Annotated in this window: 201 protein-coding genes, 3 tRNA genes, 3 rRNA genes and 1 riboswitch (2 of these 208 cut by a window edge); of the genes, 122 read left to right on the forward strand and 85 right to left on the reverse strand. The window is 66.6% G+C overall.

Going from position 1 to position 229,234, the window contains the following annotated elements:
- Positions 1-611: the 3' portion of a tRNA 2-thiouridine(34) synthase MnmA gene (gene mnmA / locus AzCIB_RS04515; RefSeq protein ID WP_050418218.1), read on the forward strand. It extends 511 nt beyond the left edge of the window; 611 of the gene's 1,122 nt are visible here — the last part of the coding sequence; the start codon falls outside the window, past its left edge; its stop codon occupies positions 609-611.
- Positions 612-675: 64 nt separating this feature from the next.
- On the opposite strand, the gene AzCIB_RS04520 is transcribed toward mnmA, so the two are convergent.
- From AzCIB_RS04520 to glnE, 5 genes are all read right to left on the reverse strand, one after another.
- The gene (locus AzCIB_RS04520) at positions 676-870 is read right to left on the reverse strand and encodes a hypothetical protein (protein ID WP_050414796.1); all 195 of its coding nucleotides are present in this window, start codon (positions 868-870) and stop codon (positions 676-678) included.
- A 59-nt stretch (positions 871-929) separates the two neighbouring features.
- Entirely contained in the window at positions 930-1,859 is a 930-nt protein-coding gene (locus AzCIB_RS04525) for a hypothetical protein (RefSeq protein WP_050414797.1), read from the reverse strand.
- A 183-nt stretch (positions 1,860-2,042) separates the two neighbouring features.
- Positions 2,043-2,495, reverse strand: a complete 453-nt coding sequence (locus AzCIB_RS04530) for a SixA phosphatase family protein (protein WP_050414798.1) — start codon at positions 2,493-2,495, stop codon at positions 2,043-2,045.
- Between the two features lie 62 nt (positions 2,496-2,557).
- Positions 2,558-4,084 carry a CYTH and CHAD domain-containing protein gene (locus AzCIB_RS04535; protein WP_050414799.1) on the reverse strand — a complete coding sequence of 509 codons (1,527 nt, stop codon included), beginning with the start codon at positions 4,082-4,084 and terminating at the stop codon, positions 2,558-2,560.
- Positions 4,085-4,206: 122 nt separating this feature from the next.
- Positions 4,207-6,891 (reverse strand): bifunctional [glutamate--ammonia ligase]-adenylyl-L-tyrosine phosphorylase/[glutamate--ammonia-ligase] adenylyltransferase, encoded by a 2,685-nt coding sequence (glnE, locus tag AzCIB_RS04540; RefSeq protein WP_050414800.1) that lies wholly within the window; start codon positions 6,889-6,891, stop codon positions 4,207-4,209.
- A 142-nt stretch (positions 6,892-7,033) separates the two neighbouring features.
- On the opposite strand from glnE, the gene AzCIB_RS04545 reads away from it, so the two are divergent.
- From AzCIB_RS04545 to tldD, 3 genes are all read left to right on the forward strand, one after another.
- Positions 7,034-10,933 carry a YhdP family protein gene (locus AzCIB_RS04545; RefSeq protein ID WP_050414801.1) on the forward strand — a complete coding sequence of 1,300 codons (3,900 nt, stop codon included), beginning with the start codon at positions 7,034-7,036 and terminating at the stop codon, positions 10,931-10,933.
- A gap of 5 nt (positions 10,934-10,938) precedes the next feature.
- Positions 10,939-11,787, forward strand: a complete 849-nt coding sequence (locus AzCIB_RS04550; protein WP_050414802.1) for a carbon-nitrogen hydrolase family protein — start codon at positions 10,939-10,941, stop codon at positions 11,785-11,787.
- Between the two features lie 73 nt (positions 11,788-11,860).
- Positions 11,861-13,306, forward strand: coding sequence for a metalloprotease TldD (gene tldD / locus AzCIB_RS04555; RefSeq protein ID WP_050414803.1), 1,446 nt, complete (start codon positions 11,861-11,863; stop codon positions 13,304-13,306).
- A 40-nt stretch (positions 13,307-13,346) separates the two neighbouring features.
- On the opposite strand, the gene AzCIB_RS04560 is transcribed toward tldD, so the two are convergent.
- The 4 genes from AzCIB_RS04560 to AzCIB_RS04575 all read right to left on the reverse strand — a co-directional run bounded on the left by AzCIB_RS04560 (position 13,347) and on the right by AzCIB_RS04575 (position 17,385).
- Positions 13,347-13,688, reverse strand: a complete 342-nt coding sequence (locus tag AzCIB_RS04560; protein WP_050414804.1) for a BON domain-containing protein — start codon at positions 13,686-13,688, stop codon at positions 13,347-13,349.
- A gap of 229 nt (positions 13,689-13,917) precedes the next feature.
- On the reverse strand, positions 13,918-15,351 hold the full coding sequence (locus AzCIB_RS04565; protein ID WP_083446872.1) for a sigma 54-interacting transcriptional regulator: 1,434 nt from the start codon (positions 15,349-15,351) through the stop codon (positions 13,918-13,920).
- Positions 15,348-15,992, reverse strand: coding sequence for a hypothetical protein (locus tag AzCIB_RS04570; RefSeq protein ID WP_050414806.1), 645 nt, complete (start codon positions 15,990-15,992; stop codon positions 15,348-15,350). Before AzCIB_RS04570 ends, AzCIB_RS04565 begins: the two co-directional genes overlap by 4 nt.
- Positions 15,982-17,385 (reverse strand): sensor histidine kinase, encoded by a 1,404-nt coding sequence (locus tag AzCIB_RS04575; protein ID WP_050414807.1) that lies wholly within the window; start codon positions 17,383-17,385, stop codon positions 15,982-15,984. Before AzCIB_RS04575 ends, AzCIB_RS04570 begins: the two co-directional genes overlap by 11 nt.
- 332 nt (positions 17,386-17,717) lie before the next feature.
- On the opposite strand from AzCIB_RS04575, the gene AzCIB_RS04580 reads away from it, so the two are divergent.
- Positions 17,718-18,365 (forward strand): bactofilin family protein, encoded by a 648-nt coding sequence (locus tag AzCIB_RS04580; protein WP_050414809.1) that lies wholly within the window; start codon positions 17,718-17,720, stop codon positions 18,363-18,365.
- 64 nt (positions 18,366-18,429) lie between these two features.
- Here AzCIB_RS04580 and AzCIB_RS04585 read toward each other — a convergent pair whose 3' ends face one another.
- From AzCIB_RS04585 to AzCIB_RS04595, 3 genes are read right to left on the reverse strand one after another with little or no spacing between them, the layout of a single operon-like run.
- Positions 18,430-18,795, reverse strand: coding sequence for a PilZ domain-containing protein (locus AzCIB_RS04585; protein WP_050414810.1), 366 nt, complete (start codon positions 18,793-18,795; stop codon positions 18,430-18,432).
- Between the two features lie 30 nt (positions 18,796-18,825).
- Positions 18,826-19,470, reverse strand: coding sequence for a lytic transglycosylase domain-containing protein (locus AzCIB_RS04590; RefSeq protein WP_050418219.1), 645 nt, complete (start codon positions 19,468-19,470; stop codon positions 18,826-18,828).
- Positions 19,471-19,490: 20 nt separating this feature from the next.
- Positions 19,491-21,239, reverse strand: a complete 1,749-nt coding sequence (locus AzCIB_RS04595; protein ID WP_050414811.1) for a proline--tRNA ligase — start codon at positions 21,237-21,239, stop codon at positions 19,491-19,493.
- 218 nt (positions 21,240-21,457) lie between these two features.
- On the opposite strand from AzCIB_RS04595, the gene AzCIB_RS04600 reads away from it, so the two are divergent.
- The 5 genes from AzCIB_RS04600 to coq7 all read left to right on the forward strand — a co-directional run bounded on the left by AzCIB_RS04600 (position 21,458) and on the right by coq7 (position 24,402).
- Entirely contained in the window at positions 21,458-21,988 is a 531-nt protein-coding gene (locus AzCIB_RS04600; protein ID WP_050418220.1) for an RNA pyrophosphohydrolase, read from the forward strand.
- Positions 21,989-22,238: 250 nt separating this feature from the next.
- Positions 22,239-22,832 carry a CBS domain-containing protein gene (locus tag AzCIB_RS04605; RefSeq protein ID WP_050414813.1) on the forward strand — a complete coding sequence of 198 codons (594 nt, stop codon included), beginning with the start codon at positions 22,239-22,241 and terminating at the stop codon, positions 22,830-22,832.
- 90 nt (positions 22,833-22,922) lie between these two features.
- Positions 22,923-23,240: a DUF3501 family protein gene (locus AzCIB_RS04610; RefSeq protein WP_232299354.1), complete on the forward strand. Its 318-nt coding sequence runs from the start codon at positions 22,923-22,925 to the stop codon at positions 23,238-23,240.
- Entirely contained in the window at positions 23,237-23,761 is a 525-nt protein-coding gene (locus AzCIB_RS04615; RefSeq protein ID WP_050414814.1) for a CNP1-like family protein, read from the forward strand. The genes AzCIB_RS04610 and AzCIB_RS04615 overlap by 4 nt, the downstream gene beginning before the upstream one ends.
- A 23-nt stretch (positions 23,762-23,784) precedes the next feature.
- On the forward strand, positions 23,785-24,402 hold the full coding sequence (coq7, locus tag AzCIB_RS04620; protein WP_050414815.1) for a 2-polyprenyl-3-methyl-6-methoxy-1,4-benzoquinone monooxygenase: 618 nt from the start codon (positions 23,785-23,787) through the stop codon (positions 24,400-24,402).
- Between the two features lie 57 nt (positions 24,403-24,459).
- Here the strand turns inward: coq7 and AzCIB_RS04625 are convergent, their stop codons facing one another.
- Both AzCIB_RS04625 and AzCIB_RS04630 read right to left on the reverse strand, forming a co-directional pair.
- The gene (locus AzCIB_RS04625) at positions 24,460-24,879 is read right to left on the reverse strand and encodes an OsmC family protein (protein WP_050414816.1); all 420 of its coding nucleotides are present in this window, start codon (positions 24,877-24,879) and stop codon (positions 24,460-24,462) included.
- Positions 24,880-25,408: 529 nt separating this feature from the next.
- Positions 25,409-26,857, reverse strand: coding sequence for a tryptophanase (locus AzCIB_RS04630; protein WP_050414817.1), 1,449 nt, complete (start codon positions 26,855-26,857; stop codon positions 25,409-25,411).
- 257 nt (positions 26,858-27,114) lie between these two features.
- Between AzCIB_RS04630 and rplM the strand changes: the two genes are divergently transcribed.
- The 4 genes from rplM (at position 27,115) to erpA (ending at position 29,554) form a co-directional block, all read left to right on the forward strand.
- Positions 27,115-27,543, forward strand: coding sequence for a 50S ribosomal protein L13 (gene rplM, locus AzCIB_RS04635; protein ID WP_050414819.1), 429 nt, complete (start codon positions 27,115-27,117; stop codon positions 27,541-27,543).
- 13 nt (positions 27,544-27,556) lie between these two features.
- Positions 27,557-27,949, forward strand: coding sequence for a 30S ribosomal protein S9 (rpsI, locus tag AzCIB_RS04640; protein WP_050414820.1), 393 nt, complete (start codon positions 27,557-27,559; stop codon positions 27,947-27,949).
- A 134-nt stretch (positions 27,950-28,083) separates the two neighbouring features.
- Entirely contained in the window at positions 28,084-29,112 is a 1,029-nt protein-coding gene (gene argC, locus AzCIB_RS04645; RefSeq protein ID WP_050414821.1) for an N-acetyl-gamma-glutamyl-phosphate reductase, read from the forward strand.
- Positions 29,113-29,203: 91 nt separating this feature from the next.
- On the forward strand, positions 29,204-29,554 hold the full coding sequence (gene erpA / locus AzCIB_RS04650; RefSeq protein ID WP_050414822.1) for an iron-sulfur cluster insertion protein ErpA: 351 nt from the start codon (positions 29,204-29,206) through the stop codon (positions 29,552-29,554).
- A gap of 75 nt (positions 29,555-29,629) precedes the next feature.
- Here erpA and AzCIB_RS04655 read toward each other — a convergent pair whose 3' ends face one another.
- The gene (locus AzCIB_RS04655) at positions 29,630-30,952 is read right to left on the reverse strand and encodes a M23 family metallopeptidase (protein ID WP_050414823.1); all 1,323 of its coding nucleotides are present in this window, start codon (positions 30,950-30,952) and stop codon (positions 29,630-29,632) included.
- Between the two features lie 70 nt (positions 30,953-31,022).
- Here AzCIB_RS04655 and tyrS point away from each other — a divergent pair, with 70 nt between their 5' ends.
- The 10 genes from tyrS to cbpB all read left to right on the forward strand — a co-directional run bounded on the left by tyrS (position 31,023) and on the right by cbpB (position 43,643).
- Entirely contained in the window at positions 31,023-32,222 is a 1,200-nt protein-coding gene (gene tyrS, locus AzCIB_RS04660; protein ID WP_050414824.1) for a tyrosine--tRNA ligase, read from the forward strand.
- 191 nt (positions 32,223-32,413) lie between these two features.
- Positions 32,414-35,377, forward strand: a complete 2,964-nt coding sequence (locus AzCIB_RS04665; protein ID WP_050414825.1) for an EAL domain-containing protein — start codon at positions 32,414-32,416, stop codon at positions 35,375-35,377.
- A 424-nt stretch (positions 35,378-35,801) separates the two neighbouring features.
- Positions 35,802-37,337 (forward strand): 16S ribosomal RNA (locus AzCIB_RS04670).
- A 72-nt stretch (positions 37,338-37,409) separates the two neighbouring features.
- Positions 37,410-37,486 (forward strand) — tRNA-Ile (locus AzCIB_RS04675).
- A gap of 8 nt (positions 37,487-37,494) precedes the next feature.
- Positions 37,495-37,570, forward strand: a tRNA-Ala gene (locus AzCIB_RS04680).
- 269 nt (positions 37,571-37,839) lie between these two features.
- Positions 37,840-40,723, forward strand: a 23S ribosomal RNA gene (locus AzCIB_RS04685).
- 84 nt (positions 40,724-40,807) lie between these two features.
- Positions 40,808-40,921 (forward strand): 5S ribosomal RNA (gene rrf, locus AzCIB_RS04690).
- Together the 16S, 23S and 5S rRNA genes with 2 tRNA genes alongside form the textbook arrangement of a ribosomal RNA operon.
- Before the next feature lie 193 nt (positions 40,922-41,114).
- On the forward strand, positions 41,115-41,675 hold the full coding sequence (locus AzCIB_RS04695) for a hypothetical protein (RefSeq protein ID WP_050414826.1): 561 nt from the start codon (positions 41,115-41,117) through the stop codon (positions 41,673-41,675).
- Positions 41,676-41,738: 63 nt separating this feature from the next.
- Positions 41,739-41,956, forward strand: a riboswitch (cobalamin riboswitch).
- A gap of 11 nt (positions 41,957-41,967) precedes the next feature.
- Positions 41,968-42,228: a modified peptide precursor CbpA gene (gene cbpA, locus AzCIB_RS23635; protein WP_083446873.1), complete on the forward strand. Its 261-nt coding sequence runs from the start codon at positions 41,968-41,970 to the stop codon at positions 42,226-42,228.
- Complete coding sequence (cbpB, locus tag AzCIB_RS04700; RefSeq protein WP_083446874.1) at positions 42,225-43,643, forward strand: peptide-modifying radical SAM enzyme CbpB; 1,419 nt, start codon at positions 42,225-42,227, stop codon at positions 43,641-43,643. The genes cbpA and cbpB overlap by 4 nt, the downstream gene beginning before the upstream one ends.
- 66 nt (positions 43,644-43,709) lie before the next feature.
- On the opposite strand, the gene AzCIB_RS04705 is transcribed toward cbpB, so the two are convergent.
- From AzCIB_RS04705 to flgA, 3 genes are all read right to left on the reverse strand, one after another.
- Positions 43,710-44,183 carry a flagella synthesis protein FlgN gene (locus AzCIB_RS04705; RefSeq protein WP_050418222.1) on the reverse strand — a complete coding sequence of 158 codons (474 nt, stop codon included), beginning with the start codon at positions 44,181-44,183 and terminating at the stop codon, positions 43,710-43,712.
- A gap of 5 nt (positions 44,184-44,188) precedes the next feature.
- Positions 44,189-44,485: a flagellar biosynthesis anti-sigma factor FlgM gene (flgM, locus tag AzCIB_RS04710; RefSeq protein ID WP_050414827.1), complete on the reverse strand. Its 297-nt coding sequence runs from the start codon at positions 44,483-44,485 to the stop codon at positions 44,189-44,191.
- Between the two features lie 85 nt (positions 44,486-44,570).
- Positions 44,571-45,290, reverse strand: a complete 720-nt coding sequence (flgA, locus tag AzCIB_RS04715) for a flagellar basal body P-ring formation chaperone FlgA (protein WP_050414828.1) — start codon at positions 45,288-45,290, stop codon at positions 44,571-44,573.
- A gap of 239 nt (positions 45,291-45,529) precedes the next feature.
- Here flgA and flgB point away from each other — a divergent pair, with 239 nt between their 5' ends.
- The 12 genes from flgB to AzCIB_RS04775 all read left to right on the forward strand — a co-directional run bounded on the left by flgB (position 45,530) and on the right by AzCIB_RS04775 (position 55,822).
- Positions 45,530-45,934 (forward strand): flagellar basal body rod protein FlgB, encoded by a 405-nt coding sequence (gene flgB / locus AzCIB_RS04720; protein ID WP_050414829.1) that lies wholly within the window; start codon positions 45,530-45,532, stop codon positions 45,932-45,934.
- A 17-nt stretch (positions 45,935-45,951) separates the two neighbouring features.
- Positions 45,952-46,356: a flagellar basal body rod protein FlgC gene (flgC, locus tag AzCIB_RS04725; protein WP_050414830.1), complete on the forward strand. Its 405-nt coding sequence runs from the start codon at positions 45,952-45,954 to the stop codon at positions 46,354-46,356.
- 17 nt (positions 46,357-46,373) lie between these two features.
- Positions 46,374-47,051, forward strand: a complete 678-nt coding sequence (locus AzCIB_RS04730) for a flagellar hook assembly protein FlgD (RefSeq protein ID WP_050414831.1) — start codon at positions 46,374-46,376, stop codon at positions 47,049-47,051.
- Between the two features lie 36 nt (positions 47,052-47,087).
- On the forward strand, positions 47,088-48,347 hold the full coding sequence (gene flgE, locus AzCIB_RS04735; protein ID WP_050414832.1) for a flagellar hook protein FlgE: 1,260 nt from the start codon (positions 47,088-47,090) through the stop codon (positions 48,345-48,347).
- Between the two features lie 38 nt (positions 48,348-48,385).
- Positions 48,386-49,126 (forward strand): flagellar basal-body rod protein FlgF, encoded by a 741-nt coding sequence (gene flgF, locus AzCIB_RS04740; protein WP_050414833.1) that lies wholly within the window; start codon positions 48,386-48,388, stop codon positions 49,124-49,126.
- A 135-nt stretch (positions 49,127-49,261) separates the two neighbouring features.
- Positions 49,262-50,044, forward strand: a complete 783-nt coding sequence (flgG, locus tag AzCIB_RS04745) for a flagellar basal-body rod protein FlgG (protein ID WP_050414834.1) — start codon at positions 49,262-49,264, stop codon at positions 50,042-50,044.
- A 10-nt stretch (positions 50,045-50,054) separates the two neighbouring features.
- Positions 50,055-50,726, forward strand: coding sequence for a flagellar basal body L-ring protein FlgH (locus tag AzCIB_RS04750; RefSeq protein ID WP_157058420.1), 672 nt, complete (start codon positions 50,055-50,057; stop codon positions 50,724-50,726).
- Between the two features lie 76 nt (positions 50,727-50,802).
- A complete protein-coding gene (locus tag AzCIB_RS04755) occupies positions 50,803-51,870 on the forward strand; it encodes a flagellar basal body P-ring protein FlgI (RefSeq protein ID WP_157058570.1) in 1,068 nt (355 codons plus the stop codon).
- A 1-nt stretch (position 51,871) separates the two neighbouring features.
- Positions 51,872-52,885 (forward strand): flagellar assembly peptidoglycan hydrolase FlgJ, encoded by a 1,014-nt coding sequence (gene flgJ, locus AzCIB_RS04760; RefSeq protein WP_050414836.1) that lies wholly within the window; start codon positions 51,872-51,874, stop codon positions 52,883-52,885.
- Between the two features lie 64 nt (positions 52,886-52,949).
- Complete coding sequence (flgK, locus tag AzCIB_RS04765) at positions 52,950-54,395, forward strand: flagellar hook-associated protein FlgK (protein ID WP_050414837.1); 1,446 nt, start codon at positions 52,950-52,952, stop codon at positions 54,393-54,395.
- Positions 54,396-54,408: 13 nt separating this feature from the next.
- The gene (gene flgL / locus AzCIB_RS04770; RefSeq protein WP_083446875.1) at positions 54,409-55,353 is read left to right on the forward strand and encodes a flagellar hook-associated protein FlgL; all 945 of its coding nucleotides are present in this window, start codon (positions 54,409-54,411) and stop codon (positions 55,351-55,353) included.
- A gap of 19 nt (positions 55,354-55,372) precedes the next feature.
- Positions 55,373-55,822, forward strand: coding sequence for a hypothetical protein (locus AzCIB_RS04775; protein ID WP_050418224.1), 450 nt, complete (start codon positions 55,373-55,375; stop codon positions 55,820-55,822).
- 6 nt (positions 55,823-55,828) lie between these two features.
- On the opposite strand, the gene fliR is transcribed toward AzCIB_RS04775, so the two are convergent.
- From fliR to fliF, 13 genes are all read right to left on the reverse strand, one after another.
- On the reverse strand, positions 55,829-56,608 hold the full coding sequence (gene fliR, locus AzCIB_RS04780; RefSeq protein WP_050414839.1) for a flagellar biosynthetic protein FliR: 780 nt from the start codon (positions 56,606-56,608) through the stop codon (positions 55,829-55,831).
- 8 nt (positions 56,609-56,616) lie between these two features.
- Positions 56,617-56,886, reverse strand: a complete 270-nt coding sequence (gene fliQ / locus AzCIB_RS04785) for a flagellar biosynthesis protein FliQ (protein WP_050414840.1) — start codon at positions 56,884-56,886, stop codon at positions 56,617-56,619.
- Between the two features lie 16 nt (positions 56,887-56,902).
- On the reverse strand, positions 56,903-57,661 hold the full coding sequence (gene fliP / locus AzCIB_RS04790; protein WP_050414841.1) for a flagellar type III secretion system pore protein FliP: 759 nt from the start codon (positions 57,659-57,661) through the stop codon (positions 56,903-56,905).
- Positions 57,651-58,121 (reverse strand): flagellar biosynthetic protein FliO, encoded by a 471-nt coding sequence (gene fliO / locus AzCIB_RS04795; protein WP_232299355.1) that lies wholly within the window; start codon positions 58,119-58,121, stop codon positions 57,651-57,653. Before fliO ends, fliP begins: the two co-directional genes overlap by 11 nt.
- Before the next feature lie 149 nt (positions 58,122-58,270).
- Positions 58,271-58,741 (reverse strand): flagellar motor switch protein FliN, encoded by a 471-nt coding sequence (fliN, locus tag AzCIB_RS04800; RefSeq protein ID WP_050414842.1) that lies wholly within the window; start codon positions 58,739-58,741, stop codon positions 58,271-58,273.
- Complete coding sequence (gene fliM / locus AzCIB_RS04805) at positions 58,734-59,738, reverse strand: flagellar motor switch protein FliM (RefSeq protein ID WP_050414843.1); 1,005 nt, start codon at positions 59,736-59,738, stop codon at positions 58,734-58,736. Before fliM ends, fliN begins: the two co-directional genes overlap by 8 nt.
- A gap of 9 nt (positions 59,739-59,747) precedes the next feature.
- The gene (locus tag AzCIB_RS04810; RefSeq protein ID WP_050414844.1) at positions 59,748-60,308 is read right to left on the reverse strand and encodes a flagellar basal body-associated FliL family protein; all 561 of its coding nucleotides are present in this window, start codon (positions 60,306-60,308) and stop codon (positions 59,748-59,750) included.
- Between the two features lie 91 nt (positions 60,309-60,399).
- Complete coding sequence (locus AzCIB_RS04815; protein WP_050414845.1) at positions 60,400-61,677, reverse strand: flagellar hook-length control protein FliK; 1,278 nt, start codon at positions 61,675-61,677, stop codon at positions 60,400-60,402.
- Between the two features lie 78 nt (positions 61,678-61,755).
- Positions 61,756-62,211: a flagellar export protein FliJ gene (gene fliJ / locus AzCIB_RS04820; RefSeq protein ID WP_050414846.1), complete on the reverse strand. Its 456-nt coding sequence runs from the start codon at positions 62,209-62,211 to the stop codon at positions 61,756-61,758.
- Positions 62,212-62,304: 93 nt separating this feature from the next.
- Positions 62,305-63,708: a flagellar protein export ATPase FliI gene (gene fliI, locus AzCIB_RS04825; RefSeq protein WP_050414847.1), complete on the reverse strand. Its 1,404-nt coding sequence runs from the start codon at positions 63,706-63,708 to the stop codon at positions 62,305-62,307.
- Positions 63,705-64,409: a flagellar assembly protein FliH gene (locus AzCIB_RS04830; RefSeq protein WP_050414848.1), complete on the reverse strand. Its 705-nt coding sequence runs from the start codon at positions 64,407-64,409 to the stop codon at positions 63,705-63,707. The genes fliI and AzCIB_RS04830 overlap by 4 nt, the downstream gene beginning before the upstream one ends.
- A gap of 39 nt (positions 64,410-64,448) precedes the next feature.
- Entirely contained in the window at positions 64,449-65,450 is a 1,002-nt protein-coding gene (fliG, locus tag AzCIB_RS04835) for a flagellar motor switch protein FliG (protein WP_050414849.1), read from the reverse strand.
- Positions 65,447-67,105 carry a flagellar basal-body MS-ring/collar protein FliF gene (gene fliF, locus AzCIB_RS04840; RefSeq protein ID WP_050414850.1) on the reverse strand — a complete coding sequence of 553 codons (1,659 nt, stop codon included), beginning with the start codon at positions 67,103-67,105 and terminating at the stop codon, positions 65,447-65,449. The genes fliG and fliF overlap by 4 nt, the downstream gene beginning before the upstream one ends.
- A 163-nt stretch (positions 67,106-67,268) precedes the next feature.
- Here fliF and AzCIB_RS04845 point away from each other — a divergent pair, with 163 nt between their 5' ends.
- The 3 genes from AzCIB_RS04845 (at position 67,269) to fliE (ending at position 70,313) form a co-directional block, all read left to right on the forward strand.
- Positions 67,269-68,441 (forward strand): sensor histidine kinase, encoded by a 1,173-nt coding sequence (locus tag AzCIB_RS04845; protein ID WP_050414851.1) that lies wholly within the window; start codon positions 67,269-67,271, stop codon positions 68,439-68,441.
- Positions 68,438-69,871, forward strand: a complete 1,434-nt coding sequence (locus AzCIB_RS04850) for a sigma-54-dependent transcriptional regulator (protein WP_050414852.1) — start codon at positions 68,438-68,440, stop codon at positions 69,869-69,871. The genes AzCIB_RS04845 and AzCIB_RS04850 overlap by 4 nt, the downstream gene beginning before the upstream one ends.
- A 118-nt stretch (positions 69,872-69,989) precedes the next feature.
- Positions 69,990-70,313, forward strand: a complete 324-nt coding sequence (gene fliE / locus AzCIB_RS04855; RefSeq protein WP_050414853.1) for a flagellar hook-basal body complex protein FliE — start codon at positions 69,990-69,992, stop codon at positions 70,311-70,313.
- 66 nt (positions 70,314-70,379) lie between these two features.
- Here the strand turns inward: fliE and AzCIB_RS04860 are convergent, their stop codons facing one another.
- The 14 genes from AzCIB_RS04860 to AzCIB_RS04920 all read right to left on the reverse strand — a co-directional run bounded on the left by AzCIB_RS04860 (position 70,380) and on the right by AzCIB_RS04920 (position 86,826).
- Positions 70,380-71,150 (reverse strand): flagellar brake protein, encoded by a 771-nt coding sequence (locus AzCIB_RS04860; protein WP_050414854.1) that lies wholly within the window; start codon positions 71,148-71,150, stop codon positions 70,380-70,382.
- 38 nt (positions 71,151-71,188) lie between these two features.
- A complete protein-coding gene (locus AzCIB_RS04865; RefSeq protein WP_050414856.1) occupies positions 71,189-71,509 on the reverse strand; it encodes an EscU/YscU/HrcU family type III secretion system export apparatus switch protein in 321 nt (106 codons plus the stop codon).
- The gene (gene fliK, locus AzCIB_RS04870) at positions 71,496-72,659 is read right to left on the reverse strand and encodes a flagellar hook-length control protein FliK (RefSeq protein ID WP_050414857.1); all 1,164 of its coding nucleotides are present in this window, start codon (positions 72,657-72,659) and stop codon (positions 71,496-71,498) included. Before fliK ends, AzCIB_RS04865 begins: the two co-directional genes overlap by 14 nt.
- A gap of 47 nt (positions 72,660-72,706) precedes the next feature.
- Positions 72,707-73,039, reverse strand: coding sequence for a flagellar protein FliT (locus AzCIB_RS04875; RefSeq protein ID WP_050414859.1), 333 nt, complete (start codon positions 73,037-73,039; stop codon positions 72,707-72,709).
- 11 nt (positions 73,040-73,050) lie between these two features.
- On the reverse strand, positions 73,051-73,461 hold the full coding sequence (gene fliS / locus AzCIB_RS04880) for a flagellar export chaperone FliS (protein WP_050414860.1): 411 nt from the start codon (positions 73,459-73,461) through the stop codon (positions 73,051-73,053).
- Positions 73,462-73,476: 15 nt separating this feature from the next.
- On the reverse strand, positions 73,477-74,901 hold the full coding sequence (gene fliD / locus AzCIB_RS04885) for a flagellar filament capping protein FliD (RefSeq protein ID WP_050414861.1): 1,425 nt from the start codon (positions 74,899-74,901) through the stop codon (positions 73,477-73,479).
- A gap of 16 nt (positions 74,902-74,917) precedes the next feature.
- Positions 74,918-75,286 carry a flagellar protein FlaG gene (locus AzCIB_RS04890; RefSeq protein WP_083446876.1) on the reverse strand — a complete coding sequence of 123 codons (369 nt, stop codon included), beginning with the start codon at positions 75,284-75,286 and terminating at the stop codon, positions 74,918-74,920.
- 80 nt (positions 75,287-75,366) lie between these two features.
- The gene (locus tag AzCIB_RS04895; RefSeq protein WP_050414862.1) at positions 75,367-76,569 is read right to left on the reverse strand and encodes a flagellin; all 1,203 of its coding nucleotides are present in this window, start codon (positions 76,567-76,569) and stop codon (positions 75,367-75,369) included.
- Positions 76,570-76,789: 220 nt separating this feature from the next.
- The gene (locus AzCIB_RS04900) at positions 76,790-78,610 is read right to left on the reverse strand and encodes a GGDEF domain-containing protein (protein ID WP_050414863.1); all 1,821 of its coding nucleotides are present in this window, start codon (positions 78,608-78,610) and stop codon (positions 76,790-76,792) included.
- 147 nt (positions 78,611-78,757) lie between these two features.
- Positions 78,758-78,919 carry a hypothetical protein gene (locus AzCIB_RS24045; RefSeq protein ID WP_157058421.1) on the reverse strand — a complete coding sequence of 54 codons (162 nt, stop codon included), beginning with the start codon at positions 78,917-78,919 and terminating at the stop codon, positions 78,758-78,760.
- A gap of 182 nt (positions 78,920-79,101) precedes the next feature.
- Entirely contained in the window at positions 79,102-80,928 is a 1,827-nt protein-coding gene (gene lpdA, locus AzCIB_RS04905; protein ID WP_050414864.1) for a dihydrolipoyl dehydrogenase, read from the reverse strand.
- Positions 80,929-80,940: 12 nt separating this feature from the next.
- The gene (aceF, locus tag AzCIB_RS04910; RefSeq protein ID WP_050414865.1) at positions 80,941-82,596 is read right to left on the reverse strand and encodes a dihydrolipoyllysine-residue acetyltransferase; all 1,656 of its coding nucleotides are present in this window, start codon (positions 82,594-82,596) and stop codon (positions 80,941-80,943) included.
- A 22-nt stretch (positions 82,597-82,618) separates the two neighbouring features.
- Positions 82,619-85,288, reverse strand: a complete 2,670-nt coding sequence (aceE, locus tag AzCIB_RS04915) for a pyruvate dehydrogenase (acetyl-transferring), homodimeric type (RefSeq protein ID WP_050414866.1) — start codon at positions 85,286-85,288, stop codon at positions 82,619-82,621.
- Between the two features lie 359 nt (positions 85,289-85,647).
- Positions 85,648-86,826: an ABC transporter substrate-binding protein gene (locus AzCIB_RS04920; RefSeq protein ID WP_050414867.1), complete on the reverse strand. Its 1,179-nt coding sequence runs from the start codon at positions 86,824-86,826 to the stop codon at positions 85,648-85,650.
- Positions 86,827-87,048: 222 nt separating this feature from the next.
- Between AzCIB_RS04920 and AzCIB_RS04925 the strand changes: the two genes are divergently transcribed.
- The 13 genes from AzCIB_RS04925 to AzCIB_RS04980 all read left to right on the forward strand — a co-directional run bounded on the left by AzCIB_RS04925 (position 87,049) and on the right by AzCIB_RS04980 (position 100,294).
- Positions 87,049-89,760 carry a PAS domain-containing sensor histidine kinase gene (locus tag AzCIB_RS04925; RefSeq protein ID WP_050414868.1) on the forward strand — a complete coding sequence of 904 codons (2,712 nt, stop codon included), beginning with the start codon at positions 87,049-87,051 and terminating at the stop codon, positions 89,758-89,760.
- Complete coding sequence (locus AzCIB_RS04930; RefSeq protein ID WP_050414869.1) at positions 89,735-90,370, forward strand: response regulator transcription factor; 636 nt, start codon at positions 89,735-89,737, stop codon at positions 90,368-90,370. Before AzCIB_RS04925 ends, AzCIB_RS04930 begins: the two co-directional genes overlap by 26 nt.
- 32 nt (positions 90,371-90,402) lie before the next feature.
- Entirely contained in the window at positions 90,403-91,002 is a 600-nt protein-coding gene (locus AzCIB_RS04935; protein WP_050414870.1) for a c-type cytochrome, read from the forward strand.
- A 154-nt stretch (positions 91,003-91,156) separates the two neighbouring features.
- Positions 91,157-92,773: a methyl-accepting chemotaxis protein gene (locus AzCIB_RS04940; RefSeq protein ID WP_050414871.1), complete on the forward strand. Its 1,617-nt coding sequence runs from the start codon at positions 91,157-91,159 to the stop codon at positions 92,771-92,773.
- Positions 92,774-92,884: 111 nt separating this feature from the next.
- Positions 92,885-94,756, forward strand: coding sequence for a thiamine pyrophosphate-dependent enzyme (locus AzCIB_RS04945; RefSeq protein WP_050414872.1), 1,872 nt, complete (start codon positions 92,885-92,887; stop codon positions 94,754-94,756).
- 8 nt (positions 94,757-94,764) lie between these two features.
- On the forward strand, positions 94,765-95,373 hold the full coding sequence (locus AzCIB_RS04950) for an indolepyruvate oxidoreductase subunit beta (RefSeq protein WP_050414873.1): 609 nt from the start codon (positions 94,765-94,767) through the stop codon (positions 95,371-95,373).
- Positions 95,374-95,549: 176 nt separating this feature from the next.
- A complete protein-coding gene (gene folD, locus AzCIB_RS04955; protein ID WP_050414874.1) occupies positions 95,550-96,422 on the forward strand; it encodes a bifunctional methylenetetrahydrofolate dehydrogenase/methenyltetrahydrofolate cyclohydrolase FolD in 873 nt (290 codons plus the stop codon).
- Between the two features lie 3 nt (positions 96,423-96,425).
- On the forward strand, positions 96,426-96,929 hold the full coding sequence (gene purE, locus AzCIB_RS04960) for a 5-(carboxyamino)imidazole ribonucleotide mutase (RefSeq protein ID WP_050414875.1): 504 nt from the start codon (positions 96,426-96,428) through the stop codon (positions 96,927-96,929).
- A complete protein-coding gene (locus AzCIB_RS04965; RefSeq protein ID WP_050414876.1) occupies positions 96,926-98,077 on the forward strand; it encodes a 5-(carboxyamino)imidazole ribonucleotide synthase in 1,152 nt (383 codons plus the stop codon). Before purE ends, AzCIB_RS04965 begins: the two co-directional genes overlap by 4 nt.
- Positions 98,064-99,122, forward strand: a complete 1,059-nt coding sequence (locus tag AzCIB_RS04970; RefSeq protein WP_050414878.1) for an L-threonylcarbamoyladenylate synthase — start codon at positions 98,064-98,066, stop codon at positions 99,120-99,122. The genes AzCIB_RS04965 and AzCIB_RS04970 overlap by 14 nt, the downstream gene beginning before the upstream one ends.
- A 54-nt stretch (positions 99,123-99,176) precedes the next feature.
- Positions 99,177-99,252, forward strand: a tRNA-Ala gene (locus tag AzCIB_RS04975).
- Between the two features lie 198 nt (positions 99,253-99,450).
- A complete protein-coding gene (locus AzCIB_RS23640) occupies positions 99,451-99,675 on the forward strand; it encodes a DNA-binding protein (RefSeq protein ID WP_232299356.1) in 225 nt (74 codons plus the stop codon).
- A gap of 79 nt (positions 99,676-99,754) precedes the next feature.
- Entirely contained in the window at positions 99,755-100,294 is a 540-nt protein-coding gene (locus tag AzCIB_RS04980) for an NUDIX hydrolase (RefSeq protein ID WP_083446877.1), read from the forward strand.
- Between the two features lie 43 nt (positions 100,295-100,337).
- Here the strand turns inward: AzCIB_RS04980 and AzCIB_RS04985 are convergent, their stop codons facing one another.
- The 4 genes from AzCIB_RS04985 to AzCIB_RS05000 all read right to left on the reverse strand — a co-directional run bounded on the left by AzCIB_RS04985 (position 100,338) and on the right by AzCIB_RS05000 (position 106,933).
- Positions 100,338-103,400 carry an AAA family ATPase gene (locus AzCIB_RS04985; protein WP_050414879.1) on the reverse strand — a complete coding sequence of 1,021 codons (3,063 nt, stop codon included), beginning with the start codon at positions 103,398-103,400 and terminating at the stop codon, positions 100,338-100,340.
- Positions 103,397-104,551 carry an exonuclease SbcCD subunit D gene (locus AzCIB_RS04990; RefSeq protein WP_050414880.1) on the reverse strand — a complete coding sequence of 385 codons (1,155 nt, stop codon included), beginning with the start codon at positions 104,549-104,551 and terminating at the stop codon, positions 103,397-103,399. Before AzCIB_RS04990 ends, AzCIB_RS04985 begins: the two co-directional genes overlap by 4 nt.
- 167 nt (positions 104,552-104,718) lie before the next feature.
- Positions 104,719-105,531, reverse strand: a complete 813-nt coding sequence (gene eutC, locus AzCIB_RS04995; RefSeq protein ID WP_050414881.1) for an ethanolamine ammonia-lyase subunit EutC — start codon at positions 105,529-105,531, stop codon at positions 104,719-104,721.
- Positions 105,532-105,541: 10 nt separating this feature from the next.
- Positions 105,542-106,933, reverse strand: a complete 1,392-nt coding sequence (locus tag AzCIB_RS05000; protein WP_050414882.1) for an ethanolamine ammonia-lyase subunit EutB — start codon at positions 106,931-106,933, stop codon at positions 105,542-105,544.
- A 419-nt stretch (positions 106,934-107,352) separates the two neighbouring features.
- On the opposite strand from AzCIB_RS05000, the gene AzCIB_RS24050 reads away from it, so the two are divergent.
- Positions 107,353-107,493, forward strand: coding sequence for a coiled-coil domain-containing protein (locus tag AzCIB_RS24050; RefSeq protein WP_157058422.1), 141 nt, complete (start codon positions 107,353-107,355; stop codon positions 107,491-107,493).
- On the forward strand, positions 107,490-107,888 hold the full coding sequence (locus tag AzCIB_RS05005; RefSeq protein WP_050414883.1) for a hypothetical protein: 399 nt from the start codon (positions 107,490-107,492) through the stop codon (positions 107,886-107,888). Before AzCIB_RS24050 ends, AzCIB_RS05005 begins: the two co-directional genes overlap by 4 nt.
- Before the next feature lie 304 nt (positions 107,889-108,192).
- Here AzCIB_RS05005 and AzCIB_RS05010 read toward each other — a convergent pair whose 3' ends face one another.
- Entirely contained in the window at positions 108,193-109,821 is a 1,629-nt protein-coding gene (locus AzCIB_RS05010) for an MFS transporter (RefSeq protein ID WP_083446878.1), read from the reverse strand.
- Positions 109,822-110,018: 197 nt separating this feature from the next.
- Between AzCIB_RS05010 and AzCIB_RS05015 the strand changes: the two genes are divergently transcribed.
- The 5 genes from AzCIB_RS05015 to AzCIB_RS05035 all read left to right on the forward strand — a co-directional run bounded on the left by AzCIB_RS05015 (position 110,019) and on the right by AzCIB_RS05035 (position 114,634).
- Positions 110,019-111,182: an ABC transporter substrate-binding protein gene (locus AzCIB_RS05015; protein WP_050414884.1), complete on the forward strand. Its 1,164-nt coding sequence runs from the start codon at positions 110,019-110,021 to the stop codon at positions 111,180-111,182.
- Positions 111,183-111,263: 81 nt separating this feature from the next.
- The gene (locus AzCIB_RS05020) at positions 111,264-112,184 is read left to right on the forward strand and encodes a branched-chain amino acid ABC transporter permease (protein ID WP_050414885.1); all 921 of its coding nucleotides are present in this window, start codon (positions 111,264-111,266) and stop codon (positions 112,182-112,184) included.
- Positions 112,185-112,194: 10 nt separating this feature from the next.
- Positions 112,195-113,175 (forward strand): branched-chain amino acid ABC transporter permease, encoded by a 981-nt coding sequence (locus AzCIB_RS05025; RefSeq protein ID WP_050414886.1) that lies wholly within the window; start codon positions 112,195-112,197, stop codon positions 113,173-113,175.
- Entirely contained in the window at positions 113,172-113,921 is a 750-nt protein-coding gene (locus AzCIB_RS05030) for an ABC transporter ATP-binding protein (RefSeq protein ID WP_050414887.1), read from the forward strand. Before AzCIB_RS05025 ends, AzCIB_RS05030 begins: the two co-directional genes overlap by 4 nt.
- A complete protein-coding gene (locus tag AzCIB_RS05035) occupies positions 113,918-114,634 on the forward strand; it encodes an ABC transporter ATP-binding protein (RefSeq protein WP_050414888.1) in 717 nt (238 codons plus the stop codon). The genes AzCIB_RS05030 and AzCIB_RS05035 overlap by 4 nt, the downstream gene beginning before the upstream one ends.
- Positions 114,635-114,721: 87 nt before the next feature.
- On the opposite strand, the gene fghA is transcribed toward AzCIB_RS05035, so the two are convergent.
- The 4 genes from fghA to AzCIB_RS05055 all read right to left on the reverse strand — a co-directional run bounded on the left by fghA (position 114,722) and on the right by AzCIB_RS05055 (position 120,467).
- Positions 114,722-115,570: an S-formylglutathione hydrolase gene (gene fghA / locus AzCIB_RS05040; RefSeq protein WP_050414889.1), complete on the reverse strand. Its 849-nt coding sequence runs from the start codon at positions 115,568-115,570 to the stop codon at positions 114,722-114,724.
- Between the two features lie 158 nt (positions 115,571-115,728).
- Positions 115,729-116,844 (reverse strand): S-(hydroxymethyl)glutathione dehydrogenase/class III alcohol dehydrogenase, encoded by a 1,116-nt coding sequence (locus AzCIB_RS05045; protein ID WP_050414890.1) that lies wholly within the window; start codon positions 116,842-116,844, stop codon positions 115,729-115,731.
- Between the two features lie 130 nt (positions 116,845-116,974).
- Positions 116,975-119,761 carry an AMP-binding protein gene (locus tag AzCIB_RS05050; protein ID WP_050414891.1) on the reverse strand — a complete coding sequence of 929 codons (2,787 nt, stop codon included), beginning with the start codon at positions 119,759-119,761 and terminating at the stop codon, positions 116,975-116,977.
- Positions 119,762-119,819: 58 nt separating this feature from the next.
- Positions 119,820-120,467, reverse strand: coding sequence for a COG3904 family protein (locus tag AzCIB_RS05055; protein WP_050414892.1), 648 nt, complete (start codon positions 120,465-120,467; stop codon positions 119,820-119,822).
- A 286-nt stretch (positions 120,468-120,753) separates the two neighbouring features.
- Here AzCIB_RS05055 and AzCIB_RS24835 point away from each other — a divergent pair, with 286 nt between their 5' ends.
- The 6 genes from AzCIB_RS24835 to AzCIB_RS05085 are packed head-to-tail and all read left to right on the forward strand — an operon-like array spanning position 120,754 to position 126,675.
- Entirely contained in the window at positions 120,754-121,437 is a 684-nt protein-coding gene (locus tag AzCIB_RS24835; RefSeq protein ID WP_050414893.1) for an RtcB family protein, read from the forward strand.
- 33 nt (positions 121,438-121,470) lie between these two features.
- Positions 121,471-123,234 (forward strand): acetate--CoA ligase, encoded by a 1,764-nt coding sequence (acsA, locus tag AzCIB_RS05065; protein ID WP_050414894.1) that lies wholly within the window; start codon positions 121,471-121,473, stop codon positions 123,232-123,234.
- Positions 123,231-124,235 (forward strand): pyruvate dehydrogenase (acetyl-transferring) E1 component subunit alpha, encoded by a 1,005-nt coding sequence (pdhA, locus tag AzCIB_RS05070; RefSeq protein ID WP_050414895.1) that lies wholly within the window; start codon positions 123,231-123,233, stop codon positions 124,233-124,235. The genes acsA and pdhA overlap by 4 nt, the downstream gene beginning before the upstream one ends.
- Complete coding sequence (locus AzCIB_RS05075) at positions 124,232-125,215, forward strand: alpha-ketoacid dehydrogenase subunit beta (protein ID WP_050414896.1); 984 nt, start codon at positions 124,232-124,234, stop codon at positions 125,213-125,215. Before pdhA ends, AzCIB_RS05075 begins: the two co-directional genes overlap by 4 nt.
- On the forward strand, positions 125,208-126,380 hold the full coding sequence (locus AzCIB_RS05080) for a dihydrolipoamide acetyltransferase family protein (RefSeq protein ID WP_050414897.1): 1,173 nt from the start codon (positions 125,208-125,210) through the stop codon (positions 126,378-126,380). The genes AzCIB_RS05075 and AzCIB_RS05080 overlap by 8 nt, the downstream gene beginning before the upstream one ends.
- A 43-nt stretch (positions 126,381-126,423) precedes the next feature.
- Entirely contained in the window at positions 126,424-126,675 is a 252-nt protein-coding gene (locus tag AzCIB_RS05085; RefSeq protein WP_050414898.1) for an acyl carrier protein, read from the forward strand.
- Between the two features lie 106 nt (positions 126,676-126,781).
- On the opposite strand, the gene AzCIB_RS05090 is transcribed toward AzCIB_RS05085, so the two are convergent.
- From AzCIB_RS05090 to AzCIB_RS05150, 13 genes are all read right to left on the reverse strand, one after another.
- Positions 126,782-127,162 carry an Hsp20/alpha crystallin family protein gene (locus AzCIB_RS05090; RefSeq protein ID WP_050414899.1) on the reverse strand — a complete coding sequence of 127 codons (381 nt, stop codon included), beginning with the start codon at positions 127,160-127,162 and terminating at the stop codon, positions 126,782-126,784.
- Positions 127,163-127,175: 13 nt separating this feature from the next.
- Complete coding sequence (locus AzCIB_RS05095; RefSeq protein ID WP_050414900.1) at positions 127,176-127,616, reverse strand: Hsp20/alpha crystallin family protein; 441 nt, start codon at positions 127,614-127,616, stop codon at positions 127,176-127,178.
- A gap of 148 nt (positions 127,617-127,764) precedes the next feature.
- Complete coding sequence (locus tag AzCIB_RS05100; RefSeq protein ID WP_050414901.1) at positions 127,765-128,334, reverse strand: carbonic anhydrase; 570 nt, start codon at positions 128,332-128,334, stop codon at positions 127,765-127,767.
- Positions 128,335-128,468: 134 nt separating this feature from the next.
- Entirely contained in the window at positions 128,469-134,276 is a 5,808-nt protein-coding gene (locus AzCIB_RS05105; RefSeq protein WP_050414902.1) for a DUF7379 domain-containing protein, read from the reverse strand.
- A 62-nt stretch (positions 134,277-134,338) separates the two neighbouring features.
- Positions 134,339-135,133 carry a caspase family protein gene (locus tag AzCIB_RS05110; RefSeq protein ID WP_050414903.1) on the reverse strand — a complete coding sequence of 265 codons (795 nt, stop codon included), beginning with the start codon at positions 135,131-135,133 and terminating at the stop codon, positions 134,339-134,341.
- Positions 135,134-135,338: 205 nt separating this feature from the next.
- Positions 135,339-136,289, reverse strand: coding sequence for a chitosanase (locus AzCIB_RS05115; RefSeq protein ID WP_050414904.1), 951 nt, complete (start codon positions 136,287-136,289; stop codon positions 135,339-135,341).
- A gap of 63 nt (positions 136,290-136,352) precedes the next feature.
- Entirely contained in the window at positions 136,353-140,396 is a 4,044-nt protein-coding gene (locus AzCIB_RS05120; RefSeq protein WP_050414905.1) for an EAL domain-containing protein, read from the reverse strand.
- Between the two features lie 306 nt (positions 140,397-140,702).
- Entirely contained in the window at positions 140,703-141,098 is a 396-nt protein-coding gene (locus AzCIB_RS05125) for a DUF302 domain-containing protein (RefSeq protein WP_232299357.1), read from the reverse strand.
- Between the two features lie 128 nt (positions 141,099-141,226).
- The gene (locus AzCIB_RS05130; protein WP_050414907.1) at positions 141,227-143,386 is read right to left on the reverse strand and encodes a TonB-dependent receptor family protein; all 2,160 of its coding nucleotides are present in this window, start codon (positions 143,384-143,386) and stop codon (positions 141,227-141,229) included.
- Between the two features lie 148 nt (positions 143,387-143,534).
- On the reverse strand, positions 143,535-143,864 hold the full coding sequence (locus AzCIB_RS05135) for a hypothetical protein (protein ID WP_050414908.1): 330 nt from the start codon (positions 143,862-143,864) through the stop codon (positions 143,535-143,537).
- A 384-nt stretch (positions 143,865-144,248) separates the two neighbouring features.
- A complete protein-coding gene (locus AzCIB_RS05140) occupies positions 144,249-146,453 on the reverse strand; it encodes an OsmC domain/YcaO domain-containing protein (protein WP_050414909.1) in 2,205 nt (734 codons plus the stop codon).
- Between the two features lie 150 nt (positions 146,454-146,603).
- Positions 146,604-147,563 (reverse strand): LysR family transcriptional regulator, encoded by a 960-nt coding sequence (locus AzCIB_RS05145; RefSeq protein WP_050414910.1) that lies wholly within the window; start codon positions 147,561-147,563, stop codon positions 146,604-146,606.
- A 346-nt stretch (positions 147,564-147,909) separates the two neighbouring features.
- Positions 147,910-148,815: a LysR family transcriptional regulator gene (locus AzCIB_RS05150; RefSeq protein WP_050414911.1), complete on the reverse strand. Its 906-nt coding sequence runs from the start codon at positions 148,813-148,815 to the stop codon at positions 147,910-147,912.
- Between the two features lie 162 nt (positions 148,816-148,977).
- Between AzCIB_RS05150 and aliA the strand changes: the two genes are divergently transcribed.
- The 7 genes from aliA (at position 148,978) to AzCIB_RS05185 (ending at position 158,124) form a co-directional block, all read left to right on the forward strand.
- Complete coding sequence (gene aliA, locus AzCIB_RS05155; protein ID WP_050414912.1) at positions 148,978-150,633, forward strand: cyclohexanecarboxylate-CoA ligase; 1,656 nt, start codon at positions 148,978-148,980, stop codon at positions 150,631-150,633.
- A 75-nt stretch (positions 150,634-150,708) separates the two neighbouring features.
- Positions 150,709-151,176, forward strand: coding sequence for a CBS domain-containing protein (locus AzCIB_RS05160; RefSeq protein ID WP_050414913.1), 468 nt, complete (start codon positions 150,709-150,711; stop codon positions 151,174-151,176).
- A 33-nt stretch (positions 151,177-151,209) separates the two neighbouring features.
- On the forward strand, positions 151,210-152,604 hold the full coding sequence (locus AzCIB_RS05165) for a GntP family permease (RefSeq protein WP_050414914.1): 1,395 nt from the start codon (positions 151,210-151,212) through the stop codon (positions 152,602-152,604).
- A 201-nt stretch (positions 152,605-152,805) separates the two neighbouring features.
- Positions 152,806-153,771, forward strand: coding sequence for an aldo/keto reductase (locus tag AzCIB_RS05170; RefSeq protein WP_232299358.1), 966 nt, complete (start codon positions 152,806-152,808; stop codon positions 153,769-153,771).
- A 57-nt stretch (positions 153,772-153,828) separates the two neighbouring features.
- Positions 153,829-154,590, forward strand: coding sequence for an NADPH-dependent F420 reductase (locus AzCIB_RS05175; RefSeq protein ID WP_083446881.1), 762 nt, complete (start codon positions 153,829-153,831; stop codon positions 154,588-154,590).
- Positions 154,591-154,603: 13 nt separating this feature from the next.
- Complete coding sequence (locus AzCIB_RS05180; protein ID WP_050414915.1) at positions 154,604-155,866, forward strand: NTP/NDP exchange transporter; 1,263 nt, start codon at positions 154,604-154,606, stop codon at positions 155,864-155,866.
- A gap of 188 nt (positions 155,867-156,054) precedes the next feature.
- A complete protein-coding gene (locus AzCIB_RS05185) occupies positions 156,055-158,124 on the forward strand; it encodes a diguanylate cyclase domain-containing protein (RefSeq protein WP_050414916.1) in 2,070 nt (689 codons plus the stop codon).
- A 61-nt stretch (positions 158,125-158,185) separates the two neighbouring features.
- On the opposite strand, the gene AzCIB_RS05190 is transcribed toward AzCIB_RS05185, so the two are convergent.
- From AzCIB_RS05190 to gstA, 3 genes are all read right to left on the reverse strand, one after another.
- Positions 158,186-158,551: a YajD family HNH nuclease gene (locus AzCIB_RS05190; RefSeq protein WP_050414917.1), complete on the reverse strand. Its 366-nt coding sequence runs from the start codon at positions 158,549-158,551 to the stop codon at positions 158,186-158,188.
- An 80-nt stretch (positions 158,552-158,631) separates the two neighbouring features.
- Positions 158,632-159,114, reverse strand: a complete 483-nt coding sequence (locus tag AzCIB_RS05195) for a glutathione peroxidase (protein WP_050414918.1) — start codon at positions 159,112-159,114, stop codon at positions 158,632-158,634.
- Positions 159,115-159,193: 79 nt separating this feature from the next.
- On the reverse strand, positions 159,194-159,799 hold the full coding sequence (gene gstA, locus AzCIB_RS05200) for a glutathione transferase GstA (protein WP_050414919.1): 606 nt from the start codon (positions 159,797-159,799) through the stop codon (positions 159,194-159,196).
- A gap of 273 nt (positions 159,800-160,072) precedes the next feature.
- Between gstA and AzCIB_RS05205 the strand changes: the two genes are divergently transcribed.
- Positions 160,073-161,251, forward strand: a complete 1,179-nt coding sequence (locus AzCIB_RS05205; protein WP_050414920.1) for a methyltransferase — start codon at positions 160,073-160,075, stop codon at positions 161,249-161,251.
- 126 nt (positions 161,252-161,377) lie between these two features.
- Positions 161,378-161,848 carry a hypothetical protein gene (locus tag AzCIB_RS24055; RefSeq protein WP_157058424.1) on the forward strand — a complete coding sequence of 157 codons (471 nt, stop codon included), beginning with the start codon at positions 161,378-161,380 and terminating at the stop codon, positions 161,846-161,848.
- Positions 161,849-161,932: 84 nt separating this feature from the next.
- Here the strand turns inward: AzCIB_RS24055 and AzCIB_RS05215 are convergent, their stop codons facing one another.
- The 5 genes from AzCIB_RS05215 to AzCIB_RS05235 all read right to left on the reverse strand — a co-directional run bounded on the left by AzCIB_RS05215 (position 161,933) and on the right by AzCIB_RS05235 (position 166,255).
- Positions 161,933-162,316, reverse strand: a complete 384-nt coding sequence (locus tag AzCIB_RS05215) for a putative quinol monooxygenase (protein WP_050414921.1) — start codon at positions 162,314-162,316, stop codon at positions 161,933-161,935.
- Positions 162,317-162,483: 167 nt separating this feature from the next.
- Entirely contained in the window at positions 162,484-163,131 is a 648-nt protein-coding gene (locus tag AzCIB_RS05220; protein ID WP_050414922.1) for a response regulator, read from the reverse strand.
- On the reverse strand, positions 163,115-164,500 hold the full coding sequence (locus AzCIB_RS05225) for a HAMP domain-containing sensor histidine kinase (RefSeq protein WP_050414923.1): 1,386 nt from the start codon (positions 164,498-164,500) through the stop codon (positions 163,115-163,117). Before AzCIB_RS05225 ends, AzCIB_RS05220 begins: the two co-directional genes overlap by 17 nt.
- Complete coding sequence (locus tag AzCIB_RS05230; RefSeq protein WP_050414924.1) at positions 164,490-165,467, reverse strand: quinoprotein relay system zinc metallohydrolase 1; 978 nt, start codon at positions 165,465-165,467, stop codon at positions 164,490-164,492. The genes AzCIB_RS05225 and AzCIB_RS05230 overlap by 11 nt, the downstream gene beginning before the upstream one ends.
- The gene (locus AzCIB_RS05235; RefSeq protein ID WP_157058425.1) at positions 165,464-166,255 is read right to left on the reverse strand and encodes a quinoprotein dehydrogenase-associated SoxYZ-like carrier; all 792 of its coding nucleotides are present in this window, start codon (positions 166,253-166,255) and stop codon (positions 165,464-165,466) included. Before AzCIB_RS05235 ends, AzCIB_RS05230 begins: the two co-directional genes overlap by 4 nt.
- Before the next feature lie 340 nt (positions 166,256-166,595).
- Between AzCIB_RS05235 and AzCIB_RS05240 the strand changes: the two genes are divergently transcribed.
- The 3 genes from AzCIB_RS05240 (at position 166,596) to AzCIB_RS05250 (ending at position 170,350) form a co-directional block, all read left to right on the forward strand.
- Entirely contained in the window at positions 166,596-168,392 is a 1,797-nt protein-coding gene (locus AzCIB_RS05240) for a methanol/ethanol family PQQ-dependent dehydrogenase (RefSeq protein WP_050414925.1), read from the forward strand.
- 172 nt (positions 168,393-168,564) lie between these two features.
- Positions 168,565-169,419 carry a cache domain-containing protein gene (locus tag AzCIB_RS05245; protein ID WP_198149613.1) on the forward strand — a complete coding sequence of 285 codons (855 nt, stop codon included), beginning with the start codon at positions 168,565-168,567 and terminating at the stop codon, positions 169,417-169,419.
- 79 nt (positions 169,420-169,498) lie between these two features.
- A complete protein-coding gene (locus AzCIB_RS05250; RefSeq protein WP_050414926.1) occupies positions 169,499-170,350 on the forward strand; it encodes a hypothetical protein in 852 nt (283 codons plus the stop codon).
- Between the two features lie 18 nt (positions 170,351-170,368).
- On the opposite strand, the gene AzCIB_RS05255 is transcribed toward AzCIB_RS05250, so the two are convergent.
- On the reverse strand, positions 170,369-170,671 hold the full coding sequence (locus AzCIB_RS05255; protein WP_050414927.1) for a hypothetical protein: 303 nt from the start codon (positions 170,669-170,671) through the stop codon (positions 170,369-170,371).
- 513 nt (positions 170,672-171,184) lie between these two features.
- On the opposite strand from AzCIB_RS05255, the gene aotJ reads away from it, so the two are divergent.
- From aotJ to AzCIB_RS05300, 10 genes are all read left to right on the forward strand, one after another.
- A complete protein-coding gene (aotJ, locus tag AzCIB_RS05260) occupies positions 171,185-171,976 on the forward strand; it encodes an L-arginine-binding protein AotJ (protein ID WP_050414928.1) in 792 nt (263 codons plus the stop codon).
- A gap of 80 nt (positions 171,977-172,056) precedes the next feature.
- The gene (locus AzCIB_RS05265) at positions 172,057-172,749 is read left to right on the forward strand and encodes an ABC transporter permease (RefSeq protein WP_050414929.1); all 693 of its coding nucleotides are present in this window, start codon (positions 172,057-172,059) and stop codon (positions 172,747-172,749) included.
- Positions 172,750-172,765: 16 nt separating this feature from the next.
- The gene (locus AzCIB_RS05270; RefSeq protein ID WP_050414930.1) at positions 172,766-173,503 is read left to right on the forward strand and encodes an ABC transporter permease; all 738 of its coding nucleotides are present in this window, start codon (positions 172,766-172,768) and stop codon (positions 173,501-173,503) included.
- Positions 173,504-173,625: 122 nt separating this feature from the next.
- Complete coding sequence (locus AzCIB_RS05275; RefSeq protein ID WP_050418232.1) at positions 173,626-174,408, forward strand: ABC transporter ATP-binding protein; 783 nt, start codon at positions 173,626-173,628, stop codon at positions 174,406-174,408.
- A 46-nt stretch (positions 174,409-174,454) separates the two neighbouring features.
- On the forward strand, positions 174,455-175,501 hold the full coding sequence (locus AzCIB_RS05280) for a GlxA family transcriptional regulator (RefSeq protein ID WP_050414931.1): 1,047 nt from the start codon (positions 174,455-174,457) through the stop codon (positions 175,499-175,501).
- Positions 175,495-176,508, forward strand: a complete 1,014-nt coding sequence (locus AzCIB_RS05285) for an arginine N-succinyltransferase (protein ID WP_050414932.1) — start codon at positions 175,495-175,497, stop codon at positions 176,506-176,508. Before AzCIB_RS05280 ends, AzCIB_RS05285 begins: the two co-directional genes overlap by 7 nt.
- Positions 176,495-177,550 carry an arginine N-succinyltransferase gene (locus AzCIB_RS05290; RefSeq protein WP_050414933.1) on the forward strand — a complete coding sequence of 352 codons (1,056 nt, stop codon included), beginning with the start codon at positions 176,495-176,497 and terminating at the stop codon, positions 177,548-177,550. The genes AzCIB_RS05285 and AzCIB_RS05290 overlap by 14 nt, the downstream gene beginning before the upstream one ends.
- A gap of 407 nt (positions 177,551-177,957) precedes the next feature.
- The gene (locus AzCIB_RS24610; RefSeq protein WP_232299359.1) at positions 177,958-179,073 is read left to right on the forward strand and encodes a type IIL restriction-modification enzyme MmeI; all 1,116 of its coding nucleotides are present in this window, start codon (positions 177,958-177,960) and stop codon (positions 179,071-179,073) included.
- Positions 179,074-179,136: 63 nt separating this feature from the next.
- Positions 179,137-181,389, forward strand: a complete 2,253-nt coding sequence (locus AzCIB_RS25060; RefSeq protein WP_232299360.1) for a DNA methyltransferase — start codon at positions 179,137-179,139, stop codon at positions 181,387-181,389.
- 134 nt (positions 181,390-181,523) lie between these two features.
- The gene (locus AzCIB_RS05300) at positions 181,524-182,705 is read left to right on the forward strand and encodes a Fic family protein (RefSeq protein ID WP_050414934.1); all 1,182 of its coding nucleotides are present in this window, start codon (positions 181,524-181,526) and stop codon (positions 182,703-182,705) included.
- 72 nt (positions 182,706-182,777) lie between these two features.
- On the opposite strand, the gene AzCIB_RS05305 is transcribed toward AzCIB_RS05300, so the two are convergent.
- Positions 182,778-186,056: a DEAD/DEAH box helicase gene (locus AzCIB_RS05305; RefSeq protein WP_050414935.1), complete on the reverse strand. Its 3,279-nt coding sequence runs from the start codon at positions 186,054-186,056 to the stop codon at positions 182,778-182,780.
- 144 nt (positions 186,057-186,200) lie between these two features.
- Positions 186,201-186,632, reverse strand: a complete 432-nt coding sequence (locus AzCIB_RS05310) for an Lrp/AsnC family transcriptional regulator (protein ID WP_050414936.1) — start codon at positions 186,630-186,632, stop codon at positions 186,201-186,203.
- A 167-nt stretch (positions 186,633-186,799) separates the two neighbouring features.
- Here AzCIB_RS05310 and AzCIB_RS05315 point away from each other — a divergent pair, with 167 nt between their 5' ends.
- The 9 genes from AzCIB_RS05315 to AzCIB_RS05355 all read left to right on the forward strand — a co-directional run bounded on the left by AzCIB_RS05315 (position 186,800) and on the right by AzCIB_RS05355 (position 195,049).
- On the forward strand, positions 186,800-187,981 hold the full coding sequence (locus tag AzCIB_RS05315) for a KamA family radical SAM protein (protein WP_050414937.1): 1,182 nt from the start codon (positions 186,800-186,802) through the stop codon (positions 187,979-187,981).
- Between the two features lie 10 nt (positions 187,982-187,991).
- Positions 187,992-189,029, forward strand: coding sequence for an L-erythro-3,5-diaminohexanoate dehydrogenase (gene kdd / locus AzCIB_RS05320; RefSeq protein ID WP_050414938.1), 1,038 nt, complete (start codon positions 187,992-187,994; stop codon positions 189,027-189,029).
- Positions 189,022-190,101: a lysine 5,6-aminomutase reactivase subunit KamB gene (kamB, locus tag AzCIB_RS05325; protein WP_050414939.1), complete on the forward strand. Its 1,080-nt coding sequence runs from the start codon at positions 189,022-189,024 to the stop codon at positions 190,099-190,101. Before kdd ends, kamB begins: the two co-directional genes overlap by 8 nt.
- A gap of 212 nt (positions 190,102-190,313) precedes the next feature.
- Entirely contained in the window at positions 190,314-191,861 is a 1,548-nt protein-coding gene (gene kamD / locus AzCIB_RS05330) for a lysine 5,6-aminomutase subunit alpha (protein ID WP_050414940.1), read from the forward strand.
- A gap of 1 nt (position 191,862) precedes the next feature.
- Positions 191,863-192,615: a lysine 5,6-aminomutase subunit beta gene (kamE, locus tag AzCIB_RS05335; protein WP_050414941.1), complete on the forward strand. Its 753-nt coding sequence runs from the start codon at positions 191,863-191,865 to the stop codon at positions 192,613-192,615.
- 187 nt (positions 192,616-192,802) lie between these two features.
- Entirely contained in the window at positions 192,803-193,201 is a 399-nt protein-coding gene (gene kal / locus AzCIB_RS05340) for a 3-aminobutyryl-CoA ammonia lyase (protein WP_050414942.1), read from the forward strand.
- A 5-nt stretch (positions 193,202-193,206) separates the two neighbouring features.
- On the forward strand, positions 193,207-194,022 hold the full coding sequence (gene kce, locus AzCIB_RS05345; protein WP_050414943.1) for a 3-keto-5-aminohexanoate cleavage enzyme: 816 nt from the start codon (positions 193,207-193,209) through the stop codon (positions 194,020-194,022).
- A gap of 88 nt (positions 194,023-194,110) precedes the next feature.
- Positions 194,111-194,401, forward strand: a complete 291-nt coding sequence (locus tag AzCIB_RS24615; RefSeq protein WP_050414944.1) for a globin domain-containing protein — start codon at positions 194,111-194,113, stop codon at positions 194,399-194,401.
- Between the two features lie 54 nt (positions 194,402-194,455).
- Positions 194,456-195,049, forward strand: a complete 594-nt coding sequence (locus tag AzCIB_RS05355) for an HD domain-containing protein (protein WP_050414945.1) — start codon at positions 194,456-194,458, stop codon at positions 195,047-195,049.
- 102 nt (positions 195,050-195,151) lie between these two features.
- On the opposite strand, the gene AzCIB_RS05360 is transcribed toward AzCIB_RS05355, so the two are convergent.
- Entirely contained in the window at positions 195,152-196,006 is an 855-nt protein-coding gene (locus AzCIB_RS05360) for an alpha/beta hydrolase (RefSeq protein ID WP_198149614.1), read from the reverse strand.
- Positions 196,007-196,360: 354 nt separating this feature from the next.
- On the opposite strand from AzCIB_RS05360, the gene AzCIB_RS05365 reads away from it, so the two are divergent.
- Positions 196,361-197,389: a c-type cytochrome gene (locus tag AzCIB_RS05365; RefSeq protein ID WP_050414946.1), complete on the forward strand. Its 1,029-nt coding sequence runs from the start codon at positions 196,361-196,363 to the stop codon at positions 197,387-197,389.
- 76 nt (positions 197,390-197,465) lie between these two features.
- On the opposite strand, the gene AzCIB_RS05370 is transcribed toward AzCIB_RS05365, so the two are convergent.
- Positions 197,466-199,328: a potassium transporter Kup gene (locus AzCIB_RS05370; RefSeq protein WP_050414947.1), complete on the reverse strand. Its 1,863-nt coding sequence runs from the start codon at positions 199,326-199,328 to the stop codon at positions 197,466-197,468.
- Between the two features lie 206 nt (positions 199,329-199,534).
- Here AzCIB_RS05370 and AzCIB_RS05375 point away from each other — a divergent pair, with 206 nt between their 5' ends.
- Complete coding sequence (locus AzCIB_RS05375) at positions 199,535-201,589, forward strand: TonB-dependent receptor plug domain-containing protein (protein ID WP_232299361.1); 2,055 nt, start codon at positions 199,535-199,537, stop codon at positions 201,587-201,589.
- A 31-nt stretch (positions 201,590-201,620) separates the two neighbouring features.
- On the opposite strand, the gene rocF is transcribed toward AzCIB_RS05375, so the two are convergent.
- Entirely contained in the window at positions 201,621-202,562 is a 942-nt protein-coding gene (gene rocF / locus AzCIB_RS05380; RefSeq protein WP_050414948.1) for an arginase, read from the reverse strand.
- A gap of 428 nt (positions 202,563-202,990) precedes the next feature.
- On the opposite strand from rocF, the gene AzCIB_RS05385 reads away from it, so the two are divergent.
- On the forward strand, positions 202,991-203,896 hold the full coding sequence (locus tag AzCIB_RS05385) for a DMT family transporter (RefSeq protein ID WP_050414949.1): 906 nt from the start codon (positions 202,991-202,993) through the stop codon (positions 203,894-203,896).
- A gap of 12 nt (positions 203,897-203,908) precedes the next feature.
- Here the strand turns inward: AzCIB_RS05385 and AzCIB_RS05390 are convergent, their stop codons facing one another.
- Complete coding sequence (locus tag AzCIB_RS05390; protein WP_157058426.1) at positions 203,909-205,504, reverse strand: sigma-54-dependent Fis family transcriptional regulator; 1,596 nt, start codon at positions 205,502-205,504, stop codon at positions 203,909-203,911.
- 322 nt (positions 205,505-205,826) lie between these two features.
- On the opposite strand from AzCIB_RS05390, the gene adh reads away from it, so the two are divergent.
- The 8 genes from adh to AzCIB_RS05430 all read left to right on the forward strand — a co-directional run bounded on the left by adh (position 205,827) and on the right by AzCIB_RS05430 (position 214,143).
- Positions 205,827-207,347 carry an aldehyde dehydrogenase gene (gene adh, locus AzCIB_RS05395; protein WP_050414951.1) on the forward strand — a complete coding sequence of 507 codons (1,521 nt, stop codon included), beginning with the start codon at positions 205,827-205,829 and terminating at the stop codon, positions 207,345-207,347.
- Between the two features lie 361 nt (positions 207,348-207,708).
- Positions 207,709-208,701 carry an ABC transporter substrate-binding protein gene (locus AzCIB_RS05400; RefSeq protein WP_050414952.1) on the forward strand — a complete coding sequence of 331 codons (993 nt, stop codon included), beginning with the start codon at positions 207,709-207,711 and terminating at the stop codon, positions 208,699-208,701.
- Complete coding sequence (locus AzCIB_RS05405; RefSeq protein ID WP_083446882.1) at positions 208,701-209,522, forward strand: ABC transporter permease; 822 nt, start codon at positions 208,701-208,703, stop codon at positions 209,520-209,522. Before AzCIB_RS05400 ends, AzCIB_RS05405 begins: the two co-directional genes overlap by 1 nt.
- Positions 209,523-210,287 (forward strand): ABC transporter ATP-binding protein, encoded by a 765-nt coding sequence (locus AzCIB_RS05410; RefSeq protein WP_050414953.1) that lies wholly within the window; start codon positions 209,523-209,525, stop codon positions 210,285-210,287. It begins immediately after the preceding gene.
- Positions 210,288-210,291: 4 nt separating this feature from the next.
- Positions 210,292-211,080, forward strand: a complete 789-nt coding sequence (locus AzCIB_RS05415; protein ID WP_050414954.1) for a lanthanide ABC transporter ATP-binding protein PedB/LutE — start codon at positions 210,292-210,294, stop codon at positions 211,078-211,080.
- Between the two features lie 55 nt (positions 211,081-211,135).
- Positions 211,136-212,113, forward strand: coding sequence for a PQQ-dependent catabolism-associated beta-propeller protein (locus AzCIB_RS05420; RefSeq protein ID WP_050414955.1), 978 nt, complete (start codon positions 211,136-211,138; stop codon positions 212,111-212,113).
- 13 nt (positions 212,114-212,126) lie between these two features.
- Positions 212,127-213,314 (forward strand): lanthanide ABC transporter ABC transporter substrate-binding protein PedA1, encoded by a 1,188-nt coding sequence (locus AzCIB_RS05425; RefSeq protein ID WP_050414956.1) that lies wholly within the window; start codon positions 212,127-212,129, stop codon positions 213,312-213,314.
- Positions 213,315-213,330: 16 nt separating this feature from the next.
- Entirely contained in the window at positions 213,331-214,143 is an 813-nt protein-coding gene (locus AzCIB_RS05430) for a lanthanide ABC transporter permease protein PedC (protein WP_050414957.1), read from the forward strand.
- Positions 214,144-214,435: 292 nt separating this feature from the next.
- Here the strand turns inward: AzCIB_RS05430 and AzCIB_RS05435 are convergent, their stop codons facing one another.
- Together AzCIB_RS05435 and pedF are read right to left on the reverse strand one after the other, a co-directional pair.
- Positions 214,436-215,278: a substrate-binding periplasmic protein gene (locus AzCIB_RS05435; RefSeq protein WP_050414958.1), complete on the reverse strand. Its 843-nt coding sequence runs from the start codon at positions 215,276-215,278 to the stop codon at positions 214,436-214,438.
- A complete protein-coding gene (gene pedF, locus AzCIB_RS05440) occupies positions 215,268-215,729 on the reverse strand; it encodes a cytochrome c-550 PedF (RefSeq protein WP_050414959.1) in 462 nt (153 codons plus the stop codon). The genes AzCIB_RS05435 and pedF overlap by 11 nt, the downstream gene beginning before the upstream one ends.
- A 252-nt stretch (positions 215,730-215,981) precedes the next feature.
- Here pedF and AzCIB_RS05445 point away from each other — a divergent pair, with 252 nt between their 5' ends.
- The 8 genes from AzCIB_RS05445 (at position 215,982) to AzCIB_RS05480 (ending at position 223,927) form a co-directional block, all read left to right on the forward strand.
- Positions 215,982-218,051 carry a sigma-54-dependent Fis family transcriptional regulator gene (locus tag AzCIB_RS05445; RefSeq protein WP_050414960.1) on the forward strand — a complete coding sequence of 690 codons (2,070 nt, stop codon included), beginning with the start codon at positions 215,982-215,984 and terminating at the stop codon, positions 218,049-218,051.
- A 97-nt stretch (positions 218,052-218,148) separates the two neighbouring features.
- A complete protein-coding gene (locus AzCIB_RS05450; protein WP_050414961.1) occupies positions 218,149-218,625 on the forward strand; it encodes a 4Fe-4S dicluster domain-containing protein in 477 nt (158 codons plus the stop codon).
- 15 nt (positions 218,626-218,640) lie between these two features.
- Entirely contained in the window at positions 218,641-220,488 is a 1,848-nt protein-coding gene (locus AzCIB_RS05455; RefSeq protein ID WP_050414962.1) for an aldehyde ferredoxin oxidoreductase family protein, read from the forward strand.
- Between the two features lie 98 nt (positions 220,489-220,586).
- Positions 220,587-221,858, forward strand: a complete 1,272-nt coding sequence (locus tag AzCIB_RS05460) for an NAD(P)/FAD-dependent oxidoreductase (RefSeq protein ID WP_050414963.1) — start codon at positions 220,587-220,589, stop codon at positions 221,856-221,858.
- Between the two features lie 19 nt (positions 221,859-221,877).
- On the forward strand, positions 221,878-222,129 hold the full coding sequence (gene thiS / locus AzCIB_RS05465) for a sulfur carrier protein ThiS (RefSeq protein ID WP_050414964.1): 252 nt from the start codon (positions 221,878-221,880) through the stop codon (positions 222,127-222,129).
- A gap of 2 nt (positions 222,130-222,131) precedes the next feature.
- A complete protein-coding gene (locus AzCIB_RS05470; protein ID WP_050414965.1) occupies positions 222,132-222,440 on the forward strand; it encodes a hypothetical protein in 309 nt (102 codons plus the stop codon).
- Positions 222,441-222,506: 66 nt separating this feature from the next.
- A complete protein-coding gene (locus AzCIB_RS05475) occupies positions 222,507-223,211 on the forward strand; it encodes an ABC transporter permease (protein ID WP_050414966.1) in 705 nt (234 codons plus the stop codon).
- 2 nt (positions 223,212-223,213) lie between these two features.
- The gene (locus tag AzCIB_RS05480; RefSeq protein WP_198149615.1) at positions 223,214-223,927 is read left to right on the forward strand and encodes an ABC transporter ATP-binding protein; all 714 of its coding nucleotides are present in this window, start codon (positions 223,214-223,216) and stop codon (positions 223,925-223,927) included.
- A 5-nt stretch (positions 223,928-223,932) separates the two neighbouring features.
- Here AzCIB_RS05480 and AzCIB_RS05485 read toward each other — a convergent pair whose 3' ends face one another.
- On the reverse strand, positions 223,933-224,829 hold the full coding sequence (locus AzCIB_RS05485) for a LysR family transcriptional regulator (RefSeq protein WP_050414967.1): 897 nt from the start codon (positions 224,827-224,829) through the stop codon (positions 223,933-223,935).
- Between the two features lie 107 nt (positions 224,830-224,936).
- Here AzCIB_RS05485 and AzCIB_RS05490 point away from each other — a divergent pair, with 107 nt between their 5' ends.
- The 7 genes from AzCIB_RS05490 to AzCIB_RS05520 all read left to right on the forward strand — a co-directional run.
- Positions 224,937-225,809 carry an SDR family oxidoreductase gene (locus tag AzCIB_RS05490; protein ID WP_050414968.1) on the forward strand — a complete coding sequence of 291 codons (873 nt, stop codon included), beginning with the start codon at positions 224,937-224,939 and terminating at the stop codon, positions 225,807-225,809.
- A 38-nt stretch (positions 225,810-225,847) separates the two neighbouring features.
- Positions 225,848-226,390: a cytochrome b gene (locus AzCIB_RS05495; RefSeq protein WP_050414969.1), complete on the forward strand. Its 543-nt coding sequence runs from the start codon at positions 225,848-225,850 to the stop codon at positions 226,388-226,390.
- A 26-nt stretch (positions 226,391-226,416) separates the two neighbouring features.
- Positions 226,417-227,010: a YceI family protein gene (locus tag AzCIB_RS05500; RefSeq protein WP_050414970.1), complete on the forward strand. Its 594-nt coding sequence runs from the start codon at positions 226,417-226,419 to the stop codon at positions 227,008-227,010.
- Positions 227,011-227,060: 50 nt separating this feature from the next.
- Positions 227,061-227,639, forward strand: a complete 579-nt coding sequence (locus AzCIB_RS05505; RefSeq protein ID WP_050414971.1) for a YceI family protein — start codon at positions 227,061-227,063, stop codon at positions 227,637-227,639.
- Positions 227,640-227,739: 100 nt separating this feature from the next.
- On the forward strand, positions 227,740-227,985 hold the full coding sequence (locus AzCIB_RS05510) for a CDGSH iron-sulfur domain-containing protein (RefSeq protein ID WP_050414972.1): 246 nt from the start codon (positions 227,740-227,742) through the stop codon (positions 227,983-227,985).
- A 267-nt stretch (positions 227,986-228,252) separates the two neighbouring features.
- Entirely contained in the window at positions 228,253-228,774 is a 522-nt protein-coding gene (locus AzCIB_RS05515) for a hypothetical protein (protein WP_157058427.1), read from the forward strand.
- Between the two features lie 440 nt (positions 228,775-229,214).
- Positions 229,215-229,234, forward strand: the start of a protein-coding gene (locus tag AzCIB_RS05520) for a c-type cytochrome (RefSeq protein WP_232299363.1). It continues 322 nt past the right edge of the window; 20 of the gene's 342 nt are visible here — the first part of the coding sequence; it begins with the start codon at positions 229,215-229,217; its stop codon lies off the right edge, out of view.

The raw sequence follows: 229,234 nt of genomic DNA on the forward strand, positions 1-229,234 counted from the left end.
TGTACAAGCGCGAGGTGCGCAGGATCGCGGCCGATGCCGGCCTGCATGTCGCCGAGAAGAAGGATTCGACGGGCATCTGCTTCATCGGCGAGCGGCCGTTCCGCGAGTTCCTGATGCGCTATCTGCCGACGAAGCCGGGCGAGATCCGCAACCTCGACGACGGGCGCGTGCTCGGCGAGCATCAGGGGCTGATGTACCACACCATCGGCCAGAGGAAGGGCCTGCACATCGGCGGCATCAAGGGCAAGCAGGACGAGGCGGGCGAGCACGACGCGTGGTATGTCGCCGCGAAGGACGTGAAGGCGAACGTGCTCTACGTCGTGCAGGGACACGAGCATCCGGCGCTGCTGAAGAGCAGCCTGACGGCGACGGAACTCAACTGGATTTCGGGGCGCGATCCGCACACCCACTGGGTGTATACGGCCAAGCCGCGCTACCGCACCCCGGACATGCCGTGCGAAATTGATGCGCTGAGGGACGCACTGAGTGCCGCGCCGGGCGACCGCCGTGCCGAGATCGTGTTCGCCCAGCCGCAGTGGGCGCTGACGCCGGGGCAGAGTGTGGTGGTGTACGAATCGAAGGTGTGCCTGGGCGGCGGCGTGATCGTCTGAGCCGGCGCCCGGCGGCAGTTTGCGGACGCCCGGACGGCGACGATCGCCGTCCGGGCGTCGCCGTTTACGCGTTGCCCTTTTCGTCCTGGCCCTTCTGGTCGAGGCCGCCCTTCTTCAGGAGCTTGGCGACGAGGGAATTGACGCCGGATGCGGCATTGGCCCCGCCCGAGGCCTTCGCGAAGCGGTCGGGGGTGTCGGTATTCTTCATGCGGCTGTTGATCTTGAGGCCGTTGAGTTTCTCGAGGTCGGTCTTTTTCATTGCGTGTCGATCCTTGCCGCCGTGCGGGGCGTTGTGGGGGGCGGTTGTGCCGGATGCGCTCAGGGGGCGACCGGCGAGGGGTGCAGGCGCAGACAGAGGCCGCTGCGCCAGTGTTCGCAGCGTTCGACGTATTCGCGCGTGCTCTTGGGCATGGGCACGCGGGCGCGGGTGATGTAGCTCACGAGGTCGCGCCCCTGCACGATCAGGTTCATGCCGTCGACGGCGAGTTGCAGGTCTTCCGGCGTGGTCGCGCCGGCCAGGCGCGGCGTGACGCTGGCGAGCCTTTCCGCCGCAACGGCGAAGTCGGACCACACATCGAAGATCGCCGGGTCGGTGCGCAGCGTCTCGCACTTGACCTTGGCCGCGTCGGTGAAGCGCAGGGTCGGGTCCTCGATGCCTTCGAAGAAGCGCGAGCCGGCGAAGGTCTCGACCATCACGCCGCCGATGCGATCGATGTCGCGCAGGGTCTGCGAGATCTTGATATAGCGGCTGTCGTAGAAGGCTTCGATGGGGATCGAGAACGCACGGAAGGGTTCGCCCCACAGCTCGTCGATGCCTTCCTCTCCGCTGCGGTGGCGTACGAGCTTGCCGAGGTTGAGCGCTTCCTGCAGGCAGAAGCCGCATTCGCGCATCAGCGCGTTGTCGGTCTGGATCTCGATGCCGAGTTCCTGCATCTCCATCAGCTTGGTGAAGATGTCGGTGGCGCGGTTGAACAGCGCGCCGGCGAGCATTGCGCCCTTCACGCGCTTGCGGTCGGGGTCCTGCTCGGTGTCGTAGGATCCGCGGATTTCGGCGAGACGTTTGCCGGGGATGTTGATGCCGTGTTCGACATGGTTGAACAGGCGTCGCGTGAGCCCCTCGATCAGCTGCCGTTTCATGCGCAGCGAGTCGACCGGCGGTTCGTAGGCCTTGATCCAGTAGCCGTCGTAGAACACGCGTTCCACGCCGTCGATGACGCGCTTGGTGCCGTTGGTGACGGTAGTATTCATCTGTGGCATGCCCGGACGAGTTGAGCGGAAAACGCGGGCGGGCGAACGGCGCCCTTGTCGCAGGGCGAATCTTACGGCAAGCGCCGCGTCAGCGATGTCGATTCGCGGACATTTTTTGCGCTGCGCAAAGGGGCGCCGCGGCGGCCGCAACCGGGCCGTGATGTGGCCACGATGCGGCCGGCCTCAGGCGAGGTCGGGGGGGACGACGGCACGCAGCACGGTCTGGGTTTCGCCCTCGCGCACGCGGTTGCTGAACCACCACAGGGCGCCCTTCTTGATCGTCCAGTCGGCTTCCACGCCCGCGAGCAGCAGGGCGGCCATGCGGCCGAGCACGGGTTGATGGCCGACGACGAGGCAGGGTCCGGCGGAGTCGGGCCAGCCGGTGGCGGCGAGCAGGTCGGCGACGCTGCCTTCGGGCCCCAGCGAGGGGACGATCTCGAAGCGGTCGGCGAAGGCGCTTGCGGTCTGGCGGGTGCGCACGGTCGGGCTGACGAGCACGCGCAGGCGCTTGGGGCGGCGCTCTGCCAGCCAGGCGGCCATGCGCTGCGCCTGGCGCCGGCCGCGCTCGGTGAGTTCGCGCGTGTGGTCGGGACTGCCGTCGACCGCTTCGGCATGGCGCCACAGCAACAGGTCCATCGTGTCCTCCGTGTCCAAAGGGGCGATAGCCTATGGGGCGAGTGTTGCCGCGCGATGACGGCTCAGCCGCGCGCCGCGGCCCACGGGGCGTCTTCGCGCAGCAGGCGCGTGACGTCGCGCAGCGCGCGGCGGCCGAGGCGGGCGTAGCCGGGCCCGTGCCAGCCGCACACGAAGGCCGCCGCGGCGCGCAGTTGCGCGTCTTCGCCGGCGTAGTGCGCGAGGCGCATGCGCGCGACATCGACGTCGTGCACGAAACCCAGGGCGTTCTGGGCGCGGACGATGGTCGCGACGTAGCGGCGGGTGGGCTTCGCCGGCAACAGCGGGGCGAAGAACTCGAGCGCGTAGCGCAGGCGCTTGAGGGCGATGCGCAGCGCGTGCAGGTGGGTGCGGCTGCGGTCGGCCGCGGCGGCATGGCGGCGTCGGACCTTCTTGCGCAGGCGCTCGAGCTGGCGGACCGCGAAGTCGGCGAGGGCGTGATCGTCCGGGGCGCCGTCGTCCGGCAGGGCGTGCAGCGCCGCGCTCAGGCCGATCATGAGGCGGCCCTGGGCGGCGGGGTCGAGGGCATGCACGGATTCGCTGCGCGCGCGCTCGCGTTCGCCGCGTATACGTTCGGCCAGCGCGATGACGGAATCGGCCTCGCTGCCGCTGTGCCCGGCTTCGTCGGTCGCCACCGGTGCGAGGATCTCTTCGTACAGGACGTCGAGGTCGCGCGCTTCGGCGAAGGTGCGCGCGTTCTCGCCGAGGCGTGCGCGCCAGTGTTCAACGAATTCGGGTGGCAGGATCGGGGCGAAGAGGCTCAGCAGGGTGCGCAGGCGCCGCAAGGCGACGCGCAGCTGGTGAATGAATTCGGGCGCCCGGTCCTCGGTCGCGCCGACGGCGTTGGCCTGCCACTGGCGCAGGCAGGAATAGGCGAGGGTGCGGAAGGCCGCGAGCGGGGAATCGCCGGTGCCGATGGCCGACGGCTCGGCGCGCGCGGGTTCGAGCCGTGTGTCGAGGTGGAGCGCGTAGCCGCGTTCGGCCTTGCTGATGTCGCTGGGCATCAGCGGGTTGTCGGCGGCGAGGCGACAGGCGAGCAGGAGCAGGTCGAGCGGCTCGCCGGCGACGAGTTCGAGCTCGAGTTCGCTGATCGGTGCGCGCCGGTCGCCGGCGACGACCTCCCCCGTGTCGATCATCATCAGGATGCGTACCTTGTCGTCGGGCGCATACAGGCGCGTTTCGCGCCGGAAGCGGGTCGAGAAGACGGGGACGAGCGCGGATGCATGGCGGGTGAGGAGCTTGCGCACCTTGGGGGCATCGACCGCGCTGAAGTCGAAGCTGCCGGAAAAAGGCTGTTCCCACTCGGGTCGGCTGGTGAGGCCGGCCGTGGATTCGGCCGCGCACTTCACGGTCTGCAGTTCGACGCGCCCGTGCCGGCGGGTGCGCAGGGCGATGCGGCGGGCCTTGAGCCGCAGGTCCGACGTGTCGAAGTAGGTGTTGTCGAGCGTTTTCGCGCTGCCCTGACGGGCTGCGCCGGCCACCAGCGGGTGGCGCCGCAGCGCCGCGATGGCCTGGGGCGGCAGCGCGAGTTTGAGTTCGATTTCCTGGCTCATGTGGCTCGTTCACCCGTTGCGAGGAGTCCGATTCTAGTCGCGCGCCCGGTTCGCGTCATGCGCGCAAAGGCGAACTGAAATATTTCAGCCGGCATTGCGGCGTCGCCCTGCTGCGATGCGCTTCAGTCCTCGCCGAACACCAGCTGCCACAACCGGCGCACCGATTCGCGCGCGAACGCGACTTCCAGCGGCTGGACGCGGGAGGGCAGGTCGTTGAGGCGCTGGCGGTGCTGCAGGTGGCGGAACATGCGATAGCTGTCGCCGCAGCGGCCTGCGAGGCCGGCCGGGATCAGGTTGAGATCGCCGGCGATGCGCAGCAGGGCGATGTTGCCAAGGTTGCCGGTGAGTTCCGGATACTGGTGGGCATGACCGAGCACGAGGTACTGGACGAGGAATTCGACGTCGATGAGGCCGCCAAGATCGTGCTTGAGATCGAAGAGTTCGCTCTTGCCCGAGTGCGCATCGCGCATCTTGTGGCGCATCTCGAGCACGTCGGCGTGCAGCTTGTCGAGGTCGCGCGGTTGGCGCAGGACTTCGCAGCGGATGCGCTCGAAGGCTTCGCCGAGCACCGGGTCGCCCGCCGCGAAGCGCGCGCGCGTGAGCGCCTGGTGCTCCCACACCCAGGCGGACTCGAGCTGGTACTTGCGGAAGGAGTCGAGCGAGCACACGAGCATGCCGGACTCGCCGTTGGGGCGCAGGCGCAGGTCGGTCTCGAACATGATGCCCGCGGCCGTCTGGCTCGATAGCCAGGTGTTCAGGCGCTGGCCGAGGCGGGCGTAGACCTCGGGCGCTTCGGGCGCGTCGTCGTCGTGCAGGTACACGAGGTCGAGGTCGCTGGCGTAGCCGAGTTCCTTGCCGCCGAGCTTGCCGTAGGCGATCACGGCGAACTTGGGTTCGTCGCGATGGCGGATCTTGATCTTGCGCCAGATCGTCGGGATGCTCAGTTCCAGCATCATGTCGGCGAGCGCGGAGAGGTGGTCGGCGAGCTTTTCGACCGTGAGCATGCCGGCGATATCCTGCATCAGCAGCCGGAACACGAGCGCATGGTGCTGTTCGCGCATCAGGTCCATCTGCCGCTCCATGTCGGGTTCGGCGGCGTCCACGGCCTCGGCGATCTGCTGGCGCAGCGTCGCCCAGTCGGGGGCCGTTTGCAGCACGCGCGCGTCGAGCAGTTCGTCGAGCAGGATGGGGTGGCGGATGAGGAACTGCGCGGCCCAGCGCGACGCGTTCATGAGGTCGGCGACGCGCCGCAGCGCCTGCGGGTATTGCTGCAGCAGCGCGAGATAGGCGCCGCGGCGGCTGATCGATTCGAGGAGGTCGAGGCAGCGTCCGAGCGTCTCGTCGGCGCCCGAGGTGCTGGCGGCGGCTTCGACGACGCGCGGGATCAGCGCATCGAGGCGGCTGCGGATGTGGTTGGGCAACTGCTGGTAGCGGTTGCCGGTGCGGATCGCGGCGAGGCGGCGCGCCGCGGCGGGCGGGTCGCGGTAGCCCAGCTTGGCGAGCGTGGCTTCGGCCTGGCCGGAGTCGCCGGCCGAGGCCCACATGCTGTCGAGCGTATGGCCTTCCTCCGCAGGGTCGCCGAAGACCTGCTCGAAGTGCCGGCTCACCATCGCGCGGTAGCGGTCGAGTACGTCTAGCAGGGCGGCGAAGTCGGGGAAGCCCATTGCGCGTGCGATGCGTGCGCGGTCCTCGTCGTTGCCGGGCAGGTCGTGCGTCTGCGCGTCGTCGAGGTACTGCAGGCGGTGTTCGAGGCGACGCAGGAATTCGTAGGCCTCGCTGAGTTCGGCAACCGCCTCCGGGGCAAGGAAGCTGCGCTCGCCGAGGCGCGCGAGTACCTTGAGCGTCGGACGGATCTGCAGCTGGGTTTCGCGCCCGCCGCGGATGATCTGGAAGACCTGGGCGATGAACTCGATCTCGCGGATGCCGCCGGGCCCCAGCTTGATGTTGTTGGCGCGGTCGCGGCGCGCGACTTCGCGGCGGATCTGCGCGTGCAGGTCGCGCATCGCGTTGATGGCGCCGAAGTCGAGGTACTTGCGGAAGACGAAGGGGCGGGCGATCTGCTGCAGTTCCTCGAAGCGTTCGCCGGCGAGCACGCGCGCCTTGATCCACGCGTAGCGTTCCCATTCGCGCCCCTGGGTGATGAAGTAGTTCTCCAGCATGTCGAAGGAGCACACCAGCGGCCCCGAGTCGCCGTTCGGGCGCAGGCGCATGTCGACGCGGAAGACCTGGCCGTGCTCGGTGATCTCGGCCAGCGCCTGGATCAGCTGCTTGCCGAGGCGTTCGAAGAACTCGAAGTTGCTGATGATCTTCGCCCCGCCGGTTTCACCGTCCTCGGGATAGATGAAGATCAGGTCGATGTCAGAGGAGACGTTGAGTTCGCGTCCGCCGAGCTTGCCCATGCCGACGACGAGCAGCTCCTGCTCCCAGCCGGTCTGCGATACCGGGGCACCATAGCGTTGCACCATGGCCTCGCGCAGCACGTCGTGGGCGGCGCGGATCGTGACTTCGGCGAGCACGGTCATCGTTTCGGTGACTTCGGCGAGGTCGGCCATGCCGTTGAGGTCGCGCACGATGAGGTGGCACATGACCCAGGTGCGCAGGTCGCGCAGCGTGCCGCGCAGGCGGGCCTCGTCGAGTCCGGAGTTGGCCATGAAGGCCTGCATCGCCGCGGCGTCGAGCGGCCGGTCGAGCGCGGCTGCGAGCCGTTCGGCGAGCCAGGCGCGGCCGTCGAGCATGCGCTGCAGGTAGCGCGACAGCGTGGCGGCGTAACAAATTGCTTCGGAGGGCTGTTTGAGTGATTCGGACATGGGAGGCGAGCTCAGGATCGTTGATAGAATGCGCGGTTCCCCGGACGCTTGAGCTGGTGCCGACGCTCAGGATGCAGACTGGATTGTATCGAACCCGGTCCGCATTCAGTCGCACCGCGGCGCCGCCCCCGCCTTATTGCCGATGAACGCTCCCCACGCCCACCTTCCTGACGTCCGTTCCATGGTGTCGACCGCGCGTCGCGGTCGCCTGTGGCGCGTGCTGTCGGTCGTGCTGCTGGTGGCGTGGTTCATTGCGGGGGCGGGTTATTTGTTCGTGCGCGAGGTGCTGGTGCCCCGCGTGGGCGAGTTTCGCGAGGAAGTGGCCGGTGCGATTTCGGCCGCGGCCGGGCTGCCGGTGTCGATCGAGGGCCTGGCTGCAGACCTGTCGGGTCTGCGGCCGCGCCTGCACCTCGCCGGATTCGAACTCAAGGACAACGCCGGGCGTCCCGCGCTGCGCCTGGAGAGCATCGACGCGACCCTGTCGTGGTCTTCGCTGCTGCGCGTCGAGCCGCACTTCCATCGTATCGAGCTGACTGGTCCCGTGCTCGCCATGCGGCGCGAGGTCGATGGCGCGATCTATATCGCCGGCGTGCGCATCGACCCGGAGGAGACCGCCGGCGGGACGCTGGCGGACTGGTTGTTCGCCCAGCGCGAGATCGTCGTGCGCGATGCAAGCCTGGGCTGGACCGACGCGCTGCGCGGCGCCCCCGAGCTGAACCTCGCGGGGGTGCAGTTCCGCCTGCTGCGCAGCGGCCCGCGTTACCAGTTCGCGCTGCAGGCGCACGCGCCGGCCGAGCTCGCGCCGATGGTCGAGGTGCGCGGCGACATGGCGAGCCGCACGCCGGCCGATCCCTCGTCCTGGCTGGGGCAGGTGTATCTCGCGGCGGACGACGCGAGCCTGGGCGGCTGGCGCACGTGGATCGATTACCCGGTGGCGCTGGCAGGTGAGGGCGGGGTGCGCGCGTGGGTCGGACTCGGGGACGGGGGCATCAATGCGCTGGCGGTCGATCTCGCGCTCGACGATGTGCATACGCGCCTCGGCGACGACCTGCCGGTGCTCGAACTTGCGGGCGTGCGCGGGCGCCTTTCGGGGCGGCGCACGCCGGATGGCATGGAGTTCTCGGCGCGCGGGCTGGAGCTCGCGACCGTCGATGGCCTCGCGATCGCGCCCACGGATCTGGACCTGGTGCTGCACGGGACCGGCGACGGCACGCCGGATGGCGGGAAGTTCACCAGCGGGCGCCTCGATTTCCGCGTGCTCAGCAATCTGGCGACGCACCTGCCGTTCGATCAGGTCGTGCGTCAGCGCCTCGGTGCGTTCGCGCCGCAGGGCACGCTCGACGACCTGCGTCTCGAGTGGCGCGGACCGCCCGAGCGGCTCGAGACGTGGAAGATCCACGCCCGTTTCGACGGCATCGCGCTCAATCCGCAAGGGGCTCTTCCGGGCCTCGCCGGCATGTCGGGGGAGCTCGAGGGCGACGAGCGCAACGGACGCTTCCGCATTGCCGGCCAGAACGCCGCGCTGGAGTTGCCGGCGGTGTTCCCCGAGTCGCACATCGGGTTTTCGAGCCTGCGCGCGGACGGACGCTGGACGCAATCCGCCGGGCGGCTCGAGATCGCGCTCGACAGCGCGAACTTCGAGAATCCCGATGCGACCGGCACGGCTTCCGGGCGCTATTGGCCCGCAGCGGAGGGGGCCGGCGAGATCGACCTGAACGCCCGCCTCACGCGTGCCGAGAGCAGCGCGGTGTGGCGTTACCTGCCGCACGTTGTGAATGACGAGACGCGGACCTGGCTGCGGCACGGCATCGTCGGCGGGCGGGTGCCGGATGCGCGCCTGCGCCTGAAGGGCAAGCTCGACGATTTCCCGTTCCGCGACCGCAAATCGGGCGAGTTCCTCGTGACCACGCGCGTATTCGGCGCGCGGCTGGACTACGCGGAAGGGTGGCCGTCGATCACCAACATCGATGGCGAGGTGCGTTTCGACGGGCCGGGCATGCGCATCACCGCCGACCGTGCGCGCATCTTCGGCGTCGCGCTCGCGAACGTCGTCGCCGATGTGCCCGACCTCGACGCGCCGGGCGGCGAGATCATGAGCATTCATGGTCGTGCGGCCGGGCCGACGGCCGATTTTCTGCGTTTCGTCTCCGAGAGCCCGGTGTCGCGGCGCATCGACGGATTCACCGATGCGATGCGTGCCGAAGGCACGGGCGCGCTCGACCTGAAGCTGGTGCTGCCGCTGCGTCACATCGATACCAGCACGGTAAAGGGCGAATACCGTTTCGCGGCCAATCGCCTTACCGTGGTCGACGGTCTGCCGCCCTTGACCGAGGCGGCAGGGGTGGTGCGCTTCACCGAGAACGTTCTGGAAATCCCCGAGGCGCGCGCACGCCTGTACGGCGAACCGCTGCAGCTCGCGGCGCACACTGCGAAAGACGGGGGCGTGCTCTTCGATGCCCGCGGCGCGTTCAAGGTCCAGGCCGTGCGCGAGGCGCACGATTGGCCCGGACTCGATCACCTCTCCGGTGGCACCGAGTGGCAGGCCAACATCGACGTGCGCTCGCAGGGCACGCGCGTGGTGGTCGATTCCGCCTTGGCCGGCGTCGCATCCAGCTTGCCCGAGCCGCTGAACAAGAGCGCCACCGCCGCGTGGCCGCTGCGCGTGACGCTGGACTTCCCGGCGAACGGCAAATCCGAGAGCCTGAGCGTCGCGCTGGAGGGGCGCGGCGATCTGCTGCTGGAGCGCCGTCGCGAAGGCGACGCGTGGGGCGCGACGCGCGGCGGGGTCGGCGTGCACGCCGGAATTCCTGCAGGGGAGTCGGGTTTCGCGATCGCGGCGAAGCTCGACGAACTCGACATCGATGCCTGGCGCAAGGTGCTCGATGCGGCCACTGCGGGCGAGCGCAAGGACGCGCAGGCGGGGGGCTCGATTGCTGTCGCCGGGGTGGACCTGCGGGCGAAGCGTCTGACCGGCTTCGGCCAGGAACTCGGCGACGCACACATCACCGCCCGTGCCGACGACGGCGGCTGGAAGGGGCGTATCGACAGCCGTGAGGCCGAGGGGGACTTCGACTGGCGGGATGGCGGCGACGGCACCTTGCGCGCACGTCTGAAGCGCCTCGTCCTGGCCGGGAATCATGATGCGGCCGAGGACGCTCCCGACGCGCTCGAGAGCGTAGCGGAAGCCGAGGAACCGCCACGCCGCCTGCCGGCCCTCGACGTCGTCGTCGACCGCTTCTCGCTGCGCGGCATCGAATTCGGCCGTCTCGAGCTGCAGGCGCGCAACCGCGGCGGCATGTGGCACCTCGATTCCGTGTCCCTTGCGAATCCGGACGGCAAACTGGGCGGTTCCGGCCTGTGGCGCCCCGGCACGCGGCCGCAGACGGACCTCGACTTCCGCCTCGAGGCGCGCGACATCGGTCAGCTCGCGAGCCGGCTCGGCTATGGCGAGGTTGTGCGTGGCGGCAAGGCGGTGCTGGCGGGCAAGATCGCCTGGCGCGGCGCCCCGACGCGCATCCACTATCCCTCGCTGACCGGTACGATGATGGTCGAGGCCGAGGACGGGCAGTTCCGCAAGCTCAACCCCGGCATGGGGCGCCTGCTCGGCGTGCTCAGCCTGCAATCCCTGCCGCGGCGCCTCACGCTCGACTTCCGCGACGTGTTCAGCGAAGGATTCGCCTTCGACAGCATTTCCGGTAGCATCAAGGCGGCTTCGGGGCAGTTGCGCACCGACGATCTGCAGATCCGCGGCCCCTCGGCACGGGTGCGGATGAGCGGCTCCGTAGACCTCGAGGACGAGACGCAGGACCTGCGCGTCAGGGTGCAGCCGACGCTGGCCGAATCGGTCGCGCTGGGCGCGGCCGCCGGACTCATCAATCCGGTCGCGGGCGTGGTCGCCTACGTCGCACAGAAGGCGTTGAGCGATCCGATCGAGAGGATGTTCGCGTTCAGTTATTCGATCACCGGCAACTGGGCCGACCCGAAAGTCGAGAAACTTTCCGCCGCGAACTCCGCCACGGCGGACTCATCGAAGCAGGAGTGAGCAGCTTGAACCGTTCCGCCCCGTCCGCAGCCCCCGTGCCTCCCGTGCGTATTGCCGCGATCCAGACCGTTTCCGGCCCCGACGTCGGCGACAACCTGCGCGTCGCCGGCGAGCTGATCGCCGAGGCTGCGGCTGCGGGGGCGAAGCTCGTCGCGCTGCCCGAGTATTTCCCGCTCATCACTGCCGACGAGACCATGAAGGTGGCGATCCGCGAAGCCGACGGCAGCGGTCCGATCCAGGACTTCATGCGCAACGCTGCGGCGCGCCACGGCGTGTGGCTCGTCGGCGGCACGATTCCGCTGGTCGCAGACGCCGACGCCAAGGTGCGCAATTCCACGCTGGTGTTCGACGACCGTGGCGAGCGCGTCGCGCGCTACGACAAGATCCACCTGTTCGGCTTTCAGAAGGGCGCCGAGCGCTACGACGAGGCCGCGACGATCGAGGCGGGCAGGGAGGTCGTGACCTTCGACGCCCCCTGCGGCCGTGTCGGACTGTCGGTGTGCTACGACCTGCGCTTCCCCGAGCTCTTCCGTGCGATGGGTGCGGTCGACCTCATCATCCTGCCCGCGGCCTTCACCTTCACGACCGGCCGCGACCACTGGGAGGTGCTGCTGCGCGCCCGCGCGATCGAGAACCAGTGCTACGTGATGGCGCCGGCCCAGGGCGGGCGCCATCCGAGCGGCCGCGTCACCTGGGGCCACACGCTGATCGCCGACCCGTGGGGCGAAGTCCTCGCATGCCGCGACGAAGGGCCGGGTGTCGTGTGGGCGGATCTCGATCCCGCGCGCATCGCGGCCGTGCGCGAGAGCCTGCCGGCGCTGCGCCACCGCTGCCTCGGCATGGCGAGCGCCTGAGTACCCCCCGTTTTTTGACCTTATTCGCGATGTCCGTGTCGAACCGAGCGGACCTCCCCAACCTGGACGAACAATGAGCCGAGCACAGAACCCCCTCAAGGTCGCCGACCGCTACCTCCTTACCCCCTACGAACTCGGCGAGGCGGAACTCGAGAAGGTGTTCCGCAAGCTGATGCGCCATCGCCTAGACTACGCCGACCTGTACTTCCAGTACCACCGCTCGGAAGGCTGGAGCCTCGAGGAAGGCATCGTCAAGTCGGGCAGCTTCAACATCGAGCAGGGCGTCGGCGTGCGCGCGATCAGCGGCGAGAAGACCGCCTTCGCCTACTCCGACGACATCTCGCTGCCCGCCCTCACCGCGGCCGCCGAAGCGACGCGCGCGATCGCCGAGGCCGGCGGCCGGCGCAGCGTCGCGATCGCCCCGCATGCCGGAAAGTCGCGCCTGTACCGCGGCGAAGACCCGCTCGCCTCGCTCGACGACACGGCCAAGGTGAAGCTCCTCGAGCGCCTCGAAGGCTTCGCGCGCGGCGAAGATCCGCGCGTCGCGCAGGTCATGGCGCACATTGCCGGCTCCTGGGAAGTCGTGCTCGTCGCGCGCAGCGACGGCCACATGGCGGCCGATGTGCGTCCGCTGGTGCGCGTGTCGGTCACCGTGATCATGGAGGACAAGGGCCACCGCGAGCAGGGCAGCGCCGGCGGCGGCGGGCGCTTCGATTACAGCTACTTCGACGACGATCGTCTACAGGAATACGCGCGCGCGGCGGTGCATCAGGCGCGCACCAACCTCGCGGCCGGTCCCGCGCCGGCTGGCACTATGAGCGTCGTGCTCGGCCCCGGTTGGCCCGGCATCCTGCTGCACGAGGCGATCGGCCACGGCCTCGAGGGCGACTTCAACCGCAAGGGCAGCTCGGCCTTCTCCGGACGCATGGGCCAGCAGGTCGCGGCGAAGGGCGTCACGGTCGTCGACGACGGCACGCTGCCCGACCGGCGCGGTTCGCTGACGATCGACGACGAGGGCAATCCGACCGAGCGCACCGTGCTGATCGAGGACGGTATCCTCACCGGCTACATGCAGGACACGATGAACGCCCGCCTCATGGGGGTGAAGCCCACCGGCAACGGCCGGCGCGAATCCTTCGCCCACCTGCCGCTGCCGCGCATGACCAACACCTACATGTTGAACGGCGACAAGGCCCCCGAAGAGATCATCAAGTCGGTGAAGAAAGGCCTGTACGCCGTGAACTTCGGTGGCGGCCAGGTCGACATCACCTCCGGCAAGTTCGTGTTCTCGACCGCCGAGGCCTACCTCATCGAAAACGGCAAGGTCACCCGCCCGGTGAAGGGCGCGACGCTGATCGGCAACGGCCCGGATGTGCTCACGCGCGTGTCGATGATCGGCAACGACATGGCGCTCGATCCCGGTGTCGGCACCTGCGGCAAGGACGGCCAGAGCGTCCCGGTAGGCGTCGGCCAGCCCACGCTGCGCCTCGACGGGCTGACCGTCGGCGGCACCGTCTGACCGGGCGGGGGGACCCCGGCACCGGCGGCGCGCCGACGGTTCAGCGTTCCGCCAGTTCCAGCGCGTTCTCGACCAGACGCACGCCGCGCACGTTCAGCGCGGTACGCTGGGCGCGGGCGCGCTGTTCCTCGTTGACGACGACGCCGGCCAGCGTCACGCGCCCCGCATGCGCCGACACCGCGATGTGCGCGGCGCGCAGCTCGGGGTCTGCGCCGATCGCCGTCTTGATCTCCCGCTGGAGGTTGTGATCGTGTTCGTCGCGCGCCACGGCGGCCGTAGCCTGAGCCACCGCCACGAGGCTGTCCGCCCGTGCCGGTGTGCCGATACCGAATGCGATTGCGCTGGTGGTGAGTAAGGAAACGATGTTTTTGCGGGTGATCACGTCGGAGCTCCTTCTGCGAAGAGTCATGTAGTTGCACGCGCGGTTGGGGACGCGCTTCGCTCTTCTTACAGCAGATGGCGTGCCAGCTCCCGGCGAGGCCTTTGCGGACGCGGCGCTGGAGGGGGGGCCGGCGCAGTTCCATGTCCGCGCGGGGTCCGGAATGCCGATCGCCGCCGAAAAGTGTCGTTATTCCCCGACGTTAATCGGCGGTATGACGCAAGTCTATGATTCAGTTGAATTCATGCTGTCGCTCGCGCGCGACATCGGCGCTGTCGCCGCGGAACAGACTGGGCGTCAGCGAGTGCCGCTGCAGCAGGCGATAGAACTCGGTGCGGTTGCGGTCTGCGAGACGGGCCGCGTCGGACACGTTGCCATCCGTGAGCTTCAGCAGCTGGATCAGGTAGTTGCGCTCGAAGCGCATTTTCGCTTCGGCGTAGCTCAATGCCTCCAGGCTCGGCCCGCGCAGCGCGCGGTCGACCAGTGCAAGAGGGATCAACGGCGTCGTCGCGAGTGCGCAGGCCTGTTCCACGACGTTCTGCAGCTGGCGGATGTTGCCCGGCCACGCCGCGGTGGTCAGCGCCTCGAGCGCCTCCGGCGCGAAGCCGCGCAACCGCTTCTGGTACTTTCGCGCGAGACCCCGCAGGAAGTGGTTCGCCAGCAGCGGGATGTCCTCGCGCCGTTCATCCAGCGTCGGCAGGTTCAGGCTGACGACGTTCAGGCGATAGAACAGGTCTTCGCGGAAGGTGCCGGCGACCAGCGCCGCTTCGAGGTCGCGGTGGGTCGCCGACAGGATGCGCACGTCGATATCCTGCGCGCGACTCGCGCCGACCGGCCGCACCGCGCGCTCCTGCAGTACCCGCAGCAGCTTCACCTGCAACGCGAGCGGCATGTCGCCGATCTCGTCGAGGAACACCGTGCCGCCATTCGCGGCTTGGAACAGGCCCGTGTGCGAGCTTGCTGCACCGGTGAAGGCGCCCTTCACATGGCCGAAGAGTTCGGATTCGAGCAATTGTTCGGGAATCGCACCGCAGTTGATCGCGATGAAGGGATGGGCCGCGCGCGGGCTGGCGTCGTGGATCGCGCGCGCCAACAGCTCCTTGCCGGTGCCGCTGTCGCCGCGTATCAGCACGCTCGCGTCCGAAGCGGCCACGAGCTGGGCCTCATCCAGCACCGTCGCCATGCGGCTGCTGTGGCTGATGATCGCGTCGCGCCAGCCCGTGGCCGCCGTGCCCTCCTCGCAAGCGTGGGGCGTGCCGCCGATCTGCAGCGCCTGCGCGATCTTGCCGAGCAGGGCCTTGCTGTCGAACGGTTTGGTCAGATAACCGAACACGCCGCGCGAGGTTGCCTCCACTGCATCCGGGATCGTGCCGTGGGCGGTCAGCAAGATCACCGGCAGCGCCGGCCAGGTCTGGCGGATCTCCTCGAACAGCACCAGCCCGTCGCGATCGGGCAGGCGCACGTCGCTCAACACCAGACCAAAGCGTTCGACGGCCAGGCAGGCCAGCGCGGCCTCGGCGCTTTCGGCCGTGCTGACGCGATAACCGCTCGCGCGCAGGCGCATCGACAGCAGCCGCAGCAGATCGGCATCGTCGTCGACGACCAGCAGGTGGGCGCCGTCCTGCGTCGTCTTCGCCGCGCCTGTCGTGGAAGGGCTCATCCTCATTTTTCGCTTCTCCTTTCCCGTGGTGACGGCGTCGGCGTGGACGGGCGCGCCGGCAGCGTGCGTTCGATTTCGGTCAATGCGTCGAGCTTCTCCTGAAGCTGGTCGCTCTGCTTCTGAGCATCCTTGAGCTGCTGTCCGGTGCGTTCGAGCTGCTGCGTAAGGCGATCCGCGGTGTTCTCCAGGCGCACGCGTTCCTGCAACTGCTCGGCCAGCAGGCGGGCGAGCGGTTGCAGCGCCACGGCGTCCGGTTTCTCGGCAGCGTTGATCGCCTCCAGCAAGGACTGCGCGCGCTGCAGGTTGTTGTTCCCCTGCGGATGGCTCAGCAGCATGGCCTGCTTCATCTGCACGAGCGGGGCAGTGCCGGCGCCGGACAGCGCCGAGCGTTCGCGCGCGAGTTCGGCGGCGTTCATGCCGCGTATCGTTTCGTGGTAGGCGAGGGCGTTGCGCACCGGCGTATTGCCGTTGCTGAGCAGGGGCGGCAGCTGCGGCAGCTCGGGCAGCTCCGCCGTTGCGCTGCGTACGGTCGCGCAGCCGGCCAGGGCCGCCGCAAGCGCCAGCGCAATGCCCGCGACGGCCCAGCGTTCGCAGCGCGATGCGGCGATGCAGACGGGCGGCCGGTCGTGGTTGAAGTCAGCTCTCATTGGGAAGTTCGATCCTGAAATAGGCGCCTCTTGCCGACGGTTGCAGCCCGACGCGCCCGCCGTGGGCAACGACGAACTCGCGCACGATCGACAGGCCGAGTCCGCTGCCGTGGCGCGGTTCTTCCGGCTGCCGGGAGCCCTGGAAGAATGGGTCGAAGATGCGTTCGGCCTCCTCTGCGGCGGCGCCCGGCCCCTGGTCGAGGCAGTCGATACGCACCCAGCCCGGGTGCGTGCTCAGCGTCACGCGGATCTCGCCGTCGCGCGGGCTGAAGGACACCGCGTTCGCGAGCAGGTTCGCCAGCACGATGCGCAATTTGTCGGGGTCCGCACTGAACGGTGGCGGATCGCCGTGCAGCGCGACCTTCAGATTGCGGGTCTGGATCGGCAGCTGCTGTTCGGCGATCACCGATTCGGCCAGCGCGCGCAGCATCACCGGGCGCCGGCGCAGGTTGCGGGCGTAAAACACCGCGGCGTTGTAACCGAGCAGATCCTCGATGCGCTCCTGCAGCGCATGCGTGTTGTGTTGCAGGATCGCAACCACCTCGCGCTGTTCGCCGCTCAACTCTCCGACCACACCGTCTTCCAGCAGCGCAATCCCTTCGCGCACCGAGGCGAGCGGCGTCTTCAGCTCATGCGATACATGACGCAGCACGCGGCTGCGGTTCGCCTCGAAATCCGCCAGCCGCAGGCGCAACCAGTCCAGACGGCGGCCGACGCGGCGCAGGTCGGCCGGGCCGGGGATCGCCACCTGCTCGTCGAAGCGGCTCTCGCCCAGCGCCTCAATCGCGGCCTCGAGGCGGTTGATCGGGCGCAGCAGCCACCAGCCCGTGAGCGCCGCGAAGGTGCTGGCAGCGATGATCGCGGCCAGCACATGCCAAGCCAGCCGCCCGCGGTTCGCGTCGAGCTGTTCAAGCAAGGCCTGGCTCTGGTGGCCGAGCTGCGCCTGTACCTCGCCGGCGAGCTGCTCGTTCAGCGGCGGCATCCGGCTCAACGCGACGGTGGCCGATTCCGCCGGACCGCCCTCTGCAAGGGTCGCTCCGGCCGCGTCGGCTGCGGCACGCCACTCCTCGACCAGCGCACTCACGCTCGGCGCACGCAGCGCGGCAATCGTCTGCAGCGCCACCAGCGACTCGCCCCGCGCCTGCTCGAAGCGCTCGCGCAGCAGCGGATCCTTGAGCACGAGAAACTGGCGCGCGCTACGCTCCATGTCGACACTGCGTTCACCCAACTGCTGCACCGCGCTGGAGTACTTCAGCGCATCGCCGACGCTTTCGCGGTGCCGTGTTGCGAATTCCTCCAGCGTGATCAGTCCCCCCAGCGCGGTGGCGCCCAGGATCGCCGCAACGAGCAGGAAGCTGGCAAGCAGCGAATGACTGAAGGAAAGGCGCGACATGGCTGGAGGATCTTCGTAAACCAGCGCGACAGTGTAGGTGGCGGCCGGGCGCCTGCGTCGTAAGCAAGTGCAAGGCGGTGTTTCCGAACGATTTCCGTGTCGTCTCCCGGCGACGCACGAAAAATCAACGAAAACAACGGGATGAGTATTCCTCTCGCAGGAGCTGTCGCCGCACGGCGACAGAATTCGCGCCTGTTCCGCCAGAATTTCCGTTGCCTTAGAAGAAATACAGTAAATTCAATGGCTTGAATTCATGGCATGGCAAATGCTCAGGCGGCCTACGGGGGCGATGATCGTCGGCCCGGAAACGTTTATGGATTCAAGGAGAGACCATGTTCAACAAACCCGCCCTGTTCCCCAAGGTTCCAGATACCCCGGCTTCGCGCAGCAACAACGGCACAATGCGGTCTCCGTCGGGCAGTCTGACCACGGGGGCGGCGTCCTCTGGCGCAAGCCTGTCGCGCAGTTCTACGGAACTGCCGGCATCGTCCAGCGACTCCTCTCCGGCCGCTGACGACAAGGCGCTTGCGTCCGCGAGCCTCGCAGCCGCCGCGATCGACGACACACCCCAGGACACCGGCAGCCGCCTGATCGTCGGGCCCGACGTCAAGCTGAAGGGCGCCGAGATCCTCGATTGCGACACCCTGGTCGTCGAAGGTCGTGTCGAGGCGACGATGGATAGCCGCGTGATCCGCATCGCCGAAAACGGCTCGTTCGCCGGCACCGTCGGCATCGACGTCGCGGAAGTGCGCGGCCGTTTCGAAGGCGAGCTGACCGCCCGCAGCCAGCTGATCATCCACTCGACCGGCCGGGTCAGCGGCAAGATCCGCTACGGCAAGATCCTGATTGAGGAAGGCGGCGAGATTTCCGGTGACGTTCAGTCGCTGGCCACTGCCAAGGACGCCAGGGATACCGGACGTGAAACCGTTCGCGCGGTCGGGCGCGACGAGCCCAACGTGAAGGTCGCCGTCGGCGCCTGAGCGATTTTTCTGCGGTCCGGGAACCGGCAGCCAACCTCCGACGAGGCCGGCTGCCGGTCGTCCTTCAACTGTCGCCGTCTTCGTCTTCGAAGCCGACGGTGAAGCGCGACAGCATCGACTTCAGTGCCGCCTCGTTCTCCGGGCGGTCCAGCTCGAACAGGCGGAAACCCGTGCTGCAAAATTCCGGGTTGGTATCGTAGCCCGACCACATCGCCTTGGCCGGCAATAGGACGCTGCGGCCTTTGCCGTGATCGTCGGGCAGGTCGATGCGCAGGCGGTACAGTTGGCCCGTCAGCAGTTTGCTGGGGCCGTACACGAGCAGGCCGCCCTTGCTGATGTCGCCGATGCGCCCGATGAATTTGCCCGTTTCCGCGTCATACACGCGAAACGAAATCGAGATCGAGCGGCGGCGAAACAGTCGGTGTTCCATGTTCGTTCCCGAGTCTGAAGATTGGGTGGCTCAGTTCGCCTGGCCGCGTGCCTCCGTCACGGCGAGCGTCAGTGGCTGATAGCTCCAGTGGCGCTCCCACGCCGCGCGCACCATGTTCGGATACTCGGCGCGGCCAAGGCTCCCGTTGTAGCGCCCTAGCGCCCGGAACAGGTCGCCTTTCTCGACGTCGACGTAGTGGCGCAGGATCGTGCAGCCGTAACGCAGGTTCGTGCGCAGGTGAAAAAGGTTGTCTTCGGCCCCGCCTATCGTCTTGATCCAGAACGGCATCACCTGCATGTAGCCGCGTGCGCCGGCGCTCGACACCGCGTACTTGCGGAAACCGCTCTCGACCTGGATCAGGCCGAGGACGAGCTGCGGGTCGAGCCCCGCTCGGGTCGCCTCGTAATGCACCGAAGTCAGCAGGTCCTCGCGATAGGCGCGGTCCGGGATGCGCTTCTCCAGGCGGCGCGACATTTCGCCCAGCCAGCGCGTACGCTCGCCCGCATCGGCGATCAGCAGCTCCGGCGCCCCGGCATCGCTCACCGCCGCATGCAGCGCGGCCCGTACGCTCGCCGCCATCGGCTCGTAGATCTGGTTGCCGGCCGACGCACCGCCGCTGAACGCCAAAGCGGCTGTCAGCGCGGCGCGCAGCAGCGTGCGGAGCGTGCGTGTCATGCGTCCGTTATAGCCGAAAGTCATTGGCCCCGCAGCTTCGCCGCGACGAAACCGGCAAGATCGCCGATCGCCACCTTGGTCGCCTCCGTCTCGCGCCGGCCCTGGTATTCGGCCATGCCTTCCTTTAGCCCGCGTTCGCCGATCACCACGCGATGCGGCACGCCGATCAGCTCCCAGTCGGCGAACATCACGCCCGGGCGCTCGTCGCGGTCGTCGAGGATCGCATCCACGCCCGCGGCAAGCAGCCCTTCGTAGAGCTTCAATGCCTCCGTGCGCACCCCTTCCGACTTGCCCCAGCCCACCGGGCACACCACGATGCGGAAGGGCGCGAGCGCGTCCGGCCAGATGATGCCGCGCGCGTCGTTGTTCTGCTCGATCGCAGCGCCCAGGATGCGCGTCACGCCGATGCCGTAGCAGCCCATTTCGAAATGCTTGGGCTTGCCGTCCTCGTCGAGGAAGGTCGCGTTCATCGCCTTTGAGTACTTCGTGCCGAGGTAGAACACGTGGCCCACCTCGATGCCGCGCTGGATCGCGAGGCGCCCCTTGCCGTCCGGGCTCGGGTCGCCCTCGACCACGTTGCGCAGGTCGGCAACGAGGTCGGGTTCGGGCAGGTCGCGGCCCCAGTTCGCGCCGGTGTAGTGGTAGTCCTCATCATTGGCGCCGCAGATGAAGTCGGACATGTTCGCCACCGTGCGGTCGGCGACCACCTTCACCGGCTTCTTCATGCCGATCGGCCCGAGGTAACCCGGCTTGCAGCCGAAATGCTCGTGGATCTCGGCCTCGGTCGCGAAGCGGAAGCCTGCCTTGAGGCCCTCGACCTTGCTCGCCTTGACCTCGTTCAGCCCGTGGTCGCCGCGTACCAGCAGCAGCCACACCGTCACGCCGGCAGGCTGGCCCTTGTCATCGACGTCGTCGGTCGCGAGCACCAGCGATTTCACCGTCGTCGCGAGCGGCAGGCCGAGCAGCTTCGCGACGTCCGCGCAGGTCGCCGCGCCCGGGGTCGGCGTCTTCTCCAGCCCGTGCGTCGGCGCCGCGCGCGACGCCAGCAGCGGCAGCGCCTCGGCCAGCTCGATGTTCGCGGCGTAGTCCGAATCCGGGCAATAGACGATCGCGTCCTCGCCGGTGTCCGCGATCACCTGAAACTCGTGCGAGCGGTCGCCGCCGATCGCGCCGGTGTCGGCCGCGACGGCACGGTAGGTCAGGCCCAGGCGGTCGAAGATGCGGCAGTACGCCGCGAACATCGCGTCGTAGCTGCGGCCCGCGGCGTCCATGTTGCGGTCGAAGGAGTACGCGTCCTTCATCGTGAACTCGCGTCCGCGCATCACGCCGAAGCGCGGACGTCGCTCGTCGCGGAACTTGGTCTGGATCTGGTAGAAATTCTTCGGCAGCTGGCGGTAGCTCTTCAGCTCCTGGCGCGCGATGTCGGTCACCACCTCCTCGGAGGTCGGCTGCAGCGCGAAGTCGCGCTCGTGACGATCCTTGAAGCGCAGCATCTCCTCGCCCATCTTCTCCCAGCGGCCGGTCTCGGCCCACAGCTCGGAGGGTTGCACCATCGGCATCATCAGTTCGAGGGCACCGGCGCGGTTCATCTCCTCGCGCACGATCTCCTCGACCTTGCGGATCACGCGCAGGCCGATCGGCAGGTAGCTGTAGATGCCGGCGGCAACCTTGCGGATGAAGCCCGCACGCAGCATCAGCTTCTGGCTGACGACCTCGGCGTCGGCGGGAGCTTCCTTGAGGGTGGAGATGAAATACTGGCTGGCACGCATTCTTGAGTCCGCGGTAGTCGGTTGGGCAAACCACTGATTCTAGCCGGTCGCGTGCGTGTCGGGTGTGCGCCGTGCTGCACATTCTGGGTTGCTGCAATTTCCGGCCCCCGCGCGCCAAGAAGCACTTCGAAAACGGGAACATGCCACGGGTCGCGCCTTTCCAAGGCAGGGTAAGTGTGAAAAAATTGCTACAACTCTCATGAATTGAAGGTTTGATCATGCTCGACCGTGAAGGCTATCGCCCGAACGTCGGCATCGTTCTGGTCAACGCGCGCAACGAGGTGTTCTGGGGCAAACGGATTCGCGAACATTCCTGGCAGTTCCCGCAGGGGGGCATCAAGCACGGGGAATCTCCCGAGCAGGCGATGTTTCGGGAACTCTTCGAAGAAGTGGGTCTGCGCCCCGAGCATGTGAAGATTCTTGGCCGCACGCGCGGCTGGTTGAGGTATGACGTTCCGAAACACTGGATAAAGAGGGAATGGCGCAACACCTACCGCGGTCAGAAACAGATCTGGTTTCTCCTGCGGCTGGTCGGCCGTGATTCCGACGTCTGCCTGCGAGCCAGCAATCATCCGGAGTTCGATGCCTGGCGCTGGAGCGAGTATTGGGTGCCGCTGGAAGCTGTCATAGAGTTCAAGCGGCAGGTGTATCAGCACGCACTGTTGGAGTTGGCGAAAAACCTGTTCCGGGTCCGTCCCGGAGACCTGCCTGAAGCCTACCGGGCCGCCGCGGAAGCGCGCGAGCCCTGAACACGGCATCGACGCCGCCGCGACGCAACCGGATCTTCCGAACGCATCGTGGCGGCGTTTTTTTGTTTCTGCCTGCCTGCTGCTGAACCGTTGAACGGGCGGCCGGTCGAAGCCCTTATGCCGGTTTCCGACCGGCTGCGGCGTGCGCATCGACGGCGCCGTTCGCGGGGCGCGCGTGAAGAGTCTCGATGCGAAGTCCGCAAGGCAGTCATGCGCCCCTCCACGCCATCGTCTGCAATGGGAGGTGCTCATGAACCGGGAATTCGAACCGCTTCCGCAAGCCCGGCTGGCAGGCTTGCACTGCGAAGTCGCCAGAACCGATGAAAGCCGCAGGGTGTCCGCGTCGTCTCCCGCGGTCGAAGTCATGACCGACTTCACTCGAGTGCCCGCTGCGACCATATCCGGCGAAACGCCGCTCGACGACGCCAACCGCGCGATGCTCCTGCGCGGTGTCCGGCTCCTCCTCGTGAGCGATGCGCGCCACCTCGTGCGCGGCGTCATCACCGTCGCCGACCTGCTCGGCGAACGCCCCGTCCATACCGCGCGCGACCGCGGCGTGCCGCTCGGCGAGCTGACCGTCGACTGCGTGATGACGCCGCTCGAGAAGACCGAGGCCGTCGAACTCGGCGAGATCATGCGTGCCGACGTGGGCCACATCGTCGCCACGCTGCGGCGTTCCGGCCGTCAGCATCTGTTGGTACTGGAGCGCGAAGAGGGCGGTCGTGGGCTCATCCGCGGCATCTTCTCGGCGTCGCAGATCGCACGCCAGCTCGGCGAACCGCAGCCGATGATCACCGAGATCGCGCGCACCTTCGCCGAGATCGAGGCCGCCATCGCGGCCTGACGCGCCGAAATCCTCCCATCGCCGGGCGCCATCGAAAACATAGTGCCATTCAAACTTTCACTTGGTGCCCGCGATTTCTAGGCTTCAATAATGATGATTGAGTTCGCCGCGGAGGATCAGCGGCGGCTCTGGCTCGCGCGCCTGATCGGGGTCGAGCGTCGTGTCTGGGTGCGCGTCGGCGGTGGCGAACCGATCTTCGCGATTGCGGACGAGGACCTGGAACGCGACAATGGCGAGAAGACGTCCGCGGTGCACTTTCTCCGCTTCGAACTGCCGCCCGCGCAGATCCGCGCCCTGCATGCAGGTGCCGCGCTCGCGATCGGTGTCGATCACCCCGCCCTGGCGGCGGTCGTGGAACCCGTACCCGACGCCATCTGGCAATCCTTGTGTGGAGATCTGCGAGCTTGACGCTGCTGCAACCCATCATCCGCGGGGGCCTCGTGGCCCTCGTCTGTTTTTCGGCCCCGGCAATTGCCGGGCTCCTCACCGACCTCGATCCCGAGTGGAAGGAGGGCGAGTACACGCTGCCGGCGCCACCGCGCGACGCCGGTCTGCGCGAATTCTTCGTCAGCAGCGCGTCGCCCAACCACTTCTACGTCGACGAGGACAGCATCGTGGTCGGCGACGACGGCGTCGTCCGCTACATCCTGGTGATCCGCTCTGCCGGCGGCGCAACGAACGTCACGCACGAAGGCATCCGCTGCGCCAGCGGCACCTGGCGCCTGTACGCGACCGGACGCGCCGGCGGACAATGGTCCGCAGTGCGCGACGAGGAATGGAAACCGATCGTCGGCGGCGCCTACAACCGCCCGCGCGCGGCGCTTTCGGCAGACCACATCTGCGACGGCCCGGTGCCGCCCCGCGACCGCAACGAAGTCCTGCTGCGGCTGCGCGGCGAAGCCAGCACCTTCATGAAATCGGGAAAATAAGCCTGCCGACCGAGGAAACCCCCATGGATCAGCTCATCGTCGAATTCGACAAGGCCCTGCGCACCCTGTTCGCCCCCGCGCGCTCGGTGCGTCCCGTACCCGGCGGCGACATGCCGGATACCCTGCTCAGCGACGCCCAGCGCGAACACGTCGCGGGTCTCATGCGCGTCAATCACTGCGGCGAGATCTGCGCCCAAGCCCTCTACCAAGGGCAGGCCATCATGTCGCGCGACGCCAGCGTGCGCCGCGAACTCGAGCACGCCTCGAATGAGGAAACCGAACATCTCGCGTGGACCGAACAGCGCATCGCCGAACTCGGCGGACGCAAGAGCCTGCTGAACCCCCTGTGGTACAGCGGTTCGCTGGCGTTGGGAATGCTGGCGGGGCGGCTCGGCGACCGCTGGAATCTCGGATTCCTCGCAGAAACCGAGCGCCAGGTCGAGGCCCATCTGGGCGGGCACCTCGATCAGCTGCCGGCCGAGGACCAGAAGTCGCGCCAGATCATCGGGCAGATGAAGGTCGACGAAGCGCGCCACGCCGACACCGCCATCGGTCTCGGCGCGCAGGAGCTTCCCGGCCCGGTCAAGGCCGCGATGAAGCTCATGGCGCGGGTCATGACGACCACCGCGTACCGGCTCTGATCCGAAAACAGGGCAGGGGGCGGCCTCGTCCCCTGTCCGCCCGCCTTGGCCCGGGGCTTATTCGACGTCGACGATCGTCACTTCGTGGACCATCTCCGCCGTCTTGGCCAGCATGATCGAGGCGGAGCAGTATTTCTCCGCCGACAGATGCACCGCGCGTTCCACCGTTTCGCGCTTCAGTCCCTTTCCGGTCACCGTGAAGTGGAAGGTGATGCGCGTGAACACCTTGGGATCGGATTCGGCCCGTTCCGCCACGAGCTTCACCTCGCAGTTGCGCACGTCGTGGCGGCCGCGCTGCAGGATCAGCACCACATCGAACGCCGTGCAGCCGCCGGCCCCCGCCAGCATCATCTCCATCGGCCGCGGCGCGAGGTTGCGTCCGCCCGCCTCCGGGGCTCCGTCCATCGCAACGACGTGACCGGTGCCGGTTTCGGCAAGAAAGGTCATCCCGTCGACCCATTTGATCGTGCATTCCATCTTTGACTCCGTTGTCGGCTGGATTGGGGTCGCCATTGGTCGACCGGGGGGCGATTTTACCGGAATGCCGCGCGCGGCCGCCCGGCCTCACCCTACGGAAATATTGCGCTGCAACATAAAGGTCTACGTGACTGCCAGGCAGGGACCGGCATTAAGGGCATGTTTTCACGGCGGCCTTCGGTAAATTGATATGCGTCAATGAGTTGCAATTTCATAAGCAACGCTTATCTTTCGATTAAAACATTTGTAGTGCAATGCACAAAAAATTCTTGCCACACCCGGTTCGGCTACGGATAATCGTCAGCAGTCGGATCAATCGAGCTTCGTGATCCAAACCGGTGTCTCCTCCACCCTCCTCCTTTGGTGTGGATTTAACGCAGTCCTGCAAGGACTGCGTTTTTTTTTGGGCGGCCCGGTATGGCTGCACACCCCGTGCAGCGTGTCGCCGTCACGTGTGGACGGCTCCTGTCGAGTCCGGTCTTCTGCGACCGCTCCATCCTGTTGGAAAGGGCGGCCGCGTACCGTAGGGTCAGAGGCTGTCGCCCAGGTCGGCGCGGAACTTCGCGACGAGCCTCTCCTGCCAGTCCGACACCGGCCTCAGGCGGCCGTAGAAGAAGCGCAGGATTTCCGGCTCCTCGGTGAACGCGAGGCCGCCGATGAGCCGGCGATGGGCGTACAGCCATTCCAGCCGGTCGATCGCATATTTAACCTGCGACAGTGTGAACACCCGTCGCGGCATCGCCAGGCGAACGAGCTCCATGTTCGCGAAGATCTCGCGCCCGTCCGGCTCGCGCTGCTCGGACAGCGTTCCCCGCTCCATCCCGCGGATGCCGCTGGCGATATACAGTGCCGAAGCCAGCGCACCGGCCGGGTATTCGGCCTGCGGGATGTGGTCCACGAACTTCATCGCGTTGACGTGGCAACCCAGTCCGCCGGCCGGTGTGATGACCGGAATGTCGCGCTTTTGCAATTCGTCGACCATGTAGGCGATGAACTGCGGACCCTGGTTGATCACTTCCTCGTCCATCGTCTCTTCCAGCCCGACGGTGAGCGCCTCCATCTCGCGCACCGACATGCCGCCGTAGGTGAGGAAGCCTTCATATAGGGGCACCAGCCCCCGCATCCGGCGATACAGATCCTCGCTGCGGATGCAGATGCCGCCGCCGCGGGCGCATCCGAGCTTGCGCGCCGAGAAATAGATGATGTCGCACTGATCGGCGATCCGGCGCGTGATCTCGCGAATGTCGAGCGCCTTGCAGTCGGCTTCGCGCTGCTTGATGAAGTGCAGGTTGTCCGCGAGCAGGCTCGCATCCAGCACCAGCAGCAGGCCATGCTCGTCGCAGATCTTCCGGATGTCGACGAGGTTCTGCAGCGAGAACGGCTGTCCGCCGATCAGGTTGGTGCCGGCTTCCATGCGCACGAAGGCAATCTTGTCCGCACCGTGCAAGCCGATCACGTCGCGCAGTTTGCCGGTGTCCATGTTGCCTTTGAACGGATGCACGCTGACGACTTCCAGTCCCGAGTCGGCAACGAGTTCCTCCACCGTGCCGCCGTTGAGCGTGATGTGCGCCTTGGTGGTGGTGAAGTGATAGTTCATCGGTACGACCGAACCCTTCGATACCAGCACCTGCGACAGGATGTTCTCGCAGGCCCGTCCCTGGTGGGCGGGCAGGAAGTAGGTCATGCCGAAGATTTCCTGCAGCTTGTTCGCCAGGCGGGTGTACGTGGCACTCCCCGCGTAGCTGTCGTCGGCGATGAACATTGCCGCCTGCTGCTGGTCGCTCATGGCGTTCACACCGCTGTCGGTGAGCATGTCCATGAACACCTCCGAGTTGTGCAGCAGGAAGGTGTTGTTTCCCGCTTCCGTGATCGCCGCAAGCCGGCGCTCCACCGGGGGTAGCGCCAGCTTCTGGACGATGCGGACCTTGTGCATTTCGAGCGGGATGTTCTCGCCGCCAAAGAATTTCACTTCCGCCATATCCTCTATCCTCCGGTTTTCTCGACTAAAAGTGCACTATTATTCATGTCGAATCCGGCGCGGCTTTGACCTGACACAAATGTTCGCGAGTTTGTCTGTAGGGGTGGAGGCGGAGGTGGTTCGAACCTCCCGGCTTCGATCGCAGCCGCAACGGGAATTGCTGATCCTGATTTGACTTTCGGTGGCTGTTCCTATTACCATCACGAGCTTTCCGTTTATTGGCCTCTGCCCCAGGCCGGACAAGATCGAGGATTCGAATGAAAACGTTTTCTGCCAAGCCGCACGAAGTCAAGCGCGACTGGTTTGTTGTCGACGCTGCGGACAAGGTGCTTGGCCGGGTCGCCGCCGAGGTAGCCCGCCGTCTGCGTGGCAAGCACAAACCCATTTACACGCCGCACGTCGACACCGGCGACTTCATCGTCGTGGTCAACGTCGAGAAGCTGCGTGTCACCGGTAACAAGGCGCAAGACAAGAAGTACTACCGCCATACCGGTTACCCGGGCGGAATCTACGAAACCAACTTCACCAAGCTGCAGCAGCGCTTCCCGGAACGCGTGCTCGAAAAGGCGGTGAAGGGCATGCTGCCGAAGGGGCCGCTGGGTTACGCCATGCTGAAGAAGCTGAAGTGCTACGCGGGTGCCGAGCATCCGCATGCCGCTCAGCAGCCCAAAGTTCTCGAGATCTGACAGGAGCCGATCAATGGCTGTGACTTACAATTACGGCACTGGCCGCCGCAAGACTGCGGTTGCCCGTGTTTTCATCAAGCCGGGTTCCGGCAACATCGTCGTCAATGGCAAGCCCCTGGACGAGTTCTTCTCGCGTGAAACGGGTCGCATGATCGTGCGCCAGCCGCTCACGCTGACCGAGAACGCAAACCGCTTCGACATCATGGTGAACGTTACCGGTGGTGGCGAGTCGGGTCAGGCGGGTGCCGTTCGTCACGGCATCACCCGTGCGCTGATCGAATACGATGCCGAACTGAAGCCGGTGCTGCGCAAGGCCGGTTTCGTGACGCGCGACGCCCGCGAAGTCGAACGGAAGAAGGTCGGTTTCCGCAAGGCCCGTCGCCGCAAGCAGTTCTCCAAGCGCTGATACCTTTTCCCGGTATCCGCTGGAACAAAAAGCCGCCCGCTGGGCGGCTTTTTGCTTTTCTGCCCGCAAAACCCGCGGGCGATGGGTGAGATAATTAAAAGCTGCATCGGGGATTGCCCCGCCAAGGAGAAAGCATGATCAAGGTTGGTGTCGTCGGCGGTACGGGTTATACGGGTGTCGAACTGCTCAGGTTGCTCGCGCGTCACCCCGACGTTCAGTTGCATGCGATCACTTCGCGTGGCGACGCGGGCATGGCCGTGTCCGAGATGTTCCCGAGCCTGCGCGGCCGCGTCGATCTGCACTTCGTTACGCCCGCCGAGGCCGAGCTCGACCGCTGCGACGCCGTGTTCTTTGCCACGCCCAACGGCATCGCGATGCAACAGGCACGCGAACTCGTCGACAAGGGCGTACGCGTCATCGACCTTGCTGCCGACTTTCGTATTCGCGACGTCGCCGAATGGCAGAAGTGGTACGGTATGACGCACGCAGCCCCCGAGCTCGTTGCCGAAGCCGTGTACGGACTGCCCGAGCGCAACCGCGAGCAGATCCGTTCGGCTCGCGTGCTCGCCAATCCCGGCTGCTACCCCACGGCCGTGCAACTTGGCTTCCTGCCGCTGATCGAGGCCGGCGTGGCGGACCTCTCGCATCTGATTGCCGACGCCAAGTCGGGCGTCTCGGGTGCCGGACGCAAGGCAGAGGTGCATACGCTCTTCGCCGAGTCCGCCGATAGTTTCAAGGCGTACGGAGTCCCGGGGCATCGCCATCTGCCGGAAATCCGCCAGGGGCTGGTCGGCATGGCCGGCAAGGCGGTCGGCCTGACCTTCGTGCCACATCTCACGCCGATGATTCGCGGTATCCACGCGACGCTGTATGTCCGGCTCACGCAGGATGTTGACGTGCAAGGCCTGTTCGAATCGCGCTATCGCACCGAGCCTTTTGTCGACGTAATGCCGGCGGGCAGCCATCCCGAAACCCGCTCGGTGCGCGCGAGCAACATGTGCCGCATCGCCGTCCACCGTCCGCAGGGCGGCGATGTCGTCGTCGTCCTGTCGGTCATCGACAACCTCGTCAAAGGGGCGGCCGGGCAGGCGGTGCAGAACATGAACATCATGTTCGGTTTCGATGAAACCCTGGGGCTCGACATCGTGCCCGTCAGTCCCTGACGGAACCAATCGCGGCGATAGCCACTCTCATTTTGACGAAACGTGTCGGGTGACGCATTATTTGAAAGTGCACACCCCTTCAGGAGATAACATGAATACTGCAGTCGAAACGCCGGAACTGCTTGTCTTCACCGACAGCGCGGCAAGCAAGGTCAAGGAACTGATCGAGGAAGAAGGCAATCCCGAACTCAAGCTGCGCGTTTTCGTCAGCGGCGGTGGCTGCTCGGGCTTCCAGTACGGCTTCACTTTCGACGAGGAAGTGAACGAGGACGACACCGCATTCGAGAAGAACGGTGTGACCCTGCTGATCGATTCGATGAGCTACCAGTATCTGGTCGGCGCCGAGATCGACTATTCGGAAGGGCTCGAAGGGTCCCAGTTCGTCATCCGCAATCCGAACGCGACGAGCACCTGCGGCTGCGGATCGTCCTTCTCCGCCTGAAGCGCGCGCAGCCCATCAAACAGAACGGGAGGCCTCGGCCTCCCGTTCTGTTTGATGGGCTGTCAGTGCCGCAGGTCAGTCCGCTCGCGCCACCGTCGTGCGATCAAGCAGCGCCAGGCGCTCGAGCAGCGGTGCAGTGTCACGACGGAAGCTTGCAAGCGCGCCACTCCCGAGCGGCTGGGTGGTCGGTAGCGCGATCTTCATCGGATCGTGCGCGACGCCGTTCACGCGGACCTCGAAGTGCAGGTGCGCGCCCGTCGACCATCCGGTAGATCCGACATAGCCGATCACATCGCCTTGGCGGACGCGCTGGCCCTTGCGCAGCCCCTTCGCGAAGCCGTTGAGGTGTGCGTAGGCGCTTTCATAGCCGTCACGGTGCTGGATCACGACGGTGTTCCCATAGCCACCCTGGCTGCCCGCGAATTCGACGACTCCGTTTGATGCCGCCTTCACCGGGGTTCCCGTCGCTGCCGCGAAATCCGTACCCTTATGCGCCTTCCAGCGTTTGTGGATCGGGTGCATGCGGCCCCCGAAGTTGGAAGAGATGCGCGAGAACTCGAGCGGATAGCGCAGGAAGGCCTGGTTAAGCCCTCGTCCGTCGGGGGTGAAATACGCGTCGGAACCGTCCTCGTCCCGATGTAGTACGACCGTGTGGCGCTTGCCGTCATTGACGAACTCGGCCGCCAGGATGCGGCCGGCTCCCGCCGGCATGCCCTGATCGTGCAGCGACTCATACACGATGCTGAAGCGGTCTCCACGCCGCAGGTCGCTACTGAAGTCGATTTCGGTGCCAAAAATTTCCGCAAGCTTCGTCGCGACGCTGTCGGGGATCCCCGACGCGTCGGTTGCGCCGAACAGTGTCTGGCGGATCGTCCCCGACCGCATCTCGATGTTAACGTCGAGCGTTGCCGCGCTGAATGTGCGCGATTCGATGCCGGCAGCGGTACGCTCCACCGTGTAGCGTTCATCGCCGCCCGCGACCGGCAGGCTCAGGAATGCAATCCTGCCGTTCGCCTGTACGGTCGCTAGGACGGATCGACCGGCCCGCAACTGTCTCTGAGCCTGCAATCCTTCCGGCTGGTTCAGGTAGTCCAGTACTTCCAGATCATTGGCGCCTACTCGCCGCAGGATCGCCTGTATCGTGTCGCCGGGACGCACGCGCTCGTCGAAGACGAACGGCAGATCCGTGGGGTCGGCGACAGGCGATGCAATCGGCCCGAGACGTTCGACGACCGACTCGGTGGCGATGGACACTTGAGGCATCCCCGGGGGGACGGCTGTGGCGGCAACGACGCCCAGTAGCGACGTGCCGACCAGCGCGCCGACGGCCCACCGCTTGCGTCCGGAGGGGAGGATGTCGTTGAGTTCGGCTAGAATCCTGACTTTTCGTGCCTGCATGGGATTTTCGGACAAAAAACTTCCGCGAGTTTAGCAAAGTTTCTTGTCGTCCCGTTGAATGGAGAGCTGCATGACTGACGTACAGGGAACCCTCGAACTGATCAAGCGGGGTGCCGACGAGTTGCTGATAGAGGCCGAGCTTGTCGACAAGCTGAAATCCGGCCGTCCGCTCCGGGTGAAGGCCGGCTTCGACCCTACCGCGCCCGATCTGCACCTTGGTCACACGGTCCTCATCAACAAGCTGCGTCACTTCCAGGATCTGGGACACCAGGTGATGTTCCTCATCGGCGACTTCACCGGCATGATTGGGGACCCGTCGGGCAAGAACGCCACCCGTCCGCCCTTGTCGCGCGAGCAGATCATGGAAAATGCGCGCACCTATCAGGACCAGGTGTTCAAGATCCTCGATCCGGAAAAGACCGAGATTTGCTTCAACTCGGCGTGGATGGAATCCCTCGGTTCGGCCGGGATGATCCGCCTGGCCTCACGCAGCACCGTCGCACGCATGCTCGAGCGCGATGACTTTGCCAAGCGCTACGCCGCCAACCAGCCGATCTCCATTCACGAATTCCTGTATCCGCTGTGTCAGGGCTACGACTCGGTCGCGATGCGTGCGGACATCGAACTCGGCGGCACCGACCAGAAGTTCAACCTGCTGATGGGGCGCGAACTGCAGAAGCACGAGGGCCAGGTGCCGCAGTGCGTCCTGATGATGCCGCTCCTTGAGGGTCTGGACGGCGTGAACAAGATGTCCAAGTCGCTCGGCAACTACATCGGGATCGCCGAAGGTCCGCGAGAGATCTTCGGCAAGCTGATGTCGATTTCGGACGACCTCATGTGGCGCTACTACGAGCTGCTGTCCTTCCGTTCGATCAGCGAGATCGCCCGGTTGCGCGCTGACGCAGAGGCGGGGCGCAATCCGCGCGACATCAAGGTCATGCTGGCGATGGAACTGGTTGCGCGCTTTCATGACGAAGCGGCGGCCGAGGATGCGCGCGCGGAATTCGAGGCACGCTTCCAGCGCGGCGTGCTTCCCGAGGACATGCCCGAGGTGAATGTGGCCGTAGGTGCCGAAGGGATGCCCGTCTTCCAGGTTATCAGGCAGGCCGGTCTTACCGGGACGACGTCGGAGGCCATGCGCATGATCGAACAGGGGGCGGTGCGACTCGACGGCGATCGCGTCGAAGACAAAGGTCTGGTGCTGCAGGCAGGGACGACCGTGGTGCTGCAGGTGGGCAAGCGCAAGTTCGCGACCGTGCATCTGGGCTGACGGCTGGCAGCGTTTCGCCGACGTGTGACGGCGGTCGGTCCGTGCCTGCACGAATGTCATGTGTAATATAGTGTGAACATGCTTCGGACCGGGCGGCGGAGATTGATCCCAGCCCGGATCGACGCCCGCGCGCCACCGTCTTCCGGCGCGCGCCTCATTGCGCCCGTTCTTGAAGGCAGGGTTTCGAGACCATGAAGTTCCGGTCATTGTTCGGTACGGGCGCCGCCTTGCGCCCCGGCTCCCTGGGCGCAATCGTCTTTGTGGTTGCCCTCGGGGCCGCTGCCCTGTTTGTCGCGCAGTCGGAGCGCGAGAGCCAACGTATCCGACGTGCCGAAATCGCCGACCTGAGCGGCGACAAGGCCCACGAAATCGAGAGTGCAGTTCGCCACGGCCTGACTGCAACTTTTGCCCTTGCAGCCCTTGTCAGGCAGGGAAGGGGTGTCATCCCCGATTTCGATGCCGTGGCGACCGAGATGCTCCGCTACTACCCCGGTGCCGATTCCCTTCAGCTTGCGCCCGGCGGTGTGATTCGGCAGGTCGTTCCGCTCGCCGAGAACGCACGTGCGATAGGACACGATCTGCTCGCGGATCCTGCCCGGAACAAGGAAGCTTTTCGCGCTCGGGATACCGGCGAGCTCACCCTTGCCGGGCCGTTCGACCTGATGCAGGGCGGTATCGGTGCGGTCGGCCGCCTGCCGGTGTTCCTCGACGACGAGAGTGGCCGGACGCGGTTCTGGGGCTTCACCACGGTACTGATCCGTTTCCCCCAGGTCCTTGGCAAGGCCCAGCTGCCCCAGCTCGTGAAGCGCGGGCTGCATTACCAGCTTTGGCGCGTGCACCCCGATACCGGGCTGAAGCAGGTCATTGCGGCGTCTTCCGAGGAGTCGCTCATTGATCCGGTGGATCGTGCGGTCATGATGCCGAACGGCGCATGGACACTCAGCGTCGCCCCGATCGACGGCTGGACGTACAAATCGGCACTGTCACTCAAGCTGCTCCTGGGATTCATCTTCAGTGCGCTCCTCGGCTGGCTGGCGAAACAGATGGGCGAGCTGAGATTTCATCGTTACCGGTTGCAGACCCTGGTCGACGAGCGCACGTCCGCGCTGGCGGCGCGTGAATCCAAGCTGGGTGCGCTGATCGGGTCGCTACCCGACCAGTTGTTCGTGCTCGATGAGCCGGGGCGGATCGTCGAGGTTCATTCACCTGATCCTGCGCTTCTTCCGATGGTTCCGCACGAGCTTCCGGGCCGCGCATACGGCGAGGTGTTCCCGAAACCGGTCGCGCGCGCGGTCAGCGCGGCGCTGGCGGCCATCCGCAAGGATGGGCTGCGGCACGAGTTCGAGTATGCGCTGGACCTCCCGGGCGGGGCTCGGCAGTTCAGTGCGTCGATGAGTCAGCTCTCGCGCAGCGACGGAGCGCCGGCTGGTTTCATCGCGCTCGTGCGGGACGTTTCCGAACGCAAACTGGCTGAAGAAAAGATGCGCGAGGCCATGGTGGTCTTCGACGCATCCAGTCAGGGGATCATGACCGCGGATGCGGCGGGCGTCATAACCTCCGTGAACCCCGCCTTCTGCTCCATCACGGGGTATTCGGCGGATGAGGTTATCGGGCAGACGCCGTCGATGTTCAAGTCCGGGCGTCACGATCCTGCTTTCTACAAGAACATGTGGGCGACCCTCGAGACGACTGGCCGCTGGGAGGGCGAGGTCTGGAATCGGCGGAAGGCTGGTGACGTCTATCCGCAGTGGCTGACCATCTCTGCCGTGCGTGACGAGTCGGGAAAGCTCATCAAGTATGTATCGATTTTCAGCGACATGACGCGGCGCAAGCAGCGCGAGGAGGTCATCTGGCGGCAGGCGAATTTCGATGCCCTTACCGGCCTCGCCAACCGCAATTTGCTGAATGATCGACTCGAGCGCGCGCTGGCGCATAGCCGCCGGACGGGCAAGAAAGCCGGTCTGGTGTTCCTCGATCTCGACGGGTTCAAGTGGATCAACGACACCCTCGGCCACGACGTCGGTGACGAGATGCTCATTGAGGTCGCCGCCCGCCTCAAGGACTGCGTCCGTCAGCAGGATACGGTCGCACGGCTCGGGGGCGATGAATTCACCCTTGTCGTCGATGACATCGAAGATGTCGAAAATCTCCAGACCGTCGGCGACAAAGTGTTGCGGATCATACGCGCCCCTTTCCTGCTTGCCGGAGCGAACCGTTACGTTTCGTGCAGTCTGGGAATCACGGTGTTCCCCGACGACGGTGATAACGTGCAGACCCTGCTACGCAACGCCGACATCGCGATGTATCAGTCCAAGCAGTTGGGCAAGAATCGCTGTCAGTTCTACTCGCCGGACATGCAGGAGGCCGCCCGTCTGCGGGTACAACTGGAGGCCGAGCTGCGTGTAGCCATCGAGCGCCGCCAGTTCGTCCTTTATTACCAGCCCATCATCGACGCAGGAAGCGGTTGCGTGAGCGGCGCCGAAGCGCTCGTGCGTTGGCAGCATCCCTCGCGTGGTCTCGTCGCCCCGGACGAATTCATCGCCATCGCCGAAGATACCGGAATGATTCTCCCGATCGGCGCGTGGGTGCTCGACGAAGCTTTGCGGCAGGCGAACGAATGGCTGGCGCAGGGATTGTCTCCTCTCCGGATGGCGGTCAACGTTTCGGGCGTCCAGTTCCGGGAACAGGGTCTGCTCGACCTGATCGTGCAGGCCAGCCGGAAATCCGGATTCGACAAGATCGAACTTGTGCTGGAAATCACTGAGTCCGTGCTGATGCAGAGCAGCGATGCCACGGAAGCCGTCATGCGCGAAATCGGTCAGCTAGGCGTCCGATACTCGCTCGATGACTTCGGGACCGGCTATTCATCGCTGTCATACCTGAAGCGCTTTCCCGTCGATCAGGTAAAGATTGATCGTAGCTTCGTCAGCGATTGTCTCGAAGACAAGAACGATGCCCTCCTTGTCGAGGCAATCATCAACATGGCGCATAGCCTCGGACTCAAAGTCACGGCGGAAGGGGTCGAAACCGAATCGCAGCGCGAGTTCCTCTGCGCGCGCCATTGCGATTACCTGCAGGGCTACCTTGTGAGTAAGCCCCTGCCGGCGGACGAATTCCGACTGTTCGCAATCGGATGCAGGGCGGGGAACGAATAACCTGCTCCCTGGTGCCCGTAGCGCCATGCCGCATGGGCCGATTAACGGACGGAGCCGCCGATGTGTTGTCGCTGCAGTGCATCCCCATAGAATTTTTTCCGCAAACAGCTTGACGGCGTGTTTGAGGTCTATATAATTCGCGCCTCTTCAGCGCTGCGGCGGAAAGTGCGGCGGCGGTGGAGGGTAGGAAAGAGAGGGTGGTGCGGCAGCGGATTTAAAAAAGTTTGCTGCGGTGCTTGACGAAAGTAGTGAAGTTTGTCAGAATCTCTTTCTCGCTGCTTCGGCAGCGGTTCTTTAAAAAATTGGACAACCGATAAGTGTGGGTGCTTGGTTGGCGCGACCGAACTGCTTCGGCAGTTTTAATGTTGCAAAGATTGAGTGCTCACAGATGTCAGTAATGATTCTTTGAGTACTTTGTTGGATTGAACTTAAGAGTTTGATCCTGGCTCAGATTGAACGCTGGCGGCATGCTTTACACATGCAAGTCGAACGGCAGCGGGGGCTTCGGCCTGCCGGCGAGTGGCGAACGGGTGAGTAATGCATCGGAACGTGCCCAGTCATGGGGGATAACTACGCGAAAGCGTAGCTAATACCGCATACGCCCTGAGGGGGAAAGCGGGGGATCGCAAGACCTCGCGTGATTGGAGCGGCCGATGTCGGATTAGCTAGTTGGTGGGGTAAAGGCCTACCAAGGCGACGATCCGTAGCGGGTCTGAGAGGATGATCCGCCACACTGGGACTGAGACACGGCCCAGACTCCTACGGGAGGCAGCAGTGGGGAATTTTGGACAATGGGGGCAACCCTGATCCAGCCATGCCGCGTGAGTGAAGAAGGCCTTCGGGTTGTAAAGCTCTTTCAGACGGAAAGAAAACGCCCCTCCTAATACGGGGGGTGGATGACGGTACTGTCAGAAGAAGCACCGGCTAACTACGTGCCAGCAGCCGCGGTAATACGTAGGGTGCGAGCGTTAATCGGAATTACTGGGCGTAAAGCGTGCGCAGGCGGTTGTGTAAGACAGGTGTGAAATCCCCGGGCTTAACCTGGGAACTGCGCTTGTGACTGCACGGCTAGAGTACGGCAGAGGGGGGTGGAATTCCACGTGTAGCAGTGAAATGCGTAGATATGTGGAGGAACACCGATGGCGAAGGCAGCCCCCTGGGCCGATACTGACGCTCATGCACGAAAGCGTGGGGAGCAAACAGGATTAGATACCCTGGTAGTCCACGCCCTAAACGATGTCGACTAGTCGTTCGGAGAGGTAACTCACTGAGTGACGCAGCTAACGCGTGAAGTCGACCGCCTGGGGAGTACGGCCGCAAGGTTAAAACTCAAAGGAATTGACGGGGACCCGCACAAGCGGTGGATGATGTGGATTAATTCGATGCAACGCGAAAAACCTTACCTACCCTTGACATGCCTGGAATCCTTGAGAGATCAGGGAGTGCCTTCGGGAACCAGGACACAGGTGCTGCATGGCTGTCGTCAGCTCGTGTCGTGAGATGTTGGGTTAAGTCCCGCAACGAGCGCAACCCTTGTCGTTAATTGCCATCATTTAGTTGGGCACTTTAGCGAGACTGCCGGTGACAAACCGGAGGAAGGTGGGGATGACGTCAAGTCCTCATGGCCCTTATGGGTAGGGCTTCACACGTCATACAATGGTCGGTACAGAGGGCTGCCAAAGCGCGAGCTGGAGCCAATCCCTTAAAGCCGATCGTAGTCCGGATCGTAGTCTGCAACTCGACTACGTGAAGTCGGAATCGCTAGTAATCGCAGATCAGCATGCTGCGGTGAATACGTTCCCGGGTCTTGTACACACCGCCCGTCACACCATGGGAGTGGGTTTCACCAGAAGTAGGTAGCTTAACCTTCGGGGGGGCGCTTACCACGGTGAGATTCATGACTGGGGTGAAGTCGTAACAAGGTAGCCGTATCGGAAGGTGCGGCTGGATCACCTCCTTTCAAGAGACAGGTCGCATCTGACCAAGTATCCACAACTTATCGGTTGTTCAGGCACGAGCCTCGAGATGACGAGGGTCTGTAGCTCAGCTGGTTAGAGCACCGTCTTGATAAGGCGGGGGTCGTTGGTTCGAACCCAACCAGACCCACCACCGAACGAGGGGGATTAGCTCAGCTGGGAGAGCACCTGCTTTGCAAGCAGGGGGTCGTCGGTTCGATCCCGTCATCCTCCACCAACGCTTCGGTGGGCTCGACTGTAGGGCTAAGCAGTGTGCACGGTCGTGTGCAGTGCTTAGGCCTTGGTGCCAGTGTTCTTTAACAAAGTGGAAGAAGTAAAGTGTGCAATCTCTGTTGCGCTGTGTCAGCGGCGCGTGAAGACAGGGGTTGAACATGGGTTGTGTGATTGCATTGCAATCGTCTGCGCTTTGAACCAGCAGCAGGCGGTTGCGCACAAGCGTGAGTTCGCCTATGACTGGGTCCCTGGCGACAGGGTCCAGGGTTATAGGATCAAGCGACTAAGTGCATGTGGTGGATGCCTTGGCGATCACAGGCGATGAAGGACGTGCAAGCCTGCGAAAAGCGGGGGGGAGCTGGCAATGGAGCTTTGATCCCCCGATGTCCGAATGGGGAAACCCACTCCTTCGGGAGTATCCCTGGCTGAATACATAGGCCAGAGGAGGCGAACGCGGCGAACTGAAACATCTAAGTAGCCGCAGGAACAGAAATCAACCGAGATTCCCCAAGTAGTGGCGAGCGAACGGGGAGTAGCCTGCACGACTAAACCATCTATTTAGCAGAACGGTCTGGAAAGTCCGACAATACAGGGTGATAGTCCCGTATGCGAAAAGTAGGTGGCGGGTCTGAGCGTGCGACAAGTAGGGCGGGACACGAGAAATCCTGTCTGAAGATGGGGGGACCATCCTCCAAGGCTAAATACTCGTGATCGACCGATAGTGAACCAGTACCGTGAGGGAAAGGCGAAAAGAACCCCGGGAGGGGAGTGAAATAGATCCTGAAACCGCATGCATACAAACAGTGGGAGCCTCCTTGTGGGGTGACTGCGTACCTTTTGTATAATGGGTCAGCGACTTACGTTCAGTAGCGAGCTTAACCGAATAGGGGAGGCGTAGGGAAACCGAGTCTGATAAGGGCGACATAGTTGCTGGGCGTAGACCCGAAACCGGATGATCTATCCATGGCCAGGATGAAGGTGCCGTAACAGGTACTGGAGGTCCGAACCCACTAATGTTGAAAAATTAGGGGATGAGCTGTGGATAGGGGTGAAAGGCTAAACAAATCCGGAAATAGCTGGTTCTCCCCGAAAACTATTTAGGTAGTGCGTCGTACGGACACTTGCGGGGGTAGAGCACTGTAATCGTTGGGGGGGTCACTGCGATCTACCCCGCGATAGCAAACTCCGAATACCGCAAAGTGATATACGGCAGACAGTCCTGGGGTGCTAACGTCCTGGGACAAGAGGGAAACAACCCAGACCGCCAGCTAAGGTCCCAAATACATGGCTAAGTGGGAAACGAAGTGGGAAGGCATAGACAGCTAGGAGGTTGGCTTAGAAGCAGCCACCCTTTAAAGAAAGCGTAATAGCTCACTAGTCGAGTCGTCCTGCGCGGAAGATGTAACGGGGCTCAAGCCATGAACCGAAGCTGCGGATCTCGAAAGAGATGGTAGGGGAGCGTTCCGTAAGCCTGCGAAGGTGTCTCGAGAGGGATGCTGGAGGTATCGGAAGTGCGAATGCTGACATGAGTAGCGATAAAGGGTGTGAAAAGCACCCTCGCCGAAAGCCCAAGGTTTCCTGCGCAACGTTCATCGACGCAGGGTGAGTCGGCCCCTAAGGCGAGGCAGAAATGCGTAGTCGATGGGAAACAGGTCAATATTCCTGTACCGATTTTAGATGCGATGGGGGGACGGAGAAGGTTAGGTCAGCCGGGTGTTGGACGTCCCGGTTTAAGCGTGTAGGCGTGCACCGTAGGCAAATCCGCGGAGCTAAGCTGAGGCGTGATGACGAGGTCTCTTTGAGACCGAAGTGACTAATACCATGCTTCCAGGAAAAGCCTCTAAGCTTCAGTCTAAAATCGACCGTACCGCAAACCGACACAGGTGGGCAGGAAGAAAATTCTAAGGCGCTTGAGAGAACTCAGGAGAAGGAACTCGGCAAATTGATACCGTAACTTCGGGAGAAGGTATGCCCCACTAGCTTGTAGGAGTACATCCGAAGGGCGAAGGGGCCGCAGAGAATCGGTGGCTGCGACTGTTTATTAAAAACACAGCACTCTGCAAACACGAAAGTGGACGTATAGGGTGTGACGCCTGCCCGGTGCCGGAAGGTTAAGTGATGGGGTGCAAGCTCTTGATCGAAGCCCCGGTAAACGGCGGCCGTAACTATAACGGTCCTAAGGTAGCGAAATTCCTTGTCGGGTAAGTTCCGACCTGCACGAATGGCGTAACGATGGCCACACTGTCTCCTCCTGAGACTCAGCGAAGTTGAAATGTTTGTGAAGATGCAATCTACCCGCGGCTAGACGGAAAGACCCCATGAACCTTTACTGTAGCTTTGCATTGGACTTTGACGGGACTTGTGTAGGATAGGTGGGAGGCTTTGAAGCGGGGACGCTAGTTCTCGTGGAGCCAACCTTGAAATACCACCCTGGTGTCGTTGAGGTTCTAACCTTGGCCCGTGAATCCGGGTCGGGGACCGTGCATGGCAGGCAGTTTGACTGGGGCGGTCTCCTCCCAAAAGGTAACGGAGGAGTACGAAGGTCGCCTAGGTACGGTCGGACATCGTACTGATAGTGCAATGGCAAAAGGCGGCTTGACTGCGAGACCGACAAGTCGAGCAGGTGCGAAAGCAGGTCATAGTGATCCGGTGGTTCTGTATGGAAGGGCCATCGCTCAACGGATAAAAGGTACTCTGGGGATAACAGGCTGATTCCGCCCAAGAGTTCACATCGACGGCGGAGTTTGGCACCTCGATGTCGGCTCATCACATCCTGGGGCTGTAGCCGGTCCCAAGGGTATGGCTGTTCGCCATTTAAAGTGGTACGTGAGCTGGGTTTAAAACGTCGTGAGACAGTTTGGTCCCTATCTGCCGTGGGCGCTGGAAGTTTGAGAGGACCTGCTCCTAGTACGAGAGGACCGGAGTGGACGTACCCCTGGTGTACCGGTTGTGACGCCAGTCGCATCGCCGGGTAGCTAAGTACGGAAGAGATAACCGCTGAAAGCATCTAAGCGGGAAACTCGCCTCAAGATGAGACTTCCCCGGGGCCTCGAGCCCCCTGAAGGGTCGTTGAAGACTACAACGTTGATAGGTCGGGTGTGGAAGCGCAGTAATGCGTTAAGCTAACCGATACTAATTGCCCGTGAGGCTTGATCCTATAACCCTGGATCACAGCGAACTCAACACGCTAAACAATCACACTCCCACACACTCTACTTCTCCACTTTGTGACCCCTTACAGTCTGACGACCATAGCGTCCCGGAACCACTCCTTCCCATCCCGAACAGGACAGTGAAACAGGACCGCGCCGATGATAGTGCTCTTCGTGAGTGCGAAAGTAGGTCATCGTCAGACTACCCCACTCCAAAAAAGCCGCTTCCCTCAAACAGGGCAGCGGCTTTTTTACGTCTACGTTCCGGATTTCGTGTTAGGCCGGATTTGTTGTATGTTGCAGTCAATCGCCCGCAAGCCAGCGTGTGCGGCTCGGAACGAGTCGGCCGGTGAAATAGCGGCGTCATCTGCCCTTCCGGTTTCAAGGAGATAGACGATGCAAGCAGTCCGTTTGCGCAAGGTACAGGTGGTGGCCGCGCTTTTTGCCGGTCTTCTGGGGTGCGGCTTTGCATATGCCGAGAAGCCCGATCATGCAGGAGGGGGCGGCAAGGGCGGACAGCACGAGCGTGCCGAGAAGGGGCAAGGCGGAAAGGGCGGCGGGCAGCAAAAGGGCGAGCGGGGCGATCACCGTGATGGCCGCGATCGCGTGGCACGCACGCGGGACGATGGGGTTCGCCATGTCGTGACGCGTTTCGAGACGCGGGAACGGACGGTGATTCGGGAGTATTTCGCGCGCGAAGGGGGGGCGGGCCGATGTCCTCCGGGGCTCGCGAAGAAAGGAAATGGCTGCATGCCCCCGGGCCAGGCAAGAAAATGGGCGGTTGGTCGGGCGTTGCCACGGGATGTCGTGTATTACGATCTTCCGCCTGCGCTCGTCGTTGAGATCGGGGTGCCACCGGCCGGTCACAAGTTTGTGCGCGTTGCCGGGGACATCCTGATGATCGCTATCGGGACAAGCATGGTCGTGGATGCAATCGAGGATCTGGGCGGGTTGTGATCGCGCGCGGCGTCTGTGCGGCGCAGGGCTATTGACGGGAGAGCCCTGGACCGGGAGAATTGCGCGCGATTCGACATTGACGGTGAAATATGACACCGTCGGAACACGGTGCGAGCTTGCTCAATTCCGTGGCGGGCCCGCCGCTGTAACCGGGGACGGATGTCGCAGGGATGCCGGTAAACTTCGAGCATCCAGTCACTGTCGGGGCATACCCCGGTGGGAAGACGCGGCAGTTCGGATGATCCGGGAGCCAGAAGACCTGTCGTAATCGACTGTTTTGTAGCTGGAACCAATGGCAAGGGTTCCGCTGTCCGCACTTGGCAGTGCGGCAGCGGAGCCCTTTTTGTTTTTGTGTTTGGACAAACAGGAGAATCGGATGCCTTCGACTGATATCAAGCAACAAGCCGCGAAAATCGCAGTTTCCGGTGCAGCAAACACCGCTGTGTGTGGCGCCGAAGCGAAGCCGGCAATCATCGCCACCCGCAAGCGTTGCGAGGCGGAAGGGGTGGGACTGTCCCATTACGTCCTGATGGACCGCAAGGCGGTGCGATGAGCGGCGTCGTTTCGACCGCTCGCGCCCCGTCCGCGGGGCGTTATGCCAACCTCGGTTGCGGCGCGAGCCTGATTCCATTTGACATCGGCCACGCGGACTACGTGGCGCTGAGCGATCCCTCCAGCGCTTTCTGGGCACTCGTCCGCAAGGACAAGCTCGCCGACACGCTGACCGATAGCGCGCTGATGGCGGGCTATCGGGCAAAGGCCGACGATTTCGCGCGGGAGCTGCATGCGCTGCGCTTCGAGTTGAAGCCGTCGGCGGTGTACGTGAATCCGACCGAGCGCTGCAACCTGAATTGCACGTACTGCTATATCCCGGAAGGCATGCGCCGCGCCGGGCAGCATATGTCGGAGGATCGGCTGGTGGAGGCGCTCGGGCGGCTCAAGTCGTATTTTTCGACCGTGCTCCCCGAGGGACGAAAGCCGCGCGTGATCTTCCACGGCGCAGAGCCCCTGATGAACCAGGCGGCTTTGTTCGCGGCAATCGACACATTCAAGGACGAGTACATTTTCGGGGTCCAGACCAACGCGACCCTGCTCGACGAAAAGGCGATCGCCTTTCTCGCCGATCGCAATGTCAGCATCGGTTTGTCGCTCGACGGGCCGCTTGCCGAGACGACCGACGCGACACGGCTGACGTTCGGAGGCAAGAGCGTACACGACAAGGTCTTGCGTGCGATGGAGTCGCTACGCGGATATTCGGCTTGGAGCGTAATTGCGACGTGCACCGAGAAGAACCTGAATCAGCTGGTTCCGCTGGTGGATCTGTTCCATGCGCACGAAGTGCCGACCTGCATGCTGAATGCGGTGCGCTGTACCCTGCCGGGCGCACGGACCGTCCGTCCCGACGACGATGCCCTGGCGCGTGCCTTCATTGCCGCGCTGGAGCGTACGCATGCCCTGTATCGCGAGACGGGCCGGAAGATGGTCGTCGCCAACTTCGCGAACATTCTGCTGGCCATCCTGGCACCGACCGCGCGCCGCCTGATGTGTGACATTTCGCCGTGCGGGGGGGGGCGTGCATTCTTTGCACTGGCGCCTGACGGCGGGCTGTTTCCGTGCAGCGAGTTCATCGGGCTGGATGCGTTCCGCGGCGGGAACCTGTTCACGGATCGCATCGAGGAGGTGCTCGAGAGCGACGCGTTCCGCAAGGTTACGGGGCGGGACGTCGACAGGATCGATCCGTGCAAGGCGTGCGCGATCCGGCACTTCTGCGGTTCGCCCTGTCCGGCCGAGGCGCATGAAATGAACGGGGGAATGGACCGTGTCGGGGCGTTCTGCGGCTTTTATGAGGAGCAGACGCGCTTTGCTTTCCGCTTGATCGCCGATCACAAGGCGAACGATTTCCTGTCGGACGGGTGGGATTCGGCGGACGGCGGGGTGGAGAGCAGTTTCGACTTCGTGTTGCCGTAAGCGGCGCGGCGCTTGTCGCCGTTTGCGAGGGCCCGCTCGGGGGGATCTCCGGCGGGCCCGTTTGCCTTATGCACTGCCGAGGTGGCGGCCGCCGCCGCCGGGGCGGGCGATTCCGGCGGAATCGTAGAGCTGCGGCTGCCGGGCGGCGTCGAGCAGGATCGACATGGCGGCTTGGTTATGCTGGAGGCGCTCGGAGATGAGCTTGCCGTTCAGTTCGTTGCGTGCCTGCGCGTCGCGTGCGAGCGCGTGAATTTCGTCCCAGCGCCTGAGGGTGTCGGGAAGCGGTTGGCACACCTCGCGGATCGCAGCATCGGTGTTCGGACGACGCAGCCTGCCGAGCAGCAGGGCGCGGTCGTTGTGGATGCGCTGCAGCTGATGGAAGCGTTCCGTCTTTTCGCGTGTCAGGACGAGCAGGCCGTCGGCGTCACCGGCGAGGAGCAGGGCTTCCTCGCGTTCGAGCAGTGCAAGGAAGCCGCGCAGCAATACCGCCTCGCTGTCGATCAGCTGGACGAGCCGCTGAAGTTCGGGCTGCAGGTTCACGGGCACTATTTCTGCGCGTCGAGCATCTGGCGCACGCTTTCGATCAGGCCGTCGGCGATGCGGTTGGCGTCGACCTTGAAGCGGCCTTCGCTGATCGCCTGACGGATTTCATCGACGCGGCTGCGGTCGATCTCGGGTGCGGCGGCCATCGCTGCTTCGGCCTTGTTGAGGCTGGACGAGAGCGAGGACAGTTCGACCTTTTCATTCGCGGCGCTGGCGATCGTCGTGCTGGCCGGGCGTTTTTCCCGGGCTTCTCCGGTCGGGGCGGACCCCGGCGGTTTCACTGTTCCTTCGATTTTCATGGCGCTACTCCCATTAAGCGGTCTCTGTTCGTGTTCACGACCGCGGGAGCGAAAACTTTAGGCGTTTTTTTGCATGGCCGCGGCATCAGAAATCGAGCTCGACGGTGCCGTCGGCGCGGGCCTTGCCGGAGATGACCTGGCCGCTGCCCAAGCGCACGCGCACGGGTTCTCCCGCGGCGGCGGCATTGAGCGCCCGCCCTTCATTGGTGACGGTGAAGCCGCTGCCGGTTCCGACGACCTTGACGTGCTGGCCCTGCCGCACCGTCTGGGGCAGGCGGAGCATGTCGGTGCGCAGCGCATTGCCTGCGGCGATCGTGAAGCGGGCGCTGTGGCCGACGGCCTGGGTCATATCGGTCAGCGTATTGGGGGCTTCGCCCGCGAGGTCGCCGCTGCGTCGTTCGAGATCCGCCGGTGCGATCACCTGGCCGGCACGGATCGGGCGCGCGGCAACCAGGTAGTCGCCGACGACGGAGATCTGCGCGGGTACATAGATCGTCCAGCCGAAGGGAGATTCGCAGCGGACGCCGACGTTGATCCGGCCCCAGGCGCGCGTGCCGGGGGGGAGGAAGGGGACGAGCTCGGCGCACGCGGGGAGCTGGTTCTGCGGATCGACGCCTTCGACGGTGATGCCGACCTTGCCCGGCAGGCCCGAAGTCTGTTGACCGAGGAACGTCATCACGGCCTGCCGGACCGGCGCCAGGGGCTGCTGAGCGCCGGCGCTTCCGCCCGTGAGCGTGAGGCTCAGGGCCCACAGGGAAATGACGGCGCGAGGGCGGTAAGGGGGCATGAGGTGGTTCGAAAGCATGGGGCGCATTCCACCATGCGGCCGGCCGATCGGCAACCGGCAAAGTTTTCCGCCGCTGCTTGCCGGGTGCCGCCGCGGTACTACCGAAAGCGGCGGAATTGGCCGGTATTTGCCGGTCTTATCGCGGCTAGGGGCTTGTGGGGCGGGGACTAAGATCGCTGGCATGGAAGGTGCAATGAACCAGGTGCCAGCCGATGAAGAGCTTAACGGCCGTCGGCGACAGAACTTGAGGTGATGCCATGAAGACCCAACTCGATAGCGCGCTGCAGTTTCATCAGACGGCACTGAACCTGCAGGCGCAGCGGCAGCAGATGCTGGCGTCGAACATCGCCAACGCGGACACGCCGAACTACAAGGCGCGTGACATCGATTTCCGCAGCGCGCTGAAAGGGGCGCTGGGCGACCGCATGGGGCCGCTCGCGCTGGCGAGTTCGTCTTCGCGTCACCTCGATGTGGCGGCGGAGATGCCGTTCGGGGCCTACGTCGGGTTTCGCCGCGAGTTCCAGTCCAGCGTAGATGGCAACACCGTGAACATGGATGCGGAGCGTGCCGCATTCGCCGAGAACTCGGTGCACTACGAGGCGAGCGTGACCTTCATCAACGGCCTGCTGCGCAGCATGCAGACGGCGATCACCGGCCAGTGAGCGGAGGGTAGGCGTCCATGAGCATGTTCAATGTATTTTCGATCGCCGGATCGGCGCTGCATGCGCAATCCGCGCGGCTGAACGCCACGGCGTCGAATCTGGCGAATGCGGACAGCGTCGCGGGGCCCGACGGCCAGCCCTACCGTGCCAAGCAGGTGGTGTTTACCGCCGCGCCGGTGGCGGGTCCGAACAGTGTCGGAGTCACGGTTTCGAACGTCGTCGAGAGTGCGGAGCCCGGGCGCCTGACTTATGACCCGAGCAACCCGGCGGCGAATGCGGAAGGCTACGTCGAGATGTCTAACGTGAATGTGGTCGAGGAGATGACCAACATGATCTCGGCCTCGCGTGCCTACCAGAACAATGCGGAAGTAATGAATACGGCGCGCACGCTGCTGCAGCGTACGCTGCAGATCGGGCAGTAAGGTTTCGGGAGCGGATCATGGCAACGGTCAATAACACGGTTTCGTCGGCGGCTGATTCGGCGTTGGCCTTGCTCGGGCGGAAGGACAGCACTTCGTCGAAGGGCGAGGTGGATAGCCAAGGGCGCTTCCTGACGCTGCTGACGGCGCAGTTGAAGAACCAGGATCCGATGAATCCGCTCGACAACGCACAGGTGACTTCGCAGTTGGCGCAGATCAGCACGGTCGACGGCATTGAGCGGCTCAACACGATGCTGACGCAGCTGCTCGACGGGCAGCAGTCGTCGGAAGCCCTGCAGGCGGCGTCGCTGGTGGGGCGCGGCGTGCTGATTCCGGGCAGCGGGCTGAAGCTCGGCGATGCGGGCTCGGTCGGCGGCTTTGCGCTCGACGTGCCGGCCGACGCGGTGACGATGCGGATCAAGGATGCGCAGGGCCTGGAGGTCGCGGCGGTGGACCTCGGTTCCTTTGACGCGGGAACGCATAACTTCCAGTGGGACGGCACGACGATCGACGGCAGTCGTGCGGCGAACGGCAAGTACACGGTGAGCATCGAGGCGGTGACCGGCGGCAAGCCCGTAGCGGCGGAAGTCCTCGAATTCGGGGCGGTGACGAGCGTGGTGCGTGGCTCCAAGGGTACCGACCTTCAGGTTGGCGACATGGGCATCTTCAAGATGTCCGATGTCCGGCAGATTGTTTGAAGAATTGTTTGAGACCGAGTTTCCAGGGAGACGGCCATGGCTTTCCAGCAAGGTTTGAGCGGACTTAATTCGTCCTCGAAGGCCCTCGATGTCATCAGCAACAACGTCGCGAACGCGAATACGGTCGGCTTCAAGGCCGGGCGCGCGGAGTTCTCCGACGTGTTCGCGGCGGCGCTGAACGGTGCTGCGGCTGGCGTGCAGGTGGGTATCGGTTCGGCGATCGGGGCGGTGACGCAGCTGTTCTCGCAAGGGAATATCACGACGACGAACAATCCGCTCGACGTCGCGATCAACGGCAACGGCTTCTTCCGCATGTCCGCGCCGGACGGGTCGATTGCCTACACGCGCAACGGGCAGTTCGACGTGAACAAGGACGGTTTCATCGTCAATTCGCAGGGCTACCAGCTCACCGGTTACGCGGCGACGAACGGCGTGATCCTGACCGGCGGCGAGCCGCAGCGCCTGCAACTCGATTTCTCAGACGTGCAGCCGAACCCGTCTTCGCAGATGACGCTGGCGATGAATTTCGACTCGCGCGAGCCGATCTCGCCGTCCTTCGATCCGACCAACCCGACGCCGCTCGACCGCACGAACGTGACCGCGGGCGGGTACAACTTCTCGACCTCGGCGACCGCGTACGACACGCTGGGTAATGCGCACACACTGACCTTCTTCTTCCAGAAGTCCGCGGCGGGTGCGTGGGACGGCTTCTACCAGGTGGATGGCACGGGTGACGCGATCGCGATTCCCCCTCCGGGTTCGCCGCTGCAATTCGACACTGCCGGTGCGATGACGGCGGGCGGCCAGTTTGACCTCACGTTCCCCGAGTTCGCCGGCACCGGCGCCTCGGCAACCCAGACGGTCAGTTTCGATCTGGCGGCCTCGACGCAGTTCGGCAGCGCGTTCGGTGTGAATACACTGCGCCAGGATGGTTTCGCGTCGGGTCGCCTGACGGGCATCACGATTGGCGACGACGGCGTGATCCTGGGGCGCTACAGCAACGGCCAGAGCCGCGACCTCGGTCAGGTGGTGCTGGCGAACTTCCAGAGTCCCAACGGACTGCTGTCCCTCGGCGGCAACCTGTGGGCCGAGTCGCCGGATTCGGGCCAGCCGATCGTCGGCGTGCCGGGCAGTGCCAACCTCGGTCTGCTCAATGCGGGCGCCATCGAGGAGGCGAACGTCGACCTGACGGCGGAGCTGGTGCAATTGATCGTGCAGCAGCGCGCCTACCAGGCCAATGCGCAGTCCGTGCGCGCCCAGGACCAGATCCTGCAGACGCTGGTGAACCTGCGCTGATCGGCCTAGCCGGTTTCGCGGGATAGGGAGAGAGGATCATGGATCGGCTGATCTACACGGCGATGACCGGGGCGAAGCACACGATGGGCCAGCAGGCCGCCGTGTCGCACAACCTGGCGAACGCCACCTCGACGGGCTTTCGCGCGGAGCTGCACAAGCTGCGCGCGGTGCCGGTGCAGGGCGAAGGGCTCGCGACGCGGGCTTTCGTCGTGGACGCGAGCGTGGCGTCGAACTTCGAGCCCGGACCCATGCAGAATACCGGGCGCCCGCTGGATGTGGCGGTCGAAGGCAAGGGCTGGCTCGCGGTGCAGCTGCCGGACGGACGCGAGGCCTACACGCGCGACGGTAGCCTGCAGTTGAGCGCGAACGGCGTCGTGCAGACGCGCAGCGGCTTGCCGGTGTTGGGCGACGGCGGTCCCGTGACGATCCCGCCGGACAATGAGTTCCTGGTCGGCAAGGACGGCACCATTTCCGCACTGCAGGCGGGCGGGGCCGAGAACGTCATCAACGTGATCGGCCGGTTCAAGCTCGTGAATCCGCCCGAGGCATCGCTGGTGCGCGGCGACGACGGGCTGTTCCGCCTGCAGGACGGAGCCGTTGCGCCGCAGGACGAGAACGTGCGCGTGGCGGGCGGCTACCTCGAGGGAAGCAACGTGAGCGTGGTCGACCAGATGGTGCAGATGATTTCGCTGGCACGCCAGTTCGAGATGCAGACCAAGATGCTGCAGACCGCCGAGGCGAATGACCGTGCCGGCGCGCAGGTGCTTGCGGCCCGCTGACGGGCGGCGGGCGAGCAGGGAATTAGCGGGGCTTTTCGGCGGGTGTTCCGGCGATCGAGTCGATCCGCCCCGCCGTAAACTGACCCCGAGACTGCAGGCAGACCGTCTGCCTGCGAAGGAAAGGGAGTCAGGATCATGATTCGCTCATTGTGGATTGCACGGACCGGCCTCGAGGCGCAGCAGACCCAGCTGGACGTGATCTCGAACAACCTCGCGAACGTTTCCACCAACGGTTTCAAGCGTGCGCGCGCGGTGTTCGAGGATCTGCTCTACCAGACGATCCGGCAGCCGGGTGCGCAGAACACGCAGCAGAACCAGATCGGCAGCGGCCTGCAGATCGGCACCGGGGTGCGCACGGTGGCGACCGAGCGCATCCACACGCAGGGCAGCCTGCAGCAGACGGGCAATCCGCTCGACATGGCTGTCCAGGGCAACGGCTATTTCCAGGTGACGCTGCCCGACGGCACGCCGGCCTACACGCGCGACGGTGCGTTCCAGCTCGATTCGCAGGGACAGATCGTGACGGCCAGCGGCTACCCGCTCGAGCCGGCGATCATCATTCCGAACGACGCGCAGACGATCACCATCGGCAAGGACGGCACCGTGAGTGTGCTGCAGGCCGGCCAGACGGCGCCGACCGTGGTCGGCAACATCCAGATCGCGACCTTCGTGAATCCGGGCGGCTTGTCGAGTGCGGGCGAGAACCTGTTCCGCGAGACCGCCTCGAGCGGTGTGGCGACGCCCAATGCGCCCGGCACCAACGGTGCGGGGGTGCTCAACCAGCAGTACGTCGAGACTTCGAACGTGAACGTCGCGGAGGAGCTGGTGAACATGATCACGACGCAGCGCGCCTACGAGCTCAACTCGCGGGCCGTGCAGACGTCCGACCAGATGTTGGGACGGCTGACGCAGCTGTAAGGAGCCGATCATGATGCGTCAGGTGCTGGGGGCGATTGCGGTGCTGCTGCTGTCGGGCTGTGCGTCGATCTATTCGACGCCGCCCACGGTGGTGCATCAGCCGATGACGGTGCGGCCGGAGGCTCGTGCGCAGATGGCGCCCGCGAACGGCTCGATCTACCAGGCAGCGCAACTGCGGCCGCTGTTCGAAGACCGCCGTGCGCGCCTCATCGGCGACACGCTGACGATCAATCTCGTCGAGCGCAACACGGCACAGAAGCGTGCCAACAGCACCGCGTCGCGCGCCTCGGACGTCACCGGTGGCATCACGGCGGCGTCGAAGGTGCCGCTGTCGGGTCTGGCGGGCATGAATCTGCAGGCCGGCGTCGAGTCGGACTTCGAGGGGGCGGGCGCTTCGGCGGCGAACAACGTGTTCAACGGCACGATCACCGTGACGGTGATCGAGGTGTATCCGAACGGCAATCTGCTCGTGTCCGGCGAGAAGCAGATGGCGATCAACCAGGGCAACGAGTTCATCCGCTTTTCGGGCGTGATCAATCCGAACACGGTGACGGCTGCGAATACGGTGCAGTCGACGCAGGTCGCGGATGCGCGGATCGAATACAAGGGTAGCGGTTACATCGACGAATCGAACACGATGGGCTGGCTGCAGCGCTTTTTCGTGGCGGTGTCGCCGTTCTGAGCGCTTCGATGCGTCGCGGGAGTCGATGATGTTGGGCAATGGCAGGGGAATTCGCGCGCTGGCGTGCGTGTTGGCGATGCTGGTCGCGGGTACGGCGTTCGCCGCGGAACGGCTGAAGGAGCTGGCGACGATCGCGGGCGTGCGCGAGAACCAGCTCGTTGGCTACGGCCTCGTGATCGGTCTCGACGGCAGCGGCGACCAGACGACGCAGACGCCCTTCACGGTGCAGAGCATCATCAACATGCTCGGCAACATGGGCGTGACGCTGCCTCCGGGCACGAACCTGCAGCTCAAGAACGTTGCCGCGGTGATGGTCACCGCGAGTCTGCCTCCGTTCGCGCGGCCCGGGCAGCAGATCGACGTCACCGTGTCGTCGATCGGCAATGCGAAGAGCCTGCGCGGCGGCACGCTGGTGATGACGCCGCTGAAGGGCGCCGACGGCCAGGTGTATGGCGTCGCGCAGGGCAACCTGCTCGTGGGCGGGGCAGGGGCTGCGGGCGGGGGTGCGTCGCAGATGATCAACCACCTGTCGGCCGGGCGGATTCCCGGTGGCGCGACGGTCGAGCGCGCCGTGCCGACTGCGCTCGCGCAGGGCGAGTTCGTGACCTTCGAGCTCAAGGACACCGATTTCGGCACCGCGCGTCGTGTCGTCGATGCGATCAACCTGGCGACCTCGGGCGGAACCGCGCAGGCGCTCGACGGGCGCAGCATCCAGGTGCGCGCGCCGCTCGATCCCTCAGACCGCGTGGCTTTCCTCGGTAAGCTCGAGAATCTCGAAGTCACGCCGGTACTGCAGGCGGCGAAGGTGATCGTGAATTCGCGCACTGGTTCGGTCGTGATGAACCAGGCCGTGACGCTTCAGAACGTCGCGGTCGCCCACGGCAATCTGACCGTCACGGTGGGTGTCGATACCGCGGTGAGCCAGCCGGCGCCGCTGTCCGGCGGCCGAACGGTGACGACGCAGAGCGGATCGGTCGAGATCAAGCAGGGCCAGGGCACGCTGCATAACGTGCGCAGCGGCGCAAACCTTGCCGAGGTCGTGAAGGCGCTGAACACGCTCGGCGCCACGCCGATGGATCTCGTGAGCATCCTGCAGGCGATGAAGGCCGCCGGATCCTTGCGTGCGGAGCTGGAGGTGATCTGACATGGTCGCCTCTAGCCAGATCAACGCGATGGATCCGCGCGCGCTCGCTGACATGAAGCGGCTGGCGCGCGACGGCAACTCGCCCGAGGGGCTGCGCGCGGCGGCCAAGCAGTTCGAGGCGCTGTTCATGCAGATGGTGCTGAAGTCGATGCGCGATGCGATGCCGTCGAATGGGATGTTCGACAGCGACCAGACGCGACTCTTCCAGGCGCTGCAGGACCAGCAGATGGCGATGAACACGGCGCAGGGACGCGGTGTCGGCCTCGCCGACGCGATCGTCCGGCAGCTTGGCGGCGCGGCCCAGGAGCCGGCTGCGGAGGGTGAGGGCAGTCTCGATGTGGCGCGCATTCCGCGGCGGGCGGCAATCGTTGCCGGCGGCGAGTTGCCGGCGGCAAACCCCGCCGTCGATGCCGACGAACTGGCGGAGTTTGCCGCCCGGCTTGGTGCGGTAATCGGCAAGCCGCGCAACGAGGCCGGCGGGCTTCGCGGGGCGGGCGATGCGGGGGACGCGGCGGAGGTGCAGTCGTCACCGCGCCCGGTTCCCGAGGGCGCGCGCGAGTTCGTCAATCGCGTGTGGGCGCATGCCGGCGAAGCCAGTCGCAGCACGGGTATCCCCGCGCATTTCATGGTCGGGCAGGCGGCGCTCGAGACCGGCTGGGGACGCGGCGAGCTGCGCCGTGCGGACGGTTTGCCGAGCCACAACCTCTTCAACATTAAGGCAGGGCCGAACTGGAAGGGCGCGGTGGTCGAGGTGCCGGTGACGGAGTACGCGAACGGGCGTCCCTATACGGAAACCGCGCGTTTCCGCGCCTACGGTTCGTATGCCGAGGCGTTCCGCGATTACGCGAGCCTGCTGCGCGGCAATCCGCGCTATGCGGAAGTGCTGGGGCAGACCGACGCCGCGGGTTTCGCGCGCAGCCTGCAGCAGGCGGGCTACGCGACCGATCCCATGTACGCCGACAAGCTCACGCGCATCATCGGCGGCGCCACGCTGCGTACTGCCCTGGCGGGATGAATCCATCGCTGGCAAAAGTCTTGCTTAGTAATGCCGTAAGAGCAGCGGTAACGAGGGAAACATCATGGCTGGACTACTGAGCATCGGTCTGACGGGAATCAACAGTTCGCAAGCGAACCTGGTGACGACCAGCCATAACATCACGAACGCCAACACGCCGGGTTTCAACCGCCAGACGACGATCGTGACCACGGCGGATCCGTTCTTCTCCGGCGCCGGCTTCTTCGGCCAGGGGGTCGAGGTCGATGGCGTGCGGCGCCAGTACGATCAGTTTCTCAGCCAGCAGGTGCTCAATGCATCCGCGCGCAAGGAGGAATTTGCCGCCTACAGCACGCAGATCTCGCAGATCGACAATCTGCTCGCCGACACGAGTTCGGGCCTCTCGCCGGCGCTGGCCGGCTTCTTCGCCGGCGTGCAGGACGTGGCGACGAATCCGTCGAGCGTCCCCGCGCGTCAGGCGCTGATCTCAAGCGCGGAGTCGCTCGCATCGCGCTTCAATGCCCTCGATACGCGTCTGACCGAGATCCGCGACATCAACGAGGGCCAGATCGTCAGCACGGTCGATTCGATCAACGCCTACGCGCGCCAGATCTCCGACATCAACGAGCGCATCGCGCTGGCGCAGGTGGGCGGGACCTCGATCCCCGCGAACGATCTGCTGGACCAGCGCGACAACCTCGTCGCAGAGCTCAACAAGCTGGTGAAGGTGAGCACGACGACCGAGTCGGACGGCTCGCTCAGCGTGTTCATCGGCAGCGGCCAGCCGCTCGTCGTCGGCACTTCGGTATCGCAGCTCGTCGTCGCGGCGGACTCGTCGGTGCCGTCCGATCCCTTCCGCGGCGAGATCCGCCTCGCGACGCCGGGCGGAGGTACGGTGCTGATGCCCGACTCGGTGCTCACCGGCGGCCAGCTCGGCGGGATGCTGAGATTCCGCAACGAGACGCTCAATGCGGCGCGCGAACAACTGGGCGATCTTGCAATTTCGGTCGCATCCGAGTTCAACGCGATCCATGCCGCGGGATACGACCTCGACGGGACGGCCACCGGCATCGCCTTCTTCAAGGATCTGAGCAGCTTTGCGGCCACCGACCTCGGGCGCCGCGAGGCGGCCGGCGCTTTTGCCGTCGTGCTTACCGATCCGCGCAAGATCGCGGCTTCGGGGGCGCCGACGGGCACCGTGGGCGCGGGCGGGAGCAACAACGAGAATGCGCTGAGACTCGCGGCGCTGCAGACGGAAAAGGTCATGAACGGCGATACGGCGACTTTCCAGTCGGCCTATTCGCAACTGGTCAGCTTCGTCGGCAACAAGACGCGTGAGGTGCAGATCGGCGAGCGCAGCCAGGAATCGCAGCTGCAGCAGGCGATCGACGCGCAGCAGGCCCTTTCGGGGGTGAATCTCGACGAAGAGGCGGCCAACCTTATCCGCTTCCAGCAGTCCTACCAGGCAGCGGCGCGCGTCATGTCCGTGGCGGGAACGCTGTTCGACGAAATCCTGTCGATTTCGCGTTGAGCGGGGTGAAATCATGAGAATCTCGACCGGCATGATCTTCGACGCGGGCCGCAACTCGATGATGCGGCAGAGCGCGGATCTCCTGCATACACAGCAGCAACTCGCCTCCGGGCGGCGCATCCTGAGCCCGTCGGACGACCCGATTGGTGCCTCCCGCGCGCTCGAAGTGACGCAATCGAAGAGCGTCAACACGCAGTTCCAGACCAACCAGGGCTATGCGAAGGATGCACTGGCATCGCTGGAGAGCAATCTCGGCAGCATCACGGACGTCCTGACCTACATCCGCACGCGCGCGGTGGAGGCGGGCAACGGTGCGTTCGGCGCCAGCGAGCATCAGGCGATCGCGACCGACCTCGAGGCGCAGTTCAACGCGCTGCTCGGCATCGCCAACGGCAAGGATGCGACCGGGGATTACCAGTTTGCCGGCTACCAGTCGGCGCAGCCGGCCTTTTCCGGTGGCGCGGCGCTTCCCTCGGCCGGACCGGGCCCGGTGATGTACGACGGCGATGGTGGCGAGCGCAGCATGCAGGTGGGTTCCACCCGCGTCATGCCGGTGGCGGAGCCTGGCAGCAAGGTGTTCATGGCCGATTCCGTGACCGGCGAGTCGCAGGTGTTCGGCGCAATTTCGCAGTTCATCACCGAACTGCGCAAGGATCCGACCGATCCGACGCGCAACATCGGTGCCGCGGTTTCCCAGGCGATCGGCGACATGGACGGGGCGCTCGAGAACGTCAGCACGATTCGGGCGTCGGTCGGTTCGCGCATGGTGGAACTCGACGCGCTGGGCGAACTGGCAGCAGTCCAGGACCAGCAATACGCCGAGACGCTGTCGCGGCTGCAGGACCTCGACTACAACGAGGCGATCACGCGCTTCACCCAGCAGCAGACCATTCTCGAGGCCGCACAGCAGACCTACGTGCGCGTGACGGGGCTGTCGCTGTTCAATCTGCTCAGCTGAGGTCCCGAACGTGTTCCGCGTGCCTGCCCGCATCGCCCTGTGCCTGATCTTGCCGGCCTTCGCAGGTTGCGCGCTGCTGCAGGACCACGGCACGAAGGTGGCCGCGGGTGTGGGGGCCGCGCTTACGGCTTCGGAACTGAATCTGTTCGAGCCCGAGTTCATCGGCGGGGCGTTGATCGCCTATGCGATCTACGATCCGCTGGCGCCGACCTGGGACATCTCCGTCACCCGGCTCGACGAGGAGCGCGTGCGCTTCGATCTGCGCATGAAGCGGCTGGTCACGGGCGGTGAGGGCGAGGCGCGCCAGGTTTTCGTCCGCAATGCGCGGGAACTCGCAGAATCCAAAGGGCTTGCGGGTTTCGACGTGATGCGTTTCGAGGAAGGCATCGACTCGACCCGTCCGTTCGCGCGGCGCATCGCGAGCGGCGAAGTGCGCTACCTGCGTTCGCGCACCTTCCCCGGCATCTGAACCCGCCTAGACGAAGGCGCGCAGCAGCCGGTCTATCCCGTCGAAGCCGGATTCGAAGATGCGCTGCAGCACCGGGGCGAAGCTTCCCATGCTCAGCATCAGCACCACGAACCCCACCGAAAGCGTCACCGGAAAGCCCACGGCGAAGAGGTTGAGCTGCGGTGCCGCGCGCGTGAGCACGCCGAGCGCCGTGTTGGTGATGAGCAGCGCCGCGACCATGGGCAGGGCCAGCAGCAGGCCCGACGCGAACATCACGGCGGCGTAGGACGCGACCAGCAGCCACCCCTCGCCCTTGGGCAGCTTGCCGACGGGGAGCCATTCGAAGCTCGCGACGACGACGTTCACGAGCATCAGATGGCCGTTCATCGCAACGAACACGAGCAGCGTGAGCAGGCCGAGGAACTCGGCGATCACCGACGTCTGGCCGCCGGTCTGCGGACTGAAGAACACCGCGAAGGACAGGCCCATCTGCAGGCCGATCATCTCGCCCGCGACGTCCACCGCGGCGAACATCAGCCGCATCATGAAGCCCATCGCGATGCCGATGAAGGCCTGCTGGGCGAGCAAGGCCAGCGCCAGCATGGAATCGGCCGGCACCTCGGGCATGGGCGGCAGGGCGGGGAGCACGGCCATCGCCATCGCCAGGCCGACGGCCAGGCGGATGCGCACGGGCACCATGCGGTTGCTGAACAGCGGGGCGGCGGTCACCAGCCCGAGCAGGCGCGCGAGCGGGAACATCAGCGCCGCGAGCCAGGCGTCGAGCTGGGCGGAAGTGACGCTCAGCATCGCCGCTGCTATCCGATCATCGTCGGTATGGACTCGAACAGGCGCCGCGTGAAGTCGGTGATCAGGGCGATCATCCAGTGGCCGGCGACGACCATCGTGACGAACACCGCGATGAGCTTGGGCACGAAGGTCAGCGTCATCTCGTTGATCTGCGTCGCGGCCTGGAAGACGCTGACGATCAGGCCGGTGATCAGCGCGGCGAGGAACATCGGCGCGGCCAGCATCAGGGTCATCTCGACGGCCTGGCGGCCGATATCGACGACGGTACCCGGGGTCATGGCGAAATCTCCTGTCTTATACCGCGAAGCTGCCGACCAGCGACCCGATGAGCAGGGTCCAGCCATCGACCAGCACGAACAGCATGATCTTGAACGGCAGCGAAACGATCACCGGCGACATCATCATCATGCCCATGGACATGAGCACCGACGCGACCACCATGTCGATGATGAGGAAGGGGATGAACACGAGGAAGCCGATCTGGAAGGCGGTCTTCAGCTCCGACGTGACGAAGGCCGGTACGACGACGCGCATCGGCAGGTCCTCGGCCTTTTCGACCGGCGGCGTCTTCGACAGCTTGGCGAACAGCGCGATATCCGGTTCGCGCACCTGCTTGAGCATGAAGGCTTTCACGGGCACGGTGGCGCGCTCGAGGGCCTGATCGAACTGGATTTCGTTGCGCGACATCGGCAGGTAGGCGTCGTTGTACACCTTGTCGGCGATCGGCGACATGATGAAAAAGGTCAGGAACAGCGCCAAGCCGAGCAACACCTGGTTGGGCGGCGAAGTCTGCGTGCCCATCGCCGTGCGCAGCAGCGCGAAGACGATAATGATGCGCGTGAAGCTCGTCATCATCAGCACCACCGAGGGCAGGAAGCTCAGCGAGGTCAGCAGCAGCAGGGTCTGCACGCTCAGGCTGTAGGTCGTGCCGCCGCCCGGTGCCGGCGCGCCGGTGATGGCCGGCAGGCCTTGGGCGCCGGCCGCGATCGGCAGGAGCAGCAGGGCGAGCGGAGCGAGCACGCGGATCAGCGCGGAGCGAGCGTCATTTCGCATCGTTGCGACGCTCCATCGAACGCTTCAGCCAGCCCTGGAAGTCCCCGAACGGGCCGGAGATCGGGGGCGCACTCGGCGATGTGTGCTGCAGTGCGTCCGCGGGCAGCGTGTGCAGCGTGCGGACGTTGGTCGGCGTGACGCCCAGCACCAGCACCTGTCCGCCGACTTCGACGAGCACCACGCGCTCGCGCGGGCCGACCGGCACGGCGCCGAGCACGCGCAATCCGGCGGCGGCCCCGTGCGGCGCCGAAAGCTTCTTGATCAGCCACAGGCAGCCCAGCAGCAGGCCGAGGACCACCGCGAGGCCCAGCAGCATCTGGCCGAGGCCGTCGGTGATGGCGGGGGCTGCCGGGAGTGTCGCGTCCGCAGCGAAGAGCGGCGTGGCCGCGCCGGCCAGGACGAGCGGCGCGAAGCGGACGAGGTCGGGGACGGGCTCGGGAAGTTTCGGAAATTGCGTCACGGCGGATCTGCGCATCTTGGGATGGGAGAAGCATACCCGTGCGCAAGCCTTGCCGAGGGGGCAATAAGACGGGCAAAAACGGGACAATTCGGTGCTTTGCCGCGAGCCGCGCGCTCGATGCGCGGGCGCGCAGGCCGCCGTTGCGGCGTTCAGCCGCGGATCTTCCGCATGCGCTCGGCGGGCGTGATGATGTCGGTCAGGCGGATGCCGAACTTGTCATTGACGACCACCACTTCGCCTTGGGCGATCAGTGTGCCGTTCACGAGCACGTCCATCGGTTCGCCCGCCAGTCCGTCGAGCTCGACCACCGAGCCGTGCGCGAGCTGCAGCAGGTTGCGGATCGAGATCTTGGTGCGGCCCAGTTCGACGGTCAGCTGGACGGGGATGTCCAGGATCATGTCGAAGTCGTTGAGCCCGCCCGTGCGGGGCGAGGACGCGCCGAAGTCCGGGAAGAGGTGGCTGGCAGGTTTCGCCTGGTAGGGCGACTCCGCTGCGGCGGCAAGGTCCGCGGCAACGCGACGCGCCTCCGCGTCCGGGCTGCTTTCGGCCGTGGCCTGTTCCATCATTGCCGCTGCCCAGTCGTCTTCGGTGACCTGGTTTTCGAGATCGTTGTCAGCCATTTCGGCCTCCGAGTGTTGTGGCGTCGTCGTCGTTGGCGAGGAAGCGTTCGACCTTGATCGCGTAGTTCGTGCCCTGCCTGCCGTAGCTCACTTCCAGAACCGGACTGCCGTCGACTTCGGCCTCGAGCATCTTGGGCACGTCGATCGGGATCACGTCGCCGACGCGCATATTGACGATGTCGCGCAGGGTGACGTCGGCGCTGCCCAGATTGCACACCAGTTGGACATCGGCGTTCTGCAGTTGGCGCGAGAGCAGGCTGATCCAGCGGTTGTCCTGGCTCAGGTGGTCGCTCTGCATCGTCGAATAGAGCAGGTCGCGGATCGGCTCGACCATCGAGTACGGGAAGCAGATGTGCATGTCCGCCTGCGAGCCGCCGAATTCGAGCGAGAAGCTTGCCGAGATGACGATTTCCGACGGCGTGGCGATGTTCGCGAATTGCGAGTTCATCTCCGAGCGGACGTACTCCATCTCGATCTTGAACACTGGTGCCCACGCCCGCGTGTATTCGGCGAATACGACGTTGAGCATGCCCTGGATGATGCGCTGCTCGGTGGGGGTAAAGTCGCGCCCTTCGACCCGCGAGTGGAAGCGGCCGTCGCCGCCGAACATGTTGTCGACGACGATGAACACGAGGTTCGGGTCGAAGACGATAAGCCCGGTGCCGCGCAGGGGTTTGGCCAGGATGAGGTTCAGGTTCGTCGGCACCACCAGGTTGCGGACGAATTCGCCGTACTTCTGCACCTTCACCGGTCCGACCGACACTTCGGCATTCCGGTGCATGTAGTTGAACAGCCCGATCCGCAGGTACCGGGCAAAGCGCTCGTTGATGAGCTCCATCGTGGGCATGCGCCCACGGACGATGCGCTCCTGGGTGGCCAGGTTGTACGGGCGTATGCCCGCCTGGTCCCCGAGTTCCTCTTCCTGTTCCTCGGGCTCCCCGGCGACGCCCTTCAGCAGTGCGTCGACCTCATCCTGGGAGAGAAAATCGGAAGACATGACGTCCTCTTACTGGATGATGAACGAGTTGAACAGCACCGCCTGGATCGGTCCGGCGGCGGGTGCGCTCTTCCCGTCGCCCGCCTTTGCGGGCGGCGCGCCGAGCACTCTGTTGGTGCGGTGGACGATCTCTTCCGCCAGCGCCTCACGTCCTTCCATCGTAGACAATTCGGAAGGCAGTTTGCTCGACAGCAGCAGATTGATCTGGTGGCGGATCTCGGGCATGAAGGCCTTGAGGTTCTCTCCCGTTTTCGCATCGGCGACCCGAAGGGCCATGACGACCTGAAGGTAGCGCTCGCCTTCCGCCGGCGCGAGGTTCACGACGAAGGGATCCATCGGCACGAAGGTCGGCGGTTTGTTCAGATCGACAGCGACGACTGCCGGCGCCTCGTCGTCGTCGCCGGTGGCCGACTGGCTCTTCTTCATCAGCAGCAGGCCCACCACCACGGCCGCGAGCAGAGCCACCACGACGGCGGCGGCGATCAGCAGGATCAGGAGCTTCTTGCTCCGTTTCGGCGCCGGTGCGGGGGGTTCAGCTGCTGCGGGAGGGGGGGTAGGGGCCTTGGCCATGTAGTTCTCCTGTTTCCACAATTGAATTATCCGCGATAAATCGCGTTACCCAATTGCGGAAAAGTGGGGAAGACAGGCCCCAATTCAATCCTCAGGCAAAGATATCGACCATGCCCAGGCCGGTGCGCGACCAGGACGCGGGGGCGAGGGGAACGGTCCGGCCGTCGCCGGCCTGATCTGCTGCGGTCGCGCCGCGTTGCCCGCGGCCGGATCCGGTCCCCGAATCCTGTGGTGCGCGCTGGTCGCCCTGTGTGCTGACGTTCGCCTGGCCGAGGTTGATGCCGGCCTGCTGCAGGACTTCGCGCAGTCGCGGCAGCACCTGCTCGAGCGCGTCGCGAGCGGCCGCCGACGCGGCGACGAAATGCGCGGTCGTCTGGTCGCCGTTGATCTGGATCGAGACCTCGAGCTTGCCAAGATGGGCTGGCGTGAGCACAAGCTCTGCCCTGGATTCGTTGCGCCCCACCATCCACATCATGCGGTTGCCGACGTCTTCCGCCCAGGCGCGCTGGCCGGCCGGGGTGTGCACCTGCAACTGCGGCGGCGTCTGCTCCGTGCGCGCGGTGCCGGGAGCAAATGCCGAGGCGTGCAGACCGGCTGCCTGCGCGTCGGGTTCGAGCGCCTGCAGGCCGGGCGCAGTCGGTGCGGACTGCTGCGCAGCCATCTGCAGGCGCGCGCCGAAGGCCGCGGGGGTGCTTCCGGCCGCAATGTCGGCCTTCACTTTGGCGACCGCGTCCGCAACGCCCCCGGCGTCCGGCCCGGCTTTCTCCGACGACTCGGTCTGGGCGGTGGCTTCCGCGATCAACTGGCCGAGCGTGAAGGCGCCGGACTTGCGCTTCGGCGTATCGAGAAGCACATCGGATGTCAGCAGGGCGTCGCCTTCCGCGGCGGATTCTGCGGCCGGCAAAGCGGCAACGCCGGGCATCAGGGCGGCAAGGCTTGCCGCCTGGGCGGCGGGATCCGCCGGTGCGCCGCTGTCCTGGGCCGTATTGCCGTCCTGTGTCCCGCCCTCCGCGCTGGCCGAGTCCTGCGTGGCATTTTGACCGGCCGTTTCGGCGCTGGTCGCGTCGGCGCTGCTGCTTTCGTCCTTCCGGTCCGGCGCGTTCGCTTCCCCGCTGCGCTGCGTTTCGCTCCGTGCTTCGCTACGCGGGCGTTCCGTCGTCTGCGTCGCACGTTCCTGCGGTCTTTCCCTTTCCGGGCGGGCGAGGGAGCGTTCGGCCGCGTTCATGCGGCGGTCTAGGGTGCGGGAAAAACTGTCGTCGTTCAGTTCGTTTCCGCCGGCCCGGCTTTCCTCCGTGGCGCGCTGGAGAGGCTGCGCGGCGGCCGACGGGGCATTCAGGCGCAGCATGCTGGTCAAGACCTGATTCGACATGGTGGATTCCCTTTCACGGCTGTATCTGCCATGGATACAGCAAGGCGCATGCCAGACTATTGAACGGAGGACGGCGACTCAGGATTCGCCGCCGTCTTCGCGGTTGGCGAAGCGCTTGGCCGAGTGCTCGTCGGACTGTCGCTGTTCGAGGCGGGCTTCCTTGCGCGCCTCGCCGAGGTCGTGGCGTTTCTGCAGCGTATCGAAGGCCTTGACCTTGTTGCGCTGGGTCATCCACGCGTGCTGGCCGGCGACGGTCATCTGGCGGGAGCGGTCGACGCTGGACTTCTGCACCGCAATGGCTTCGTCGATGCGGCCGATGAAGGCGCTGAAGTTGCGCCATTCGTCGGGGCTGATGCCGTTGCGTGCAGCTTCATGAAAACGCGATTCGTACTCGTCGCGATAGTTCTGCAGCAATTCCAGCTTGCGCGTGCCCTCCTGCTCGCTGGCGATGAGCTCGCCCAGACGGCGCGCCGCGTCGTCCATGCGTGTCTGGCTCAGTTCCAGCAGTGGCTTGAGGGGAAAGGATTTGCTCATGGTGCGAATCGCTCGGCGTCGCAGGACGCCCGGATGTAATGTGAATCTTTATACATTCTAATCGAGCGGCGTCACTTCGGCCCGTGACAGCGCTCACCCCGGGGCGAATAGCGCACCGAGGCCCGCAACCGCGTTGGGGTAGCTTTCCTGTTCGTCGATCCGCTGCTGCAGGAACGCCTCCAGCTTCGGATAGATGGCGACTGCGCGGTCGAGGAGGGGGTCGGAACCGGGTTGGTAGGCGCCGACGGCGATCAGGTCGCGCGAACGCTGGTAGCGCGAGAACAGCTGCTTGAAGTGCCGGACGAGTTCGAAATGCTCGGCGCTGACGAGGCCATGCATCGCGCGCGAGATCGATTGCTCGATATCGATCGCGGGGTAGTGCCCCTGGTCGGCGAGCGCGCGCGACAGCACGAAGTGTCCGTCGAGAATCGCGCGCGCCGAGTCGGCGATCGGGTCCTGCTGGTCGTCGCCCTCGGCGAGCACCGTGTAGAAGGCCGTGATCGAGCCGCCGCCTTCGAGCCCGTTGCCGGCACGCTCGACCAGGGCCGGCAGGCGCGCGAACACGCTTGGCGGATAGCCGCGCGTGACCGGCGGCTCGCCGATCGCGAGGGCGATCTCGCGCTGGGCCATCGCATAGCGCGTGAGCGAATCCATGATCAGCAGCACCTGCTTGCCGCGGTCGCGGAAGTACTCGGCGATCGTCGTCGCGTAGGCGGCGCCCTGCAGGCGCATCAGCGGGCTGGTGTCGGCCGGTGCGGCGACCACCACCGAGCGCGCGCGGCCCTCGGGCCCGAGGTTCTGTTCGATGAATTCCTTGACTTCGCGGCCCCGCTCGCCGATCAGGCCGACCACGATCACGTCGGCCGAGGTGTAGCGCGCCATCATGCCGATGAGCACGGATTTGCCGACGCCCGAGCCGGCGAAGAGGCCCAGGCGCTGCCCGCGCCCGACGGTGAGGAGCGCATTGATTGCGCGGATGCCGACGTCCAGCGCAGTGTCGATCGGCGCCCGGGTCAGCGGGTTGAAGGGGCGGCTCTGCAGCGAGCGGCTTTCGGTCGTATCGAGCGGGCCGAGGCCGTCGAGTGGGCGGCCCGCGCCGTCCACGACGCGTCCCAGCATGTGTTCGCCCACCGGCAGGTGCTTGGCGCGGTCGGAGGTACGGCGTCGGGGCACGGGCCGGGCGCCGAGGACGATGCGCGGCGGGGCCGGTTCGACGGGCATGACGGCGGCGCCCGGCGCGAGGCCGAAGACGTCGTCGGTCGGCATCAGGTAGAGCTTGTCGCCGTTGAAGCCGACCACCTCCGCCTCGACGGTGGCGCCGCCGCTCGCGAGGATGCGGCAGTCCGCACCCAACGGGAGCCGAAGCCCTGCGGCTTCCATGACCAGGCCGTTGATGCGCGTCAGGCGCCCGGAGACCTCGAACGGACTCACGTTCGCGAGCTGCCGACGATGGGCCTCGAGATAGCCGGTCCACGCCGCCGCGCGTGTCGTGCTCATTTGTCTTCGCCCCAGCTCGTGCCACGGTGGCCGAGCCCTTCGAGGATCCGGCGCCAGCGGGTCTCCACCGTCGCGTCGATCTCGCTCGCGGACCCCTGCAGCCGGCAGCCGCCCAGCGTCACGGATTCGTCTTCGATGACCTGGTGGTGAAGGTGAGTAGGCTGCTCCGCCAGGTAGCTGCGGATCAGCGCGACGTCGTCCGGATGCACGTGGATGCGCACCTGCGCCTGGGGCAGCTGGTTCAACGCTGCGCGCACGGTATCGATAAGGGCATCCTCGGGATTCTCGGCCAGCGTACGCCGGACCATCTGGCGTGCGACCTCGATCGCCAGCGCGACGACTTCGTCTGCAACCTCGCGATCGAGCTGCTTCAGCGCCGTGTCGAGTCCGTCGGCCAGGCCGCCCAGGCGGTTCGCCTGCTCGCGTGCGAACTCGGCCCCCTCGGCAAAGCCGGTCTCATAGCCCTCGCGGCGCGCGTCGTCGAACATCGCTTCGATCTCGGCCGCCGTCGGCAGCTGGATTTCCGGTTGCGCTGCGGGTGGGGGTTCCAACGGTGGAGCGGCCTCGACAAGCGGCTCGGGCGGCGCAGGTGGGGCAGGCTCGGCTTCCGGAGGCTGGAGCTGCGGCTCTTCCGGTTCGCCGAAGGCCGGCGGTTCCCAGCGACGGTAGGCGCCGACCGCCTGATGGCGCGAGATGCTCATGACCGGCTCCGGGAAGGTTCGTACTGCCCGGCGGGCTGCTTACACGAAGGCATCTTCGGACCCCTTGCCGCTGAGCACGACCTGGCCTTCCTCGGCGAGGCGACGTACCACCTTGAGGATCTCCTTCTGTTCCGCCTCGACCTCGGACAGGCGCACCGGGCCCTTTGCCTCGAGATCCTCGCGCAGCATGTCGGCAGCGCGCTGGGACATGTTCTTGAAGATCTTTTCGCGCAGCTCCGGCGCGGCGCCCTTGAGCGCGGTGACGAGCGAATCGGACTGCACCTCGCGCAGCAGCGTCTGCACGCCGCGGTCGTCGATGTCCATGATGTTTTCGAACACGAACATCTCGTCGAGGATTTTCTGGGCGAGGTCGGGATCGTACTCGCGCACGTTGTCGAGCACCGCCGTTTCCGCCGCCACGCCTACGAAGTTGAGGATCTCGGCCGCGTGGCGCACGCCGCCCATCGAGGCCTTCTTGACCGTGGAGGCGCCCGCGAGCATGCGCGCGAGCGCCTCGTTGAGTTCCTTGAGGGCCGCGGGCTGCACGCCGTCCAGTGTCGCGATGCGCAGGATCACGTCGTTGCGCAGGCGGTCGGGGAACTGCTTGAGGATTTCGCCCGCCTGGTCGAATTCCAGGTGCACGAGGATGGTCGCGATGATCTGCGGGTGTTCGTTCTTGATCAGGTCCGCAGCGGTCACGGCGTCCATCCACTTCAGGCTCTCGATGCCCGCGGTGTCCGAGCCCTGCAGCACGCGCGCGATGATGTGCCCGGCACGTTCGTCGCCGAGCGCCTTGGTCAGCATCGCGCGGATCTGCTCTTCGTCGGCTTCCACCGGTGCGCCCTTGATGCGATGGGCCTCGAGCTCGTCGAGCACCGCCTCGACCTTCGAACGCTGTTGCGCCGGCAGGCCGGCCATCGCCATGCCGAGCTTCTGCACCTCCTTCGGGCCGAGCAGCTTGAGGACTTCCGCCGCCTCGTCCGATCCGAGCGCGAGCAACAGCATCGCGCTCTTCTCGAGGCCTTCATCCATTGAGCTCATCGCTTGCCTTCCTCATTGACGCCCATCCATTCCTTGATCAGGTTCGCGACGACTCGCGGGTCGGACGTCGCGAGTTCCTTCGCTCGGGCCAGCTTGCCATCGAAGGTGTTCGCGGGCTCCAGATGCGACAGGCTCACCACGGCGCCTTCGTCTTCCTCCTCGGGGGCGGGGGCCGGCGGAGGCGGCGGTGCCACCGTACGCAGCAGCGGACGCACGACGCCGAAATACACGAAGGCGAGGGCGACGAGAATCACGAGATACTTCAGCACCTCCTTGCCGAGGTCCACCATCTCCGGATCCTTCCACACCGGCACCTGCGCCTGCGATTCGGTGCGGCCGGCGGCGAACGGAGCGCTCGATACGTTCAGGCTGTCGCCGCGCGCCGGGTTGAAGCCCATCGCTTCGCGAACCAGGCTGGTGATGCGCGCGATTTCGTCCTCCGACAGCGCTTCCGGGCGCCTCTCGCCATTTGGCAGCGTTTCGTTGCGGTGGTTCACGACGACCGCCACGGACAGGCGCTTCACCTGGCCGAGCGCCTGTTTCGTGTGCTGGATCGTGCGGTCCAGTTCATAGTTGATCGTCGCCGCACGATTGCCCGTGACGGGCGTGGCCGGGCCGCCGGGTGCGCCGCCGGCCGCGACCGACGGCGAGGTGATCGGCGCGGTAGCGGGAACGGGCGGCTGGTTGCTCAGCGCGCCGGGTACCCCTTGCGCGGCCGGCTCGCGCATCCCCTGCTCGTTGATCTGCTGGCTGCGGATCGCCTGATCGGGCGAGGGATTCGGCTTGAAGGTCTCCGCGGTGGCCTCGACCTGGTCGAAATCGACGTCCGCCGTGACCTGGGCCTTGAAATTCTCCTGGCCCACGATCGGCGTGAGGATCGTCTCGATGCGGCGAATATAGCCCGATTCGACCTCGCGCACGTAGCTGAGCTGGGTCGCGTCCAGGCCCGCGTTGCGCAGCGGGTCGGGGCGGTTAGTGAGCAGGGTGCCGTTCTGGTCGATCACGCTGACCTGGTCGTTCGCCAACTGCGGCACGCTCGATGCGACCAGATGAACGATGCCGGCGACCTGGGCGGAATCCATCGTTCGTCCCGGGTACAGGTTCACCATCACCGACGCGGTCGGTTTCTGCTCGTCGCGCAGGAAGCCGGACTGCTTGGGAATCGCCAGATGCACGCGCGCAGAAGAGACCGACGCGATCGCCTGGATGGTGCGCGCCAGTTCGCCTTCGAGCGCGCGCTGGAAGTTGACCTGCTCGTGGAACTGCGACACGCCCAGCTTCTGGTTTTCCATCAGCTCGAAGCCGACCAGCCCGCCCTTGGGCAGGCCCTGTGCGGCAAGACGCAGACGCACATCGTGCACCATGGCTGACGGGATCAGGATCGCATTACCGGCCGGCGAAAACTTGTAAGGAACGTTCTGCTGCTGCAGCGCGGTCACGATCGCGCCGCCGTCGCGCTCCTCGAAGTTCGAGAAGAGCACTGCGTAGTCAGGCGCCCGCGACCACAGCCAGACGCCCACCAGCATTGCGATGGCGATCGCCACGGCAGCGCCGGCGGCGAGCTTCTGGCGCTGGCTCAGCTCATTGAAGCGCTGCAGCGCCTGCTGGGCCGGCGGCAGGGTTCCCCGATCAACGGCGGTGTCGGCGGTGGCCATGGTGGAGTCCTTCAATCACGTCACTTTTACGGATGACGGCATTGTCCGTCCGCGCGAGCAAATCGCGCGAGCGGAAAAGCGGCATTTTTTGCCGCCTATTTGCCGGTTACCATGGACGCATCGGGGCTTAATCTGCCAGCCGTGAAAACAGGTCCTGCACCCCATGTCCGCTGAAACGCCTCCTGCCGCCACGAATGCCGCGTCCGGCGCGGGGCAGCGCCTCGACGCGGCGCAGCTCGCCGAAGCGTTCGAGATGTTCGCGCGCGCGTCCGAAGAGCTGTCGACCGCCTACAACGCGCTGCAGGGGCAGGTCGCGCAGCTCACTGAACGCCTCGCGGTGCTGATCGGCGCGCTCCCCGCGGGCGTCGTGATGCTCGATCGTGGCGGCCGGGTCGGGCAGTGCAACGGTGCGGCCGAGGTCCTGCTGGGCGGCGATCTTGCAGGCCGTCCGTGGGACGAACTCGCCGCCGTCCTGCATGCCACCGAAACGCCGGGCGAACTGACCGTCGGCGAAGAAACGGGCGCCCGTCGCGTCTCGCTGTCCGAGGCAGCACTGGAGTCGGGCGAAGGGCGCATCATCCTGCTGCACGACGTCACCGACGCGCACCGCATGCGCCTGCAAGTCGAACGCAATGAGCGGCTGGCGGCGATGGGCGAGATGGTCGCCGGCCTCGCCCACCAGCTGCGCACGCCGCTCGCCGCCGCGCTGCTCTATACGGGCAACCTCAAGCAACCAGAGCTCGCTCCCGCCGACCGTGCGCGCGTCGCCGATCGCGCGATCGAGCGCATGCGCTACCTCGAGCGCCTGATCCGCGACATGCTGCTCTTCGCGCGCGGCGACAGCCTCGGTCGCCAGCGTTTCGGCGTCTGCGAGCTCGCCGGGGAGCTCGTGCATACCCTCGAACCGCTCGCGCGGGCGCGGCAGGTCGGGTTCTCGTCCGCCTGCGACTGCGGCGATGCGACCCTGCTCGGCGACCGCAAAGCCTTAGGCGGTGCGATCACGAACCTGCTCGAAAACGCCATCCAGGCCACCGAGGCCGGCGGCGCGGTGGACCTGTCCGCCACGCTCGAAGGCGATACCGTGCTCTTCCGCATCCGCGACAACGGCCGCGGCATCGAGCCGGCCCACCAGGCGCGCCTGTTCGACCCCTTCTTCACCACCCGGGCGGACGGCACCGGCCTGGGGCTCGCGATCGCACGTGGCGTCGCGCGCGCCCACAGCGGTGACATCGCCGTCGAATCCAGCCCGGGCAAGGGCGCCTTGTTCACCCTCAGCCTGCCGCTGCCGTGTCCCGACGAGGGGGGCGCTGCACCCGCACCGAAGGAACCCGCATGATCGAACAGATCAACATCCTCGTCGTCGAGGACGACGCCGCACTGCGCGATGCCGTGTGTCTCACGCTGGAAATGGGCGGGCATCGCGTCACCGGCGTCGATGGCGGACCGGCCGCGCTCGCGGAGCTCGGCCGGCAGGCGTTCAACCTCGTCGTCAGCGATCTGCGCATGCAGCCGATGGACGGCCTGCAACTCCTCGGCGAAATCCGCTCGCGCCTGCCCCAGCTTCCCGTCCTGCTGATGACCGCCTACGGCGACGTCGACAAGGCCGTTGCCGCGATGCGCGGCGGCGCCTGCGACTTCCTCATGAAGCCCTTCGAACCCGACGTCCTGCTCGAACACGTGCGGCGCTACGCCTCGCAGCCGCCGGGTGCCGACGACACCGTCGCCGAGGACCCGCACACGCGCAACCTGCTCGCGCTCGCCGCGCGGGTCGCCGACACCGACGCCACGGTACTGCTCAGCGGCGAATCGGGCACCGGCAAGGAAGTCTTCGCGCGCTACATCCACGATCACTCATCGCGCAAGGCGGGGGCCTTCGTCGCGATCAACTGCGCCGCCATCCCCGAGAACCTGCTCGAAGCGACGCTGTTCGGTTATGAGAAGGGCGCATTCACCGGTGCGCAGACGGCGCAGCCGGGCAAGTTCGAGCAGGCCCAGGACGGCACCATCCTGCTCGACGAGATCTCCGAAATGCCGCTCGCGCTGCAGGCCAAGCTGCTGCGCGTGCTGCAGGAACGGGAGGTCGAGCGCGTGGGCGGGAAGAAACCGGTCGCGCTCGACATTCGAGTCCTGGCGACGAGCAACCGCGACATGGTGCGGGAAGTCGCGGCCGGCCGCTTCCGCGAAGACCTGTATTACCGGCTCAATGTCTTTCCGCTTGTGATCCCGGGGCTGCGCGAACGCCCCCGCGACATCCTGCCGCTCGCGCGCCACTTCCTCGCCCGCCACGGCGAGCGCCTCAAGCGCAGCGCCCGGCTGAGCCCGGAAGCCGAGCAGCTGCTCGTGCGCCATGCCTGGCCGGGCAACGTGCGCGAACTCGAAAACGCGATGCAACGGGCACTGATTCTTGCTGCCGGCGACACGATCACGGCCGAGACGGTACATCTGTGCCTGCCGAACTGGGTCGCGGCGGAACCGGCGCCAATTGCCGAAGTGCCAAACCGGGCCGAAACGGCGCCGGTGTCAGTGTCGGTGTCGGCAAATTTTGCCGTGCCACCGGAAAATTTCGCCGTTTCGTCCCCGTCCCGGCCCGATCAGGCTGCCGCCGGGCGGCCGGCAAACATGAAGGATCTCGAGCGCGAACACATTCTCTCGACGCTGCGCGAAGTCGGCGGATCGCGCAAACGGGCCGTCGAAAAGCTCGGAATCTCGGAACGGACCTTGCGTTACAAGCTGCAGCAGTACCGTGACGAGGGTTACGAGGTGTAGTCATGGAGCTACGGTAGCGGCGGCCCGTGCATTGGCAGTCGCCCTGCAGCATCCTTTTGGCACGACGATTGCTCTGCTAGACTGAGCACAACGGATACTCCGTGTTGGAGTCGAGCGTATGGATACGCGTGGAATCAACCAGATGATCGGCGAATTGCGTGCCACCGCCCAGGCGGCGGGTGCGAAGTCGTCCGCCCCCGCCAACCAGGCTGCAGGCGGCGTCGATTTCGCCGAAGTGCTGCAGGGTGCGCTCAAGGACGTGAGCGCCGCGCAGCAGGAAGCCCGCGGCATGGCGCAGGAGTTTTCCGCCGGCGATCCGAACGTCAATCTCCAGGACGTGATGGTCAACCTGCAGAAGGCCAACCTGTCGTTCCAGCAGATGGTGCAGGTGCGCAACCGCCTCGTCACGGCGTATCAAGACATCATGAACATGCCTGTGTGACCGGGCTCCGTGCGCACAGACGAAGAAGCCGCCCCAGGGCGGCTTCTTCGTTTTCGACTACAGGATTCAGTGTTCGTCGTGCATTCGCCGGTCACGTTCGAGCTTGAACATGTAGCGCTGGATTCGTGCGGTCGCCTGGTTCGACAAGCCGATGAATTCGCAGCCGGCGCGCAGCACCTTCACTCCGTTCGCCTTCTCGATCTCGAAAAGGTTCCTGACCTTCAGGCGCACGGGCAGGGGATTGCCGTCGGGTAGCCGGAGCGAGCACTGGCCGTATTCCGTTCCGGGTTCGAAGCGAAGTTCCTTCGGCGGAACGAGGACCGCCAGTCCGCCGCCGCTGATGTCCACGATCCGTACCTGGACCTCCTGCCGGCGGCCGTCCTCGGTCACGTGGGTGACCACGCAGACGAGCGGCTCGGCCTGCAATGTGGGCAGGCGATAGAACTCGCGCCGTTGCAGGCGGATGATGCTGTCGGGAAGCGTCGCGCGCAGGGCAGGTTTGCCCGCATGCACGATGCGGGCGGGGGCCTCCAGCGCGAACTGCAACTTGATGTTGTCGAGGCGCGTCGTGCAGACCAGCCGGGCGGCGCTCCCTGCCCGGGCATTACGCACCTCGTCGGGGCAGGCATCGACGATCACGGCGCCGTCGTCGGTCAGCTCGAGCGCCAGCGTGATGAACGATTCCCCGCCGTCGATGAAGGCAGTCAGGAGCGGACGTTTCTCGACCAGTACCCTGAGCAACTGGATGATTTCGCGCGGGTCGTGTACCGCGTAGCGGGCAAACGCGTCGGCATCCAGCGGTCGCTGCGTCGTCGAGGTTTCGGACGGTTCGGGCATCGGCAACGAGTCCGGGCAAAGCCGGGTTTATAGCACGGCTAGGGGCGGGGCGGTCCGCCCGGTGCTTGTGCCTGCGTGCCTGGGGTGCCCTGTTCGACACGATAGATCCACGCGAGCAGCTCCGCGACTGCGACGTACAGCTCGGGCGGGATACGTGCGTCGAGGTCGACCTGCATCAGAAGGCCTACCAGCTCGGGGGATTCGTGCACGAACACGCCGGCCTCGTGCGCGCGCTCGATGATCTCGCGCGCGATCAGTCCGCGCCCCTTCGCAACCACGCGCGGTGCGGCGTCGCCCTTGCCGTAGGCGAGTGCGACGGCCTCGCCGCGCGGTGCCGGATCGTGCTCAGTGTTCGCCATCACGGCGCTCCGCGACGAAGCCCGTGAGCGGGACGTTGGCCGCTTCGAGGGCGCTGTCGAGCTCCGCCCGGGCGTTGGCGAGCGCCGCGACCGTCGCGTCGTCGTCCGCCATCAGGCGCAGCGCGACACCTGCGGGCGTCAGGATCAGAAGCGCCTCGACACCACCGAGCCGCGGTAGGCTGAGCCGCAAGGTGGTCTTCCATTCCGTCGACGGCTCGTCCGAACCCGGTTCGCGGTCGCGCTGCGGATCCTCGATCTCCCATTCCATCGTCTGTCCCGGCCAGACTTGGCCCTGCCAGACGTAGTTCTGCGTCGCCATCGCGTCGAGTTGCTGATAGACGACAGGGACGAGCCGATCGGGGATGGCGGCTGTACGTGCGCTCGCAGCCGGTGCCGGAGTCGTGCCTACAGCGGCGTCGGATTCGTTCGTTGCCACCGCGGACGCGGTCGATCCCTGTGCCGGTGCATTCGGTGCCATTTCGGCGGTGGCCCGCAGCAGGCCTGGCGAGCGAGCGAGGACGGCTGCATCAGCCGGGCCGCCAGACTGGGGCGCCGGCCCCCGCAAATGCTCGCCCTGAGGCTCCTGCAGGAGCGCCGAGGCAGCGAGCTTGCCGGAGAGCCATTGCACCTGGTGGGATTCGTAGAACAGGCCGCTCTGGGACAGTGCCTGCTGCAGGGCCGGGGCGAGCGTCGCGGCGGCATTGTTGGTCGGCGGCGCCGCAACGATGGGTTTTCCGGCCGCGAGCGACGCGGGCTGCGGAGCCGGCTGCCCCGTGAGCAGGAATCCGATCAGCCGCCCCGCGGCGCTGAGCGTCGGGCGAGCGCCTTCATTGCCCGCGAGCGTCGGCTCGGCGAGCTGGGCGAACACCGCCTTGGGCGTGCTTTGAGTGACGACCAGTTCCAGCGTGTCGCCGGTATTCGCGGAGTGATTGAGCGCGAGCGTGTAATCGCGTCCGCCGACGACGGCCTTGAAGGTGCCATCGGGCAGCCGGCGGTCGATCGTCGCGACGAAGCGCTCGCCGGGCAGCAGCTCGGGAAGGCGAGCCTGGATCTCGCGCACGCGCGACGTGCCGTTGATCGGCGGCTCGCTGTCGAAGAGGCTCGCCTCCGTGATCAGACGCAGGCGGGAGGCGAGATCTGAGGGGATCATCGTGTGCGCTCCTGTGTCGTCAGACCGCCCGGAGGCTGGTCAGATCCTCAGGGGCCGAAGGCGCCGTAGGCGGTGCGTACCGCACGGTCGCGTGCTGCGCCCGACAGCAGCTTGCGCACGCTGGCGAGCCACGGTTCGACGTGTTGGCGGATTTCGACGTCGTCCTCGAGCATGGTGGCGATCAGCTGCGCCTTGCGTGCCGTGTCCGCGGCGCCGAGGGGTTCCAGTAACGCACCCGCGGCGCGCATGATCTCGTCGCGCAACGCGGCCATCTCGCTTTCCAGTGTGACGAGGCGATCCCAGTCATTCGCCCGTGCCGCTTCGACCATCGCCGCCGAGACGGTACTCATCGATTCGTACAGGGAAAGAGGGGATGCCATCACCGATCTCCTCAGGCTGCCGCGGTTGCCGCATTCGGTGCGATGCCGGCCCAGGCTTCGCGCAAGGTGGCAAGCAGGCCGCGGACCTCGTCGAGTGCGGCGTGGCTGTTGTGCAGGTTTGCGTACAGCAGGCGTTCGCCCATGTAGACATACAGCGCGTCGAGCCGACCGGCGAGTTCTCCTCCGGCGACCGGATCGAGGCTGGCCTTCAGGCCGTTGACAATGATCTCGATGGCTTTGGAGATGGACTGGCCCTTGGTCGAAATATCGTTCCTTTCCATTGCTGCTGCTGCAGTGGCGATCGAAAGGATCGCGCCGTCGAAAAGCATCAGGATCAGCTTGTGCGGATCGGCCGTGCTCACGCCGGTTTCGACGCCGACCTGGGCATAGGCCGATGCGCGGTTGGATGATGAGCCGAACATTGCGTTGCTCCGGGGTTATTCGCCAATCGTTGGCAGGTTCGCGAGTTGCTGCGTGAGATAGTTACTGGTTTGCGTCATGCTGGCCACCATCGAGTCGAGCGCCGTGAATTGCGCCATGTAGCGCCTCTGGATGCCTTCCAGCCGCGCTTCGAACGCTTCACGCTGCTTGCCGATCGACTTGATGGAGGCGTTGATGCCGTCGGTGCGCCCGGCCAGCAGTCCGTCGCTGGCAAGGAAATTGTCGAGGCCGTCGGTGATCGTGGCGGCGAGGCCCTTCACACTGCCGACGCCGCCGAAGAAGGTCCCGACGTTGAGCTTCGGGTCCTGCAGCGCGGCGTCCAGCTTGGCGCTGTCGACTGCCAGTTTGCCATCAGTCTGGAAGGTGATGCCGATGTCGCTGAGGCGGCTGACATTGCCCAAGCCGGAAAGGGCGCTTCCGACCATGTTACGCACCTGGCTCTGCACGCTGCGTGCCGTGGAGTCGCCGGTCAGCGCAGACGCGGCTTTCTTTTCGGCGTCGTAATTGGTCAGGTTCCTGAGCGTGGTCTGCGTGTCGTTGTAGGCCTTGACGAAGGCGTCGATGGCGCTGCGCGCGCCGCTCTTGTCGGTCGCGACAGTGACGCTGGCCGCCGTCGTGGTCGGTTTCGTGAGGGTCAGCGTTACGCCGCTGATGACATCGCTGATGGTATTGCTGCTGCGCGTGATGGCGATGCCATCAACCGTAAATGCCGCATCCTGCGATGACTGTACCCGGGTGGTGGTCGGAGAGCCCGCCGGTGTCGCCGGGTCGTAGTTCAGGCCCACGCTGCCGCCGATGCTGAATGCCTGGTCGGCGCCGGTGTTCTTGCTGGTGATCACCAGCTGTTTGGCGGTGCCGTTATTAACCAGGTTGGCTGAGATGCCGAGATCGGCTGCGTTGATTGCGTCCCGCAGCTCCTCGATGGTCTTGCCTGTGAAGCTGAGCGTCTTGGTCGTGCCTGCCCCGGCGGTAAATGTGCCGTCGACGGTTTCGCCAGCCACGAATGCGCTGCCGATCATCTTGCCGAAGCGGATGTCCAGGGTTTGAGGCGTGACGCTGCCGTCGGCGGGTACGAACTGCGTGGTCGCGTTGCTGGCCACGCGCTGAGCTGCTGCCAGGCTGCCGACCAGCACCGAGTAGCTGCCGGCCGTCGCGCCTGCGGCGGAACTGGCGGTGAAGCCGGCGTCGGCACCGACGGTGGCCTTGGTGGCGGAAAATTTTGCCGCGTCGTTCAGCGCTTTTGCCGCCGTCTGCAGTGCGGCCAGGCTGCTCTTGATCTGGCCGAACGCCGACAGCCTGGACTGGAAGCTCGCTTCCTTCTTCGCCAGCGCCGTGAGCGGTTGACGTTCGACAGCCATCAACTGCGACACCATGCCGCTGATGTCGAGTCCGGAGCCGAGTCCTGATGCGGTCAAAGCCATGATGTCCTCCTCGCGGCTAGGCTTTCTGCTGTATCAGCAGGCCCTGAAGTCGGTCGAGAGCCTTGGAAATCGCCAGCAATTCTTCAGACGGAATCTGGCGAATCACCTCGTCGGTGGTTGAATCGACGACTTTTACCAGTGTACGCCCGGTGTCTTCATCAATCGAGAACAGCAGGTTCTGTGCCACGGGCGCCAGCACTTTTTGCACTTCGGCCACGGCCTGAATCAGTGCTTCGTGCGTGGGGGCGACTGCGGTGGGCGGGGAGGTGGCTTGCGTCGCTTGGGGCGCGGCCGGACTGGAAATCGCGCCGCGCTCGCCGGTGACCGCCCGCGTCACGCCGGCGTTCATCGCCGCTGCGTTGCTGCTGATGTTCTGAATGGTCATGATTCCACCTCTCCGATGGGCCACAGGCGCGAGACCCTTACGAGCCCCGCGCCTGTGGGTGTTGCCAGTCTAACCGAAGCTTAGCCGCGGAGCAGGCTGAGCACGTTGTTCGGCAGCGAGTTCGCCTGCGCGAGCATCGCGGTACCGGCTTGCTGCAGAATCTGGCCGCGGGTCAGGTTCGCGGTTTCCTGTGCGAAGTCGGCGTCGAGGATGCGGCTGCGGGAGGCGGACAGGTTCTCGGACGTGGTCTGCAGGTTGGCGATCGTCGAGGAGAAGCGGTTCTGGATCGCGCCGAGATCCGCCCGTGCGCCGTTGACCGCTTTCAGTGCCGCGTCCATTGCGACGATCGCGTTGTCGGCCCCTGCGGTGCTCGAGATGTCGAGCCCGGCGAAACCGGTCATGGTCGTCCCGGCTGCATCGCCGTTGGTGGCCGTCCCGACCATAGTGCCGGCGAAGCCGCCCGGGGTGTTGAAGGTGTTTGTCAGCGCGATGGTCATGTCGGTACCGTCAGCCTTGCTGATCACCAGATCGCCGCCTGCAACCGTACCGGTCGCTGTGTAAGCGCCGGCGGAGGCGGTAATAAACGCATCCACGCCGGTCTGCACTTCCGCAGCAGTTACCGTCTCTACAGCAGCGGTGGTGGTCTTGGTGAAGGCATTCGTGCCATCAACCGTGAGGGTGAAGGCTTGGCCGATTGCGCTGGACGTTGCGGTGGTAAAAGCACCCGATGCACCGCTGGTGGTGGAGGTTGCTACCGCCGAGGTCCAGCTGCCCAAGGCTGCAATGTTGGCGTCTGCAATGTTGGCGACCGTGATGGTCTGCCCCTGGTCTGCGCCAACCTGGAAGTCCTGGTTCTGGAAGCTGCCGTCGATCAGCTTCGTACCGTTGAACGATGTCTGGTTCGCGACGCGGTCGATTTCGTCCTTGAGCTGAACGACTTCCTTCTGCAGTGCGGCCCGGTCGTCCGCGGAGTTCGTTGCGTTGCGCGACTGCACGGCCAGTTCGCGGATGCGCTGGAGGTTGTTGCCGATCTCGCCGAGTGCGCCTTCGGCGGTCTGTGCGAGCGAGATGCCGTCGTTGGCGTTGCGCACGGCCTGGTTCAGGCCGCGGATCTGCGCGCCGAAGCGTTCCGAAATCGCGAGGCCGGCCGCGTCGTCCTTCGCGCTGTTGATGCGCAGGCCCGACGACAGGCGCTGCAGCGAGGTCGCGAGCGAGGCGCCGGAAGTGTTCAGGTTGCGCTGCGCATTGAGCGACGAGACGTTGGTGTTGATGACTTGTGCCATGATGTTTCTCCTAGCGAAAGGTGACTTCGGTTATCCCGGCTTCATGCCCCGTTTGCATCTGCGCGGGCGTTTTGTCTGCCGTTGAATCCATTAACGGAGGGCCCGGAAAAATCTTTAGGGAATTTGCAAGGAGATTTGTCTAGGGCCTTGCGCTGGCACCCACATGGCCCGCTAGCGCATCACTCGTGGGTGCCAGCGCCCTGCGGGGGGCGCATCCGGTTCAGACGACGGGATGTGCGACGACCTTGTTCTTGCCCGCCTGCTTCGCTTGGTACATGGCCTCGTCCGCGCGCTGTACGGTGCTTTCCACCGTGTCGTCGGGGTTCCATTGGGTGACGCCGGCGCTGAACGTGATCAACACCTTCCGCTCGTGCGTGAGGAAGAAATTGCGCGTGAGTTCGCGCTGCAGGCGCACGAGGGCGGTTTGGGCCTGTTCGAGCGTGGTGTCCGGGTAGAGCAGGATGAATTCCTCGCCGCCGTGGCGGGAGATGGTGTCCTGCGGGCGCAGGCTCTGCCGGATGATGGTGGCGAGGTGGACGAGGGCGTCGTCGCCGGTGCGGTGGCCGAAGGTGTCGTTGAGCTGCTTGAAGTTGTCGAGGTCGAGCAGGGCGAGGCTCAGGGGGCTGCCGTGGCGGCGGGCGCGGGCGGCTTCCTTGTCGAAGGTTTCTTCCAGTCCGCGGCGGTTGAGTACGCCGGTGAGCTGGTCGTGGCGCATCAGGCGGCTGGCTTCGTCGAGTTGGCGCTGCAGCTCGTTCATCCGTTCTTCGGCGTCGCGGGCGCGCTCGCGTGTGGCCACCAGGTCGTCGCGCGAGCGGCGGGCGGCGTCGCGCATCGTGAGCGTTTCGCGCATCACTTCGCCGAGGACTCCGCTGATCTCGGTGATGTCGCGTGCGGTGGAGATGCGGTCGGCACAGTTGCCGATGCGATCGTGGTAGGCGCCGGTGGTTTCGGCGAAGCTGGCGAGGTGGTCGACGAAGCCGGCGAGCAGTTCCTTGAGCGAGCGCTGGGCTTCGGAGTGGTTGTGCTTGAGCTGGCTCTGCTTGTAGATGATCTCGCGCAGGCGGCGTTCGGCGTCGTCGATGAGGCGCACGTTCGCCGGTTTGCCGAGGACGTCGCGCAGGACCTCGATCTGGCCGCTGAGCCAGCTGTCGTCGACGACGATCTGGTCGATGTTGTCGAGCAGCAGGCGCAGCAGGTTGAGCAGTCCGGCGTTGATCTCTGCCCGGTCGCCGGCGACCATTTCGAGCCGGTAGGCGAACTTGCGCATGCGCGCGGCGATGTTGCGCAGATCGTCCGAGTTGCCGGCGGCCTTGACCGATCCGGCGAGCCTGTCGGCTTCCTGCGCGAGTTCGGGCTGTTCGGTGAGCAGCGGTGGGAGCACCGTTTCGAGCGCGAGCTGCAGCAGTTCCTGGCGTGCAGCCAGCAGTTCGCCGGCTTCTCCAGATGCGATCTGGCGCATTTCGGGTGCCACACCGGCAGGGGGCGTGGGTGCGCCGGCGGACGGTGCGTTCGCTGGCGCGTTTGCTGCGTCGGACGGTTCGCGGGGGGCCGGCGCTTCGGGGTCGCCCGGCGCTTGCGTCCACGAGCGGACGAGGGCGTGCAGACGCGCGTGCAGCGTTGCGGGATCGTTGGCCGCGAGGACGCGCTCGAGCGATTCGCGCTTGCGCGCCGTGGTCCAGCCGAGCTGGCGTGCTTCCCACTGCTTGAGCAGGTTGGCGATGAGTTCGTTCCAGGCGGGCGGCTGCTCGGTCTTCAGGCTGGCAAGGTAGTCGGTCAGCGCCTGCCGGCTGGTGTCCTGGTTGCTATCCGCCAGAGCCTGGTCCAGCTGGCGGGCGATCCGCACGCGTTCGGCGGTGTCGCGTGGCAATTGCCGCGCGAGGGCGCGCACGAACTTGTCGGGGAAAGCGCCGTCGGCGTCGGGCGTTCCCGCGACCTCGTAGTAGAGGGCGCGAAAGTTGTCCGGTGTCGGCGAGATGCGCCGCGCCGCGAACAGACGCAGGACTTCGCGGGCAATTTCCGATGGCTGAGTTGGGGCGGGCATCGACAGCAGCTTTCACGCGGGCAAGTTGAGCGCCGATTATAGGGAGATCGGCGCAATACCGGACATGCGGGCAGGGATTTGCGCGTGAAATTTCTGCCGGCCGATGCATGACCGTGCCGGAGGGCTTCGACAGGCCAGGCCCGGAATTCAGCGCTCGTCGGCGGCGCTGCGAGCCTGCATTCGCATGAACCACACCGCGAAGATCGTTGCCGCCGCGAGGGTCGTCGCCTCGACGACGTGGCCGGTGCCGAGCATCAGGCCGGAGGCGCCGCCGCAGCCCATCAGCAGTCGATTGATCCACTGTTCCATATTGGTCTCCGTCGGGAAAAGAGCCCTCTCCGGGGCCGTGTTGATCGAGTGCTGTAAGTATATACAGTATTCGAATCTGGCTGCAAGTGATCGGTGCGGCGTTCGCGCGCCGGACGCGGGCGGCGCGCGAACAATGAAAAAGGGGCGCCGAAGCGCCCCTTTTGATCTTGGTCCTGCCGTGCTTACTTCTTGCGAGGCGGCGGCACGTCGGTGCAGCTGCCGTGTGCGACCTCCGCCGCCATGCCGACGGTTTCGCCCAGCGTCGGGTGCGGGTGGATGGTCTTGCCGATATCCACCGCGTCCGCGCCCATCTCGATGGCGAGGCACACTTCGCCGATCATGTCGCCGGCCGAGGGGCCGACGATCGCGCCGCCGATCACGCGGTGCGTTTCGGCGTCGAAGATCAGTTTGGTGAAGCCGTAGTCGGCGCCGTTGGCGATCGCGCGGCCGGAAGCGGCCCACGGGAACTTGGCGGTCTCGATCTTGCGGCCTTCCTTCTTCGCCTGTTCCTCGGTGTAGCCGACCCATGCCACTTCCGGATGGGTGTAGGCGACGCCCGGGATCACTGTGGCGTCGAAGGCGGACTTTTCGCCGGCGGCGACTTCGGCCGCGACGTGGGCTTCATGCACCGCCTTGTGGGCGAGCATCGGGTTGCCGACGACGTCGCCGATCGCGAAGATGTTGGGCACGTTGGTGCGCATCTGCGCGTCGACCGGGATGAAGCCGCGATCCGTGACGACGACGCCAGCCTTCTCGGCACCGATCTTCTTGCCGTTGGGGCTGCGGCCGGCGGCCTGCAGGATCATGTCGTAACGCTGCGGTCCGGCCGGGGCCTTCTCGCCTTCGAAGGTGACCCACAGGCCGTCGTCCTTCGCCTCGACGGCGACGGTCTTGGTCTTGAGCATGATGCTGTCGAAGCGGTGGGCGTTCTGCTTCTCCCACACCTTGACGGCGTCGCGGTCCGGGCCCTGCATCAGGGCGTCGAGCATTTCGACGACATCGACACGGGTGCCGAGCGTCGAATACACCGTCGCCATCTCGAGGCCGATGATGCCGCCGCCGATGACGAGCATCTTCGCCGGCACCTGGCGCAGCTCCAGCGCACCGGTGGAGTCGACGATGCGCGGGTCGCGCGGGATGAAGGGCAGGTGCACCGCGGCCGAACCGGCGGCGATGATGCACTGCTTGAACTTGATGACCTTCTTCTCGCCGGTCTTGTCCTGTGCGTCGCCGGTCGTGACTTCGACTTCGACGTGGTTCGGGTCGAGGAAGCTGCCGTAGCCGCGCACGATGTCGACCTTGCGGACCTTGGCCATGCCGGCAAGACCGCCGGTGAGCTTGCCGACGACCTTGTCCTTGTGGGCGCGTAGCGCGTCGATATCGACGGTGGGCTTGGCGAAGGTAATGCCGGCGGCGGACATGTGCTCGGCCTCGTCCATCACCGCTGCGACGTGCAGCAGGGCCTTGGACGGGATGCAGCCGACGTTCAGGCACACGCCGCCGAGGGTCGCGTAGCGCTCGACGATGACGGTCTTCATGCCGAGGTCGGCCGAGCGGAACGCGGCGGAGTAGCCGCCGGGGCCTGCGCCGAGCACGAGCATGTCGCACTCGATGTCGGCACCGCCGGCGTGGCTCGCCGCGGCCGGGGCTGCGACGGTTTTTGCCCCTCCCCCTTCAAGGGGGAGGCTGGGAGGGGGATGGGTTTTGCCGGCAGCTTCGCCAGACCCATCCCCACCCTGTCCCTCCCCTTGAAGGGGAGGGGACCCTGCTCCGGCCGCTTCGACCTTGATCAGCACGGCGCCTTCACCGACCTTGTCGCCAACCTTCACCAGCACTTCGGTGACGACACCCGCGGCCGACGACGGCACGTCCATCGTCGCCTTGTCGGACTCGAGCGTGCAGATCGCGTCGTCGACCTTGATGGTGTCGCCGGCCTTCACGAACAGCTCGATCACCGGGACGGACTCGAAATCGCCGATGTCCGGAACCTTGACTTCAACTTGGCTCATGGTGCGGCCTCCTTACAGCATGACCCGACGGAAGTCGGCCAGCAGTTGAGCGAGATAGACGTTGAAGCGGGTCGCCAGCGCGCCGTCGATGACGCGGTGGTCGGCCGTCAGCGACATCGGCAGCGTCAGGCGCGGCACGAAAGCTTTGCCGTCCCACACCGGTTTCATGACCGACTTGTTGACGCCGAGGATCGCGACTTCGGGCGCATTGACGATCGGCGCGAAGTAGGTGCCGCCGATGCCGCCCAAGCTGGAGATTGTGAAGCACGCACCCGACATGTCGGCCGGGCCGAGCTTGCCGTCGCGCGCCTTCTTCGCCAGTTCGCCGGATTCCGCGGCGATCTCGAACACGCTCTTCTTGTCGGCGTTCTTGATGACCGGCACGACGAGCCCGTTCGGGGTGTCGGCCGCGAAGGCGATGTTGAAGTACTTCTTGTAGACCAAGTTGTCGCCGTCGAGCGAGGTGTTGAACTCGGGGAATTCCTGCAGCGCGCGCACCGAGGCCTTGATGATGAAGGCGAGCATCGTGAGCTTCTTGCCCGACTTCTCGTTTTCCTTGTTCATCAGGACCCGGAAGGCTTCGAGGTCGGTGATGTCGGCGTCTTCGTGGTAGGTCACCGCCGGGATCATTGCCCAGTTGCGGGCGAGGTTCTGGCCGGAGATCTTCTTGATGCGCGACAGCGGCTTCGATTCGACTTCGCCGAACTTGGCGAAATCGACCTTCGGCCAGGGCAGCAGATCCAGCCCGCCACCCAGGCTGCCGACCGCGGCAGCGGCCACGGCCTTGCCCGGGACGACGCCGGTCTGCATCGCGCCCTTGACGAAGGCGGTGACGTCTTCCTTCAGGATGCGGCCCTTCGGCCCGGTCGCCTTGACCTGGGCGAGATCGACACCCAGCTCGCGGGAGTAGGCGCGCACCGAGGGGCTGGCGTGCACTCTGCCGCCGAGGGTGACGGCGGACGGCGCGGCCGGTACTGCGACGGCGGGCGCCGACAGCGCGGACTGGCCGAATGCAGCGGTCGATGCGGCCGGGACTGCGCCCGACGGGGTTGAGGCGGGGGCCGGAGCGGCGGCAGCGGGCGCGGCGCCGGCGCCTTCGATGACGATCAGGACGGCGCCCATCGACACCTTGTCGCCGAGCTTGACCTTCACTTCCTTGACCACGCCGGCGGCCGACGAGGGCACGTCCATCGTCGCCTTGTCGGATTCGAGCGTCGCGATGGCGTCATCGACCTTGATGGTGTCGCCGACCTTCACGAACAGCTCGATCACCGGCACGTCGGAGAAATCGCCGATGTCCGGCACCGTGACCTCGATCGGGCCGGCGGCTGCGGCTGCCGCTGGAGCCGCAACCGGTGCGGAGACGGGCGCTGCGGCAGCAGGGGTCGGTGCAGGCGCAGCAGCGGGGGCGGCAACGGCCCCGGCTCCCGCGGTTTCGACGCGGATCAGCACGCTGCCTTCGGCAACCTTGTCGCCGAGGCTCACCAGCACTTCCTTGACGACGCCGGCGGCCGACGAGGGCACGTCCATCGTCGCCTTGTCGGACTCCAGCGTCGCGATCGCGTCTTCGACCTTGATGGTGTCGCCGACCTTGACGAACAACTCGATGACCGGCACTTCGTCGAAATCGCCGATGTCCGGGACTTTCACTTCAATGATTTGGCTCATGTTCTTTGTCTCCCTCGCGCGCTCAGACGCTCATCGGGTTCGGCTTGCTGGGATCGAGGTTGTACTTCAGCAGTGCGGCGGCAACCTTGTCGCGCGGGATCAGGCCGTCGTCGGCGAGTGCCTTCAGCGCGGCAACCGTGACCCAGCGACGATCCACCTCGAAGAAGTGACGCAGCTTCTCGCGCGTGTCGGAGCGGCCGAAACCGTCGGTGCCCAGCGTCGAGTACGTGCGCTTGACGAAGGGACGGATCTGCTCGGAGAACATGCGGATGTAGTCGGTCGCGGCGATCACCGGGCCGGTGGTGTCCTTCAGGCACTTCTCGACGTGCGACAGGCGCGGCGTTTCCATCGGGTGCAGCATGTTCCAGCGCTCGGCGTCCTGGCCGTCGCGGGCCAGTTCGTTGAAGCTCGGGCAGCCCCAGATGTCGGACTCGACGCCCCAGTCGTTCTTCAGCAGGTCGGCCGCGGCGATGACTTCGCGGAAGATCGTGCCGGAACCGAGCAGTTGCACGCGCAGCTTGCCTTCATTGCCCTTCTTGAACGCGTACATGCCCTTGATGATGTCGGCTTCGGCGCCGGCAGGCATCTCGGGATGTTCGTAGTTCTCGTTCATCACCGTGATGTAGTAATAAACGTCTTCCTGTTCGGCGAACATGCGGCGCATGCCGTCCTGCACGACGACGGCGACTTCGTACTGGAAGGTCGGGTCGTAGCTGATGCAGTTCGGGATCATGTTGGCCATCACGAGGCTGTGGCCGTCCTCGTGCTGCAGGCCTTCGCCGTTCAGCGTGGTGCGGCCGGCGGTACCGCCGATCATGAAGCCGCGGGTGCGCTGGTCCGCAGCCGCCCAGCACAGGTCCATCGTGCGCTGCAGGCCGAACATCGAATAGAAGATGTAGAAGGGGACCATCTGCACGCCATGCACCGAATACGCGGTGCCCGCGGCGATCCAGTCGGCCATCGCGCCAGCTTCGTTGATGCCTTCCTGCAGCACCTGGCCGGTTTTCGATTCCTTGTAGAACATCAGCTGGTCATGGTCTTCCGGCACGTAGTTCTGGCCCTGCTGGTTCCAGATGCCGTACTGGCGGAACATGCCTTCCATGCCGAAGGTGCGCGACTCGTCGGGCACGATCGGGACGATGTTCTTGCCGATCTGCTTGTCCTTGAGCAGGGTGTTCATGATGCGCACGATCGCCATCGTCGTCGACAGCTCGCGGCCCTCGCCGGAAGCCTTCAGCAGCGCGGCGTAGGTGTCGAGCGCCGGCACCGGCAGCGGCTCGGCCTTGCGGCGGCGCTGCGGCAGGAAGCCGCCCAGCGCCACGCGGCGCTCCATCATGTACTTGTATTCGGGCGAGTCCTCGGCGAACTTCAGGTAGGGCAGTTCGACGAGCTTGTCGTCCGGCACCGGCAGGCCGAAGCGGTCGCGGAAACGGCGGATGGCTTCCTCGTCCAGCTTCTTCTGCTGGTGCGAGATGTTCATCGCCTCGCCGGCCTGGCCCATGCCGAAGCCCTTGACGGTCTTGGCGAGGATCAGCGTCGGCTGGCCCTTGTGCTCGACCGCCGCCTGGTAGGCGGAGAAGATCTTGAACAGGTCGTGGCCGCCGCGGTTCAGTGCCCACACCTCATCGTCGGTCCAATCGGCGACCATCGCCTTCAGTTCCGGCGTATTGAAGAAGTGCTCGCGCACGTAGGCGCCGTCCTTGGCCTTGAAGGTCTGGTACTCGCCGTCGACGCATTCCATCATGCGCTTCTTCAGCAGGCCCTTGGTGTCGCGGGCGAGCAGCGAGTCCCAGTGGGTGCCCCACACGAGCTTGATGACGTTCCAGCCGGCGCCGCGGAACTCGGCTTCCAGTTCCTGGATGATCTTGCCGTTGCCGCGCACCGGGCCGTCCAGGCGCTGCAGATTGCAGTTGATGACGAAGACCAGGTTGTCGAGCTTCTCGCGCCCGGCCATGCCGATCGCGCCCAGCGATTCGACTTCGTCGGTCTCGCCGTCGCCGAGGAAGGCCCACACCTTGCGGTCCTGCGCCTTGGCCATGTCGCGCGAATCCATGTACTTCATGAAGCGTGCGGCGTAGATCGCGCACAGGGGGCCGAGGCCCATCGACACCGTCGGGAACTGCCAGAAGTCCGGCATCAGCCACGGGTGCGGGTAGGACGAGATGCCCTTGCCGTCGACTTCCTGGCGGAAGCTGTCCATCTGGTCTTCGTTCAGGCGGCCGAGCATGTAGGCGCGCGCATAGACGCCGGGGACCGAGTGGCCCTGGAAGAAGATCAGGTCGCCGCCGTGTTCGGCGCTCGGGGCGCGCCAGAAGTGCGAGAAACCCACGTCGTAGAGCGCTGCCGCGGACGCGAAGGAGGCGATGTGGCCGCCGACGTTGGTGTGCTTGTTCGCGCGCACGACCATCGCCATCGCGTTCCAGCGGATGTAGGAGTGCAGCTTGATCTCCATGTCCGGGTTGCCGGGGTACTTTGGCTGTTGGCTCGCGGGGATGGTGTTGATGTACTGGGTCGTCGCGGAGTAGGGGATGTCGATGCCTTCCTCGCGGCCGGCTTCGATCAGCTTCTCGACCAGGAAGTGCGCGCGTTCGGCGCCTTCATTGGCGACGACGGCCTGGAGGGCGTCCAGCCATTCCTGGGTCTCCACGGTGTCCGGGTCCGTCTGCAGCGTTACGTTGGGTGTCGCGGCCATGCTCTGTCTCCTTGTGTTGAGCTTCGCGGTTTGGCGAATCCGCCCTGGCTCGGTGATTCGGGTCGAATCCGTAAGGCGCCGGTCGAGGTCGTCGAGCAGCATTTTTCGCATTCTAAAACGAGATTTCAGGATGTGCAATAACTCCCGGTGCTCATTTCGGGCATGGCAACGGGCACGCCAAAAACGCGCGAAAAGCCGCGCAGCGAACGGCATCGGGTGCGTTCGCGGTGGGCGTGAACGGGACGGGTGCGGCGGGGAAAAGACGGTTCGCCCGGGTGGAGGCGGGAAAAAAATCGGCCGGGAGAAAGGGAGGGAGAGGAAGATCTCCCGGCCGATTCGGAAAGCGGAATGCGGAGGGGCTAGCGGCCCGATGCTCTGCGACGATCTTCATCGTAGGCAAACACCACGCGACCGTCACGCACCTCGCCCATGAAAATATCATGGACGCTGGTGATCGTCTCGTGGCGGTCCTTCGAAAAGGGGGTGCGATACGTCATGACCACGCCCTCGATCTTCTCGTTCAGGTTTTCCAGCGCCTCGCGGACGCGGTCGCCATCGGTGGTGCCGGCTTGGCGGATCGCTGCGGCGAGCAGAAGGAGCGAATCATACCCCTGTGCAGCGGCGGGGGGGACCGGGATGCGCCCGCTGCCGGTCGATGCGCGCCACGCCTCGAGGAAGGCCTTGCGCCGCGGGCTCGTCGGTTCCGGGATGAATGTCTGCGGCATGCGCGCGCCTTCGGCGTTGGGCCCGGCGTTGTCGATGAAGTTCGACATCGCCAGCGTCCAGCTTCCGATCAGCGGCACGCGCCAGTTGATGCGTGCCATGCCGTTGGCGATCTGCGCGAGCTCCGGCCCGATGCCGTAGGTCAGGATCGCCTCGGCGCCGGCGTCGCGTGCGCGGCGCAGCTGCATGGTCATGTCGGTCTGCTGGAGATTGAAGCGCTCGACCGTGACCGGCTTCAGGTTGCGCTCGGCGAGCGTGCGTTCGAGGTCCTCGCGTCCGAGTTGGCCGTAGTTGGTTGCGTCATGGAAGATCGCGACGCGCTTCAGGCCGCGCCGGTCGATCGCCTCGGTGACGATCATCGCCGCCTGTATCGTATCGTTGGCGGAGACGCGGAAGATGAAGTTGTCGGGATGCTGCGGGGGCAGGAATTGCTGCGTGACGACCGAGCCCGTTGCCACCGAGGTGATCACCGGGATGCGCGCTTCCTGGTAGAAGCGCTGGGTCGCGAGCGCGACGCCGGTGTTGGCGATGCCCAGCCCGGCGGCGATGCGCTGCTTGTTGATGAGCTCCTGCACGACCTGCGCGCCGCGTTCGTTGCGTGCCTCGTCGTCGCGCTCGACCAGTTCGATCGGCCGTCCAAGCACGCCGCCCTTCGCATTCAGTTCGGCGGCAGCGATGCGGATGCCTTCGCGCATGGAGATGCCCATCGGGCTGGAGCCGCCTGTGAACGGCCCGGATACCCCGATACGTAATGGATCGGCCGCCAGTGCGGGTGGGGCGAGGAGATACAGCAGTGCAAGGATCAGGCGCAGCACGCGGAACTCTCACGTCAGGTCGGCAAGGCCTCCAATGTACGTTCGGCGTCGATCCGGCTGAATAGGCGAAAACCCGAAGCGTCCTGCGGCGCGCGGGTTTAGGGGAAAACCCGACTGACGCCGGCGGGCCGCCGCCATGACAATTGCGGCGGACCGGGCTGCGTGCGCAGGTGCGCGTGTTGGCCGTCTGTCGTCCGATCCTGCCGCCTGCTCCGCATTCCGATGTCCGACTCTGCCGAATCCGGCCGCCTTGCGCGGACCCGTCTGTACTGGACCGCCCCTTATGTGGCGGTGGGCATCTTCGCGCTCACGATGCTGGGCCTGGTGTGGCTGCTGCAGTTGCGCGACGCCGAAACGCAGCGCAACGCGGTCGCCCGCGACGTGCAGTGGGCGGAACAGACGATGCGCCTGCACATGCAGGGCACCGAGGAATTCCTGACCCAGCTCGCGCGCGATCTGGCTGTCTCGACGCTGGATCTGAACGGTTTTCAGGTCCGCGCCAATCAGCACATCGCCAACAACGGCGAACTGGTGAACGTCGCATGGGTCGGCCCGGAGGAGCTCGTGCGCTGGACGGCGCCCTTCGATACCACGGACTGGCTGGCGGGCGACGCCTTGTCCCGCGTGCAGGCGGCCACGTTCTACCGGGCCCGCGACTCGGGGCACGCGAGCTACGGCGAGGCCTATCAGACGCCGGGCAAGCGCATCATGCTGGAAGTGTTCGTGCCGGTGCGGCACGGGCGCGAATTCCTCGGCGCGATCGTCGGCGTGTATTCGATCGAGCGGGTGCTGCAGTACCTCGTGCCAAGCTGGTTCGGCGAGAAGTACCACCTCGCGCTGATCGGTGCCCAGGGCGAAACGCTGGCGGTGAACTCCAGTGTCGTGGATCTCGACCGCAGCATCTCGTATTCGATCCCGCTCGACCCGCCGGGCACCGGGCTGGTGCTGCGCGCGACGGCTTTCCGCACCGCAAGCCAGCTGCCGCAGGCGCTGCCGACGGCGATGATCATAGGGCTGTCGGTGATTGTGCTGTGGACGCTGTGGCTGCTGCGCACCCACGTGCAGCAGCGCGTACGCGTCGAGAAGGAGCGCGACCGGCTTTTCAACCTGTCGCTCGACCTGCTGTGCATCGTCGGCCTCGACGGCGTGTTCCGGCGTGCGAACCCGGCGTTCGAGCGCATCCTCGGCTACCTTCCGGACGAGCTGCCGGGGCGGCCGCTGCTCGATATCGTGCACGCCGACGACGTGCCCTTTGCGATCGAGCAATTGCGCCGCCTGGCGGACGGGCAGCCGGTCAGCTTCGAGATCCGCTGCCGTTGCGCCGACGGCAGCTTCCGCTGGCTCGACTGGAGCATCAACCCGGTGCGCGAGGAAAAGCTGGTATATGCCGTCGCGCACGACATCACCGGCCGCAAGGCGGGCGAGGAGGCGCTGCGGGCGGAGTCGGCCTTCCGCAAGGCGATGGAAGAGTCGGTAATGACCGGCATGCGCGCGATCGACCTCACGGGCCGGATCATCTATGTGAACTCCGCCTTCTGCCGCATGGTCGGCTTCGAGCAGGAGGAGCTCCTCGGTGCGATGCGGCCCTTCCCGTACTGGGCGCCGGAGGAACTCGAGCTGTGCAGTCACAACCTCGACCTGACCCTGCAGGGACGCGCGCCTCCGAGCGGTTTCGAGATGCACATCCGGCGCAAGAACGGCGAGCGCCTCGACGCGCGCTTCTACCTCTCGCCGCTGATCGACGCGAACGGCGTGCAGACCGGCTGGATGGCCTCGGTCACCGACATCACCGAACCGAAGCGCATCCGCGCCGCGCTCGAGGCCGCGCACGAGCGCTTCGAGGCGGTGCTGGACGGTCTCGAGGCTGCGGTGTTCGTCGCCGATGCGCGCACCGACGAGATCCTGTTCGCCAACCGTGCGTTCAAGAGCATCCACGGCTTCGACGCCGTGGGCCGGACCGTGCGCGGCGTCGCCGTGCCGCAGCCGGAACGTGGCGACTACCCGGTCGATCCGCGTGGCCTGACGCCCACCGACCTGCCGCGCGAGCTCTTCGACGGCGAACTGCAGCATCCGCTCTCCGGGCGCTGGTACCACGTGCGCGAGCACGCGACGCGCTGGGTGGATGGGCGCGTCGTGCGCATGGGCATCGCCACCGACATCACCGAGCGCAAGCAGACCGCGGAGGTCTCGCGCCAGCAGGCCGAGCGCCTGCAGCGCACCTCGCGCCTGATCACGATGGGCGAGATGGCGTCCACGCTCGCGCACGAGCTCAACCAACCGCTGTCGGCCATCGCCAATTACTGCATGGGCTGCGTGACGCGCATCCAGGGCGGCAGCGCGCGCGAGGAAGACCTGCTGGCGGCGATGCAGAAGGCGAGCTTCCAGGCCGAACGCGCGGGCAAGATCATCCGCCGCATCCGCGAATTCGTGAAGAAGAGCGAGCCGCGCCGCAGCGCCGTGCAGATTTCCGACGTGCTCGACGACGCGATCGGCTTTGCCGAGATCGACGCCCGGCGCATGAGTTCGCGCATCGTGTCGGAGGTCGTACCCGACCTGCCGCCGGTGTTCGCGGACCGCATCATGATCGAGCAGGTCGTCCTGAACCTGATCAAGAACGGCATCGATGCGATGGCGGACCTGTCGCCCGAGCAGCGCGTGCTGACGGTGCGCGCGCGCGCGCTGGGGCCGAGGGCGGTCGAAGTGGCCGTGATCGACCGCGGCCACGGCATCGGCGACGAGGAGCGTGGCCACCTGTTCACGCCCTTCTACACGACCAAGACGGAAGGTATGGGAATGGGCCTCAACATCTGCCGCTCCATCATCGAGTTTCATGACGGGCGACTGATCGTGGACTCCAATCCCGAAGGGGGTACCATCTTCTCATTCACCTTGCCCACCGAGATCGCCAGTGACCGCACCGTCCGCCGTACCTGAACAATGCATCTACGTCGTCGATGACGACGAAGCCCTGCGCGACTCGCTCGTGTGGCTGCTCGAATCCAGCGGGCATCACGTCCGGGCATGGGAATCCGCCGAAAGCTTCCTGCGCGACTTCCAGCCGGCGATGACGGGTTGCCTCGTGCTCGACGTGCGCATGCCCGGCATGAGCGGGCTGGAACTCTTCGAGGAGCTCAAGCGCCGCCACTTCACGCTGCCGGTGATTTTCATCACCGGTCATGGCGACGTGCCGATGGCAGTATCGGCGGTGAAAAAGGGGGCCGTCGATTTCATCGAGAAGCCGTTCAGCGAGCGCGACATGCTGAACCTGATCTCCGAATGCCTCGCCGCCGAGCAGCAGAGCCGGGACAAGCGGCAGCTCGAGGCGGAGACCGCACGGCGCCTGACGCACCTGACGCAGCGCGAGCGGGAGGTGCTGGATCTCATCATCGCGGGCAAGCTCAACAAGCAGATTGCCGACGTGCTCGGCATCAGCATCAAAACGGTGGAAGTCCACCGCGCGCGCGTGATGGAAAAGATGGAGGCCAACTCGCTGGCCGAACTCGTGCAGAACGTGCTGACGGCGCCCGGAGGTGGCGGCCGCTGACGGATGTGCCGCCTGTTGCGGCAGGGGGAATCATGGGTGTCGGAAAGTGTCTGGTCGCAGTCCTCATCTTCGGGTGCATGGCCCCGGCCATCGCCGCCCCCGACCGGCCCGTGGAGCAGTTGGTCCACGAACGCTGCCGCAAGTGCCACGGTGCGAACGGCCTGAGCGGCGAGGACGAGTTTCCCAAGCTTGCCGGACAGGACGTCGAATACCTCACCCGGCAGATGGCCAACTTCAAGACGGGCGTGCGTACCAGCAAGCGCATGAAGCAGCGCGTGGAAGACCTCTCCGGCGGCGAAATGCGCGCGCTGGCCGAATATTTCAGCGCAAAACCGATGGTGCCGGAGCGGGGCGCCGATCCGGTGAAGGTCGACATCGGCCGCCACATCTACTATTCCGGCATCCCGGCAAAAGGCGTCACGGCCTGCACGACCTGCCACGGTCCCCAGGGCCGCGGGGCGATGTACTTGCCGCGCCTTGCCGGACAGCACGCCCAATATCTCGCCTCGCAGTTGCGTGCCTTCCGCGAACATTCGCGCACCTCGCCCAACATGGTCATGCACACGGTCGTGGAAAACATCGCCGACTCCGAGATCGAGGCCGTCGCAAGGTTCCTCAGCGTAATGGAGTGAATGCCCCGGTCGGCGTCCTGTCGACCGTTTCCTGTCAGGTCTGCTCGGGCTCAAGTTCGGGTGCGTACACCCGTTAATGGTCATTATTAAATTAATATTTGCAGCCATTAATTTTGTTGGGGGGTATGTGGTGCCGAATCTGTATGGACTGAGTGTGGGATTCCGCTTGCGCCTCATCGTCATCGTGGCGTTCGTTCTGTTCGCGGCGGTGATGGGCCAGGCCGTAGTCTCGTTCCGGGGGGCGATGGAGGGCGAGCGCAAGGGAAGCGTCCAGCACACGGTCGAGTCCGTGCACGGGACGCTCGAGTACTTTCACAAGCGCGAAGCCGCGGGTGAAATGAGCCGCGAGGACGCGCAGGCCGCAGCGAAGGCCACGATCAAGGGGCTGCGCCACGGCGAGGGCGAATACTTCTTCATCACCGACATGCACCCGCGCACCCTGATGCATCCGATCAAGCCGGAGCTCGACGGGCGGGACATGACCGAAACCGCCGACCCCAAGGGCAAGCGCCTGTTCGTCGAGTTTGTCAAAGTCGTGCGCCAGGACGGCGCGGGTTTCGTCGACTATCTCTGGCCCAAGCCGGGCGAGAGCGAGCCGCAGCCGAAGATTTCCTACGTCAAGGCGTTCGCCCCCTGGGGCTGGATCCTCGGGACCGGCGTCTACGTGAACGACATGGACCGGGTCTTCTGGCGTCAGACGATGCAGACCCTGATTTTCGCCGGCATTGCCGTACTACTGCTGATCCTGGTGTCGTGGCGCATCGGTCGCGGCATCCTGCGTCAGCTCGGTGGCGAGCCGTCGGACCTGCAGCGCGTCGCCGTGCGGATCGCAGAGCGGGACCTGACTTCGCACGTCAAGGTGAAGGAGGGCGATTCGCGCAGCATCACCTACGCGATGGACCAGATGCAGTCGCGGCTGGCCGAGGTCATCCGGCGTGTGCGCGACAATGCTCACGACGTCACCGACGCCGTGCGTCAGGCCGCCGATGCCGGGCAGGCGATCCACGACTCGGCGCTGCACCAGACCGAAGTCGCCGGCAGCACCGCCGCCGCTATCGAGCAGATGGCCGTGAGCATCGCCCATGTGTCCGAGAACACCGACGAGGCGCGCGGCAATTCGCAGCGCACCGCGGAGGTCGCGCAACGCGGCGAGGACCTCGCCCGTGACGCCTCGGAGGGCATTGCCCAGATCTCGGAGACGGTCAGCGGCGCGGCCAAGCAGATCCAGGTGCTGCGTGACCGCTCGGGCGAGATCGGCGAGATCGCCAACGTGATCCGCGAAATCTCCGACCAGACCAACCTGCTCGCGCTCAATGCCGCGATCGAGGCCGCCCGCGCGGGCGAGCAGGGCCGCGGCTTCGCCGTCGTCGCCGATGAAGTGCGCAAGCTGGCGGAGCGCACCGGGGCAGCCACGGCGCAGATCTCGCAGGTGATCCAGTCCGTGAAGGCCGAGACCGAAAGCGCGGTGGCGAGCATCGAGCAGATCGTGCCCAAGGTCGACTCCGGCGCACGCCGCTCCCAGCAGGCGGCCGATGCGCTGCGCGAAATCCGCGAGGGCGCGCGCGACACGCTGGGTCGCCTCGAAGACGTCGTCTCGTCGATGAAGGAACTCACCGCAGCCAGCAACAGCGTCGCCACCAACATGCAGGAAGTCGCGCAGATGGCCGAGCGCAGCAGCAGCGAAATCCGCAGCAGCACCGAATCGACCGAGAAGCTCAGGCACAGCGCCGAGGCGCTCGAATCCCTCACCGCAGGCTTTCGCGTGGACTGAATCCCTTTCAGTACGGGGCATTTTGCCCCGTTTGATCCTGGTCAATAGAGCAAAGTTGACCGATCGGTAAACTTTGCTCTCTCTCCGATTCACCTCATCCAGGGTCATCCCATGCCTGTCACTCAGACCGTTCCCGCGGCTGCCCGCATGTTCCTCTCCGGCAACGACGCGGTCGCGCGTGCCGTCTGGGAAGCGGGCACCCGCGTCGCCGCTGCCTATCCGGGCACCCCGTCGACCGAGATCCTCGAAATCCTGTCGCGCTATTCCGGCCTGCACACCGAATGGTCGATTAACGAGAAGGTCTCGATGGAAGTGGCCCTCGGCGCCTCGATGGTCGGTGCGCGCGCGTTCTGCGCGATGAAGCACGTGGGCCTCAACGTCGCCTCCGATGCGCTGATGACGATGACGGTCACCGGCACCGAAGGCGGACTCGTGATCGCAGTCGCCGACGACGTCGGCATGTCCTCGTCGCAGAACGAGCAGGATTCGCGTTACTGGGGGCGCTTCGCGCACGTGCCGGTGCTCGAACCGTCCGACTCGCAGGAGGCCTACGCGATGACGCTCGCCGCCTTCGACCTGTCCGAGCGCCTGAAGAGCCCGGTGATCCTGCGCCTGACGACGCGCATCTGCCATGTGAAGGGCGTGGTGCACACCGGCGAGCGCATCGAGGTCGAGCCCAAGGGCTTCGTCAAGGATCCGCGCCACTGGGTCATGGTGCCCGGCAACGCCAAGCCACGCCTGCCCACCATGTTCGAACGCGAGGCCGCAGCGCGCGCGCAGGCGGAAGTCACCCCGCTCAACTTCCAGGTCGACGGAAGCGACCGCCGCATCGGCTTCGTCACCTCCGGGCCCACCTTCATGCACGTGCGCGAGGCCTTCCCCGACGCCCCGGTGTTCAAGCTCGGCCTCTCCTGTCCGCCGCCGCTCGAAAGCCTGCGGCGCTTCGCCGCCACGGTCGATACTGTACTGGTCGTCGAGGAAACCGAGCCCCTGCTCGAAACCGAGATGAAGGCCGCCGGCATCGCCTGCCACGGCAAGGACGTGCTGCCGCGCATCGGCGAACTCGCGCCCGACGTGCTGGAGCCCGCAGTCAGGCGCCTGCGCGGCGAGGTCGTGCCCGAGCCGGAGCATGTCCCGGCGCAGCAGGTCTTTCCGCGCCCGCCGACGATGTGCGTCGCCTGCCCGCACCTGGGCGTGTATTACACGCTGTCGCAGATGCGCAACGTCATCATCTCCGGCGACATCGGCTGCTACACGCTGGGCGCCGGCCACCCGTGGAACGCGCTCGACACCTGCATCTCGATGGGGGCGTCGATGGGCACCGCGCTGGGCATGGATAAGGGGCGCGGCAAGGCGGACGAGAACAAGAAGATCGTCGCCGTGATCGGCGACTCCACCTTCATGCACATGGGCATGCAGGGCCTGCTCGACATCACCTGGAACCGCGGCAACGTCACCGTGCTGCTGCTCGACAATCGCGCCGTCGGCATGACCGGCGGCCAGGACAACCCCGGCACCGGGCGCGACATCCACGGCGAGGAAACCACGCGCGTCGATTTCGCCAAGCTGTGCGAGGCGCTGGGCGTGAAGAAGGAGCGCATCCACGTCCTCGACCCCTACGAACTGCCCGTGCTGTTTAAGGCGTTGCGCGAAGAAACGAAGATCGAGGAGCCCTCGGTCATCATCACCAACCGCCCCTGCGTGCTGATCGACCACTACCAGCCGGCCAAGTCCTACACTGTCGAGGAGGACCGCTGCACCGGCTGCGGCAACTGCGTCGAAGTCGGCTGCCCGGCGATCCACGTTACGCGCCGCGACAAGGTGGTCAAGGCGTCGGGCAAGGAGGTCGATCTCTCCTTCGTGCGCATCGAGACGTCCGCGTGCACTGGCTGCGGCCTGTGCGTGCAGCCCTGCGCGCCCGAGGCCATCGTGCACGCCGATCCCGTGCAATCGGTCCAGTCAGTCCAGTTCGTCAGGAAGTGAGCGCCGCCATGTCCAAGATCACCAACATCCTCGTGTGCGGCGTCGGCGGCCAGGGCGTCATGACGGCGACCGAAATCCTCGCCGAAGCGGCCATCTCGCTCGGCTTCGACGTGAAGAAGACCGAAGTCGCCGGCATGAGCCAGCGCGGTGGGGTCGTCACCTCGCATCTGCGTTTCGGCGACGTCGTCCTGTCGCCGCAGATCGCCCCCGGCGAGGCGGATCTCCTGATCGGCTTCGAATCGGCCGAAGCGCTGCGCTGGAGCCACATGCTGCGACCGGACGGCGTCGCGCTGGTGAACTCCGGGCGCATCGTGCCGCCGGTCGTCAATCTCGGGCTGTTCGACTACCCCGAAGATCCGGTCGCGCAGATGCGCGCGCTGGGCCTGACCGTGCATGCGTTCGACGCCAGCTCGCTCGCGATCCAGCTGGGCAACATCCGCCTCGGCAACACCGTGATGCTCGGCGCCTGTGCCGACAGGCTGCCTTTCCCGGCAGAAGTCCTGCGCGACGCCGTGCTGGCCCGTTTCGGCACACGCAAGCCGCAGCTCGTGGAGGCGAACCGCGGGGCCTTCGAGGCGGGACGCAGGGCGGTCGGCGGCGAGGCGCTGGCGGCGTAGGACGTAGGGCGGGAGGAGCGCAGCGCATCCCGCCAATCCAGGAGCCGAAGCTCGCCCAACGATCGCATGGCGGGATACGCCTTCGGCTCCTCTCGCCCTACGCGCACGCCTCGCGCCGTTCGCACAAACCCCTGATCCTGCGATAAAATCGCGGGTTTTTCATCGGGGCATCTTCCATGACGGCTCGCACCATCGACGGCAACGCCCTCTCGGCGCGCGTGCGCGGCGAAATCGCCGACCGCGCGGCAACGCTCAGTGCGCAAGGGGTGCAACCCTGCCTCGCAGTGATCCTTGTCGGCGATAACCCGGCTTCCGCCGTGTATGTCCGCAACAAGGTGTCCGGCTGCGAAAAGGCCGGCATCCGTTCGCTGCGCTACGATTTTCCGGCCGATGTCGATGCCGCCGAAGTCATGGCGAAGATCGCGGCGCTCAACGCCGACCCCGCCGTGCACGGCATCCTCGTGCAACTGCCGCTGCCCAAGCAGTTCAACGAGGCGGAAGTGCTCGAGGCGATCAGCGTCGAGAAGGACGTCGACGGCTTCCATGCCGAGAACGTCGGTCGCCTGTCGCAAGGCCAGGAAGCCTTCCTGCCGTGCACGCCGCATGGCGTCATGAAGATGCTCGAGGCCGAGAACGTTCCGGTGCAGGGCGCCGAGGCCGTCATCATCGGCCGCTCGAACATCGTCGGCAAACCGATGGCGATGCTGCTGACCAATGCCGGCGCGACCGTCACCGTGACGCACTCCAAGACGCGCGACCTCGCCTTCCACACCCGCCGCGCCGACATCCTTGTCGCCGCGATCGGCAAGCCGCGCTTCGTCACCGGCGACATGATCAAACCCGGCGCGGTCGTCATCGACGTCGGCATCAACCGCCTGACCGAAGGGCCGGATGCCGGCAAGCTGTGCGGCGACGTCGATTTCGCATCGGCGAAGGACGTCGCGTCGGCGATCACGCCGGTGCCCGGCGGTGTCGGGCCGATGACCATCACCATGCTGCTCGCGAACACCGTAGAGTCGGCCGAACGCGCGCTGCGCAGGAAAGCTTGAATCATGAGCCCAGCAAACGAAAACCCCCTGGTCGGGATCATCATGGGATCGAACTCCGACTGGCCCACCATGCAGGCCGCGGCGAAGATCCTCAAGGAATTCGGCGTCCCCTACGAGGCGCGCGTCGTCTCGGCCCACCGCACCCCGGACCTGATGTTCGCGTATGCGGACACCGCCCGCAGCCGCGGGCTGAAGGCCATCATCGCCGGCGCCGGCGGTGCCGCCCACCTGCCGGGCATGGTCGCCGCGAAGACCACCTTGCCGGTGCTGGGCGTGCCGGTGCAGTCCAAGGCGCTGTCCGGTCAGGATTCGCTGCTGTCCATCGTGCAGATGCCCAAGGGCATCCCGGTGGCGACCTTCGCGATCGGCGAGGCCGGCGCGGCGAACGCGGGCCTCTTCGCCGTCGCGCTGCTCGCCAACGAGGACGCCGCGCTGGCCAAGAAGCTAGAGGAATTCCGCACCCGCCAGACTCAAACGGTGCTCGACATGACGCTGGATGAACAATGATCCTGCCTCCCGCAACCCTGGGAATGCTCGGTGGCGGCCAACTCGGCCGCTTCTTCGTTTCTGCCGCCCATGAAATGGGCTACAAGGTCTGGGTGCTCGACCCCGATGCGAACAGCCCGGCCGGACTGATCGCCGACCGCCACATCGCCTCGGCCTACGACGATTACTCCGCACTCGACGAACTGGCGAACGGCTGTGCGGCCGTCACGACGGAGTTCGAGAACGTTCCGGCGACGACGCTCGACTACCTCGCCAAGTTCATTCCCGTGCATCCGTCGGCGAGTGCCGTCGCCGTGTGCCAGAACCGCGTCGCCGAAAAGACCTTCCTCGCCGACAACGGCCTGCCGCACGGTCCCTTCGCGGTGATCCGCTGCGAGGAGAACCTGCGCAGCGCGGACGAGGCGCTCTTCCCGGCGGTGCTCAAGGTCGCCCGCTTCGGCTACGACGGCAAGGGCCAGGCGCGCGTCGCCAACCGCGACGAGGCGCTGCACGCCTTCCACCAGTTCGGCGGCGAATCCTGCGTGCTCGAGAAGATGCTCAAGCTCGACAGCGAAATGTCGGTCGTTCTCGCGCGCGACGAGGACGGCGTGGTGCGCTGCTTCCCGGCCGGCGAGAACAGGCACCGCCACGGTATCCTCGACGTCACGATCATGCCGGCGCGCATCGAGCCGGTGCTGGCCGAGCGCGCACGCGAAGTGGCGCAGGCCATTGCCGAGCATCTCGACTACGTCGGCACGCTGGGCGTCGAGTTCTTCGTCTGCGGCGGACAGCTCTTCGTCAATGAGATGGCCCCGCGTCCGCACAACAGCGGCCACCACACCATCGACGCCTGCGTTAACAGCCAGTACGAGCAGCAGGTCAAGGCGCTGTGCGGCCTCCCCCTCGGCGAGTCGCGTGCCCACAGCGCCGCGGTGATGGTGAACCTGCTCGGCGAACTGTGGTACGACGAGGCCGGCGACTACCGCGAACCGGACTGGTCGGTCCTGCTGGCGGTACCCAACCTGCGCGTGCACCTGTATGCCAAGCACCACGCCCGGCCCGGCCGCAAGATGGGCCACTTCACCGTGATCGGCACGGACGCGGAACAGGTTCTCGCCGCCGCGATGCAGGCTCGTGAGGCGATCGGCATCCGCGATGAAGGGCACTGATCCCGCGCTGCAGCCGGACGCCGACGACATCCGGCGCGCCGCAGAACTGCTGCGCGCCGGCGAACTCGTCGGCATGCCGACCGAGACGGTGTACGGTCTGGCCGCCGACGCGCTGAACGTCGACGCCGTCGGCAAAATTTTCAGTGCCAAGGGCCGGCCGGCCGATCACCCGCTGATCGTCCACCTGCCCGATGCCGCGCACCTCACGCGCTGGGCACGTGCCATCCCGAAGGAAGCGATCGCCCTTGCCAACGCCTTCTGGCCCGGCCCGATGACGCTGATCCTCAAGCGCGAGGAGGGCGTCCCCGATGCGGTCACCGGCGGACAGGACACGGTCGGCCTGCGCGTGCCGGATCACCCCGTCGCGCTCGCCCTGCTGCGTGCATTCGACTCCGGCATCGCAGCCCCGTCCGCCAACCGTTTCGGCCGCATCAGCCCGACCACCGCCGCCCACGTGCGCGAGGAGCTGGGCGACAAGGTCGCGCTGGTGCTCGACGGTGGCCCCTGCCAGGTCGGCATCGAATCGACCATCCTCGACCTCTCGCGCGACACGCCCGTGATCCTGCGCCCCGGCGCGATCTCCGCCGACGACATCGCCCGCGTCATCGGTCGCAGGCCGGCAACACGCACCGCGCACGCGGAGGAGGGCGCCGCTGCGGCGGATTCCGACCAGCCGCGCGTCTCCGGCTCGCTCGCTGCGCACTATGCGCCGCGCACCCCGCTGCAACTCATTCCTGCCGCCCGTCTGGTCGAGGAAGCCGCCACGCTTGCCGGTGAAGGCAGCCGCGTTGCCGTACTGGCGCGAACCTGCCCGGACCCCCGGGACGCCCGCCTGATCTGGCGCAACGCCCCGGCAGATCCCGCCGGCTTCGCGCACGACCTCTACGCTAGCCTGCGCGAGCTGGACGCCTGCGGCGCGGATTTCATCGTCGTCGAAGCGTTGCCCGAAACCCCCGACTGGCAAGCCATCACCGACCGCCTCGGCCGCGCGGCGGTGGGATCCGGCGACGGCGAGGCAGTGCCCGACGAGCACGACGAAACCTGAGTGAGAATTCGCCCTTCCAAAATGGAAAAAGCGTCGCTATAATCCGCGGCTCTTGGGCCGATAGCTCAGCTGGGAGAGCGCTGCGTTCGCAATGCAGAGGTCGAGGGTTCGATCCCCTTTCGGTCCACCAATTTCGAAAAGGCCAGACATTGTTCTGGCCTTTTTCACGTCTGCCCGACACTCAGCCCATGTCTTCGTGGCCGCGCATGCGAAATGAGTGCTTGGGCCGCCGCTCTCATAGGGAAAGCGGGTAGCCGGCTGCGCAGCGTGGCGCCCATGGTCGAGGTAGTGATCACGCCGTGCCCTACAATGCACGCATTGCAATCCAATGGAGATTGCCGTGGCGTCCAAGCCAGTTGTTCGCAATATCGAATCCGCAATAGCACAGGCCCCGAAGGATGCGGTGGCCTCGCACGGCCGGAGTGTCGACGCCGAAGATCACGAAATCTTTCATGCTGCATTGTCCCGGCCTGCCCGCAGTACATTCAGGGAAGTTCTGGCCAGCATCCCTGATGTTGGTACCGATGAAGATTTCGACCTCAGGCCGGGCTGATGCAGCTGCCTGACCCGCCACAGGTCCGTCTCCCCATGACGCTACTCGGCCAGACTCACCTCAACCGATGCGAATCGTCATGACAGCCACTCTGCTTTCCTGCGGTCTGCTGGTCATCAATGAGCGCGGCGAATTGCTGGTCGGACATTCGACCGGCAGCCGGCATTGGGATCTGCCCAAGGGGCTTATCGACGCGGGGGAAGGGCCGATGACTTGCGCGCTGCGGGAGGCGCAGGAGGAGTTCGGGCTCGTGTTCGATGCGGACCGGCTCACGGACCTGGGCCGGCATGCGTACTATCGCGGCAAGGATCTGCATCTCTTCGTGGTCCGCACTTCGTCGGAAGAGACGCGAGCCGATCGGTGCCGGTGTACCAGTTACTTCGAGCATTATGTAACCGGGCGGCGGGTACCCGAGGTGGATGGTTTCGCGTGGGCCGACGATGCGCAGTTGGCCACCCTGCTGGCCGGGAGCATGCGGCGCTTGCTTCTGGACAAGGGCTTGCTCGCCCATGCCAGATCGGTGGGTGCGGTCGGCCCGGCCGCCGGGCGGGCGCCTGCCGGGGACGGGATTCGGGCGCCTGCCGGGGACGGGATTCGGGATCCGGACCGGACGGAGTGAGGCGTTCGGCTCGGGGTGGCGAGGTGCTCGACCGGGACTACGCTCAGGCGCATCCGCGAATCCGGACGTGGCTTCCGGCCGCCCCGAGGCTGATTTCGATGCCGGTGTCGATCTGCCGTTTCAGCTCATCGACGTGGGAAATGATGCCGACCATGCGGCCTTTCTGCTGCAGGTCGATGAGCGCCTTCATGGCCATGTCGAGCGACTCCGGATCGAGACTGCCGAAGCCTTCGTCGATGAAGAGGGTGTCGAGCTGGATGCCGCCGGCGTAGGACTGGACGACGTCCGAGAGGCCGAGCGCGAGTGACAGCGAGGCCATGAAGCCTTCGCCGCCCGAGAGGGTATTGGCGGGGCGGGCGCGCCCGGTATAGTCGTCGAACACTTCCAGATCGAGGCCGGAGGCCTTGCGCGCGTCGGCGACGTCCATGCGGCGCTGGAGGGTGTAGCGGCCGCGGCTCATGGCCTTGAGGCGCAGGGATGCCTGGCCGAGCACGTCGTCGAGGAGCGCGGCGAGGACGAAGCGCTGGAAGGTGAGCTTGCGGCTGTTGTCGCCGTTGGCGATGGCGGCGAGATGGCCCATCACGCGGTAGCGGTCTTCGATGTCGCCCAGTTCGCGGCGGATGTCGGCGAGGGTGTCGAGCGTCCTGCGTTCGTGGGCGATCTTCTCCTTGAGGGTGTTTTGGACGGCGACGAGCGATTCGACGCGTTCGCGCGTTGCGCTCTGGGCGGCCTTCAGTGCGGGCAGATCGGGTGAGGTCTTGCCCGCAGTGCTGCCTTCGGCGCGTGCCACGCGTTCCTTTGCGGCGGCGAGCGCTTCGTCGTGGGCCTGCAGGGCGGTGCGCAAGGCGGTGATCGCGTCGGCAGGGCGGCGGGCGAGCAGGAACCCGTCTTCGCCGGCGAAACCGTGTTCGCTCAAAGTCCGGATGAGCGTTTCGTGCGCCTCGGTGCTGCGGCGCTCGGCTGCGGCGAGCGATTCGCGCAGGGTGGCGAGGGTGGCGCGGGCGGCGGCGTCGGCGGCATGGGCTTGGCGATGCGCGTCCTGCGCCGTTTTCAGCTGTTCGAGGAGGCGGTCGGAGAGCGCTTTCGCGGCGCGGATCGCCTGCCCGAGGGCGTCGTCTTCGCGCAGGTCGGCGGGGACTTGGGCGGACCGCTCGGCGACGCGCGATGCTGCAGTGGCGGCCTGGATTCCAGCTTCCTCGCTCTTGCCGCGTGCGAGCTCCACGGCCTGCGCCGCGGCGGCGATGTCCCGATCGCAGGTCTCGATCGCGGCTTTGGCCTGGATCGAGGCGGCCGCGGCCTGCCTTGCGGCGTCGAGCTCACGTTCAAGAGTGTGCAGGACCTGCTGCGCTGCCGCTGGATCGGACACGTCCGCGGGCAGGCCGGATTGCAGGGTCGTCACGGTCGATTCGTCGGCGGCAACCCGGTTGGCGGTTTCGTGATGGGCGCTGCGGGCCAGATCCAGCGCGCCTTCGGCTTTGTGCAGCGCGGCTGCTGCGGCGCGCAGCTCCGTTTCGGTCGGAACCGTCTCGCCGCTCGCTGCGGGGTGGGGATGCTCGAGGCCGCCGCAGACGGGGCAGGGCTGACCGTCTGCGAGATGGTGCGCGAGCACGGCGGCCTGCCCTTCGCGCCAGCGCGTTTCGAGGGCTTCCTTCTGTTCAAGCGCGCGCTGGCGTGCGGTCTGCGCCGCTTCGAAGGTCCGCTTGCGGTTGCCGGCTTCGGTCTGGCTCGTGGCGAGCGTGGCCTTTGCGGTAGCCAGCCTGGTGAGCGCAGCGACACGCTGGGTTTGCTGATCGATCTGTGCCTGCAGGGCATCGCAGCGGTTTGCCTGGGGGCCGTGGAGCTCGATGGCCTGCTGCAGCGCCCTGCGTTGGGTGTTCAGGCTGTCGTGCTGCTTCTGCAGTGCCGCGAGAGCCTGGAGGGCCGAGCGCGCAGCGGCATCGGCCGCGGCGTGTTCGCGCTGCGCGAGTCGCAGCCCCTGCACGGTGTCGCGCAGGCCTTCGAGACGCGCATGTTCGCGTGCCGCGGCATCGCGCTCGGCTGCGCGGGCGGTTTCCGTATTCAGCGCGGTTTCGGCCGCGGACAGTGCCGCCGTGGCGCTTTCCGCCCCGGTTGCGGCCGTCGCCGTCTGCCCGGCAAGCTGCTGCTGGTGCCGGCGGGCCTCAGTGAAACCCGCGTGGGCGGGGATGACGTTCTGCGCGCGCGTGGCGTCTTCCAGCTCGCGCCGTTGCGCATCCGCGAGCGCTGCGCTGGTGGTCAGTTTTTCCAGGGCCTGTTTCGCCAGCTCGACTTCCTTGAACTGGGCGGCCAGCGCTTCGCCTGCGGCAAGTGCCGCAGTAGCCGCGGCGTCGTCGCTGCGGCTCTGCTTTTCCTGGATGGCGAAGTCGGCAAGGCGGGTTTCGGATTCGCTCACGCGTGCGGCCAGTTCGTCCCCGGATTGCGCGCCGGCCTGCTCCAGCAGCGTCGTGCGCCGCGCCCTGGCCGCGTCCGCTTGTTGTTCGAGCTGGCGCGCGGAGCCGTTGAGGCGTTCCTGCAGGAGCTTGTAGGTCTCGGTCGAGAACAGCGCTTCGAGGATCTTCTCGCGATCCCTGGAGTCGGCGGTCAGGAGCTTTCGGAACTGCCCTTGGGGCAGCATGATCACCTGACGGAACTGGTCGGCCTCGAAGCCGAGGAGCGCGACGATGCGCTCGGTGACTTCGGTGGTCTTGCTCACCAGCGGCGTCCAGTCCCCCGTGCCGGCGGTGTCGCGGACGTGAAGCTCGGCCTTTGCCGGCGTCTTGACCAGTTCCTTCTTGCCGCGCAGGGCGGTGCGTTCCTGCTCGGGCGAGCGGCGGATGCGGTAGCGCGTGCCGGCGAGTTCGAACTCGAATTCGACTTCCGTCAGGACGCTGTCCGGGGCGTGGTGGCTGCGCATTTCCTTGGCGGAGCGCTCGCTGCCGGAGGTTTCGCCGTAGAGCGCATAGCAGATGCCGTCGAGGAGCGAGGTCTTGCCCGCGCCGGTCGGGCCGTGGATCAGGAAGAGGGCGTCGGACGGGAGTGCGGCGAAGTCGATTTCCTCGCGGCCGGCGAAGGGGCCGAAGGCTTGCAGGGCGAGACGACAGGGTTTCATTGTGCGGCCTCCCGGTCGGCCCGGGCGAGGGCGGCGATTTCGGCATGCAGGAGTTGCGCGGCGGGATCGTCCAACTCGGCGCCGGTCATCTCGCGATAGAAGCTGGCGAAGAGATCCTGCGTCTCGACCTTGCGGTGATCCGTGCCGCCTTCGAGACCGGCGCCGCTGCCGGACAGTTGCGGGCGTTCGATGGATAGCGCGTTAGGGTAGGCCGCGCGCAGCTTGCTCATCGCGTCGAGGATCGCGCCGGTGTCGGAGATGCGCGCGAGCACGTAGTCGTCGCGCTGCGGGTCGTCGACCGCCCGGCGGACGATGTCCTCCAGCGGGCCTTCGAGGATGCGCAGGTCGCGGCGCGGGGTGAGTGGCATGCGGCGGATTGCGGTGCTGCCGCGGCCGTCGATCTCGACCAGCGAGACGCTCTTGGCGTGCCCGGCTTCGGCGAAGGAATACTTCATCAGCGAGCCGGCGTAGTCGAGGCGGCCGCTTTCCAGTGCCTGCGGGCGGTGCAGGTGGCCCAGCGCGACGAAATCGAAGCCGTCGAAGACGTCGCTGCCTACCGCGCCGGTGCCACCGACCGAGAGGGGACGTTCCGACTCCGAGGCCGTGCCGCCGATCACGAAGGCGTGGGCGAGGACCACCGAGCGCCGCGAACGGTCATGGCGTTCGCGCACCCGGTTCAGCTGTGCCTTGAGGCCGGCGTGGTGGTCCGCGATGGAATCTTCGGCCAGGCAGTGCCGCAGCATCGAGGGTTCGGCGTAGGGCAGGGGATAGAACGCGACCTCGCCATCGGCGTCGCGCAGGATTACCGGCGCGATGTCGGCCGTGACGGTGCCGCGCACGGTCAGCCCGGCCTCGGACAGGAGGCGGGCGCCGAAGCCGAGGCGGTCGGGGCTGTCGTGGTTGCCGGCGATCAGGATGACTGGCACGCGCTCGCCGATCACGATGCGGGTGAGGGTGTCGTCGAGCAGGCGCACGGCCTCGGCCGGCGGGACGGAGCGGTCGTAGATATCCCCGGCCACGAGCACGGCGTCGGGCTTTTCCGCGTGGATCAGGGCGACGAGGTCATCGAGGACCTGAGCCTGGTCTTCGAGCAGCGACACGCCGTGATAGACGCGGCCGAGGTGCCAGTCGGCGGTATGGAGGATTCTCAATGCGTTGGTCTCGACAGGATGTGGGGTGCCACTCGGCCACCGGGGCGCGGCAGGGGCTGAAATATCGCTCATCGCGGCCTCTCTGGCCACTCATCTGCGTGCGGGAGGAGTATGTCGGGCGATACGAATACGTGCACGGCTTCACCGTGCGGCGACCCACGCGCCGGTTACGGCCGCGAGTCGAGCAGAAAGTTCGTCGCCGGCGCCGCGAGGCGAGGCGCTTGTGTGTCGTCCTTGAGGGACACCCCGGACAACTGCCTGCTGCGCGCCGCGTTCATCAGCCAGAGCAGCTTGTCGGCGGCGAGGTCGATAGCGAGTCCTTCGCGCCGGATGTTGGAGATGCAGTTGCGCTGCGCGTCCGTCGTGCCGATGCGGGGCTGCCAGGTGAGGTAGACGCCCATGCTGTCGGGGGAGCTGAGGCCGGGGCGTTCGCCGATGAGGATGGCGACCATGCGCGCGTGCAGGGTGACGGCGATGTCGTCGCCGAGGGCGACGCGGGATTGCTCGGCGATCACGAGCGGGGCCCGTGTCCACGCCGAGGCCGCCAGGCGGGGCAGCATGGCGTCGAGGAAGGGCAGGGCGTTCTGTTCGATGGCGAAGGCGGAGAGGCCGTCGGCGAGCACGATGGCGACGTCGAAGGGGGCGTCGTCCGCGGCCCTGAATGCGGCGAGCGCTGTCCGCGAGGTTTCGTCCAGACGCCGCCCGAGATCGGGGCGCTGCAGGTAGGTCCGGCGATCGGGGGCGGCGCTGCGAACCGTGGCGACGGTGTGGCCGCGTTGCGCGAGAGCCGCGCGCAGAACGTCGGTCGCGAGCGGGTGATGGACGGCGTCGCGCGCGCGGGCGTGGGCGAACTGGAACGCGAGCTGGGCTTCGGTCGGGACGCTGGTGCCGGCGCGCCCGAGCGCGATGCGGGCAGGGGTGAAGCGGCGGAGTTGTCCCCAGGCGTCGGGGATGACGGGCGTGTCGGCGGGGTCGTCCATCGCGGTATCCTCAGTCGAGCTTCGCGAGCGCGTGGCGGAAGGGCGCGGGCAGGTCCTTCGCGAGCGCCAGCGCTTCGCCCGGCGCGAAGATGCCGATGTCGCGCAGCCAGGCTTCGAACTCCGGCGCGGGACGCAGGCCGAGGACCTGGCGGATGTACAGGGCGTCGTGGAAGGACGTGGACTGGTAGTTGAGCATGACGTCGTCCGAGCCGGGCACGCCCATCACGTAATTGACGCCGGCGGCGGCGAGGAGCGTCAGGAGCGCGTCCATGTCGTCCTGGTCGGCTTCGGCGTGGTTGGTGTAGCAGACGTCGCAGCCCATCGGCACGCCCAGCAGCTTGCCGCAGAAGTGGTCTTCGAGTCCGGCGCGGGTGATCTGCTTGCCGTCGTACAGGTATTCCGGGCCGATGAAACCGACGACGGTGTTCACCAGCAGGGGCTTGAACTTGCGCGCGACGGCGTAGGCGCGCGCCTCGCAGGTCTGCTGGTCGACGCCGTGATGGGCGTTGGCCGACAGGGCGCTGCCCTGGCCGGTCTCGAAGTACATGACGTGGTCGCCGACGGTGCCGCGCCGCAGCGACAGGGCCGCGTCACGCGCTTCGGCGAGTAGCGCGAGGTTGACGCCGAAGCCGGCGTTCGCGGATTCGGTGCCGGCAATCGACTGGAATACCAGGTCCACCGGGGCGCCGCGGCCGATGGCCTCGATGGTGGTCGTGACGTGGGTGAGCACGCAGGCCTGGGTCGGGATGCGGTACTTGGCGATGACGGCATCGAGCATGCGCAGCAGCGTCGTGACGGTGTGCACGTTGTCGCTGGCGGGATTGACGCCGATGACCGCGTCGCCGCTGCCGTACATCAGGCCGTCGACGATGCTGGCGGCGACGCCGGCGGGATCGTCCGTCGGGTGGTTGGGCTGCAGGCGCGTGGCCATGCGGCCGGCGAGGCCGATGGTGTTGCGGAAGGCGGTCACGACGCGGCATTTCTTCGCGACGAGGATCAGGTCCTGCACTCGCATGATCTTGCTGACGGCCGCCGCCATTTCGGGCATGAGGCCGGGCGCGAGGGCAGCGAGCGCGGCTTCGTCGGCGGCTTCGGACAGGAGCCAGTTGCGGAAGTCCCCGACGGTGAGGTGGCCGACCGGCGCGAAGGCGGTCTTGTCGTGCTCATCGATGATGAGGCGGGTGACTTCGTCCTGTTCGTAGGGAATCGGCACCTCGTCGAGGAAGGCCGCCAGCGGCAGTTCGGCGAGCGCCATCCGGGCGGCGACCCGCTCTTCGTCGCTGCCTGCGGCGATGCCGGCGAGTTGGTCGCCCGAACGTGCCGGCGTGGCCTTGGCGAGCAGGCTCTTCAGATCGGCGAACCGGTAGCGCTTTCCATCCACGGTGTGTGCGTAGCGGGGCATGTGTCCGGTTCCGGTGGCGGCATGTATGGATTGTAGTCAACGTCGGGGTTCAGTCCGTTTGCGGCGCGGACTTCCCGGTCGGGTGCTGCCGGCACTGCCGGATTTTCTGTCCTATCATGCATTTGGGGCGTTTGCCCCATGGCGATTGACTAGCCGCCGATGCATGCCGGCGGCCGAACGGTCCCGTCAATGGCATCGACGAACGCATCCCGTGTGCGGAGGGCGTCATGCGCAAATCCCTTGCAGTTGCACTCCTGGCCGTTTTCGCGGCGGGGCCGGTCTGGGCGCCGCAGCGCCCAGGGCTGGCCACCGGAACGCCGTCAGGAAGCGAGTCGCCACCAACCGTGCCGGCCCCGGTCCCTCCGGAGCAGGCAACGGGATCGCCCCCCGGAGCTGACCGCGATCGGCAGGTGCCGGGAATGAGCCGCAGCGGTGAGTCGTCCGGGGACGTCACGTCGCTGCGCCGCGAGAATGCGGTGCTGCAGCGCAAGGTGGACCTTCTCGAAAAGCAGGTCGAGTTGCTGAGGCAGCGCGTGAGATCGCTGGAGGGCGGGCAATGACGAAGGCGGAATTCGACAAGCAGATGGCCGACCTCGACCGGGAACTGTCGCAGGTGCCCGCGGCGCCGGTGAAGGCCGTCGTGACGCCTCCCGCCGCCGGGCCGGAGTGGTGGTCGAACCAGAACGCGATGACGATGAGCGCGGTGGTGCTGATCTTCGGCATCGTCGTGCTCGTGCTGTGCGCCGGGCTGATGCGCAGTTCGCGGCCGTCGCCGGAGGCAATCCTGCGCGTGTTCGGCACGGTGCTGATCATCACCGGCGCGCTGTTCCTGGTGGTGGCCGGATACACGGACCAGCAGGTCGCGCCGGTGATGGGCCTGCTGGGGACGCTCGCGGGTTACCTGCTCGGAAAGGGTTCTCCGTCCGAGCCTGGGCCGCCGCGCACGGAGAAGTAAAGGGCCGCAGGGGATGGCGTGCCGGGCAGGGGAGCCATGAAGCAGCGTTGGGCGCATAATTCACGCCGTTCCCGATCATGGAGATTGGCATGGAGCACGTGTTGGGCGTGGTTGTCCTCTTCGGCATCATCGCCTGGGCCTGTGTCCGGGCGATGCGCGGGCCGCGCGCCTAGCCGCGGCAACGCGATGGTGCTGGCCGCTCGAGGCTGGTCGCAGGAGGTTACCGAAAGCACCCGGGCGCTGGATCTCGAGCCGGGGGGGCTTTTGCCGGACGGGCTCGCGCATCGCCGGCTGGACCCGCGGCTCAGCGCGTGTCGGTAGTGCTGCCGGGCCGGCCGTCGACCGACTCCGCGACATAGCGGCGCATCAGGGGTGCCTCGGGGCCGATATGGAAGGCGAGCCGGCGCTCGCGCAGGCCCAGGTCCGCGGCCGTGAAGCGTTCCAGGCGCCGCTGGTGCTCGATCCAGTTCTCGTCGAGGAAATATTCGATGTAGCGCTCGGGCCGCGCCGTGTCGCGGAACAGCCCCCAGGACAGCGCACCCTGACGCAGGCGGGCACGGCGGGTTTCCTGCATCACGGCGTTGAAGCCGGCGGCGCGCGCGGGGTCGATCAGGTATTCGATCGTCACCATCACCGGGCCTTCGTCCGGTTCGATGTCGATCGCCGGCGGGGGCAGCATGGCGACGACGGCCGCGGGACTGTGGTCGACGTCGTGCGGGCGGATCGCCGCGTGGTGACGCGTGAGCAGCATCACCAGCGGACCGATGACGGACGCGACGAGGATGCTGATCGTCACCGACGTCAGGTTTGCAACGTAGCCCCACAGCGCAGCCCCGGTGGCGCTTCCGCCCATCAGGGCCATCTGGTAGATCGACATGCCGCGGGCGCGGACCCAGTTCGGGAGACCCATCTGTGCAGCCACGGTGAGCGCGTTCGCCGTCGCGATCCATGCCATGCCAGCCACGAACATGGCTGGTATCGCGGCCCACAGTGTCGGTACGAGGACGACGACGGCCGCGCATGCGGCATGGAGGAGCGTGCCCCAGCTGACGAAGTCTTCGCGTTCCAGCCGACGGCGCAGGCGCTCGAGGTTGAGCGCCGTCAGGATCGCACCGCCGCCCATGGCGGCAAGCAGGCTCGTGTAGGCCGTGGCGCCGCCCCCTTGGAGGTCGCGTACGACGAGGGGGAGCAGTGCGGTCAGCGAGGTCGATTGCAGGAAGAACAGGAAGATCCGGGCGAGGACCGCGCGCATCGGCGGTGACTGCATCACGTGCTGCAGGCCCACGCGCATCGCCGCGAGGAAACGTTCGCCGGGGAGCGCGCTGATCTTCGGTTCGGACTTCCAGCGCAGGATCATCACGAAGGCGAAGATCGACAGCAGCGCGTTGAGCAGGAACACGTAGGCGCTGCCGGCGCCGGCGAGCAGTGCGCCCGCGACGACCGGGCCGATGATGCGCGACATGTTCATCGCGACGCCGTTGAGGGCGAGCGCGGCGGGCAGGTCGCGGCGTGGCACGAGGTCCGGGATGATCGCAGCGAACACCGGCCAGCGCATCGCGAGGCCGATGCCGTTGGCGAAGGTGAGCGCGAGCAGCAGTTCCGCGGTCAGCGCGTCGGCCAGGGCGAGGCCGCACAGCAGGATGGCCGCCACCGCGATCCACAATTGCGTGGCGGCGAAGTACTTGCGCCGGTCGATGATGTCGGCCAGCGCGCCGCTCGGCAGGCCGAGCACGAACACGGGCAGCGTCGAGGCGGCCTGCACCATCGCGACCATGAAGGCGCTCGACGTCAGCGACGTCATCAGCCAGGCCGCGGCGACGTCGTTCATCCACATCGTGATGTTCGCGGCGAGCCATGCGATCCACAGCATGCGGAACATCGGTTGGCGCAGCGGCGCGAGGGCGGATGGACTGACGTCGGTTTCGTTGGGCAAGTCGATTTCCCCGGTGGCGTGTGTCCGCGACGGCGGGGGGCGGTGTTGTCGCGATGCCCCCGGTGGGTACGAGTATAGCGAGCCCGGTGGCGGCGGCGCCTGCGCCGATCGCCTATGCAGGTGGGTCCGCGCCAAGCGCACATGATAATCTCGCTGGTTTCCGGCCATTGCCCCAGAAATCCGAACAAGGAGCGTCCATGCTGAAGCTGAAGAACGTCGCAGTCTCCCTCGCACTGTGTGGTGCAGTTGCCGCCCATGCCGAACCGGTCAAGGTCGGTGTCGCGCTGGACATCTCCGGTCCGTTCGCGACGATCGGCGCCGAGACGCGTGACGGCCTGAACCTCGCGGTGGAGCGCCTCGGCAGCAAGCTCGGCGGTCAGCCGGCGGAGTTCATCCAGCAGGACTTCGCGGGCAACCCGGAGCAGGCGAACCAGCTTGTGAACCGCTTCCTGCAGCGCGACAAGATCGACTTCTTCACCGGCCCGGTCGCGTCGAATTCGGCGCTGGCGGTCGGTCCGGCGCTGTTCGCGGCGAAGGTGCCCTTCCTGTCGAGCAACCCCGGCCCCAGCCTGTTCGCGGGCAAGCAATGCAGCCCGTACTTCTTCGGCGTCTCGTACCAGAACGACACCTATGACGAGGCCGCGGGCAAGGTCGCGAACGAGAAGGGGTTCAAGAACGTGGTCCTGATCGCGCCGAACTACCCGGCGGGCAAGGACCACCTGGGCGGCTTCAAGCGCCTGTACAAGGGCACGCTGAAGGACGAGATCTACACCAAGGTCGGGCAGATCGACTACGCGGCCGAGATCGCACAGATCCGCGCGGCCAAGCCGGATGCCGTGTTCGCCTTCCTGCCCGCGGCGATGGGGATCAACTTCATCAAGCAGTACGTCGGCGGCGGCCTGAAGGACATTCCGCTGATTTCGCCGGGCTTCACGGCCGACCAGGACGTGATCGAGGCGGTCGGCGAACCGACGCTGGGGATGCTGAACACGGCCCACTGGGCGCACGACCTGAAAGTGCCGGCCAACGTCGAGTTCGTCGAGGCCTTCCGCAAGAAGTACAACGGCCGCTACCCGACCGTGTATGCGGCGCAGGCCTACGACGTAGTGATGGCGATGGACGCGGCGGTGCGCGAAGTCGCCGGCAAGGTCGATAACCGCGAGGCGGTGATCGCTGCGTTGAAGAAGGCGAACTTCAAATCCGTGCGCGGCGAGTTCAAGTACGGCGCGAACAACTTCCCGGTGCAGAACTACTACCTTCGCGTTGTCGACAAGGACGCGAGCGGCAAGCTCACGAACAAGCTCGTCGGCACCGTGATGGAGAAGCACCAGGACGCCTACGTCGGCGACTGCAAGCTGTAAGGGCATCATCTTCCGGCGCGGCGGCGGGTGTGCCCGTCTGCCGCGCTTTCGCTTTGTCCGGCTTTATCCCGCTTTCCCCCGATGAATTCGATCTTCGTTTTCGAGCAGCTCCTGAACGGCCTCAGCTTCGGCCTTATGCTGTTCCTGCTCGCGGCCGGCCTCACGCTCGTGTTCGGCATCATGGACACGATGAACCTCGCGCACGGGTCCCTCTACATGGCCGGCGCCTACGTCGCCGCGCGCGTGCATGAGGCGAGCGGCAGCTTCGTCGGCGCGGTGCTGGTCGCGGTCGCGGCGACGGTGCTGGTAGCCTTCGTGCTCGAACTGCTGATCGTGCGCAAACTCTACGCGCGCGACCACCTCGCGCAGGTCATCGCGACCTTCGGCGTGATCCTGATCGCCGACGATGCGGTGAAGGCGATCTGGGGGCCGTCGCCGGTGATGGCGACGATGCCCGCCGCGCTCGCGGGGCCGGTGCAGCTGCTGCCGGAGCTGCCGTATCCGGCCTACCGGCTGGTGCTGTTGGCGGTGGGGCTGCTGGTCGCGATCGGGCTGTACGTGCTGGTGAATCACACCCGTGTCGGCATGCTCGTGCGTGCGGGTGCGTCGAACCGCAAGATGGCGGAATTCATGGGGGTGCGTGTCGGGCGAGTGTTCTCCTTTGTGTTCGCGCTCGGCGCGGCGCTCGCGGCGCTCGCCGGGGCGCTGATGGGGCCGATCAGCGCGGTGCAGATCGGCATGGGCGAGGCGATCCTGATCCCGGCGCTGGTGGTGATCGTGATCGGCGGCATCGGCTCGGTACGCGGTGCCTTCGTCGCGGCGCTGCTGGTTGGCCTCGTCGACACCGCGGGGCGCGCCTTCTTGCCGCCGCTGCTGCGCTCGGCGCTGCCGCCGGCGCTCGCGGCGGACCTCGGCCCTGCATTCGCCGGGATTGCGATGTACGTGCTGATGGCGGCCGTGCTGATCCTGAAGCCGGCGGGCCTGTTCCCGGCGCGGGCGTGAGGGGGCGGCGATGAGTGACAAGCCGGATTCCTTGGCCGCGATTCCGTCGTCGGGCGGTATTTCGCGCTGGCTGCCGTGGGCGCTGCTCGTCGTGCTGGCGCTCATGCCGGTCGTCGGTGCCGGGCTGGGCCTCGACTACTACGTCGGCTTCGTGCGCCGCATGCTGATCGTGATGATCGCGGCCACCAGCCTCAACTTCATCCTCGGCTACGGCGGCATGGCGGCGCTGGGTCACGCGGGTTTCATCGGCGTGGGGGCCTACACGGTGGTCGCGCTCGTCGATGCGGGGGTGAGTTCCGCATGGACTGCGTGGGGTGCCGCGGTGCTGGTCTCGGGCGCATTCGCCGCGCTGATCGGGGCGGTGTCGTTGCGCACGCGCGGCGTGTATTTCCTGATGATCACGCTCGCCTTCGCGCAGATGCTGTACTACCTCGCCGTGTCTCTGTCGGCCTACGGTGGGGACGACGGCTACGGCCTGTATTCGCCGCTGGAGCTGGGCTTCGGCCGCACGACAGGCGATGCCGCGCTGTTCTTCTGGGTCGTGCTCGGTGTCGCCGCGCTGGTGTTCGCGTTCGCGAGCCGCGCCGCGGTGTCGCGCTTCGGCCACGCGCTCACGGGCATCCGCGACAATGAGACGCGCATGGAGGCGCTGGGCTATCCGGTGTATCGGCTCAAGCTCGTTGCGTTCTCTGGCGCAGGCGCGCTCGCGGGGCTCGCCGGGGCGCTGCTCGCGAGTCACAACAACTTTGTCAGCCCCTCGACGATGCACTGGACGGAGTCCGCGGCGCTGCTCGTGATGGTCGTGCTCGGCGGACTGGGTCGACGCTGGGGCGCGGTGCTGGGCGTTGCGGTGTGGCTGGTGCTGTCCGAGGTGCTGAAGGGCTACACGGAATACTGGCACTGGCCGCTCGGCCTGATGCTGATCGCGGTCGTGTTCATGGCACCGCGCGGGCTCGCGGGGTTGTTCGACGGCAGGAGGGCAGTCCAGTGAGCCTCTTCGTCGCGCAGAACCTCGTGAAGCGCTTCGGCGGGCTGGTCGCGACCGATCATGTCAGCCTCTCGGTCGAGCCGGGCGAAGTGCATGCGCTGATCGGGCCGAACGGCGCGGGCAAATCGACGCTCGTGAATCTGATCTCGGGGCTGCTACCGGCCGACGGGGGCTCCATCGTGCTCGACGGCGTCGATCTGACGACCCTGAGCGCCCACGATCGCGTGCGTCACGGCCTGTCGCGCTGCTTCCAGATCACCAGCGTGTTTCGCGGCGACACCGTGCTCGACAACCTGCTGCTCGCGGTGCAGGCGCATTCCGGGTCGAGCTTCCGCTGTTTCGGACGGCGTTCGATCGAGGCGGGCTTACGCGAGCGGGCGCTGGAACTCGCGCACAAGGTCGGCCTGGAGGACAGGCTGGATCGCGTCGCCGGCACCTTGCCCCACGGCGTGCAGCGCAAGCTCGACGTCGCGCTGGCGCTCGCGGCGCGGCCGAAGTTGCTGCTGCTGGACGAGCCGATGGCGGGCATGGGACCGGAGGACTCGCAGCAGATGGTCGAGTTGATCGGTCGCCTGCGCGCGGAAGCGGCGATCCTGCTGATCGAGCACGACATGGACGCGGTGTTCCAACTCGCCGACCGCATCTCGGTGCTGGACTACGGCAAGGTGCTGGCGTCCGGCGACACCGCCTACATCCGCGAGCATCCCGAGGTGCAGGCGGTGTATCTGGGCACGGAGGAGCTGCGATGAGCCGCGATGTGCTGCTGAGCTGCCTCGGTCTGGAGGCCGGCTATGGCGCGAGCCAGGTGCTGTTCGGGCTCAACTTCGACATCCGCGCGGGCGAGGTCGTGACCCTGCTCGGGCGCAACGGCATGGGCAAGAGCACGACGATCAAGACAGTGATCGGCGGCCTGCGCGCCCGGCGCGGCGAGATCTGCTTCGACGGTCAGGCGATCCACGGTCTGTCCGCGGATGCGATCGCGCGGCTGGGGGTGGCGATCGTGCCGGAAGGGCGGCAGTGCTTCCCGAACCTGAGCGTGCGCGAGCATCTCGTCGCCTTCGCGGACAACCGCAGCGGCGCGCACGAGCCGTGGACGCTGGAGCGCCTGTACGCGCTCTTCCCGCGCCTGAAGGAACGCGCCGGTCACCTCGGCAACCAGCTCTCCGGCGGCGAGCAGCAGATGCTCGCGATCGCGCGGGCGCTGTCGACGAACCCGCGCCTGCTGATCCTCGACGAAGCGACCGAAGGCCTCGCGCCGGTGATCCGCGAGGAGATCTGGCGCTGCCTCGCGGGGCTCAAGGAAGCCGGGCAGACGACGCTGGTCGTGGACAAGTACGTCGAGCGCCTCGTGAAGCTCGCCGACCGCCATATCATCCTCGAACGCGGGCGGGTGGCGTGGGCGGGGACGTCCGGGGAGCTCGCTGCCGATCGGGGGGTGTGGCACCGGTATCTCGGAGTCTGACGTAGGGCGGAAAAGCGCAGCGCCTTCCGCCGGATGTGCAGCGCTCGCAATCGGCATGCGGCGGAAGGCGCCTTCGGCTTTTCCGCCCTACGACCCGCCGAGTGCCGCCGCGTGGTGGCGCAAATGGTCCTCGATGAAGCTCGCGATGAAGTAGTAGCTGTGGTCGTAACCCGGCTGTAGCCGCAACGTCAGCGGGTGGCCGGCTGCGCGGGCTGCGGCTTCGAGCGCCTCGGGCTTGAGCTGGGTCGCCAGGAAATCGTCGCGGTCGCCCTGGTCGATGAGGATGGGCAGCTTTTCGGCGGCGTCGGCGATCAGCACGCTCGCGTCCCATTCGCGCCAGCGGGCGCGCTCCTCGCCGAGGTAGTGCGAGAAGGCCTTTTCGCCCCACGGGCAGTTCATGGGGTTGGAGATCGGCGCGAACGCCGACACCGAGCGGTAGCGGCCGGGGTTGCGCAGCGCGCAGACGAGCGCGCCGTGCCCGCCCATCGAGTGCCCGCTGATGCCGCGGGCGTCCGACACCGGGAAGTTCGCCTCGACGAGCGTGGGCAGTTCCTCGACGATGTAGTCGTGCATGCGGTAGTGGCGCGCCCACGGTGCCTGTGTGGCGTTGAGGTAGAAGCCCGCGCCGTGGCCGAAGTCCCACGCGCCGTCGGGGTCGCCCGGCACGTTCGGCCCGCGCGGGCTGGTGTCGGGCGCGACGAGGACGAGACCCAGTTCGGCCGCGACGCGCTGCGCCCCGGCCTTCTGCATGAAGTTCTCATCGGTGCAGGTCAGGCCCGACAGCCAGTACAGCACCGGCAGCTTGCCGCCGGGTTCGGCCTGTGGCGGCAGGTAGACGGCGAAGGTCATGTCGCAGTCTAGGGTGCGCGAGCGGTGGCGGTAACGCTTGAGCCAGCCGCCGAAGCTTTTCTGGGACGAGAGGTTTTCGAGGGTCATGGAGATGCTTCCGGTTAGTGAGTCCCCGATTGATGCACCAGTTCCTCCCGTTGAAGGGGGAGGTTAGGAGGGGATGGGTTTCGGTTGATCTCTGCCTGACCCATCCCCACCCCAGCCCTCCCCTTGAAGGGGAGGGAGCGACCGTGCCGGGTCCGGCATCAGAAGTGAATCACCGTGCGAATGCTCTTGCCTTCGTGCATCAGGTCGAAGGCGTCGTTGATCTGCTCCAGCGGCATCGTGTGCGTGATGAAGGTGTCGAGCGGGATCTCGCCCTTCTGTGCCTTCTGCACGTAGCTCGGCAGTTCCGTGCGGCCCTTGACGCCGCCGAATGCGCTGCCGCGCCACACGCGGCCGGTGACGAGCTGGAAGGGGCGCGTGCTGATCTCCTGGCCCGCGCCGGCGACGCCGATGATCGTCGATTCGCCCCAGCCCTTGTGGCAGCACTCGAGCGCCGCGCGCATCAGCTTGACGTTGCCGACGCACTCGAAGGAGTAGTCCACGCCGCCGTCGGTCATCGCGACGATCACGTCCTGGACCGGCTTGTCGTGGTCCTTCGGGTTGACGAAGTCGGTCGCGCCGAGCTGCTTCGCGATCTCGAACTTGTCCGGATTGATGTCCACGCCGATGATGCGCGAGGCCTTGGCCATCTTCGCGCCGATGATCGCCGCGAGCCCGATGCCGCCGAGGCCGAAGATCGCGACCGTCGCACCTTCCTCGACCTTGGCGGTATTGAGCACCGCGCCGATGCCGGTCGTCACCCCGCAGCCGAGCAGGCACACCTTTTCGAGCGGGGCGTCCTTGGGGATCTTCGCCAGCGAGATCTCCGGCACCACCGTGTATTCGGAGAAGGTCGAGGTGCCCATGTAGTGGTAGATCGGCTGGCCCTGGTAGGAGAAGCGCGTGGTGCCGTCGGGCATCAGCCCCTTGCCCTGGGTCGCGCGCACCGCCTGGCACAGGTTGGTCTTGCCGGATTTGCAGAACTTGCACTCGCGGCATTCTGCCGTGTACAGGGGGATCACGTGGTCGCCGACTTCGAGCGAGGTCACGCCTTCGCCGACCGCCTCGACGATGCCGCCGCCCTCGTGGCCGAGGATGGCGGGGAAGATGCCTTCGGGGTCGTCGCCGGAGAGCGTGAAGGCGTCCGTGTGGCACACGCCGGTCGCGACGATGCGCACCAGCACCTCGCCCTTCTTCGGCGGCTCGACGTCCACTTCGACGATCTGCAAGGGTTGCTTGGGTCCGAAGGCGACGGCGGCGCGCGACTTGATGGTCATGGTGGGGCTCTCTGTGTGTAGTCGTTGAGGGTAGGCGACGAAGTCTAATACCTGTGTGTCGCCTCGTTCTATCTCGAAAGCGACGTCGGCGTGCACACGCTCCCGGAACTCGTGCGCCACAACGGCCCGATCAGACCGTCGCGTCTGGCTCGCCGCAGCGCTGGAGGATGTCCCGACGGGCGGCATCGCGCAGCGCGAGCGCGGCGCTCCAGTCCTTGCCCTGCGGCAGGATGGGGCGGCCGATCGTCACGGTGACGGGGCCGCGGCGCGGCCGCCAGGTCTCGTCGGGCAGCACCGCGCGCGTGCCGCGGATCGTGACCGGCACGACGGGGAGGTCGGCCTCGCATGCAGCGAGGAAGGCGCCGAGGCGGAACTCCTGCAGGCCGGGCCGTCGCACGAAGGTGCCTTCGGGAAAGTAGAACAGCGCGGCGCCCAGCCGTGCGCGTTCGGCGAGCCGCTTTGCGGCGTCCGCGCTGTCCTGCACCGCGAAACGTTCGATGAACTCCGTTCCCAGGCCCAGCAGGAAGCGGCGCGCGATCGCGTTGTCGAGCAGCTCGCGCTTGGCGACGAAGACGAAGGGGCGGGGCAGCGCCGCGGCGGCGATCAGGCCGTCGAGGTAGCTCGCGTGATTGGCGACGACGATGCAGGGGGCGGATGCGGGAAGGTTCGCTTGTCCCTTGACGTCGATGCGGACGCCGATCAGGCCGGCCAGCAGGCGCGCGCCGCCGCGGCCGATGTGCCAGCCGAGGGCTGGGCGGCGCAGCCCTGCGACGGCGAGCCAGACGGGGATCGCGAGCAGCACCAGCGCCGTCCACGCCCAGGCGGCCCACAGCGTGGCGCCCGTGCGTTGCACGGCATGGGTTGCGTTGCGGCGGGCGGCGAGCGCGGCGAGTCGCAGCATCTGCATGCGCACGCTGTGCTGGCGGCCTAGCACGCCGCTCTGGTACAGCTCGCGCGTCGCGGCGCGCCGGATCTTGCCGCTGGACGTCTTCAGTACGCTGTGCGGCGGTGCGAGCACGACCTCGTCGAGCGGCACGCCGAGCAGGTCGACCGCGAGGTTGCCGACCGCATGTTCGAGCCGGCGGCGTTCGACATCGTCGGCGCTGCGGGTCTCGACGACGGCGACCAGGCGCTCGCTCGCCGTTGCGGGATCGGCGACCCCGAACACCGCGACGCAGCCGCGGCGCACGCCGGCCAGTGCGCCGATCGCATCTTCCAGTTCGTAGGGGTACAGGTTGCGTCCGCCGCGGATGATCATGTCCTTGACGCGACCTGTGACGAAGAGCTCGCCTTCCGCGAGGTAGCCGAGGTCGCCGGTGTCCAGCCAGCCGGCGCGCAGCAGCTTGCGCGTCTCCTCGGGATTGCGCAGGTAGCCGGCGGTCGCCGACGGGCCGCGGAATTCGATGCGGCCGACGTGGCGGTCGGGGAGTTCGTCGCCGTTCTGCCCGACGATGCGCACTTCATGGCCGGGCAGCGGCTGGCCGCAGCCGACGAAGCGGATCGCGCCCGCGTCCTCCGCGGCGGCACGGACCGCCTCGGTGCGGAAGAAGGCTTCGCGTGCGACGCGATCGATGCGCGGACCGCGTCCGGGTGGCGGCACGGCGAGACCGACGGCGTTCTCGGCGAGGCCGTAGGCGGGGGTCATCGTCTCGCGGTGCAGGCCGTAGGGCGCGAGGCGTTCGGCAAAGTGTTCCAGCGTGTCCGGGTTCACGGGCTCGGCGCCGTTCGCGGCGATGCGCCAGTGCGAGAGATCCAGACCGGCGAGTTCGGGTTCCTCGACATGCTTCAGCACGAGCTCGTAGGCGAAGTTCGGTGCGGCCGAGAGCGTGCCGCGGTAGCGGTGCAGGGCGCGCAGCCAACGCACCGGGCGCGACAGGAAATCCAGCGGCGACATCAGCACGAGCGGGCAGCCGTTGTACAGGCTGCCCAGCCAGGCGGCGATCAGGCCCATGTCGTGGTACAGCGGCAGCCAGCTCACCGTGACGTCCGCCGCCGTGATGGCGACGCTGCGGCTCCACGCGCGGATGTTGGCGAGCAGGTTCGCGTGCGTGAGCATCACGCCCTTGGGGTTGCCGGTGCTGCCCGAGGTGTATTGCAGCAGCGCGAGGTCATCCGCCCGCGGCGTTGCTGCTGCGGGACTGCCGCCGCCTGTGGAGAGCTCGCGTGCGGTGACGGTGTGCCTGAGGTGCCCCGAGGGCGTGGAGATCAGGCGGGCGACCGGCTGCACTTGCGCGTCGGTGATCAGCACCTGCGCGCGGCAGCTCTCCAGAATGCCGGACTGGCGGCGCAGGTGGTCCTCGAGCTGGGAGGGGCGCGTGGGCGGGTACATCGGCACCGGCACGCCGCCCGCGAGCAGGGCGCCGAAGAAGCTCGTGAAGAATTCCAGCGAGGTCGGCAGCATGATCGCCACCGCGTCGCCCGGCGCGATGCCGCGCTGCTGCAGCCCGGCGGCGATGCGCTGCGCCCCCTGCAGCAGCTCGCGGTGCGTGAGCGTGCCGACCTCGGCGTCGTCGTGCAGCAGGCGGACATGCACATGCTCGGGCGAACGCTCCGCGTGCCACAGCAGCACCTCGACGAGTGTGGATGCACCGACCGGGGTCTCGATGCGCGCGGTGTCCGGCGCAGCGGCGATCTCGGGCGCGGACGCGGTCGCCTCCGGTCGTGCGGCGCGCAGCGCGGCAAAGAGCTGGCGCGGGGTGTCCGCCGTGGCGAGGGTGTCTTCCGGCAGGCGCACACGCGCGGCGCGTTCGATGCGCGCGAGCAACTCGACGCGCGCGAGGCTGTCGAGTCCGAGGTCGCGTTCGAGGTGGCTGTCGAGACCGGCTTCCGGCGGCTTGCCGGGGCGCAGCTCGCTGACGAGCCCGCGCACGATCCCGAGCACCTCGGCCGCGTCGATTGCCGGACGGCTTCGATTCATGGCGAGGTTCCGACCGCGATGCCCGTCGCGGCGCGTACGGGCCGGGTCTTCCCCCTTTTTAGCCTCTGGTTGCGAGTCCTGCCGTGACGGCGTCGCTCGCGGGCAGCGCGCGCACGTTGCGGCAGTCGGTGGCGCGGATCTGCTGCAGCATGTAGTCGGCAGTCAAAGTGGGCAGCATCGCGCGCAGGTAGCGCGCCAGGTTGAGCATCTGGCGGTTGTCGAGTTCGGTCTCGCAGTTCGTGCGGCCGAAGTCTTCGTCGGGCGGGATCTGGGTGAAGCCGAGCCGCGCATTGGGGGCGATCTCGCGCCGGGTGCCCGCGGCAAACACCAGCAGGCACGGGGTGTGGCAGGTGCTGCCGGCGGCGATGCGGGTGTCGAAGCCGCGGTTGCGCAGCATCGAGCCGACCGTGATCGCGGCGCCGACGCTGCCGTCGGCGAGGTCGAGGACCACAGTCTTGCCCTGGCAGGAACGCTTCGCGAGCGCGTCGCTGGCCAGTCTCAGCGCGGAGACGGCGGCTGGCGTCAGGGTGCCGCGCAGCGTGAGTTCGCAGTCCGCGCCGCGTTGCGTGGCCGCCACTTCGCCGCCCTGATAGGGGAAATGCTCCGCTTTAGCGTCGCGTTCGACGGTCGGGGCGACGCCACAGGCGGCGACGACCAGGCCGGTCGCAACGGCGGCGAGGAGATGCCAGGGGAAGCGGATGTGCATGGAGTCACTCTCCTGATGGTCAGCGGCAAGCTGTTCGGCGGCCTCTGGCCGGATTCGCCGCCGATATTAGCGCAGCGCCAACCCGCTCCCCTGCAGCTTACTAAAATATCATGGCAGGGGTGTCCGTCCGGAGCGGGGCGGCGCACGATGTGTGAGCCATGCGGGCAGCTATTGGCTATGCTGCACATGACAGGAGCACGCGGTGCAGCGTCGCGGTTCGCTCAGGGGCGCGCGATCGGGCTGGCGCGGCACTGAACGGCGGCATGGCAGCGGCAGGAGGCAGACGATGGAACTCCGGAAATTCCGCCAACGCGGCCCGTTCGAATGGGCGCTGCCCGCCACGGGGCGCATGCGAGTGCCCGGCGTGATCTTCGCGTCGCGCGAGCTGATGGAGGCGATGGACGAGAAAGTCGCCGAACAGGTCGCGAACGTCGCGAATTTGCCGGGCATCGTCGCGGCCGCCTATGCGATGCCCGATGCGCACTCGGGCTACGGCTTCCCGATCGGCGGCGTTGCGGCCTTCGATGCGGACGAGGGCGGCGTCGTGTCGGCGGGCGGGGTCGGCTTCGATATCTCCTGCGGCGTGCGTACCCTGCACACGGGGCTCAAGCTGGCCGAGGTCGAGGCGCACAAGAAGCGCCTCGCCGATGTGCTCTACGCGCGCATCCCGGCCGGCGTCGGCAGCACCGGCGCGCTGCGCCTGTCCGGCCCGGAGACGGACGCGATGCTCAAGGGGGGCGCGGGCCGTGCGATGAGCCGCAACGAGGCGCTGCGCCGCTGGCACGGCAGCAAGGTCGTCGACGAGCTCGCCGCACGCGGCATCCTGATCCGCAGCCCGAGCGTCCGCGGCGTCGCGGAAGAAGCGCCGCTCGCCTACAAGGACGTCGACGCGGTCGTCGATGCGGCCGACCGGGCGGGTCTGGCGATCAAGGTGCTGCGGCTCGCACCGCTGGTTTGCATCAAGGGTTGAAGAGCACATCCGTACGCAACGGAGGAGGGAGTGATGGAGCGAACTTCGATCATCCGCAAGACGGCGGAGCTTCGAACCCGGCCGAACCTCGTCGATTACGAGGCGACCCGCCGCGGCTTCGACTGGAATGTCGCGCACGAGGCGCTCGCAGGCCTGCCCGGCGGTGCGCTGAACATCGCCTACGAGACGGTCGTGCGCCACGCCGGAGGACGGCTGCGCGACCATCTGGCGTTCCGCTTCCTCGGCCAGAGCGGCGCGGTGCGCGACCTCAGCTACGGCGATCTCGCGTCACTTACGGCACGTTTCGCCAACGTGCTGCGCGGGCTCGATGTCGTGCGCGGCGAGCGCGTGTTCGTGCTCACCGGACGCATTCCTGAGCTCTATGCCGCGGTGCTCGGCGGCCTGCGTGCCGGCTGCGCGGTGTCGCCGCTGTTCTCGGCCTTCGGGCCGGAGCCGATCGCCACGCGCCTGAACCTCGGACAGGGGGCGGTGCTGGTGACGACCGAGTCGCTGTACCAGCGCAAGGTCGCGAAGATCCGCGGCGAGCTGACGACGCTGCGCCATGTGCTCCTGGTGTCGGACGACGGTGCTCCAACCGACGTCCCCGGTACGCACGACCTCGGACGCCTGATGGCGGCGGCCTCGGACGACTTCCCGACCGTGCCGACGCGGCCCGACGAGCTTGCGCTGCTGCATTTCACGAGCGGCACGACGGGCACGCCCAAGGGCGCGATGCACGTGCATGGCGCCGTCGCGACGCACTGGGCGACCGGCCTCTACGCGCTCGACCTGCACCCGGACGACGTGTACTGGTGCACCGCCGACCCGGGCTGGGTCACCGGCACCTCCTACGGCATCATCGCGCCGCTGCTGCACGGCGTGACCTCCATCGTCGACGAGGGCGACTTCGACGCCGAGCGCTGGTACCGCATCCTGCACGAGCAAAAGGTGAGCGTCTGGTACACCGCGCCGACCGCGATCCGCATGCTGATGAAGGCCGGCCCGGAACTGGCGAAGCGCTTCACGTTCCCGAATCTGCGCTTCGTCGCGAGCGTCGGCGAACCGCTCAACCCCGAGGCCGTGTGGTGGGGCAAGGAGGTGCTGGGCCTGCCGATCCACGACAACTGGTGGCAGACCGAAACGGGCGGGATCATGATCGCCAACGTGCCGGCGCTGGACATCAAGCCGGGCTCGATGGGCCGGCCGCTGCCGGGCGTCGAGGCCGCGATCGTGCGCGAGGGCAAGGACGGCGTCGTCGAGGTGATCGAGGAGCCCGACGTCGAAGGCGAGCTCGCGCTGCTGCGCGGCTGGCCGTCGATGCTGCGCGGCTACCTGAACAACGAGGAGCGTTACCGCAAGTGCTTCTCGGGCGTGTGGTACCTGACCGGCGACCTCGCGCGGCGCGACGCCGACGGCTACTTCTGGTTCGTCGGGCGCAAGGACGACGTGATCAAGTCGGCCGGCCACCTGATCGGCCCCTTCGAGGTCGAAAGCGCGCTGATGGAGCATCCGGCGGTCGCGGAGGCCGGCGTGATCGGCAAGCCGGACGAGATGGTCGGCGAGATCGTGAAGGCTTTCGTGTCGTTGAAGAAGGGATTCGAGCCGAGCGAGGCGCTGCGCATGGAACTCCTCGCGCACGCGCGCAGGAAACTCGGCGCTGCCGTGGCGCCGAAGGAGATCGACTTCGCCACGACGCTGCCGCGCACGCGCAGCGGCAAGATCATGCGCCGGCTGCTGAAGGCGCGCGAGCTGGGCCTGCCGGAAGGCGACACCTCGACGCTGGAGGGCGGCGCATGAGCGCGACCAGACGCAAGCCTGCTGCACCCGCCGCCGAGCGGCCGTTCAAAGTGCAGCTGCTCGCGGACATGCTGCGCATCCGCCGCATGGAGGAGAAATGCGCGGAGCTCTATGGTGCGCAGAAGATCCGCGGCTTCCTGCACCTCTACATCGGCGAGGAGGCCTGCGCGACCGGCGGGATGCATGCGCTCGACGCGGACGACAACGTCGTCGCGACCTACCGCGAGCACGGTCATGCGCTGCTGCGCGGCGTGCCGATGGACGCGATCATGGCCGAGATGTTCGGCAAGGCGGCCGGCTGCTCGCGCGGACGCGGCGGCTCGATGCACCTCTTCGACGTCGCGCGGCGGTTCTACGGCGGCAACGCGATCGTCGGCGGCGGCCTGCCGCTGGCGGTGGGGCTCGCGCTCGCAGACCGGATGTTGGGCATCCGCCGCGTGACGGCGTGCTTCTTCGGTGAGGGGGCGGTCGCCGAGGGCGCGTTCCACGAAGGCATGAACCTCGCCGCGCTGTGGCGGCTGCCGGTGCTCTTCCTGTGCGAGAACAACCTGTACGCGATGGGCACCGCGCTGGATCGTTCGGAGTCGCAGACCGAGCTGTGCGTGAAGGCAGCGAGCTACAAGGTGCCGACGCTGAAGGCGGACGGGATGGACGTGCGGGCGGTGCACGAGGCGACGTGCCGCGCCGCGCAGCAGGTGCGCGAGGAGGGCGGCCCCTTCTTCGTCGAGTTCCGCACCTTCCGTTTCCGCGCGCACTCGATGTTCGACCCCGAGCTCTACCGCGGCAAGGCCGAGGTCGAGGAATGGAAGAAGCGTGGGCCGATCCACAGCTTTTCGGCGCAGTTGAAGGCGGCGGGCGAGCTGACCGAGGACGGCTTCCTCGAACTCGACGCGGAAGCCGAGGCGGAGGTCGCCGCTGCGGTCGCGTTCGCCGAGGCCGCGCCGTGGGAGCCGGTCGAAGACCTGCTGCGCGACGTCACGACACCGGGAGCGACGCGATGAGGATCAGCTATCGCGAGGCGATGCGCCAGGCGCTGCACGATGCGCTCGCCAGTGACCCGCGCGTCTTCCTGATGGGCGAGGACGTGGGCCGCTACGGCGGCACCTACGCGGTGTCCAAGGGCTTCTACGACGAGTTCGGACCCGAGCGCATCCGCGACACGCCGCTTTCCGAGCTGGGTTTCGTCGGCGCCGGCATCGGCGCGGCGCTGGGCGGCATGCGACCGATCGTCGAGGTCATGACGGTGAATTTCAGCCTGCTCGCGCTCGACCAGATCGTGAACAACGCCGCGCTGCTGCGCCACATGTCGGGCGGGCAGGTGTCGGTGCCGCTGGTGATCCGCATGGCGACCGGCGCGGGACGCCAGCTCGCGGCCCAGCACTCGCACAGCCTGGAGAACTGGTACGCGCACATCCCCGGCATCCGCGTGCTCGCGCCGGCGACGATCGCCGACGCGCGCGGCATGCTCGCGCCCGCGCTCGCCGATCCCGATCCCGTCGTGATTTTCGAGCATGCGCAGCTCTACAACATGGAAGACGAGCTGCGAGATGAGCCAAATGAGGACTGGCACTGCGACATCGAGCGCGCGGCGATCCGCCGTCCCGGCAGCCAGCTGAGCCTGATCACCTACGGCGGCAGCCTGCCGAAGGCGCTCGACGCCGCGGCCGAGCTCGCGCGCGACGGCATCGACGTCGAGGTCGTCGACCTGCGCGTGCTGCGTCCGCTCGATACCGCGACCATCGCCGAGTCGGTGAGCCGCACGCACCGCGCGGTGATCGTCGACGAAGGCTGGCGCAGCGGCAGCCTCGCTGCGGAGGTCATCGCGCGCATCGTCGAGAACTGCTTCTACGACCTCGATGCGCCGCCGATGCGCGTGTGCAGCGAGGAAGTGCCGATCCCCTACGCGAAGCACATGGAGGACGCCGCGCTGCCGCAACCGGCGAAGATCGTCGCCGCGGTCCGGGAGGTGCTGAATGTTTGACTTCTCGTTGCCCTCGCTCGGCGCCGACATGGACGAGGGCAAGCTCGTCGAGTGGAAGGTGAAACCCGGCGATGCGGTGTGCAAGGGTCAGGTCGTCGCGATCGTGGACACGTCGAAAGCGGCGGTCGACGTCGAGATCTGGCAGGACGGTGTCGTGCATGCGCTGCTGATCGAGCCGGGGGAGCGGATTCCTGTCGGCACGGTGATGGCGACGCTGCTCGAACCCGGTGAAAAGGCGCCGCCGAAGGGGGCTGCGCGAGCGGGGAAACAAGCGGGCGAACGAGCTCCCGCAGCACCCGGTGCCCCGGTCGTTGAAGGCGCGCGCCTGCGTATCTCGCCGGCCGCACGCAAGCGCGCCGAGGCGCTCGGGGTGGATGTCGCCCGGCTCAAGGGTACCGGCCCGGGCGGCGCCGTGACGCTCGCCGACATCGAGGCCGCGGTGCAGCCCGGAGCGCCGAAGGCCCCCGAAACCGCGCCGGCTGCGCACCCCGAGGCCGACAGGAACGCGGAGATGCGTCGCGCGATCGCTGCGGCGATGAGCCGCTCGAAGCGCGAGATCCCGCATTACTACCTGTCCGAGACGATCCCGATGGCGCGTGCGCAGAGGTGGCTCGCGCAGGCCAACGAGGGGCGGCCGATCACCGAGCGGCTCCTGATGGCGGTCGTGCAACTGAAGGCGGTGGCGGCGGCGCTGGCGCAGTTTCCCGATCTGAACGGCTTCTTCCGCGACGGCCGCTTCGAGCCGGTGCAGGCCGCGCATATTGGTGTCGCAATCTCGCTGCGCCAGGGCGGGCTGATCGCGCCCGCACTGCACGACGTCGGCAGCAAGCCGCTCGACCAGCTGATGCGCGAGCTCGCCGATCTCGTGAAGCGCACGCGCGCGGGCTCGCTGCGCAGCTCGGAGATGTCGGATCCCACGATCACCGTGACCAACCTCGGCGAGCAGGGCGTCGATGCGGTGATGGGCGTGATCTACCCGCCGCAGGTTGCGCTCGTCGGCTTCGGCCGTATCGCTGCGCGCCCGTGGGTCGAGGTTGGCGCCCTGGTCGCGATGCCGACTGTCGTCGCGAGCCTCGCGGCGGATCACCGCGTCTCGGACGGGCACCGCGGGGCGCTCTTCCTCGCCGAACTGCGCGGGCGCCTGCAGCGGCCCGAGGAGCTGTGAGCGCGAAGAACGAAAGCGAAAAGGGTAGAAAAAGGGGAAAGCGATGGCAGATAAATACCCGGAACTGCGCGCGAACGTGATCGCGATCCTGCGCAGCATCGCGCCCGAGGTCGAGGCGGACGAGCTGCGCGACGACCGTCCGCTGCGCCAGCAGGTCGACCTCGATTCGATGGACTGGCTCAACTTCCTGATCGGGATCAGCGAGCAGCTGAAGGTGAGTATCCCCGAGGCGGACTATGGCCGCCTCGTGACGCTGGGCAACCTGCTCGACTACCTGCGCGCGAAGCTCGGTTAGCGACGTCCCGACATGACGCCGGCCCGTCCCGGGCAATTGCTCGCCCGGGACGGGCCGGCGTTGCGGGGGGAAGCCTTCGTGGGGGGAAGTCTTCGCGGGAGCAGCCTTACATCACGGCGATTTCGATCTTGCGCGGCTGCGCGTGTTCGGCCTTCGGGATGCGCAGCTTCAGTGTGCCCTGGTTGAACTCGGCCGACACTTTGTTTGCGTCGAGTTCCTTCGACAGCGTGAACATGCGGCGGTAGCGCGGCAGGTTCACTTCGGCATGTGACGATTCCATGCCCTCGGGTGCTGCGAGGCTGATCTCGCCCTCGATCGTCAGCGTGTCGCCTTCGACCTGAAGGGTCAGCTTGTCCTTCGGTACGCCCGGCAGGTCGGCGTACAGCGTGATTCCGGCGGCATCCTCGATGACGTCGACGGGCGGCAGCAGCGCCATCTCGCTGGCCGGGGTTTCGGGCTTGCGGGCGATGTTGGTGGTGTCGTTCATGTCCGGCTCCTCCTCATTCGATGCTGATGCGGCGCGGCTGGGCGGCTTGCCGGCGCTGGACGCTGACGTGCAGCACGCCGTCGCGGTACTTCGCGCTCACGGCGTTGGGGTCGGCGTCGTCGGGCAGGGTCACGACGCGGCGGAAACGTCCGGAGAAACGCTCGTCGATATGCACCGTGGCGTTGGCTTCCTTCGGCGGCATTACGCTCGCGCGCTCGCCGGCGACCGTCAGTACGCCCTTTTCGAGCTGCACGTCGATCGTCGCCGGGTCGATGCCGGGCGCAAAGGCGTAGATCTCGACGGAATGCGGCGTGTTGCCGACGTTCATCGCGGGAAAGCCGCCGCGCGCGAGACCGCGGATGCTGGGGGAGAATTCGTACGACTGCTGCATCTCGCGCTGCAGGCGATCGATTTCGGACAGCAGATCGCGGGGAAATACTGATCGGTAGAACATCATGATCCTCCTTCGGACAGGGATGGGTGTCCGCTCGCAACACCCATGTTTTCCGATATCGAGGCGGTCGGCTGGACTTCAAGTCCACATGCGGCAACGCACATGCCGAAGGAGGAGAGGAGCCGCGGCGCGGCTCCCGGGGGGAGGCTCAGGCGAAGTTGCCGAGCGCCTCGACCGAGCCGTCGAGCGCCATCAGCAGGGTCTCGATGCCGAGGCCGGGATGCTTGTCCTTGATGGCGGCGGCGAGGCGTTCCAGGTGGTCGCGATGCACCGCGGCTTCGCGCACGGGATCCGGCGCCAGGTCCTCGCCGAGAATCGCCTTGTAGGCGCCGCAGTCGCGGTGATCCATGACGACGACCTTCTGTACGTCATGGAGCTGGATCGCGACGGCGAGGTGGTCCCAGAAGGTGCGGTTCCACGCGGGGTACTTGTCGGTCAGCGCGCCGAGCGAGGCGCCGGCGAGCACGATGTGGTCGTACTTGTGCGTGAGGCCGCGGCCCGCCATGTATTGCTCGACGCTGTCCATGAGGCGGAAATCCATGCAGGTGAGCAACAGGATGTCGGTGTGGCCTCCGGCGAGGGCGGGGCGGCTTTGCGAGACGGTGCCGAGCAAGGCGACACCGGCGGCGAGCGTGGCGCGCGTGAGGAAGTTGCGGCGGGTGCCGGAGTGATTTTCGCCGTGGGCGTGCGTGCAGTTGCAGTGGTCGTGAGTGTCCATTGTTCGCTGTTCTTTTGATGGAGTTCGGATGGAGGCGAGCGGAATGGTATACCGCCGCAAACTTCCGAAATATCCATTAAGAATATTTAATCAGCGCTGGGGAATATCGACAATTCATTGATGCAAAACGCTTGTCAGGTCTTTTTCTTGATGCCTCTGGGATTTTTGGCGCGCGTCGGCGGCGGCAGTCCGGGGCAGTCCTGCTGGCCGAGGCTGCGCGCGAGTTCGCCCAGCACGCGGGCGTGCATCGCATCACCGGGGTGGCCGCGCAAGGCGGCGAGGCGGGCGAGCAGGCAGATCTGCTTCACGACGGAGTCGAACTTGCGCGCGCTGCGCGGCACGTTGTCGATCGCCTGCTCGTAGAGGCAGGTGAGCTTCGGGCCGTCGTCAGCACCGATTCCCGCAAGGAGCAGCGCGGCGAGTTCGGCGTCGGCCGGCTTCACCGCGTCGAAGAAGTCGCCGCTGCGTGCGAACAGTGCGCGCGCCGCCTCGGCGCACATGGCCGCCTGTTCGGTCGCGCGCTTGCGCGCGGCGTCGGCGTCGGCTTCGAGCAGCAGCCAGTCGAGCTGCAGGCGGTTGATCATGAGGTAGGGATCAAAGCCGGCATCGCCCGGAGTGCCCTCGGCGCCGGCGTACGCCTCGCGTGCGCGCGCCAATGCCGCGCGGACACTCGGCCAGTCGCCGTTCTGCGCGGCGAGCACTGCCGCCTCGCGCTTGAGGGCGCTGCCGAGCAGGGCGCTGCGTTCGGCGTTCGACGGCATGGGGGTCGTACCGGGCGGCATCGGCTTCGCCAGCGCGATGAGGCTGTCGAGGCGCGCGATGGCGGATTCGATCAGGGTCGTATCGCCCCGCGTCTCGCCCATGCGGGCTTCGAGGTTGGCAAGCTGTTCGACGATGCGCACGGGCACGCGTCCGCTGCGGTCTTCGCCGGCGAGCGCTAGGCAATAGGCGGTGCAGGCGCGTTCGAAGCCTTCGGTGCCGAGTTCGGCATAGGTCGCGCCGATGGCGGCCTGCACTTCGGGCAGATCCTTCCACGCGGCTGGAACATGCACGAGGATGGCCGCGATATGACGCCCCACGTCGGCGACGCTGCGTGTCCGGTGCGACAGGTCGACGCGCAGGCGCGCGAAGGTGTCGACGAGGGCGACGGGCGAGACGATGTCGGTGGGGACCCGCGCCGTGCCTTCGTCGGCGGGGGCTTCGAGCATGTAGTGCGGATCGCCGTAGGCCTGGTAGGCGCCCCAGGTGTTGTACTGCGGAAACTGCTCCCATGCGCTCTTGCGGGCGGTGAAGACGGCCGGGCCGAAGGGTTTGCCGTCGCGCACGAAGCTTTCGAAGAAGCTCGTCGCGAAGAGGCGGGCGGCCTCGTCATTCACCTGCCAGCCGGCCGCGACGACGCAGCGCACGCCGATCTCGATCAGTTCGCATGCGATGCTGTAGGCGAGGCGGTTCGCCGTGTCGGGCGCCGCCGACATCGCGCCGAGGTGGCAGCAGTTGAGGAACACGAGTTCGGGCACGACTTCGAGCTGCGATACCTCCGCGGCGGTAAGCAGCATGCCGTCGGACAGGACGACGCCGGTGCGTTGCGTGCCGTCGCGCGCCGTGGCTTCGAACACGCCGTGGGCGGCGACGACGAGCACCTTGCACGGCTGGCGGAAGAGGCGTGCGAACACGTCGAGCGCCTCGATGCCTTCGCCGTAGTTGACGTCATAGCCGCACTCGCCGAGCAGGTCGCGGATGGCCGCGCCTTCGGCCACCGCACCGGGCAGATCGGGCAGATGGTCGTCCTGCGGCGCGGGCAGCGGTCGCGACGGATCGCCGAACTGGCCGTAGTAGCCGTGGGTGGACGGGTTGGTAATCACGCACGCGACCTTGCGCGTGATGCTGAGCGGGTTGCGGCGGAAACGCGCAGAGGCGAACTGGCGCACGATCGCCGTTTTGAGCGCCATCGGCTGCTCGTCGGCCTGCAGCATCTCCCACGGCAGGTTCGCGGTGTAGGCGTCGACGACGAGGACGAGCTGTTCGGTTTCGCGCGCGGCCGCCTTGAAATCCAGCGGCACCATCAACTGGAACAGCGTACGCGACAGGTCGGCGTTGTAGTGGTCCTGGGTGATCGCGTTGCGCACCAGTGCTTCGATGAGTCCGGGCTGGCGCTGGTGCACGACGCTTTCGGCGCGCGAGCGTTCGGATAGCATCACGTACTTCAGCCGTGTGGCGATTGCACGGCTGCCGCTTGCGGGGGCCGGCGTGCCACCTTCCGCAGGTCCGTCGTCCGCGGTGACGAGCATGCGTGGCCAGTAGCCGAAGGGGGCGAACACCGACAGGCGCGGGCGCGCGCCTTCGCCCTCGTTGAGCTGCTCGGCGACGTCGATGCGCGACTCCAGGCGGCGCAGGTCGCCGGCCATGCGTGCGGGCAGCTGGCGCACCGCGCGCGCGGCGCTGATCGCGGTGTCCATGAACAGTTCGATCAGTTCCAGTCGCGCGACCCGTAGCCGCGTGAGCGGCATCGCCTCGGCGAACTGGCGGTTGGCGGCGAGCACGCCGCGCACGATGGATTCGATGGAGTCGTCGACGCTGATGTGGGCGGTGGAGTTGTAGCCGATCAGCAGGCTCGCGAGCGTGAGCTCGGTGTCGACCTCGCCCTCGCCTTCGCTGTCACCCTCGGTGCCCTGGCGGTCGTGCGAATGGAGCAGGTAGCGCAGGACGCCGGCACGCACGGTCTCGGTGATGTCGGCCGCGGACAGCTGACCGAATCGCCCCAGACCGACGATCACGGCGCCGCGCCCGGTGCCGCGCAGGCGGTCTTCCCGGTTGCGCGCCTGCAGCACGATGGCCGCCGAGCCGATTTCGCCCGCATAGACGCCGAGCCGTTCGCGCTGGCGCAGGGCGCCGTCGACCAAGGCGTCGTTGATCGCGGCCTCGGCGCCGGCGATCCCGTCGCCCTGGTAGTGGCCGCACAGGATGGGCTGGCGCGCGAAGCGCAGGTCCATCGCGCTGACCGAGACCTGCAGCGGATGGATCGCCGACACCGGGCGGCGGCGGCGCGGACGGGTGCCGACGAGGCTGCAGACGAGTTCCTCCTCGGTTGGCAGCACGGGCGGCGGGGCGTCGTAGATGGCGATCGGGGCGGCGGCGCCGCGTGCGGCGGGCAGGCGGCCGAGGCGGCTCGTGCTGCCGGTCTGCAGCAGGTCCGTGACGGCGGGGAAGTGGTCCTCGGTGCCGGTCAGCGCGCCGTGGTCGACCGGCATGTACCAGTGCTGCTCGGCCGGCAGGTTCGCGAGTCGCCCGGCTGCCCAGCTCACCGAGCCGTCACCCTGCGGCGTGCCGATCATCTTGATCTGGTCGCCTTCGATCGTGGTGCCGCAGGGGGTGTTCTCGGCCTGGCCGAAGACGTAGATCACGCGTTCGACCGGCTGCGGTGCGTCGTTCGTCGCGAGCGGCCCCTCCCACAGTCCGCGGGCGGCGGCGAGCGTGGCATTGCTGGGCTGTCCGGCGATGCCGTCGCCGAACCAGCGGTCGCGGTTGGCCTTGGCGGCGGACGGCCAGACGGGCGCGCGCAGCCAGTCGGCGTGCAGCGTCGGTCCCGCGTCCTCGAAGCCGGGGCGCGGCAGCAGCTGCATCGCACCGGGGAAGCCCGCGACGATGTCGAGCACGCCTTGCATGCCGTGGCCGAGGTCCATGCGTGCGAGCTTGCGCATCGTGCCGGACTTGCCGAGCAGGGTCTCGACCATGAGGTGCGAGCCGCTATTGGGCGTGCCCAGCATCACCAGGCGGCCACCGGGGCGGCGCACGAGCTCCGCCCACAGGTCGGGGTGAGTCGCGATCATCGTGCGGCACACGAGGCCGCCCATGCTGTGCGCGAGCAGGCGCACGGGCTGGTTGGGGTGCGTCTTCAGCGCCTGCTGAAGGGTGTCGGCGAGGCGTTCGGCTGCGCCATCCGGGGCATGGATGGGCTTGCGCCAGTCGTAGGGGAAGCGGATGACGGTGTGCGTTGCTTCGAGATGCTCGGCAAGGTCGCCGTAGAACATGTCGAAGAGCGCTTCTTCGCTTACGGCGGTCTTGTCCATCGCGATCTTCGCGAGGCCGCCGGTCGCGAGGTCGAGGAAGTCGAACCACACGCGGTCGCCGTCGCCGGCCTTGCGTCCTTCCTTGCGCACCTCGAGGTGCGAACCCATGATGCCCGGCAGGAAGATCACGACCGGGCGGCTGTCCGGGCGCGGTGTCTCGCGCAATGCCGCACGGCTGGCGGCGCGTTCGCGCGCCTCGGCGGCGCCGGGTTCGCGACGGCGGGCGATGGCGCTGAACGTGGGCAGGGCCGCCGGGTCGTTGCTCGTGAGCCAGTCGCGCAGCGCGGTGCGGGTATGGCGGTTGGCGAAGTAGCTGAAGTGATTGACCGAGGCGCCCTGGTCGAAGAGGTAGCGCGCCTCGTTGCGCATCGCGAGGCCGGCGTACATCGAGTCGGTGTCGACGACGAGGTCGTTGTCGTGGCGGTCGAACAGCATCCAGTCGGTGAACATCACCCCAAGGCGCTTCAGTACGCTGGTTTCCTGGATGTCGCCGCTGATGACGGCCATCGCGATGCCCTGCTTGCGCTGCGCGGTCGCGAGCAGCGGGCCCATCGGTGCGTCGGTGAGCATCGCCTCGATGCCGGGGACGAGACGCGCATCGACGCGCTTGTCGGCGATCTCCAGCACGATGCGCTTGAACGCCGACAGCACCGCGCCGCCGGCCGGGCCGGTCACGGCGCCGACGAGCCGGGCGGTGAGGCTCAGCAGCCCGGAAAGGAACAGGTCGAGGTTGTCGGAGAGCAGCGTCGTGCCGCGTGCGGGGCAGGCGACGCGCACGTAGCGTTCGATGCGGAAGTTCTTGTCCGCAAGCTCCTGGCGCAGCGCGCGCAGCGTGTCCTGCTCGCGCGCGGTGAGGACGTCGCGCAGGCGTTTTTCGCGTTCGGATTCGCCCGCGTTGGGCGGTGCGGCGTGGCGATAGGCGGCGATCGCATCGTCGCCCAGGCCCGCGAGGCACAGCAGGTCGCCGACGAGACCGCCGCGCGAATGCGTGACGACGGACAGCCGGGCGTCGGCGGGCAGGGTGCGAGCGAGCTGCAGCGCGTTGTCGATCGGGCTTTCGGAGAAGGTGCGGTGCTCGAAGCCGAAGATGCGCTCGCCGAAGCGGTGTGCGAGCGGTTCCCAGTCGGCGGCGGCGCTGCCGGCGCGCAGATCCTTGAAGCTTCCCAGCGTGTGTGAGGCGGTGCCGTGGATGAAGAGCAGCGTCGGCGCGTCGCCGATCGCGGCGAGGCGCGGGTCGTTGGCGGTGCAGCGGTCGGCGCCCGCGAGGCCGTCGCCGTCGCGCCACTGGTAGAGCCCCGGTTCCCCCGCGAGGCGGCTTTCGATCGCCCACATCAGCGCCTTGGTGCCCAGCCACGACGCGCCGGGCGCCGCTAGATCCTCGCTGCGCTCGCCCAGCCAGTCCTGCAGCCATTCCAGCGCTTTGTCGCGTGCGGCATCGGCGATCGCGTCGTGCCCCAGCGTGAGCACCGACACGCCCGACCACAGCCAGTCCGGAATGCCGCGCGCGGCCGCGGACGGGTCGCGCAGGGCGGCGAAGTCGATCGAGCCGTCGGCACGCACGGCGTCGGGTTGCACCCGCGCGAGGTCTTCCCTGAGCTTGTCGGCGCGGATGAAGACGGTGGTGCCGTCGCCCGCCTCCAGTGCGAGCAGGCTGTCCTCGCGCAGGCGCGCGTCGGTTGCCGCAGCCGCGTCGCGCCCGGGCGCGGTCAGGGCATACGCGGCTTGCACCGCGACGACGCCGTCGAGAAAGGGATCGGGCGCCGCCGCGCCGCCCGCGCGCGTGGCGGCCTTCAGCGCGCCGGGCAGGGTGTCGGCCTCGCGCGGCACCCCAGGCAGGTGGAGGACGAGTTCACTCGGTTTGCGCGGTGCCGGCATCCGGGCCTCCTGCGGCGGTGGGGAAGGGTGCGCGCCGGCGCTTCAAGGCCGGCGCGCGGGCGTCACGCGAAGACCTTGAAGCGGCGCGCAGTGCGGGTGCCGAAGATCTGCGGATCCTGCGGCAGGCGCGTGGAGGGCAGGTAGTTACGGATTTCCTTGAACCACTGCTCGTAGGTTGCCGTCGCGGGCAGGTTCTTCAGCGTCTTCAGCGCATAGAAGGTGAAGGCGCCGTTGGGGCGGCCGCTGAAGCTCGTGTCCCAGCTGAACTGGGTATCGAGGCAGCCCGCGAGCAGCAGGTCGCCGCCGGCGCGCGTGAAGCCGCCGGATAGCCGCGCGGGGCGCACCGTGTCCGCAGGAAGGTCGTCGCGCTTCATCCACACGGCCGGCGGCAGGAAGCGGGCGCGCGGCATGCCGGGGTCGAGATCGCTTTCATCGCCGCGCGTGACGGTGCCGGAGTGGCAGCTGTCGGAGATGAGCATGATGCGCACGCCACCGGCACGCTGGCTGAAGAGGTCGTGCAGTTCGTCGTCGAGCAGGGCATTGCCGCTGCCGATGTCCCACGGGCACAAGGCTTCGTCGCGTGCGTCGGGCTCGTCGCCATCGGCGTCGGGCAGCCAGGTGCCGTGGCCGGAATAGGTGAGCACGATCGTGTCGCCCTTCGCCGCGCCCGTGACCAGGGTGTCGATGGCCTGCACCATCGCCGCCTTGGTCGCCGCGGAATCGAGCAGGCGGGTCACCGAGAAGCCGCGTTCGGTGAGGGCGGCGGCCCAGTCGTTGGCGTCATTGACGCAGCCGGAGAGGTCGCTGTCGGTGCCGGGGTAGTTGTTGATGCCGATGCAGAGCGCGCGTCTTGCCATGAGATTCTCCTTCGGGTCCGGAGCATCCCCGCCTCCCGCGGCGGCACCTTGCCGGCCGCATTTCGGAGCGATGCGGACGGAATCGGGCGCGACCTTTCTGTCGGGGTATGCGGGCTGCCGCTCACGGGACGGAGCGGTGCCGCGCACTTATTCTGTTTAATTATCTGTTTAGAGGTCGCTCACTTATTTGTCAAACCGGTCTTTTTCAAACCGGCAGATCGTCGAACGAGCACAGCCGTGCAACTTGCGCGATGTCGGCGACGCCGGTCGCGGGAAGGCCGTTCTTCGTCTGCCAGGCCTTGATGCAGCGCGCGCTGGTCTGGCCGAAGAGGCCGTCGGCCTTGATGTCGACGCCGCGCAGCGACAGGCCCAGCTGGATGCGGCGCACGTCGAGCCCGCGCATGATCGGCGAGCCGACCGACACCGCGCGCGAACCCGGCGCCGGGCCGTCGAAGCAGCCGTGGGGCAGGGCGGCCAGCGTCGCGGGCGAGATCTCGGCGCTGCGCACGACCAGCGGCAGCTCAAGGTTCCAGTAGCCCTGGTCGATCAGGCGCTGGAAGGCATCCATGCGATACACCGTCGGGCGCAGGTCGGCGCGCGCGTGGCCGCCGAGCCAGGCGCGCCGCGTCGCCACGTAGGCGTCGATCCACTTCCGTTCGCCCGCGTCGGCCACGCTGCCATGCGCGGCGTTGCAGCGGTCGCGCATCGCCTTCCACGCGCCGTGCACGAAGCTGTCATACACCACGGCGCAGCCCAGCGGCGAGGCGATGCCCTCGCGGGCGGCCGCCCGCATCGCCGGCTGCCAGTAGTTCGCGTCGAAGAAGGCGTCCTGCACGTCGCGCATCACCGCGTCGTCGGCGCCCGCGCGCAGGATGTTGTGCAGCGCGCCGTCGCTGTCCAGCGCGAGGTCTACAGCATCGAAGCGCGGCAGGTAGCGGTCGAGCAGCGGGGCAAATTCGGCGCCGGGTGCGGTGCAGTACTGGCGCAGCAGCTTGGCGAGGTTGCCGGAGCCGAGCGTCGTCTGCGAGCGCCCGTAGGTGAGGTGGCCGGTGTCGCCGCGGATGATCGTAACCATGCCGTAGTCGCCCAGCACCTGGCCGGTCTCGAAAAGATTGACGATGCTCTCGGCGGTCTTCTTCTGCGTGGCTGTCAGCATGGACTCGACTCCTGTCGTCGGGGAAACTCGCGGGGGATGGGAGGGGGGTGGAAGGGGCGGCGTTCAGCCGCCGGAGCCGCTCCGGTCGTCGAAACAATCGATCAGCGCGATCACCAGGTCGCGCGATGCCGTGCGGAACTTCAGGCCGGCGAGCGAGCGCCGCGCCGAGGCCTGATAGCCATGGTTATAGTCGGCGACGATCTGGCCCGCCAGTCTGTGGAAGTCCTTGTGCATGCGTGTGAGATGCCCGAGGCGGTCGGCTGCCAGGGCATCGTTGCCGTCGATCCACTGGCCCAGCTCGCACAGGCTCACCGAGCCGGCTTCGGCAACGTCCAGTGCTTCGGCGTTGGATCGTCCGCTGACGTAGGCGTTGAGCCGCTTGCGCCAGTTGAGGTGGGCCTCGATGGCCTGCTTCAGGTCCAGCCCGTGCCGCCTCCAGCCTTCCCGTTCCATGAACGCGGCCAGATCGGGCGAGCGTTCGCCGAGCAGCCGGCGCAGCCAGGCATCGACGTCGAGGTCGTCGCGGCGCAGCGCGGTGAGCAGGCGCGACTCTTCCGGGCCGAGATCGTCTACCGAGGCCAGCAGGAAGTGCTTCTGCAGCATCGCCTCGAACTCCTCGGGCGGCAGCGGCTTGCCGATGAGGTAGCCCTGCAGGAAGTCGCAGCCGAGTTCGCGCAGGAAGCTCACCTGCTCCCCGGTCTCGACGCCTTCCGCGGTGACGTGCAGCCCGAGGCTGTGGGCCATGTTGATGATGGCCTCGACGAGATGCGCGTCGTTGCGGTCGTCCGGGCAGTCGCTGATGAAGCTGCGGTCGATCTTGACGATGTCGACGGGGAAGCGTTTGAGGTAGGACAGCGACGAGAAGCCGGTGCCGAAGTCGTCGAGCGCGTAGCCGATGCCCAGCGCCTTGATGTCGCGCATGCGGGCCTCCATCGATTCGCTGCCGCCCATCAGCACCGATTCGGTGATCTCGACCATGAGGCTGCCGCGGTCCATGCCGAATTCGGAGAGCACGCCGGCGATCAGGTCGGGCAGCCCGGATTCGCGGAACTGCACGCCGGACATGTTCACCGCCAGTCGCAGCGTCCCGTGCCCCTGTTCGCGCCAGGCGCGGGACTGGCGCGCGGCCTCGCGCAACGCCCATTCGCCGATGCCGATGATGAGGCCGCTGTCCTCGGCCACGGGGATGAACTCCAGCGGCGACACGGGTCCGCGTACGGGGTGGAACCAGCGTATCAGCGCCTCGGCGCCGACCAGTTCGCCGCTGTCGGAATCGACGATGGGCTGGTAGTGCAGCGAGAAGGCCTGCTGTTCGAGCGCGGTGCGCAGATCCGCCTCGAGCTGCATGCGCGCGAGGGCGTCGCTCTGCATCTCGCGGGCGTAGAACTGGAAGCGGTTCTTGCCGGCCTGCTTGGACTTGTACATCGCGATGTCCGCGTTGCGGAACAGCGTCTGCAGGTCCTCGCCGTCGTCCGGGTAGACCGTGATGCCGACGCTGCCCGACATGCGGTGCTGCATGCCGCCCAGCGAGAACGGATCGCGCAGCACGCTGACGATCTTCTCGGCGATCGCGTTCAGGTCGTCGGGCTTGGCGAGGTCGTGGATGACGATCGTGAACTCGTCGCCGCCGAAGCGCGCCACGGTGTCCTGCTCACGCACGCAGAAGGTCAGGCGGCGCGCGACTTCGACCAGCAGTTCGTCGCCGGTGTCGTGTCCCAGCGTGTCGTTGATCCACTTGAAGCCGTCGAGGTCGAGGAACAGCAGGCCGACGTGGGTGTGGTTGCGCCGCGCATGCGTCATCGCCTGGTCGAGGCGGTCCTGCAGCAGGCTGCGGTTGGCGAGGCTGGTCAGCGGGTCGAAGTTGGCCTGGCGCCAGATGGCCTCTTCCTGCTGCTTGCGCTGGGTGATGTCGTTGAACAGCGAAATGTAGCCGGTTACGGCGCCGCGGTCGTCGTAGATGGCGGAGATCGTCTGCCACTGCGGGTAGATCTCGCCGCTCTTGCGCCGGTTCCAGATCTCGGATTCCCAGCGCCCCGTTTCGGCCAGCGATTTCCACATGTTGGCGTAATAGGCCGCGTCGTGGCGCCCGGAGGCGAGCAGCGAAGGCTTGCGTCCGAGCACCTCCTCGGCGGCGTATCCGGTGATCGCGGTGAACGCCGGATTGACGGCCGTGATCACCCCATGCGCGTCGGCGGTCATGATGCCCTGGCTCGACGCGTTGAACACCACCATCGCCTGCTTCATGCGGGTCTCGATGCGCTTGCGCTCGGTGATGTCCTGCATGCTCAGCTGCAGCAGCGTGCGGTCGCCGTGGCGGAAGCTCATGCAGCGGATCTCGGCGTCCCACTCCTCGCCGTCCGGGCGGCGGTTGCGCCACTCGAACACGCTCACGCGCGTGTCCAGGCAGCGCGAGAGCTGGTCGTTGCCGGCCTCGCCCGACGGACGCCCGTCCGGCTGCACGGGCGCGGCCAGGTCGAGCGGCGAGCGGCCGATCATGCTGCGCCGGTCCGGGTAGCCGCACAGGGCCGCCGCTGCGTCGTTGCAGTCGATGAAGCGGCGCGTGCCCGGGTCCAGGATCGCCTGCGCGATGTGCGAATGCTCGAACAGGGTCTTGTTGTACGACTCGCTGTCGACCAGCGCCCGCATCGCCTCCTTCGGCGCCGACACGTCGTTCATCACGCCGACGAACTGCTGCGGCTCGCCGCCGGGGGCGAGGATGGGCGCGATGCGCAGGTCGCTCCAGTACAGCTCGCCGTTCTTGCGGCGGTTGAGGAGCTCGCCCTGCCAGCTCTCGCCCCGCAGGATCACGTTCCACAGGTCCTCATACAACTCGCGTGGCGTCTTGCCGGAGCGGAACAGCGCCGGCGTCCGCCCGAGGGCCTCGTGCGCAGGGTAGCCGGTGATGCGCGAAAACGCCGGGTTCGTGTATTCGATCGCGGAGGCGCGGTCGGTGATGACGATGCCCGAGGTGCTCGCATCGACCGCCACCTTGTACAGGTGCAGACGGTGCGCGGCGCGGCGGCGCTGTTCCAGCAGTACGCCGGCCAGCACGATCAGCAGCATCGCGATGATCTCGACGTGCATGTGCAGCAGCGTCGTCCAGCCCAGCGCGGAGCGGTCGACCACGTGATAGACGGTCCAAGGCGCGTTCTTCAGGCGTACGCCCGCCAGCAGCCAGCCGTCGTGCTCGCTGTAGCCGGTTGTCGCGACGTCGACGAGCTGCGGAAGGTGGCCGGAGAGCTCGCGTGGCAGCGTGCGGTCGACGAGGCGGACTTCCGAATCGCCCTGCTTCACGATTTCGGGATCGGCAATCAGCTGGCCCTGCTCGTTGGCGACGAACATGCGGCCGATCTCCATGCCAGGGCCGCCGAGGTAACCGTTCAGGGTCGCGAGCGTGATGTCGAGCGCGATGATGGCGCGGAAGCGACCCGCCTGATCGTATACCGGCGCCGTCACCGAACTCATCATGCCCTTGCCCGCTTCGTCGACGTAGGCCTCGCTCCAGTGCAGTGCGCGACCGGGATTGTTTTCCGGCGCGGCGCGTGTGACGACCGGATGGGTGAGCATCTCGTCGCGCCAGGTCAGGTACTTCCACTGCGCATCGAGCGGATAGATGCTGACGAAGCCCGAGCGCGACGTGTAGTACACCCACGCCGCCTGCGGAACGTTCTCGCGCACGCGCTGGAACACCGGGATCAGGTGCAGCGCGACCTCGATCTCGCGTTCCATCGGCCCGGGAAGGGCCGCGGGATCACCGCGGCCGAAGACGTAAGCGCCGAGGCCGGGCGGCAGATCGTCCGGGACGCGCGTCGTCGCGAACAGGCCCGGTTCGGGGAACACCGTGACCGCGTCGCGCAGCGGGCTGCGCGCATGGACGACCTCGTCGCGCAGCGCACGTTCCGCCTCTACGCGCAGGATTGCGACGTGATCGGTGGCGGACTTCGCCGTGGCATCGAGCGCCCCGCCCATCGCCTGCAGGCTCTCGCCGGAAAGGCGCAGCGCCGCGGCGACGCGGAAGGACCACAGCTCGTAGAAGCCGAAGCCCGCGAGCCCGATCACTGCGGCGTACGCGATGAGCACGACCCGGTTGAGCTGCGGAGCTTTCACACGCCACCTGATTCGCTGGGGGGACGACCAATCCCTTCAAATCTAACGTATTACGGTGACGGGAAGATGCGAAATGACGACCGGGCACCCAATTTCTCACGAATCGGATGTTGCGATAGTTCGGGCGGCCATTAATCCGGCAAGCAATTGCGTGATGTCAGGTTGAGAGCAGCACGGTCACTCCCTCCCCTTCAAGGGGAGGGTTGGGGTGGGGATGGGTTTAGCCTACGTCGCAGAAACCCATCCCCCTCCTAACCTCCCCCCTTGAAAAGGGGAGGAACCGGTTTGATTACCGCCCTAACAAGATCAGCGCGTCAGGCCGGCGTTGTCGACGGTGCGCTCGACGATGCGGCGCAGCAGGGCGCGTGCGAACTCGCCGGCGGGCGATTGCAGCGCCGCCGGGCGCACAGCCAAAAAAACCGTGCGCGGCCGGCCGGGCAGCGTGTACAGCGCCACCGTCATCGGGCACAGCGCGATGTTGCGCACGTCCTCGGCGATCATGCGGCCCGAGACCTGCGCGCTGCAGAAGGAAAAGATCTCCGCCTCGCCGTAGAAGTCCGCGCGGTGGCCGAGATCTGGCGCGGTGCGCGCGAGCATGTCGCCGAACGGGCTCACCGCCGGCGGCGCCAGCCCCTCGTCGACGAAGGCGTCGAGCAGTGCTGCGCGCGCGTCCGCGTAGGCGAGCGGCTGCAGTTCGCGCACGACGATGTCGTCTGCAGCCCGCGCCGGCGCGACGGCCGACAGCAGTGCCGCGACGAAAAAAACGAGCCCCGCCCGAACGAGCCGGGCAGGGCGGAAGCTGACGCCGCGAAGGAGGAGTTCGGGTCCGGTCAGAATCGGTAGCTCGTCTTGATGCCCGCGTACACGCTGCGGGTCGGGCCGGGTTCATAGAAGCGGTCGTTGCCGTCGCCGACGATCACCGAGGCGACGTGTTCCTTGTCGAACAGGTTATCCACGCGCACCATCTCCTGGAAGGTCCAGTTCCCCGAACGCTGCTCGGCGGTCAGGCGCAGGTTCGCCAGTGTGTAGCCCGGTGCGGCGCGCTTGGTGTTGGTGTCCTCGACGTAGACCTTGCTCCGGTGCAGAATTTCGACGGCGGTCGCCAAGCCTGCGCGCGGCTTCCATTCCAATTCGGCATAGGCCGAGAGTGCGGGGATGCCGGGGATGCGCTTGCCGTCATCGACGGGGCGGCCGCCTGCGACGAAGGCGTCATCGTAGACCGCGTGCAGTCTCGTCACCGACAGCTTCCCGCGCCAGTTGCGCGAAAACTCCGTGTCGGCCGCGAGCTCGATGCCCTGGCGCAGGGTCGAGCCGGCGTTCTTGAACACCGTGCGCCCGCCCAGGGCGCTGTCCACGACCAGTTCGTCCTTTGTGCGGATCTCGAACACAGCGACGTTCACGCGGGTGTTCTCGCCGACGAAGGCCTTCGCGCCGAGTTCGTACTGCTTGCTGGTGGCCGGCTTCAGGCCGAAGTTGAAACCGTCCGTCGAGGTCGTGCCCGAATAGGAAAGCTCCGTCAGCGTCGGCGTCTCGAAGCCGCGCGCCGCGCTCGCGTATAGGTTCACCACCGGGCTCAGGTGATAGACGATGCCCAGCGCCGGCGTCGTCTTGCGATAGCGGATGTCGCCGCTGTCGTCGGGGTTGCCGGTCACGATGTACTTGTCGTCCACCTCGAACTTCACGTCGCTGTGGCGCAGGCCGGCCTGCAGCGTCCACTGGTCGAGCTTCCAACTGCCCTGCACGTAAGGATCGACGCTCGTCACCGTGTCGGTCTCGTTCCTGCGCAGCCGCCCCTTCACCCCCACCGCGGTCGGCGTGATGGCGCTGCCGCGGAAGTTCTCGAAGCCCTTGCGCGCATCCTCCGAGCGGTCGTAATCGACGCCCCCCGTCAGCGTCAGCTCGCCGGGGCCTGCCGTCAGCGTGTGCGTCCAGCGCGCGCCGAGGCCGTGGAAACTGCGGTCGAAGTCGATGACTCCGCCCGAATGGCGCGGCCGCGTCACGATGTTCTGGACGGCTGTGGGGATCGCTTGGTATTGCGTCACGCTGCGTTCGCCCGCATACGCGGACAGGTGCAGCCGCCCCGGGCCGAAGCGCCGTTCGTAGGTCGCCCCGCCCTGGCGGTGGTCGATGCTCTTGCGGGTGTTGAAGGTCTCCGCCACGCTTTCGACGTCCCGCGGATCGTCCTTGAACGTATCCCAAGTCAGGCCCAGCGGGTCGTCGGTGTCATCCTGCCGCAGCGCATTCGCCACCAGCGTCAGCTTGCTGTCCTGATCCGGGCGGAACAGCAGCTTGCCGAACAACTGATCGCGTGTCGCGGCGCTGTGGTCGCGGTAGCCGTCGGTATCGAAGCGCGACGCGTCGACGACGTAACCCACGCCGTTCTTCTCGCCCTCGGCGCCGATATCCACCTTGGTCGTGCCCCACGAACCGCCCAGCACCCCGCCGCGCAGCGTCGGCGCACCCTTCGGATCGCGCGAGAACAGCTGGATCACGCCCCCGGCATGGTTGCCATACACGGTCGAGAACGGCCCGCGCATCACCTCGATGCGTTCGGCCGTGTCGAGGTTGAAGGTCGCCGCCTGGCCCTGTCCGTCCGGTGTGCTGGCCGGGATGCCGTCGGCGATCAGCTTCACGCCGCGCACGCCGAAGGCCGCCCGGCTGCCGAAGCCGCGCACCGAAATCTGCAGATCCTGCGCGTAGTTCTGGCGGTTCTGCACCACCAGCCCCGGCACCCCCGCGAGCGCCTCGGACGCATTCACGCCGAGATTGCCCGCCTGCACCCCCCGCATATCCACCGCATCCACGGAGAAGGGCAGGTCGAAGCTTTCGGCCTCGACGCGGCTGCCCGTGACCACCACCGGGTTCAGTATCGGAGCAGGCTCCGCGGCCCGAACGGTGGAGGCCCCCACACAGGCAAGCAGCGCCAAGGGAAGCGGCCGAAGCCGGGTACGCGGGGAGGGAGCGAGCGATTTGCGGGTGGAAGCGAACATGATTCCGGATCCTGTCGGTTGGAGTACGCCGCGTGTGGCGTTTGTACCAACTTTACGGAGCCGCGCACAGTCCCGCGTCCAAAAGTCCGCGGAATCGCACTACAGAAAATCATGAGATTTCACTCGGGGAACGCCGGTGCGCGCCGCGTCAACCGTGCCAGATCACCAAATACTTCTGCCGCCACCGCAACGAGCGCCACCACCGTTCCCCGGCCTCGTACAGCGCGACCCCGTCGGCGGACAAGGTGTAATAGTGCGCGCGCGTCCCTTCCTTCGCGCAGGGCACGATGTAACCGTTGCGCTCCAGAAAGCCGAAGTAATGCACTGCCATCGGCGCGCCTTCAAGGTGCGTCAGGCAGGAGAGATCCCAAAGGTGTATGAACGGATGCCCCGCACGCATCGACCGCAGCATCTGCAGCACGTGCCAGCGATGCGGAACGGGTTCGCGGCGAGGAGCATCATCGGCACGCGGCAGCATCACACTCTCCAGGGTCCTGCGTTTCCAGGGCAAGCCCGACAAGGCATCCCGCTCGTTCCATACGCCAACGTCGGCAGTGGAGCGGCAGCCAGCCGCGAACCGCATGCAGCCAACCAAGCCTTGCCTCGGACCAGCACGAGCGACGCCGGATGAGCCTTCATCCCGTTCGCCTGCGCAGCCGACAATTGATTTATAGCCCGCAGGATGCCGCTTGTCTTCGAGTCGGCGAGGGTGATGTGTGATGGTGCGACGGCGCGGTTGGCGCGATCGATTTCGTGCCTGACGGGACGGTGAAATGCGCATCCGCCCGTCTCCGACGCCTGGCGCTATCCAGCTTCGGGGGGCAGCCGCGGCGCCGCCCGTTCCGATACCCGGCTCGCAACCCTAACTGGATAAAGCCGCCACCTTGGCGCGTGCGACGTGCAGTTTCTTGTAGCTATCGATCAGGCGCTGGTGCCTGTCGAGCCCTTCCAGTTTCATGCTCGTTGGCGTCAGCCCGAAGAAGCGCACGCTGCCGTCTACCGACCCCATCACCGCATCCATCCGCGGGTTGCCAAACATCCGACGGAAATTGGCCTCGTAATCGTCCAGTTCCAGCTCGTCGTCCAGCAGCACCTCCAGCACCACATTCAAGGCCTGATAAAACAATCCGCGCTCGACCGTGTTTTCGTTGTATTGCAGGAAGGCTTCCACCAGCTCTTTCGCCGCTTCAAATTGCTTCAGGGCAAGATGAATCAGCAGTTTCAACTCCAGAACCGTGAGCTGACCCCAGACCGTATTCTCGTCAAACTCGATACCGATCAAGGTGATGATGTCGGTGTAATCATCAAGCTCACTGTGTTCCAGGCGTTCGAGCAGTGCTTCCAGGCTGGCATCATCCAGGCGATGCAGGTTCAGGATATCGGCGCGGAACAACAGCGCCTTGTTGGTGTTGTCCCAGATCAGGTCTTCCACCGGATAGATTTCCGAATAACCCGGCACCAGGATGCGGCAGGCCGTTGCGCCGAGTTGGTCATGCACCGCCATATACACTTCCTTGCCCATGTCTTCGAGAATGCCGAGCAAGGCTGCGGCTTCCTCGGCATTGGAGTTTTCACCCTGGCCGGAAAAATCCCACTCGACAAAATCGAAATCGGCTTTGGCGCTGAAGAAGCGCCATGACACCACGCCGCTGGAATCGATGAAGTGTTCGACGAAGTTATTCGGCTCGGTTACGGCGTTGCTTTCGAAGGTGGGGCGGGGCAAGTCGTTCAGGCCTTCAAAACTGCGCCCCTGCAGCAACTCGGTCAGACTGCGTTCCAGCGCCACCTCCAGGCTGGGGTGCGCCCCGAACGACGCAAACACACCGCCGGTACGCGGATTCATCAAGGTGACGCACATCACCGGAAACTCCCCGCCCAGCGACGCATCCTTCACCAGCACCGGAAAGCCCTGCTTTTCCAGCTCCTCGATGCCGGCCAGAATGCCGGGATATTTCGCCAGCACGTCGTGCGGCACATCGGGCAGCGCGAGTTCGCCTTCCAGAATTTCACGCTTGACCGCCCGCTCGAAGATTTCCGACAGGCATTGCACCTGCGCTTCAGCCAGCGTATTGCCGGCACTCATGCCATTGCTGAGAAACAGGTTGTCGATCAGGTTGGTCGGGAAATACACCACCTCGCCGTCCGACTGGCGCACATACGGCAGCGCACAGATGCCGCGCTGCACATTGCCGGAGTTGGTGTCGTACAAATGCGATCCACGCAACTCGCCATCGGGGTTGTAGATCTGCAGGCAGTACTCGTCGAGAATTCCAGCCGGCAGCGCATCCTTGCGGCCCGGCTTAAACCAACGCTCGTTCGGGTAATGCACAAACGTCGCGTTGGCAATGTCTTCCCCCCAGAACTGGTCGTTGTAAAAATGATTGCAATTCATGCGCTCGATGAATTCGCCCAACGCCGACGCCAGCGCGCTTTCCTTGGCGGCACCCTTGCCGTTGGTAAAACACATCGGCGAGTGCGCATCGCGGATATGCAGCGACCAAACGTTGGGAACCAGATTGCGCCATGAAGCAATTTCAATCTTGATGCCCAGATCCGCCAAAACCCGCGACATATTGGCGATGGTTTTCTCCAGCGGCAGATCCTTTCCCGCAATATAGGTGCTTGCTTCTGAATCCGGGTTCAGCGTCAGCAAGGCCTGAGCATCGGCATCCAGATTTTTCACCTCCTCGATCACAAACTCAGGCCCGGTTTGCACGACCTTCTTCACCGTGCAACGCTCGATGGAGCGCAAGATGCCCTGACGGTCGGTGGCGGAGATATCCTCCGGCAACTCGACCTGGATCTTGAAAATCTGCTTGTAGCGATTTTCCGGGTCGACAATATTGTTCTGCGACAGGCGGATGTTATCGGTAGGAATATTGCGGGTTTCGCAATACAGCTTCACAAAGTAAGCCGCACACAAAGCCGACGAAGCCAGAAAGTAATCAAACGGGCCAGGCGCCGAGCCATCGCCCTTATAGCGGATAGGCTGATCGGCCACCACCGTGAAGTCATCGAACTTGGCTTCAAGACGAAGCTTGTCGAGAAAATTGACCTTGATTTCCATTGGGGAATCCTGAAATAGCGCTCAAAACGAATTGGCCGCCATTATCGCCGTTTTCTCCGTGGAAAAACCGTGCTTCTCGGCAGTTTGAGAATCCGGGTGATGGCTCCGACATTTGTGGCACAGTTACTTCGACCCGATCCGAAAGCTGTTTCAACGCTCCGTAAAGGGCGGGTTCTCCGTGGCGATGAGGCGGGCCTCGCGCCAGCTTCCGTCCCGGCAGAGCCCGCCGACCAGCGCGTGCAGCACCCTGGCGACTGCCAGGGTCGCCGCCGAGGCAGGGATATGCCGCGAGGCGCAGAGCACGACGCGTCGGGTGAGGTCTTCCGGTGCGATGGGTACGGCCTGTAGCGTGCCGGTGTCCAGTTCGTGCTGTAGCGGCATCGGTGGCAGCAGGGTGTGCCCGAGGCCGGCGAGCAGGCTGGTGCGCAGGATGCTGATGGAGCTGATGTCGGCGACGACGTTGGGGGCGGCGAGGCCGGCCTTCCACGCTGCGGCGTCGACGATGGGGCGGACCCCGTGCGGCGATGCGGGCAGGATGAGGGGCATGCGTAACGCCTCGCGCAGGCTGATGGGGCCGCGTGGCGCATCCGGCGCTGCCGCGGGTGAAATCAGCAGCAGCGATTCCTCCAGCAGGGGGTAGCAGCGGAATTCGTCGAGGAGGCCGTCGTCGAAGAGGATCGCGAGATGGATCAGGCCGGTGCGCAACTGCGGGATCAGGTTGCCGGTGAGTTCCTCGGTCAGTTCCAGTTCGACGCGCGGCAAGGCCGAGCGCACCGCCTTGAGCAGGGGCAGTGCGAGCGCTTGCGAGACGCTGTGCGGTATGCCGAAGATCACCTTGCCTGCGGCTTCGCCCTCCGTCTGGGTGACGCTCTGCCGGGCATCCTCCACCTGGCGCAGGATGGATGCCGCGTGCGCATGGAAAGCCCGGCCGGCCGGTGTCAGTTCCACCCCGCGCGGCAGGCGGTGAAACAGCGGCCGGCCGAGTTCATCTTCCAGTTGGGCAAGTTGGTGGCTGAGCGCCGACTGCGCGACATGAACCAGCGCGGCGGCCTTGGAGAAGCTGCCGTGTTCGGCGATGGCGAGAAAGTAACGAAGCTGGCGCAGTTCCATGTCGGGGCAGGGGGAAAGCGATGTTTCAGTCTATCGTTTTTTCAGATGGCAATATCGCAATTATGAAATTTGCAGATTCGTCGGCCTGAGGTCTAATGGCAACAACTGATCTGCACCGACGCTTCCGGCCACAAGCCGGGATGCTCCAGCCAGACCCGGCTCCGGTTGGTCCGATCAGGCGCTTTTTTACCGCAAGCGTCGCCCCGACAGGGGATCGATCAAGGGCAGGCCGGCACGTCCGGGCTGCCCTTGTTTTTTGGCCTACGGCATGACGTCTTCGTGCATCACGCCCCGGGGCACACACCGATTTGCGAGCGGCAAAGCGCACTACTGGCCGGCACTGCGGTCAGACGTTGCGAAGGAAGTCCTCCGGACGCTGCTCGATCAGGTCCCGGATGAAGTCCCACACGACGCGGACGCGCTTGATCCGCAGCAGGTCTTCAGGCGCGGCGATCCATAGGGTGCGGGTCACGAGCGACTGTCCGGGGAATACGCAGACCAGGTCGTCGGACAGATCGGCGACGAAAGGCGACAAGGCCACGAGTCCCATTCCCGCTGCCGCGGCCTCGCGCTGGGCAAGTATGCTGGTGGAGGTGAAGATCCTCCTGGGATGGGGTGTGAGCTCATCCAGGACCCGGAACAGGCCGCTGAGCGAGCCGTCGTGGATGTAGTCGACGAAGTCGTGTTCGGCGATGTCGCTCAACTGGCGGATGGGCGGGTGGGCGTCGCGGTAGCCGGGCGAGCAGTAGATGGAAAAGTCGACATCGGTCAGCCGCGCGACCTTGTAGCGTCCGACCTCGGGAGGGTCCAGGGTGATCAGGATCTCGACCTCGCGCGTGACCAGGCTCGGATACTGGGGCTGGGGCATCAGCTGGACATGTAGTTCGGGGTGCTCGCGTTGCAGTTTCGCCAGGCCGGGTGCAATCAGGTGGATGCCCACGCCCTCGGGCGTACCGACGCGCACCGATCCCTTCACCCGCACCCCCAGACCCGCGCTCTCCTCGATGGCTTCGAGCAGGGCGCTTTCCATTCTTTCCGCATGCGGGATGAGCGCGTGGCCGGCATCGGTCAGCAAATACCCGGTACGGCGGCGATCGAACAGAACTACGCTGAGATTGGCCTCCAGCCGGTCGATGCGGCGCGAGACCGTGGAGTGTTCGATCCCCAGCCGCTCGCCTGCGAGCGAAATCGTGCCCAGGCGAGCGACCGCGAGGAAGATGCGCAGGTCGTTCCAGTCAGGCAGGGAGTCCATGCGCACTATTGTGCATTGATGCACAGGGCGTGTGCAACTTCTTGCTTTGGCGAGGGAAATTCGAGCCCGATAATCCGCCAGAACAGGGTCGTGTGCGTCGTCCAATGCGCGATGTTGCACCGGATCGACCGCACTCGCTTCATACCAACAAGGAGACAAGCAATGGACTTCGACGCAGTCTTGCTACCCCCCCGCCGTGCCGCCTGCATTGCCGCGGGCCTGTGGCCCGATCGCACGATCAACGACGAACTCGAGGTGTGCGTCAGCACATTCCCCGACAAGATTGCGCTGACCGCGATGCGCGCGGAAGACGGTGAAGTGCGGCGGTTTACGTACCGCGAGCTGGCCGCGCTGGCCGATCGCGTCGCCGTCGGTCTGTCGCGCCTGGGTGTGGGCCGCAACGACGTGGTGGCGATGCAGCTGCCGAACTGGTGGCAGTTCACGGTGGTGTATCTGGCGTGCGCGCGCATCGGCGCGGTGATCAATCCGCTGATGCCGATCTTCCGCGAGCGCGAGCTGTCCTTCATGCTCGGCCATGGCGAGGCGAAGGTGCTGATCGTGCCGAAGACCTTCCGCGGCTTCGACCACGAGGCGATGGCACGCGGGCTGCAGCCGAGCCTGCCGGCATTGAAGCGCATCGTCGTCATCGACAGCGATGGCCCGGACTCCTTCGACGCGCTGCTCACGGCGCCGGCCTGGGAGAAGGAACCCGATGCCGCGGACATCCTGACGCGCAGCCGGCCGGGCCCCGACGACATCACGATGCTGATGTACACGTCCGGCACCACCGGCGAGCCGAAGGGCGCGATGCATTCGACCAACACGGTGATGGCGAACCTCGTGCAGTACGCCCGTCAGCTGCGCCTGGATCACGACGATGTCGTGCTCATGGCCTCGCCGATGGCGCACCAGACGGGCGCGGCGTACGGAATGATGCTGCCGATCCTGCTGCACGGGCGTTCGGTGATCCTCGACAAGTGGGAGCCGGCGAAGGCGGTCGAGCTGATCCGGGCGGAGGGCGCGACCTTCACGATGGCCTCGACGCCCTTCCTGACCGACCTGACGAAGACCGTGCAGGAACTGGGACTGCCGGTGCCGACCCTGAGAAGCTTCCTGTGCTCCGGCGCGCCGATTCCCCCTCCGCTGGTCGAGCAGGCGCGCAAGGTCCTCGGCACCAAGATCGTGTCGGCCTGGGGCATGACCGAAATCGGCGTGATCACGATGATCGGCCTCGATGACGATGACGAACGCGCCTATACGACCGACGGCAAGGTGATCCACGGCGCCGAGGTCCGCATCGTCGACGACGCGGCCGTCGAGCTGCCGCGCGGAGAGGTCGGTCGCCTTGTCGTGCGCACGTGCTCGGCCTTCGGCGGCTACCTCAAGCGGCCGCAATGGAACAACGTCGATGCCGACGGCTGGCTCGACTCGGGCGATGTCGCGAAGATGGACGAGCAAGGCTACATCCGCATCAGCGGCCGCAACAAGGACGTGATCATCCGCGGCGGCGAGAACATTCCGGTGTTCGAGATCGAGTCCCTTCTGTATCGGCATCCGGCCGTCGAGCAGGTGGCGATTGTCGCCTACCCGGACGAGCGCCTCGGCGAGCGCTGTTGCGCCGTCATCGCACCCAAGGCCGGCCAGACGATCGACTTCGCGTCGATGGTCGACTTCCTGAAGGCGCAGAAGGTCGCCATGCAGTACATCCCCGAGCGCCTGATCGTGCGCGAGACGATGCCCTCGACGGCGACCGGGAAGATCCAGAAGTTCAAGTTGCGCGAGTTGCTGCGCGAGGAGCTGAGCCTCCCCCAGCGATAAGCGGTCATGCCCCGTTCGAACATCCACGGGAAAACAAGCGATGTTCGAGAACACATACAAGGTAGGAGACAAAGAATGGAAAAGACCGTGAAGACGGCCCGGCAATTGGTGACGGAGGTCGGGGCCGGCGTGGTTTCGGTCGGGCCGAACGAGCCCGTGATGGCGGTGTTGCAGGCGATGGCCGACAACGGCGTCAACGGCGTGCTGGTCATCGACAACGGGCAATTGCTCGGTATCGTCACCGAGCGCGACTACGCCTTGAAGGTGGAACTGAAGGGCCGCACGGCCAGGGAGACCCGGGCGCACGAGATCATGACGAGCGAGGTGATCTGCGCCTCGGCGGATGACTCCTGCGAGCGCTGCATGGAAGTCATGCACCGCGAGTGGGTACGTCATCTCCCGGTGATGGAGCAGGGCAAGGTGATCGGCGTGCTTTTCTTGCGCGACGTGCTGGAGGAAGTGGTCGCCGAGGACGAGCACCTCATCAAGGATCTCGAGCGCGAGCGCATCGAGTCCAGCGGTGCCACCGGCGGCAACTACTGACCGCGCCCTCCCACTCCACATCGGGTTCTCGAAATGTACGAATTCATCGTAATCCTGGCGGCGCTCGTCTTTCTGATGTTCGTCGCGTACCGCGGTTTCAGTGTCATCATTTTCGCCCCTGTCGCCGCCCTCGGCGCAGTGCTGTTCACCGATCCGTCGCTGGTGCCGGCCATGTTCACCAGCGTGTTCATGGACAAGATGGCCGGCTTCATCAAGCTCTACTTCCCGGTCTTTCTGCTGGGAGCGGTGTTCGGCAAGGTCGTCGAGCTGTCCGGCTTCTCGAAGTCGATCGTCTCCGCGGTGATCAAGCTTGTCGGGCGCGACCGGGCGATGTTCTCCATCGTGCTCGTCTCCGCCATCCTCACTTACGGCGGGGTATCGGTGTTCGTGGTGGTGTTCGCGGTCTATCCGTTCGCCGCCGAGATGTTCAGGCAGAGCGGCATTCCGAAACGGCTCCTGCCGGGAACGATCGCCCTTGGGGCCTTCAGCTTCACCATGGATGCGATGCCCGGCACGCCGCAGATCCAGAACATCATCCCCTCGGCCTTCTTCAAGACCAATGCCTGGGCGGCCCCCTGGCTCGGCGTCGTCGGCTCGGTCTTCATCCTGCTGGTGGGTCTCACCTATCTGACCTGGCGGCGCAAGCAGGCGGCGGCGCGGAACGAAGGCTATGGCGAGGGTCACCACAATGAGCCCGAGCCCTTCGCCGGCGAGGCCCTGCCCAACCCCTGGATCGCCATCCTGCCCCTGCTCGCGGTGGGCGTGCTGAACCGGGTTTTCGGCGCGTGGATTCCGCAGCTGTATGGCAGCACCCACGAAATGGCGCTGGCCGCGGGCGGCAAACCCGTCGTCACGGAGGTCTCCAAGGTCGCTGCCATCTGGGCGGTGGAGGCGGCGCTGCTGGTGGGCATTCTCACCGTGCTGGCGTTCTCGTTCAGGACGGTGAAGGCGAAGTTCGCCGAAGGGACCAAGGCGGCGGTGTCGGGTACGCTGCTGGCGTCGATGAACACGGCTTCGGAATATGGCTTCGGTGCCGTGATCGCCATCCTGCCGGGCTTTCTCATTGTCGCCGATGCACTTAAGGCCATCCCCAACCCGCTGATCAACGAGGCGATCACGGTCACCACGCTGGCCGGCATAACCGGCTCGGCCACGGGCGGCATGAGCATCGCGCTGGCAGCGATGTCGGAGCAGTTCATCGCTGCGGCCAACGTCGCCGGTATCCCGATGGAAGTCCTGCACCGAATCGCTTCGATGGCCAGTGGCGGCATGGATACCCTTCCGCATAACGGCGCGATCATCACGCTGCTGGCGGTCACCGGCCTCACCCACCGGCAGGCCTACGGCGACATCTTCGCCATTACCTGCATCAAGACCCTGGCGGTGTTCGTGGTCATCGCCTTCTTCTACCTGACCGGGCTGTACTGAGCACTGCGTTCGCCGCAATAAGGTAGAGGAAACGGACACGCGGACCCTCCGTAGCTCGTGTGACGCCGCCGGCGTTCCACGGGATGCGGAGGGTCCGCGTTTTCGGCGTCGAATTTCCCGAGCGTCGCGGCACTCGCAGGGCATTCCCGCGGTCACAGCTTGCGGAGGCCGTGCTTCGGCCGTTTTGCGGAGGAAGGACGCATGTCCAGCCCGTCGTCCCCGATGATGCCCGCTGGCGGAATGACGCGAGCGCAGTTCCTGCGGCTTGCGGCGGGCGCGGCTGCGGTCCTTGTCGTCGGCGGCCGGGCGAAGGCCCAGGCGCCGGGCGAGTCTTCCGGAGGTGCGATGCCGACGCGCCCGATTCCTTCGACCCAGGAGCGACTGCCCGTCGTCGGGCTGGGCACGTACGTGGGTTTCGACGTCCCGCGCGACTCGGCGGAGTATCGGCGCTTACCCGAGGTGTTGCGGACCTTGTTCGCGGCCGGCGGGTCGGTGATCGATACCTCGCCGATGTACGGGCGGGCCGAGGCCGTGACGGGCGAACTGCTCGCTACGGGTGGACTGCGCAGCAAGGCCTTCGTCGCGACCAAGGTGTGGACGCACGGGCGGGCCGAGGGTATCCGGCAGATGCAGGAGTCGATGCGGCTGCTGCAGGTGGAGCGCCTGGACCTGATGCAGGTGCATAACCTGGTCGATTGGCGGGTGCATCTGTCGACGCTGCGCGACTGGAAGGCCGAGGGGCGCGTGCGCTATATCGGTATCACGCATTACACGCAGGGCGCCTATGGCGAGCTCGAGGCGGTGATGCGCGAGGCGCAATTCGATTTCGTGCAGGTCAATTATTCGGTCGGCGAAGCGGCGGCGGAGCGGCGCATCCTGCCGCTGGCGGCCGAACGCGGCATGGCGGTGCTGGTCAACCGGCCCTTCGGCGGCGGCCGCGTGCTGCGCCGCCTGCGCGACCGGCCGCTGCCGCCGTGGGCGGCGGAGATCGGCGCGACGAGCTGGGCGCAGGTGCTGCTGAAGTTCGTGCTGAGCCATCCGGCGGTGACGTGCGCGATTCCGGGCACCGGGCGGCCGGAGCATATGGCGGACAACGTGCGTGCGGCGACCGGCGCGCTCCCCGACGCGGCGTTCTGGAAACGCCATGTCGATTCGATCGGCGCCTGAGCCGTGGGGCAGGGCGCTGCGGGCCGTGCGGCCCGGTTTCATGCTGCGGAGGCAAGGATGATTGCGCAAATCCGGTCCCATTTTCAGCCCGCTTTCCCGCCCGATCGTCGCCGCCGCGTGCTGATCTTCGCCGCGCTGGCGACGGCCGCGCTGGCCGCGTTGCCGCGTTTCGCGATCGGCGCGTCGGACCGTTTGCGTATCGGCATCATCGGCACCGGGCGGATCGGCGGCGCGCTGGCGGAGCTGTGGGCGAAGGCCGGTTACGAGCTGCTGATCTCCTCGCGCCATCCCGACGACCTGAAACCGCTCGCGGCGCGTCTGGGCGCCCACGTGCGGGTGGGAACGCCGCGCGAGGCGGCGGAGTTCGGCGATGTCGTGCTGATCGCGGTGCCGTACGGGGCGCTGCCGCAGGTGGGGCGCGACTACGCGGGGCTGATGGCGCGGAAGGTGGTGCTGGAAACCGGCAATCCGCGGCGCGAGCGCGACGGGCCGATGGCGACGCCGGCTTTGGAGCGGGGCACCGGGGTGGCGTCGGCCGAATACCTGCCGGGCGTGCGCCTGGTGCGGGCCTTTACGTCGGTGCCGTATCTGGCGCTGCGCAGCGAGGCGCATCGCAGCGGCGAGCGCGTCGGGGTGCCGCTGGCGGCGGACGACCATGACGCGCTGGCGGTTGCCGCGCGGCTGGTCGAGGAGGCGGGCTTCGAGCCGGTGGCGGTCGGCGGGCTGGCGCGCGCCAAGGATTTCGACGTCGGTTCGCCGGTGTTCGGCCGGGCGCTGACGGCGCGCGAGTTGCGGCAGGCGCTAGGCGTGGCGCACTGAGGGCGGCTGAGCGATGTTCGGGGCGCTCGTCCGCCGGGTGGTGCCGGTGCGTGAAGGCGAGACGTTGCCCTTGCTGCTCGCGACGGCTTACGGTTTCGCGATCCTGTATTCCTACTACCTGCTGCGTCCGGTGCGCGACGAGATCGGCGCGGCGGACCGGGGCAACCTGCAGATCCTGTGGACTGCAGTATTCGTCGTGATGCTGCTGGCGGTGCCGCTGTATTCGGCGGCCGTGGCGCGCTGGCCGCGGGCGGTGTTCGTGCCGCTGGCGAACCGCTTCTTCGCGGCCAACCTGCTCGTCTTCTATGCCGCTCTGTATCTGCTGCCCGAGTCCGCACGCGCCTGGATAGACCGCGTGTTCTACGTGTGGGTGAGCGTGTTCGCGCTGTTCGTCGTCACGGTGTTCTGGGGCTTCGTCGCGGACCTGTTCCGCCATGAACAGGGCAAGCGCCTGTTCGGCTTCATCGCGGTCGGCTCCTCGCTCGGCGGCATCGCGGGTTCGGCGACGACCGCGGTGCTGGCGCAGCATGTGCCGGTGTTCCTGTTGCTGCTGATGGCGGTGCTGCCGCTGGAGGTGGCGTCGTGGTGCGCGCGCGCACTCGACCGCCACGCGCAGCACGAGCCGGCCACGCTTGCACGCGAACCGGAGGCGCGCATCGGCGGCAGCGCGTGGAGCGGGGCGCGGCTCGTGTTCCGTTCGCCGGCCTTGCTGCGCATTGCGCTGTGGCTGCTGCTGATGACCTTCGCCTCGACGATCCTGTACTTCGTGCAGGCGCACATGCTGGGCGAGGCCTACACCGACCGGGCGCTGCGGCGGGTGTTCCTGGCACGCGTGGACCTCGCCGTGAATGTGCTGACGATCGCGACGCAGATCTTCCTCACGGCCCACATCCTGCGCCGCCTCGGCGTGGGGCTGACGCTGGCGCTGCTGCCCGCGGTCGCGCTTGTCGGCTTCGTGGTGCTCGGCACGGTGCCGGCGCTGGCCGTGCTGGTGGTCGTGCGCGTGCTGTACGACAGCAGCCGCCATGCGCTCGCAAAGCCCGCGCGCGAGGTGCTGTTCACGCTGGTGGGCCGCGAGGAGCGCTACAAGGCCAAGGCCTTCATCGATGCGGTGGTGTATCGCGGCGGCGACCTCGCCAGCGGCTGGATCTACGCCGGGCTCGCGGCGCTGGGCCTGTCGGTCGGCGCCATCGCCCTGGCTGCGGTGCCGGTCGCAGGGGGCTGGATCCTGGTCGCGCGCCAGCTGGGGCGCTGGGATGAGCATGATCCGACCTGAATCCCGTCTGGCGGGGCTGCAGCGTTGAGGATTTCACCGAGTCGTCGGCCGCAAGATGTTATTTTCCATCCGTTAACAATAAAGGCAGTCGTGCCGAAGCGGATCTGTTGCACATGCACTGCCATCGATGTCCCGATTCCGGGCGCCCCCGACAATTTCCGTCAGACCAATCATTGCCAGGGTCTTGAATGAATCTGCCTGATTTTCGGTGGCGAACGCTCAACACGCGCATCACCCTTGTAACGCTGTGCATTTTTCTGGTCAGCATCTGGTCGCTGGCCCTCTACGCCAGCCACATATTGCGCGAGGATATGCAGCGCCTGATGGGCGAGCAGCAGTTCTCGACGGCGACCATCCTGGCGGCCGGGGTCAATGACGACCTGGGTCAGCGATTGCGTGCTCTGGACGCCTTTGCGGGCGCAAGTGCAGCGGCTGCCGCGCAGGGCTCGTCGGACCCGCAGACGCTTCTGGAGCGCAACCCGGTCCTCCTCGAACTGTTCAACGGCGGAGTGGCCGTTCTGGATGCCGACGGCACGGCGATCGCCGACAATCCGCGATCGGCGGGGCGGATCGGTGTCAATTTCATGGATCGGGAGCATGTCGCCGCCGCGCTGAAGAATGGCTCGGCAATGATCGGTCGGCCGATCATGGGCAAGAAGCTTCCCGCGCCGGTGTTCGGCATGGCGGTGCCCGTTCGCGACTCGCAGGGCCGTGTGGTGGGCGCGGTGTTGGGCGTGACGGACCTGTCGAGACCCAATTTCATCGACAAGATCGCCGGAAACGTCTACGGCCGCACGGGCGGCTACTCGCTTGTGGCGCCGCAGTATCGGCTGGTGTTCGCCGCCTCCGACAAGCGCCGGATCATGGAGACGCTGCCTGCCCCCGGCGTCAACGCGGCGATAGACCGTTTTGTCGACGGCTACGAAGGCTCGGCCGTGTTCCGTGCATCGGATGGAGCGGAGGTGCTTGGCTCTGTGAAGAGCATACCGCTGGCGGGCTGGTTTGCGGCGGTCGCTCTGCCGATCGAGGAGGCCTTCGCCCCGATTCGTGCCGTGCAGCAGCGGGTGCTGGCGGCGGCGATCGTGCTCACCCTGTTCGCGGGGGGGCTCACCTGGGCGATGTTGAGACGCCAACTCGCACCGATGCTCAACACCGTGAAGACCCTGGCCGCAATTTCCGATGCGAGGCAGTTTCCGGCCCCCCTGGCCGTGGTCCGGCACGATGAGGTGGGCGAACTGATCGGCGGGTTCAATCGACTTCTGGACACCCTGTCGCAGCGTGAGCGGGCGTTGCGGGAGAACGAGCGGAAGCTCGCCACGATCCTCGAAAGTGTCGATGCCGACATCTACATGAAGGACAGGGATGGGCGGTATCTGTTCGCCAATCGCAAGGTGCGCGAGCGCTTCGGCTTGGCGGAGGAGGAGATCGTCGGTTACGCAGACGAGAAATTCTTCGATGCAGCGACCGCGGCACGGATGCGCACGGGTGACGAGCAGGTGCTGAAGGAAGGGCAGCTGCTCAGGACGGAGGAGACCATCCAGAACCGCAAGGACGGCAGCGCGGCGACCTGCCTGACCGTCAAGCTGCCCCTGCGTGACGAGAACGGCGAGATCTACGCGCTGTGCGGAATCTCGACCGACATCACCGAGCGCAAGAACATGGAAGACCAGATCCGCCTGCTCGGTTTTTACGATTCCCTGACAAACCTGCCGAATCGCCGGCTGTTCCTCGACCGCACGCAACAGGCTCTCGCGGCCAGCAAGCGCACCGGTCGCCCGGGCGCCCTGCTGTTCATCGATCTGGACAATTTCAAGCCGCTGAACGACACCCATGGCCATGACATTGGCGACCAGTTGCTGGTGGAGGTCGCGCGGCGGCTGCAGAAATGCGTGCGCGAGGTCGATACCGTGGCGCGCTTCGGCGGCGACGAGTTCGTCGTGATGCTCTGTGAGCTGCCGTCCGACGGCGCGGAGTCGCGTCGTCAGGCTGGAGTGGTCGCGCAGAAGATCCTGGCGCGCCTGTCCGAGCCATATGTGCTGGGCATCGAACCCGCCGCGCCTGGCGTCCGGAAAATCGAGCACCGCTGCTCGGCGAGCATAGGCGTGGCGCTGTTTACGGGGGGCGATGCGAGCGAGGACGCCGTCATCAAACGCGCGGATACCGCGATGTATCTGGCCAAGGAGGCCGGCCGCGGCGGGATACGCTTCGTCGATCCGGATGCGGGACCGTGGGCCCGGGAGGCGGAAGCCGTCGGCTGAGCGCGAACCGGGGCGGTAGCGCCCCCGCGCGCGAAACAGTCTCGGGGGCGGTCACTTCCCTTCACTTCCCCTTCGTGAGCAAGGCCTTCAGGTCGGCGAACGGGTTGTGCGTCGACACCGTGCCGTTGTTCGTCTGGATCGAGCTGCCTGCCTGCGCTTCGAGCTGCCGCTGGTGTTCGTTGTCGTGGCAGTAGATGCACAACAGCTCCCAATTGCTGCCGTCGGGCGGGTTGTTGTCGTGGTTGTGATCGCGGTGATGCACCGTCAGCTCGCGCAGGTTGGTTACGGTGAATTCGCGCGTGCAGCGGCCGCAGATCCACGGGTAGATCTTCAGTGCGCGTTCGCGGTAGCCGTCGCTGCGCGTGTCGGCGGTGCGCCGGGCATCGGCGACGATGCGGTCGAGCTTGCCGTGGTCGTATGTCTTCATGGCTGGACGAATTGCTGGTTGTGGGTGGAGGTTTCGATTCCGACAGGGCCTTGCGGGTTCATTGCGGCCAAAGACGCCGCTCAGAGCAGCGCTTCGATGTCGTCGGCGATGGCTTCCGGCGGGGTCATCGGTGCGTAGCGTTCGACCTGGGTGCCGCTGCGATCGACGAGGAATTTCGTGAAGTTCCACTTGATCGCTTCGGTGCCGAGCACGCCTTTCGCGTGCGTCTTGAGCCATGCATAGAGCGGGTGGGCGTGGTCGCCATTGACCTCGATCTTGGCGAACATCGGGAAGCTGACGCCGTAGTTCGTCTCGCAGAACGCGGCAATTTCGGCGGCGTCGCCCGGTTCCTGCGTACCGAACTGGTTGCACGGAAAGCCCAGCACCACCAGCCCGCGGTCGCGGTACTTCTCATAGAGCTGTTCGAGCCCGGCATAGTGCGGGGTGAAGCCGCACTGGCTGGCGGTATTCACGATCAGCAGCACCTTGCCGGCGTATTCGCCCATCGTCGTGCTGCCACCTGCGAGGCGCTCGACTTCGATGTCCTTGAGTTGCGCATCCATGACCTGTCCCTCCGGATCCTGCTTGCCGCACGGCGGCGATGCCTCCCGACCGGAGCCGGGAGGGCGGGGTGTCACGCTGTCACAGCAGCCCTTCGGCCTTCATCGCTGCGACGACCGCCGGGCGGGCGGCGACGCGGGCCTGGTAGGCGGCGAGCGCCGGCCACTGCGACAGGTCGAGTTCGATGTACTTCGCCCAGCCCATCACCGTGAACAGGTAGGCGTCGGCGACGCTGAAATCCGCGCCCATCAGGTAGTCCTTGCCCGCGAGCTGTTCGGCCACGTAGCCGAAGCGGCGTTCGAGGTTCGCGCGGCACATGGCCTTCCACTCGGCGGGCGTCGCCGGGTTGAAGAAGGGGCTGAAGGTCTTGTGGATTTCGGTGCCGATAAAGGTGAGCCAAGCCTGCAGCTTGTAGCGCTCGATGGTGCCGTTGGCCGGAGCGAGCTTCTTGCCCGGTACCTGGTCGGCGAGGTACTGGACGATTGCGGGGCCTTCGGTGATCACTTCGCCGTTGTCGAGCTGCAGCGCGGGAACGTAGCCCTTGGGGTTGATCTTCCAGTAATCCGCGCCCGATGTGGTGACCTTTGTCTGTAGGTCGACGACTTCCATGTCGTACTTCAGGCCCGCCTCCTCGAGGACGATGTGGGGAGAGAGCGAGCATGCACCGGGTTTCAAATACAGCTTCATTGATGGGCTCCTTGACCGGGTGAGGGGGACGCAAGGGATGTCGCGCCCATGCGCTGCGGCGCGACTTCCGGTGACTCGGATGTCCGCGAACGCCCGCCGGCGGTCGTGTCCGGACATGCCGCAATGACTACCGGATCGCGTCCGGGGTTCCGCAGAGCCTACGCGCCGGCCGTGTCCGTGGCAATCGGATGCGGTGGGGGCCGCGCACGCTTGCCCGCGAAGCGCAGGAGTTTGCGATACTCGCGCCTCCGCAATCACCTCCCGCCGTACCGCATGAATCACCGCGAACGCCTTCTCGAACTGCAATCGGAACTGCATGCGCACGAGGCGTTCTGGCGTCCGTCGCCTTTCCAGGTGCGGCGGCCCGCCTGGTGCGAGGCGCAGCCGGCGCTCGCCGACGCGGTGCTCGGTCTCGACGAGGCGACGCTCGAGCGATTCGTCCTCGACCCCGACGCCTGCCGCGCGTGGCTCGCGCCGCGCCTGCCCGTGGTCGAAAGGCTGGAAACGCTGTGCACGGTGCGGCAACTCGTGCCGCGCGACCTGCCGCCGCGCGATCCGCGTGCCGACCTGTTCATCCCCGGCCGCAAGCTCGCGCAGATCGACGCCTTCGCCGCACACGCGCCGGCCGAAGGGGCGCCGGTGCTGGAGTGGTGCGCGGGCAAGGGGCATCTGGGGCGGCGGCTGGCGCTCCTCGACCGGGTGCCGGTGCGTCTGCTGGAGATCGATTCCGCGCTGTGCCGGGCCGCGGAGCGGCTCGCCGACGGGAGCGGAGTGGAACAGACCGTGACTTGCGGCGATGCGCTGGACGAGGGCGCCCGTCGCCATGTGCGCGGCCATGCCGTCGTCGCGTTGCATGCCTGCGGCGAGCTGCATCGCACGCTGGTCCGTCACGCGGGGCACGATCATGCGCACAGCTACCGCATCGCACCGTGCTGCTATCACCTCGGCGCGGGGGACGGTTACCGGCCCCTGAGCCGCGCTGCCACGCTGGCGCTCGACGAGCGTGCGCTGCGCCTGGCCGTCACCGAGACCGTCACCGCGCCGCGCAACGTGCGTACGCGCCTGGCGCGCGACCAGGCGTGGAAGCTGGGTTTCGTCGCGCTGCGCAACGAGATCGAGGGCGAAGCCGTGCGCAGCTTCAAGCCCGTGCCTGCATCGTGGCTGGCGCTCGACTTCGCCGGCTACTGCCGGGCGTTGGCGGCGCGCGAAGGGCTGCGCCTGCCGGCGGCGTCGGACTGGGAGCACTGGCTCGCCGTCGGCGAGCGGCGCCGCGCCGAAGTCCGCCGCCTCGAAGTGATCCGCCACGCCTTCCGCCGTGCGCTCGAAGTGTGGCTGGTGATGGACCTCGCGCTGGGGCTGGAGGAGGCGGGCTTCGACGTGCAGGCGGGCACCTTCTGCGCACGCGCGCTCACGCCGCGCAACCTGCTGCTGCTCGCGCGGCGGCAGGCGTGACGTTTGGAAACGTGCGATCGTTCCGGGCAGGAGGATAATATTAGGGCGTACTGTTCGACTTGCCGGTCTGCCACATCGACGCAAGCCTCCGGCGATCCGGGGTCCCATCCGTTCGGGAGAATACATATGTATAAAAAGCTCGCAATCGCGTCGCTCGCGGCCCTCGTGCTCACTGCATGCGTCGTGGCGCCCCCGCATGGCGGCGCGGTGGTCGTCGCGCCGGCACTGCCAGCCCTCGTCGAATTCGACGTGGAGCCGTATTACTTCTACCGCGGCTATTACTACTACTACGATAACGCGCGTTGGCGTTATTCGAGCTCCCGGTCGGGCCCCTGGGTGGAGTTGCCCCGCAGTCACTATCCGCGGGAAATCCGCTTCAAGGGGCGCAGGGATGAAGGGCGCGGCGACCGCGACCGCGACGATCGGCGCTGGGATCGCGACGACCAGCGCCGCTGGGAACGGGAGCGCGAACGGGATCGTCGCCGCGACCGCGACGGCGACCGCCGGGGCGACGACGATGACGATCGCCGGCGTGACCGCCGGGGCGATGACGGTGGCGACCGCCCTTGGTGGGAGCGCAACGACGAGCGGCGCTGATTCACCCGGGCAGGTCGGTGCGTTCCGCGCAGCGGTCCGATCTGCCCGCGATCCGGACCGCCCGCTGGACGGGGCGGCGCCGGATCAGATGGGCGAGTCCTTGTCGGCCTGCGGATTCAGTACGAAGGCGTTTTCCGCCGTCTCTTGATACGTCGTCCCGAAGCCCGCAAGGATCTCCTTCGAGCGTGCGTTGGGGTTACCCCAGCACTGACAGGTGATCTTGTCGCAGGCCTCGATCAGGGTCGCCAGCGGCACCTTGCCTTTTTCATTGGCAAGATGCGCCTCGAACGCCTCGTCGGTCGCGTAGATCTCGGTCCACTGACTCACGCGGGGCGAGGGGTAATCGGCGTGGTAGCAGATCACCCCAGGGTGATCGAGCATCACCTTGCACAGCGCCGCCTGATTGGCCCGGAAATCGGCCTCGCGTCCGGCCTTGATGTCCCACTGGATCTTGAGCATGAACGGCATGGGCTCCTCCTTGACTGCCTGATGGATGCACGACGTCGTTAGGCACCGGCGGCGCGAGGCACGATGCGTGATCGGTGTGAGGGCGGGAACGTCGAACTACATAGTAGGACATGAATACGGGATGCGTCGCCGGGCGCATCGCGTTGCGCGTGAGGTGTGCGCGCCGCTCAGGCTTCGATCAGGCCGGAACGCACCGCGATCAGCGCCAGTTCGGCGGCATTCGCGGCGTTGAGCTTCTGCTTGATGTGGTAGAGGTGGGTGCCGACGGTGCTGGGGCTAAGCTTGTGGGTGCCGGCGACCTGGGTCACGGAATTGCCTTTCGCGAGTTCGAGGAAGACGGCGAATTCCTTGTCCGTGAGCGCGTCGGCGGGGTCGTTGCTGCCGCCGAACTGCGCGAGCGCGAGCTGCGGTGCGAGCTCGGGGTCGACGTAGCGCTGGCCGCGCGCGACCTGGGCGACGGCGCGCACCAGTTCCTGCGGCTGGGCGCGCTTCGAGAGGTAGCCGGTTGCCCCGGAGCGCAGCGCGCGCATTGGGATCTGCGAGTCCTCGTGCGCCGAGAGCATCAGCACGCGGGCGCCGGGGTGGTGTGCGCGCAGGCGGTCCAGAGCGCACAGGCCGCCCAGCCCGGGCATGGTCACGTCCATCACCAGGGCGTCGGGCTGGTGCTCGCCGAACGCGGCGATCGCGGCTTCGCCGCTGTCGGCCTCTGCAACGATGGTGGCGCCAGCGCCTTCGAGCAGCATGCGGAAGCCCATGCGGACGATGGCGTGGTCGTCGGCGAGGACGAGGCGGAGGTTTTCAAGGCTGCTGGCCATGGAGGCTTTCCTCGGTGGGAATCTCGGTGGGGATGGGGTGCGGCAGGCGGGCGCTGACGCGCAGGCCGCCGCCGGGGGAGGTGTCGAATTCGAGTTCGCCGTGCAGCTCGGCGACGCGCTCGCGCATGCCGGTCAGGCCGTAGCGGCCCGGGCGCGGGTCGGGCGGCAGGCCGCGGCCGTTGTCGCACACTTCGAGCGCGACGGCATCGGGCTGGAAATCGAGCCGCACTTCGACCCGCGTGGCGCCGGAGTGGCGCGCGACGTTGGTGAGGCTTTCCTGCAGCAGGCGCAGCACCGTGAGGCTCAACGCCTCGCCGGTCGGCGCACTGGCGGGGGCGGTGCGGCAGTCGACCCGGATGTCGGGATGGTGGCCGGACCACAGGCGGCAGTAGTCGGCGACGGCGCGGTCGAGCTGGCCGGTGTCGGCGCCGGCGGGGCGCAGGCGCTGCAGGATCGTGCGCACGCCGTCCTGCATCTGGCCCGTCATCGCGAGGATGGCCTGGGCGCTGCCGTGGAGCTGCGGCTGGTCGTCACAGCGCTGCAGGATGGCGCCGGAGATGGCGCGCACCGCGGTGATGGCCTGTCCGAGTTCGTCGTGCAACTCGCGCGCGATCACGCGCCGCTCCTCTTCGAGACGGGCGTGCACGGCGCGCGTGAAGGCCTGATCCTCTTCGAGGCGCAGGTTGTGCGCGCGGGTGTCGTCCAGCGTATCGGCGAGGCGGTTGTAGCTCGCGGCGAGGCGGTCGAGTTCGGCGACGCGGTAGCCGGGCAGGCGGACGTCGAAGCGGCCGTCGGCGCCGCGCGCGAGGGCGGCGTCGATCTGCGCGAGCGGCGCGAGTGCGCGGTGCAGCGCGAAGCGCGCGGCGAGGGCGACGACCAGCAGTAGCGCGAAGGCGGTGCCGAGGCCGGCGGTGAGGTCGTCCCAGGCGTCGAGCACGGCACGCGAGGCGTCGGGGCGCAGCACGATCTGGCGGTCGCCGGCGTCGAAGTGGCGTACCGGCAGCGCGGGCGTCATGCGTTCGGCAAACCAGTCGGGGGCGAAGCGGCCGGGCTTGTAGGTCGATTCGGGGGACACGTAGAGGCGGGCGCCGTCGGGGGCATGCACTTCCAGCTGGTTCGCGCGCAGCCGCCCGACGGCGCGCAGGTGCGCCATCAGGCGGTCGGGGCCGTCGGCGCGGTCGCGCAGGGTTTCGGAGACGAGCACGGCGACCCATTGCTGCGCGACGTGGCTCGCGGCGAGCACTTCTTCGTGGATCGACTTGCGCGTCTCGCGCACCCACCAGCCGGCGCCGACGAGCAGGAGCAGCGCAAGCGTGGCGGCGAGCACGAGGCCGACGCGGGTGCCGAGGGTGGTCGATCTAGCGCGCATGGGCTTTCTCCAGTACGGCCTGTTCCGCGGCCGGATAGAGGTGCACGACCGAGCGGCGGTATTCGCGCTCGACCTCGGCGAGGCCGCGGAACTGCGGCGGGACGGCGCGGGCGAGCATCTCGGTCATGTCGAGACCGGACTCGGCGCCGTCGCGTATCGCGGCGGCGAGCCATTCGAGGTAGCCGCGCGTCTGGCGGATCGGCGTGTCGTCGGCCGACGGGGCGCCGTGGCCGGGTACCCACAGCTTTGCGGGGATCGCTGCGAGGCGATTCAATGCGGCGAGCCAGTGCGTGAGGTTCGCATGCGGCGTCGTCGCGGCGCGGTCGTGGAAGAGCAGGTCGCCCGCGAAGACGGTGCCGGTCGCGTGGTCGATCACGACGACGTCGGCCGGGGTGTGGCCGTCGAGCGCGACGATCTCGATGTCGCGCCCGCCGACGCTGCGCGGCCCCGGCGCGAGCGCCTGGGCGGGCGTCACCCGCTCGGTGCCCTTCATCCAGTCGCCCGACATGCGGTAGAGGTTCTCGTTGAACGCCTCGCCGTCCTTCTGGATGCCGCGCAGGGTTTCGGGCAGCGCCGCGAGGGTGGCGGCGGGGAAGGCCTGGTTGCCGAGGAAGTGGTCCGGATGGTGGTGAGTGTTGATCGTCAGCACCACCGGTAGCGGCGTCACGCGCCGGATCGCCGCGAGCATCTGCTCGCCGTAGCGGCGCGAGGGGCCGGTGTCGATGACGATGACGCCGTCCGTGCCGACGAGGAAGCCGGTGTTGACGATGTTGCCGCCGTTGGCAGGCGTGAAGTCTTCGCGCAGGCCGACGAAGACGTGCACGCCGGGGGCGATTTCACGCGGTTCCAGGTGGTAGTCGAAGCGGTCGGTGTCGGGGACGGCGGGGGGAGCGGCATTCGACGTCAGCACGGGCGTCAGGGCGAGACCGAGCACCAGCAGCATGCACGGCAGGGCGGACGTCTTCATTGCGTCACCCATGCGTCGATGCGGTTGCCGTTGTTGTCGCGGCCGCGCGCATGGATGCGCGTTCCTGCCGCTGCGTCGGCGGGCATGTCGATGGTGAACAGCGGGTTCTCGGAAACCGGTTCGTAGGCGCGGATGCGCATCAGCTCCGCGCCGGATTCGTCGGCGAGGCTCAGTTCCTCGATATGGAACACCGGGATGCCGGGCGCGAGGCCGGTGTCCATCGGGTGGATCACGCGCACGCGCAGGCGCTCGCCGCCATCGGTGCGCGGAAAGATCCTGCCGCTGACCTGGTTCAGGCGCTCCTGCCACTCGGGCGAGCCCGATCCAGTGGACGGCGCCGTGCACCCGCCGCCCGTCGCCGTGATCCACACGCCGCCCACGTGCCACACGCCGTCGGCGGTGCGGGCGGCGGCGCGCACCGGCGAGGACTGCTGCAGCTTGAGGCGGAAGGCGAGGGCGGGGCGCGACTTCTTCGGCTGGAAGCGCAGCACCGGGAGGATGGGATTGAAGTCGGCGAAGACGAGCACCTCTTCAACGCCGGGCAGTTCGCTCGCATCGACGGAGACCGGGACGTTGAGCGAATCCTCGGCGATCACTGGCGCCACGACTTTCACTCGCGCATCGAATACGACGCTGGCGCCCGCGAAGAAGGTCTTCACCATGTCGCCCCAGCGCGCCGAGTCGAGCGGATCCGCGCTGGCGGCTGCAGCAGCAGGGGGGGCGGCCGGCGCCTCCGTGACGGGGCACAGCCAAAACATCGCCAGCACGATCAGGGTCGAACTGCGCATCGGGTCTCCTCCACGGGGGCGGTCGATGCCGCCCTCCTTGTTTGTGCACCGATTCGAGCAAGGGGTGTGCCACGCGACGGATCAGCGCATCTGTGCAGGCCGCGGGGCGCAGTTGCTCCAAAACGGAACACGTGCTGTCAATCAGAGCAATGAAAATCGCTAGATGTACCGATATCGCCTTGAAAAACTCGTTGCTTGGGCCATGTTTCAGGAACCGGAGAGGATTTTCGGCGGCAGCGGCCCGGTGGCACGCCCTTTGCGAACCCTGCAGCCGAATCCGGTCGCCCGGTCAGGGAGGCGGTTTCCAACAATACGACGAGATTCGAAAAGGAGGATTCAAATGGAGCAGATCCGGAAACGCGCAGGGTGGTCCGTCGCGGTGTCCGTCCTCGCGCTGTCCCTGGCAGGCATGGGGAGCGCGCAGGCCAAGGAGGTGACCGACGCGGACATCCTCGCGGACGGCACCGGCAATACCTCGCAGGTCGTTACCCACGGCCTCGGCACCAAGGGCCAGCGTTTCAGCCCGCTGGCGAAGGTGAACCCCCAGACGGTCAAGAACCTCGTGCCGGTGTGGTCGTTCTCGTTCGGCGGCGAAAAGCAGCGCGGCCAGCAGTCGCAGCCGCTGGTGCATGACGGCAAGATGTTCGTGACCGCCTCCTACAGCCGCATCTTCGCGCTCGACGTGAAGACCGGCGAGAAGCTGTGGAAATACGAGCACCGCCTGCCCGACGGCATCATGCCGTGCTGTGACGTCGTCAACCGCGGCGCCGCGATCTACGGCAACCTGGTGATCTTCGGCACGCTCGACGCGCAGCTCGTCGCGCTGGACAAGGACACCGGCAAGGTGGTGTGGAAGGAGAAGATCGAGGACTACAAGGCGGGTTACTCCTTCACCGCCGCGCCCCAGATCGTCAAGGGCATGCTCATCACCGGCAACTCCGGCGGCGAGTTCGGTATCGTCGGGCGCGTGGATGCGCGCGATCCGAAGACCGGCAAGCTGATCTGGACGCGTCCGGTGGTCGAAGGCCACATGGGCTTCAAGTACGACAAGGACGGCACCCAGGTCGAGAACGGCATCAGCGGCACGACCAACGCCACCTGGCCGGGCGACCTGTGGAAGACCGGCGGCGCGGCACCGTGGCTGTCGGCCTACTACGATCCGGACGTCAACCTGATCTTCATCGGCACCGGCAACCCGGCGCCGTGGAACAGCTGGCTGCGTCCGGGCGACAACCTGTACTCGTCCTCGACCGTCGCGATCGATCCCGACACCGGCAAGATCGTGTGGCACTACCAGACCACGCCGCACGACGGCTGGGACTACGACGGCGTGAACGAATTCGTGTCCTTCGAGTACAAGGATCCGAAGAGCGGCAAGATGGTCAAGGCGGGCGGCAAGGCGGACCGCAACGGCTTCTTCTTCGTCAATGACCGCACCAACGGCAAGCTGCTCAACGCCTTCCCGTTCGTGAAGCAGATCGATTGGGCCAAGGGCATCGACCTGAACACCGGCCGTCCGCTCTACGACGACAAGAAGCGCCCGGGCAACCCCTTCACCGAAGGCGGCGGCGACGGCAAGAAGGGCGAGGTGGTGCTCAATGCGCCGTCCTTCCTGGGTGGCAAGAACCAGATGCCGATGGCTTTCAGCCCGAAGACCGGCTACTTCTACGTGCCGGCCAACGAGTGGGCGATGGACATCTGGAACGAGCCGGTGTCGTACAAACGGGGCGCGGCTTACCTCGGCGCGGGCTTCACGATCAAGCCGCTCAACGAGGATTACATCGGCGCGCTGCGCGCGGTCGATCCGGTCAGCGGCAAGATCGTGTGGGAAGTGAAGAACAACGCGCCGCTGTGGGGCGGCGTCCTCGCGACCGGCGGCAACCTGGTGTTCTACGGCACCCCCGAAGGCTACCTGAAGGCGATCGACGCGACCTCCGGCAAGGAAGTCTGGAAGTTCCAGACCGGCTCCGGGATCATCGCGCCCCCGATCACCTGGGAAGACGGCGGCGAGCAGTACATCGCGGTGGTGTCGGGCTGGGGCGGCGCGGTGCCGCTGTGGGGCGGGGATGTCGCCAAGCGCGTGAACTTCCTCGAGCAGGGCGGTTCCGTATGGGTGTTCAAGCTGCACAAGTCGTAATCGCATCGCGGGACGGTGTCGTGCCGTCCCGCACGCAAGGCCCCCCCGGTTCGCCGGGGTGGCCCGCTGAGCCTGCCTGGGCCTGCCGTTTGGCGCCCGGGCGGGTTCAGCCGGCCATCTCGCCAGCGCCTCAACTTCCGATTTTCCGCATCTCGCCAGAGAGGAACCGCACGTGAAACGTCTCCCCCTGAAGTCGCTCGCCGCCGCCACCCTGCTTGCCTTCGCCGCGCAGTCCGCCACGGCCGTGGACCGCAGCACCCCGCGCGAGGCCCGCACGCTGTTCGACCAGGCGGTCAAGTACATGGAAGCGAACGGCCCCGACCGCGCCTTCGCCGCCTTCAACGACCGCAGCGGCCAGTTCGTGCGCAAGGACCTGTACGTGTTCGTGATCGACGACAAGGGCGTGTATCAGGCGAGCGGCGCCGCACCCGAGGCGCTCGTCGGCCTGACCGTGCTGAACACCACGGACGCGGCGGGCAACCCGCTGTTCCGCGAGATGATCGACAGCACGCGCGTCACGCCCGAAGCCACGGTGCGCTACATGTGGCTCAATCGCGTGACCAACAAGGTCGAGCCGAAGGTGAGTTACGTGCGCAAGATCGGTGGTTACGTGCTCGGCGTCGGCTACTCGGCACCGCGCGCGAGCGCCGACGACGCCCGCGCGATGCTCGACCGCGCCGTCGCGCTCGCGCGCGGCGAAGGTCACGTCAAGGCTGCCGCCGCGTTCAACGATCGTCGCGGCAATTTCGTGAAGGACGACCTCTACGTCTTTATGGTGAATCTCGATAGCGGCAAGTTCGAGGCGATGGGCATGAATCCTGCGTTATCCGATACCGACGCGAGCGGCCTCGCCGACGCCGAAGGCCACAAGATCGTCGCCGAGATGATCGAGAAGCTGAAATCGGCCGATGCGGCCACCGTGGACTATGTATGGCGCAATCCGGTGACCAACCGCGTCGAGAAGAAGCGCTCCTACGTACGGCGCGAGGGCGGCTCGCTGATTGGTGTCGGTCACTACGTGGAGTAAGGTGCGGCAGCATCGAGCGCCGGAATTTCCGGTGCCGGGGGTGGAGAAGGTGGCAAGGACGAGGCAGGCGTTCCGATGGATGTTCGTGCAGGCGCTGGTCGCCCTGGGGGCGCTCGCCGCCGTCGTGCCGCACGCGCTTGCGGGGGACGGGGTTGCGCCCATCCCGGGGCTGTCGGGCCTCACAATTCGCGTGGACGGCGAGGACTGGGGCAGCGCCGCGCGCGACGAGGTCGAAACCCTGCTCAACGCCGTCGCGGACGAACTGACAGGGGGCGCCGCGCATGGACTCGTGAGCCCCATCGTCGTCCGCTACGCAGCGGGCAGTCCGGTGGCCCTGTTCGACAAGGGGCATGACGGGGAATATCGCGTGCACCTGTCCGCACGCAATCGTGGCTGGGCACAGTACGTGTACCAGTTCGGCCACGAGCTGTGCCACATCCTGTCGAACTATGACCACCGTGCGCACGACACGACGCGTCGCACGACACAGTGGTTCGAGGAGGCGCTGTGCGAGGCGGCCGGCCTCTACGTGCTGCGCAGCATGGCGGTGCGCTGGCGGACCGACGCGCCGTATCCGGGGTGGGAGGCGTACGCGCCCAGCCTCGCCTCCTATGCCGAGGGGCTCGTTACTGAGCCGCATCGCCGGCTTCCGGCCGGCGTGTCCGCCGCTTCATGGCTGAAGTCGACGCTTCCCCGTCTGTCGGCCGATCCCTATCGCCGTGGTGACAACGAAGTCGTCGCCAATCTCCTTCTTCCGCATTTCGAGCGCGACGCCGCACGCTGGGTCGTGTTGCGCTATCTCAACCTCGAAGCGGCCGGAAGCTCAGCCGGAATTGCCGGCTACGTCCGCGAGTGGCGCAAGGAAGTGCCCGACGAACACCGGCCGTTCATCGACGCCCTCGCGAGCACGCTGGGCCTGGCCGAGGGGTAGTGGTGACGCCGGCCGCGATCAGCGGAATCCGCTCGGATCGCGGTCCATGATGGCGTTGCGCAGGCGGATCTCCAGCGCCAGGCGCTGCACGTAGCGATCCATCTCGCGGTCGCCGACGGCGCTTGCCCGCGGGCCCTCGTCACCACTTCGGCCGGGCCGGCCGAATACGCCCGAGTCTTCCTTCAGCTTCATCCCTTCATCGATCGCCCGCGCCTGCTGGTCGAAAGATGCGTCGCTGACTGTGTCTGCTGCGAGCGCGGACGGGAGCGCCAGGATCAGCACTGCACCGAGCAGTGCCACTATGGCGGATTTGTGTGTCATGGGTCTCTCCCCGGGGTGAATGGCTCCCTGTTGACTTCTTGTGCTTGTGGGACTGCGGTGTTGCGTACGTTCACTATAGGTGAGGGGGGAGGGGATATCTGTGCCGTGGGGGATGGGCGGGAGGAAGGCCTGGGTGAGCACCGGGACGGCCACGATCACGCCGGAGAACGATCCGCCGACTGAATGACTCGGTGCACGCCGCGCAAGCCGCCCCCGATTACAGTTTTGCGACATTTGCTATCAGCTTTGCCCCTCCGGGCGCATCACCGCCGTTTGCGGATGGACCCGATTGACAGCGAAGGAACCTTGTAGCAAAGAGGGTTTGCGCAGGTCTGCGATTTCCCCGCGCAAATTTACTGCGCTGCAAAACGGTGGAGAGCCCTCATTGAGGCGCGGGGGTTTTTTTGCCACCATGCGCAGCGTTCCTGATTTTTACCCAATGATGTCGTGGTCTTTCGTGCGTCCCTAACCACGGGCGCGAAACCGCTGTGAAGAACTCATGAGGAATTCCGGATGAAAAAGACTGCACTGCTGTTCGCCATGCTCGCCCTGACCGCGGGCGGCGCCTTCGCAAAAGACTGGAAAGAGATCCGCCTGGCGTCCGAGGGTGCCTACCCCCCGTTCAACATCACCGCCGCCGACGGCTCGCTGCAGGGCTTCGACGTCGATATCGGCAATGCGCTGTGCGCCGAGATGAAAGCCAAGTGCACCTGGGTGAAGCAGGAATGGGACGGCATGATCCCGGCGCTGGTCGCGCGCAAGTTCGACGCGATCATCGCCTCGATGTCGATCACCGACGAACGCAAGGCCAAGGTCGACTTCACCGACAAGTACTACGCCTCGCCGCTGGCGCTGATCGCCAAGAGCGGCTCGCCGCTGCGTCCCGACATGGCCTCGCTCAAGGGCAAGAAGGTCGGCGTGCAGCGCGGCACCGTCTCCGACAACTTCGCCACCAAGTATTGGGAAGGCAAGGGCCCGGAGCTGGTCCGCTACGCCAAGCAGGATGAAGCCTACCTCGACCTGAAGTCGGGGCGCCTGGACGCCGCATTCGCCGACTACCTCGAAGCCTACGGCGGCTTCCTGACCAAGCCCGAAGGCCAGGGCTACGACGTCGCCGGCGACCGCCTGTTCGGCAAGAACGCCGAGGAGAAGGGCGTCATCGGCGAGGGCATCGGCATCGCCGTGCGCAAGAAGGACAAGGAGCTGACCGCGCAGCTCAACAAGGCCCTCACGGCCATCCGCGCCAACGGCAAGTACGAAGAGATCCGCAAGAAGTACTTCCCGATGGACATCTACGGCAACTGATCATTGCCCTGAAGACAAGCGCCGGATTGCTTTCGCAAGCGGCGCTTTTTCTTTTCCCGTTTCCCCGGAGTCCGTGAGTAATGGATGCCCTGATCGAATACTCCCCCAGCCTTCTCGGCGGCGCGTGGGTCACCCTGAAGGTGGCGCTGCTGTCGCTGGTGCTGGCGGTCGCGACCGGCCTGCTCGGTGCGGCGTTCAAGCTGTCCGACTTCCTGCCGCTGCGCCTGTGGACCATGCTCTACACGACGATCGTGCGCGGCGTGCCTGACCTGGTGATGATGCTGCTGGTGTTTTACGGCGGCCAGCTGCTGCTCAACGAGGTCGTCGACTACTTCGAGTGGGAGTTCATCGAGATCAACCCCTTCGTCGCCGGCGTGCTGACGATCGGCTTCATCTTCGGCGCCTATTTCACCGAGACTTTCCGCGGCGCCTTCCTCGCCGTGTCCGCCGGCCAGCTCGAAGCCGGCCGCGCCTACGGCATGACCGGCTGGCAGGTGTTCCGGCGGATCATGTTTCCGCAAATGTTGCGCTATGCGCTGCCCGGCATCGGCAACAACTGGCTCGTGCTGCTGAAGAGCACCGCGATCGTGTCGATGATCGGCCTGTCCGACATGACCTCGCTCGCCGACCAGGCGGGGCGCTCCACGCACCAGCCCTTCACCTTCTATCTCGCCGTCTGCGCTTTGTACCTGGCGATGACCGCGGTGTCGGGCTACGTCCTCAACCGGCTGACGACCCGCTACAACGTCGGCGTCCGCGAAGCCAACGTCTGAGGGAGCTGGAGTCATCATGGAACTGTTCGATTTCCAGGTCATCACCACCAGCCTGCCGGAGTTCTGGCGCGGCCTGCTGATGACGTTGCAGCTCACCGGCATCGCGCTGCTGTGCGGCTTCGCCGCCGCCGTGCCGCTCGCCGTGGCGCGCGTGTCGAAGAACCGCTGGATCAGCGGCCCGGTCGCCGCCTACACCTACTTCTTCCGCGGCACGCCGATGCTCGTGCAACTGCTGCTGATCTACTACGGCGCCGGCCAGTGGCAATGGATGCAGGCGGCGTGGGAGGCGGGCAACCCCTTGTGGCTGCCGTTCCGCGAACCCTTCTTCTGCGCGCTGGTGGCCTTCGGCCTCAACACCTGCGCCTACACGATCGAGATCATCGCCGGTGCCATGCGCAACACGCCGCATGGCGAGATCGAGGCAGCCAAGGCGATGGGCATGAGCCGTTTCAAGGCGCTGCAGCGCATCGTGCTGCCGTCGGCGTTGCGCCGCATGCTGCCCTCGTACAGCAACGAGGTGATCCTGATGCTGCAGGGTTCGGCGATCGCCAGCGCGGTGACTCTCGTCGACATCACCGGCGCCGCGCGCAACGTGTATTCGCGCCATTTCGCACCCTTCGAGGCCTTCGTCTTCGCGGGTCTCGTCTACCTCGTGCTCACCTTCCTGCTGGTGGGCATGTTCAAGTACGCCGAAGGCCGCTGGCTCGCCCATCTCGCACCACGCAAGGCCACGAAGCGCAAGGAGGCAGCATAATGAACCACGCCGCGACTTTCGAACGGATCAGCGTCGGTGACCCGCATAACTCCCTCGGCCTGCACGAGGCGCCCGGGGATGCGCTCAACGACGTGCGCTCCGCCGTCACGCAAGGAACCGCAATGAATCAGACTGCCACCGTCGAACAGGTCCGCGTCGAGGATCTGCACAAGTCCTACGGCGACAACGAGGTGCTGAAGGGCGTATCGCTGTCGGCGAGTTCCGGCGACGTCATCAGCATCATCGGCTCGTCCGGCTCGGGCAAGAGCACCTGGCTGCGCTGCATCAACTTCCTCGAAAACCCCACCTCCGGCCGCATCACGGTTGGCGGCAAGGAGGTAGGGCTGGTGCGCAACCGCAAGGGCGACCTCGTCGTCGCCGACCCGAAACAGCTGCAGCTGATCCGCACCCGCCTGTCGATGGTGTTCCAGCACTTCAACCTGTGGAGCCACATGACGGTGCTGGAGAACGTCATCGAGGCGCCGATCCACGTGCTGGGCCTCCCCAAGGCGGAGGCGCTGGAGCGCGCCGAGCGCTACCTCGAGCGCGTGGGCGTGTGGAATCTCCGCAATGCCTATCCGGCCCACATGTCCGGCGGCCAACAACAGCGCGTCGCGATCGCCCGCGCGCTGGCGATGGAGCCTTCCGTGCTGCTGTTCGACGAGCCGACCTCGGCGCTCGATCCGGAACTCGTCGGTGAGGTGCTGAAGGTCATGCGCTCGCTCGCCGAAGAGGGGCGCACCATGCTTGTCGTCACGCACGAGATGGGCTTCGCGCGCGAAGTCTCCAACCACGTGATCTTCGTCCACCGCGGGCGCGTGGAGGAGCAGGGCAATCCCAAGGAAGTGCTGGTGCGCCCGCAGAGCGAGCGGCTGCAGCAGTTCCTGTCGGGCAACCTGAAGTAGTCGCACGTTCGCGTCGGCGGACGAGCGCAGCCAGGGAGGGGCGAGGATGCGCTGGGACCAGCCCGTCGATGCCGAGCGCGGCGCACAGCCGCTCGACGTCGCCGTGCTGCTGCTGCCGCCGGTGTCGCTCGGCACGATCGGCGCCATCGTCGATCCCTTCGTCGAAGCCAACCGGCTGGGCGGACAGCGCTACTACGCCGTGCATCTCGTCTCGGCCGACGGCGCGCCGGTCGCGCTACCCGGCGGAGGCCGCCTGTCCGTGGGCGGTGCGCTGACCGCGCTGGTGCGCTGTGACGCCCTCGTCGTCGCCTCCGACCTGCATCAGTCCGGAATCAACGCGGCGGACATCGTCTCGCAACTGAAGCGCATCGCGCGCGTGGGCGCGGCCTTTTGCGGCAACCGCGGCGGCTCCGGCTGGCTCGCGGCGGCGGGGCTGCTGGACAATCGCCGCGTCGCCGTGCACTGGGAGGACATGACGTTCTACCGCGAGCGTCATCCCGCGCTGGTGCTGTGCGCGAGCCTGTACGAGATCGATGCCGACCGCCTGACCGCGTCGAGCAGCCAGGCAACGCTCGACATGATGCTGTGCGTGATCGCGCAGCAAATTTCGCCCCGGCTCGCCGACAACGTCGCGCGCCAGTTCGGGCTGGACCGCATCCGCCCCGGCCACGAGAAACAGGCGGTGCCGGCCTCTAGCCGCATCTCGCAGCACCCGCCCAAGCTCAACGAGGCGCTGCTGGTGATGGAGGCGAACCTCGAGGAGCCGCTCGGCTCGGACGAGATCGCCGAATGCGTCGGCATCTCGCGGCGCCAGCTGGAGCGGCTGTTCAAGCAGAACCTCGACATCCTGCCTTCGCGCTACTACCAGGAACTGCGCCTCGAGCGCGCGCGCCAGCTGATCGTGCGCACGCAGCAGTCCATCGTGCAGATCGGCCTGTCCTGCGGTTTCTCGTCGGGCTCGCACTTCGCCACCGCCTACCGCGCCCATTTCGGCATCACGCCGCGCGAAGACCGCGCGCGCGCCACGCTCACCGGCAGCCAGGGCCCGGATTCCCGCGCCGCCGGCACGCCCCCAACGGAGCCTTCATGCTGACGATCCGACCCGCCCAGCATTCCGACCTGGACGCCCTGGCCGAGACCGCCGCGCGCGCCGGCGCGCCCGACGTATCGCTGCCGAACGACCCCCGGCTGCTCGAACGCCTCATTGCGCAGAGCGAGGACGCGTTCGCGGCGGACATCGACTTCCCCGGCGAAGAGCAGTACCTGCTCGTCGCCACCGACGACGGTGCCCTCGTCGGCGCGATGCTGGTCGTCGCCGCGGCAGGCTATCCCGGCGCCGACTATTCCTTCCGCAACGAGACCATCATCCACGCCTCGCCCGAGCTGGGCGTCAACCACCGCATGTATGCGCTGACGCTGAGCCACGACCTCTCCGGCTTCACGCTGCTGCGCCCGCCGCTGGTCGCGCGCGACGGCCGCCGGGTGCGTGTCGAGCGCGCGCTCGTGCAGGCCGCGCTGGCGTTCATCGCGACGCAGCCCGGACGGTTTGCCGAGGACCTGATCGCGCCGCTGCCGGGCCTGGTCGATGACGACGGCGAGTCGCCGTTCTGGTCGGCGGTCGGGAGCAGGTTCTTCGGTGTCTCCTATCGCGAGGCGGAGCGGCTGGCGCTGGGCAAGGACCGCAGCTTCATGGCCGAGCTGATGCCGCACCATCCGATCTATGTGCCGCTGCTGCCCGAGGGCGCGCAGAATGTGCTCGGCCAGACGCGCGCCGGGTACATGCCGACCTACGGCTTGCTGATCGACGAGGGCTTCGAGGCCGAGCGCTACGTCGATGTGTTCGACGGCGGGCCGACCTTCTGCGTCAAGCGCGGGCTGGCGCGCTCGATCCGCGTCGCGCAGAAGCTACCGCTTGCGGTGGATGGGGCCATCGGGCGCAGCGAACCCGAGTGCCTGCTCGCGAACGGCGAAGCCAGTCGATTCCGTGCCGTGCTCGCGCCCGCGCTGCGGCGCCCCGACGGCCGCCTCGCCACGACCGCGGATGCCGCGAGCCGGCTCGAACTGATCGACGACGACGAGGTGTTCTGTGTCCCGGCATGAACAGGTTTCCCTTCCCGCTTCCGCCGGCCGCTTTATCGTGCGCGTCGCGCGTGCTGACGACGCAGCGGCCTTCCATGCGCTCGTGATCGAGGCCGACGGCGCGCTGGAGCGCCATGCGGAATCGCCCGAAGCAAGCCGCGCGACGCTGGAGCGGGTCGAGCGCAGCCTCGCCGGCGAGGCGAGCGATGCGGAGCGCGGCTATCTGCTGCTGCTGGAGGATTGTGCGAGCGGAGAAGTCGTCGGCTGCGTGCAGCTCGAGTGCAGCATCGGCCTGGATCAGCCGTTTTACGACTATCGCCTCGGCAAGATCGTCCATTCCAGTTCGCGCCTGAAGTCCTATCGCTGCCATGAGGTGCTGTACCTGTGCAACGACCTCACCGGCTGCAGCGAACTGCACAGCCTGTACGTGCGGCGTGACGCGCGCGGCATGGGCGGCGCGGAGCAGCTGACGAAGGCCGCACAGCTCTTCATCGCCACGCGCCTGGCCGAGTTCGCGCCGCGCACCATCATCGAGATGCACGGCGTGCGCGATCCCGACGACACGTCGCCGTTCTGGGAAGCGGTCGGGCGGCACTTCTTCAAGGTCGACCAGCGCGGCGCCGAACGCCTCGTCGCGCAGGGCCGCAAGGCCTTCATCGCCGAGCTGATGCCCAAGCATCCGGTCTACCTGAGCCTGCTGCCCGAATCGGCGCAAGGCACTGTCGGCGGCATCCACCCCGAGGTCGCCGGGCTCGCACGCCTGCTCGAACAGGACGGCTTCCACTTTGAGAACCACGTCGACATCTTCGATGCGGGCATGGTGCTCGAGGCGCATACGCGCACCCTCAACGGCGTCGCGAACAGCCGCGAGCTGGTTGTGGATGAGGGCGGTCCGGCGCAAGGGGCGGGATCGTGGTGGATCGCGGCGGGCGAGGGCGCGGGCTTCAGTATGTCCGCTGCCGCCGGCGAGCTCATCGATGACCGCCTGAGCCTGTCGCCAGACACCCTGTGCCGGCTCGGCGTACAGTCCGGCGCCGCGTTGCGCGCGCTGGGTGCGACATAAGGGCTGCCGCCAGTCCCGGCTGCGGACCGTAGGGCGGGAGGAGCGCAGCGCATCCCGCCAATCCAGGCTCCCGCGACGTACCCGACGCCGCATGGCGGGATCCGCCTTTGGCTCCTCCCGCCCTACGCCTGCTGCGGCGGTTTGGCGTGGAGTCCGACGCCGCGGTGTGCGCTGGGTGCGACATAAGGGCTGCCGCCAGTCCCGGCTGCGGACCGTAGGGCGGGAGGAGCGCAGCGCATCCCGCCAATCCACGCTCCCGCGACGTACCCAATGCCGCATGGCGGGATCCGCCTTCGGCTCCTCCCGCCCTACGTTCGTGCGATCGCCCTGTAGCGTCATTCCGCAGTCATGCCTGTGGCGCCCCGAGCGGTTAGAATCGAAGGTTTTGCCGCCCCGGACGCCCCACTGTGACCACCCCCGCCGTCGACCTCTTCATCCAGCGCTGGCAGAAGGCCGGCGGCAGCGAGCGGGCCAACTACCAGCTCTTCCTCACCGAGCTGTGCGCGCTGCTCGACCTGCCGCTGCCCGAGCCGGCCGGCGACGACACGCGCGACAACGCCTACGTGTTCGAGCGCCGCGTCGTCATGCGCCAGCCCGACGGCAGCACCAACAACGGCTTCATCGACCTCTACCGGCGCGGCACCTTCGTGCTGGAGGCCAAGCAGACCGGCAAGACGCTCGACTCCTCCGGCTGGGACAAGGCCATGCTGCGCGCCCACAACCAGGCCGACCAGTACGCCCGCGCGCTGCCCGCCGACGAAGGCCGTCCGCCCTTCATCCTCGTCGTGGACGTCGGCCGCAACATCGAGCTGTACGCCGAATTCAGCCGCTCCGGCGCCACCTACACCCCCTTCCCGGATCCGCGCAGCCACCGCCTCCGCCTCGAAGACCTGCGCCGCGAGGACATCCGGGAGCGCCTGCGCTGCGTCTGGCTCGACCCGCAGAGCCTCGACCCGGCGCGCCGCTCGGCGCGCGTCACGCGTGAGATCGCCGACCGCCTCGCCACGCTCGCGAAATCGCTCGAAGCCGCCGGCCGCCCGCCGCAGAAGGTCGCCGGCTTCCTGATGCGCGCGCTGTTCACGATGTTCGCCGAAGACGTCGGCCTGCTGCCGGTGCGCAGCTTCACCGACCTGCTGCATAGCCTCAAGGATTCGCCGCTCACCTTCGCGCCGATGCTCGAACACCTGTGGCAGAACATGAACAGCGGCGGCTTCTCGCCCATCCTGCGCGGCAACGTGCTGCGCTTCAACGGCGGCCTGTTCAGCGACGCCAGCGCCATCCCGCTCGACCGCGACCAGCTCGAACTCCTGCTCAAGGCTTCGCAGGCCGACTGGCGCTACGTCGAACCGGCCATCTTCGGCACCCTGCTCGAACGCGCCCTCGACGCGCGCGAACGCCACAAGCTCGGCGCCCACTACACCCCGCGCGCCTACGTCGAGCGCCTCGTGCTGCCCACCGTCATCGAGCCGCTGCGCAGTGAATGGAAGGAAGTGCAGACCGCCGCGCTCGCCTTCGAGCAGTAGGGCAAGCACAAGGAAGCGGTCGCCGAGATCCGCGCCTTCCACCGCCACCTGTGCGAAGTGCGCGTGCTCGACCCCGCCTGCGGCAGCGGCAACTTCCTGTACGTGACGCTGGAACACTTGAAGCGCCTCGAAGGCGAAGTGCTCAACCTGCTGCACGACCTCGGCGAATCGCAGGGCCTGCTGGAGCTCGAAGGTGTCACCGTCGACCCGCACCAGTTCCTCGGCCTGGAGATCAACCCCCGCGCCGCCAAGATCGCCGAGATGGTGCTGTGGATCGGCTACCTGCAATGGCACTTCCGCACCCACGGCTCGGTGAACCCGCCCGAGCCGGTGCTGCGCGACTTCAAGAACATCCAGCACCGCGACGCGTTGATCGAGTACGAGCGCGAGGAATTCGTCACCGACGAAGCCGGGCGTCCGGTCACGCGCTGGGATGGCGTGACGTACAAGGCGAGTCCGATCACCGGCGAGCCGATCCCGGACGAGAGCGCGCAGACGGTGCAGGTGCGCTACGTGAATCCGAGGAAGGCGGAGTGGCCGCAGGCGGATTACATCGTGGGGAATCCGCCGTTCATCGGCGCCGCCACGATGCGCCGCGCGCTCGGCGACGGCTACGTCGATGCGGTGCGCCGCACCTGGCCGGAAGTCCCGGAGTCGGCGGATTTCGTCATGTACTGGTGGCACATCGCCGGCGAGCGCGTGCGCGCCGGCGACGTGCAACGCTTCGGCTTCATCACCACCAACAGCATCAAGCAGACCTTCAACCGCCGCGTCATCGAGGCGCAGCTCGGCGCGAAGAACCCGTTGTCGCTGGCCTTCGCGATTCCCGATCATCCGTGGGTCGATGCGGCGGATGGCGCGGCGGTGCGGATTGCGATGACGGTCGGGGCTGGCCGAATGGAACGTGGTCGCCTTCTATCGCTTCGTGATGAGTCCGAAACTGCAGGCGACGAGCGTGAGGTCTTGCTCGCGACCACCGAGGGAGTCCTTCATGCCGACCTCCGTATCGGTGCGAACATTGCGGGCGCCCGAGCCCTCCGTGCAAATAGCATCATTGCGAATCGTGGCGTACAAATTCTTGCCCCCGGGTTTGTCGTTTCGCCCACTGAGGCGACAGAAATCGACCCCACTCGCAGTCTTGCGCGTCCATATCGGAACGGGAAAGACATAACTGACAAGCCGAGAGGCGTGTTGGTGCTCGACCCCTATCCGTTTCAGCTCGACGAACTGCGAGCAAAGTCGGCCTCCGTCTATCAATGGCTCCTTACGCGCGCCAAACCCGAGCGCGATCACAATCCGCGGGCCAGCTATCGCGACAACTGGTGGCTGTTTGGTGAGAATCAGCCCCTGATGCGTCAAACGATCGCGACTGTCTCGCGATTTGTCACCACGCCGATAACGGCTCGACATCGGTTCTTTGTGTTCCTCGAGAGGGCGGTCATACCGGATCAGGCGCTTCTGGTTGTGGCGGTCGACGACGCGTACGTATTGGGCGCCCTATCCAGTCGTTTGCACGTTGCATGGGCGCTTGCGGCGGGAGGTACGCTTGAAGATCGCCCGAGATATAACAAATCAGTTTGCTTCGAAACCTTTCCCTTCCCCGACGCGACCCCCGAGCAACAATCCCGCATCCGTGACCTCGCCGAACAGCTCGACGCCCACCGCAAGCGCCAGCAGGCGCAGCACCCGGACCTCACGCTGACCGGCATGTACAACGTGCTCGAAAAGCTGCGCAGCGGCGAGGCGCTGAACGCCAAGGACAAAGTCATCCACGAGCAGGGCCTGGTGTCGGTGCTGCGCGAGCTGCACGACGCGCTCGACGCCGCGGTGTTCGACGCCTACGGCTGGAGCGACCTCGCCGCCGCCCTCATCGGCCGCCCCGGCGCGACGACCCCGCTGCCCGACAAGCCCGAGGCGCAGGCGGAAGCCGAGGAGGAGCTGCTGCGCCGCCTCGTCGAGCTCAACGCCCGCCGCGCCGCCGAGGAAGCCCGCGGCCTCGTGCGCTGGCTGCGCCCGGACTACCAGAACCCCGACGCCACCACCGCCCCGCAGCAGGTCGAAGCCGAACTCGGCGAAGCGGAAACGGCCGAAGCCGCCCCTGCCGCGGCACCCGTCGGCAAGCTCGCGTGGCCCAAGAACATGCGCGAACAGGTCGCCGCCGTACGCGCCGCGCTCGCCCGCCAGAGCCTGCCGCTCGAAGCCGTCGCCGCCCAGTTCAAACGCTCCCCCAAAGCCGCCGTGCTGTCGGTGATCGAGGCGCTGGAAGAACTGGGCATGGTGCAGCGCGAGGGCGAGGCGTATCGGCTGCAGGGGTGAGCGTCGCGGCGATGGTTCGATCGTGATGCCAATGGCAACGGACATTCCTTCGGACAAAAATTTTCCGAGAACAACGCCAAGCAACTGATATTGCGATATAAACGTCCATATCAGTCACGGACATTCCAGCGGACATGATCGCCCACGAAATCCCCGAAATCCGGCTTCGCGTCGACACCGACCGTTTCGGGCCGGTGCTGTTCGAGATCGGCGTCGATCCGGAACGACTCCGGCTGACGATGCAGCGCGTCGAGGACGCACATGCGCGGTTTGCGCACTCCCCCTTGGCGCAGGTCGCCAACAAGCTCGAGCGCGAGGTCATCGCCAGCAGCATCTACGGGACCAACACCATCGAAGGTGGCACCCTCACCGAGGATGAGACCCGTGCGGCGATGGATCTCGACCCCGCGCAGGTACAGGAAATCGAGCAGCGTCGCGTGCTCAACATCAAGGCGGCATACGGCCGGGCGCGGCAGGCTGCACTCGATCCGGCGTGGGCGCTCTCGATCGATTTCATCACCACCATCCACGGACTGATCACCCACGACCTCCCGCACCCCGACAACCGGCCCGGGTTGATCCGCAACAATCCGAAAGGCCGCATCACTCACGTCGGCAGCCCGCAGCATGGCGGGCGGTACAAGCCGCCGCAGTATGAGCGCGACATCTGGCGGCTGCTGGAGGGACTGCTGGCATGGCACCAGCAACTCGCCGATGCCGGCGTGCCCCCCCTGGTGCGTGCGCCGTTGGTGCATTACTACTACGAACTGATCCATCCCTTCTGGGATGGCAACGGGCGTGTCGGGCGGGTCATCGAGGCCACGCTGCTGCAGGCAGCGGGCTACGAGTACGCCCCCTTTGCGTTGGCGCGCTACTACCTCGACAACATCGACGCTTACTTCACGCTGTTCAGTTCCTGCCGCAAGGCGGCCGAAAAGCATCAGCCGCATCCGAACACGGCCTTCGTGCTGTTTCACCAGGAGGGGATGCTCCTGACGATCAACGCGCTGCACGATCGTGTCAATCGGCTCGTCAGCATCCTGCTTTTCCAGAGCCGGACCCGTGAGCTGCTGGACAGCAAGGCGATCAATGCGCGCCAATACACCATCGTGTCGCAACTGCTGACCCAGGGCCGCCCCGTGCCGCTTGGCGAACTTCGGCACACGCCGTGGTATGCGAGCCTCTACCTGAAGCTTAACGACAAGACGCGCAGCCGCGACCTGAAGAAGCTCCGGGAACTGGAACTACTCGTTCTCGACCAGGAGGACCAGCTGTGGCCGGGCTGCGTGCAGGTCCGCAATCCCAGAGCGCTGTGACCCTGCCAGCTCGCGCGTCGTTGAACGAGGTGGGCGCGCTGCGCTGAAGACACGGGGCGGGGACTGACCCGGTCAGGCCGCCGCAGCCGGCAGCGGTGCGAGCAGTGCGGCGATGTCGTCCGCACCGAACTTGGCGAGCGCGTCGGCGTCTTCCGACAGCACGCCGGCGGCGAGCGCGGCCTTGCGCTCCTGCAGCGCGAGGATGCGTTCTTCGATGCTGCCGGCGCAGATCAGCTTGAACACGAACACCGGCTTGTCCTGGCCGATGCGGTGGGTGCGGTCGGTGGCCTGGTTTTCGGCGGCGGGGTTCCACCACGGGTCGTAGTGGATCACGGTATCGGCCGCGGTGAGGTTGAGGCCGACGCCTCCTGCCTTCAGGCTGATGAGGAAGACCGACGCGCGCCCCCGCTGGAAATCCTCGACCGGCGTGCGGCGGTCGCGCGTGTCGCCGGTCAGGCCGACCCAGCTGATCCGGGCGCGGTCGAGTTCGGCGGCGATCAGCGCGAGCATCTGGGTGAATTGCGAGAACACGAGGATGCGCCGCCCTTCCGCGATCAGCTCGGGGAGCATGTCCATCAGGTGGTCGAGCTTGGCGCGCTCCTTGACCCTCGCCGCGGCGGCCGTGCTCTTGAGCAGGCGCGGGTCGCAGCACACCTGACGCAGTTTGAGCAGCGCGTCGAGGATCACGATCTGGCTGCGCGCGAAACCCTTCGCGGCGATCTCGTGACGGATCTTCTCGTCCATTGCCGAGCGCACGATCTCGTACAGGTCGCGCTGCCCGCCTTCGAGGCCGATGCTGCGCACGATCACGGTCTTGGGCGGCAGCTCCTTCGCGACGTCATCCTTGCGCCGCCGCAGCATGAAGGGCTTGATGCGGGCGGCGAGGAGGTCGCGCCGCTGCATGTCGCCGCGCTTCTCGACCGGCGTGCGCCAGAGGCGGGTGAAGTCCTTTGCGGTGCCGAGAAAGCCGGGCAGCAGGAAATCGAACTGCGCCCACAGCTCGCCGAGGTGGTTTTCCAGCGGCGTGCCGGTCAGGCCCAGCCGGTGGCGCGCGCGCAGCTGGCGGATGACCTGGGCGCCCTTGCTCGCGGCGTTCTTCACCGTCTGCGCCTCGTCGAGGATCAGCAGGCTCCACTCGCGCGCCTGCAGCGCGTCGGCGTCGCGCCACAGCAGGGGGTAGGTGGTCAGCGCGACGTCGATGCCGTCGAGCTGGTCGAAACGGCTGTGACGGTCGGGGCCGTGCAGGTTCAGCACGCGCAGTCCGGGGGTGAAGCGCGCCGCTTCGGCCTGCCAGTTGAACACCAGCGAGGTCGGCAGGATCACCAGCGCAGGTCGGTCGAGCCGCCCGGCGTGTTTTTCCGTGAGCAGGTGGGCGAGCGTCTGCGCGGTCTTGCCGAGGCCCATGTCGTCGGCCAGGATGCCGGCCAGATCGTGGCGCACGAGGTGTTGCAGCCATGCGAGCCCTTCGAGCTGGTAGGGGCGCAGCACGGCGTTGAATCCTTCCGGGGCGGCGACGGCTTTGATGCCGCGGGCGTCGCGCAGGCGGCGGGCGAGCTCGGCGAGCGCGTCGCGTCCGCGCCCCGGCAGATCGAGATCGGCCAGCCGTGCGGCGTCCAGGCGCGACACGCGCAGCGCCCCTTCGGGGCGGTCGAACAGGTCCACCAGCGCACCGACGAGCGGCTTCAGGCGCCCGGCCGCGATGCGCAGCCGGCCGAGGTCGGCGTGATGCAGGATGATCGCCTCCGCATCGGCGATGCGCTGGAGGCCGCCGCCCAGCCAGCGCGCGTCGCGCCCGAAGAGTTCGGCCAGCAGCGGCGCGAGGGCGAGCGTGCGGCCGTCGACCTCGATGCCGGGCGAGATGTCGAGCCAGCCGCCGTCGGCCTCGTCCACGTCGAGCGTCACGTCGATGATGTCGATGGCGTGGTGGCGGAAATCGGGCGGCAGTTCGATCGCCCAGCCTTCGGCGCGCAGGGCCGGAATTTCGTTGGCCGTGAACGGGCCCCAGGCGTCTTCGCTGGCGAGGCCGAAGGCATGTTCGGGGAGCGTGTCGTAGGCGCTGGAGACGCCCCGCAGGCCCACCTTGCCCAGCCCCGCCTGACCGAGGCGCCGGATGGCGGCCGATTCTGCCTTGGTGTCGCGCTGCAGCCGTGCGCTGCGGCCGTCGGGCAGGGTGTGGAACATCGGTGCCTCGCCGGGCGGGATCGTCAGCGGGCCGTAGCGGAACGCGAGCGTCGCGTAGTCGAACAGCGTCGCGCCATAGCGCGGGTAGCTGCGGAACTTGATGTCGTAGCTGGAAATCGTGTCGACGCGCAGCACCGGGACGGGCGGGCCGGACAGCTCCAGTGGCGGTTCGCCGAGCGTGCTCGGCAATGGCAGGGCCGGGGCGAGTTCGGTCAGCGTCGCGCTGATCATCTCCGCTTCGACCGGCGTCAGCGGCGGCAGCCACAGCAGGCGCACGACATGTTCGGCGGGGGCGTCGAGGGTGATGGGGCCGGTTTCGTTCGCCTTGCGGTCCACGTACCAGGGCGGCAGCAGCGGCAGCACGACCTCCGCCGGAGGCGTCAGGCGTAGTCCCGGCGCGCGTCGTCCGTCCGCGGTGCTGAGCCATTGCGGCGAACCGGGGCGTGCGTCGCCCAGGCTCAGCGGAGCGGCGCCGAGCTCGTCGAAATAGGCACGCTCGCAATGTGCCAGGCGCGTCATCAGTTGTTCGGCGTTGCGGCCATCGAGCGGCAGCGCGTCCTGGAAGAAGCGTCCGCGTGGCCGCTGGCTCCAGAGCAGGCCCAGGATCTCGAGATCCGCGTCATTGACGAAGGACGGCGGCGTGTCGAGCGCCCGCTCGACGTTCTGCCAGCTTTCGGCCTGTCGAACCGAGCCGTCGCGGCCGAGCCGCGCCTTGAAGCAGGTCACGGCGTACTGCTGATAACCGTTGTGGAAGCGGATCAGGTAGAGGAGCGTGTGCTGCGCGGTGGGCGCGGGCTTGCGCGTCGTAGGCGGCTGCTGTGCCGTGATGCCGCGGAACGCTTCGATCCAGGCGAGGATCTGTTCGCGCGGGCGTGACGGATCGCTGGTGCGCACCGTCAGCCAGCGGAGCAGGGTGGCGGCGACGTGTTTGCAGTCGATGGCAACCGGGCAGGAGCAGTATGAAACGGGGCGCTGCGAATGCGGGGCCCCCATGAATTGCACCACCACCTGATAGGGCCGCGACCGTGTGCCCTGGACGCGGGCGCGCAGGGTTTCGCCATCGCGGGCGAGGTCGGAGACAGCGCCCAGATAGGCACGCCCCTTCGCGACCTCGTGGGGCCCGAGCCAGCGCGTGATGTCGGTTTCGGTGCAGGTGTCGAGGATGCTCATAGGGTCGGGAGCGAGGAGCAGGGGGGGGCGGGGCGCTTGGGTCACCGCCGGTGTTTCAGTCGGGGCGGGATTCGCGGCGCCTGCGCAGAACGAAGGGTGGGCGCCTCACCACCCTCGGATCGGGTTACGAGCAAGTCGCGCGCATCAGCCCGGCCGGTCCAGCTTCGTCGACAGCAATATCGTCGAGAAGGTGTCCACCACACCCCGTATCGCCCGCACCCGGTCGATCACCGCGTCCAGTTCGTGCGTGGTCTCCGTTTCCAGCATTCCGCACAGGTCGTAACGGCCGCTGACCGAGTACAACTTGGTGATCTCGTGGCGCTTTCTCAGCGCACGCACGACGTCGGGCTCGTTCTTCGACTCGATCGAGATCAGCACCATCGCCTGGATCGAGCGCGACGACTGCGGCTTCGTCACGCTGACCGTGTAGCCGCTGATCGTTCCCGAATCTTCCAGCGCCTTCAGGCGCAACTGCACGGTGCTGCGCGCGCAGCCGAGCGCCTGCGCGATCTTCACGACGGGCAGGCGGGCATTCACTTTGAGTAGCTCGATGAGCTGGCGGTCGAGTTCGTCCATGGGTTTTGCGGGGTAAAAATCAGATTGTCCGAACGTCGGTCATTTTGACTGATTTGCGGGCATATTCAAAGTCACTTTGCCTGTTCAGGCTGGCGCAGCCCGTCCCTAAACTCGTCTTCGTCAGGCCCCCGCGGCCATTCATAACGACGAACAAAAGGGACAGGAAAATGCTGCAGAAAGTCGTCATCTCTCCCCGCCAACTGCTGACCCGCGCCGAACTGGAAGCCTATGATCCAGCTTCCGAACCCTGGCAGAAGCAGTTCGGCCGCCGCTATACCCACCACTCCGAACTGAAGGACGTCCTGAACAACATGGAGGACGTGAACGAGACCGTGTACGAGAAGTTCGCGGTGTCGATCACGCCCTACATGGCGCAGCTGATGGACCCGAACGATCCGGATTGCCCGATCCGCCTGCAGTACCTGCCGTCTCGCCACGAGGAGCAGAAGGCCGGTTTCGCCACGCTGCTCGACGAACTGGGCGAGGAGGGCGACACCGTTCCCGGTACCAGCGTTGTGCACCGCTACCCGCGCCGCGTGCTGTTCCTGGTATCGAACACCTGCTCGACGCTGTGCCGGTTCTGCACGCGGAAGCGCATGGTGTCGCAGCCGGCAGGCTCGGTGCACAAGGACGAGATTGAGCGCTCGATCGACTACATCGCGAGCAACAAGGACATCGACGACGTGCTGCTGTCGGGCGGCGATCCGCTGACCTTCGACGACGAGCGCCTCGACTACATCCTCGGCGCAATCCGCGAACGCGCGCCGCACGTGCGCTTCCTGCGCATCGGCTCGCGCATGGTCGTGCAACTGCCGACGCGCGTGACCCCCGAGTTGTGCGCGATCCTAGAGAAGCATCGCGTGCAGATGGTGAACATCCACATCAACCACCCGAAGGAGATCACGCCGCTGCTGCGCGAGCGCGTCAAGCTGATCCAGAAGGCCGGCATCATGATGGGGCTGCAGACGGTGTGCCTGAAGGGCGTGAACGACGACGTCGCTGTGCTGCGTGAGCTCTTCATGCAGGCGATCGAGATGGGCGTGCGGCCGTACTACGTCTATTCGACGGACATGGTCGAGGGCGCGCACCACTTCATCGTGCCCTACCACCGCATGCTGGAACTGTACGAGGGCATCCGCGGCTGGATCAGCGGCCCGGCGGTGCCGACCTTCGTCGTCGATGGCCTCGGCGGTCTCGGCAAGCTGCCGATCATCCCGACCTATGTGACGGAAGAGATCCGCCGCGACGGTCAGGGCACGACGATCAAGTGCCGCAACTACAAGGGCGACACCGTCGAGATGCCCGGCCTGGGCCTGGACTTCCGCGTTCCGTCGCACAGCCGCGCGTAAGGGGAGCCGCATGAAGCATGGTTCCCCCTACGGCACGCATCGCGTCGTCGAGCCGCAAGGCGTGCTGCCGCAAGGTGCGTGGAAGATCGACAACTCGATGTCGCTCTGTGACAACGAGATCCTGATCGACGTGTCCGCGCTGAACATCGATGCCGCGAGTTTCACGCAGATCAAGACCGAGGCCGAAGGCGACCTCGGCCGCATCGCGGCGAGCGTGCGCGACATCGTCGGCCAGCGCGGCAAGATGCACAACCCGGTGACGGGCTCGGGCGGCATGCTGATCGGGCGTGTCGCGGCGATCGGGCCCAAGCTTGCGGGCAAGATCGACCTCGCCGTTGGCGACCGCATCGCGACGCTCGTCTCGCTGTCGCTGACGCCGCTGCGCATCGACGCGATCCGCCAGATCCACGTCGACAAGGACCAGATCGAGATCGACGGCCAGGCGATTCTGTTCGAGACCGGCCTGTACGCGAAGCTGCCCGACGACATCCCCGAGAAGGTCGCGCTCGCGATCCTGGATGTGGCCGGTGCGCCGGCGCAGACCGCGCGCCTCGTGCGTCCCGGCGATACGGTCGTGGTCGTCGGCGGGGGCGGCAAGTCCGGCACCTTATGCGTGTACGAAGCGAAGAAGCGCGCGGGGCCGACCGGCTGCGTGATCGGCGTGTCGCCCTTCGAGAAGGACTGCCGCCGCATGACCGAGCTCGGCTGGGTCGATCACGCGCTGCGGGCGGACGCGACCGACGCGGTGTCGATGATGGAGGCCGTCTCCGAGCTGACCGGCGGGCGCATGGCCGACGTCGTGATCAACTGCGTGAACATCCCGAACACCGAGATGGGCAGCATCCTGTCGACCCGTGACGGCGGGAAGATCTACTTCTTCTCGATGGCGACGAGCTTCACCGCCGCCGCGCTCGGTGCCGAAGGCGTCGGCAAGGACGTCGAGATGATTGTCGGCAACGGCTACGCGAAGGGCCACGCGGTGCTCGCGCTGGAACTGCTGCGCGAATCGCCCACGCTGCGCCGCCTGTTCGAGACGCTGTATGTCTGAGGCGCGCGCCATGACCGGGAGCGCGCTGTGGCGCGAGATCCGCGCGGCCGGCATGACGACGCTGGCAGTGATGGGGATGACGAAGAACACCGGCAAGACGGTGTGCCTGAACCATCTCCTCGCGCAGGCCCACGCGCAGGGTACGAGCGTCGGCATCACGTCGATCGGCCGCGACGGCGAGGACCGCGACCAGGTGTTCTCGATCCCGAAGCCGCCCGTGCTCGTGTGGCCGGGCAGCCTCGTCGCCACCGCGCGCGACACGCTGCTGCGCGCGAAGGTGCGCTGGAAGCAGATCGGCACGACCGGCATCGAGAGCCCGATGGGCGAGATCCTGATCGTGCGTGCACTCGACCACGGCGAGATGGAGATCGCCGGCGCATCGCGCAGCTCGGACCAGCAAAAGGTGATTGCGATCCTGAAGGGCTGCGGCTGCGCGCTCGTGCTGCTCGACGGCGCACTCGGACGGAGCCATCACGCGTCGCCTGCGATTGCGGACGGTGTGGTGCTCGCGACCGGCGCGGCGATCGGCGGTGGCATCCCCGACGTGATCCGCAAGACGCGCGACCGGCTCGCGATCCTCGGCATTCGGGCGGTCGATGAAGTTCTCGCCGAACGTTGCGCGCACGTCTTCGCACATGGCGGCATAGGCGTGTGGAATCGCGCTGGCGAAGCCGTGTTCGACGCACGCATCCCGACGCTTAACGCAGCGTCGACGCTGCTCGGCCTGCACGAGCCCGCAACCATCGCCGTCAGCGGCGCGGTCGGCCGCGCGCTGTGGCACGCGCTTAACACGCTGATCGCGCGCCATCCGGGGCTCTCGGTCGTCGTCGCCGACGGCACCAAGCTCTTCATCGACGCCACCGACGTCGCGACCTTCACGGCGAAGGGCGGGCGGCTCGCGGCCTTCCGCGGCATCCGCATCGCCGGCATCACCCTCAACCCGTTTTCGCCGCTCGGCGGCAGCTTCGACGCCGGGGACTTCCTCGACGCGGCACGCCGGGCCTTCCCCGATCACGTCGTCACGGACGTTATGCGCAAGGAACAACGATTAACCCGACAGGCAATTACGTGAATGAAGCTTGAGTGCTGCACGGTCGCTCCCTCCCCTTCAAGGGGAGGGTTGGGGTGGGGATGGGTTTCGGACGGGGCTCGTACAGGCCCTGGTGGGTTCCGACGGAAAACCCCATCCCCTCCTAGCCTCCCCCTTGAAGGGGAGGAACACGGTGCCCGAGCGGACCTCGTGTATTTCTTTGCCGCCTTGATGATGCAGGAAGGAGTTTTCGAATGACCCAATTAAACCTGGACCAAGGCCAGATCGACCGCGCGCGCGAGTCGGCACGCCGCATCGCGCACCGCGTGTTCGACGACATGAGCCAATACACGACGACCACCGTCGAACGCGCAACGCTGCGCCTGATGGGTGTCGACGGCGTGGACGACAATCAGATCCCGCTGCCGAACCGCCTCGTCGGGCACCTGCACGAGCAGGGGCTGCTGCAGCACGGCGCGGCGGCAGTCGTCGCGGGCGCGATGACGGAGCATGCTCTGAGCGCTCAGCAGGTCGCCGAAGCCGTCGCCGCAGGCAAGCTCGTGCTCGCCCGCCCGAAGCACGACAAGGCCGCGCGTCAGGCCGCCGAAGCGATCGCCACGAAGATGTGCGACCACATCGCCGCCCAGCGTGCCGTGCGCGCCGAGCAGATCGACAAGGTCGGCGAAGCGCGCACGCCGTGGCTGTACCTCATCGTCGCCACCGGCAACATTTTTGAGGACATCGTGCAGGCCCGCGCCGCCGCGGAGCAGGGCGCCGACATCGTCGCGGTGATCCGCTCCACCGGCCAGAGCCTGCTCGACTACGTGCCCTATGGCGCGACGACCGAAGGCTTCGGCGGCACCTACGCGACGCAGGAAAACTTCCGCCTGATGCGCGCCGCGCTCGACGAGGTCGGCGCAAAGATCGGCCGCTACATCCGCCTGACGAACTACTGCTCCGGCCTGTGCATGCCCGAGATCGCGGCGATGGGCGCGATGGAGCGTCTCGACATGATGCTCAACGACTCGATGTACGGAATCATCTTCCGCGACATCAACATGAAGCGCACCTTCATCGACCAATTCTTCTCGCGCATGGTCAACGCCTACGCCGGCATCATCATCAACACCGGCGAGGACAACTACCTGACGACCGCCGACGCGTTCGACGCCGCTCACACGGTGCTCGCGTCCCAGCTCATCAACGAGCAGTTCGCCTACATCTCGGGCCTGAAACCCGACCAGATGGGCCTCGGCCACGCCTTCGAGATCAACCCGGACCTCGAGAACGGTTTCCTGTGGGAAGTCGCCCACGCCCAGCTCGTGCGCCAGGTCTTCCCGGAAGCGTGCCTGAAGTACATGCCGCCGACGAAGCACATGACCGGCAACATCTTCAAGGGGCATGTCCAGGACGCGCTGTTCAACGTCGTCAGCACGCTCACCGGGCAGAACATCCACCTGCTCGGCATGATGACCGAGGCCATCCACACCCCCTTCATCCAGGACCGCTTCCTCGCGATCCAGAACGCGAAGTACGTGTTCGGCACGATGCGCGATCTGCACGACGAGGTCGAATTCAGGGCCGGCGGACGGATCGAATCCCGCGCGCAGCAGGTCCTCGCCGAAACCGTCGGCATCCTCGCCGACATCGAGAAGATCGGCCTGCCCGCGGCGATCGGCCGCGGCACCTTCGCCGACATCTCGCGCACGATGGACGGCGGCAAGGGCCTCGACGGCGTGATCGCCAAGTCTCCCGACTACTACAACCCCTTCCCGGACCTGATGCTGGCGGGAGCGAACTGACATGAGCGAACAGATCACCGAAAACTGGGTGAAACCCTACGGCGACACGATGAACGATGGCCGCGTGCAGCTTTCCTTCACGCTGCCGGTCGCGCTCGACGAGAACGCGAAGGAGGCCGCGCGCCAGCTCGCGCTGGAGATGGGCCTCGACGAGCCGGCGGTCGTGCACGCCGAGGACATGGGGCAGGGCTTCTCGTTCTACGTCCTCTATGGCCAGTGCAGGCATCGCGTGGATCTCTCGCGCATCAAGGTCGCGAAGCCCGAGTTCGAGACCCTCGACAAGGACGCGATCAATGCGCTGATCGCCGAGAAGATGGGCCGCAAGATGGTCGTTCTCGGCGCCTGCATCGAGACCGACGCCCACACCGTCGGCATCGACGCGATCATGAACATGAAGGGCTACAACGGCCACAAGGGGCTGGAGAGTTACCACGAGGTGCGCGCGATCAACATGGGTGCGCAGGTGGACTCCGAGGACCTCGTCGCGCGCGCGATCGAGGAGCAGGCCGACGTGATCCTCGTGTCGCAGGTCGTCACGCAGAAGAACATCCACCTCGACAACCTCACGCGCCTGTCGGATCTCCTCGAAGCCGAAGGCATCCGCGACCGCGTGATCCTCGTCGTCGGCGGTCCGCGCATCTCGCACGAACTTGCGAAGGAACTCGGCTACGACGCCGGCTTCGGTACCAAATCCTACGCCGAGGACGTCGCGTCCTTCGCGATCCACGAATGGGCCAAACGCCACGCCGCATGAAGCGATGAATCGTAGGGCGGGAGGAGCCGAAGGCGTATCCCGCCAAACAAACTTCGGATGTATCGGAAACGCGGTAATGGCGGGATGCGCTGCGCTTCTCCCGCCCTACGGTCCGGTCGCATACGACAAAGGCGGGAGTAGATCTCGCCTCCGAACCGGAAAACAATGAGTATCAGAGGGATGCATCATGACTGAAATCACCAGCCTCATCCGCCTGCGCATCAGCGCCCATGACGCCCACTACGCCGGCGACCTCGTCGACGGCGCGAAGATGCTGCAACTCTTCGGCGACGTCGCCACCGAACTGCTGATCCGCAGCGATGGCGACGAGGGCCTGTTCGTCGCGTACGACAAGGTCGAATTCCTCGCGCCGGTGCGCGCGGGCGACTTCATCGAGGCGACCGGCCGCATCGTTTCGATGGGCAAGACTTCGCGCAAGATGGAGTTCGAGGCGCGCAAGGTCATCGTGCCAGCCGGGATCAAAGGCCAGCCTTCGGCCTGCGACGTGCTGCCGGAGCCGATCGTCGTCTGCCGCGCTGCCGGCACCTGCGTTGTGCCGGCAGAGTGCCAGCGCAATATTCGCTGAAGAACATGGAAAAGCTGATCATCACCGCCGCGCTGACCGGCGCCGAAGTCACGCGAGAACAGCAACCCGCGCTACCCGTCATGCCGGATGAGATCGCGCGCGCGGCGGAGGAGTGCGCCGCGGCCGGCGCATCCATCGTCCACGTCCACGCACGCCGGCCCGACGGCACGCCGACGCAGGACAAGGCCGTCTACGCCGAGATCATCGACGCGATCCGCGCGCGCTGCGACGTGATCGTGCAGGTGTCGACCGGCGGCGCCGTCGGCATGAGCGCCGCCGAACGCCTCGCCCCAGTCGAACTGCGCCCCGAGATGGCGACGCTGTCGATGGGTTCGGTGAATTTCGGCGACGACGTGTTCCTCAATGTCCCTGCCGACATGGAAGCCTTCCTCGCCGCGATGAAGGAATTCCGCGTCAAGCCCGAGTTCGAGATCTTCGACGCAGGCATGCTGCACAGCCTGCAGCGGTGGCTGAAGAGGGGCGTCGTTGAGGGACCGGTGCACGTCGACTTCGTGCTCGGCGTGCCGGGCGCGATGGCCGGCACGCCCGAGTCGCTGATGTTCCTGCGCTCGCAACTGCCGCCCGGCGCGACCTGGACTGTCGCCGGCATCGGCTCCGCGCAACTGCCGCTCGGCGCGATCGCGATCGCGCTTGGAGGACATGTGCGCGTCGGCTTCGAGGACAACGTCTGGTACCGCAAGGGCGAACTCGCGACCAGCAACGCCCAGCTCGTCGCACGCATCGCGCGGATTGCCCGCGAGATGGAGCGGCCGGTCGCGACGCCGGGCGAGGCGCGGGAGATCCTTGGCATCATGCGCTGAGCGCATCGGGCGGCAGGGGGCCGCTCGCTGCGTTCGCCCGCGGCCGTAAAGATGTAAATAATATGAATTTTATAGGAATGACCCCCCAATGGCTTCAAGACGTACCGTCGAACTCGTCCAGGCAACCGTTCCAGCGCTGCAGGCTCACGGCCTGGCGCTGACGACGCATTTCTATACCCTGATGTTCACGCACGAGCCCGAGCTGAAGAACATCTTCAACCTCGGCAACCAGGCTGGCGGCCAGCAGCAACAGGCTCTTGCGCAGGCCGTGCTCGCCGATGCCGACTACTACCTGTGCGGCCCGCTGCTCTCGTGGGGCGTGCCGGCCGGACGCGTTCACTACGAAGTCTTCGGGCCCGACCAGATCGTCAGCGCCTGAGGGCCGGCGCTGGTAGACTCGGCCGCCCAGCCGCAGCATGGAGACCGCAGCATCGTGAACCTGTCCGACCTCGAACGGCAACTGGCCTTCCTCAGGGAGATCGATCGGCTCAAGAGCGTCGTCCGCCTGTCGCCCCTGATCGACCGCTCCCGGCGCGAGAACAGCGCCGAGCATTCCTGGCACCTCGCGCTCTATGCGCTTGTGCTGGCGCAGCACGCCGCCGGCGCGGTCGATGTGCTGCGCGTCGTCAAGATGCTGCTGATCCACGACATCGTCGAGATCGACGCGGGCGACGTGCCATTCCATGTGCCATCGACGCACGCCGGACAGGCCGAACGCGAGCGCCTGGCGGCTGAGCGCATCTTCGGCCTGTTGCCCGAGGCGCAGGCCGCCGAATTCCGCGAGCTGTGGTTCGAATTCGAGGCCGCCGCGAGCGACGACGCGAGATTCGCCAAGGCGCTCGACCGCTTCCAGCCGATGCTGCACAACGCCGCGACCGACGGCGGCACCTGGGTCGAATGCGAGGTCACCCTCGATCAGGTCGAGGCGCGTTGCCGACCACCGATCCAGGGCGGCGCGCCGGCGCTCTGGGAGGCTGCGGCCGGGATGGCCGCCGATCACTTTCGCAAGCGATCGCAGGCGGATTGACCCGCCCTCCGCTGCGGGGCCGGGAGCCGCGAGCCGTCGTCGGTCACCCTGCCTGTGCGCGGCGCCTCCTGGCGCTGCACGGCGGATGATCCGGCAACGGGGTCAGCGATCCTCCCCGAGCAGAAACGCCACGACTGCATTCCACCAGCGATCGTCGACGCGCTCGACCCAGTCGTTGTGGTCGGCCGCCGGCACGACGATCTGGCGTTTCGGGCCCGTCAGGCCCTCGTACAGCGCAGCGCCGAAGCGCGCGGGCACGATGCTGTCCCGTTCCGCGACGACTACCAGCACCGGGCGGTCGAATGATGTGAGGTGCGCGGCGCTGTCGTAGCGGTCATGCAGCAGCCATCGCACGGGCAGCCACGGAAAGTGGAAGGCGGCGACGTTTTCGAGCCTGTCCCACGGCGTGACGAGCAGCAGGCCCGCGAGCCTGTCGCGCTGGCGCTCGGCGACCGCCGCGACGACGCCGGCGCCGAGCGATTCCCCGACAAGGAGCAGCGGCGCCCCGTACAGGCGATGGGCCAGCGCCACGGTCGCGTCGGCGTCATCGACCAGTGCTCGTTCGCCGGGCTTGCCGTCGCGCGGGCCGTAGCCGGGATATTCCGCGAGGATCACGCGCAGGCCGAGTCGTGTGAGCGCCGCGGCGTAATACCCGCGGTGGCCGGCGTGGCCCGCGTTGCCGTGGAAGACGACCGCGGTGCCGCGCACGGGGCCGGCCGGTTCGGCGACGAGCCCGCGGAAGTCATCCGGCGTCGGCCATGCACGCAGCGGCCCCGAGACCAGCGCCTCCAGCGGCGCCTTGTCAGGGTAGTAGAGCGACTGGTCCTGGAACATGGTGACCCCCGCGAGCATGAGGATGAAGGCGATAGTCAGCCGCAGCATCACTCTGGCAAGCGGCGCGGCGGGGGCGGGGTCGGCGACGAGCCGGTCCAGTCGGTCGTGATCCGGTTTGTCCATCGGCATTCACCCGCATCGCAGCCTTGAAACACATTGTCGCGCGGCTGGAGGCTCGATTCAAATGCCCCGGCCCGATCGGTACAGGCGAACTCGACGCCCGCGCCTCGGGTACATCCCGCGCGCCGCCCCGATCCACACATGACACCAGTGTGTCGGCGGACGGAGCTGTCGTCACGGTGCGAGACCGGTTCTGTAGCCTTTCCGATGATGTTCATCCATAGGGATATTGATCTAGCGAAACAGACGCTCATACCAATTCCTGCGCACATGCCATCCATCTATTGTGCAAACCAGGGAAGCGGGATCCGGAAACGACGGTTCCCTCCTGGATGACCAATCAGGACGGAGGCAACGATGAGTGCGAAACTGAATGTAGCGGTGGTGGCTTTGGCCGTAGCCGCAGGATCTTCGATCGCAGCCGAACCGGCCCAGCCGGTTCCCGCCGCTCCGGCGCCCGCAGCGGCCGCGCCTGCCGTGCCGGCGGTCTATCCGTGGGTGGTGCCGGACGTCGACAAGCTGCCGAACGACAAGTACGGGCAGATGGTGCGCATGGGCCGCGACCTCGTTCTGAAGACCCACCAGTTCATCGGGCCGGAGGTCGCCGATCCCGCCAAGCGCTTCGCCGGCAACAATCTCGCCTGCACGACCTGTCACCTCGACGGCGGCACGAAGAAGGACGGCAACGGTTTCGTCGGCACCTACGTCGGCTACCCCTCCTACAAGGCGCGCGAGGACTCGGTGCAGACGATCGAGGAACGCATCAACGGCTGCATGGAGCGCTCGATGAACGGGCGCCGGTTGCCGCTCGACAGCGTCGAGATGAAGGCGATGACGAGCTACATGCGCTTCATGTCGACGAATGTGCCGGTCGGCGCGAACGTGGCCGGCCTCGGGCTGCCGAAGCCGGGAAAGTTCCCGGATCGTCCGGCCGACCCGGTGCAGGGCAAGCAGGTTTATGACCAGTTCTGCGTCGCCTGCCACGGCCCGGAAGGCCAAGGCGTGCGCGTGGGACAGGCCGGCGATGCGCAAGGCTACGTGAATCCGCCGCTGTGGGGGGCGGACAGCTACAACGACGGCGCCGGCATGAACCGCGTGATCATGGCGGCGCGCTTCATCCGCAACAACATGCCCAAGGGCGTGACCGCGGAAGCTCCGGTCCTCACCGATGAGCAGGCGTTCGACGTGGCAGCCTTCATCAACAGCCAGCCGCGCCCGAAGAAGGCGGGGCTCGAGGCGGATTTCCCGGCGCGCATCAACAAGGTCGTCGATGCGCACTTTCCGCCGTACCGCGAAGGCTTCACCCCCGAGCAGCACAAGTACGGGCCGTTCAAGCCGATCATCGATGCGATGAACAAGGAGGTCGCGGCGGCGAAGAAGAAGTGACGGCGCGCGCGCGGCTGTGACCTGAAAGGACCGGGTGCGATGGCATCCGGTCCTTTCATTTGTGCATCCGTAGACGCTAGATCACGAGCTGCGTGCCGAGCTCCACGACGCGATTGTTCGGAATGCGGAAGAAGTCCGTCGCGCTGGTCGCATTCTTCGTCATGAACGCGAACAGGCGCGCGCGCCACGGCGCGATGCGGCTGCGGCTCAGGCGCGGGATCACCGTTTCGCGCGACAGGTAGAAGGTCGTCTCCATCATGTCGAAGGGTTCGCCGAAGCGGCTGCAGTGGTCCAGCGCGCTCGGGATGTCCGGGTCTTCCATGAAGCCGTAGCGCAGGATCACGCGGATGAAGCCTTGTTTCAGGTGGTGCAGGTAGATGCGGTCTAGCTCGCTGACGTAGGGGGTGTCGGCGGTCTGCACCGTGACCAGCACGACGCGTTCGTGCAGCACCTGGTTGTGCTTGAGGTTGTGCAGCAGCGCGGCGGGTACGCCGTCCTTCGAACTGGTCATGAACACGGCGGTGCCATGCACGCGGTGCACGCTGCCGATCATGGCCATGAAATCGTTCATCGACAGGCCTTGCTTGGCGATCTCCTCCTGCACGATGCCGCGTCCGCGGCGCCAGGTCGTCAGCACCGTGAAGGACACGAGCCCCATCGCGATCGGGAACCATCCGCCCTGCGGGATCTTGATCGCGTTGGCGGCGAAGAAGGCGATGTCGACAGCCAGCAGCGAGCCGGCGACGAGGACGACGAGCAGCCGGTTCCACTTCCATAGCAGGACCATCACGAAGGCGATGAGCACGGTGTCGATCATCATCGTGCCGGTGACCGCGATGCCGTACGCCGCGGCGAGGTTGGAAGAGCTCTGGAAGCCCACGACAAGCGCGATCACGGCGAGGTAGAGCGTCCAGTTGGTGAAGGGTACGTAGATCTGGCCCTCTTCCTGGCCGGAGGTGTGCACGATCAGCATGCGCGGCAGCAGGCCCATCTGGACGGCCTGGCGCGCCACCGAGAAGGCGCCCGAGATGACCGCCTGCGACGCGATCACCGTGGCGAGCGTGGCGAGGATCAGCATGGGAATCATGGCCCACGTCGGCCCGAGGTGGAAGAAGGGGCTCTCGATGGCGGCGGGCTCGTTCAGCAGCAGGGCGCCCTGGCCGAAGTAGTTGACTACCAGGGCCGGCATCACGAAGGCGAACCATGCGAGGCGGATCGGAAAGGGGCCGAAATGACCCATATCGGTGTAGAGCGCCTCGCCGCCGGTCACCGCGAGCACGACCGCGCCGAGGGCGAGGAACGCGAGGGCGGTGTGGTTGCCGATGAAGCCGAGCGCGTACATCGGGTTCAGTGCTGCGAGCACTTCCGGATGGCGGACGATTTCGTTGAAGCCCAGTACGGCCAGCACGGCGAACCAGCCCACCATGACCGGGCCGAAGAACAGGCCGACGGCGCCGGTGCCGCGGCGCTGGATCATGAACAGCGCCGTGAGGATCACTACCGTGATGGGTACGACGAAGGATTGCAGCCCCGGCGCGACGATGCCCAGGCCCTCGACGGCCGACAGCACCGAGATGGCCGGCGTGATCATGCTGTCGCCGTAGAACAGCGCCGCCGCGAACACCCCCAGCATCGACACGGCCCAGGTGAGCCGCCGGCTCTTCGCCTTGTCGACGATCAGCGCGAGCAGCGCCAGCGATCCGCCTTCGCCGCGGTTGTCCGCCCGCATGATGATCAGCACGTACTTGAGCGTCACCAGCACCATGATCGACCAGAACACCATCGACAGGATGCCGAGGATGTTCTCCGGGGTGACCGGGATGGGATGGTGGCCGTTGAAGATTTCCTTCAGGGCGTAGAGCGGACTCGTGCCGATGTCGCCGAACACCACGCCGATCGCGCCGACCGTGAGGGTCGGCAAAGCCTTGCGCGAATGCATGCGCTATATCCTGTGTTGTTGTTTTGGGTGTAGCGGCGCGCATTGTAAGGTCACAAGGGGCAAGGCGGCATGCTTTGGCAGGATGTCCTGAGAATCGTCGAGTCGCTGTCGCTGGCAGGCTGCATCCGCGTGTCGAGATTGACGCACTGCAGCGGCTCCTTCGATACTCATGCACTTTGAGTCACGGCCGCGGGAGTCGTGTGCAGGTGAATACAAGAAAAATCAACAGCGGCGGGGCGTCTGTCCTGGCTGTGGCTGTGGCGGTAGCGCTTGTCGGTGCGCCGGCGGCGGCGGACGATAATCTCTTCTTCAGCGAATTGCCCGTGGTGGCGAGCGTGAGCCGCTTGCCGCAGCGGCAGGTGGATGCGCCGACCGCGGTCACGGTGATCGACCGCGAGACGATCAAGGCCGCGGGCGTGCGTGCGCTCAATGACGTATTCCGCCTCGTGCCGGGCTTCCAGACCTTTCCCCACAACACCGATCCGGCGCGGGTGACCTATCACGGCATTACCGACGAGGACTTCTCGCCGCGGGTGCAGGTGCTGGTCGATGGCCGCTCGCTGCATTCGCCGCTCTTCCGCAGCGGCGTCAACTGGGCGCTGATGCCGGTCGCGCTCGAGGACATCGAGCGCATCGAGGTGGTGCGCGGGTCGAACACCACGTCCTACGGCACGAACGCGTTCCTCGGCGTGATCAACATCGTCACCGTCGATCCCGCGTTGGTGCGCGGCGTGTCGGTGTCGGCTCACCACGGCAGCCAGGGCGTGCGCGACTACACGCTGCGCGGCGGCGTGCGGCTGGGCGAGGACGGCGAGCTTCGCCTGACCTACCAGCAGCTCGACGACGACGGGCTGGAGGACCAGTACGACTGGATCGACAGCTTCCGCTCGCGTCTGCTGGACCTGCGCGCGACCTGGCGTCTCGGCGTGCGCGACGAACTCGACCTGCACGCGGGCCGGATCGAGGGTGTGATGACCGTCGGGCGCCTGGACAAGGACTTCGTGAGCCGCAACGGCGAGCTGTTCCGCAGCGATCCGGAGAATCCGATCCGCGATTTCGATCAGTCGAGCAACTGGCTGCAGCTTCGCTGGCTGCGAACCCTGTCCGAGAGCTCCGATTTCTCGCTGCGCTATGCCTACTCGGCCGACGAGGCGAGCGACGACTACGTTGCTCCGGGGCTACCGGCGGATTTCGCACACGTCGACGAGTCGGGCGACAGAGGTCACCGCAGCGAGGTCGAGGCGCAGCACACCTTCTCGCCCTTCGACAAGACGCGGCTCGTGTGGGGTGCGAGCTGGCGTCAGGACACGCTGCGCTCGAAGAGCATGCTGTACGGGCAGAACAAGGTGTCGCGCGACGTCAGCCGTGCCTTCGCGAATGCGGAATGGGCGCCGGTGGCATGGTTTACCGGCAACCTCGGTTTCTCCTCCGAATACGACTCGATTGCCGGCAACAACGTGTCGTCGCGCGCGAGCGGCAGCTTTCACCTGAACGCCGAGAATACCGTCCGCGCCGGCTATACACGGGCGTGGCGCACGGCCAGCATCCTGGACTACCGCGCGAACTTGCGCAGCAGCACCACGCGCGCCGTGTTCACGGGAACGCGCAATCTTCCCGCTGAGAGCCTGGACAGCTGGGAGGTCGGTTACCTCGGCGACTGGAAGGACTGGCGCATGAGCCTGGACGTCAGGCGCTTCCGCGAGCGCGTGGGCGACCGCTTGTTCCTGATCGACCCCAACGTGCGCGACCGCCTGGGCGATCAGGTGATGCCGATCCAGGACATCCGCATCGACGGCGTCGAATACCAGTGGAAGTGGCAGCCGCTCGACGCGACGCGCCTGATGGTTTCGCAGAGCTTCATCCGCATCGACAGCGAATACTCGGGTGGTGCGCTCACGCCAACGAGCAACCTCGTGACCCGTCGCGGCCGCAAGGAGCTGGTCGATGCGTTCGCCGAGGAATCCGCGCCGCGGCGGGCGTCTTCGCTGTTGTGGATGCAGAAGCTGCCGTACGGCCTGGAAGGTTCGGTCGCGCGTTACTGGGTCGATCCGATGCGATGGACGCGCAACACCTCGGTCGGCAGCTATGTGCGCACCGACGCGCGCCTGGGCTACCCGTTCCGCATCGCGGGGCAGGGCGGCGAACTGGCTTACACGGTGCAGTCGCTCGACGGCGACCACGGCGAGTTCAAGTCCAACGGCAGCCCGGCCGACCGGGTCGTCGGCCGTCGCCACTGGGTGTCGCTGCGGCTCGACTTCTGAGCCCGGCCGCGCGCCGGAGCTTGGCGCCGGTTCAGCGGTTGCCGCGCGTCTGCCGGTGCATGCGCATCAGCGTGCTCTTGCCGAACAGGCTCTCGACGAGATCGACGGCCAGTTCGGCGGTCATGTTGCGGTGGTCGAGCGCGGGGTTGAGTTCGACGATGTCGAGCGAGGCGAACTGCTCGGTGTCGGCGATCATCTCCATGCACAGCTCGGCCTCGCGGTAGGTCGGGCCGCCGCGCACGGTGGTGCCGACGCCCGGTGCGATCGTCGGATCGAGCCAGTCGACATCCAGGCTGACGTGCAGGTGCGTGTTCTCGTCCACGCCGGCGAGCGCTTGTTCCATCACCGCGCGCATGCCGACTTCGTCGATGTAGCGCATGTCGAAGACTTCGACGCCGAGTTCGCACAGGAAGCGCTTTTCGCCCTCGTCGACGCTGCGGATGCCGATCTGGCGGATCTCGGCCGGGAGCATCGCCGGGATGTGGCCGCCGATGCGCGTCAGCACTTCCGGGCCGTGGCCGCACAGGCAGGCGACGGGCATGCCGTGGATGTTGCCGGAGGGCGTCATCGTCGCGGTGTTGAGATCGGCGTGCGCATCGAACCACAGCACGCGCAGCTTCTTGCCGACCGTGCGGCAATGGCGCGCGACGGCGCTGATCGAGCCGATCGCGAGGCAGTGGTCGCCGCCCATCATCACCGGCAGCCGGCCGGCACGCAGTTCGGCATACACGGCCTCGTGCAGGATCTCGTTCCACTGTGCGACCTCCTGCAGGTGACGGAAGCCGTCGACTGCAGGCAGGTTGGGATTCGCGGGCCCCACGAGGTTGCCGCAATCGCGCACGTCGGCGCCGAAGGCCGCGATCGCCGCGTGGATGTCGGCGACGCGCAGGGCCTCGGGGCCCATGCTGGCGCCGCGCGTGCCGGCCCCGGCGTCGGTGGGAACGCCAATCAGGCTAACGTTCAGAATCGTCATGGTGTCGGTTTACCCCAGTGCGGGCGCCGCAGTCCGCGGTGCGAAGATTCGGTTCGACCCGCACGACGTGGTGTGGTTCGTCGTGCGGGGCGGGTAGCGTCCGGGCACCGGATTGGTGTCGTTTCGCAGGGCCGAACTTTGAAGGAAGCGTCGCTCAAACAGAATGGTTAATTTCGTATCGAAATGCCACGGCTCTGACGAAATGACAGAGTTGAATAGCGTTCTGCGCAAAATCCGGCGTGTACCCCCTCCAGCGACGCCCCCGGCTCGGGTATAAAGGCGCCTCGGCTGGTCCGAGGCGGTATCCCCGCCCGGGTGCATTGTCGGCGCGCGGGGCGGCGTTCGTCGAGCTTTTGCGCGCCGGGATCCGCCCGGATGCCGGCCGAATGGATAGCGATGTCGAAGTAGATTGCATAGGGAGTCGGTGAATGAAGCGCGCGCAGGCCAATGGCCTCCTGTTGGTTGCGGCACTGATCTGGGGGACGGCCTTCGTCGCCCAGCAGGCGGGTATGCGTGATGTCGGTCCGTTCACCTTCACCGGCGTGCGCTTCCTGTTCGGCGCCGTGGTGATCCTGCCGCTGGTGGCGCGCGAGCTGCGCCGGCTTGGGCGGCGTGGCGTGTGGCTGGATGGTCGCGACCTGGCAGGCGGGCTGCTGCTGGGCGTCGTGTTGTTTCTCGGCGCGGCATTCCAGCAGATCGGCATCGCCGGCACCACCGTGAGCAACGCCGGCTTCCTCACCGCGCTGTACGTGCCGCTGGTGCCCGTTGCGAGCGCGCTGCTGTTGCGCGAACGCCTGCACTGGTCGGTGTGGCCGGCGAGTGCCGGCTGCCTCGGCGGCACGTTTCTGCTCGGCGGCGGCAGCCTCTCGGCGCTGTCGACGGGGGATCTGTGGGTGATGGCGAGCGCGCTGTTCTGGGCCGCGCACGTGATGATGGTCGGGCGGGTCGCGGCACGCCACGGCGCCCCGATCACGATCGCATGCCTGCAATTCCTGATGTGCGGCGCGCTGGGGATGGCTTGCGGGTTCTCCCTGGAGGTCGTCAGTGTCGATGCGCTGGAGCGCGCGCTGCCGTCGATCGCCTACGCCGGCATCCTTTCGGTGGGGCTGGGCTTCACGCTGCAGGTGGTCGCGCAGCGCCACACGCTGGCGGCCGACGCGGCGATCCTGCTCAGTTGCGAGACGCTGTTTGCGGCGATTGCGGCACGCATTTTCGTCGGCGAGGTGCTCACGCCGATGCAGCTGCTGGGCGGCGGGCTGATCTTCGCGTGCGTGATGGCGATCCAGTTGCTGCCGCTCGTCCGCGCGCGCAACGAGGCGGCGCAGCCGGCGTGACGCCGCTGCCGCTCAGGCGGCGTTCTCGAACAGCTCCGGCGGGATGTCCTCGGGGCACAGCTGGCTGGCCTCGTCCCCCATCAGCGCGAGCATGAGGCGCAGTTGGTTGCGCAGCTCGCGCAGGTTGCCCGGCCAGCGGTGGCGGTGCAGCAGCGCAAGCGCGTCGGGGCACACGTAGACCGGTCTCCCGGCGGCGGCCTCGCGCACGAAATGGCGCACGAGCTCGTCGAAATCGTCGCGCTCGCGCAGCGGCGGCAGGCTGATGATCCGGCCGCTGGCCGCCTCGAAATTGCGCAGGTCGAGTCGCCCCTCGCGACGCAGTTCGGCGAGCGGCCGCCGTGCCGCACCGATCACGCGGGCGCGGCTGCCGTCGTGGGCGTCGAAGAGTCGCGCCTGCAGCGTTGTGGGTAGTGCGTCGATCTCCACGAGGAAGAGGATGCCGTTGGCCGCCTGCACCCAGGCGCGGTCCAGTTCCGCCTCCGCGGCTTCGCCAGCGGGCAGGGCCGCACAGTCGATGCCGATCAGCGGCGCGTCCGCGGTCGGTTTGTGGTCTTCGTGGAACGCCCGCACGAGATGCGCCTTGCCGGTCCCCATCTCGCCTTCGATCAGCAGCGGGGTGGCTTCCGCGGCGCAGTTGCGCAGCGTGCCGACAATGCGCGCGATGCGCCCGTCGCCGCGGCCGATCGCGCCCAGACGGGAGTCGTCGTGGCGGGTAGTTGCGCTGCGCGGTCCCGTGTCGACGTGGCGTCGCGAACGCAGGTTGGCGCGGGCGATGAGCGTGCGGCCTTTCAGGTCGTAGAGCGGAAAGGGCGCGTCGGGCGCCTGCGCTGCCCAGCCGACCAGGCTGCTCCAGGGCGTCGCGAAGCAGGCTTCATAGGTCGTTGCGGGATGTGACGCGTCCAGACCGAGCATTCCGCGCGCTTTGCGATTGCTCGCGACGAGGCGGCCGCCTTCGTCGAACACGACGAGCGCATGCAGCGGGTCGGCGAGCGCATCGCGGCGCGTGTGGAAGTGCAGCGTGAGGAAGCCGTCGTCCAGCGTTTCCAGCAGGCGGTGCTCGATCAGTTCGGCCGTTGTGCGCAGCAGCGCTTCGGCGTGCGTGAGGTTTTCGCGCGCATCCGACGACACGTCGAGGATGCCGAGCATGCCGCCGGTGGGTGCGAGGATGGGTGTGGCGACGCAGGTGAAGATGCGGTTGCGTGCGAGGTAGTGCTGATCGCCGTGCACCGTGACGACCGTCCCGGAGTGCAGCGCCGTGCCGATCGCGTTGGTGCCCATCGTGGCCTCGCTCCAGTCGACGCCGGGCCGCAGGGCGACGCGGCTGGCGCGGTCGAGGAAGTCGGTGTGGCCCAGCGCGCTGAGGATCATGCCCTGGCGGTCGGCCAGCAGCACCGTGGATGAGGGGCTGCCGATCTGGCGATACAGGCCTTCGATCATCGGGCGCGAAAACGCGAGCAGCCGGTTGTTTGCCGCGATGCGGTCCGTGAGTTCGCCCGGCGCGAGCGCCGTGTCGTTGAGCGGTTCGTCCGGACGCAGGCCGTGCTCGCGGCTGCGCTGCCACGATGCGATGAGCGGTTCCGGTCGGGATCTGGGGGGTGAAGCTTCCATCATGGGGAGCGATGAAGCATGAATCATTCCGTCGGCGTCGAGCCGCGCGAGTAAAGGGGTTTTTGCGGCAGCGGGGCGTGCGTGGTGCGGCGCCGTTGTCACGCATCGGAACAGGTGTTGCCTTGTTGAGCAGGCGGGAGCAGGGCAGGGCGGCGGGGCACTCGGTGCCGAGATATGCCGGATCGTGGTGCAAGTATTTGTTTGAGCGTTGAAAGATGTCTCTGGAGAAGGTGGCGGCGCTTGCTGGCACGCGCCCTGCGGAAGGGATGGCGACGCGAGACAGCGTTTCGACCAATCAACACAGCTTCTGGAGACAAGTTCAATGATCTACGAGATGCCCGGCCAGGCAGGCGCCAAGGTCCAGTTCAAGAGCCGCTACGACAACTTCATCGGTGGCAAGTGGGTGGCGCCGGTGCGCGGCCATTATTTCGAGAACATCACGCCGATCTCCGGCAGGCCGTTCTGCCAGGTCGCCCGCTCGACCGAGGAAGACATCAATCTCGCCCTCGATGCTGCCCATGCCGCAGCCGACAAGTGGGGCCGCACCTCGGCTGCCGATCGCGCCAACATCCTGCTCAAGATCGCCGACCGGCTGGAAGCCAACCTCGAAATGCTGGCCTACGCCGAGACGGTCGACAACGGCAAGGCGATCCGCGAAACCCTGAACGCCGACATCCCGCTGACGATCGACCATTTCCGCTACTTCGCCGGCTGCCTGCGCGCGCAGGAAGGCGGCATCAGCGAGATCGACGAACACACTGTCGCCTATCACTTCCACGAGCCGCTCGGCGTCGTCGGCCAGATCATCCCGTGGAACTTCCCGATCCTGATGGCGGCATGGAAGCTCGCCCCGGCTATCGGCGCCGGCAACTGCGTGGTGCTGAAGCCCGCCGAATCGACCCCGGTCAGCATCCTGGTGCTGGTCGAACTGATCGCCGACCTGCTGCCCCCGGGCGTGCTCAACGTCGTCAATGGTTTCGGTCGCGAAGCCGGCATGCCGCTGGCGACCAGCAAGCGCATCGCCAAGATCGCCTTCACCGGTTCCACCGCCACCGGCCGCGTCATCGCCCAGGCCGCGGCGACGAACCTCATCCCGGCGACGCTGGAACTCGGCGGCAAGTCGCCCAACATCTTCTTCGAGGACATCGCCGCTGCCGACGACGCCCTCTTCGACAAGGCGGTCGAAGGCATGGTGCTGTTCGCCTTCAACCAGGGCGAAGTGTGCACCTGCCCGTCGCGCGCGCTGATCCAGGAGTCGATCTACGACAAGTTCATGGAGCGCGTGCTGGCTCGCGTCAAGGCGATCAAGCAGGGCAGCCCGCTCGATACCGCATCGATGATGGGCGCGCAGGCCTCGACCGATCAGATGAACAAGATCCTGTCCTACCTCGACGTGGGTAAGCAGGAAGGCGCCGAACTGCTGATCGGCGGCGACCGCGCCCGTCTCGGTGGCGAACTGGCCGAGGGTTACTACATCCAGCCGACGCTGTTCAAGGGCCACAACAAGATGCGCATCTTCCAGGAAGAGATCTTCGGGCCGGTGCTGGCCGTGACGACCTTCAAGGACGAAGCGGAAGCGCTCGAGATCGCCAACGACACCCCGTACGGCCTCGGTGCCGGGGTGTGGTCGCGCGATGGCAGCACGGCCTACCGCATGGGCCGCGCCATCAAGGCCGGCCGCGTATGGACGAACTGCTACCACGCCTACCCGGCCCACGCCACCTTCGGCGGCTACAAGGAGTCGGGCATCGGCCGCGAGACGCACAAGATGATGCTCGACCACTACCAGCAGACCAAGAACCTGCTGGTGAGCTACAGCCCCAACGCGCTCGGGTTTTTCTGAGCGCTCGCGTTTCTTCTCTCCCTCTCGTCCGCCCACAGCGGAAGAGCTTCACGGGCGGCTTCGGCCGCCCGTTTTTTTTTTGGTGCATCGCTGCGGCAAGGGGCGAGCGCGCTTCTCGCGAACGAGGGCTAATCGTGCACTATGCTTGAAGCGGATTTCCGATCTGCCCGACGTGCCCGCGATGTGCCGTTATGTCGGCATGTGTTCCGAAATGGAGCACCTGTTCCGTGGTGGAACACCCGATTCCGCAGGCGACGGATTGGCGGAGCCTTCACCGGCTGGATCGAATCCTGCATTGGAAACACGACCGTCCCCGGCTCGATCCGGCGGGCGCTGACACAAGAACGATGGAGACACATCAATGCTGCGACCCTTTGCGCGTGCGTGCCTTGCCGCGGCTGCGCTCCTTGCCTGCCTGATTGCACCGGTGCGCGCCGCCGAGCCTGCGCCGATCCGCATCGGCGTGCTGCAGTACGGCACCGTGAGCTGGGAGCTCGAGGTGATGAAGCGCATGGGCTACGCCGAACGCGAGGGGGTGCGGATCGAGGTCGTGCCGCTCGCGCAGAAGGACGCCGCCAACGTCGCGCTGCAGGGCGGGGCGGTCGACGTCATCGTCAATGACTGGATCTGGGTCGCACGTCAGCGCGCCGAAGGGCGGGATTTCGCCTTCGTGCCGTACTCGCGCGCGGTGGGCGGCATCATGGTGCGACCCGATGCGAACGTGCGCTCGCTCGCCGACCTGCGCGGGCAGCGTCTGGGAGTCGCCGGCGGCGCGCTGGACAAGAGCTGGCTGCTGCTGCGGGCGTGGTCGCGCAGGACGGTCGGCGAGGACGCAGCGACCTTCCTGAAGCCCGATTTCGGCGCGCCGCCGCTCCTCAACGCCTTGATGCTGAAGGGCGAACTGCCCGCGGTGATGAACTTCTGGCACTTCTCCGCGCGCCTCAAGGCCGCCGGCATGCGCGAGCTGCTCACGCTGGACGACATCCTGAAGGGGCTCGGCGTCGACGGCGAGCTGCCGATGATCGGCTGGGTGTTCCGCGAGGAGTGGGCGGCGAAGAACCGTGCGGCCTTCGAGGGCTTCCTGCGCGCCGGCGCCCAGGCGCGGCGGCACATGCGCGAGTCCGACGCGGTGTGGGAGGAGTTGCGTCCGCTCACGCGCGCCGAGGACGACGCGACGCTCGCGGCGCTGCGCGACGGGTTCCGTGCCGGCATTCCCGGCGAGGACATCGCGCAGGCCGAACGCACCGCGCGGCGCGTGTTCTCGATCCTCGCCGAGGAGGGCGGCGCCGAACTCGTCGGCAGCGCCACGACCCTGCCCGCGGGCACCTTCTGGCGTGCGGGTGGGGCCCGCTGATGAAGGCAGGCACCGATGACTCCGCGTCCTGGCCCGCGCCGGCCATGAGCGCCCGGCCAGCGATGAAGCGCATCCGGCCGCTGGGCGAGGGCTGGCTGCGCGCGGCCTCGCTCGTCGCCTTCCTCCTGCTGTGGCAGATCGCCGCCGCGCTGCTGCAGAGCCCGACGCTGCCGCCCCCGGCGACGGTCTTCGCGCGCATCGTCGCCGAGACGAGATCGCTCGCCTTGCCCTCGCATCTGGCCATCACGCTCGCGCGCGTCACGGTTGCCTTCCTCCTCGCGATGGCGATCGGCGCGGCCATCGGCATCGCGATGGGACGCTGGCGCCGGCTCGACCTGCTGCTCGACGGCTGGCTCGTGCTCGGACTCAACATCCCCGCGCTCGTCACCATCATCCTGTGCTACGTGTGGTTCGGCCTCAACGACGCCGCGGCGATCGTCGCCGTCGCCGTGAACAAGATCCCCACCGTCGTCGTCACCGTGCGCGAGGGTGCGCGCGCGGTGGACGCCCGCCTGATGCAGGTCGCGCGTGCCTACCGGCTGCCGCGCGTGCGCACCTTCACCCACGTCTACCTGCCCCAGCTCGTGCCCTACCTGATGGCCTCGGCGCGCTCGGGCCTGTCGCTGATCTGGAAGATCGTGCTCGTCGTGGAACTGCTCGGGCGCAGCAACGGCATCGGCTTCCAGCTCAACATGTTCTTCCAGCTCTTCGATATCACGGGCATCCTTGCCTACACGCTGGTGTTCGCCGCGATCGTGCTCGTCGTCGAGGCGGCGGGCCTGCGCCCACTGGAGCGGCGCCTGACGCGCTGGAGGTCCTGAATGCTCGACATCGCCATCGACCGCAAGGCCTACCCCGACCGCGGCGGGGCGCCCCACGTCGCGCTCGCGGGCCTGCACCTCGCGGCCGCGCCGGGGGAGTTCGTGTGCGTCGTCGGCCCCTCGGGCTGCGGCAAGAGCACGCTGCTCAACGTCGTCGGCGGGCTCGACCGCGACGTCGATGGCCGCGTGCGGCTCGCCGGCGCGGATGCCGCGCACGACATCGGCTTCATGTTCCAGGAGCCGCGCCTGATGCCCTGGCTCACGGTGCTGGACAACGTGCTCCTCGTCACCGGGGCTTCGCCCGCGGCCAGACTGCGCGCATGCGAACTCCTCGCCGCGATGGGCCTCGGTGACGTGCTCGACGCCTTTCCGGGCCGCCTGTCCGGCGGCATGCAGCGCCGCGTAGCGCTCGCGCGTGCCTTCGTGATCGAGCCGAAGCTGCTGCTGATGGATGAGCCTTTCGTGTCGCTCGACGTGCCCACCGCCAACCGCCTGCGCGCGATGCTGGTGGAACTGTGGCAGCGCTCCCGGGCGACGGTGCTCTTCGTCACCCACGATCTGCGCGAGGCGCTGGCGCTCGCCGACCGCATCTGCTTTCTCTCGCCCGCCCCAGGGCGGGTCGTGCTCGAACTCCCCATCGTGCTGCCACGGCCGCGTCTGCCCGACGATGCGGCGGTGCAGACGCTCCAGGCGGAGCTTCTCGCGCAGCACCCCGAACTGCTTGCCGGACTCGCGACCAGCCCGGACGGGACCACGGATGAATGATCGTATGAGTATCGGCAGCGAAGGGCCGCAATCCGCATCCACGGCGCAGGAGGGGGGCGCCCTCCTGAAGCTGGCCGACGTGCGCAAGTCCTACGGCGCGCGCGAGGCATTGTGCGGCGTGAGCCTCGCCGTCGGCCGCGGCGAGTTCGTCGCGCTGCTGGGGCCCAACGGCGCGGGCAAGAGCACCCTGTTCCAGCTCCTCACCGGCCTGTTCAACGCCGACGCCGGTCGTATCGAAGTGTGCGGCCACGACATCCGCCACGACGCGGTCGCGGCGCTCGCGCACCTGGGCGTCGTGTTTCAGCAGAGCACGCTCGACCTCGATCTGGGCGTCGCCGCGAACCTGAAATTCCACGCCGCGCTGCACGGCTTGGGTGGGCGACACGCACGCGAACGCGTCGCCGACGCGCTGGGCCGCCTCGGCCTCACCGAACGCGCGAACGACCCCGTGCGGGAGCTCTCCGGTGGCAACCGCCGCAAGGTCGAGCTTGCGCGTGCGCTGGTGCACGAGCCGGCCGTGCTGCTGATGGACGAGGCAACCGTCGGCCTCGACCCGGCCTCGCGCCGCCAGCTCCTCGACGAGGTGCTGGCGCTGCGTGCGCGCGGTGTCGGCGTGCTTTGGGCGACCCACCTTGTCGATGAGGCAGAGGCCGCCGACCGCGTCATCGTGCTGCACCGCGGCCAGATCCTCGCCGAGGGCGCCCCGCAGGCACTCGCCGCGCAGGCCGGCACGGCCACCCTCGCCGACGCCTTCCTGCAGATGACCGGCGGCGGCAGCGAGCGCAGCGACTGAACGCCTACAAACCAAAAAAACCGTCCTGGAAATCCGACCCCGAGAGGAGACCCGCTTGATTCCCCGCACCCGACTCATCGCCGCCGGCGTCCTCGCGCTCGCTGCCGGCGCCGCCACCGCCAAGGGCACCGGCTACGTGTTCGTCAGCAGCGAGAACGACCATGCCGTGACCGTGCTCGACAGCAAGACCTGGCAGGTCGTGAAGACCATCGCCACCGGCCAGCGCCCGCGCGACATGCGCCTGTCGCCCGACGGCAGCCAGATCTATGTGGTCGCGAGCAAGGCCAACCGCGTCGACGTCATCGACATCGCCCAGCTCAAGGTGAGCCACAGCATCCCCGTCGGCGAGGATCCGGAGATGTTCGACCTCTCGCCCGACGGCAAGCGCCTCTACGTCTCGAACGAGGAGGGCGCGCAGGTGTCCGTGATCGATGTCGCGACGAAGAAGTCGGTCGCGCGTATCGAGGTCGGCGAGGAGCCCGAAGGGGTGCGCCTGTCGCCCGACGGCAAGCGCGTGTATGCGACCTCCGAGGTCGCGAACATGGTGCACGTCATCGACACCACGACCCACAAGATCCTCGCCAACGTCGTCGTCGCCAACCGCCCGCGCCGCTTCGCGATGACGCCGGACGGCGCCGAAGTGTGGGTCACCTCCGAACTCGGCGGCAAGGTCACGGTGCTCGACGGCGCCACGAACGCGGTCAAGGCCACGATCGCCTTCACGCCCAAGGGCTTCCGCGCCGACGATGTCACCCCCGTCGGCATCGCGATGACGGGCGACGGCAAGACCGCGTACGTCACGCTCGGGCGCGCCAACCACATTGCCGTCGTCGATGTCGCCAGTCGCAAGGTGCAGGACTACGTGCTCGTGGGCAACCGCGCCTGGGGTGCGAGCCTGAACCGCAACGGCAGCCTGCTCTTCGTCGCCAACGGCCTGTCCGACGACATCTCCATCGTCGACACCAAGACCCGCAAGGTGCTGCGCTCGGTGCCGGTCGGGCGCGTGCCGCACACCGTCGTGATCGACGACTGAGGGCGGACGACCCATGCGCACCCGCCCGAACCTGCTCCTGCGAGTCGTCCTCGGCAGCCTCGCCGCGCTCGTCGCCGCCTCCGCGTTCGCGGCGACCAGCGTGCGCCTCGCCCACCTCGAACTCGAAACCGATTCCCGCTACGACGAGACGAAGCTCTTCTTCCGCGGCCTCGCCCAGCCCCTCGGTCGGCCCTTCGCCGGCGCGGAGGTCGCGCTGCGCGAGGCGCGTTTCGTCGGCCAGGCGGTGGGCGCCGAATTCGCGCTCGAACGCGTCACCGGCGCCGATGCGAAGGCGCTTCTCGCCGCGATCGACAAGCTCAACAAGGAAGGGGTGCGCTACTTCCTCCTCGATGCGCCCGGCGCCGTCGTCGCCGAGCTCGCCAAAGCCGTGCGGGGCAGGGAGCTCCTGCTCTTCAACGTCTCCGCCCCCGACGACGCACTGCGCCAGGCGCAGTGCCAGCCGAACCTGCTGCACACGCTGCCCAACGACGCGATGCGCATGGACGCGCTCGCGCAGTACCTGGTGTCGAAGAAGTGGCGCAACGTCCTGATGCTCGAAGGCCCGCGCCCCGAGGACAAGCTCGTGGCGGAAGCCTTCGACCGCGCCGCCAAACGCTTCGGCCTGAAACTCGTCGAGCGCCGCCCCTTCGTGCTCTCCAACGACCCGCGCCAGCGCGACCAAGGCAACGTCGCGCTGCTCACGGCCGGCAGTGAGCACGACGTCGTCTTCGTTGCCGACAGCGACGGCGAGTTCGCGCGCAGCGTTCCCTACCGCACGGTGCGCCCGCGCCTCGTGGTCGGCACCGAAGGCCTCGCCGCGGCCGCGTGGTCCTGGGCGTGGGAGCGCCACGGTGCACCGCAATTGAACAGTCGCCTCGAGAAACACGCCGGCCGCAAGATGGCCGACCCCGACTGGGCCGCGTGGATGGCGGTGAAGGCGGTTGTCGAGGCGGTCGTGCGCACGCAGAACGGCCCCTTCGGAACGGTCGCGAAATACCTCAAGAGCGAGGAGATCACGCTCGACGGCTTCAAGGGCAACCGCCTCGGCTTCCGCGCCTGGGACAACCAGCTGCGCCAGCCCGTGCTGCTCGCGACCCACAACGCGGTCATCGAGCGCGCGCCGATCGCGGGTTTCCTGCATCCGACCAACAACCTGGACACCCTCGGCTTCGACCAGCGCGATAGCCGCTGCGCGTTCTGAATCGGGACCCCGCCCCATGAGACTCTCCCACGCGTGGCTCGCGCTGCAGGCGATCACCGGCCGCGAAATCGCCAAGTTCGTGCGCCAGGGCGGGCGCTTCGCCTCGGCGCTGGTGCGGCCGCTGCTGTGGCTCGTCGTCTTTGCGGCGGGCTTCCAGAACGTCTTCGGCGTGTCGATCATCCCGCCCTACGACACCTATATCCCGTACCAGGTCTACATCGTGCCGGGCCTATTGGGCATGGTGCTGCTCTTCAACGGCATGCAGTCTTCGCTGGCGATGGTGTACGACCGCGAGATGGGGATGATGCGACTCTTGCTGACTGCGCCGCTGCCGCGCAGCTTCCTCCTCTTCGCCAAGCTTCTCGCGGGCACCCTGCTGTCGGTGCTGCAGGCCTACGTCTTCCTCGTGATCGCGTTTTTCTTCGGCGTCGAGGTGCCGTGGGCGGGCTGGCTCACCGCGCTGCCCGTGATCGTCCTCGCGGGCATGATGCTCGGTGCGCTAGGGCTGCTGCTGTCCGTGCAGGTGCGTCAGCTCGAAAACTTCGCCGGCACGATGAATTTCGTCATCTTCCCGATGTTCTTCGTCTCGCCCGCGCTGTATCCGCTGTGGAAACTCGAGGAATCCGGTGCCGCCATCGTACATGCGGTCGCGCAGTGGAACCCCTTTACGCACGCGGTCGAGGCGATCCGCTTCGCGCTCTACGGCCAGCTCGCCGCGACCTCGCTCGCGATCGTCGCCGGCTGCCTCGCCGTGTTCTTCACGCTCGCGGTACGCGGCTACGATCCGCAACGCGGCATGCTGAAGCGGGCGGGCGGCAAACCGGCTTGACGGAGGCGGGCGAGGGAAGCGATCCCGTAGGGCGGAAAAGCGCAGCGCCTTCCGCCGCATGGCAGGGGTGATCGGAGCGCATGCGGCGGAGCAGTTGGCAAACTCGGCCTTCGCTCGTCCGTCCAGCCGGAATTGCGCCGACGACGCGGAAAACGCCTCTGTTTCAATGCGGAGCAGGTGCTCCAAAACGGAACAACGAGATCAAAAACAAGCCGGATGTTCAGCAAAACCGTGCATAGGTTTTGCTGAACATCCGGCAATTTTTCAGGGCGCCGAGTGCCCCGAAAGTCGTTCAGGGAACTCTGTGCGTGACCCCGTGGGCCGAGAAGATCCGCCCAAGCTCGCCCGACCGTTGCAGGTCCGCCAGCGCCGCCGCCAGCGCCGCCGCCAGCTCCTTGCTGTCGGCCTTCACGGCCATGCCGAGCGGCCAGCCTTTCACACGCAACTCGGGCATGGTCAGCGCATCGATCGCGAACTGCCTGTGCTCCTTCATCGCCGCTTCCAGCTGGCTGCGCGGGGCCATCACGGCACTGACTTCGCCCTTCGCCATCGCGGCTGCCGCGTCGGCAACGCTGCGGAAATGCACGACGTTGTCGCGCAGCCGGCCATTCAGCACGTGCAACATGAAGTCGCTCGCGTGCGTGTCGAGCTCGACGCCGATCTTCTCGCGTGTAAATACTTCGAAGGCCACCGCGGCCGAACCCGACACCGACGGCACGCGCTCTGGATTGCGCGCGATCGCGATCGTCTCGAGGTGATAGGGGCCGAAGATCGCCACCTTGTCGTTCTGTGCCGCGAACTGCGCATCCACGGGCACATGCAGCATCACGTCGGCCGGACGCCCGCCGAGGTAGTGCCCTTTCCACACCATGTTGCGCAGGTCGTCGCTCATGTTCTCGTCGGGCGGGAACTCGACGATCTCCGCGCGCATCCCCAGGCGCTCGGCCAGGGACTGCGCGAGGGCCACGTCGATGCCCTTGCCGCGTGCCGAGAAGGGCGCGTAGTCGGCATACACGGCCACCCGCAGGGTGCCCGCCTGCTGCACTTCGGGCTGTGCGGCCGCGTGGGCCGGGAGCAGGGCGCCTGCCAGCAGGGCGCCCGCGCCGATCAGGAATGCGCGTCGTTCATTTCTCACGTACGGTCTCCAGCCAGGCCTTGATTGCCCACATCGCCTCCTGCGACAGCATGCCCTCGAACGGCGGCATATACACCGCGCCGTTGCGGCTCACGCCATTGCGGATGCGCTGCAGGAAATATTCGTCCGTTTCGGGCGCGATGTCGAGCTTGCGCAGATCCGGCGCGATGCCGCCCGAGACCGCACCGAGGCCGTGGCAGCGCGCGCAGTTCTGGTTGAAGGCCGAATCGCCGATGCGGATCGCCTCCGCGTTGTCGCGGTAGGGGTTCACCGCACGCCATTCCTCGCCGAGCTTGGGCAGCGTCGATACATCCACCGCCTGCGGCGTCACGTCGCCGTGTGCGTGGGCCAGTCCCGCTCCGAGCGCGAGTCCCGCGGCGAGGGCCGCTGCGCGCAGTTTGCGGGTCAATGTCTCCTTGTCGTTGTACTTATCCACCTTCTGATTCCTCATCTCTGATTGACGACGCCCGGAGTGCCGGATCTGCACGGTCCTTCGCAAGCCCTGTGCCACGTCGACCGAGCGATCCGGAATCCTGCGTATTTCCTTGGTAAGGCGCCTGAAAGCTGCTGGCAGGAAAATTGCTCCTCTGTTGTTGCCGGGTCGGATGAACGATTGCTTCGACCTGGTGCAGGTGCTACTTTCTGACACAAGGGACAAACAAAAAAATAGTCCCCAAAGTGACGCGCAGGAGAGGAGGAGAAGATGGCCGTATTGCCGCAATTGCGGGATCGCCGCGAGAACACCATTTCGGACGCGCGACGATTTTTCTTCGAGCTTGGCCAGACGCCGGAGGCCGGGCTCGCCCCTCCTGTGCTGCGTTCCTGGCAGCGCTGTCGCACCGGCGGGCTCGACCACCTCGATGCCTACCTGATCGACCCCGCCGGCCGCGCCCAGCTCTCCGACGCACGCGACCGCAGTGCGCGGCTGCTGGAGCACGCGGGCGGGATCATGGAACACGTGTTCGAACAGATCCGCGCCTCGGGCAGCATGGTCATCCTCGCCGACACGAAGGGCATGATCCTGCACTGCCTCGGCGACCCCGATTTCGTCGGCCGCGCGCAACGCGTCGCACTCCAGCCGGGCGCATCGTGGGACGAAACCTTCCGCGGCACCAATGCGATCGGCACCGCGATCCTCGAAGGCGCACCGGTCGAAATCCACGGCGCCGAGCACTACCTGGAACGCAATGGCTTTTTGACCTGCAGTGCCGCGCCGGTGTTCAACGCACAAGGGTGCATCGCCGGTGTGCTGGATATCTCGGGCGACTCGCGCAGCAACCAGCGCCATACGCTGGGCCTCGTGCGCCTTTCGGTGCAGTTGCTCGAAAAGCGGCTCTTCGAGGCAGAGTTCGCCAAGGAAATCCGCATCGCCTTCCATCCGCGCCCCGAATACGTCGGCAGCCTGCAGGAAGCGATGCTCGCGGTCGATGCCGACGGCCGCATCGTCGGCGCCAACCCCGTCGCGCGCGAATGGCTGGGGCTTACGGCCGGGCTCGCCGACGCACCGTCCTTCGGCACGCTCTTCCGCGCCGGCTTCGGCCAGGTGCTCGACCGTGCCGCCAACGCGCCCGACGACCTGCTGCTGCTCGAAATGCGACGCGGCGATGCCGTATACGTGCAGGTGCGCGGCCACCGGCGGACGCGCCCGGAAGTCCATGCGCCCAGATTGCAGGAAACTGCCCCGGCGTCGGCGAAGGGGGGAGCGAAAAACCCGGAGGGTTCGAAGGTCCGCATCACCCTCGACTGCCTTGCGACCGGCGACGCCCGCCTGCAACTCGCGCTCGACCGCGCGCGCCGCGTCCAGGGCAAGGACATCCCGCTGCTGATCCAGGGCGAATCGGGTGTCGGCAAGGAACTCTTCGCGCGTGCCTTCCACAACAGCGGCGTGCGCAGCGACGGCCCCTTCGTCGCGCTCAACTGTGCGGCGATTCCCGAAAACCTCATCGAATCGGAACTCTTCGGCTACGTCGGCGGCTCCTTCACCGGCGCGCGGCGCGAGGGCGCGGTCGGCAAGCTGCAGCAGGCCCACGGCGGCACGCTGTTCCTCGATGAAATCGGCGACATGCCGCTCGGCATGCAGGCGCGCCTGCTGCGCGTGCTGCAGGAGCGCAGCGTCACGCCGATCGGTTCGATGAAATCCATCCCGGTCGACATCTCCCTCGTGTGCGCAACGCACCGCGTGCTGCGCGACGCCGTAAAGCAGGGCGTGTTCCGCGAGGATCTCTACTACCGCGTCAACAGCCTCACCGTCACCCTGCCGCCGCTGCGCGATCGCACCGACGTCCGCCGTATCGTGCTGAACCTGCTCGAGATCGAAGCGGCCGACCGGCGGCGCGGGCCGCTCGGCATCAGCGAAGAGGTCATGGACTTCTTCGAACGCTACCCTTGGCCGGGCAATGTCCGCCAGCTCCAGAACGTCATCCGCGTCGCGGTCGCGCTGCTCGACGACAACGAGGACGAGATCGCGTCGATCCATCTGCCCGAGGAGCTCTTCGGTATCGACGGCGGGGACGACATTTCGGAGCCCGCCACGCGACCAGCGGTCGCGATGGCCCCGGCTTACGCCTCGCCTTTTGGCGCCGCAGTGCCCACGGCGGCCGCTGCGCTTGCCCCCTCGGCACCCGCACCCGGCGCCCCGCGCAGTCTGGATGAAATCGAACTCGAAGCGATCACCACGGTCATGCGCGAGGTGGGCGGAAACGTCTCGGCCGCTGCGCGCAGGCTGGGCGTCAGCCGCAATACGCTCTACCGCAAACTCGGCAAGTTGAACTGAAGTGTGAAAACCATGCTTGCGGCATGGTCAGTGGCATGATATTTGCGATCTGCGACACGTTGTCCCGAAGCGAAACAAACGACGGAGGAGTACATCGATGTGGAAATCCCTTCACATTGACCCCGCGAAGTGCACCGGCTGCCTGCAGTGCGAAATGGCCTGCTCGTATGAGCACACCGGGGTCATCAATCCCAGCAACTCGCTGATCAAGGTCTTCAACTTCGAGCACGAAGGGCGCAAGGTGCCCTACACCTGTACCCAGTGCACCGACGCGTGGTGCATGCACTCCTGTCCGGTCGATGCGATCCGGCTCGATCTGACGACCGGCGCGAAGATGGTGTTCGAGGACACCTGTGTCGGCTGCAAGGTGTGCACGATCGCCTGTCCGTTCGGCACGATCAATTACAACCAGGCTACCGGCAAGGTGCAGAAATGCGACCTGTGCGAGGGCGACCCGGCCTGTGCGAAGGCCTGTCCGACCGCCGCGATCACGTACATCGATGCCAACTGGACGGGGCTCGGCCGCATGCAGGCCTGGGCTGCCAAGGCCAACACCCCTGCATCCGCAGCCTGAGAGGAGAGCAAGACCATGGGATGGAATCGCAAAGTCCTGCGGGTGAACCTGACTCAGGGCACGTGCAAGGAAGAACCGCTCAATATGGAGTGGGCCAACGAATACCTCGGCTCGCGCGGCTTGTCGGCCAAGTATCTGGTCTCGGAAATCGACCCCAAGGTCGATCCGCTATCGCCCGACAACAAGCTGATCATGGCGACCGGCCCGCTCACTGGCACGATGGCCTCGACCGGGGGGCGCTACACCGTCACTTGCAAGGGGCCGCTCACCGGCGCGATCGCCTGTTCGAACTCGGGCGGCTTCTTCGGCGCCGAGATGAAGTTCGCCGGTTGGGATATGGTCATCTTCGAGGGCAAGTCGCCGAAGCCCGTCTACCTCTTCATCGAGAACGACAAGGCCGAGCTGCGCGACGCCTCGCACCTGTGGGGCACGAGCTGCTGGCATACCGAGGAGCAGATCAAGGCCGACCACCAGGACCCCCTGATCCGCGTGTCGTCGATCGGCAAGGCGGGCGAGAACCTGGTGCTGTTCGCGGTCGTGATCAATGACCTGCACCGCGCGGCCGGGCGCTCCGGTGTCGGCGCCGTGATGGGTTCGAAGAACCTCAAGGCGGTGGCGATCCGCGGTACCAAGGGCGTGTCCGGGATCAAGGACTTCCCGGCCTTCCTCAAGGCCACGACCGAAGCGAAGAAGGTGCTCGCCGACAACGCGGTGACCGGCCAGGGGCTGCCGAAATTCGGTACCCAGGTGCTGATGAACGTCATCAACGAAATCGGTGCGCTGCCCACCCGCAACCACCGCGACGTGCAGTTCGAGGATGCCTCCAAGATCTCCGCCGAGGCGATGCACGAGAAGCGTGAATCCGACGGCAAGAGCCACCTCATCACCAACGCAGCGTGCTTCGGCTGCACGATCGCCTGCGGGCGCATCTCGCAGATCGACAAGAACCACTTCACGGTCAAGAACAGTCCGCAGTACTGGGGTGCGTCCGGGGGCCTGGAATACGAAGCCGCGTGGGCGCTCGGTGCCGCCAACGGCGTCGGCGATCTCGAAGCCCTGCAGTACGCCAACCTGCTGTGCAACGAACAGGGTTTCGACCCGATCACCTTCGGTGCCACCGTCGCTGCGGCGATGGAGCTGTACGAGATGGGTGTCCTGACCAAGGAGCAACTCGGCCTCGATGCGCCGTTCGGCTCGGCCCAGGCGCTGGCGAAGCTCGCCGAGATGACCGCGGCCGGCGAAGGCTTCGGCAAGGAACTCGGGCAAGGCTCGGCACGCATGTGTGCCAAGTACGGCCACCCGGAACTGTCGATGAGCGTCAAGAAGCAGGAATTTCCTGCCTACGACTCGCGCGGCATCCAGGGCATGGGCCTCGCGTACGCCACCTCTAACCGCGGCGCCTGCCACCTGCGCGGCTACACGGTCGCGTCCGAAGTGCTGGGCATCCCCGTCAAGACCGACCCGCTCGTCACCGACGGCAAGGCAGAGCTCGTCAAGGCCTTCCAGGATGCCACCGCGGTGTTCGACGCGGCCGGGATCTGCGTGTTCACGTCCTTCGCGTGGACGCTTGCCGACGTGCAGCCGCAACTCGCGGCGGCCTGTGGCGAGGAATGGACGATGGACAAGCTCAACGCCGTCGGCGAGCGCATCTGGAACCTCGAGCGCCAGTTCAACAATGCGGCCGGCTTCACCAGCAAGGACGACAATCTGCCGCCGCGCCTGCTGACCGAACCGGCCAAGACCGGTCCGGCCAAGGGGCTCGTCAACGGCCTCGACAAGATGTTGCCCGAGTACTACAAGGTGCGCGGCTGGACGCCGGACGGCGTGCCGACGGCGGAAACGCTGGAGCGACTGGGACTCTGACCGCCGTCTGAAACGCGGCATCCGAGTCTGGTAGTACCCCTTTCCCGGCGATGCACCGCCGGGAAAGGGGCGTCATCGCCCAATCGAGGACATTTCCCATGAAACACGTGATACTCGGCAACGGACCCGCCGGCGTCGTCGCGGCCGAAACGCTGCGCCGCGCCGCGCCCGCCGACGAGATCCTGATGGTCGGCAGCGAGGACGCCCCGCCGTACTCGCGCATGGCCATCCCCTACCTGCTCGAAGAGAACATCGACGAAACGGGCACTTACCTGCGCAAGGCGCCCGACCATTTCCGCAGGCTGAACATCGGCGAACTGCGCGCGCGCGCTGTGTCGCTGGATACCGACAAGCGCCGAATCCTGTTCCACGACGGCCACTTCGAGGACTACGACCGCCTGCTGATCGCGACCGGCTCGCATCCGGTGCGTCCGCCCATCCCGGGCGTCGACCTGCCCGAAGTGCAGACCTGCTGGACGCTGGACGACGCCCGCGCGATCGCCAGTCTGGCGAAGCCCGGCTCGCGCGTGCTGCAGCTCGGCGCCGGCTTCATCGGCTGCATCATCATGCAGGCCCTCGCCTCCCGCGGCGTGCAGCTCACCGTCGTCGAAATGGGCGACCGCATGGTGCCACGCATGATGACACCCAAGGCCGGCGGCATGATCAAAAGCTGGGTCGAACACAAGGGCATCCGCGTCGTCACCAACGCCGGCGTGCAGCGCATCGACCGCGGGGCGGCGGAAGGCAGCGTCGATGTGACCCTGTCGACCGGCGAAGTGTTGCCCTGCGATCTCGTCATCGTCGCAGCCGGCGTCGCGCCCAACGTCGCCTTCCTCGACTCCACCCCCGTGCATGTCGCCAAGGGCGTGCTCGTCGACGACAAGCTCGAAACCAGCGTCCCCGGCATCTTCGCCGCCGGCGACGTCGCAGAGGCGCCCGACCTCTTCACCGGTGCCCACCTCGTCGCGGCGATCCAGCCCAACGCCGCCGACCAGGCCCGCGTTGCCGCGCTCAACATGGCGGGGCGCCACACGCAGCTCAACGGCGTGCTCGCGATCAACGTGCTCGACACGCTGGGGCTGATCTCGGCGTCCTTCGGCCAATGGTGGGGCGAGGGGAGCGAAACCGGCGGAGCGGGTGTCGAACACGTCGACGAGAACCGCTTCCGCTACCTCAGCCTGCAGTTCAAGGACGACGTGATGATCGGCGCAACCTCCATCGGCCTCACCCAGCACGTCGGAGCGCTGCGCGGCCTGATCCACGGGCAGGTGAAGCTCGGGGCGTGGAAGGACCGCCTGCTCGCCAACCCGCTGCAGTTCGTCGAGGCCTACGTCGCCCGTTCGCAGCAACCCATGGCGCTCGCGCGCTGATGCCGGAGTGGACGCGCCCATGAAGATCGGCTTCAAGCTCTTCGCCTCCCTCACCGACCACCTCCCGTCCGACCGCAAGGGCAACCGCGTCGAACTGGAGGTCGGCGAGGGGACGACCATCGCCGAGCTGATCACGCGCTTCAACGTCCCCGAGCGCAGCGCCCATCTCGTGCTCGTCAATGGCCACTTCATCCCGCCCGCACAGCGCGCCTCGCGGTCGCTCGCGGACGGCGACGAACTGGCCATCTGGCCGCCCATCGCGGGCGGGTAGGCTTGGTGTTCATCAGCGGCCCCGTGCCGGAGCGCTTCGAGCGCGAGGTGACCGCCTCGCCCGCCGAGTTCGAGCGCGACCTGCGCAAGGCATCGCCCGGTGCGGTGGAAGCCGTCGCCCCTGATCACTTCCGAGTGAGCGCCGGGCCGACCCGGCTCGACATCCATGTTGCCGCGCGCGGTGTGCGGCGGCTCGGCCTGCTTCAATTGCAGACACTCTGCGTACGTTACGAATTCTCCGGCGGGGCCGAATCCGACCGCAGGGCCTTGCTCGTTCCGCTCGACCGCGCGATGCAGCGCGGTGGCGGATGAGGCAGTTCCCGATCCGCATGCGGTGCAGGGCTGTCGAAACGCGGCGCTTGCGCTATGCTCCGCCGAATGTACGGACTCGCCGCGACCTTTGCCGACGCCTTCGCTCTCCTCGCCACCTTCGATCACCGCGCGGTCGAAATCGTCAGCCTTTCGCTGCGGGTCAGCGGTTCGGCCGTAATCCTCGGTACCCTCATCGGTCTGCCCCTCGGTGCCTGTCTCGCCGTGGGCCGCTTCCCCGGGCGCAGCGTCGCGCTGGTGGTCATCAACGGCCTGATGGGTGCACCATCCGTCGTTGTCGGCGTGGTCGTCTATCTCATCCTGTCACGCTCGGGTCCGCTCGGCGGGCTGGGGATGCTCTACACGCCCGCTGCGATGGTCGTCGCGCAGACCCTGCTGGTCGTCCCGCTGATGGCCGCCATCGCCCGCCAGATCATCGAAGATACCTGGCAGCGCTATGCCGAGGAGTTCAGGGCGATGCGCTTCACATGGCTGCAAAGCGTCACGACGCTGCTGCATGACTGCCGCCATTCCCTGCTCGTTGCCGTCCTTGCCGGACTCGGGCGCGCCATGAGCGAAGTCGGCGCAGTGATGATCGTCGGCGGCAACATCGACCATGCCACGCGCGTCATGACCACCGCGATCGCGCTGGAAACCAGCAAGGGCGACCTGCCGCTCGCGATCGCATTGGGCATCGTGCTCGTCGCGGTCATCCTGGTCCTCAACGCTGCCGCATTCGCCATGCGGGCGTGGGCGATGCGCAGGTACGGCTGAGCATGTTTCCGCTTCGCCTGCGTGACGTCCGCTTCCAGCCCAACGGCCGCAAGGTCCTTGACGGCGTCGAGCTCGAACTGGGCGGCGAGGGCATCACGCTCGTTCTCGGCCCCAACGGTGCGGGCAAGAGCGTGCTGCTGCGCACCATCTGCGGCCTGCTCGAACCGACCGGCGGGCAGATCGACTGGGGCGGCGGTGCGCGCCCCCATCTCGGCGTCATGATGGTGTTCCAGCATCCGATGATGCTGCGCGCCTCGGTGCTCGAAAACGTCGCTCTTGCGCTCAAGCCCCACGGCGTACCGCGCATCGAGCGCCGCCGCCGCGCGGCCCGCGTGCTCGATCGCGTCGGCCTGCTCGCACGCGCGTCCGACAGCGCCAGATTGCTATCCGGCGGCGAGCAGCAGCGCCTCGCGCTCGCCCGCGCCTGGGTGACCGCGCCGCGCCTGCTGCTGCTGGACGAACCCACCGCCAGTCTCGACCCCTCCGCGACGGCCGAGGTCGAACGCATCGTGCGCGAGATCCGTACCGACGGCACCCGCATCCTCATGACCACCCACAATCTCGGTCAGGCCACCCGCCTCGGCGACGACGTCGTTTTCATGAGCGCCGGACGGGTGCGCGAACACGCCCCGGTGCAGCGCTTCTTCGCCCGTCCCGCATCCGACGAAGCCCGCCTGTTCATCCAGGGCGAGCTGCCGTGGCGGATGAATTTCTGAGCGGTTCAGTCCCAGTACGGAACCGGCCCGATGCGCTCCGCCAGATAGTCGACCAGCGTGCGCACCCGGTGTGGCACATAGCGCGTGCCGGGAAACACCGCGTAGATGTGCAGCTCGGTCGCCGAGTACTCCGGTAGCAGCACCTCCAGCAGCCCGGCCCGAACCGCCTGCGAGGTCAGGAAGGTCGGCTCGCGCACGATCCCCAGCCCGCGGATCGCCGCATCGAGCAGGGCATCGCCGTTATTGGCGCGGAAACGCCCCTTGATCGGCACCGAATACGGTTCCCCATTTACGCTGAAGCTCCAGCCGAGGCTGGAGCCCAGCGTGTAGGTCAGGCAGTGGTGCTGCAGCAGCTCGTCGGGATGCTGCGGCCGCCCGTGCCGGTCCAGATAATCCGGCGAGGCGACCACCGCCAGCGAGCTGCGGCTCAGGCGGCGGATCACCAGCGACGGATCGATCTGCTCCGAGATGCGCACGGCGAAATCCATGCCTTCCTCGATCAGATTCACGCGGCGATCGCTGAACTCGACGTCCACGCTGACTTCCGGGTAGGTCGTGATGAAGTCCGCCACGAGCGGCATCAGGTGGCGCACGCCGAAGCTCATCGGCACGCTGGCGCGGATCTGGCCACGCGGCGCCTGCTTCTCGCCCGCCAGGTCGCCCTCCGCCGCCTCGACCATCGCCAGGATGTCGCGGCACTTTTCCAGGTAGGCCGAACCGGATGACGTCAGGCTCAGTCTTCGCGTGCTGCGCGCGAGCAGCTTCGTGCCCAGGTGTGCCTCGAGCGCCGCGATCTGCCGCGTGATCGCCGAGCGGGCGACATTCAGCCGGTCCGCGACCGCAGTGAAGCTTCCCGCTTCCGCAACGCGAACAAACACTTCCATTGCCTGCAGGCGATCCATTGTTGTTCTCGATGCAACAAAGAGTTTGCTTGGTTCCGCTATTTTAGAACCAATCAATCCCATAAAGTGCGCCCATACGCTAACGACGCACCGCCAAGGACGACCACATGATTCTCGTAACCGGAGCAACAGGGCAGTTGGGCCTGCAGATCGTGCAGCAGCTCGCCGTGCGACTGCCGGACGCGGGCGCCGGCCGGCTTGCCGTCAGCGTCCGCGACCCCGAGCGGGCCGGGGCGCTTGCAGCGCGCGGCATCGAAGTGCGCCGTGGCAACTTCGACCAACCCGAAGCCCTGCGTGCGACGTTCGCCGGCGCATCGCGCCTGGTGATCGTGTCGACCGACGGCCCCAAGGCGCAACGCATCGCGCAGCACCGTAACGCGATCGAAGCCGCACGTGCCGCCGGGGTCGAACACATCCTCTACACCAGCTTCCTCGACGCCGACGCCGCTTCGCCGTCCGAATTCGCGCAGGTTCATGCCGATAGCGAGGCAGCGCTCGTCGCATCCGGCGTCGGTCACACCATCCTGCGCAACGGCATGTACGCCGACTTCCTGCCGATGACTTTCGCCGGCGCACTCAATAGCGGCCTGCTGCAGCTGCCGGCCGGGGAGGGCAGGGTCAGTTACCTGTCGCGCAACGAGCTTGCCGCGGCCATTGCCGCCGCAACTGTCGCGCCGCGGCTCGAAAAGCGCATCTACGAGCTCACTGGCCAGACCGCCCACGACTATCACGACCTCGCCGCTCGCGTCGGTGCCGCAACCGGCAAGACGCTGCGCTACGAACCGGTCGGCGAGGACGCCTACGCCGGCGTGCTCGAGGGTGTCGGCATGCCCGGCTGGCTCGCCCGCGCCATGGCGAACATGTTCACCGCCGTCGCCGCGGGCCGTCTGGCGCGCACCACCAACGATTTCGCCGCGCTGGTCGGTCACCCGCCCAAGTCGATCGACTGCCTCATCGCGGGATTTTTCCGCGCGGTCTGAGTACTGAAACAAAAACCACAGGAACAGGGGGAAACGCGATGAATGCTCCGGGCCAATATTCGAAACCAGCGGTAATCGTGCACTGGATGATTGCGATCCTCGTGCTCGTCGCCTTGCCGCTCGGCTACTACATGACCGATCTGTCCCTGTCGCCGCGCAAGCTGCAGCTCATCTCGTGGCACAAATGGATCGGCTTCACGGTGCTGCTGCTGTTCATCCCCCGCCTCATCGTGCGCCTCACGCGGCCGGTCCCCGCGCCGGTCGACTCCATGCCCGGCTGGCAGCGCGCAGTGGCGTCGATCACCCACGTCGTGCTCTACGCGCTGATCATCGCCGTGCCGCTCTCCGGCTGGCTGATGAGCTCGGCCAAGGGCTTCCCGGTCGTCTACCTTGGCCTCGTTCCGCTGCCCGATCTCGTCGGCAAGGACGAAGCGCTCGGCGACTTGCTCAAGTCGGCTCACGAAGTCCTCACGTCCGGCCTGCTGATCCTCGTGGGCCTGCACATCGCCGCCGCACTCAAACACCACATCATCGACCGCGACGAAACGCTGGTGCGGATGGTGCCCCTGCTCAAACGCTGATCCGGACAATGAAAGGAATACACATCATGAACAGCAAACGACTTCTTGCCGCAGCCCTCGTGTCCCTCGTCCTGCCTCTGGCTGGCACCGGCGCATACGCGGCGCAACCGGCAGGCACGTTCGATCAGGTGGTGCCGGCGAAGAACCGTATCGATTTCGTCTTCAAGCAGATGAACGTGCCGGTCAAGGGCCACTTCAAGAAGGCCAATGTCGATCTCGCCTTCGACCCCGCGGCCCCCACGAAAACGACCGTTCGCCTCGATCTCGACCTCGGCAGCATCGACGCGGGTTCCGCCGACGCGAATAGTGAAGTGGTAGGCAAGCCCTGGTTCGACCTCAAGACCTTTCCCACCGCAACCTTCGTCTCGTCGTCAGTGAAACCCCTCGGCGGCGACCGCTACGAAATGACCGGCAAGCTCACGATCAAGGGCAAAACTCGCGACGTGACGACGCCGGTAACCGTCACGCAGAACGGCAACACCGCTGCGTTCGACGGTGGTTTCACCCTCAAGCGCCTGGAGTTCGCCATCGGCGACGGCACCTGGTCGGACACCTCGATCGTCGCAGACGAGGTCAAGGTCAGCTTCCACGTCGAAGCCGAACGCCGCGCTGCGAAATAAGCCGTTCCCCTCTCAGAACCCTTTTCAATTCCGAATTCAGGAGTTTCACGATGAAGCAACTCAAGCGCCTCGCACTCGCGTCCATCCTCGCCGCCTCCGTCGTCGCCCCCGCCATGGCCGCCTCCGAAACCTTCGATATCGACGGCACGCACACTTTCGCGCGCTTCGCCTACAGCCACTTCGGCTATTCGAAGCAGGAAAGCCGCTTCAACAAGACCACCGGCACGATCAAGCTCGACCGCGCGGCGAAAGCCGGTTCGGTCGACGTCGCGATCGACGCCAAGTCGGTGGATACCGGCTTTGAAATGTTCAACGGCCACATCCAGGGCGAGGACTTCTTCCACACCGAGAAGTACCCGACGATCACCTTCAAGTCGACGAAGCTGAACTTCAACGGCGACAAACTCGCCTCGGTCGACGGCAACCTGACCATCAAGGGCGTCACCAAGCCGGTGAAGCTCGAAGTCACCTCCTTCCATTGCATGGAGCACCCGATGCTCAAGAAGGAAGCCTGCGGCGCGAACGCCTCCGCCGTGGTCAAGCGTTCCGATTTCGGTGCCGGCAAGTTCGCCCCCCACGTCGGCGACGACGTCACGCTCGAGATCGCTGTCGAAGCGGTCAAGCAGTAATCCTGCAGTTCCGTCTCCATTGATCCCACCCCCTGGGGATCACTTTCACCACCCCGGAACCCCGGGGTGGTTTTTTATCCACCGCATTAGGAGTTGATGCATGTCGAACGAATCCGCAAATATCGCCCAGAAATCCCCCTACGCAGTCGACATCGAGGCCGGCAAGAGCTACTGGTGGTGTTCCTGTGGCAAGAGCACCAAGCAGCCGTTCTGCGACGGTTCCCACCAGGGAAGCAGCTTCACCCCGGTCGAGTACAAGGCCGAGGAAACCAAGACCGCCTACTTCTGTGGCTGTAAGCAGTCGGGCAACGGCGTGATGTGCGACGGCGTCCACCAGAAGCTGTAAATCACTCTTGTTCCGGCGCGGGACCGCACATGCGCGGCGCTCGTGACCGGGGCAAATTCCCGCCTATCGTTCCATTCTTGGGGAAGTTCACCCGCAACATTCCCCTTCTTGTGTGCAGTTGTAAGAGCAGTCCGATCCGCTCGATGCGGGAGTGATAATTGCGCCACGAGCGCGCTCCGGCCTGGCTCCAATGCGGGATCCCCTTTCCGCAGCGTCCGCAGCCCGCGCAGATTGCGCGCTCCGCCTCCAACATCACGGGCTGCTAACATGAGACGTTGCGCCGCGGCCTTGGCCGCAAGTCTTCCGCTCCTCGCACACGGCGCCTTGGTCGCCGGCGAGCATCTCGTTCGTGCAGTCCGCAGCGATCCGCATGGCGCCGAGCACTTCGGTGCCCAACTCGTCCTCACCCCCGACGAGTCGCACTTCCTGAAAGCCTGGCGCGTGTCCAAAACTCCCCTGCGGCTGCCCGCCACGGCAACCGTCCGGCGTGGGTCGTCCGTCACCGCCATGCTCGTCTTCCAGGGATGTGCGAGGGATGCCTCCGGACGATGCGATGTCGTCGCCGATCTTGCGCTCCAGGCGCCGGACGGCGGGCGCATCCCGGGAGGCTCAACGTCCCTGTGGTCCGCCGAGTCCGTGCCGGGGCGTCTCCATCTCGGCAACGGCAGCATGCAGGTCAGCTTCGATCCGCACGACCGTATCGGCCGCTACAAGGTGATCGCAACCGTCCGCGACCGCGTGTCCGGGCAATCCCTCATCCTGAGTTCGGGCCTGCAAGTCCTCGAATAGACGCTGCGGCGTCGCCCCGGCGCTCGCCGGGCGCCAACACCGGCGCACATCGGTGCCATCGGGCGGCAAATGTGTCGTGCCCGGACTGCGATGGTTTCCCGTTGTGACAATCAGCCGTCGGCATCACCGCGTAGCCGGGAGCCGATGCGCGCCGGTGCGCCTGCTTCCGCAGTATTACCATGTGCTAATTAAGATGTCCTGCGTATACATTTAATTAATCACCGGTAATCTAACCGTGCATGCGGAAATACGGATCCTGTATAAAAATGCGTTGGCGTGTCAAGGTCTTGTGTTGTAACGAGGCAATTGTGTCCTTTTGTACGTTCGTGTCGAACATCCTTTGAAAAATTGGGGGTATATTCCACCGACAAAATGTCCAGAGGGACGCCGTTCAGCTCCCGCGGGCATTTGGATGCGTATATATCGAAAGGAGAATCAGCGTGAAGGCACGAATTCTTGC

The sequence above is a fragment of the Azoarcus sp. CIB genome, from assembly GCF_001190925.1.
Taxonomy (GTDB): domain Bacteria; phylum Pseudomonadota; class Gammaproteobacteria; order Burkholderiales; family Rhodocyclaceae; genus Aromatoleum.

Coding starts and splice junctions, on each gene's coding strand:
- AzCIB_RS04520 (WP_050414796.1), bottom strand. CDS start 870: ATGAAAAAGACCGACCTCGAGAAACTCAACGGCCTCAAGATCAACAGC.
- AzCIB_RS04525 (WP_050414797.1), bottom strand. CDS start 1,859: ATGAATACTACCGTCACCAACGGCACCAAGCGCGTCATCGACGGCGTG.
- AzCIB_RS04530 (WP_050414798.1), bottom strand. CDS start 2,495: ATGGACCTGTTGCTGTGGCGCCATGCCGAAGCGGTCGACGGCAGTCCC.
- AzCIB_RS04535 (WP_050414799.1), bottom strand. CDS start 4,084: ATGAGCCAGGAAATCGAACTCAAACTCGCGCTGCCGCCCCAGGCCATC.
- glnE (WP_050414800.1), bottom strand. CDS start 6,891: ATGTCCGAATCACTCAAACAGCCCTCCGAAGCAATTTGTTACGCCGCC.
- AzCIB_RS04545 (WP_050414801.1), top strand. CDS start 7,034: ATGAACGCTCCCCACGCCCACCTTCCTGACGTCCGTTCCATGGTGTCG.
- tldD (WP_050414803.1), top strand. CDS start 11,861: ATGAGCCGAGCACAGAACCCCCTCAAGGTCGCCGACCGCTACCTCCTT.
- AzCIB_RS04565 (WP_083446872.1), bottom strand. CDS start 15,351: ATGAGGATGAGCCCTTCCACGACAGGCGCGGCGAAGACGACGCAGGAC.
- AzCIB_RS04570 (WP_050414806.1), bottom strand. CDS start 15,992: ATGAGAGCTGACTTCAACCACGACCGGCCGCCCGTCTGCATCGCCGCA.
- AzCIB_RS04575 (WP_050414807.1), bottom strand. CDS start 17,385: ATGTCGCGCCTTTCCTTCAGTCATTCGCTGCTTGCCAGCTTCCTGCTC.
- AzCIB_RS04580 (WP_050414809.1), top strand. CDS start 17,718: ATGTTCAACAAACCCGCCCTGTTCCCCAAGGTTCCAGATACCCCGGCT.
- AzCIB_RS04585 (WP_050414810.1), bottom strand. CDS start 18,795: ATGGAACACCGACTGTTTCGCCGCCGCTCGATCTCGATTTCGTTTCGC.
- AzCIB_RS04590 (WP_050418219.1), bottom strand. CDS start 19,470: ATGACACGCACGCTCCGCACGCTGCTGCGCGCCGCGCTGACAGCCGCT.
- AzCIB_RS04595 (WP_050414811.1), bottom strand. CDS start 21,239: ATGCGTGCCAGCCAGTATTTCATCTCCACCCTCAAGGAAGCTCCCGCC.
- AzCIB_RS04600 (WP_050418220.1), top strand. CDS start 21,458: ATGCTCGACCGTGAAGGCTATCGCCCGAACGTCGGCATCGTTCTGGTC.
- AzCIB_RS04605 (WP_050414813.1), top strand. CDS start 22,239: ATGAACCGGGAATTCGAACCGCTTCCGCAAGCCCGGCTGGCAGGCTTG.
- AzCIB_RS04610 (WP_232299354.1), top strand. CDS start 22,923: ATGATGATTGAGTTCGCCGCGGAGGATCAGCGGCGGCTCTGGCTCGCG.
- coq7 (WP_050414815.1), top strand. CDS start 23,785: ATGGATCAGCTCATCGTCGAATTCGACAAGGCCCTGCGCACCCTGTTC.
- AzCIB_RS04625 (WP_050414816.1), bottom strand. CDS start 24,879: ATGGAATGCACGATCAAATGGGTCGACGGGATGACCTTTCTTGCCGAA.
- AzCIB_RS04630 (WP_050414817.1), bottom strand. CDS start 26,857: ATGGCGGAAGTGAAATTCTTTGGCGGCGAGAACATCCCGCTCGAAATG.
- rplM (WP_050414819.1), top strand. CDS start 27,115: ATGAAAACGTTTTCTGCCAAGCCGCACGAAGTCAAGCGCGACTGGTTT.
- rpsI (WP_050414820.1), top strand. CDS start 27,557: ATGGCTGTGACTTACAATTACGGCACTGGCCGCCGCAAGACTGCGGTT.
- argC (WP_050414821.1), top strand. CDS start 28,084: ATGATCAAGGTTGGTGTCGTCGGCGGTACGGGTTATACGGGTGTCGAA.
- erpA (WP_050414822.1), top strand. CDS start 29,204: ATGAATACTGCAGTCGAAACGCCGGAACTGCTTGTCTTCACCGACAGC.
- AzCIB_RS04655 (WP_050414823.1), bottom strand. CDS start 30,952: ATGCAGGCACGAAAAGTCAGGATTCTAGCCGAACTCAACGACATCCTC.
- tyrS (WP_050414824.1), top strand. CDS start 31,023: ATGACTGACGTACAGGGAACCCTCGAACTGATCAAGCGGGGTGCCGAC.
- AzCIB_RS04665 (WP_050414825.1), top strand. CDS start 32,414: ATGAAGTTCCGGTCATTGTTCGGTACGGGCGCCGCCTTGCGCCCCGGC.
- AzCIB_RS04695 (WP_050414826.1), top strand. CDS start 41,115: ATGCAAGCAGTCCGTTTGCGCAAGGTACAGGTGGTGGCCGCGCTTTTT.
- cbpA (WP_083446873.1), top strand. CDS start 41,968: ATGGCAAGGGTTCCGCTGTCCGCACTTGGCAGTGCGGCAGCGGAGCCC.
- cbpB (WP_083446874.1), top strand. CDS start 42,225: ATGAGCGGCGTCGTTTCGACCGCTCGCGCCCCGTCCGCGGGGCGTTAT.
- flgM (WP_050414827.1), bottom strand. CDS start 44,485: ATGAAAATCGAAGGAACAGTGAAACCGCCGGGGTCCGCCCCGACCGGA.
- flgA (WP_050414828.1), bottom strand. CDS start 45,290: ATGCTTTCGAACCACCTCATGCCCCCTTACCGCCCTCGCGCCGTCATT.
- flgB (WP_050414829.1), top strand. CDS start 45,530: ATGAAGACCCAACTCGATAGCGCGCTGCAGTTTCATCAGACGGCACTG.
- flgC (WP_050414830.1), top strand. CDS start 45,952: ATGAGCATGTTCAATGTATTTTCGATCGCCGGATCGGCGCTGCATGCG.
- AzCIB_RS04730 (WP_050414831.1), top strand. CDS start 46,374: ATGGCAACGGTCAATAACACGGTTTCGTCGGCGGCTGATTCGGCGTTG.
- flgE (WP_050414832.1), top strand. CDS start 47,088: ATGGCTTTCCAGCAAGGTTTGAGCGGACTTAATTCGTCCTCGAAGGCC.
- flgF (WP_050414833.1), top strand. CDS start 48,386: ATGGATCGGCTGATCTACACGGCGATGACCGGGGCGAAGCACACGATG.
- flgG (WP_050414834.1), top strand. CDS start 49,262: ATGATTCGCTCATTGTGGATTGCACGGACCGGCCTCGAGGCGCAGCAG.
- AzCIB_RS04750 (WP_157058420.1), top strand. CDS start 50,055: ATGATGCGTCAGGTGCTGGGGGCGATTGCGGTGCTGCTGCTGTCGGGC.
- AzCIB_RS04755 (WP_157058570.1), top strand. CDS start 50,803: ATGCTGGTCGCGGGTACGGCGTTCGCCGCGGAACGGCTGAAGGAGCTG.
- flgJ (WP_050414836.1), top strand. CDS start 51,872: ATGGTCGCCTCTAGCCAGATCAACGCGATGGATCCGCGCGCGCTCGCT.
- flgK (WP_050414837.1), top strand. CDS start 52,950: ATGGCTGGACTACTGAGCATCGGTCTGACGGGAATCAACAGTTCGCAA.
- flgL (WP_083446875.1), top strand. CDS start 54,409: ATGAGAATCTCGACCGGCATGATCTTCGACGCGGGCCGCAACTCGATG.
- fliR (WP_050414839.1), bottom strand. CDS start 56,608: ATGCTGAGCGTCACTTCCGCCCAGCTCGACGCCTGGCTCGCGGCGCTG.
- fliQ (WP_050414840.1), bottom strand. CDS start 56,886: ATGACCCCGGGTACCGTCGTCGATATCGGCCGCCAGGCCGTCGAGATG.
- fliP (WP_050414841.1), bottom strand. CDS start 57,661: ATGCGAAATGACGCTCGCTCCGCGCTGATCCGCGTGCTCGCTCCGCTC.
- fliN (WP_050414842.1), bottom strand. CDS start 58,741: ATGGCTGACAACGATCTCGAAAACCAGGTCACCGAAGACGACTGGGCA.
- fliM (WP_050414843.1), bottom strand. CDS start 59,738: ATGTCTTCCGATTTTCTCTCCCAGGATGAGGTCGACGCACTGCTGAAG.
- AzCIB_RS04810 (WP_050414844.1), bottom strand. CDS start 60,308: ATGGCCAAGGCCCCTACCCCCCCTCCCGCAGCAGCTGAACCCCCCGCA.
- AzCIB_RS04815 (WP_050414845.1), bottom strand. CDS start 61,677: ATGTCGAATCAGGTCTTGACCAGCATGCTGCGCCTGAATGCCCCGTCG.
- fliJ (WP_050414846.1), bottom strand. CDS start 62,211: ATGAGCAAATCCTTTCCCCTCAAGCCACTGCTGGAACTGAGCCAGACA.
- fliI (WP_050414847.1), bottom strand. CDS start 63,708: ATGAGCACGACACGCGCGGCGGCGTGGACCGGCTATCTCGAGGCCCAT.
- AzCIB_RS04830 (WP_050414848.1), bottom strand. CDS start 64,409: ATGAGCATCTCGCGCCATCAGGCGGTCGGCGCCTACCGTCGCTGGGAA.
- fliG (WP_050414849.1), bottom strand. CDS start 65,450: ATGAGCTCAATGGATGAAGGCCTCGAGAAGAGCGCGATGCTGTTGCTC.
- fliF (WP_050414850.1), bottom strand. CDS start 67,105: ATGGCCACCGCCGACACCGCCGTTGATCGGGGAACCCTGCCGCCGGCC.
- AzCIB_RS04845 (WP_050414851.1), top strand. CDS start 67,269: ATGTCCGCTGAAACGCCTCCTGCCGCCACGAATGCCGCGTCCGGCGCG.
- AzCIB_RS04850 (WP_050414852.1), top strand. CDS start 68,438: ATGATCGAACAGATCAACATCCTCGTCGTCGAGGACGACGCCGCACTG.
- fliE (WP_050414853.1), top strand. CDS start 69,990: ATGGATACGCGTGGAATCAACCAGATGATCGGCGAATTGCGTGCCACC.
- AzCIB_RS04860 (WP_050414854.1), bottom strand. CDS start 71,150: ATGCCCGAACCGTCCGAAACCTCGACGACGCAGCGACCGCTGGATGCC.
- AzCIB_RS04865 (WP_050414856.1), bottom strand. CDS start 71,509: ATGGCGAACACTGAGCACGATCCGGCACCGCGCGGCGAGGCCGTCGCA.
- fliK (WP_050414857.1), bottom strand. CDS start 72,659: ATGATCCCCTCAGATCTCGCCTCCCGCCTGCGTCTGATCACGGAGGCG.
- AzCIB_RS04875 (WP_050414859.1), bottom strand. CDS start 73,039: ATGGCATCCCCTCTTTCCCTGTACGAATCGATGAGTACCGTCTCGGCG.
- fliS (WP_050414860.1), bottom strand. CDS start 73,461: ATGTTCGGCTCATCATCCAACCGCGCATCGGCCTATGCCCAGGTCGGC.
- fliD (WP_050414861.1), bottom strand. CDS start 74,901: ATGGCTTTGACCGCATCAGGACTCGGCTCCGGACTCGACATCAGCGGC.
- AzCIB_RS04890 (WP_083446876.1), bottom strand. CDS start 75,286: ATGACCATTCAGAACATCAGCAGCAACGCAGCGGCGATGAACGCCGGC.
- AzCIB_RS04895 (WP_050414862.1), bottom strand. CDS start 76,569: ATGGCACAAGTCATCAACACCAACGTCTCGTCGCTCAATGCGCAGCGC.
- AzCIB_RS04900 (WP_050414863.1), bottom strand. CDS start 78,610: ATGCCCGCCCCAACTCAGCCATCGGAAATTGCCCGCGAAGTCCTGCGT.
- AzCIB_RS24045 (WP_157058421.1), bottom strand. CDS start 78,919: ATGGAACAGTGGATCAATCGACTGCTGATGGGCTGCGGCGGCGCCTCC.
- lpdA (WP_050414864.1), bottom strand. CDS start 80,928: ATGAGCCAAGTTGAAGTCAAGGTTCCGGACATCGGCGATTTCGAGTCC.
- aceF (WP_050414865.1), bottom strand. CDS start 82,596: ATGAGCCAAATCATTGAAGTGAAAGTCCCGGACATCGGCGATTTCGAC.
- aceE (WP_050414866.1), bottom strand. CDS start 85,288: ATGGCCGCGACACCCAACGTAACGCTGCAGACGGACCCGGACACCGTG.
- AzCIB_RS04925 (WP_050414868.1), top strand. CDS start 87,049: ATGTCCGACTCTGCCGAATCCGGCCGCCTTGCGCGGACCCGTCTGTAC.
- AzCIB_RS04935 (WP_050414870.1), top strand. CDS start 90,403: ATGGGTGTCGGAAAGTGTCTGGTCGCAGTCCTCATCTTCGGGTGCATG.
- AzCIB_RS04945 (WP_050414872.1), top strand. CDS start 92,885: ATGCCTGTCACTCAGACCGTTCCCGCGGCTGCCCGCATGTTCCTCTCC.
- AzCIB_RS04950 (WP_050414873.1), top strand. CDS start 94,765: ATGTCCAAGATCACCAACATCCTCGTGTGCGGCGTCGGCGGCCAGGGC.
- folD (WP_050414874.1), top strand. CDS start 95,550: ATGACGGCTCGCACCATCGACGGCAACGCCCTCTCGGCGCGCGTGCGC.
- purE (WP_050414875.1), top strand. CDS start 96,426: ATGAGCCCAGCAAACGAAAACCCCCTGGTCGGGATCATCATGGGATCG.
- AzCIB_RS04965 (WP_050414876.1), top strand. CDS start 96,926: ATGATCCTGCCTCCCGCAACCCTGGGAATGCTCGGTGGCGGCCAACTC.
- AzCIB_RS04970 (WP_050414878.1), top strand. CDS start 98,064: ATGAAGGGCACTGATCCCGCGCTGCAGCCGGACGCCGACGACATCCGG.
- AzCIB_RS23640 (WP_232299356.1), top strand. CDS start 99,451: ATGGAGATTGCCGTGGCGTCCAAGCCAGTTGTTCGCAATATCGAATCC.
- AzCIB_RS04980 (WP_083446877.1), top strand. CDS start 99,755: ATGACAGCCACTCTGCTTTCCTGCGGTCTGCTGGTCATCAATGAGCGC.
- AzCIB_RS04985 (WP_050414879.1), bottom strand. CDS start 103,400: ATGAAACCCTGTCGTCTCGCCCTGCAAGCCTTCGGCCCCTTCGCCGGC.
- eutC (WP_050414881.1), bottom strand. CDS start 105,531: ATGGACGACCCCGCCGACACGCCCGTCATCCCCGACGCCTGGGGACAA.
- AzCIB_RS05000 (WP_050414882.1), bottom strand. CDS start 106,933: ATGCCCCGCTACGCACACACCGTGGATGGAAAGCGCTACCGGTTCGCC.
- AzCIB_RS24050 (WP_157058422.1), top strand. CDS start 107,353: ATGAGCCGCAGCGGTGAGTCGTCCGGGGACGTCACGTCGCTGCGCCGC.
- AzCIB_RS05005 (WP_050414883.1), top strand. CDS start 107,490: ATGACGAAGGCGGAATTCGACAAGCAGATGGCCGACCTCGACCGGGAA.
- AzCIB_RS05015 (WP_050414884.1), top strand. CDS start 110,019: ATGCTGAAGCTGAAGAACGTCGCAGTCTCCCTCGCACTGTGTGGTGCA.
- AzCIB_RS05020 (WP_050414885.1), top strand. CDS start 111,264: ATGAATTCGATCTTCGTTTTCGAGCAGCTCCTGAACGGCCTCAGCTTC.
- AzCIB_RS05025 (WP_050414886.1), top strand. CDS start 112,195: ATGAGTGACAAGCCGGATTCCTTGGCCGCGATTCCGTCGTCGGGCGGT.
- AzCIB_RS05035 (WP_050414888.1), top strand. CDS start 113,918: ATGAGCCGCGATGTGCTGCTGAGCTGCCTCGGTCTGGAGGCCGGCTAT.
- fghA (WP_050414889.1), bottom strand. CDS start 115,570: ATGACCCTCGAAAACCTCTCGTCCCAGAAAAGCTTCGGCGGCTGGCTC.
- AzCIB_RS05045 (WP_050414890.1), bottom strand. CDS start 116,844: ATGACCATCAAGTCGCGCGCCGCCGTCGCCTTCGGACCCAAGCAACCC.
- AzCIB_RS05050 (WP_050414891.1), bottom strand. CDS start 119,761: ATGAATCGAAGCCGTCCGGCAATCGACGCGGCCGAGGTGCTCGGGATC.
- AzCIB_RS05055 (WP_050414892.1), bottom strand. CDS start 120,467: ATGCACATCCGCTTCCCCTGGCATCTCCTCGCCGCCGTTGCGACCGGC.
- AzCIB_RS24835 (WP_050414893.1), top strand. CDS start 120,754: ATGGAACTCCGGAAATTCCGCCAACGCGGCCCGTTCGAATGGGCGCTG.
- acsA (WP_050414894.1), top strand. CDS start 121,471: ATGGAGCGAACTTCGATCATCCGCAAGACGGCGGAGCTTCGAACCCGG.
- pdhA (WP_050414895.1), top strand. CDS start 123,231: ATGAGCGCGACCAGACGCAAGCCTGCTGCACCCGCCGCCGAGCGGCCG.
- AzCIB_RS05075 (WP_050414896.1), top strand. CDS start 124,232: ATGAGGATCAGCTATCGCGAGGCGATGCGCCAGGCGCTGCACGATGCG.
- AzCIB_RS05080 (WP_050414897.1), top strand. CDS start 125,208: ATGTTTGACTTCTCGTTGCCCTCGCTCGGCGCCGACATGGACGAGGGC.
- AzCIB_RS05085 (WP_050414898.1), top strand. CDS start 126,424: ATGGCAGATAAATACCCGGAACTGCGCGCGAACGTGATCGCGATCCTG.
- AzCIB_RS05090 (WP_050414899.1), bottom strand. CDS start 127,162: ATGAACGACACCACCAACATCGCCCGCAAGCCCGAAACCCCGGCCAGC.
- AzCIB_RS05095 (WP_050414900.1), bottom strand. CDS start 127,616: ATGTTCTACCGATCAGTATTTCCCCGCGATCTGCTGTCCGAAATCGAT.
- AzCIB_RS05100 (WP_050414901.1), bottom strand. CDS start 128,334: ATGGACACTCACGACCACTGCAACTGCACGCACGCCCACGGCGAAAAT.
- AzCIB_RS05105 (WP_050414902.1), bottom strand. CDS start 134,276: ATGCCGGCACCGCGCAAACCGAGTGAACTCGTCCTCCACCTGCCTGGG.
- AzCIB_RS05110 (WP_050414903.1), bottom strand. CDS start 135,133: ATGGCAAGACGCGCGCTCTGCATCGGCATCAACAACTACCCCGGCACC.
- AzCIB_RS05115 (WP_050414904.1), bottom strand. CDS start 136,289: ATGCTGACAGCCACGCAGAAGAAGACCGCCGAGAGCATCGTCAATCTT.
- AzCIB_RS05130 (WP_050414907.1), bottom strand. CDS start 143,386: ATGTTCGCTTCCACCCGCAAATCGCTCGCTCCCTCCCCGCGTACCCGG.
- AzCIB_RS05135 (WP_050414908.1), bottom strand. CDS start 143,864: ATGCTGCCGCGTGCCGATGATGCTCCTCGCCGCGAACCCGTTCCGCAT.
- AzCIB_RS05140 (WP_050414909.1), bottom strand. CDS start 146,453: ATGGAAATCAAGGTCAATTTTCTCGACAAGCTTCGTCTTGAAGCCAAG.
- AzCIB_RS05145 (WP_050414910.1), bottom strand. CDS start 147,563: ATGGAACTGCGCCAGCTTCGTTACTTTCTCGCCATCGCCGAACACGGC.
- AzCIB_RS05150 (WP_050414911.1), bottom strand. CDS start 148,815: ATGGACTCCCTGCCTGACTGGAACGACCTGCGCATCTTCCTCGCGGTC.
- aliA (WP_050414912.1), top strand. CDS start 148,978: ATGGACTTCGACGCAGTCTTGCTACCCCCCCGCCGTGCCGCCTGCATT.
- AzCIB_RS05160 (WP_050414913.1), top strand. CDS start 150,709: ATGGAAAAGACCGTGAAGACGGCCCGGCAATTGGTGACGGAGGTCGGG.
- AzCIB_RS05165 (WP_050414914.1), top strand. CDS start 151,210: ATGTACGAATTCATCGTAATCCTGGCGGCGCTCGTCTTTCTGATGTTC.
- AzCIB_RS05170 (WP_232299358.1), top strand. CDS start 152,806: ATGTCCAGCCCGTCGTCCCCGATGATGCCCGCTGGCGGAATGACGCGA.
- AzCIB_RS05175 (WP_083446881.1), top strand. CDS start 153,829: ATGATTGCGCAAATCCGGTCCCATTTTCAGCCCGCTTTCCCGCCCGAT.
- AzCIB_RS05180 (WP_050414915.1), top strand. CDS start 154,604: ATGTTCGGGGCGCTCGTCCGCCGGGTGGTGCCGGTGCGTGAAGGCGAG.
- AzCIB_RS05185 (WP_050414916.1), top strand. CDS start 156,055: ATGAATCTGCCTGATTTTCGGTGGCGAACGCTCAACACGCGCATCACC.
- AzCIB_RS05190 (WP_050414917.1), bottom strand. CDS start 158,551: ATGAAGACATACGACCACGGCAAGCTCGACCGCATCGTCGCCGATGCC.
- AzCIB_RS05195 (WP_050414918.1), bottom strand. CDS start 159,114: ATGGATGCGCAACTCAAGGACATCGAAGTCGAGCGCCTCGCAGGTGGC.
- gstA (WP_050414919.1), bottom strand. CDS start 159,799: ATGAAGCTGTATTTGAAACCCGGTGCATGCTCGCTCTCTCCCCACATC.
- AzCIB_RS05205 (WP_050414920.1), top strand. CDS start 160,073: ATGAATCACCGCGAACGCCTTCTCGAACTGCAATCGGAACTGCATGCG.
- AzCIB_RS24055 (WP_157058424.1), top strand. CDS start 161,378: ATGTATAAAAAGCTCGCAATCGCGTCGCTCGCGGCCCTCGTGCTCACT.
- AzCIB_RS05215 (WP_050414921.1), bottom strand. CDS start 162,316: ATGCCGTTCATGCTCAAGATCCAGTGGGACATCAAGGCCGGACGCGAG.
- AzCIB_RS05220 (WP_050414922.1), bottom strand. CDS start 163,131: ATGGCCAGCAGCCTTGAAAACCTCCGCCTCGTCCTCGCCGACGACCAC.
- AzCIB_RS05225 (WP_050414923.1), bottom strand. CDS start 164,500: ATGCGCGCTAGATCGACCACCCTCGGCACCCGCGTCGGCCTCGTGCTC.
- AzCIB_RS05230 (WP_050414924.1), bottom strand. CDS start 165,467: ATGAAGACGTCCGCCCTGCCGTGCATGCTGCTGGTGCTCGGTCTCGCC.
- AzCIB_RS05235 (WP_157058425.1), bottom strand. CDS start 166,255: ATGCGCAGTTCGACCCTGATCGTGCTGGCGATGTTTTGGCTGTGCCCC.
- AzCIB_RS05240 (WP_050414925.1), top strand. CDS start 166,596: ATGGAGCAGATCCGGAAACGCGCAGGGTGGTCCGTCGCGGTGTCCGTC.
- AzCIB_RS05250 (WP_050414926.1), top strand. CDS start 169,499: ATGTTCGTGCAGGCGCTGGTCGCCCTGGGGGCGCTCGCCGCCGTCGTG.
- AzCIB_RS05255 (WP_050414927.1), bottom strand. CDS start 170,671: ATGACACACAAATCCGCCATAGTGGCACTGCTCGGTGCAGTGCTGATC.
- aotJ (WP_050414928.1), top strand. CDS start 171,185: ATGAAAAAGACTGCACTGCTGTTCGCCATGCTCGCCCTGACCGCGGGC.
- AzCIB_RS05265 (WP_050414929.1), top strand. CDS start 172,057: ATGGATGCCCTGATCGAATACTCCCCCAGCCTTCTCGGCGGCGCGTGG.
- AzCIB_RS05270 (WP_050414930.1), top strand. CDS start 172,766: ATGGAACTGTTCGATTTCCAGGTCATCACCACCAGCCTGCCGGAGTTC.
- AzCIB_RS05275 (WP_050418232.1), top strand. CDS start 173,626: ATGAATCAGACTGCCACCGTCGAACAGGTCCGCGTCGAGGATCTGCAC.
- AzCIB_RS05280 (WP_050414931.1), top strand. CDS start 174,455: ATGCGCTGGGACCAGCCCGTCGATGCCGAGCGCGGCGCACAGCCGCTC.
- AzCIB_RS05285 (WP_050414932.1), top strand. CDS start 175,495: ATGCTGACGATCCGACCCGCCCAGCATTCCGACCTGGACGCCCTGGCC.
- AzCIB_RS05300 (WP_050414934.1), top strand. CDS start 181,524: ATGATCGCCCACGAAATCCCCGAAATCCGGCTTCGCGTCGACACCGAC.
- AzCIB_RS05305 (WP_050414935.1), bottom strand. CDS start 186,056: ATGAGCATCCTCGACACCTGCACCGAAACCGACATCACGCGCTGGCTC.
- AzCIB_RS05310 (WP_050414936.1), bottom strand. CDS start 186,632: ATGGACGAACTCGACCGCCAGCTCATCGAGCTACTCAAAGTGAATGCC.
- AzCIB_RS05315 (WP_050414937.1), top strand. CDS start 186,800: ATGCTGCAGAAAGTCGTCATCTCTCCCCGCCAACTGCTGACCCGCGCC.
- kdd (WP_050414938.1), top strand. CDS start 187,992: ATGAAGCATGGTTCCCCCTACGGCACGCATCGCGTCGTCGAGCCGCAA.
- kamB (WP_050414939.1), top strand. CDS start 189,022: ATGTCTGAGGCGCGCGCCATGACCGGGAGCGCGCTGTGGCGCGAGATC.
- kamD (WP_050414940.1), top strand. CDS start 190,314: ATGACCCAATTAAACCTGGACCAAGGCCAGATCGACCGCGCGCGCGAG.
- kamE (WP_050414941.1), top strand. CDS start 191,863: ATGAGCGAACAGATCACCGAAAACTGGGTGAAACCCTACGGCGACACG.
- kal (WP_050414942.1), top strand. CDS start 192,803: ATGACTGAAATCACCAGCCTCATCCGCCTGCGCATCAGCGCCCATGAC.
- kce (WP_050414943.1), top strand. CDS start 193,207: ATGGAAAAGCTGATCATCACCGCCGCGCTGACCGGCGCCGAAGTCACG.
- AzCIB_RS24615 (WP_050414944.1), top strand. CDS start 194,111: ATGGCTTCAAGACGTACCGTCGAACTCGTCCAGGCAACCGTTCCAGCG.
- AzCIB_RS05360 (WP_198149614.1), bottom strand. CDS start 196,006: ATGGACAAACCGGATCACGACCGACTGGACCGGCTCGTCGCCGACCCC.
- AzCIB_RS05365 (WP_050414946.1), top strand. CDS start 196,361: ATGAGTGCGAAACTGAATGTAGCGGTGGTGGCTTTGGCCGTAGCCGCA.
- AzCIB_RS05370 (WP_050414947.1), bottom strand. CDS start 199,328: ATGCATTCGCGCAAGGCTTTGCCGACCCTCACGGTCGGCGCGATCGGC.
- rocF (WP_050414948.1), bottom strand. CDS start 202,562: ATGACGATTCTGAACGTTAGCCTGATTGGCGTTCCCACCGACGCCGGG.
- AzCIB_RS05385 (WP_050414949.1), top strand. CDS start 202,991: ATGAAGCGCGCGCAGGCCAATGGCCTCCTGTTGGTTGCGGCACTGATC.
- AzCIB_RS05390 (WP_157058426.1), bottom strand. CDS start 205,504: ATGGAAGCTTCACCCCCCAGATCCCGACCGGAACCGCTCATCGCATCG.
- adh (WP_050414951.1), top strand. CDS start 205,827: ATGATCTACGAGATGCCCGGCCAGGCAGGCGCCAAGGTCCAGTTCAAG.
- AzCIB_RS05400 (WP_050414952.1), top strand. CDS start 207,709: ATGCTGCGACCCTTTGCGCGTGCGTGCCTTGCCGCGGCTGCGCTCCTT.
- AzCIB_RS05405 (WP_083446882.1), top strand. CDS start 208,701: ATGAAGGCAGGCACCGATGACTCCGCGTCCTGGCCCGCGCCGGCCATG.
- AzCIB_RS05410 (WP_050414953.1), top strand. CDS start 209,523: ATGCTCGACATCGCCATCGACCGCAAGGCCTACCCCGACCGCGGCGGG.
- AzCIB_RS05415 (WP_050414954.1), top strand. CDS start 210,292: ATGAGTATCGGCAGCGAAGGGCCGCAATCCGCATCCACGGCGCAGGAG.
- AzCIB_RS05425 (WP_050414956.1), top strand. CDS start 212,127: ATGCGCACCCGCCCGAACCTGCTCCTGCGAGTCGTCCTCGGCAGCCTC.
- AzCIB_RS05430 (WP_050414957.1), top strand. CDS start 213,331: ATGAGACTCTCCCACGCGTGGCTCGCGCTGCAGGCGATCACCGGCCGC.
- pedF (WP_050414959.1), bottom strand. CDS start 215,729: ATGAGGAATCAGAAGGTGGATAAGTACAACGACAAGGAGACATTGACC.
- AzCIB_RS05445 (WP_050414960.1), top strand. CDS start 215,982: ATGGCCGTATTGCCGCAATTGCGGGATCGCCGCGAGAACACCATTTCG.
- AzCIB_RS05450 (WP_050414961.1), top strand. CDS start 218,149: ATGTGGAAATCCCTTCACATTGACCCCGCGAAGTGCACCGGCTGCCTG.
- AzCIB_RS05455 (WP_050414962.1), top strand. CDS start 218,641: ATGGGATGGAATCGCAAAGTCCTGCGGGTGAACCTGACTCAGGGCACG.
- AzCIB_RS05460 (WP_050414963.1), top strand. CDS start 220,587: ATGAAACACGTGATACTCGGCAACGGACCCGCCGGCGTCGTCGCGGCC.
- thiS (WP_050414964.1), top strand. CDS start 221,878: ATGAAGATCGGCTTCAAGCTCTTCGCCTCCCTCACCGACCACCTCCCG.
- AzCIB_RS05475 (WP_050414966.1), top strand. CDS start 222,507: ATGTACGGACTCGCCGCGACCTTTGCCGACGCCTTCGCTCTCCTCGCC.
- AzCIB_RS05480 (WP_198149615.1), top strand. CDS start 223,214: ATGTTTCCGCTTCGCCTGCGTGACGTCCGCTTCCAGCCCAACGGCCGC.
- AzCIB_RS05485 (WP_050414967.1), bottom strand. CDS start 224,829: ATGGATCGCCTGCAGGCAATGGAAGTGTTTGTTCGCGTTGCGGAAGCG.
- AzCIB_RS05490 (WP_050414968.1), top strand. CDS start 224,937: ATGATTCTCGTAACCGGAGCAACAGGGCAGTTGGGCCTGCAGATCGTG.
- AzCIB_RS05495 (WP_050414969.1), top strand. CDS start 225,848: ATGAATGCTCCGGGCCAATATTCGAAACCAGCGGTAATCGTGCACTGG.
- AzCIB_RS05500 (WP_050414970.1), top strand. CDS start 226,417: ATGAACAGCAAACGACTTCTTGCCGCAGCCCTCGTGTCCCTCGTCCTG.
- AzCIB_RS05505 (WP_050414971.1), top strand. CDS start 227,061: ATGAAGCAACTCAAGCGCCTCGCACTCGCGTCCATCCTCGCCGCCTCC.
- AzCIB_RS05510 (WP_050414972.1), top strand. CDS start 227,740: ATGTCGAACGAATCCGCAAATATCGCCCAGAAATCCCCCTACGCAGTC.
- AzCIB_RS05515 (WP_157058427.1), top strand. CDS start 228,253: ATGAGACGTTGCGCCGCGGCCTTGGCCGCAAGTCTTCCGCTCCTCGCA.